Source organism: Austwickia chelonae NBRC 105200 (assembly GCF_000298175.1).
Classification (GTDB): Bacteria; Actinomycetota; Actinomycetes; order Actinomycetales; family Dermatophilaceae; genus Austwickia; species Austwickia chelonae.
This window is the reverse complement of record NZ_BAGZ01000005.1, coordinates 229,160-459,845: the sequence shown is the minus strand read 5'-3', so window position 1 is coordinate 459,845 and position 230,686 is coordinate 229,160. Positions and strand designations below refer to the sequence as shown.

Here is a 230,686-nt window from a genome sequence, read left to right as displayed (position 1 = left end):
CGACCTGCTGACCGACCTGCCGCCGGCCTTCGTCCGTACGCTGTCCGCCGAGCAGACGGCAGACCTCCACGAAGCGGCCAGAGCCCACGGCGTCACCCTGAACTCACTGCTGACCGGCGCCTTCGGTCTCTTCCTCGGGGCCTACACCGGCCGTCACGACGCGGTCTTCGGGGTGACCGTCTCCGGCCGGGAAGGTGAAGGGCTGTCCGACATGGTCGGGGTGTTGCTCAACACCGTCCCCATGTGGACCCGGGCCCGCCCGGAGCAGACGGTCGGGGAGTACCTGTCGGCGGTGCAGACGTCCAGGGTCGACGCCATGGACTACGAAGATCTCGGTCTCGGTGAGATCCAACGGGCCAGTGGCCAGGACATCCTGTTCGACAACCTGTTCGTGTTGCAGAACTTCCTGGACGAGGACGCCTTCCAGGAGATGAACCTCCGCCACGGCATCACGGAGGTGCGCTCCGACGACTCCACCCACTACCCGTTCACCTGGGTGGTGACCCCGGGGGAGCGGATCACGATCAAGGTGGAACACCGGTGCATCGCCGGATTCGACGCCGGTCGGCTCCTCGACGACTACGTGCGGACACTCACCGGCCTGGCGGCGGCTTCCGGTCGGGTCGGAGCATTGCCGGGTCTGGCCCCGGAGCCCGAGCACTCGACGCACACGGACATCGGCACGGACACCGTGGTCGACCTCTTCGACCGGGCTGCCGACCGCGATCCTGAGCGGGTGGCTCTCGTCTCCGGTTGCCGGAGGATGACCTTCGGTGAGCTCCGGGACCGGAGTCGGGCTTTGGCCGGGGTACTGGTCGCCCGGGGGATCGGCGTCGAGGGCACCGTGGGGATCGCGATCCCACGATCGGTGGACTCGATCGTCGCCGTCTTCGCCGTGCTGCGGGCCGGAGCCGCCTATGTGCCCCTGGAGCTGGACCATCCGGACGAGCGGATCGCCATGATCGTCGAGGACGCCCGACCGGACGTGGTGCTCACCGTCAGCGGAGTCTCCTCGCGGTTGACCGGCGACCTGATCGAACTGGACCGTCCGTTGCCGCAGGTCGAACCCTTCGTGACCTTCGCCCCGGAGGATCCGCAGCGTCTACGTCACGCCGCGTACACGATCTACACCTCCGGTTCGACCGGCCGGCCGAAGGGCGTGGTGACCGAATACGCCGGGTTGACCAATATGTTGCTCAACCATCAACGTCGGATCTTCGAACCGGTGCTGGCCGAGCACGTCCACCGGATCTTCCGCGTGGCGCACACCGTCTCCTTCGCCTTCGACATGTCCTGGGAGGAGCTGCTGTGGTTGGCGGACGGGCACGAGGTGCACGTCTGTGACGAGGACCTGCGACGTGACGCCCCTGCCCTGGTCGCTTACTGCCGTGAGCACGGGATCGACGTGGTCAATGTGACACCGACCTATGCCCAGCAGCTGTTGTCCGAGGGGTTGCTCGACGACCCGGCCGGTCGGCCGGCTCTGGTCCTGTTGGGCGGTGAAGCGGTGACACCGGCCTTGTGGCAGCGGCTCGCCGATACAGAAGGCACGGTCGGCTACAACCTGTACGGGCCCACCGAATACACCATCAACACCTTGGGGGTGGGAACCTTCGAGTGCCCGGACCCGGTCGTCGGGGTGGCGATCGACAACACCGAGGTGTACGTGCTCGACCAGTGGTTGCGCCCGGCTCCTGACGGGGTGCCCGGGGAGTTGTACGTTGCGGGGATCGGGATCGCCCGGGGTTATCTCGGTCAGCCCGGTCAGAGTGCGCACCGGTTTGTGGCTTCGCCCTTCGGTCGTCCTGGTGAGCGCATGTATCGCACCGGTGATCTGGTGCTCCGTCGACCTGACGGGAATCTGACGTATCTGGGGCGTACCGATCAGCAGGTGAAGATTCGTGGGCACCGGGTCGAGCTCGGGGAGGTCGAGGCGGCGTTCTCGGCCCACCCGGCGGTCCAGGTCGCCGCAGCGGTGGCTCAGCTCGATCCTCAGGTCGACGGGGCTTACCGGTTGGCGATCTATCTCGTGGTGGACGGTGGTTCGTTGGCCGACGTGGCTTCGCAGGTGGGAGCCGGGTTACCGGATTTCATGTGCCCGACGCATTACGCCCAGGTCGAGGCGATCCCGTTGACGGTGAACGGTAAGGCGGACACGGCGTCCCTTCCCGAGCCGAAACCGTTGGGGGCCTTGACGTCCGCGGGAGAGCGTGGCCCGCAGACCGGGACGGAGACCGTGGTGTGCGAGTTCTTCGCGGAGACCCTCGACCTGGATGAGGAGGAGGTCAGCGCCGTGGGTGATTTCCTGGATCTCGGTGGACATTCGATGTCGGCGATCCGGTTGGTCGGTCTGCTCCGTCGGGAGTTCGGCGCGGTGATCACCATCCGGGAGCTGTTGTCCTTGCGCACCCCTGAGGCGGTCGCCCGGCATATCGATGACCGTGTCTGAGGGGCGGGAGGTGACGGGCGGCAGCATCCTGGCGACGGCGATCCGTCGGAATATCGGTGCGGTCGCCGGGGGCACGGCGTTGATGTGTCTCTACCAGGCGGGTGAGACCTCCCTGCCGATCGTGCTCGGGCGGATCGTCGGGAATCTGACGGCGGATCGGAGTTGGCAGGCGCTGGCCCTGTCGGTCGCGGTCCTGGCTGTGACCATTGCGACGGTGTCCTTGTCCTGGCGTTTCGGGATGCGCATCTTGCAGAAGGCCAATACGACGGAGGCTCACCGTTGGCGGGTGGAGGTCGCGGCTTGTGGTCTTCGACCGGCGGCGGGTGCCGACGTGAAGTCCGGGGAGATGCTGGTCATCGCCACCGAGGACGCGGATCAGGCGGCGGACATCGTCGAAGTCGTGCCGATGATGATCAGTGCACTGGTCTCGTTGGCGATCGCGACGGTGGCTCTGAGCGTGGCGAGTCCATGGCTGGGTTTCCTGGTCATGGTGGGAACGCTCGTGATCCTTTCGGTGCTCAGCGTGTTGTCGGCCCGGATCGGGGCGAGTACCAAGGAGCAGCAGGTCAAGGTGGCGCGTGCGGGGGCGAAGGTTGCCGACCTGATCGCCGGTCTGCGTCCGCTGCACGGTTTCGGTGGCCCGCATGCGGCTTTTGCGTCCTATCGGACGGTGAGTACGGAGGCGAGACGGCAGGCGATCACCGTGGCCCGGATCAACGGGGTTTATGCCGGTACGGCTTTGGCGTTGAATGCTTCGTTGGCTTCTGCGGTGACCTTGACGGCGGGTTGGTTGGCCGTGGAGGGACGGATCGGTGTCGGGGAACTCATCATGGCTGTGGGTTTGGCGCAGTTCATCATGGAGCCGCTGCGGTTGTTCTCGGAGATGCCCAAGTATGTGATGGTGGCAAGGGCGTCGGCGGAGCGGATGGCGTCGGTGCTCTCGGTGCCGCCGGTGGCGGAGCCGGGAGCGGGAGGCCCGCTTCAGGGGGGTGCGGTCGAGGTCGACGGGCTCCGCCATCGGGCGCTGCAGGGTGTGTCTTTCTCTGTTCCGGCCGGTGGTTTCGTCGCGGTGGCGGCGATTCGTCCGCAGCTGGCCGTCGATCTGATGTCCGTTCTGGCTCTGCAGGCCGCGCCAGGGTGTTACGAGGGTGTGGTGCGGGTCGGTGGCAGGCCGTTGGCGGAGCTTCCGGTGTCGGCGGTGCGTGAGCATCTGCTGGTGAATCCACACAGCGGCGAGATCTTCGCCGGGACGCTCCGGTCGAATATTGATCCGTCGGGGAGGAGTCGGTCGGTGTCGGAGGCGGTGTCGGCCTCGATGTTGTCCGATGTCGTCGCTCTGCATCGGGAGGGCCTCGACTACGAGGTACGGGATCGGGGTGCGAATCTCTCCGGGGGGCAGCGTCAGCGGTTGTCCCTGGCCCGTGCTTTGGCGGCTGATGCCGAGGTGTTGGTCCTGCATGATCCGACGACGGCGGTGGACGCGGTGACGGAGCAGCGTATCGCGCGTGAGGTGGTGCGGATGCGTCGCGGTCGGACGACGATCGTGTTCACCACCAGTCCTGCGTTGTTGGACGTCGCTGATCGGGTGTTGGTGCTCGACGAGGGGGTGGTGGTCGGGGAGGGCACTCATCGTGAGTTGCTTGTCGGTGATGGTTCGTATGCGGTGACGGTGACTCGGTGACGGTGCTGTTGATGCGGTGGTCGCGCGGATTTGTCAGGTCAGCAGCCAGGCGATGTCTCTGAGCAGGGCGTGTCGCCATCCTGCGCGGTCGTGTCCGGCGGCCGATCTGGTCACGTGGACGGTGGCGCCGGCGCGGCGGGTGAGTTCTTCGACTGTTTCGCAGTGGGATCGCATGTGCTCTTCGTGTTCGCCCAGGTCGAAGGCGATTTTCAGGCGGCTGAGGTCGGGTTTTTCTCGGAGTCGTGCCGCGATGGTCCCGCCGGCGGGGCCGTCGAGGGGGGAGTTCAGGTCTGCGGTCTGAGGCGTCCACCAGAATGCTCCGGACTGGCAGGCGACCCGGGAGACGAGGTCGGGGAATTCCAATGCGGCGTACAGGGCGCTCAGCCCGCCCAGGCTTTGGCCGACGACGGTGATCCGGTCCAGTTCGGCCGGGGTGTCGGTCTGCGAGATCAGCGGGAGCAGTTCGTCGCGGACGGCTTCCCACAGGTCGGGTCGGCAGCCGAGCTCGGTGCCGCGGTCCTTGGCGGGGACGAAGACGAGGGTGACCGGGGGCATCTCTCCGGCTGCGACGGCGGAGTCGACTGCGGTCATGGCTGGGTGGAGGTGGAGCCAGTCGTCTCCGTCGAGGAGGAGCACGGCCGGTCCGCCTCCTCCGGCCGGGTGGATGCGCACGGTGCGGCGTCCTCCGAGGCGGTGGCTGTTCCACCGCACCCGGGTGCGTGGCAGGGGGAGGACGTCGTCGGGTCCGATGTTCGGCCAGTGGGGTTGGGCGGGGGCGTCGGGGGTGGCGACGATGGAGCTTTCACCGCCTGCGCCGACGGGGTTGAGCGGGTCGGCGTGGTGGCCGTCGTCGGTGCGGATGCGATAGGTGGCGCGGAGGCGGGCGGGCATGGGGACAGTGGCGTACCAGCAGTCGCTGTCCTGCCAGCGGGTGAGGGGTAGTGGGGGTGACCAGCTTTCGAAGTCGAGGGTGGCGGGGCTGCCTCGCCAGCGGAAGAGTACGGTCCAGCCGCCGTCGGGTGAGGGGACGGCGGTGGGGGACGGGATGGTCCAGAAGTCTTCGGTTGTGGGGTCTGCTGAGATGCCGTAGGGGGCGAAGGGGGTGGCTGGGGTCGTGGTCTGGGTGTCGTCGGTGGTGTGCTGGGTGGTGCGCATCGCGATGATTCCTCGTCGGGGCAGGGCGGCCAAGGAGAGTTGAGATGAGGCTAGCCTCACCTTACTTCGAGGGTCGTCCGTGTCGCCGCCCCGGCGAGAGGCGTCTCAGCTCATCGGGATCTTCCGGAAGACATTGGTCCCGCAATGCAGTTCCCCGCCGAACAGGTGGTACTGGTAGTAGGTGTCGACATAACCGACACGTTTACCGTCCTTGGCATGCGCCGCGGTGATCGCCTCGGCGAAGACATCCTTGCCGTTCAACTTCGGTCCGAACTGCTCCGGGACGAGCATGCGCTGACGGTCCAAAGGCAGACCGTTCACCCCGGAAGGGATCGCGGCCCGGAGATTACGGGTGCCCAGCTGTGCTTCGCCGCCGGTGCGTTCTCCGGCATCCCCATGCCTGCGATGGTCGACGACGTCCGCAGAGCGGTTGCCGTCGAGCACCGGGACATCGCTGGCCGGTCCCTCCACCATGCCGCCGGTGTCCGGGGGCTGAGGCACACCGTCGATGCGGGACCGCTCGAAGAGCACCGGGATCCGCAGGAAGTCCTTGTCCGTGAAGCCGAGTTCCCTCTTCAGCGTGTTCACATTCGCCTCGATGCGCTTGTGGGCGATCTCGTTGGCCCGGACGAAGTCGGGAGACTTCAGCGCCTCGTCCACCGTGAGGGGCATCGGAGGTGGGTCGTCCTTGACCTTGGGCGGGTTGGCGATGCGCTGCCCGCCTTGTCCTGCAGCACTGACCTTCTTCAACAGGGCGATCCCGTCCTGAGGGCTGGCGGTCGCGAAGACCCATCCTCGTTCGTTCCTGGCCGGAACGACCTGGAAGATCTCGTCGACGTGACCGACCGACAGGAAGACCGTGTCCAGATAGATCGGTCGCTGTTCGGCGTTCGATTCGAAGAAGGAGCGCTGGACCTGTGACATGGTGCCGTACGGGTTGTGAGGGGTGTGCCCCATGATCAGCCGTCCTGCCCGATAGGTGCGGCCGTTCTTCGTGTAGGCACCGATGGCTTCGACATTCCCGGTCGATTCCAAGGAGGTGTCGCCTTGGGGTCCGGTCAACGCGATGACGCCGATGTCCTTCCCGCGGAAGCCGAACCATTCGTTCTTCCCCGGAATATTGCGATGGGACAGCGCCAGGACCCGGATGCTCTGTCGGCGGCCTCCCTGGTCCATCGAGGCGTACATGCCTTCGAAATGGTCCTGGGACCACTGGCTCACGAAGCCGTCGACGACCCGGGTCCGTACCGGCACAGTCGATCCGATCTTCCGGATGTCCGCAGCAGGCCAGTTGGGGCTGCTCTGGTTGTCTCCTGTGCTCCTGAGGGTGACGACCTTCTCCAGTTCCTCGGTGGAGAACGGCGTCAGCTTTGCCACCTGGAGGTCCAGTCGGGCGCGACTGATCCGTCTTCCCTCGCGGACCTGGAGATCGAGGGAGAACGCGCCATCGAAGATCCTGCTGTCCCGAATGACATCGGTCGCCTCGACCCCGAAGGTCATCCCGGCTCGTAATTGCTCGGCGGTGATCCGGGCGGGCAGAGCCAGCCCGGGCGTCCAGCCGTTTCCCTTCTTGACGAAGACCCGGACCTTTCCTTTTGCCTTGGCCGGGACGGAGAGTGTGGCGGTGGCCTTCCGGTCGATGTCCTTGATCGCGGGGAGTCGCACCAGGGTGAGGTCCTTGGCGTCCTCGGGGCCGTTGACGACATTGTCGGCGCCGTCGTGGCAGGTGCTCGCCTGGACGAATTTCACCAGTTTCCCGTCGGGGATGGCACATCGTCCGGAGTCGTCGTCCACATTGGGAAGGACGGTCCGGGTCTCGGAGAGCAAGGCGATCCGTCGGGCGGCGTGACCTCCGCCCGTGACGTCGACGTCTTCAGCGCCTTTCTCCTGGAGGGCCACCGGAGGGACTGCGGAAGAACTCAGGGGGAAGACCCCGAAGGATCCGACAGCCAGGGCGATGACCGGCATCAGATGACGACGCCGACGGGCAGGTGTGACGGACATGATCTCTCCTCACCGAGAAAGGCTGGGTTCAGCGTGCGTCCTGTCCGTTCGCGGGGAACCGAAGGAGACACCGTCGTCGCGAGTCGACATCGAAATGTTACGTTTCATCCGTTGTGGTGGCTATGTGCCGTTCCCTGTGGAATAACCGTTCCGCCGTGGGGCGGGGTGCTTTTCGCCGGTGGCCTTTTCGCCCGCACTCGGTGCCGCCTCGATCACAGCCGGCATCTTCCCGGGAGCTCAGCTCGGGCCCCGGAGCCGCGAGGCATCTCACCTGGGCGGGGTGCCCTGGCTGGCATCAGGTCCTGGGGAGTCGATCACCGAACCGGCCACCGCGGGAACGGATGATCCACGAGCGCACACGGACACAGTTCGAAGCGGCTTCGCCGAATTCGTTGCAGAGCACCTCGGCTGACCCTAGGCTCGGGGGCGAACCGGTGTCGCGTACCCGCTACACCGTGGAGCGGCACGGGAGACCCCAGTCGGGACTCTTCCCGGCTCCGAAGAACCAGGAAGAAGGGCGAAGGAGCGTCATGAGCGAACTGGAGTATCCCGCGGACCTGCGGTACACCGCGGAGCACGAGTGGGTGCGGCGCGGAGAAGGCAATATCGTCCGGGTCGGCATCACGAGTTTCGCGCAGGATGCCCTTGGGGACGTCGTCTACGTCAGTCTTCCCGAGGTGGGCTCCGCAGTCTCCGCAGGGGACTCCTGCGGGGAGATCGAGTCGACGAAGTCCGTGAGCGAGCTGTACAGCCCTCTCACCGGCGAGGTCACCGCGGTGAACAGCGCCCTGGACTCCTCTCCGGAGCTGGTCAACTCCGATCCGTACGGTGAGGGTTGGATGTTCGAGATGTCGGTCGTCGACCCCTCTACGGCCGACGGTCTGCTCGACGTGGCAGCCTATTCGGCTGAATTGTCCTGAATCGTCGGCGTTGTCCCAACCTGACCGGTGGGTGACGCTTCCCCTGTGAGCTGCGAACTGGGTTATCCGATGGGATAACCTGGTTCTCTGCTCCGACCGCATGTGCCCTCGAAAGAAGGTGACCGACGGTGATCGACCGTCCCCGCGAGAACCCATCTCGCCAGCAAGACCCGATGACCATGCGTCTCACGAGTCTTGGCGACCTTGAGGCGCATGTCGAGCACGATCGCGGGTTGTCGACGGACGATCTCGCCACCATCGATGCGTTGCGACCCGACACCGCTCTTCTGCTGGTGCTGCGAGGCCCCAACGCCGGCGCACGTTTCCTCCTCGATGCACCCCTGACGACCGTGGGGCGCCACCCCGACAGCGACATCTTCCTGGACGATGTCACGGTTTCCCGTAAGCACGCCCTCTTCGAGCAGGAGGGCGATGCCTTCGTCGTCCGCGATGTCGGCTCCTTGAACGGCACCTACGTCAACCGTCAACGGATCGAGCGCATGTCGCTGCGCACCGGCGACGAGGTCCAGATCGGGAAGTTCCGCCTGATCTTCTACACCGCTCCCCGGCACTACTCCTGACCGGCCGCGGTTCCCCGCGTCCATGGCCTTAGGCCCCAGCGGAGCGAACCGTCGATCCCAGCAGACAGGACCTCAGGCCTCCTGGACCCCGGACTCCTCCGCGGTCCAGGAGGCCTGTCCATGTCGGGCGCCCGTGCCGAAAGTCGCTGCGTATCGGATCGCCCCGCGGCTCATACCTACCCGGAGAAGGGACGTATCGTAGAAGTTGTGAAGGACCTAGATGTCCTCGGCGTCCGCGTCGAGATGCCCACGAACCAGCCGATCGTGCTGCTGCGTGAGCGCGAAGGGGACCGTTATCTCCCGATCTGGGTGGGCGCGGCCGAAGCCGCAGCCATCGCCTACGCCCAACAAGGGGTGATCCCACCTCGTCCGTTGACCCACGACCTGCTGGTCGATGTCATCACGGCGCTGGGACGTTCCCTGCAGGAGGTCCGCATCCTCGAACTGCGTGACGGGGTCTTCCATGCCGCACTGGTCTTCGACGACGGCACCCAGGTCAGTTCGCGGACGTCCGACGGGATCGCGCTCGCGCTGCGCACCGGGTCTCCGATCCGGGCGGGTGAGGAACTCATCGACGAGGCCGGGATCGCCGTGGCCGACGACGAGGACGACGAGGTCGAACGATTCCGGGCTTTCCTGGATCAGGTCTCCGCCGAGGATTTCGACCAACCCGGCGGACCGGCCGAACCCGACATGCCGCCCCGGGACGAGAGATGACGACGGTATTCCACAGACCCCGGAAAGAAGGCGCTACAGGCCTGTGTCCTGGGCTTTCGGCGTGTCGGCAGGCTGGTCGTTGACGTGTCCGATGCAGGATCGTACGGTCGCAGTACCCCTTCGTGGGCGCGGGGTCGTGTGGATGGCAGGGACTTTCAGGAAGAAAAATGTGCCCGGACTTCTCGGGTGTGGTGAGTAAGGGTCATGGATGACCGAAGTCTCGCCGGTCATCGACCGGGCGCGATCGTGAAGGAGTCGTGGTGAGCCCTACGAACGAGGGGAAGGCCGGTCCGCATTCCGGCAGTGCACAGGGTGTCCTCTTCGACGACGACCTGCCCACGTTCGACTCCGACGCCGGATACCGGGGTTCCATGGCCCAGCGCGCAGCCGGTATCACCTACCGCCAACTCGACTACTGGGCCAGGACGGGTCTGGTAGAACCGTCCATCCGGAGCGCCACCGGATCCGGGTCGCAACGGTTGTACAGCTTCCGGGACGTCCTGGTGCTCAAGGTCGTCAAACGGCTCCTGGACACGGGGGTGTCCTTGCAGCAGATCCGGGTGGCGGTGGAACACCTCCGTGAGCGGGGCGTCGACGACCTCGCCCAGATCACCTTGATGAGCGACGGCGCATCGGTGTACGAATGCACCTCCACCGACGAGGTGGTCGACCTGGTCCAGGGCGGGCAGGGGGTCTTCGGGATCGCTGTGGGCCGGGTATGGCGTGAAGTGGAGGGGGATCTGGCCCCGCTGCCTCGGGAACACCTGGGCGAAGACGTCGCCGCCGACGGGTCGTCCGACGACCAGCTGTCCGTACGACGGCGCAGCCGCCGCACGGGGTGAGCGGATCCGACGCGAATTCAGTTTCTTTGGTACCCCGTGTCTCTGCGGGAGCGGCGATGCTAGCCTGACGGCGCCGTCATGTCGCACGGGAGAGTCTCGACCGGCCTCAGCGTCGAGGTCGAGCGCCGAAGGGGCAAGCATCCCCGGAACCTCTCAGGCACCCGGACCGTGCGATCAGGCACCTTGAAGCCCTGGGCGGGTGACAAGCGGGGGAGCACGCGACGCCGCGTCCGCGGTGCCGGACTCTAGGAGTGCCCGTGACCACCGAGCCCCGTCCTCTGCCGGAATTCGTCGCCCGCCACATCGGTCCGCGTGACGAAGACATCGCCGACATGCTGCAGGTCGTTGGACGACCCGATCTGGCGTCGCTGGTGGATGCCACTCTTCCGGCGCGTCTGCGCGATCCTGGTCCTCTCGCCGTGGAGGCTGCGGACGGTGAACGCCAGGTCCTGGACGAATTACGGCAGATCGCTGCTCAGAACGTCCTGAAGACTTCGTTGATCGGGTTGGGGTACCACAACACGGTCCTGCCCGCGGTGATCCAGCGGAACGTTCTGGAGAACCCCGGCTGGTACACCGCGTACACGCCCTACCAGCCGGAGATCTCCCAGGGAAGGTTGGAGGCCCTGCTCTCCTTCCAGACGATGATCGCCGATCTGACCGGTCTGGACGTCGCGAACTCCTCGCTGTTGGACGAGGCCACCGCGGCTGCTGAGGCCATGACCTTGATGCGTCGGGCCACCCGGGCTGCGAAGGAAGCCGTGCTGGTGGTCGACGAGCAGGTTTTTCCGCAGTCCCTCGCGGTCATCCGGTCGCGTGCGCTGCCCCTCGACATCGACGTCCTCGTCGCGGATCTCGCCGCCGTCGACAGCGTGGAGGCCCTGACCGCGATCTCTCTGGGACGGCCGGTCTTCGGAGTGGTCGTGCAGTATCCCGGACTCGACGGTGCCCTCCAGGACTGGCGGACACTCGCCGAGGCTGTCCACGCCCAGGGCGGCCTGGTGACCGCGGCAGCGGATCTGCTCGCGTTGACCTTGTTGGCCGCGCCGGGGGAGTGGGGCGCGGATATCGCGGTGGGCACCTCACAACGCTTCGGTGTGCCGATGGCCTTCGGTGGGCCTCACGCCGGCTATCTGGCCGTCCGTGAGCCCCTGGCCCGGACGATGCCCGGGCGGCTGGTCGGGGTCAGCGTCGACGCTGCGGGACGCCCGGCCTATCGGCTGGCCTTGCAGACCCGGGAACAGCACATCCGGCGGGAGAAAGCCACCAGCAACATCTGTACGGCGCAAGTCCTGTTGGCCGTGATCGCCGCCATGTATGCCGTCTACCACGGGCCGGACGGGCTGCGGAGGATCGCGACCCGGGTGCACGGGCACGCCCGCACCGCGGAGCAGGCTCTCCTCGCTGCCGGATACGAGCTGGGGTCGTCGGTCTTCTTCGACCGGCTGACCGTGCGGGCACCGGGACGAGCGGCCAAGGTCCTGCAGGAGGCCGCCGAGCGCGGCTACAACCTGTGGCAGGTCGACGAGGACACGGTGGCCTTCAGCTTCGACGAAGCGACCACGTCGGCCGATGTCGCAGCCGTCCTGGGGTGTTTCGGACTCACGGAGGACGTCGACCCGGTCTCGGACGGACCGGAATGGCCTCGGCCGCTGCGGCGGACCACCGACTTCCTGACCGCGGACGTCTTTAACACCTACCACTCCGAGACCCAGATGATGCGCTATCTGCGTCGTCTCGCCGACCGGGACTACGCGCTCGACCGCGGGATGATTCCACTGGGTTCGTGCACCATGAAACTCAATGCCGCCACCGAGATGCAGGCCATCACCTGGCCCGAGTTCGCGCATATCCACCCCTTCGCCCCGGCCGACCAGACCAGGGGGAGCCGCCGTATCGTCTCCGACCTGCAACAGTGGCTGGCCACCATCACCGGATATGACGCAGTCACCATGCAGCCCAATTCGGGGGCGTCGGGTGAGCTGGCGGCGCTGATGGCCATCCGGGCCTACCACCGGGCCCAGGGTGACGAACAACGCGATGTCTGTCTGATCCCCGCCAGTGCCCACGGCACGAATGCGGCGAGCGCGGCCATGGCCGGGATGAGGGTCGTCGTGATCAAGACAGCAGGTGACGGCAGCGTCGACCTGGAAGACCTGCGGGCCAAGGTCGACGCCCATCGCGACATCCTGGCGGCCGTGATGATCACCTATCCGTCCACCCACGGTGTCTACGAGGACACGGTCACCGAACTGTGTGATCTCGTCCATGCGGCCGGTGGGCAGGTCTACGTCGACGGCGCGAACATGAACGCCTTGGTGGGCCAGGCCAAGCCGGGTCACTTCGGTGGGGACGCGAGCCACCTGAACCTGCACAAGACCTTCGCGATCCCGCACGGCGGCGGCGGGCCCGGTGTCGGGCCGGTCGGGGTACGCGCGCATCTGGCGCCCTACCTGCCGAACCATCCGTTGGATCCGACCGCGGGGCCGGAGAGCAGCCCCGGAGCGGCGGCCGCGGCACCCTTCGGGTCGATGGGGGTCATGCCGATCAGCTGGGCGTACATCCGGTTGATGGGCGGTTCCGGGCTGTCGAAGGCCACCCAGGTCGCCGTCCTGAACGCCAACTATGTCGCGGCCCGCCTGCGCGAGTGCTACCCGGTGCTCTACTCCGGGCCCGGTGGGCTGGTCGCCCACGAGTGCATCCTCGACCTGCGGGAGATCACGAAGAAGACGGGGGTGACCGTGGACGATGTCGCCAAACGGTTGATCGACTACGGTTTCCACGCCCCGACGATGAGCTTCCCGGTGGCTGGCACCTTGATGGTGGAGCCCACCGAGAGCGAGGACAAGATCGAACTGGACCGATTCTGCGATGCGATGGTCTCCATCCGGCAGGAGATCGAGCAGATTGCGAACGGCGATGTCGTAGTAGCTGATTCGCCACTGCGCGGTGCTCCGCACACGGCAGAGTGCGTGATCGCCGACTGGGATGCGCCCTACGACCGGGTGACTGCGGTCTACCCCGGCGGGCAACAGCCGACCGAGAAGTACTGGCCGCCCGTGCGACGCATCGACGGAGCCTACGGCGACCGACACCTGATCTGCTCATGCCCTGCGCCGGAGGACACCATCGACTGACGCGCCGGAGTATCACCTCAGACGGATGACACCGACAGGTTGACGACGGGCTGTCGAACGGTTTTCCCGACCGATCGACGGCCCGTCCCGGTGCCGTGGAAGAGATGCTCGGGGTGCGAATTCCCGGCCCGATGTGTTTTCCTCGAAAAGCCAAGGCGGTCATAGGCCGTGACGGATTTTCCAGGAAGGTCGTGGACGATGGGGGCCGAGGTCGCCGGAGCGGAATGGAGTAACCAGGAACGTCAGCGGTACCGCGAGAAGGTCAGCCAGGACCTGGACGTCTTCGAACGGATGCTCGCCACACACAGTTTCGATATCGACGCGCCGACCACCGGTTTCGAGATCGAGATGAGCCTGGTCGACGACGAACTGAGGCCCAGCCGCAAAAATTCCGAACTCCTACGAGCGTTGGACGACCCCGAAACAGTCCCTGAACTGGGCAGATTCAATGTCGAGATGAATATCGCCCCCCGGGTCCTGGTCGGGGACGACGCCTTCGGCCTGGAGGACGAGCTTCGCGCACGACTGCAGAGCGTCCGCGATGCCGGACGACAGGTGGGCTGCCGCCCGGTACCGGTCGGGGTGCTCCCCACGCTGATGCCCGAGGACCTGGGCGAAGGATGGATGACCGCGAACAACCGTTATGCCGCACTCAACGATGCGATCATGCGCGCCCGGGGCGAAGACATCCTGATCGACATCGAAGGTCACTCCGGTGAGCACGTGGCGTTCTACAGCAGCTCGATCGCTCCCGAATCCGCCTGCACCTCACTTCAACTACATCTACAGGTGGCCCCGCAGAAATTCGCCAAGGTATGGAATGCCGCTCAGGCGCTCGCCGGGCCGCAGGTCGCCATCGGCGCGAACTCACCCTTCTTCTGCGGGAAGGCGCTGTGGCACGAGACCCGCATCGAACTCTTCCGACAGGCCGCCGACACCCGCTCGGTGGAACTGGTGAACCAGGGCGTCCGGCCGCGCGTCCCCTTCGGCGACCGGTGGATCACCTCCATCTTCGACCTCTTCGAGGACAATGTCCGCTATTACCCGGCCCTGCTGGCCGAGATCTCGGACGAGGACCCGGTGAGCACCGTCGAGAAGGGGACAGCACCTCAGCTCGCCGAGCTGATGCTCCACAACGGAACCGTGTACCGGTGGAACCGTCCCATCTACGACACCATGGACGGCCGGCCCCATCTGCGCGTCGAGAACAGGGTGCTCCCCTCCGGGCCGACCGTGGTGGACATGATGGCCAACGCCGTCTTCTACTACGGCCTGCTCGCCGTGCTTGCCCATGACGAACGCCCGGTGTGGACCCAGATGAGTTTCTCCGCAGCCGAATCCAATTTCATGAACTGCGCCCGTGAGGGGATGCTCGGACGCATGTACTGGCCGGGTTTCTCCACGGTCACCGCTGATGAGCTGGCGCTCCGGCACCTCCTGCCCATGGCTCATGACGGGCTCGCCGGCGCGGGAGTCTCCGCCAAAGTGGCCAACCGTTATCTCGGAGTCATCGAAGGACGCTGCCTGTCACGACAGAACGGCGCCATGTGGCAGCTGGACTGCGTACGGAGGCTGGAGAGTCGCGGCGCGGACCGACTCAGTGCCCTGCGGGAGATGTCCCGGCTCTACCTCGAAGGGGTTGATGCCGACGAGCCTGTCCATACCTGGCCGTTGCCTTTCGAACAGGACTGACCCGGATGGTGTTTTCACCGCAGCGGACCCTGTGTTCGTTCCGTCGCCAGTGCTGCCGGTGGCCGGCCGGGACGTTGAGGTCCCCGCACCAGGCGAAAGGGGTCATCGGTAATCATGCCCGGGTGATTGCCGAGGATTTTAGGTGGCTTGGTTTCCCGTGGTGATGGCCTGTGTCGTTCCACGGAGGGAAATTATTTTGTGGACCTGTTTCGGGGAGATTTTTCGAGCTGTCGAGCTGTCTTCGGGCGGCCGATCTCCACGGCTCGGAGGTTGTCTTTTCTCACGGTGGGGTGAACTGTGTCTTCGTCGCAGTTGCCCTGTTCTTTGAACATTCTTTAAAACATGCTGAGTTGGCAGGAAATTCGTCGTCGGCGGCCTGCTCCGGGATTCGTTCGGCAGAACTCCACCCGCTGGTTCCCCGGTACCCTCGCGGCATCACCATCGAGATCTCCCGGACAGCCGGCACCGGCGTCCGGACGCACTTCGGCGCACTCCGGGGAGCCCCCGCCGCTGCGTCTCTGCCATATGCCAACCTTGGCCTCATGACCGAGAACACCCAAGAACCGACCGCTGCTGCCCCCGCCACCTCCGGGGACCGTCGCGAGGTCACCGTCGAACGACTCGGCGCAGGCTTCATCGCCCGTAACGCCGAAGGAAACAGCCTCGAGTTCGGTGACACCGCAGCGGGGCAGTTGAACCCCATCGAGATGCTCCTGGCCGCCATCGGTGGCTGCGCCGCGATCGACGTCGTCACCCTCACCGACCGCCGGGCCGACACCACGACCTTTCAGGTCACGATCGGCGCCGACAAGCTCCGGGACGAACTGCACAATCACCTCGGTCCCATCGACGTCCGCTTCGACGTCCGTTTCGAGGGCCCCGGCAAGGAGGACGCCGAATCGGTGCTGCCCAACGCCGTTCGCATGGCCCAGGACCGACTGTGTACTGTGAGCCGCACTGTCAGCCTCGGAACTCCCGTCGACATGGGATTGGTGTCGGACACCGCGGAGTGAGGAGAGCGCCGGGGCCCGCCCGGCGACGGAGAACGGGCCCCTCGGCGCAGACGTCGCGGGCGGCGCGGCCCGTAAGGACTAGGCTGACCTCCAGTCGACCTGTTGCTTTTGGGAGTTGATGCACCATGACCGTTCGCCGCGTAGCACTGCTGACCGCCGGCGGATTCGCCCCGTGCCTGTCCTCAGCCGTGGGTGGTCTCATCGAGCGTTACACCGAGATCGCACCCGACGTGGAAATCATCGCGTACAAGCACGGCTACCAGGGCCTGCTCACCGGCGACTACCTCACGGTGACCGACGAGGTGCGCAAGAACGCCGCTCTGCTGCACCAGTACGGCGGATCCCCGATGGGTAACTCCCGGGTCAAGCTCACCAACACCAAAGACCTGGTCAAGCGCGGTCTGATCCCTGACGACGGCACCGATCCACTGGCCTTCGCCGCCGAGCGGCTCACCGCCGACGGCGTCGACGTGCTGCACACCATCGGCGGCGACGACACCAACACCACCGCCGCCGACCTGGCCGCCCATCTGGAGAAGACCGGCCACCATCTCGTCGTCGTCGGTCTGCCCAAGACCATCGACAATGACATCGTCCCGATCCGTCAGTCCCTCGGTGCGATGACCGCCGCCGAACAGGGCGCGCGCTTCGCCGAGAATGTCATCGCCGAGCATAACTCCGGTTCGCGGATGCTCATCATCCACGAGGTCATGGGCCGCAACTGCGGGTGGCTCACCGCGGCCACCGCCCGCGACTACCGTCGCTGGTTGGACACCCGTCAGTGGTTGCCCGAGTTCGGTCTCTCCCGCGAAGCCTGGGACGTCCACGGCGTCTACGTTCCCGAGACCGACCTCGACATCGATGCCGAAGCCGTTCGTCTCAAAGAGGTCATGGACAGCGTCGGCAATGTCAACATCTTCCTCTCCGAAGGCGCCGGAGTCTCCGACATCGTCGCCCTCATGGAGAAGAACGGCGAAGAAGTGCCCCGTGACGCCTTCGGGCATGTGCGTCTCAACGAGATCAACCCCGGAGCCTGGTTCGGGAAGCAGTTCGCCGAGAAGCTCGGTGCCGAGAAGGTCCTCGTGCAGAAGTCGGGTTACTTCTCCCGCTCGGCCGCGGCCAATGACGCCGACCTGGCCCTGATCAAGCAGATGACCGATCTGGCCGTCGACGCGGCATTGGCCGGCACCCCCGGGGTCATCGGTCACGACGAGGAACGCGGCGACGAGTTGCGTCCGATCGAGTTCGAGCGGATCGCCGGGCACAAGCCCTTCGACCACACTCAGGAGTGGTTCACCACGATGTTGTCCGAGATCGGACAGGCGAGCACCGCCACCCGCTGACCCGGGGAAATACCTCCCTTCCCGGGCGTCAGTCCGTAGGCCAGGTGGACACCGGCCGATGACGGACGACCAGATGTGGGACGAGGGCCCAGCGGCACATGCCGCTGGGCCCTCGTCGTAGTGCGGTCATCGCTCGGAGGGAACCGCCTGTCGCGCCGCCGGTGGGGCCACCGCCCCCAGCTGAAGAGCGATATGTCGAAAAGCTCTTAAATTGCTCATATCGGATGCCCAGGTGTCGATCACCCTCAGAGGCCCTTTCGGGCATTCGTGTGCCCGAGGCCCATGTACGGCCGGAGCCTGCGTCCGCGGGCGTCCGGTGATGCCGACGTAGTCGAGGCAAGGAGTACATCTAGTGTGGTTGCGACGCCTGACCCCTTTGATCGGAGGCGTGCTGTGCGCGCCTCTGTTCGTCGTCCTTCCCATGGAACTCACCGTGGCCACGCCGAGTCCACATCCCGTCCAGGGTGCGGAGTCCGAATCGGCGATGGTCGACCCCGCTCCGGCTGCGTCGCCGCCGCGGGTCTCCGCCCAGGAACTGAATGAGGCACGCGGACAGCTGTCCACCGACTCGGCGGGTGCCAAGGACCTCCCCGGCACCGGGGTGTCCGTGCTGAAGACCACCGGGCCGACAACAGCGAATCCGCAACTCGCCGCGGTGGCGGTCACCTGGGAGCGCGGGAGCGCAGACCGATCGGTGCCGCAGATCCGCACGAAGAAGAGCGGTTCCTGGGGTGCCTGGGAGACGATGACGGTCGACGACGGCACCGGGCCGGACGCGAACCGGTCCGGCCCGAAGGCGAAGAGCCGCCAGGGCAGCGAGCTGTACATGGTCTCCGGGGCCACCGAGGTGCAGGCCAGGATCATCGGAACGCCGGGGAAGGCGCCGAACGACGCCCGGCTGACCGTCATCGATCCGGGCCGTTCAGAAGCCGACGAGACGGTGGGTACAGCTCAGGTCGGTGCGGCCAATGCCGTGGCGCCACGACCGAATATCTATACCCGCGCGCAATGGGGTGCGGACGAGTCCTGGCGCACCGGGACCCCGGAGAACAACAACCCCCGAGGGATCGTCATCCATCACACGGCGGACACCAACAACTACACCGCAGCGATGGTGCCGGGCATGTTGAGGTCGATGTACCGCTATGCGACGAAGACGCTCGGCTGGGACGACATCGCCTACAACTTCATCATCGACCGCTGGGGACGTATCTGGCAGGGACGAGCCTGGCTCTACCCGGAACAGCCGGTCTTTCCCGCCGCGCATCTGAGTAATAACGACCGCGCGGTGGGAGTGTCCATGCTCGGCAACTACGAGAGCGAGGTGCTCTCCTCAGCCGCCAGGAACTCCCTGGTGAGCTTGATGGCCTGGAAGGCCAGCCTGCACGGCATCAACCCCAGCGGATCGCTGATGATGTTCAACAACAAGAGCGGCCGTAACGAGTGGATGCCCACCATCAACAGCCATCGGGACCACTACTACACCGCCTGCCCGGGTGCCAATCTCTACCCCCTGGTCCCGGCCATCCGACGTGAGGTGATCGCCAGGGTCTCCGCGTCCTCGGGGGGCGGCGGGGGAACGGGACAGCCGGTGAAACCCGCGACCTCAGTCTTCCGTGACTTCGACGGGATGTCCGATTCGGACATCCTCGGGCGGGACGCTCAGAGCAGGCTCACCCTGTCCAGTCCCAATGGCAAGGGCGATATGACCGCGATGGAACTCATCGGTGGGCCCGGTTGGGGTTCCTTCGACATGGTGTCCATCGTGGGCGACTGGGACGGCGACGGAGCCCTTGACGTGGTGGCACGTCATCCGCGTACCGCTGATCTGTGGTTGTATCCCGGCAACGGCCAGGGCGGATTCCTGACTCCGCGGGTGATCGGCCGAGGGTGGAATGACATGCAGACCATCGTCGCGCCGGGAGATTGGGACGGCGACGGAAAACCTGATCTGATCGGGACCAACCGGGTCAACGGAAATATGTATTTCTACGGCGGTAACGGCAGAGGCGGATTCGCCAAAGCCAGTGTCGCCATAGGACACGGCTGGGGTGGAATCAAATCTTTCGCCGGTGTCGGAAACTGGAAAGGCGATGGTAGGCCGGCCTTGGCCGGGGTGACCTTCAACGGGCTGGGTGTGCTGTATTACGGGTCCGGTAAAGGCACTTTTGCTGGCCAGGAGAACCAGCCCGGATCCTGGGGATCTTTCTCCTCCCTGGTCGGTATCAGCAATGCCTACGGTGACAAGAAGGCCGGAATTCTCGGGGTAGCACCCGACGGGAAGGCCTCTTTTGGGACGAGATCCGCCGACGGCACGGTGAGTTGGAAGGGAATCAACCGTTCTTACGCCGGATATCACGTCTACGCAGGCTGATCCCCGGTATCTGTGAACAACGGGCCTGTGGCCGGTGAGGGTCGACTCACTAGCCACAGGCCCGTTCGCTGTCAATACTGAGCTGATGGAAAAGGCGAGCCAGAGTGCATCGGTTGCGGATAGGTCCCATCTGACGAGATTTGCATGGTTGGCCATCTTCGTAGCATTGGCGACGATCGGTCTGAAAGCCGGTGCTTATCTGGTGACCGGTTCAGTGGGTCTTCTTTCTGACGCGGCTGAGTCCGTGGTCAATCTGGTTGCCGCAATTGTGGCCCTGGTCGCCTTGAAAGTGTCATCCAGGCCGGCTGACGAAAGCCATCATTTCGGCCATGCCAAGGCGGAGTACTTCTCAGCAGCGGTCGAGGGCGGAATGATCGTCGTAGCGGCCTGCTTCATCGTGGTCGCCGCTGCACAACGTTTCCTGGAACCACAGCCCCTGGAAAACGTGGGGGTCGGATTGGCCGTGAGTATTCTCGCCTCCGTGCTGAACGGGGTCACCGCCGTGGTTCTCGTCCGGGCCGGGCGGAAACACCGCTCGCTCACGCTGGTCGCCGACGGCAAGCATCTGATGACCGATGTCTGGACATCCGTGGGTGTCGTCGGTGGCGTCATGCTCGTCGGTCTGACCGGATGGGAGCGCCTCGACCCGGTGGTCGCCATGGCGGTGGGGGTCAACATCATCGTCACCGGCTACCAGCTGTTGCACTCCTCCGTGGACGGCTTGATGGACCGGTCCTGGCCCGCCGAGGAAAACACCCGATTCGCAGGGATCTTCTCCGAGTTCACCAGCGAAAAAGTGAAGTTCCACGCCTTGCGTACCAGGGAAGCCGGGCATCAACGCTTCGCGGAGGTGCACGTTCTGGTCCCGGGTGAGTGGACGGTCCAGCGCGGTCACAACCTGGTGGAGGAGGTCGAGACCCGGATTCACCGTGACTTCCCCGATGTGCAGATCATCTGCCATCTCGAGCCGCTGGAGGACCCCCGGTCATATGACGACTATCCGACCGAGGTCGCCATCGCCGAACGCGAAGGAGGCTCAGACCCCCGCTGCCCCACCGCCGGATGACGGTGCCGGGGGAGTCGTCGAGGAGGACGGCCCCTCCGTGGTGGTGGTCTCGTCGGCGAGCTCCGGCTGGGTCCGTCCGTCCTCACGCACCCACACCCGGTAGGCCACGAGCAGGAAGAGCACCCAGACGAGACCGACGACCAAGGCGATCCTCGTGTCCGGGAACCACCCCAGCATGGCGATGACGAAGGCCATGAAAGCGACCGCAGCATAGGAGGCCGCCGGCCAGAAGGGGACGGGGAATTCCGATTCAGCACGGCCCTGGGCGGTGATCTCCCGGCGCATCGCGATGTGCGACAGCAGGATCATGATCCACACCCAGACGGTGGCGAAGGTCGCGATGGAGGCGATCGTCAGGAAGACCTCCTTGGGCATGAGGGCGTTCAACACTGCGGCCAGAAGCAATGCCCCGCACATCACGAGGACGGTCAGCCAGGGAACCCCGTGCCGGGAGACCGATGCGAAGGCCTGGGGCGCCTGTCCTTGTTGGGCCAGCCCGTACAGCATGCGCCCGGCGGCGAAGGTGTCCGAGTTGATCGCTGACAAGGCTGCGGAGATGACCACCACGTTGAGGACGGTCGCGGCGGCGGGGACGCCCAAGGCGCTGAAGATCTGGACGAACGGGCTGGAGTCGCCGTTGATCCGGTGCCACGGAACCAGGGACATGATGACGACCATCGTGCAGACGTAGAAGAGCAGGATCCGGACAGGTACCGAGTTCACGGCCTTGGGGATGGCGCGTTTGGGGTCGGTGGCCTCTCCGGCGGTGATCCCGACGCTCTCGACCCCTCCGAAGGCGAACATGACGACGGTGAGTGCGGCGATGACACCGGCGATGCCGTGGGGCGCGAAACCGCCGTGGGAGATCAGGTTCTCCGGGCCGACCTCGATGCCCGGTTCGAAGCTGACGCCTTTGAGCATGAGGGCGAGGCCTCCCAGGATCATCGCGATGATGGCGCCGACCTTCACGATGGTCAGCCAGAACTCCAACTCGCCGAAGACCTTCACCTTGCGGGTGTTCACCGCGCCGATGAACAGGATCACCGCGCACACCCAGATCCACCGGGGGGTGTGGGGGAACCAGAAGCCCATGTATACGCCGAAGGCGGTGACATCGGCGACGGCGACCACGATCATCTCGAAGGCGAAGGACCAACCGGTGATGAAGCCGGCGAGAGGACCCAGGTAGCGGGCTGCGTACTGTCCGAAGGAGCCGGGAACCGGGTGTCGTACGGCCATCTCGCCCAGGGCGCGCATCACCATGAAGACGGCTGCGCCGCCGATGAGGTAGGCGATGATCACTGCAGGCCCGGCCTTGGAGATCGCGGTGGCCGAGCCGTAGAACAGCCCGGTGCCGATGGCCGACCCGAGGGCGATGAACTGGATATGGCGCAGGGTCAGCCCTCGGACGAGACCCTTTTCGGGTGCAGAACCGCTGATCCCACTCTGATCGCCCATGATGCTTCCTCACTGTGGAGGGGGGTGTGCGCAGGTCACGCCGACCTCCCCTGCACAAACATCGTGACGCTACGCCTGCGGATACCGGCTATCGGGGGTGTGTCTGTGATCCGAGACGGTGATTCCCGTCACATGGAGATTCGACAGCCGCCGCGGCGGGGGTCGGCGAGGGCGAGGCGGATGGTCGCCCCGGGGCGGAGGACGTCGCCGATGCCTTCGGCGATGCCTCGGTGCAGGAGACAGATGATCTCGGGGGAGAACTCGACTTCTGCGGCGAAGGGGCATCGTCGCAGGAGGATCTCGGTGCTCTTCCCCGAGGTGTGTGGCTTCGGGTCGAAGCCCATCCGCCGGGCTGCGGCCGCCAGTGCGGTGGCCAGTTCGTCCGGTGTGCTGCGGCCCCCGCGTGTGGGTCCGGTTCCGGTGTCTTCGGGTCGGAGTTCGGTGGCGATCCGACGTCCGGCCTCTCGTCCGACGGTCAGGGGGTCCTGGCCGGTGGTGATCATACGGAGCAGGAGGCGTGCGAGTTCGGTGTGCGGTTCGGTGGGGGAGTGTCCTTCGGGGCCGGGAGCGGCGGTGTAGATCAGTCCGGGGCGTCCTCGTCCGGTGGGGATCTCCCGGTTCTCGAGGATCAGTCCGGCATCGCGGAGTTTGCCCAGGTGTCGACGGATTCCGTTGTGGTTCAGCTGGAGGCGTTCGGTGATCTGCGCGATGGTCACCGGTTCGGAGGAGTCTCGGATGAGGTCGTGGATGGCTGCGCGGGTGGGATCTCCCAGGGCTCGGGCGATGTCGGTGTGCGGCGGCGTCGAGAGGGGGCCGGCGGTACCTGTCATGCCGTTCATGGTCTCGTCTCCGGGGTGGTTTCCCTGAATCGGTGCGGGTGGGCGGAGTCGCTTCCTTATTTTTACACCGTTTGGTATAAAAAAAGAATGGATGCCGCCACCTCCCCTGCGGGAGAACAACCCACAGCCACGATCCCTCCCGAAACCCGTCGACCCCTGCCCCGCCTCAGACACCGAGACCTGAGATGGTGGATCGCCCTCGTCATGGTCGTCCTCGGTTCCTTCGCCGTCCTGCTCTGGATGGGCACCCAGATCAACGCCGCCAAACCGCCCCTACCCACCAGAGTCGTCACCCAAGAAGGACGCACCCTCTTCGAGAAGGACGACATCATCAAGGGCCAGCAGATCTGGCAGTCCCTCGGCGGACAACAGATCGGCTCCGTCTGGGGACACGGCGCCTATGTCGCGCCCGACTGGACCGCCGACTGGCTGCACCGCGAAGCCACCGGGATGCTCGACACCTGGGCCAAGGACGAGGGCGCCGCCTCGTACGCGGATCTCCCCGCCGCCAAACAAGGCGCGCTGAAAGCCAGACTCAAGGAAGCGCTGCGCACCAACACCTACCAGGCCGACGCCGGCACCATCACCCTGTCACCCGAACGCATCGCCGCACTCGAAGCCAACACCCGGCACTACTCGGCGATCTTCGCCGACGGCCACGAGCCGTACGCCATCCCCCGCGGCACCCTCCCCGACCCGGAGAGCGCCCGCAAGATGAGCGCCTTCTTCTGGTGGACCAGCTGGGCGGCCTCCACCAATGCCCCCGACAAGACCGCCACCTACACCCAGAACTGGCCGCACGAACCCCTCATCGACAACGTGCCGCCCACCGACAACATCATGTGGAGCCTGCTCTCCATCGTGCTCCTGCTGCTCGGCATCTCCGGGATGGTCTACTACCACGGCGCACACTTCCACGAGGACGAGGAAGAAGTCCACGACCGCGTCCCCGACCACGACCCCCTGCTCGGCTACCAGCCCACCCCGTCCCAACGCGCCACCCTCAAATACTTCTTCGCCGTCGGACTGCTCTTCATGCTGCAGATCGGCTGCGGCATCATCAGCGCCCACTACGGCGTCGAAGGCGGCGCCCTCTTCGGGATCCCCATCGACAAAGTGCTGCCGTACGCCGTCGTCCGCACCTGGCACACCCAACTCGGCATCCTGTGGATCGCCACCGCATGGCTGGCCACCGGCCTGTACATCGCGCCCGCCGTCGGCGGCAAGGAACCGGCCTACCAGAAACTCGGCGTCGACATCCTCTTCGTAGCCCTGCTGCTGGTCACCTTCGGCTCCATGATCGGCGAATGGCTCTCCATCATGGGCAAACTCGGGTACGGCAGTGAGCTGAGCTTCTGGGTCGGCACCCAAGGCTACGAGTACGTCGACCTGGGCCGGGCCTTCCAGATCGGGCTGTTCATCGGGCTCTTCCTCTGGTTCGCGCTCATGTTCCGCGCCGTCTACCCGGCGCTGCGCCGCAGCTCCGCCGAAGGCACCCTGCACGCCACCCCCGAGGCACCCCTCGCCGGCGGCAGCCAGCGCTCCCTGGTCATCATGCTCCTGGTCAGCTGCTTCGCCATCGCCAGTTTCTACGGCGCGGCCTTCGGGATGCGGCGCTCCAGCCACCTGTCCATCGCCGAATACTGGCGGTGGTGGGTCGTGCACCTGTGGGTCGAAGGGTTCTTCGAAGTCTTCGCCACCACCGTCATCGCCTTCCTCTTCGTCCGGCTCGGACTGCTCCGTACCGCCGCAGCCACCACCGCCACGCTCGCCTCCACCGTGATCTTCCTGTTCGGCGGCATCATCGGCACCGCACACCACCTGTACTTCAGCGGCAGCCCCACCGTCGTCCTCGCCCTCGGCGCCTGCTTCAGCGCGCTAGAAGTGGTGCCGCTGGCGCTGATCGGTTTCGAAGCCTTCCGACATCTGGCCCTGCTGAAGGTGCGCGACTGGGTGGCCGGCTACAAGTGGGCGATCTACTTCTTCGTCTCAGTGTCCTTCTGGAACATGCTCGGCGCCGGAGTCTTCGGCTTCCTCATCAACCCACCGATCGCCCTGTTCTACGTCCAAGGGCTCAACCTGACCCCGCTGCACGGCCACACCGCGCTCTTCGGCGTCTACGGCATGCTCGGCATCGGGCTCATGCTCTTCTGCGTCCGTTCGCTCATGCCCGGACGCGAATGGAACGACCGGTGGATCAAGATCGGTTTCTGGTGCCTCAACGGCGGCCTGCTCGCCATGGCGCTGGTGTCCCTGCTGCCGCTCGGCCTCGCCCAGGCCTGGGCCTCGGTCGAACACGGCCTCTGGTACGCCCGCAGCGACACCTTCCTCTACACCCCCGTACTCACCTTCATCCGCTGGCTGCGGGTCCCCGGCGACGTCATCTTCTCGATCGGTGCCGCCGCCATCGGCGTCTTCATGGTCGGGCTGCTCACCGGGCACTCCCTGAAGGACGGTCGGGAGCGCGTCGTCCCCGGTACCAGCGTGGCCACGGACACAGCTCGCACCGGAGAGGAACCGGACCGACGAGCTGCCGAACGTCAGGAGTAGACGTCGTTCGAGGAACGAGCCTGCACAGTTCCGGGCCGTCGGACGCAGACCGCATCTGGAGATCTGCACCCGGCGACCCGGACTGACGGAACCGACGGACTCCCTGCCCCCACCGCCACCTTCGACGGAAGCTCACCCGGACGGCGTATTCGTCGGCCTCGGCCGGAGGGCGAACATCTCCTGCGGGCCCGGTCGCTCCGCGCGCGCACCACGGCCCCGCGCGGGCCCGGCCACCGCTCCCGGCGCCTCCGACACCCCGCCTCGGAAGACCACGGACACGACCACCGTCACCAGCCATAACGTCCACCAGTAAGCATTCGTCCACGGCGAACTCAGCAGATCAGCATCGACCCACAGATCGAAAGGAACCATGAGGAGACACACCGGGAAGACCCAACGTCCGATCAGGTCCTGGATCTCCTGAACCGAGCGTCGCCGAACCGTGGTGATCACCGCGATCGTCGACACGACAGCCAGGGCCACCACCATCACGACCAAGGTCAACGGCAGGCCCATCACGGTGTCCACCACGTTCAACCACAGCGTTTCGGGCTCTTCCTGCGTATAACCGGCGACGGTCGCCAGGACACAGACCATCAGGGCGATCAGCGAACCGGCTCCGAAGGACCGCCGGGTACGAGCAGAGCCCTCCGTGAAAAGACGCTCCACCGCAGGGATCTTCGCAGCGAAGATCATCTCGAGGAGCATCAGGTCAGTGGACCAGAAACTGGCCAGGTCACCGACGGTGAACCACAGATCCTCGAGATCACCGACCAAGGTGAGCCAACCGTCGACGACGCACAACGCAGTGACCACCGCCAAGCTCCCCCAAGCGCCGACCAGGACGAACCTGCGCGCCAGAACTGCCCCTGTGGTCTCCCCGTGCGCGGTCCTCGGCATGACCTCACCATCGGCAGCCGAGCCGTCCGGATGATGTCCGACGCCTGTGCCCTACCTATGAACGACCGCCGCCCCCGGGAACGACGACGCCCGACGGCCCGTCGACCGGCCAGGTCACGCCGCGAGATAGTAGGAGACCCCCGACAACAACTTGTTCATATTGTCCAGCGACGGAATATAACCGGACACGGCAAGACGTCCGTCACCGATCGCGGCATAGGTGTCCAACGAACCTTCGAGGATCGCACCGACCGTGGACACCGAATCGAAGACCATCCGCGCCCGCGGATCCGCCGGAGCCCCTCGGACGACCTCCACCCTGGCCGAGCGAGAACGGACGGTGAGCCCGGGGCCGTCCACCACCTCGACCGAGATATCGCCGTCGGCCATCCGCGCAGCATTGGCCCGCCCACGCTCGTCGAGATTGGCCACCGGAGCGATGGAGAAGAAAGCGATATAGGCCGTCATGATCCATGAGATACGCCGTTCCTCAGGCGAGAGCATCTCTCGGTCGAGAGGCCGCAACAATGCCTCTAAACGGCCGGACAACAAGGGAAGATCCTTCCGGAGGAAAGCCATCCTGGAAAACCCTCGCACCGGTAGTGGAAAACCTTCACCGGAGATCACCCGATTGAAATGACGCGCCGAGGCGAACGCCAAGGTGACATCGTCATGGCCGGCCGGTGCGCGACCGCTCCGCGGCCCGGACGACGCCCGTCCGTCGGTGAAGGTCAACGACAACGGAGCAATCCCCGGAACCCGGAAAGTCACCCTCGTATGTGCGCCTTGCACCATCTCCGCAGCACGAGGATCCAAGGACACCAGATCTTCCAAGGATCTGAGAACCGCATGAAGATTGACTGCAGCCTGCACCCGACCGTCGATCATCGTCCCCTCCTCGATGAGGCCACGGCCCTGACACCGCGGACACTGCAGACGCTAGCCACCCATCAGGCCGATATGACGGCGACACGAATGAATTACTGGTACAGATTTCGCCGATTCCTCACCCCGTGCTCCTGAAATAGCTACCGTGTGATCCATAAGAGGGAGGGCTCTTCTCACAGCCCGCCGCATCATCACCGGATGCGGCGGTTTCGCGTGCGCCGTCGCACTACCGGAGCGGGCGCCACCGCGTCCGCCGCGCACCAGAGAAGGAGCGATACACGATGTCAACCATTCGCGTCGTGCAATGGGGACTGGGCGCCATGGGCAGCGGGATGGCCCGTCTGGTCCTCGACAAGGAAGGGCTCGAACTCGTCGGTGGGATCGACACCCGGCCCGAATACGTCGGACGTGACCTCGGTGACGTCCTCGACATCGGACGATCCCTCGGCGTCACCGTCACCGACGACCCCGGCAGTATCCTGCGCCGAGACGAGGTCGACTGCGTCGTCATCGCCACCACCTCCTGGGTCTCCGAGCAGATGGCCGACCTGCGTACCGTCCTGAACGCCGGGATCAACTGCGTCTCCATCGCCGAGGAGATGGCCTCGCCCGAAGCGCAGAACCCCGAACTCGCCGCCGAACTCGACGAGCTCGCCAAAGCCAACGGGGTCACCCTGCTCGGCACCGGAGTGAACCCCGGCCTGTCCATGGACCTGCTCGTCGTCGCGCTGACCGCAGGATGCCACCAGGTCACTTCCGTCGAAGCCCGACGGGTCAACGACCTCTCCCCGTACGGTCCCACCGTGATGCGCACCCAGGGCGTCGGCCTCACCCCGGAGGAATTCGCTGCCGGCGTCGAGGACGGCAGCGTCGACGGCCACATCGGTTTCCCCGAATCGGCCCGGATGATCTCCGACGCCCTCGGCCTGGACATCGACCGGATCGAACAACGCCGAGAAGCCATCGTCTCCACGGTGCGTCGCGAAACACCGCACGTCGTCGTGGAACCGGGCATGGTCGCCGGCTGCAAACAGACCCTCCTGGGTTACCGCGGGGACGAAGTCGTCCTCACCCTGGTCCACCCCCAACAGGTGCTCCCCGAACTCGAAGGGCAAGGCACCGGTGACTACATCACCATCAAGGGCGTCCCCGAGATCAACATGCAGATCACCCCCGAATATGCCGGAGGAACCGCGACCAAGGGCATCGCCGTCAACTCCATCCCGCGTGTCGTCGAGGCAACCCCCGGCCTGAAGAACATGCTCGACCTACCGGTTCCCGCCGCGCTCATGGGAGCCGCCGCCTACCGCCGACGCGTCTGAACCCCGCCCCCACGACACCAGACCGCCAACCCCTCCCGAGAAGAGGTGTCCCTGTGACCGACATGACTGCCCGGATGGCCGCCTACGAGGCACGTCGTGCCGAGTTCTCCGGCCTGAGCGACGACGAACTCAAAGAACGTTTCTGGCAACTTGCCGGTGAGCTCGTCACGCCCATGGTCGAACTGGCCCGGACCCACACCAGCCCGTCGATCGAGCGCTCGGTGCTCCTGAGGATGGGGATCGACAGCGTCAGCAGCCACGCCGTCATCGATCGGATCGCCGACGCCGGACTTCTCGGCAAGGGGGCCGGCCACGTGCTGGTACGTCTCGCGCACCGTGAAGGTGTCGACCTGCGCACCGCAGCCCGGCTCGTCGCCGAGGACGGGAACTGTCTGAACGGTCTGTTCCCCACGGCAGGGGGCGTCCGATGAGCACCACCTTCGGACCCTTGGAGCCCAACACCAAGCTCGATGTCGACACCCTCATGGAAGATCTCGACGGTTACCGTCCCCGCAGGAAAGGATGGACCTGGCGGCGGGTGCCGGCCAAGGGGATCCCCATGGGACCCTTCCACTTCCGAGACGCGGCCCAGCCGCTGAAGAACTCTCTCGGGCTACCGGCCAGCAAGTACTTCGACGGCATCGACCCCCAGCCCAAATGTGTCGTCACCACCGAGATCGCCTCCGGGCGTTTCGAGGACGACGTCCGCCGGATGAGGATGGCCGCCTGGCACGGCGCCGACCATCTCATGGTCATCCGGACCACCGGTCAGTCCCATATCGACGGACTCCTGGAAGGAACTCCGGAAGGCATCGGCGGAGTCCCCATCACCCGTAAGCAGATCCGAGCCTCCCGCAAGGCCTGTGACGCCATCGAGGACGAAGTCGGTCGCCCCATCAACTTCCACTCCTACGTCTCCGGGGTCGCCGGCCCCGAAGTGGCCGTGCTCTTCGCCGAGGAAGGTGTCAACGGGGCACACCAGGACCCGCAGTACAACGTGCTCTACCGCAACGTGAACATGTACCGCAGCTTCGTCGACGCCGCCGAAGCCAAGAAGGTGATGTGCGGAGCAGGGATCCTGCAGATCGACGGCGCACACAATGCCAATGCCACCGCCAAAGCCGGCTGGCTCGTCATGCCCGAACTGATGGTGCAACACGGCCTGAACACGGCGTTCTCCGTGGCCGTCGGCATGGACAAAGGACTTATCGGCCTGTCCACCGTCCCCCCGAACTCACCTCCGGCACCGAAACTTTGGTTCGACCTGCCCTATGCCATCGCCCTGCGTGACTTCTTCTCCGAGTACAAGATGCGGGCTCAGCAGAACACCCGCTACATCGAAGCCGACATCGAGGAAGCCGTCCGCACCCACACCGTCGACACCTTGATCTCCATGTTGACCAGGGCCGACATCCAATCCACCATCACACCGGACGAAGGACGTAACGTCCCCTGGCACTACAACAACATCCGCGGTCTGCAAACCGTCAAACAGACCTGGTCGGCCCTCGACGGGATCAACGACCTCGTCTCCCTCCGCACCGAGGGGCCCCTCCCGGAAATGGTGCGCGACATCAAGGAACGCGCACTCGCCTTCCTTGCCGAGGTCGTCGCCGACGGCGGCTACTTCGCCGCTGTCGAGAAAGGGTTCTTCGTCGACTCCGCCAAATACCCCGAACGCAACGGTGACGGCATCGCCCGGGCCGCCGACGGCGGGGTGGGCGCCGGGTCCATCATCGAGCGGGACGACGACTACTGGGCGCCAGTCTGTGACCATTTCGGCAACAGCCGTCCGCCGCTCGATCTGCTCGTCGAGATGGGCGTGTCCACCGGCGCGGACACCGCGCCCTGTGCAGCCATCAGCGGCTGCACCCTGTGCGAGCCCGACAAGATCGTCTTCATCGATGAACTCGACGAGCAGGACAATGCCGACACGAGGCTCGCGGCTACGAAAGCGTACCGTTCCGGTGAGCTGATCCGGCCCGAGGCCGAATGGTCGGGCGACGGCACAGTGCTGGTCCAGTTCTTCGTGGCCCAACCCGAGGACGTCGCCGAGGTGTATGCCGTCGAGATGGCCAAGCGGATGGGCCTCGACGACCCCGTCGTGGTCAACATCCAGGTCATGCAGGCCGCCGAAGGCTGTTTCGTCGAGGTCAAGGGCAAGGTCACCTTCGATGTCCGCAGGGACTCCCTGACCATTCCGGTCAAGGAGATCCGTCTCCCCGAGGACGAACTGCGCGCCGAGGTCTCCGCTCGGCAGCTGACCGTCGTCGCGGCGACCGTCGGCGAGGACGAACACAGCGTCGGTCTGCGGGAGATCCTCGACATCAAGCACGGCGGCATCGAGAAGTACGGGGTGGCTTACCACTATCTGGGGACGTCGGTGCCCTTGACGAAACTGGTCGATGCCGCCATCGAGACCGGTTCCGACGCCATCCTCATCTCGACGATCATCAGCCACAACGACATCCACCGGCAGATGATGCGCAAGCTGGCCGAACTGTGTGTCGAGAAAGGTATCCGGGACCGTTTCGTCCTGGTCGCCGGCGGCACTCAGGTCAACCGGGAGATGGCCGCCGAAACCGGCCTCGACGCCACCTTCGGGCGGGGCACCAAGGGGATCGACGTCGTCGACGCCATGGTGAAGACCCTCCGCCTGCGTGAGGCGGGCAGCGTCGAGGGCTCCTCGTCAACACCTGTGAACGCTGACGGAACGGCATGAGTACCGACCGGGCCGATGTGGTCACCGTCGAGGTGGGCAGCACTATCACGAAGGTGAATGCCTTCGCCCACCGCGACGGGGCCTTGGAGCAGGTCGGTCAGGGTTTCGCCCCGACAAGTGTGGCCGAGGGCGATGTCGGTGTCGGCGTGGCGGCCGCCCGGGAGGATCTGCGTGGCCGCTTCGGTATCGATGTCACCGGGGTGGAGACCCACGTGAACTCCTCCGCAGCGGGTGGTCTCCGGATGAGTGTGCACGGTCTGACGGCGAGCATGACCACCCGCGCGGCCCGGGAGGCGTCCTTGGGTGCGGGGGCGATCGTCGGTCAGGTCACCGCCGGCCGACTGACCGGTTACGACCTGGCCGAGCTGCACTCCCTGAAGCCGAATATCGTGCTGCTCGCCGGTGGGGTCGATTACGGGGAGCGGGATATCGTGATCGCCAACGCCCGGGATCTGGCCGCCGCCCTGGGTGAATCGCCCGAGCATCCGCCGGTGGTCTACGCCGGGAATGTGGCGGCCCGCCCGGCGGTGACCGAGACCTTCGCCGAGCATGGCGTTCGGGTCCTGGTGGCGGACAACGTCTTCCCGGATGTGGACGTGTTGAATGTGGATCCCCTCCGGGTGCTGATCCATGACGTCTTCAGCGAACACATCGTCCACGCACCAGGAATGGGTGCCTTGGCCGAGCTCACCGAGGCGGAGGTCCTCCCCACGCCAGGTGCGGTGTTGATGGCCGCGGAGAGATTCGCCGAGGCCATCGGAGACGTCCTGGTGGTCGACGTCGGCGGGGCCACCACCGATGTGCACTCGGTCACCGACGGATCGCTCGAACTGTCCGCTGCCGTGGTGGAACCCGAACCACGGGCGAAACGTACCGTCGAAGGTGACCTCGGGGTGTACGTGAACGCTCGCACAGTGGCCCAAGCTTCGGGTGAACCGGACTGGGCCGAACGGCTGGAGGTGCTCACCGCGATGCCGGGCACCGACCGGGAGCGGGCCCTGACCCGTTGGCTGGCCGAACGCGCGGTGGAGGCCGGGATCCGCAGACACGCCGGCACCTTGGCCGACATCTATACGCCGACCGGGAAACGTCAGGTCGTCAGAGGGAAGGACCTGACCGCGGTGCGTTGGGTGGTGGCCACCGGCGGAGCCCTGACGAAGGTGCCTGGTGCGGCTGATGTCCTCCGAGCCGTGTGCGCCGGTCCGGGACGGCATCTGTTGCCGCCGGTGGACGCCCACCTGTTGGTCGACGACCGTTACCGTTTCTCCGCTTTGGGCACCTTGGCGCGTACCTATCCCGACGAGGTGAGCAGGACGCTGCGCCGGTGGGCGGATTCCTTCGACGAAGGCCGGTGATCTCACGTGTATCTGCGTACGCCCCGCCTGGAGATCCATCCGGATCGCATCACGGAGAACGCCCGGGCCGTGGTGGGTCTGTGTCGTGCGCACGGGGCCCGGGTGGCCGGGGTCGCGAAGGTGACCTGCGCGCATCCCGCGGTGGTGCGCGCCTTGGTCGACGGGGGCGTGGACGAGCTCGCGGACAGTCGGATCCTGAACCTGATGGGCTTGGCCGGGTTGGGCACGGGATTGCCGCAGATGCTGCTGCGGATCCCTTCGCCGTCGTCGGTGCCGGACGTGGTGCGTTGTGCGGACATCACGTTGAACTCGAGCCTGTCGACCCTGCGGATCCTTTCGGAGGCGGCCGGGCAGGCCGGAACCAGCCACGGGGTCGTCGTGATGGTCGACATCGGGGACCTGCGGGAAGGGGTGTGGCCCGACCGTGCGGTGGAGCTGGTCACGGAGGCGGCGCGGCTCCCGCATCTGGACCTGTTGGGCCTGGGCGCGAACCTGGCCTGTTACGGCGGTGTCATTCCCAGTGTGGAGAACATGCGGGGGCTGATCTCGGTGCGGGACGCCTGCCGCGCAGCGACCGGCCTGGAACTGGGCTTGCTCTCGGGAGGGAACTCTTCGAGTCTTCCGCTGTTGGCGAGCGGGCAGATGCCCAAGGAGATCAACCATTTCCGGATCGGGGAGTCGATCGTCCTGGGCCGGAACGTCCTCGACCGCAGCCCGTGGCCGTCCACCAGGCAGGACACGGTGCGTCTCGTCGGGGAGGTCGTGGAGCTGGAACGTAAGCCGAGTGTTCCGATCGGTGACCGTGGGCAGAATGCTTTCGGGGAGTGCCCGGAGTTCCCGGATCGGGGGACCAGGTTGAGGGCGATCGTGAACATCGGCCGTCAGGATGCCGCGATCGACGGGTTGACCCCTCAGGACGAGGGCATCTTGATCGTCGGGGCCAGCAGCGACCATCTCATTCTCGATGTCGAGGATGCTGTCGGTGATATCCGGTTGGGCGGACCCGTCGGTTTCTGGCCGTCCTATGCGGCGCTGTTGGCCCTGTCGACATCCCATTACGTCCAGAAGGTGGCCTTACGCGGCTGAATCTGAGATCTAGGGTGGTCATCATGCTTTACCAGACATGTGCCCGGGTGCATTTGGATGCGGTGCTCGCGAATCTGGCGGCGGTCCGTGATCGGGTCGGCCCGGATCGGCAGATCCTCATGGCGATCAAGGCCGAGGGGTACGGGCACGGGGCGGTGCCGATCGCGACAGCCGTGCAGGAGGCGGGGGCTGCGGACTTCTTCGGGGTGGCGACGGTCCCGGAGGGGGTGGCGCTCCGGGAGGCCGGGGTGTCCTTGCCGGTCCTGAAGTTGTCGCCGGTCTTCCCGGAGGAGGCCCGGGCCGCGGTGGCTCACCGGCTGACCTTGACGGTGTGCGATGCGGAGACGATCGATGTCGTCGAGCGGGCGGCTGCCGATCTGGGGGTGTCTGCGGCGGTTCATCTGAAGGTCGATACGGGGATGGGCCGGATCGGTTGCCTGCCGGGAGCGGCTCCTGACCTGGCTCGGAGGATCGCCGAGGAGTGTCCGCATCTGTACCTGGAGGGGATGTTCACCCATCTCCCGGTGAGTGACACGCCGGCTCAGGACGAGTTCACTGCGGCCCAGATCGGGACTTTCGCCGACTGCCATCGGGCGGTGGAGGAAGATCTGGGGCGGAGGGTCATCGCTCATGCCGCGAATTCGGGCGGCGTCCTGGCACATCCGGATTCGTGGATGGACATGGTCCGTCCGGGGGTGATGCTCTACGGGAGTTATCCCGACCCAGGGGTTCCGCGTACGGTGCCTCTGCGCGCGGCGTTGACCTGGGAGTCGCGGGTGTCCTTCGTCAAGGAGGTGCCTCAGGGGGGCACGGTCGGCTACGGACGTACCTGGACGGCCCCGGTGGCCACGCAGGTGGCGACTGTCCCGGTCGGATACGGCGACGGTTATGACCGCCGTTTGTCGAACCGGGGCGAGGTGCTCGTGGGTGGGCGTCGACTGCCGGTGGTGGGCCGGGTGTGCATGGACCAGTTGATGGTGGACGCAGGCCCGGACGGAGGTCTCGCCGTGGGTGATCGGGTGGTTCTCCTGGGCGAGGACGGTGCGGAGCAGATCACTGCGGCCGACCTGGCCGCCGCTTTGGACACCATCCCTTACGAGGTGACCTGTCGGATCGCGGCACGGGTGAGCCGGTTCCACGAGTATGCCGAGGTCACGAGCACGGTGTGAGCGATGCGGGGTGGTGAGCGCAGGGGAGGGGAGTCGATGTCCGGGAGTCGGCTGAGGGTCGGTGCCGCCGTGGGGGCGGTGTTGCTGTCTGGGGTGGCAGCCATGCCCTTCCGTGTGGCGGCGGCCCCGTTACGGGCCGAGGCCGTCGCGGCATCACCTGTGGTCACGGCCCCGACTGTTCCGCTTCGAGATGTTCGGGGCCATGCCCTTACTTGGGACGAGCATTCCTTGGTCGTCGACGGTCGGCGTACGCCGATCATTTCCGGAGAATTCCATTACTGGCGTTTACCAGCGCAGCATCTGTGGCGTGACGTGTTGGAGAAGATGAAGGCCACCGGGTTCAACACGGTCAGCCTCTACTTCCATTGGGGGTACCACAGCCAGGAGCGGGGGGTTTTCGACTTCTCGGGGGTCCGTGACGTCGACCTCCTCCTGCAGATGGCGGAAGAGGTGGGACTGTATGTCATCGCCAGGCCAGGACCGTATATTCAGGCGGAGACGAGTATGGGCGGTTTCCCCCCGTATCTGAGTACCTACGCCGGGTTGCCTCGAGTGGGTGCTGCGGACAACCTTGCCGCCGAGCTCGAGTGGTTGGCTGCTGTCGATCGGATCATCGCGCGACATCAACTGACCGACGGCGGTGGCACCGTCATCGCCCATCAGATCGAGAACGAGATGTTCACCCCGTTCACCGGACGTTACCTGAATACCTTGGCGCAGGCAGTTCGGGCCAATGGCATTACTGTTCCGCTCTTCCACAATGACTACGGCCCCGGCCACGGCTGGTACGCGCCGGGCAAACCGGGAGGCGAGTCTCTCCAACTGTACGCATTCGACTTCTACCCGTTGTTGTTCTCCTGCGCAGGTGCTCGGGCCCGACTCGACACCCATTTCGAACGGCGGGTCCGCCGTTACTCACCGAGTACTCCGGTATTCATCGCTGAAGGACAGGGCGGAGCCTTCACCCCTTGGGGCGCCAGCCATCAGGCAGATGACTGCGCCCGGTTCGTCGACGACCGGTTCACCCGGCAGTTCACGGTGAACAATCTCGCCAACGGGGTGACCATGCACAACACCTATATGCAGTACGGCGGGACGAACTGGGGATGGACCGGGGATCCGTCCACGGGATTCACCTCGTACGACTACGGCGCCCCGATCGCGGAGAACCGGACACTGCGCGGAAAAGCTGTCGTTCAGAAGGAATTCGCCCAACTTCAGCGTGCCGTGCCTGCTTTGGCAGCTACCAGGGCGGTCGGCCGGGTTCACGGGATCGAGGGGCCGGACCGTCGCCGGGTGCTCGCCGAATGGCGTCAGGCCGAGGACGGTCCGACCCGGCTGCTGACGCTCCGGCATCGTCACTCCAACGACGAACGCATCAGCCGGTTCTCCCTCCCACTGACTGTCGATGGGCACACCTACCGGCGTGTTCCGCAGAAGGAAGAGGCATCGGTCGTCCTGAACGGACGGGATGCGCTCGCGCTCGTCGTCGACCATCAGGTCGGACCTCATCGGATCCAATACACCACAGCACAACTCGCCGGCTCGACGGTGTCGCCGGGGCGGGCCACTGCGACGTTCACCGCGCCGCTCTCCCAGGAGAGCGAGACCGTTCTACGTCTGGCCGTCCGCCCGGAAGTCATCGCAGACCGGGGCATCGAGACCCATTGGGACCAAGCCCGCCATGAGCTACGCATCAACGCCGTCCACCAGGGGATCGGCCGGGTGACTTTACGGTCCGTCGGTGAGGAACTCTCGTTGATCTTCGCCGACCGGGCCGCGTACGGGCAGATCTGGCACCCTGACCTGTCGGTCGGCGGAAGTATCCGGGTCGCTGGTGTCGACCTGGTGCGTTCGGCGATCCGGGAGGGCACGACGATCGTCTTGCGTGGCGACACCGCTGCCGCCAGTCGGCTGCAAGTCGATGCTCCTGCCGGGGTCACCTCGTTGACCTGGAACGGCACCCCCGTACCGGCCATCCGTGACGCCTTCGGCGCGCTGGTCGCCGACCTGCCTGGTCCCCGACCCACGGGACGGCATATCTCGTTGGACACGTGGGTCGGTCGAGAATCGGACCCCGAACGTCTCCCCGAGTTCGACGACCGGACGTGGACCCCGCTGACGAAGAAGAAGGCCGCGAACCTCCTGCACGGACCGGGACCGGCCCAACGCATCGTGATGACCGGCGAGGACTACGGATTCGATCACGGCGACCTCTGGTACCGAGGAACCTTCACCCCGCACACTTCGGGAAGTACGGTCACGGTCTCGGCGCGCACCGGTCGACACGGCATGGCGATGGTGTGGGTGAACGGCATCTACGTCGGATCGCAGGGCGACGGCCCCAGAATTCATCAGGTCCCCCGGGAGGCTATGCGCCGTGGCGAACCGGCGAAGGTCGCGATCCTGGTCCGCAACAACGGTCATCCTGTGGACGGCGCTGCCTTGAGCCTGTCCAAACACGGCAGGGGACTGTGGGACGTAGCCTTCCCCGGCGCGGGCAGGATCTCATGGAAGATGCAAGGAGCGATCGGTGGACGCCGCCCAGTGGATGTCGCTCGTGGGGCCTACAACAACGGTGGCCTCTTCGGTGAACGGCAGGGATGGCATCTGCCGCAGGCTCCTGCCGCCGGTTTCGTCCCGGTGGCAGGACTGAATGCCGACCGTCCAGGGGTGCGCTGGTACCGCACTGCTGTGCGTCTCGATCTGCCTGGGGGACAAGATACCCCGGTGAGTCTGCGTGTCGACGATGTTCATTTCCGCCAGGATCGCTACCGGGCGATCATCTTCGTCAACGGTTGGCTGACCGGTAACTACATCAATCATGTAGGCCCTCAGCAGGAATTCGTGGTGCCTGGCGGTTTCCTGCGCGCTGCTGGGGAGAACGAGATCTCTGTGGTCATCGAGTCCGAGGATGCAGGGGTCGGCCCTGACCGGGTCAGTCTCCTCATCGGGTCCGGAGTGCTCGGTGGGCCATCGCAGCGGACGAACCCGGCACTTTCGTACGGCCAGCTGTTTCGTTGACCTTCTGGTCGGACGGCGGACGGGGATCGTTGTCGACTCCGTTGACCCTGAGGCTGTGGAGAAACGAGAGAGCAACTTACGTCTTTAAGGCGTGAGATCAGAAGGAAAGCTGCCTGCCGACTGACATGTTGATCGGCCTGTCACACGGTTCACACGTGGGTGGGTAATGGCCCGCCGTGCCAGGCCAAGGCGTCCTTGAAAGCACCGAGCAGGTCGAAAGGCGCCCCGGACAGATCGGTATAGGCGCGGTGCAGGTTCAGGACGAGTCGTTCGGCGTCCGGGCGGTCCGCATACTCACCCAACTCGGTCTCAGCCGCCGTCTCCAAGGGTGACGCGCCCGCAGCCAGGCCGGCCTTCGCCCTCGTCAGCACGAACTCGAGATAACGGCGGATGTCCTCCAGGCAGACCTTGATGTCCTCGGTGCCGCGCAGCACCGGTCCGTGCCCGGGAATCATCACCTCGGCCTCGAATCCGGCCAGCCAGTCGAGAGACGCCAGTGCGCCCGTCACCGAGCCCATCGCGACCATCGGGGTCACCCGGTTGAAGACCAGGTCACCGGTGACCAACACCCGCTGCTGAGGCAGATGAACGACCAGGTCACCATCCGTATGAGCGACCCGACCGGGGTGGGCCACACGAACCTCCTGGTCACCGACGTACACACTTGCGTCCCCGGACACGGTCAGATCGGGCAACCTGCGCTGCCCGTCGACACCCCAGTCCAAAGGACGCTCCCACAGCGGCGGACAACCACACACGAACGGATCCGCGGCAAGACCCGCCCGCATCCGCTCGTGACCGACGAGCACGGTCCGCTCAGGAAGCAACACATTGCCGTACGTGTGGTCCCCGTGCAGGTGTGTGTTCACTGCATAACGCAGCGGACGCCCGCCGCTGGCATCCGCTACCTCCTCCAGCAGGGCCCGGGTGCGTTCGGCCGTCGCGCAGGTGTCGACCAGAAGCGTGGAATCGTCACCGACGACGAAGGCACAGTTGTTCACCCACCAGGAACCATCGGGTTGGACATAGGCGTAGACCCCCGGCGCGACCTCGTCGACCTCCGGAGCGAGAGAGACAGCGGCCGAGGGGTCGGCAGGCGTGGGTTTCGTCATGGCGCCGGATGGTAACAACCCAGTCCGGGCATTCGCCGCAGATCGTCTGACTCTTCCCGGTGCGGACGGCGAACAGAACTACCCGGGCGGACCGCTCGACGGATACGGTGGCCCGATGCCTCGTCCCCTGATCGCGATGGCCGGCTGGAGTCGTCGGCACTGGGTCACTGCTGCTCTGGCCGCGCTGGTGACCGTCCTGGTCGTCGGGATTCCCTCGGCGATGATCCCGACGCCCCTCTTCGGTCGTTCCGTTCCCGTCACGCCATGGTCCTGGCCGGTGCTGGCCGTTACCGGCCTGCTCAGCGGCCTGATCGTCGCCACCTACGTCCGTGATCATGACACCTCGGCCGAGCCGGACCCGTTGAGCAGGCGTGGCACCGTCGGGGGCCTGCTGGCCTTCTTCGCCGTGGGTTGCCCGGTCTGCAACAAGGTGGTCCTGCTCGCCCTGGGGTCGACCGGTGCGATGCAATGGTTCGCACCCGTCCAGCCCTTCCTGGCCGTCGCTGGGATGATGCTTCTGTCCTGGGCACTTGTGGTGCGCCTGCGTGGGCAGGTGGCCTGCCCGACCCCGCCCGCCGAGAATCCGGTCTCCTCGAGCATCGCAGGCTGATCCCTTTCTGGGACTGACGAATCCCGAAGTTCGACGGGGGTGCGCGTCGAAGCCTTTATGAGGCTTTTGTCCACTAGGGTCGACAGTGCGGCCGGGTCCTCTCCACAGGCCAGGTCGCCCTTGAGGGAAAACGATCTGGCGCGTCCTCGATGCCTCGGATCATGGTCGGGTCGGCCGTGCAGGGCTTGCGCCAGGGACGACCCGTCGAAGGTGGCATCGGACGATGTCCATCCCGACGGTGTCGATGGCGTGCACGGCCCGCTCGACCGTCTCCACCGACGGCGACGACTCAACCGAGCAGCTGAAGACTGACCGCCATCACGAACATCCCGGACATCACCCCGGCGAGAGCCACATGATGCTCGCCGTAGGCATGAGCGCTCGGTAGCAGTTCGTCCAAGCAGATGTACACCATGATCCCGGCGACCCCAGCCAGGACGACCCCGGTCACCGCCGGGGTGAGATAGGGCGCTAACACCAGATAAGCCAGGAGCGCACCTGCCGGTTCGGCCAGGCCCGACGCGAACGAATAGCCGAAGGCCTTCGCACGGGAGCCGGTAGCGAAATAGACCGGCACGGCCACCGCGATACCTTCGGGAACATTGTGCACGGCCACCGCGACCGCTACCGGCAGGCCCAGATCGGGGGAGGAGATCGCCGTCATGAAAGTGGCGAACCCCTCAGGAAAGTTGTGGATCGCCAGCGCCGCCGCGGTGAGCAGCCCCATCCGCATCAACTGGGCCTGATGGACCGACTCCGGGTCGGTGTGCGTCTCGTGCGGATTGACCTCCGAGGGGACCAGGGCGTCGATGACACCGATGAGAGCGACCCCGCAGAAGAAGGCCGTGACTGCCACCCACCCACCGTGCTCACCCAGGGCCGTGCGCAATGACTCCTGTGCTCCAGGGACGAGCTCCACCAGGGAGATGTACAACATGACCCCTGCTGACAGCCCCAGACTGCTCGCCAGGAGCTTCGGCGAGGTCTGCCTGGCCGCGACACCCAGAAGGCTGCCGATGCCGGTGGACAGCCCGGCGAAGAGGGACAGAGTGAGTGCATAACCCACCGGGCTCATCCGGTTTCCTGTCGTTCTCGGTCGAGGACGGTCCACGGTAACCCACCGTGGCGCGGGTCGAGCAGGAGCGGAAGGGTCCGCTGCGCCGCCGGTTCCGCGCTCATCACCGTGAGGAGGCCAGCGCGGTCAGGAATTTCTTCACCACCGGGCCGGCATCGCTCGCTCCACCGCCGGCATCGGCGACGAAGATAGCGAGAGCGAGATCCCCTTGGGCGGCGATCATCCAGGCGTGAGTGCGCGGAGGCGTCCCGGTGCCGTACTCCGCGGTGCCCGATTTGGCGGCGACGGCTCCACCGGGAGCGTCGGCGAGCAGCGGCGCATTGCCTTCGGTAACCACCGCACGCATCAAGTCCCTTAAAGAAGTTGCTTCTTCAGGGCTCAGCGGTGTGCCCGAGGAAGGTTTCTGCTGCGGGGCCGGATCGCGTACGAGCATCGGGGACACGGTGCGTCCGTCGGCGATGGACGCGGCGACGGCCGCCATTCCCAGCGGAGTGCTTTCGACTCGCCCCTGGCCGATCAGGCTCGCCGCTCGTTCGGTTTCTCCGGACGGGGCCGGTACCTTGCCCGTCTCGGCGGGAACCCCCAAGGTGGGCTCGCCGGTCAATCCCAGGCTGGCTGCAGCTTCGGTCAGGGCTTTCTCTCCGATTCGGTCGCGCAGGCCGATGAACGCGGTGTTGCACGACTGGGCAAAGACCGAACGCAGTGTTTGCGTGCCGAGTTTCGAGTTCGGGTATCCGTCGTAGTTCTTGAAGGTCCGTCCGTCCACGACGAGGGTGGCCGGGCAGCTCACCGAGGACGACGGTGACAGACCGGAGCGGAGAGCGGCCAGCGCGGTCACCGCTTTGAAGGTGGAACCGGGCGGATACATGGATAAGGTCGCGGTGGGATCTCCTTTGCCGCCGGGCCCGCTCGCCGCGGCCAGGACCGCGCCGTCCGAAGGTCGGATCGCCACCAGGGCCGATGTGGTGGACACGGTCGAGAGCGCGTCCTCTGCGGCTGTCTGGACGTTCTGGTCGAGGGTCGTGCCCACCGCCCGGCCCGGACGTTCCTTCGTGACGTGGAGGACGCGGCTCTCCCCTCGAGCAGAGACGGCTTGCCAAGTGGTGCGCGGCGTGCCGGCCAGGACCTGCTCCTGGGCGGCTTGCAGCCCGCCGATACCGACCATCTCCCCGGGGGAGATCTTCCCCTGGGATCTCTCCACGATCTCGGCGGTGGCTTCGCCCACTCCGCCGAGTAGGGCTTTGGCGAAGGAAGAGGTGGGTGGCAGCGGTAGTTCGTCCTCCTGCATGAGCAGACCCGGGACGCTCAACTGGGAGACCGCGGTCAGTTCGGGGCTGGGATCGCGCACGGTCAGCGCCGGGACGAAGGCTTTCTCCCCGGCGCTGCCGACACTCTCCGGGTAGGCGACGCCCAGGTCGAGGGCGCGGGCCAGGACACCGGCCGAGGCCACGGCGATCTCCTTGGTGACGGCGCTCCGGTCGATGCCGATGCGTACGACCTTCCGGAGGGTGACCAGCGGAGCGCCGGTGTGGTCCAGGATGTCACCGCGGGCTCCCGAACGGCGCGTGACCCGCAGACGTTCGTCATCCTTCAGGCCGGGTGCCAGGAGCGGCGGGGACCAGCGGGTGATCCATCGCCCGTCCGCCCTGGAGAACTCGGCCTCCACCGGGTAGGTGTAGGGGTCCCCACCCGGTCGGGGCGTCCACCGGTGGCGCAGGGTGACCCGCCCCCGCTCGCCGTCGACCTGGACATCGGTGACATCGACGTCGTGGGTGCTGGCAGTGGTCTCCTCGAGGAGCGCGGCCACATCCGGGGCACCTTCTACGTGACCGGGGGGAAGCTTCCCGGTGCGAAGCCCCTCGGCCAGCGCTGCGGCGGCCGCTGAGAGGTCGTCCTTCTGTTGGCGAGCGACCGACGCCCGGTAGCCGATCACTCCGGCGAGTACGAGGGCACACGCGAGGACGGCGGCGATGATCCTGACCTTGGCGACGCTCATCGGGCTGCTCCTTGGCCGGCGTGGCGCTGCAGGAGATCCCGGGCGGCGCCGGGAGATGAGGACGGGGCCTGTCTCCGTCCGTTCTGTCCGGAAGAGTTATGCAGTGACTGTAGGAGACGGCCCGGGCAGCTTCAGGGAGGCGCGCCAGCCGTTCGTGGCCTTCGTCCGGCCGACCTCGGATCTGCGGGTATCTACCGGTGGCGGGTCACAAGGTGGAGGCCTTCAAGGTGTTGCAGGTGGCGACATTCTGGCTGTTGTAACCGGCCATGAACCAGCGCATGCGCTGTTCTGCGCTGCCGTGGGTGAAGTTCTCCGGAGAGACCCGGCCCTGGGTGCGCTGTTGGATGGTGTCGTCACCGACGGCGCTGGCCGCAGAGAGTGCGCTCTGGATGTCTTGCTGGGTCAAGGGTTTCAACAGGGTCTTGCCGTTCTTGTCCTTCGTGGTAGAGGCATCCTTCGCCCACATCCCGGCGAAGCAGTCGGCCATCAACTCGACCTTCACCCCGCCACTGGCCGGGCCTTTCGGATCCTTCTGGGCTTCGCCGAGCACGCCCAGCTGATCCTGGGCGGCATGCCCGTACTCATGGGCGACGACGTACATCTTTGCGAAATTGCCCTTGTCGCTGCCGAAACGTTGGCTCAACAGTTTGAAGAAGCTCGCGTCGATGTACACCTGACGGTCGGCCGGGCAGTAGAAGGGGCCTACCTGGTTGGAGGCCATGCCGCACTTGGACTGGGTCTGACCGGAGTACAGGTTCGTCTTGGTCAGCCGCCACTCGGTGTTGTTCTTCGTGGACTCGGGGAACTTCTTCTTCCAGTAGCCCTGGACGCTGTTCACCGTGCCTACCACCAGACAGACGTCGTCCTTGTTGGCGTCGGCACCCGTCTTGCAGTGGTCGTAGATCTTCTGGCTGTACTGGCCACCGGCGCCCAGCTGGGACAGGTCCATGCCGTTCCCGCCCGAGCCCAGGACCTGTGATCCACTACCGCCCATCAAGGTGTAGACGACCAGGGCGATCAGGCCGAGGATGCCGCCCCCGCCGCCGATGATCGCGCCGGTGTGACCGAAGGTGCCCTCCCCGCCACCGGTGATATCCGACGTGTCCAGCTCTGCGTCGTCGTTGAACGTCATCCTTGCGTCCTCTCCTGGCCACCCCGTGCCGGTCACAAGGGCCTGACCAGTAGAGTAATGAGTCCAGCTGTGTGATGCACCGCGCACCGGCACTGCCAGGGCGTACGCGGCCCATCCCGTGAGATGTCATGCTGGGGCGATCCACACCGACCGGAGACGAAGGGGACAGCTGTGATCACAGCCACCGGTATCGAGCTGCGCGCAGGCAGTCGGCTCCTGCTGGGTGACGTCAGTTTCCGGGTCGGCCAGGGCGACCGTGTAGGCCTGGTCGGACGTAACGGTGCCGGCAAGACGACCCTGACGAAGGTGCTCGCCGGATGGAACCAACCGGCCTCGGGCACCGTCACCCGCAGCGGTGAGGTCGGCTACCTCCCGCAGGACCCCCGCGACGGCGACCTCAACATGGTGGCCATGCACCGGATCCTCTCCGCCCGCCAACTCGACGACATCGTCCGACGGATGCGGGAGACCGAAGGCGCCATGGCCAGCGCAGACGCCGAGACCCACGAACGGGCCATGGCCCGCTACCCCCGGCTCCAGGCCCAGTTCGACGCCGCAGGAGGGTACGCCGCCGAGTCCGAGGCCGCGACCATCGCGGCAGCCCTCGGGCTGGAGGACCGGGTGCTGGCCCAGAAACTCGAGACCCTCTCCGGAGGTCAACGTCGTCGCGTTGAACTGGCCCGCATCCTGTTCTCCGGGGCGGACACCCTGCTGCTGGACGAACCGACCAACCACCTCGACGCCGACTCCATCGCCTGGCTGCGCGACCACCTGAAGGTCTACAAGGGCGGTCTGCTCGTCATCAGCCACGACGTCGCCCTGCTGGACGAAGTGGTCAACAAGGTCTACCACCTGGACGCCAACCGGATGGAGATGGACCAGTACAACGTCGGATGGAAGGCTTACCTGCAGCAACGGGAGACCGACGAGAAGAGACGCAAACGCGAACGACTCAACGCCGAGAAGAAGGCCTCCGCACTACTGGCCCAGGCCGACAAGATGCGGGCCAAGGCCACGAAGGCCACCGCAGCCCAGAACATGGCACGTCGGGCCGAGAAGATGCTCGCCGGGATCGAAGGCGAACGCCAACAGGACAAGGTCGCCAAGCTGCGCTTCCCCGACCCGGCATCCTGCGGGAAGACCCCGCTGCGCGCCTCCGGGCTCTCCCGCAGTTACGGATCCCTGGAAGTGTTCACCGATGTCGACCTGGCCATCGACCGGGGCAGCAAGGTCGTCGTCCTGGGGTTGAACGGCGCCGGTAAGACCACCCTGTTGCGGATCCTCGCCGGGCTGGACGCTCCCGACACCGGCCAGGTCGAACCGGGCCACGGCCTGAAGATCGGCTACTACGCCCAGGAACACGAGAACCTCGACGTGTCCCGGACCGTCCTGGAGAACATGAAGACCGCGGCCCCGGATCTCGGCGAGACCGAGGTCCGCAAGATCCTCGGCAGTTTCCTCTTCTCGGGGGACGACGTCGACAAACCCGCAGGGGTGCTCTCCGGCGGGGAGAAGACCCGCCTTTCCCTGGCGACCCTGTTGGTCAGCAGCGCCAACGTCCTCCTGCTCGACGAACCCACCAACAACCTCGACCCGGCCAGCCGCGAGGAGATCCTCGCGGCGCTGCGCACCTTCGCCGGAGCCGTCGTCCTGGTCAGTCACGACGAAGGAGCAGTCGCCGCGTTGGAACCCGAACGGGTCCTCCTCCTGCCCGATGGCGCCGAGGACCTCTGGAGCGAGGACTATCTCGACCTGATCTCCTTGGCCTGAGAAAAGTTCGCAGACGCTGCTCTGCTCGCCGGGCCGCGCTCCCCAGGCTGCCCTACAGTCGGAGAGGTGACCGACGACGACCGCCCTCACCCGCATCTGGATGTGCGTCGCACCGGCGCGGTGATGTACCTCACCCTCGACGACCCGCGACGACGCAATGCCCAGACCCCCACGTTGTGGACGGCTCTGGCCGAACTCGCCCGCACCCTTCCCGAGGACGTCCGGGTCGTCGTCCTCCAGGCCACCGGGCCGTCCTTCTCCGCAGGCATGGACCGCGGGATGCTGAGCCCGGCAGGCATGGACGGCGAACCGGACATGGTCTCCGCCTGTCTGGAACGGCCTGACCAGGCCGACCGGGACATCGCCCGTTTCCAGGAGGCCTTCACCACCTGGCGCGGGGTGGACGCCGTCGTGGTCGCCGCAGTGCAAGGCCACGCCGTCGGAGCGGGATTCCAGTTGGCTCTCGGCGCCGACCTGCGGATCGTTGCCGAGGACGTACAGTTCAGGATGGCCGAGACCTCCCTGGGGCTCGTCCCCGACCTGGGGGGCACCGCGGTCCTGGTGGAACTCCTCGGTTATCCCCGAGCTCTCGAACTCTGCCTGACCGGGCGGGTGATGGGCGCGCAGGAGGCTGTCGAGGTAGGGATCGCGACGATGTCCGTACCCGTCGACGAGCTCGCCGCCGCGACCGACGACCTCGTCGCAGCCTTGACCTCGGCGCCCGCGACCTCGGCGAAAGCCACCAAACGGCTCCTGGCGCAGGCCGTGCGCTCCCCGAGGGAGACTCAGTTCGCCACCGAACGGCAGACCCAGGTGGAGCTCATCGCGGATCTGGCCAGGCTCTTCGGCGGACAAGGACGGTGACGGTCAATCCGTTCGCCACCATGCGGTCGATGTCCCAGGACCGTTTGAGCGGACGGTCCCTGCTCCCCGGCACCGCTCGCAGGGTGTTCTCCTATGCACTGATCTTCCGACGACGGATCGTCGTCTTCCTGGTCACCGTCGTGGTCGCCTCGGCCCTGGTAGCGGTGCCTCCGCTGCTCCTACGGGCCGTTGTCGACCGAGGCGTCCTGCAGGGGGACGAGCGGCTGGTGATCCTCCTGTCGGTCGCAGTGGCCCTGGTCGCGCTGGTCGAAGCAGGGCTGACTGTGGCTCAACGCTGGCAGTCCGCACTGATCGGGGAAGGGCTGATCTTCCGGTTGCGGACGGAAGTCTTCAACCATGTGTGCGCTCAACCTCTGGCCTTCTTCACCCGTACCCGTACCGGAGCCTTGGTCTCCCGGCTCAACAGCGATGTGATCGGCGCGCAGCAGGCCTTCACCTCGACACTGTCGGCCGTGGTGAGCAATGTCGTGACCCTCATGGTGATCGTGGGGACCATGGCGGTGCTCTCCTGGCCGTTGACCTTGGCCTCGCTGGCGCTCTTCCCGCTCTTCCTCCTTCCTGCCCGCAGGATGGGCGGCCGGTTGTCCGCGCTGACCCGGGAGTCGATGAACCTGAATGCGGACATGGCCACGCGGATGACAGAACGTTTCGACGTCGCCGGGGCCCTGCTGGTGAAGCTCTTCGGCCGGCCGTCCCAGGAGTCTGGGGAGTACGCGGCCAGGGCGGCAGCGGTCCGGGACATCGGGGTACGGATCGCGGTGAACCGTTCGGTCTTCATGGCCTCCCTGACTTTCGTCGCGGCGGTGGCCACGGCCGTGGTCTATGGTTCCGGCGGGCTGCTCGCCGCGCGCGGGCACCTGACAGTGGGCACCCTGCTGGCGTTGACCGCGCTGCTGGCCAGGCTCTACACGCCGCTCATTGCGCTGTCGAACGTCCGGGTGGACGTGTTGACCGCACTGGTTTCCTTCGAACGGGTCTTCGAGGTGCTCGACCTGGTCCCTGCGGTACAGGAGTCCGCCGATCCGGTCGTCCTGCCCGCAGGAGCGCCCGAGTTGGTCTTCGAGAAGGTCTGTTTCCGTTATCCGTCGGCCGGTGAGGTCTCCCTTCCGTCGTTGGAAGGCGGGGAGGACGCCGACCGCAGGGGGACCGGGCCGGTGCTCGAGGGGATCGACTTCCGGATGGCGCCGGGCAGTCTCGTCGCCTTGGTCGGGCCCAGCGGTGCAGGGAAGACGACCATCACCTCATTGGTGTCCCGGTTGTACGACCCGACCAGCGGGACGGTCCGGTTGAACGGGGTCGATCTGAGGGAGGTCTCCACCGCGAGCCTGCGCGATGTCGTCGGTGTGGTCACTCAGGACGCACATCTGTTCCACGACACGATCCGGTCGAATCTGACCTATGCGCGGCCGGGGGCGACCTCGCAGGACCTGGAACGGGTGTTGCGTTCCGCGCAGATCTGGGATCTGGTGGAGCAACTGCCTGCGGGATTGGACACCGTGGTCGGTGACCGGGGACATCGCCTTTCCGGTGGGGAGAAACAACGACTGGCGATTGCCCGGTTGCTCTTGAAGGAGCCGGGTCTGCTCGTCCTGGACGAGGCGACGGCTCATCTGGACAGCGGTTCGGAGGCGGCGACCCAGCGGGCGTTGGAGGCCGCGCTCGTCGGACGCTCGGCCCTGGTCATCGCGCACCGGCTCTCCACGGTGCGTCATGCGGATCTGATCCTGGTGGTCGACGGCGGACGAGTCGTGCAACGGGGAACTCACGAGGAGCTGCTCGCGGAAGGCGGCCTGTACGCGCACCTGCACGAGATCCAGTTCTCCGGGTGAGGGTTTCCCGGCCCGTGGGGCGTTGTCCGTCGGTGCACGTAGCCTTGCCCGCATGCATTGGAGCGAAGGACCGCTGGCCTTGTTCGACCTGGAGACGACCGGTACCGACCCGCAGAGCGATCGGATCGTCACGGCTGCCGTGGTCATGGATGAACCGGGTTGTCTGCCGCAGATCCATGACTGGTTGGTGGATCCTGGGGTGGAGATCCCGGAGGGGGCCAGTCTGATCCACGGGGTGACCACTGAACAGGCCAGGGCGGAGGGGATCTCTGCTGCGGTGGGGGTGGCCCAGATCGCGGATGCCCTGTTGGCGGCGGTGGGTTCAGGGGTGCCAGTGGTCGGGCACAATGTCGTCTACGACCTGACGATGTTGCGTGCGGAATGTGTCCGTCACGGTCTGGTGGAACGAGCCGGGGCGGTGGCAGCGGTGCGTCCGGTGATCGACACGATCGTGCTCGATCGGGTGGTCGATCCGTACCGGCCGAAGAATCCGACCGCTCGGCGTGCCGATCCGGCGCGCTGTGGGTCGAGGACCTTGGTGGACACCTGTCGGGTCTGGGGGGTGGAGCTCTCGGCGGAGGATGCGCATGGCGCGGCTGCCGATGCACAGGCGGCGGGCGGGTTGGCCCGGGTCCTGGCCGGGCGTCGTCCTGAGTTGTTGGTGGCCGACCCTCAGGAATTGCACGATCGCCAGGTGGGATGGAAACGGGCGCAGGCCGAGGATTTCGGACGCTGGCTGGTTTCGAAGGGCAAGGTGGACGACGTTTCGAGGGAATGGCCGGTCGCCTAGGAGCGAGGGGCAGGGAGGGGTGTTTCCCTGCTCCTGGCCGGGTACCGATGGGCTCGACCCTGTTGCCTGATGCGTGGACCCGAGCCGTACAATGCGAACATTGGTTCAGTTGCAATGGAACATCTGTTCCCCAGGTGGGTGGAGACCGACCACCCGGACCGACAGCCGTGCGCCGCCCACACCCAGGACGGCACAACGAAAGGAGCGGCCATCATGGCCGAAAGGTTCGACGCCATCGACATCATCCGGGCCAAGCGTGACCGCAGGCGACTCACCGACGAACAGATCGACTGGGTGATCGACGCCTACACCCGCGGCGTCGTCGCCGACGAGCAGATGTCCGCCCTCGCCATGGCGATCTTCCTCAACGGGATGGAACGCGACGAGATCGCCCGGTGGACCCAGGCCATGATCGCCTCCGGCGAACGGATGAGTTTCTCCTCCCTGTCGAAGAAGACCACCGACAAGCACTCCACCGGCGGTGTCGGTGACAAGATCACCCTGCCGTTGGCTCCGCTGGTGGCCTCCTACGGAGTCGCCGTCCCACAGTTGTCCGGACGCGGTCTGGGCCACACCGGAGGGACCCTCGACAAGCTGGAAGCCATCCCCGGCTGGCAGGCCGCGCTCAGCAACGAGCGGATGATGGAGATCCTCGAAGACAGCGGCGCGGTCATCTGTGCTGCCGGATCCGGGCTCGCCCCGGCCGACAAGAAGCTCTACGCCCTGCGCGACATCACCAGCACCGTCGATTGCATCCCGCTGATCGCCAGCTCCATCATGAGCAAGAAGATCGCCGAAGGTACCGGCGCGCTCGTCCTCGACGTGAAGGTCGGCTCCGGGGCTTTCATGAAAGAGATCGGCGCGGCGCGTGAGCTGGCCCGCACCATGGTCGACCTGGGCACCGACGCCGGCGTCGCCACCACCGCTCTGCTGACCGACATGTCCCGCCCGCTCGGCCGCAAGATCGGTAACTCCCTCGAGGTCGAAGAATCCGTCGAGGTCCTCGCCGGCGGCGGGCCCCGGGACATCATCGACCTGACCTGTGCACTGGCCCGGGAGATGCTCTCCCTCGCCGGTGTGGACGCCGACGACGTCGAAGAACGACTGAACGACGGCCGTGCCATGGACGCCTGGAAGACGATGATCCGCGCCCAGGGCGGCGACCCCGACGCGACGCTGCCCCGAGCCACCCACACCCAGGACTTCGTCGCCGACCGCGCCGGAGTGCTCACCGAACTGGACGCCCTCGCCCTCGGCGTCGCATCCTGGCGCCTGGGCGCCGGTCGCGCCCGCAAGGAGGACCCGGTGCAATTCGGCGCCGGTATCGAGATCCACGTCGAGCCCGGAGACCGGGTCACCGCCGGGCAGAAACTGCTCACCCTGCACACCGACACCCCCGAACGTTTCCCCCGTGCCGAGGAACTCCTCGTCGACGGGATCACCATCGATGCCGACGCGACACCGGAGGACTTCCGCCGGGCGAACATCGTGCTCGAGCGCATCAGCTGACCAGAAGACCGTCGACCGCACCAGACCATCCGAGGAGCCCATCGTGCCTACCCGTACCGACGTCGCCCGCATGATCGACCACACCCTGCTCAAGCCCGAAGCCACGCCCGAGCAGGTCGCCGCCCTCGCCGCGGAGGCCGGAGAGCTGGGCACCTTCTCCATCTGCGTCTCGCCGAACATGCTTCCGGTCGAGGTCCCCGGTGAGGTGAAGGTCGCCACCGTCTGTGGTTTCCCTTCGGGCGCGCACAAGGCCGAGGTCAAAGCTGCCGAAGCCGCTCGTAGCGTCGTCGACGGCGTCGACGAGGTCGACATGGTGGTCAACCTCTCGCTGGTCAAGGAAGGTCGTTTCGAGGAGACCGAGGCGGAGATCCGCGCTGTCCGCGAGGCCTGCCCCGCCCCGGTTCTCCTCAAGGTCATCATCGAGTCCGCTGCGCTCACCGACGAGGAGATCGTGGCCTGCTGCGAAGCCTCAGAGCGGGCCGGCGCCGACTTCGTGAAGACGTCCACCGGTTTCCACCCTGCAGGTGGAGCTTCCGTCCACGCCGTGGAACTGATGGCGAAGACGGTCGGCGGACGGCTCGGGGTCAAGGCCTCCGGCGGTATCCGTACGACCGAGGCTGCGCTGGCCATGATCGAGGCCGGAGCCACCCGTCTGGGGCTCTCCGGGTCTCGTGCCATCCTCGAAGGACTCGACTCCTGAAGGAGAGGAACTCCCGATGACTGACTCCGATCTCGCAGGCGTGATCCGCACCGCCCAGGAGTGGATCGCCCACGATGTCGACGAGCGGTGCCGAGCAGAGCTGAACACACTGCTGGCCGCTGCGCAGGACGGCGACGCCTCAGCGGCCGCCGACCTGGCCTCACGGTTCTCCGGTCCGTTGACCTTCGGCACCGCCGGATTGCGCGGCGAGGTCGGTGCGGGGGAGACCCGGATGAACCGTTCCGTGGTGATCCGCGCGACCTACGGCCTGGTGAAATACCTCCAGGAGACGCTCGGCGAAGCGCCGCGGATCGTGATCGGGTGCGATGCCAGACACGGTTCGGCGGACTTCTCCAGGGACGCCGCCGAGGTGGTCGCCGCCGCCGGAGGCATCCCCTTGGTGCTTCCTGCCCAGCTGCCGACTCCGGTCACCGCTTTCGCGGTACGTTCCCTGAACGCCGACGCCGGCGTCATGGTGACGGCGTCGCACAATCCTCCGGCCGACAACGGTTACAAGGTATATCTCGGTGGTCGGGCGGCGACCGAAGAAGGCTGCGGGGTGCAGATCGTGCCTCCGGCGGATGCCGGTATCGCCGCCCAGATCGTCGCCGCGCCGCCGGCCGACGAGATCGCCCGCAGCTCGGCGGGCATCCAACAGGTTGGTCCGGACCTGTTGGAGTCGTACCTGGCCAGGGCTGCTTCGCTGGCCGGTGGCCGCGGTGACCGCGACCTGCGGATCGTGCTCACCCCGATGCACGGCGTCGGGGGGGTCACTGCGGTCGAAGCTCTGCGACGGGCCGGCTTCTCCGACGTCCACGTCGTCGCCGAGCAGATGGACCCCGATCCGGACTTCCCGACCGTCTCCTTCCCCAACCCTGAGGAGCCCGGCGCGATCGACCTGGCGTTGGCATTGGCCGACAAGGTCGACGCCGATGTCGTGATCGCTCTGGACCCTGACGCCGACCGTTGCTCGGTCGGTACCCGAGGTCCGGCGGGGTGGCGTCAGCTGACCGGCGACGAGATCGGCGCGCTGCTCGGTGAGCAGGCCGCAGCCGACGAGACCAGGACGGGAGGCTCATTGGCCTGTTCGGTCGTCTCCGGACGACTGCTCGGCGAGATCGCTCGCGCCCACGGTCTACGTCATGCCGTCACCCTGACCGGTTTCAAGTGGATCGCCCGCACACCTGATCTGCGTTTCGGCTACGAGGAGGCCATCGGTTATTGCACCGACCCGGCCGGGGTTCGGGACAAGGACGGCATCACTGCAGCAGTCCGCATGGCCTGCATGGTGGCTGATCTGAAAGAAAGTGGACGTGACCTGGGCTCGGCGCTGGACGACCTCGCCCGGGCGCACGGCCTGCACGCCACGGCTCCGCTGTCCTTCCGGGTGGCGGACCTGTCGTTGATCGCCGACGCGATGCGGCGTTTCCGGCAGAGCCCACCGAACGAGTTGGCCGGGTCCCCGGTCGTGCGGGTGGCGGATCTGGCCGAAGGATATGACGGCCTTCCGCCGACCGATGGGCTGCTCTTCCTGACGGAGGCGAACGATCGGGTGATCGTCCGTCCCTCCGGGACGGAGCCGAAGCTGAAGTGCTACCTCGAGGTGGTGTTGCCCTGTGTCGAGGGTGAACCGGTTCCGTACGAGGCTGCGGCGCGACGCCTGGACTCGGTGAAGGCGGATCTGCGTTCGGCCATCGGTCTGTGAGCTGATCGCCGGCTCAGCGGCAGTGGTCGTCGGCCAGGTTCTCCTGGTCGACGACCACCCTCCGGGAAGTCATTCGTCCTCCTCGTCCCAGATCCGTTTCTTCCGAGGTGTCGGTGTCTTCGGGACGTGCTTGCCTTCGGCCACGAGCCGGTCGTGGTGTTCTCTGCGGATGTAGACCGCCACGATCACGAAGCCCACGATCGAGCCGCCCCACCACTGCAACGAGTACGCGAAATGGGGTCCGATCCCGGTGTCCGGCGGCAGGAGAGGGCTAGGACGGGCAGGGTTCTTCCCGCTGCCGTCGTCCTCGTTGTCCAGGACCAGGTAGGCATTGCGCAGCGGACTCCGCGACCGTTCGCCGGCTTCTGCCAGGTTGACCGAGGCCAGCTGCCCGGCGGGAAGATTCCGGTCCAGGCTCTCCTCGCCGTGGCGGAGCCACCCGGTCACCGTGACCTGACCTGCGGGCGGTGGCGGAACATGGGGAAGCACGTCCGCCCGTTCGGCATTCTTCACCCATCCTCGGTCGACGAGGAGCGCGGTGCCGTCCTGCAAGGTCAGCGGGACGAGGATCTCGTACCCGTAAGTGACCTTCTGCGGGCGGTTGCGGACGAACAGCTGACCGTCCCGGTCGTAGGTTCCTTGCACGTGCACTCTCGTCCACAGCCGTTCCGGGGGCAGTGTGGCTCCGCGGGGGATGACCTCGTCGAGGGGGACGGCCGCGGCCGCGTAGTTGCGTTCCACGGCGTCGGCGATCGCGGACCGTTGGATGTGTCGCCCCCATTGCCAACGGCCCAGGAGGAGGCACACGACGAAGAAGGCCGTAGCCACGGCGATAGCTGTCAGCCATCGCCGGGTCAGCACCGTCCGCATCACGGGCTCGACGCTACCCGGCTTACCCTTGTTTTATGCCTGGAGCCCCTGCCGGAGCCCCGAAAAATAGCCCGCTCACGCCGGGTGAACATTCCCGGCCAACCGAAAACGCTGCCCGTCTTGAAGATTCGTTCGGGCGTGTCGCTACCGACCTGCGGGTCTCACTGACAGACCACTGCAACCTGCGATGCACCTACTGCATGCCTGCCGAAGGGCTGCCCTGGATGGCCCGGCCGCAGATGTTGACCGATGACGAGGTCGTCCGGCTGGTGAGGATCTTCGTGGAATCGGGAGTCACGAAGGTGCGTCTGACCGGTGGCGAGCCCCTGCTGCGTCGGGGGCTGGTCGATCTGGTCTCCCGGTTGGCGGAGCTGGAGCCTCGTCCGATGCTGGCGATGACCACGAACGGGGTGGGATTGTCCACCGTGGCCGACGGCCTGGCCGCAGCAGGTCTGAACCGGGTGAATGTGAGCCTGGACACCGTGGACCCGGAGACCTTCCGTAAGTTGACCAGACGGGATCGACTGCCCGCCGTCATGAGCGGACTCGCTGCGGCGCAGGAGGCCGGGCTGACCCCGGTGAAGGTCAACGCGGTGGCTATGCGGGGGGTCAACGACGCCGGGGTCGCGGATCTGCTCGACTGGTGCCTGGAACGGGGATACGAGCTGCGGTTCATCGAGCAGATGCCTCTGGACGCCCAGCACAGCTGGCAGCGGGGGGAGATGATCTCGGCTGAGGAACTGCGGGCTTCCTTGAGCACGCGACACGAGCTGACCGCGCTGCCCGACGAGACGCGCGGATCGGCGCCGGCGGAACTTTTCCTGGTCGACGGCGGGCCGGCCACTGTGGGGATCATCGCATCGGTGACCGCTCCGTTCTGCGGGGCGTGCGACCGGGTCAGATTGACCGCAGACGGCATGGTCCGCAACTGTCTGTTCGCCCGGGGCGAGGTCGACCTGCGTGGGCCGATGCGTGAGGGCGCCGATGACCAAGAACTGCGTCGGTTGATCCGTGGGGAGATGTGGCGGAAGGCCAGAGGGCACGGGATCGGTGCGTCCGACTTCACCCAGCCGGCTCGTCCGATGTCGGCCATCGGCGGTTGACGGGAAGAGCCGCCGTCGACTCGCGGGGTCAGCCGACCCCGCCGGCCCGGTCCTCGTCCTTCGCCGAAGCGGTGTCCTGATCGGCGCGGCCGCCGAGCTGCCGGGTCGGTGTCATCGTCCGGACGGCATGTGTCTGGCGGGTCGCGGTGTTGTTCGCCAGGACGACTGCCGGGTAGGGGAGGATCACCGCGGCGATCGACAACAGGATCGCTGCGATCACCGAACCGGTCACGGCGTAGACCACGACGGCGAGGACGAAGGAGATCGTCCGGATCACCATGCAGGTCACGTAGGTGCGCATCCGGGCACGCTGGTCGTCCGCCGCGGAGGTGGGCACCGCCGAGATGGAGTGCACGGGAGCTGCATCTGACCGAGTACGACGCATCACGTCACCAGCGTAGGACGAGACGGGGGTGCGTCGGCTGGGCTACCACCGGGTAGTTCGCTAGGTTCGCCTGGCAGCCGGGGACAGCCCGGCCATGACGGACGGAGAATGATGAACAGCACACCCACCAGGGCACGGACTGCGCTGGTCACCGGGGGGAACCGGGGCATCGGCCTCGGCGTGGCGCGGGCCTTGGCGGCCGACGGTGTGCACGTCGTCGTGGGCTCACGGTCGGGAGAGGCCCCCGACGGTCTCGAGGCCGTCCGGATGGATGTGACGGACAGCGCCTCGGTGGACGGAGCCTTCTCCGCGGCCGAGGAGATCCTGGGGGCACCGGTGGAGATCCTGGTGGCCAATGCGGGGATCACCCGAGACCAGTTGCTCCTGCGGTTGAGCGACGAGGAGATCGAGGACGTGATCCAGACGAATCTGGTGGGGGCGATGCGGTGCGCTCGTCGTGCCAGCAGGGGAATGATCCGGATGAAGCGGGGCCGGATGATCTTCGTCTCCAGTGTGGTCGGGCTGAACGGTTCCCCGGGTCAGGTGAATTACGCCGGGTCGAAAGCCGGGCTGGTCGGGGTGGCCCGGTCGATCACCCGGGAGCTGGGTGGTCGGGGGATCACCGCGAATGTCGTCTCCCCGGGGTTCATCGACACCGATATGACTGCGGTGCTTTCCGAGGACCTGCGGGTGGCGTACACCGCGTCCGTGCCGGCCGGACGGATGGGGACGGTGGACGATGTCGCTGCTGCCTGTGTCTTCCTGGCCTCCGATGCGGCGGCTTATGTCTCCGGTGCGGTGCTCCCGGTCGACGGCGGCCTGGGCATGGGCCACTGATCCCGGTCGACGTCATCTGAGGAAGGGAAGAACCATGGCTCTGCTCGAGGGCAAGAAGATCCTCGTCACCGGCGTACTCACCGAGTCGTCGATCGCTTTCCACGTCGCCCGGTTGGCTCAGCAGGAGGGGGCCGAGGTGGTGTTGACCTCTTTCGGTCGGGCGATGAAGATCACCACGGCCATCGCCCGACGGCTTCCGAATCCGGCTCCGGTCGTCGAGCTGGACGTCTCGGAACAGTCCCATTTCGATTCGCTGGTCGATCGGCTCGGCGCCCATGTCGCAGGGTTGGACGGGGTGCTCCATTCCATCGGTTTCGCGCCCCAGGCAGCTTTCGATTTCGCGGCGGCCTCCTGGGAGGACGTGGCTCCGGCGCTGCAGATCTCGGCTTTCTCGTTGAAGTCCTTGGTGGCGGCCTGCTCCCCGATGATGCCCGCCGGTGGTGCTGTGGTGGGGTTGACCTTGGATGCCAAGGTCGCCTGGCCGGGGTACGACTGGATGGGGGTCGCCAAGGCTGCTTTCGAGGCGACGAACCGTTATTGCGCTTCTTCGTACGGGCCGCAGGGAATCCGTTGCAACCTGGTGGCCGCGGGGCCGATCCGGACGACGGCAGCGAAGTCGATCCCGGCGTTCGCGCGTTTCGCGGAGTGGGGCGAGCATGCCCCGCTGGGATGGGATATGACCGATCCCACGCCGACGGCGAGGAGCTGCGTGGCTTTGCTGTCCGACTGGTTCCCGGCGACCACAGGTGAGATCGTGCATGTCGACGGCGGGTATCACGCGACCGGTGACTGAGGTCGGGATCGGTCCCCGGCCTGGTCGGGACGAGACGGCGTACAAGGGCTAAGCCGCGCTCTTTAGCTGAATTAGCTATAAGGACAGGGCGTGTCGCCGATGAGGAAGTCGATGCGAGTCGACTCCGAGTTCAGGGGACCTGCATCCACTCGACCACTGACCTGACCGGCGCATCCGCGAGGAGCCCTATGTCCGCCACCCCTGCCGAGGCCTGGACCACGGCACGACACCCGTTGGCACGCTTACTCAGATCTATTGCTGCTGGTCAGAAGCCTGAGCCCAATGGGCAGTGGGCCAGGGTGTCCCCGTGGATCCCGACCATCCAAGCAATGGTCGTCTTCCCCGAGCACACCATCATGGCGGTTTCCTACGACATCTCGGACGAGACGCTCGTCGACCTCGGGGTCGACGGGCACGGCCAGGCGTTCACCGCTCGTACGGTGACCGCGCTGGCCGGACCGACCGGATGGGTGGGCGTCCCGCAGATCCTGTTCTGCTCCTTGGGCACCGGGGCAGGACAAGGGGGATCATTGGTCGCCCGGAGCGACCTGTCGAAACATCCTGCCGTCGAGCTGGCTCGCCGAACCCTGCAGGACGTGCAGGTCCTCGGGGCAGGCGATCCGGCCGACCCCGATGTCGTGATCCTGGGGCGGGGGGTTGCCGGTGTGCGTGAGATCGCTGTCCACCGACCGCACCCGTACGCTCCCGGGGGCGCCCAACTCGTCCAGGCCGCCTTGGGATGTGTCCCGGAGAACGAGGTGGTCCTCCGATGCATCTCCACCTATGACGCACCTCGCATCTCGGCTGCGGTCGAAGGCGGGATGACACCGATCGGAGGCGTCCAACTGTTCAGCACCCGGCCCGAACACAAACTGTGATTCCGGTGCCGGGCAGGTACAACCGCTGTTCACAGCCCGGGCAGAGGGTCCCTTCCGAACAGTGAAGCGGACACATCCTCCTCGCTGAACCCCAGAAAGGGCAGGAGCATGTCCAGCCGCGGGACGGAGATGGTCGCATCGGCGACGGCGCGCAGCGCAGGTTTGGCGCAGAAGGCGACCCCCACCCCGGCAGTCGCCACCATGTCCAGATCGTTGGCTCCGTCACCTACCGCCACCGTGCAGGACGGCTCGACCTGCTCCCGGGCCGACCACTCCCGCAGGGCGGCCGCTTTCGCAGCCCGGTCGACGACCGCGCCCTTGACCCGCCCGGTCAGTCGTCCGTCGGCGACCTCCAACGCATTCGCCCGGGCGTGATCGACGCCCAATGCCCGGGCCAAGGGCGCGACGACCTCGATGAATCCTCCACTGACCACACCGACCCGATGGCCTCGAGAACGGAGGACGTCGACCGTGGTCCGGGCACCGGCGGTCAACGTCACCTGCCGGAAGACGTCCGTCAACGCGGCGACGTCGACACCGCGCAGGGTGGCGACCCTCTGATGCAGACTCTCGGCGAAATCGAGTTCGCCACGCATGGCGGCGGCGGTGACGGCGGCGACTTCGTCACGACTTCCGGCACGGTCGGCGATCAGTTCGATCACCTCCTGGTGGATCAACGTGGAATCCACGTCGAAGAGCACCAGCATGCGCGCGCCCGGTTCTCGCGGCGCGCAGAAACAGAAGTCGATCTCGGCCTCGAGCAGCACCGGCCTGACCGCGCGCCGAAGGTCCTCCGGTGCGATCCGATCGAAAACCCACTCGTCGGCGACCAGGTCGTCCCTGGCCAGAGGCTGTTCGGAGGTCAGCCGTGCCCCGGCGCCCGCGGCTGCCCGGTGGATCTCCTTCAGCACGTCGTGGGCGTCGGCGCAGCCGGCGACCCGGAGCACCGTCGTACCGATATCGCCCATCTCGCCTGTCCGTTCAGTCCGCCGTCAGATGCATACCCTTCGGGACCACCACGATGCCGCTGTCGCTGACGTAGAGGCCACGAGCCCGGTCGGCGTCATGGTCGACCCCGATCTCCACACCGTCACCGACGACGACGTGTTTGTCGAGAATGGCCCGGTGGACGACGGCTTTGCGGCCGACCCGAACATGTCCGAGGAGGACGGAGTCGGTGACCTGTGCGTAACTGTGGATGAAGCATCGCGGGGAGACCACGGATCCTTCGACCTGGGCTCCGGAGACGACGGTGCCCGCGGAGACCATCGAGTTCACCGCGGTGCCGAGACGGCCGGTCTCGTTGTGGACGAATTTGGCCGGCGGCTGGGCGCCTTCGGAGCTGATGTAGATGGGCCAGTCCTCGTTGTACAGGTTGAAGACGGGGTGGATGGCCACGAGGTCCATGTGCGCCTCGTAGTAGGCGTCGATGGTGCCGACGTCCCGCCAGTAGGCGCGGTCACGTTCGGTGGCGCCGGGGATCTCGTTGTTGCTGAAGTCGTAGACGTAACCTTCGCCACGGTTCACGAACCAGGGCACGATGTCGCCGCCCATGTCGTGCTCGCTGTTCTCGTCGTCGGCGTCGGCGGTGACGACTTCACGCAGGACGTCGGCGTCGAAGACGTAGTTCCCCATGGAGGCGAGCACTTCGTCGGGGGAGTCGGGGAGTCCGACGGCGTCGGTGGGTTTCTCCCGCCAACGGTCGATCTTGCGGACGTCGTCGCTGTCGACCTCGATCACTCCGAACTGGTCAGCCAGTTCGATGGGTTGACGGATGGCGGCGACGGTGATCCCGGCGCCGGTCTCGACGTGCTGGTGGACCATCTGGGAGAAGTCCATCCGGTACACGTGGTCGGCTCCGACGACGACCACGTAGTCGGGCCGTTCGTCCTCCATCGCGTTGAGGCTCTGGTAGATGGCGTCCGCGCTGCCCTGATACCACTGTTTGCCGCGTCGTTGTTGGGCAGGGACGGGCGCGACGTAGTTGCCCAGGAGGGTCGACATCCGCCAGGTCCGGGAGATGTGCCGGTCGAGGCTGTGCGACTTGTACTGGGTGAGGACGATGACCTTGAGGTAGCCGGAGTTGACGACATTGCTCAGTGCGAAGTCGACCAACCGGTAGGTGCCCCCGAAGGGTACCGCCGGTTTGGCGCGGTCAGCCGTCAACGGCATCAGTCTTTTGCCTTCACCCCCCGCGAGGACAATCGCAAGGACCTTGGAGGAGCGAGGAAAACGCGGCATAAGCGCAAGGTACCTGGGTGACGTGCCCAGCGACACCCGTGGGGGGTGGCGAGATCGAGAGTCGGGACTCTTGTCCCTCCTCGGGCAGAGCGGACGGGCCCTCGGGGAAGGCTGCCGTGGAGGCCCGGCACCCGATAGATTCGGCTCGTGCGAGTCGACATCCTCAGCAAGGAATATCCCCCCCACGTGTACGGTGGCGCCGGTGTGCACGTGGCAGAGCTGGTCAAGGCTCTGCGTGCGCGGGAAGGTCTCGACGTCCGGGTGCGGGCCTTCGGCGAGCCTGTCGCGGAGGAGGGCACCTGCGGTCACCCGGACCTGGGGGAACTGGCCTCGGCGAATGCGGCATTGCGTACTCTCGGGGTCGATCTGACGATCGCGGACGGGTGCGGGGGAGCGGATCTGGTGCATTCCCACACCTGGTACGCGAATATGGCAGGCCATCTGGCGGGTCTGTTGCACGACGTGCCGCATGTCATCTCTGCGCACAGTCTGGAACCGCTCCGTCCGTGGAAGGCCGAGCAGCTCGGCGGCGGGTACCGGGTGAGCAGCTGGGTGGAACGTACGGCGTACGAGGCGGCGGCGGGGGTCATCGCGGTCAGCCACGGGATGCGGGCCGATGTGCTGGCGTGTTATCCCTCCGTCGACCCGGAGAAGGTCAAGGTCGTTCACAACGGGATCGACTCCGCGCTCTGGCAGGCCGATCACAGCGAGTCGGCCCGTCGCGTCTGTACGGAGCTCGGGGTGGACCCGGATCGGCCTGCGGTGCTCTTCGTGGGCCGGATCACCCGGCAGAAGGGTCTTCCCTATCTGTTGCGGGCGGTGGCCGAGCTTCCGCCGGAGGTTCAGGTCGTGTTGTGCGCGGGGGCTCCGGACACCCCTGAGATCAAGGCTGAGGTAGAGGGCCTGATCGAGGAGCTCGGCACGACTCGTACCGGGGTGGTGTGGATCGCTCAGATGCTTCCGCGGGCGAAGGTGATCGCGTTGTTGTCCCATGCCACGGTCTTCGTGTGTCCTTCGGTCTACGAACCGTTGGGCATCGTGAACCTGGAAGCGATGGCATGCGGTGCCGCTGTGGTGGCCACGAGGACCGGTGGAATCCCCGAGGTCGTGGTGCCGGGGGAGACCGGTTGGCTGGTCGACATCGAACAGGTCGGGGACGGTACCGGGACGCCTTTGGACGAGCAGCGGTGGGTCGACGATCTGGCTGCGGCCCTGGTCGAGGCGGTGTCGGATCCGGATCGGGCCCGCGCACTGGGACAGGCCGGCCGGGTTCGTGCGGTGGAGCATTTCTCCTGGGAGTCGATCGGTGAGAAGACGTCGGCGGTGTACGAGGAGATCCTGTCGCGTTGATCCGACCGAGGCGGCTCTTCTCCGATCGGTGTCTTTCGTCCTGCCCCGGACGGTCGGCCCACCCGCAGTCGGTTGAGCGCATGACGAGCCCATCCCACCGCGCGCCTCGGCTGTGCCCTAGGGTCGTGGGCATGAGTGACGTCTTGGATTTCGCCGGGGTGGGTGTGGTGCGTGGAGGCGCTACTCTGCTCGACGGCATCGACTGGGAGATCGAGGAAGGCGAACGCTGGGTCGTCTTGGGCCCCAACGGGGCGGGCAAGACCACTCTGTTGCAGTTGGCTGCGGCTCGGATGCACCCGACGAGGGGTTCTGCCTCGGTGCTTTCGGAGACTCTCGGCCGGGTCGACGTCTTCGAACTGCGTCCGCGGATCGGGTTGGCCAGCAGTTCTCTGGCCGAGCGGATCCCCGGGAACGAGCTCGTCCGTGACGTCGTGCTGACCGCTTCCTACGGCGTGGTCGGCCGGTGGCGGGAGGAGTACGAACGGATGGACGTCTCCCGGGCTCGCCGACTGTTGCAGGCTCTGGGCGCTGAGCACCTGGGCGAGCGGACGTACGGGACTCTGTCCGAGGGTGAGCGGAAGCGTGTGCTGATCGCCCGCGCGTTGATGGCGGATCCGGAGCTCATGCTTCTCGACGAGCCAGCGGCGGGGCTCGATCTGGCCGGGCGGGAGGATCTGGTGCAGCGTCTCGGTGAGATCGCGTCGGACACCGAGTCTCCTACGCTCGTGCTGGTCACCCACCATGTGGAGGAGATCCCGCCGGGAATGACCGACGTCCTGTTGCTCAGAGGGGGCAAAGTCGTCGCTGCAGGCCCGGTGGGGAGCACCTTGACCCGGGAGAACCTGGAGGAGACTTTCCGGATCCCGCTGACCCTGGAGAAACACGGGGAACGGTGGGCGGCTCGTGCGCGGGTGCCGGAGCCGGGGGAGGAAGGCGTCTGGAACCGGGTCGAGGAGGAGAACCTGCAGCAGGGGTGAACTTCTGAAAATGTCTTTCTCCCGAGGGAACCGACCTGTTCTATTTCGCGTCTGACCGGGTGAGTCGTCCGAGACCGGGAGATCTTCTGATCCTGCGTCGGTCATCGGTCCTGAGGAAGGAACGGACACGGTATGGACTGGTTGGATCAGAACGCCTGGGCAGCCTGGCTGGCGCTGGCGCTGGTGTTGGGCGCGATCGAGGCGGCCACCGTCGACTTCGTGTTCATCATGTTGGCCGGGGGCGCGGGAGCTGGCGGGATCGCTGCCTTGGCGGGCGCGTCTTTCCCTGTCCAGGTGCTGAGTTCCGTTGTGGTGGCCTGCACCTTGCTGATCCTGGTCCGACCTGAGGTCAAGAAGCGTTTGTTCTCCAGTGGGGCCCCGGTGGTTCTCGGGGTCGCAGCCTACGTCGGTCGTCAGGCCGAGGTCACTCAGGAGATCACGGCCGCTGGCGGGCGGATCCTGCTGGCCGGTGAGGAATGGTCGGCGCGGCTGGAACAGGATGTCCCGTCTGTTCCCGTGGGTTCTCGTGTCAACGTTGTGGCCATCGACGGTGCCGTCGCCGTGGTGGCACCGGACGACTCACCCCCTTCGTCTCCTCTGATTACTCGTGAATGAGGTCCACGTATGCCCGTAACTTTGGTTCTCCTCGCTGTTCTCGTCATGTTCATCGTGATCCTGATCAGTCGTGCGGTGCGTATCGTCCCCCAGCAGACGGCGCTGATCATCGAACGGCTGGGCAGTTATCACGGAACCCTCAATGCGGGCATCCACCTGTTGGTGCCTTTCGTCGACCGGGTCCGGGCCAATATCGACCTGCGTGAGCAGGTGGTCAGCTTCCCCCCGCAGCCGGTGATCACCTCGGACAACCTGGTGGTCAACATCGACACCGTCATCTACTACGGGGTCACCGACGCCAAGTCCGCGGTCTACGAGATCGCCAACTTCATCCAGGGCATCGAGCAGTTGACGGTGACTACTCTGCGGAATGTCATCGGTTCGATGGACCTCGAGCAGACGCTCACCAGCCGTGACCAGATCAACGGGCAGTTGCGTGGAGTGCTGGACGAGGCGACCGGCCGTTGGGGCATCCGCGTGTCCCGGGTCGAGCTGAAGGCCATCGACCCGCCACACAGCGTCCAGGACTCCATGGAGAAGCAGATGCGGGCCGAGCGTGACCGCCGCGCCACGATCCTCACCGCCGAAGGCGTCAAGCAGTCCGCGATTCTCACCGCCGAAGGTGAGAAGCAGTCCGCGATCCTGAAGGCCGAGGGCGCCGCCCAGGCCAAGATCCTGGAAGCTCAAGGTCAGGCACGGGCGATCACCCAGGTGTTCGACGCCATCCACCGGGGGAAACCCGACCAGAAGCTTCTCGCGTACCAGTACCTCCAGGTGCTCCCGCAGCTCGCACAGGGGGACGCCAACAAGATGTGGATCGTTCCCAGCGAGTTGACCGACGCCCTGCGCGGCATCAGCTCGGCTCTGGGCGGTGAACGAGGAGCTCCGGCCGACGACTCGGCTCCGTGGACCCCGGCCGACCTGGTCGACGCCGTGTCCTTCCCGGAGGCGTCCTTGCAGGACCCGAAGGAAGCCCTCGACGAGGCGAAGAAAGAGGCGGAGCGTTCTGTCTCCGAGGCTCACGAGGTGACCCGGCCGGCCCACCCCGCGGGCGGGGAGCCCCCGGCTGCGTCTCAGGCCTGATCGTCGTCGGTGTCCTCCTGGAGAGCGTGTCGGGGACGGAGCCAGCGCCGTTAGGGTGTTGCGGGTGCCTTCGGTACCATCGCCGTTCTCGCCGTCGTCGGATCTGCCCGGCCGGCTGCTTCCCGGGAGGACACCGTGACCATCGAGGTGACCGATTCCGCAGACGACCGGCTCGCCGACTATTTCCGGCTGACCGATGTCGCTCTGCGTCGCAAGCTCGACACCGAGCGTGGGCTGTACCTCGCGGAGAGCGACAAGGTCATCCGGCGGGCGCTCGCCGCGGGGCATCGGCCACGTTCCTACCTGATGGGGTTCCGGTGGGCGCAGGAGCTGGCCGACCTGGTGGCCCAGGCCGAGGAGGAGGGGATCCCGGTCTACGTCGGTTCGGACGAGGTCATCACGGCGATGACCGGTTTTCATCTGCATCGGGGGGCGATCGCGTCGATGCACCGGCCTGAGCCGATGCCGGTGGAGAAGATCCTGGCTCAGGCTCGGCGGGTGGTGGTCCTGGAGGACGTCGTCGACCATACGAATGTCGGGGCTGTTTTCCGCAGTGCTGCGGCATTGGGGGTTGACGCCGTCCTGGTGACGCCGCGGTGTGCTGATCCGTTGTACCGCCGGAGCATCCGGGTGTCGATGGGCACGGTGTTCCAGGTGCCGTGGGCGCGGATCGATCCGTGGCCCGGGGGAATCGATCTGTTGCGCGAGCTGGGTTTCACCGTCGCGGCTTTCGCCTTGGAACCTGGCGGGGTCACTTTGGACGAGATCGCGGCGGATCCACCGGAGCGTCTGGCTGTGGTCTTGGGCACCGAGGGGGACGGGTTGCGTGCCCGCACGATCGCGTCCTGTGATCTGACCGTGCGGATCCCGATGGCGGGGCAGGTCGATTCGTTGAACGTGGCGGCGGCTGCAGCGGTCGCGATGTGGGCATTACGGGCACCGTCGACGCGGCCTGAATCCGCTTGCGGGCTGGTCTGAGCAGTCCTGGCCGCAAGCGGATTCAGGGCTTGCCGCCTGTCTTCGACAGCCAGGATCAGGCCGTGTACATCCCGGTCAGGACGGCCCGTCCGATCACATGCTGCAACATCATGAAGCTGGCCTTGGCCGGTGAGTCATCGGCTTCGATGCCCAGACGGTCCACGTCGAGGGCGTTCACCGCGAAGACATAACGGTGCGCCCGGTCGCCTGCCGGCGGTGCAGCGCCGCCGAAGTCGCGGGTGCCGTAGTCGTTCCGGAGATGGATGGCCCCGGAGGGGAGCCGGCCGCAGTTTTCCTCTCCGGCACCTACCGCGAGTTCTTGAGTCTCGCCGGGCACGTTGACGACGAACCAGTGCCAGAATCCTGACGGAGTAGGGGCATCGGGGTCGAAACAGGTCACGGCGTAGCTCTTGGTGCCCTCGGGCGCGCCTGACCAGACCAGACGAGGCGAGGTGTTACCGAAGGCATAGGCCTGGTCCTGGGGGAGATCGCCGCCGTCCGTGAAATCGGATTCCAGGGTGAACGAGGGGACCTGGGGCAGAAGTGTGTACGGGTCCGGGGACGTAGGTCGGTCGAGGTTCATAGCACTGAGCCTAATGAGAGCACAGGATCGGGCCCAGCTCAGTTCTGGTGCGGCGCGCCCACTCTCAACGAACCAGCAGGTCGACGAGTCGGTCGAGTTCCTGGCGGGGATCGACGCATATCCCTCCGTGGACCGGCCCGGGTTGCAGAACGGTGCTGCGTGGCGCACGTAACCAGCCGAACCTGGCCCCGAGCCGGCCCAGGTCGGGCCGTCCGCGGCCGGTGTGTCCGGCGCAGATGTCCCGGACGACCTCTAAGGAGGAACGCAGGGCCGCCACGTCGAGACCGGGGCAGAGGGCGAGCGTTCGGGTGTCGTCCACCGTCCAGGCGCAGTCGAGGAAATCGGTCTCCTGGCAGAAGAGCACCACCGCGACGTTGACGAATTCCTCGCGTTCGACCCGGGGCAGGCAGCGCAGGACGATGTACTGGTAGGGCACCGGTCGTGTGGTTTCTTGCAGGGAGGGAGTCGTATTCATCGGGAAGCGCCTCCGGGGATCCAGACGTCGGGGGACGACAGGCGAGCGGCCAGATGGTCGAGGTAGGTCTGTCGTAGCGCCGCCGGGTCGGGAAGGTCCGTCGTGGGTTCGAGCCATTCCTCGGGTATCTCGTCCAAAACAGTAGCGAGAGCAGCCGGTGACAGGCGGTCGGCGAATTCTTCGTGATGTCCACGGGGGTCCTCGGCGATATCGGCGAGGACATGGGAAGTGGCGTCGAAGGACTGGGCTGCGAAACGAGCCGGGTCGGCCGGGCGTCGCGGCCAGGAGTGGTGGAAGTAGAGGGCCGCGCCGTGGTCGATGGCCCAGGTCCGTCCTCCCCAGACGAGCAGGTTCGGATTGGACCAGGTGCGGTCGATATTGGCAGTCAGTGCGTCCAGCCACATGATGGCCGAGGCTTCTCGTGGTGAGGGCGGGCGGGATCCGTCGTAGCCGAAGGCTCCGGGGAGGTAGTCGACTCCCAGGTTCGTACCGGGGGAGGCGTTCAGCAGGTCCTGGACTTCTTCGTCGGCCTCGTAGCGGATGATGGGCGCGGGCAGGGTGATCGACACCAGATCGGGGGTAGGGATGTCGAGCAGTCGGGCCAGGCCTGCGCAGATCACCTCGGCGACCAGAACCTTCAGCCCTTGGCCTGCCCCTCTGAATTTGACGACGTACATGCCCAGGTCGTCCGCCTCGACCAATCCTGGCAGTGATCCACCTTCACGGAAGGGCAGGACGTAGCGGACTGCGGTCACCGTGGGAAGCACCGGTCCAGGTTAGCGGCCGCCGTGCGCGGGTGCGGCCCGTCCTCGGCTACGTTGTCCGCATGGAACCGGTCTATACGCCTGTCATCGCGCTCACCCGTGCTGTCTTCGCCGCCCAGGGGCTGCGTTTCCGGATCACCGGGGCGGAGAATGTGCCGCAGGACGGGCCTGCCGTCATGGTCATCAATCACACCGGGTACATGGACTTCACCTATGCCGGTCTGGCTGCTTACGAGGCTGGGCGGGTCGTGCGTTTCATGTGTAAGGATTCGATCTTCCACAGCCCGGTGGCGGGGCCGTTGATGCGGGGGATGAAACATATCCCGGTCGACCGCGAGGCCGGCGCGGCTTCCTTCAAGCGGGCTCTTCAGGTTTTGAAACAGGGTGACATCGTGGGGGTCTTCCCGGAGGCGACGATCAGTCGGAGTTTCGAACTGAAGGAGTTCAAGAGCGGCGCGGTGCGGATGGCTCAGGCGTCGGGGGCCCCGATCCTGCCGGTGGTCCTGTGGGGGAGCCAGCGGGTCTGGACGAAGGGGAAACCTAAGCGGATGGGACGCACCCGTACGCCGATCGCGGTCCGGGTCGGGGAGCCTTTTGCCGTGGCCAAGGCCGAGGACGCCGCTACGGTCACTGCGGACCTGAAGCGGCGGATGCAGGCCTTGCTGGATGTGGAGCAACGGGAGTATCCCGTGCTCACCGGGGAGGATCTCCAGTTCGTTCCGCAGCGGCTTGGCGGTACGGCGCCGAGCTTGGCCGAGGCGACGGCCCTGGACGACGCGGAGATCGCAGCGCGCCGCGCTGCGCGGGCCAGCCGGGACTGATCCGGCGACGATGACCGGTTCCGGGTGGGACGAGGACGTCGAGCGGATCACGGCGCGGGTGTTGACTGCGTTGGCCGGTCCGCAGGCACGTCTGCGGGATGATCAACGGGCGGCCGTGGCCGGATTGTTGCGTCCTTCGGCCCGGGTGTTGGTGGTGCAGGCCACCGGGTGGGGGAAGTCCGCCGTGTACTGGGCTGCTTCGGCCGTCCTGCGGGCGCGGGGGGCCGGTCCGACTCTGGTGGTCTCGCCGTTGTTGTCCTTGATGCGCGATCAGGTTGTTGCGGCCGGCCGTGCTGGTCTGCGGGCGGCGACGGTGAATTCTTCCAACCAGTCGGAGTGGTCTCGGATCGAGGAGGATCTTCTGTCCGACCGGATCGATGTGCTCCTGGTGTCGCCGGAGCGTCTGGCCAATCCGGCCTTCGGGGCTCGAGTGGTGGACCGGTTGGGCGACCGGCTGGGTCTCCTTGTCATCGACGAGGCTCATTCGGTGTCCGACTGGGGACATGATTTCCGTCCGGACTACCGACGGGTGGCTGACCTGTTGCAGCGGATGAATCCGCGGGCGCCGGTGTTGGCGACCACGGCGACGGCCAACGAGCGGGTCACGGCCGATGTGGCGGAACAGCTGGGGGAATCGACTCTGGTGCAGCGAGGCCCGCTGGCGCGGAATAGCTTGGACCTGAATGTCATCGACGGTCTGAGCCCGTTGGATCGTTATGCCTGGCTGGTGGATCACCTGCCGTTGTTGCCCGGTTCGGGGATCGTGTACGCCCTGACGGTCGCTGATGCGCACAGCCTCGCCGGGGTGCTCTCTCGGAGGTATGGGGAGCAGTTCCCGGTGTCGGCGTACACCGGCCAGCTGCCGGCGCAGGAGCGGGCGGACCTGGAGGATGCGCTGCGGGAGAACCGGGTGAAGGCTCTGGTGGCCACTTCTGCGCTGGGAATGGGGTACGACAAGCCGGATCTGGGTTTCGTGGTCCATGTGGGGGCGCCGCCTTCTCCGGTGAGCTATTACCAACAGGTCGGGCGTGCCGGGCGGGCGATCGAACGTGCGACGGTGGTCTGTTTGCCGTCGCCGCAGGACCAGCATGTCTGGGACTATTTCGCTTCGGCGAGTCTGCCGTCCCCGCCGGAAGTGGAGCGGTTGTTGGCGGTTCTGCCCTCCGGTGAGGACGAACCGGTCAGCGTGCCGGTTCTGGAGGCGGAGTCGGGTCTGCGACGTTCCAAGGTGGAGCTGTTGCTGAAGCAGTTGGCGGTGGGTGAGGTCACCGAGCGGACGTCGGGTGGCTGGCGTGCGACGGGGCGTGTCTGGCGGGACGATCCGCAGCGACGGGCCGGGATCCTGGAAGTGCGTCGACGCGAGGCGGACATCATGCGGTCCTTCGTGGCTGGGGAGACCTGTCTGATGGCTTTGTTGCAGGAGGTGTTGGACGATCCTTCGGCTCGGCCGTGCGGTCGGTGCTCGACCTGCACCGGGCGGCTTCCGGCGGGATGGTCGTCGCGTCCTCGTCCGGAGACGGTCGAGGCGCTGCGACGGGATCTGCAGGGGCAGTCCCAGTTGTGGGAGCCGCGCAGGATGTGGCCCGGTGGTGTCTTCGGCAGGTCGGGGCGGATCCCGTCGGACGAGGCGGTCGACCCTGGGCGGGTCTTGGTGCATATGTCCGCTCCGGAGTGGTCGCAGGCTTTGGTGGGGAGTCTGGCCGGGCGGGGGCCGGTGGAACCTGAGGTGTTGACGGCTGCGGTGGCGGCCTTGAGTGGGTGGCGGGGTTCGTGGGCTGCTCGGCCCGAGTTGATCGTCTCTTTTGCGGCTGCGGGGCTTCCTGAGGTCGCCTCCGGGGTCGCCGGGTATCTGGGGGAGGTGGGACGGATCCCGGTGGTGCCCTGGGAGTTGGCCGGGGGTCCTCCCGTGGAGACGTCGACGTCGGCTGTCATCGCCTCGGCTTGGCAGGAGATCTGTGGGATGTCGCCCCCGCCTCCGGTCCGGGGCCGAGTGGTTCTCTTGGTCGTCGATGCCTCGGCCACCGGCTGGTCAGTCACCGTTGCCGGGAGTTTCCTTCGGAGGCAGGGCGCTTCGGCGGTACTTCCGTTAGTCGTACATCGGAGGCCGGTCGGATAGCCAGAACGGGCCTTTTGTCCTGAATATTGGCTGTGCGCCAAAAAGTGCTTAGGTGTGGCTTACCTACGGACTTACCATCGCCTTATGCCCTGCAGTAAGACCCCGCTCCCTCTCGCCGAGATGCCTCTCGGCGTCAGCCACACACTCGACTCCGTCACCGTCGTCGACGGGCCCCGCCGACGACTGTCGGAACTGGGCCTGCGCCCTGGTGCGCGCCTCACCGTGCTCCGCCGCACCGCCGGCGGTGGACGTATCGTCTCCGTCGACGGATCCCGGATAGCCCTCGATGCGCAGATCACCCACCAGCTCACCGGATACGCCCGGGAGGCCACGGCATGATCTCGAAACAGCCCGCGCCCGAACCGGCGCAGAACACGATCGTTCCGGAACGGCGTCTCGCCGGACCAGCATGCTGCGCGGACGGGGCCGGAACCACAGCCGCACCTGACAGCCCGGTTGTCGCCCTGGTCGGATCGCCCAATGTCGGCAAGTCGACCTTGTTCAACGCCCTGACCGGTGCCCGCCGCACGGTGGGCAACTGGCCCGGCACCACGGTCGAGGTCGGAAGTGGGGTCTGGCGCTCCCGGGCCGGGCTGCGACATGACGCCACCGTCCTGGACCTGCCCGGCGCCTACAGCCTCGATCCGCTCTCGCCGGACGAGGCGCTCACCCGGGCCCTTCTGATCGACAGTCCGGCCTCCGAACGCCCTGACCTGGTGGTCGTCATCGTCGATGCGGCGCACCTCGCCCGGAGCCTGCACATGGTCGTCCAACTACGTGAACATCCCTATCGGATCGTGGTCGCCCTGACCATGGGGGATGTGGCTGCCCGTCGTGGTATCGAGATCGATCACGGTGCGCTCACCGCTTCCCTGGGCTGCCCGGTCGTTCCGGTGGATCCGCGCCGCCGTCAGGGGCACGATGCCCTGGCATCCGCGGTCGACGCGGAACTTCAGCGGGAGGTCCCCGCTCCGAGAGAATCCTCCAAGGTCGACAGCGACGATGCCTTCGCCTTGGAGGACGAACGCTTCGCGTGGATCGAAGCCGCAGTGACTTCTGCGACCCGGCGTAGCGGTGAGGACCGGCTCACCCGTTCGGACCGGGTCGATGCCGTGGTGACCCACCCGGTGTCGGGGCCGTTGATCTTCCTCGCTGCGATGTGGGGGGTCTTCCAGGTCACGACCACCGTCGCGAAGCCGCTGCAGGACGCTTTGGATGGGTTCTTCTCCGGTCCGGTGTCGACGGCGGCGCGCTCGATGATCCCCGAAGGCGTGCTTCGTGGTCTGGTAGTGGAGGGGCTCATCGCCGGTGTGGGGATGCTGTTGACCTTCGTCCCGTTGATGGCGCTGATGTTCCTTCTCCTGGCGATCCTGGAGGACTCGGGATACATGGCCCGGGCCGCGGTCGTCACCGACCGGATGATGCGCAGGCTGGGGTTGCCGGGAAGGGCTTTCCTCCCGTTGATCGTGGGTTTCGGGTGCAATGTGCCGGCGATCAGCGCGACGAGGATCCTGGGCCAGGCGCGTCAACGGGTCCTGGTGACCTTGTTGGTGCCTTTCACCTCATGCAGCGCCCGGTTGACCGTGTACGTCATGTTGGCCGGGATCTTCTTCCCGGATCAGGCCGGCAACGTGGTCTTCGCGATGTACGTGCTCTCGATCGTCCTGGTGCTCCTGGTGGGACTGGCCTTGCGCCGCACGCTGTGGCGCACGATGGGGTCGGAGCCGTTGATCCTCGATCTGCCGCCTTACCAGCGGCCGACGGCCCGTCTGTCGTTGGCGGTGACCTGGACCAGGGTCCAGGGTTTCCTGCGGACGGCTGGTGGGGTGATCGTGGCCACGGTGATCGTGGTCTGGGCTCTGCAGTCCACGCCGGTGCGGGGAGCGGGCAGCTTCGGAGCGGTCGAGGTTGAGGACAGCGCTTACGGGGTGGCGGCTCAGACGATCGCTCCGGCTTTCGCTCCCGCCGGTTTCGGCCAGTGGCAGACGGCGAGCGCTCTGGTCGTCGGTTTTGTCGCGAAGGAAGCGGTGATCTCCTCGTGGGCGCAGACCTACGCGGTGGAGGATCCGGAGGACACCGGTGCGGAAAGTCTGGCCGGTCACGTCAGGGAGGCTTTCGATAAGTCATCGGGTGGGCATCCGCTGCCTGCGGTGCTGGCCTTCCTGGTCTTCCTGCTCTCCTACACGCCGTGTGTGGCGACCTTGGCTGCGCAGCGGCGGGAGGTGGGCCTCCGGTGGACGCTCTTCGGGTTGGCGTTGCAACTGGTGTTGGCGTGGACCTTGGCGGTGGCGGTCTTCCAGATCGGCAGGATCTGGCTGTGAGCGGCCCCCTGCGGCAGGTGTTGGAGGCGGTCGAGGACGGCGCGGTGTCTGTGGGGGAGATCACCTTGCGTACCGGGCTGGACCGGGACGTGGTGGCGGCGTCCGTGGCTCATCTGGCCAGGATCGGTCGGGTGGATTCCCGGACGTTCTCCTCGGGTTGTTCCGACGCCGGATGCGGGGGGTGTTCGAGGAGCGGTGGCGCCGAGGGGTCCGGCTGTGGGATCGATTCCGGTGGGTCTGCTCGGAAACCGGTTTTCCTGGGGATCTTCTCTCGGACGTCGAGCCCGGCGGGAGACGCAGACGGCCGGTAGGGGCCGTCTCTGCTTCTGTGAGCGCAGAGGTCAGGGCCGTCTCTGCCGACGGGCCTGTTCTCTGGCCAGACGGGCAGCTTCGCGCAGATCTGGGTCGCTCATCACCAGGTAGACCAGGCCGCAGTCGGCGGGCCCTTTGACGCTCTGCTGGCACAGGCTGCACGGGTCAGCGGGGCGTACCGGGCATCGTGGGACGGGGACATGGCGGCGGACCGGTTCGGTCGGTTCCGGTCCCATGGTTCTTCCTTTCCGTCGCCCTGTCCTCTCTGCGCCCATTATCCGCATGGTCTTCGTGGATGCTGTGGGCGGGCGGGAGATCCGGGTGGCCGACCACGATCGGGGCGGGGAACTGCGCTCAACCGCAGGCGATTGCTGCCGATGAGGGCTGCCGAGGAGGTGGGCATATGAGTAGACGCCGCGCGAGCGGCCTGTCCAACCGCGATCGGGCCGTGCTCGACCTGGAGCGGGAGTGGGGTCAGGCCCCACAGGTGCAGGACTACAAGAGCGAGGCCGCCCAGCGGACGTTGGGTCTGTCGCCGTCCGGTTATGCATTGGTGTTGAGTGCGCTCATCGACGATCCGGCTGCTTTGGAGTACGACCCGGAGACGATCAACCGTCTCCGGCAGGTGCGGCAGATGCGTCGCCCTGATTTCTGATTCTCCGGTGCCGCGCTGTCGGCACCTCTGTTCGTGCGGCCGGACGGCCGCTTCTGTCTCATCGCCTCGGCCACCAGGAGAACACCATGACCATGATGCAGGTCCGGCTCATCACCATCGACGGTACGGAATGGCTGACCCGAGCCTTCGACGGAGATCCGAACGACCATCTGCAGCGCCTGATCCATGACGAACACATCGACAGTCACGAAATCGTCGTCACGGGGACGACGACACGTACCTTCGCCGAACCGGCAACAGTGAGTTTCACTCGTGATCACATCGTCGCGTTGTGGGTGGAAACAGTCGTGGCCTAGCTGGTGCTCGCCTGGCCGGAAGCGATTTCGGTCAGGCGAGCTCACATGCTAATGTTTCGTGCTGTTGCAGCGAGTGTGAGCGACTTACTCGCGGCGAAGCACGAAAACCTGTCCGGGTGGCGGAATGGCAGACGCGCTAGCTTGAGGTGCTAGTGCCCTTTATCGGGCGTGGGGGTTCAAGTCCCCCTCCGGACACCAATCATGACGACTGAGGGCCGATCACTTTTCAGTGAGTGATCGGCCCTCAGTCGTGTGCTGGAAGTGTTTATCCTTCGCGCGCCATCCGTTCTGAGGGGCCTTCTCCCCGGTCGATTCCGAGCCTCCGGACGGCTTGTTTGCCCAAGCGGTGGATCTGCGAGGTCGACGCATATTTCGTGAAGGGCGCAAATCTCAGTGAGTAACTGTTAAATTAATGCTCTCCGGGCCTCCGAACAGGGACGACATTGCTTATTTCCCTTGAGGACTCGGTTGCAGAAGGCAGACTCGGACGTGCGTCACGTTCTGGCGGCTGGGTCATTGGGGATCCAGTCGCAGGCGATCTGCCCAGGAGGCATCGTGAAGCAGCGGCTCCTGCTCCTCACTGTTGGATCCCTTGTCCTGACACTCAGCGCCTGCGGCGGCGGAACCGGCGCCGGCACAGCGTCTGGCTCAGGGGCGGGAGAGAGAACCACCAAAATAAAACTCGTCGCCGCCGAGTACAGCAAGGACAACACCAAAGCCTTTTGGGATTCTTTCGCCACGACGTACAAGAACAAGTACGGCTACGAACTCGAGGTCCAGGTCGTGCCTTGGGAGGACATCGATCAGCAATCCTCGACGATGATCCAGAACCAGCAGATGCCGGACATCCTCAATCTCAACGCCTATGCCGGTTACGCCAAGGATGGGCTCCTCTACCACGGTGAAGAAGTTCTCCCACCTGCTGCGCGATCCGACCTGATCGACACTTTTGTCACCTCGGGCACTTATCAGGGAAAGCTGTACGGCTTCCCTGACCTGTCCAGCACCCGGGCGCTCTTCTACAACAAGACTCTCTTCGCCCAGGCCGGGATCATCGACCCCCCGAAGAGTTGGGACGACTTCGTTGCCGCCGCCAAGAAGATCACTGCACTGGGTAACGGGCAGGTCGGCTACGCCATGCCCTTGGGCCCGGAGGAGTCCCAAGCCGAGATGTCCATCTGGATGTTCAACAACGGCGGCGACTGGAAATCCGGCGGCACCTGGACGATCAACTCCGACAAGAACGTCGAGACGCTGACCTTCCTCAAGAACCTGGCCGTCGTCGAGAAGGTCACCCAGAACAATCCCGGAAAGACCAACCGGGCCGATGCCTTCGACCTGTTCAAGTCCGGCAGAGCCGGAATGGTCGTCGGCTTCAGCCCGCTTGCGGCAGCACTCGACAAGGATGCCCAGGTGCAGTACGGCATCGCCCCGATGCCGACCAATGGGGCAGGACCCGCGCGAACCTTCGGCGTCACCGACTATCTGATGGCGTTCAAGAAGAACGGAAACCAGGACGCCGTCAAGAAGTTCTACGAGCTCTACTACGCCAAGGAGCAGGTCAACACCTTCATCAAGAAGGAAGGTTTTCTTCCGGTGACGAAATCAGGTATTGAAGAATTCAAAGGTGACCCGAAACTCACGGTCTACCTGGACACCCTTCCCCAGGCTCGCTTGACCCCGACCGACGACCCGACCTGGGACAAGGTCAAGTTGGCAGTCCAGCAGAACCTCGGTCGTGCTTCCGCAGAGAACGGCGACCCCAAAGCCGTGCTCGACAGACTGCAAGGACAGGCCGAGGCCGCCAAATGACACTCTCTCGGCAGAGCGCGAGCGGGGTGACGAACCGGCGGCGGTGGCATGCCACCTTGCTTTGGCTGGGGCCTGCGCTTGCCTTGATCCTGGGCGTGGTGCTCTTCCCGGTCGTCAAACTTGTCGAGGCCTCGCTGGGCCGTTATTCGATCACCGGGTTGCGGCTCGGTGGTGCAGGGGGCGCCAACTACACGAATGTGTTCCGACACCCGGATCTATCCACGGTCCTGACCAACACCGTGGTGTGGGTGGTCTCCGTCGTCGCCATCACCGTCGTGATCTCGTTGGGGCTGGCCCAGTTCCTCGTCAAGGACTTTCGGGGACATTCCTTGGTGCGTTGGGCGCTGATCGTCCCTTGGGCGGCTTCCTTGGTGGTCACCTCACAGCTCTTCGTGCTGCTCTACGACTACCACCACGGGATGATCAATCATCTCCTGACGGCTCTCCACCTTGTGGAGGCGCCGATCGATTTCCTCGGCGACGACCGGTTCACGATGGCGTCCATGGTGGCGGTCGGCATTTTCGTGTCGATCCCGTTCACGACGTACACCTTCATCGCCGGTCTCGACGCCATTCCCGCGGACGTCTTCGAAGCTGCCCGATTGGACGGCGCCTCTCCGTGGCAGACCTGGCGGCGGGTCACTCTTCCTCTGCTGCGTCCGTCGCTCATGATCGCTTGCGTCCTGAATGTCATCTATGTCTTCAACAGCTTCCCGATCGTCTACACGCTCAATGACCGCAATCCGGGATATCTGCACGACACGACCATCACCTTTATGTACAAATTGGCTTTCAAATCGCAGGAGAAAGACGTCGGGATGTCTGCGGCTGCAGGCATCGTAAATATGTTGTTGATCCTGCTCGTTGTGGTCGCATATCTGAAAGTCGTCGACTGGAGAAAGGCCATACAGTCATGAGTGTCATGTCGCTAGTCACCGACCAGGCACCCGGGGCTGATCGACAACGCAGGAACAGGCAGGAAAGTCTGCCTCCGCTCAGTTCTCGCCCCCGTAGGGGTTATTCTGCAGCTCGCCCTTATCTGTTGACTGCTGTCGGCGGATTGGTCGCAGCTGCCTTTCTCTCACCCTATGTAGTCATGTTCCTGAACACCTTCCGCAGTAGTACCGACGTCAAGCGCACTCCGCCGAGTCTGTTTCCACAGCAATGGCAGTGGGATACCTACCTGCAGGTGCTCGGCGACGGTCGCTTTCTCAGCTGGTTGGTGACGAGCCTGGTCGTCTCCTTGCTTTCGACAGTACTGGTGGTGGTGGTTTCCGTGCCTGCGGCGTATTACACGGCACGGTTTCGTTTTGCAGGTCGAGGAGCTTTCCTCATGTTGGTGTTGATGACCCAGATGTTCTCCCCGACGGCACTCGTGGTCGGGATATACCGTCAGTTCTTTGAACTGAACCTGATCAATACTTATGCAGCGTTGATTTTCACGAATGCTGCTTTCAATTTGGCTTTCGCGATATGGATCCTGCACGGATTCTTCAGTGCGGTCCCCGACGAGGTGGCCGAGGCTGCTCGACTCGACGGGTGCGGAGAATTAGCGGTCCTGGGGCGGATCATGCTTCCGATCACCTTGCCCGGGGTGGTCACCGCTACGATCTTCACATTCATTGCAGCGTGGAACGAGTACGTCGTGGCTCTGACCTTGATGGTAGATGACACCAGGAAGCCCCTGACCGTTGGAATGCGCTCCTATGTGACGGGTTATGTGCAGCACTGGGACCAGTTCTTCGCAGCGGCTGTGATCGCCGTCGTACCGGTGATCGTGCTTTTCGCTGTGATCGAAAGGCACCTGGTGTCGGGAATGACGGCAGGTGCGGTGAAGTGACAGCTTCGCTCTGCCTAGCGGCTTCGCCCTGACCGGCAGTGTGCGGAGGAAACGAAACGAGGTCCGGTCCAGTCAAAGATTTGACCGGACCGGACCTCGTCCACATGGGGTGAGTGACGGGACTTGAACCCGCGACCACCTGGACCACAACCAGGTGCTCTACCAGCTGAGCTACACCCACCATGTCCCGCTGCCTGCGTTGTTCACAGCAGCGGCGACTATCGTACCCCGAGTTGAAGGGTGCTCATGACCATCTTCCGCCCGGTGAGCGCGAAGAGCAGCTACGAGCGCCACTCCGCCCCGATGAACTCCCTGATCAAGCAGGATTCTCTGCCGCCGGGGCGGGCATGATCTCGAAACGGGCCCCCAGCTCACGACAGCGCTCGCTGTCCGGGCCAGGCTGGGACACGAAGACCGCCTCCCGGTAGTAACGCAACTCGGCGATGCTCTCCCGAATATCCGCCAGCGCTCGATGCCCACCGTGCTTCGTCGGCGCGTTGAAGTACGCCCGCGGGTACCACCTGCGCGACAACTCCTTGATCGAGGAGACATCGATGATCCGGTAGTGCAACCACTGCTCCAACTCGGGCATGTCCCGAGCGAGGAAACCACGATCGGTGGCCACCGTGTTGCCACCGAGCGGGGACCTCCCGGCCTCAGGGGCCCACCGGCGTACGTAGTCCAGCACTCGCTCCTGGGCCTCTGGCAGGCTGACCCCGGCGGCGAGCTCGTCCAGGAGCCCGCTGGACGTATGCATATTGCGGACGAAATCGTTCATCTGGGCCAGCGCGGCTTCCTCTGGGCGGATGACCACGTCGACCCCTTCGCCCAACTGATTGAGGTCGAAATCGGTGACCAGGGCCGCCACCTCGATCAGGGCGTCGTCGGTCAAGGACAGACCGGTCATCTCACAGTCGATCCAGACGATGCGATCGACACGGGACTTGTCTTGGGGAGAACTGCTCACCCCCTCACCTTAGGCGTCCGGCCGACCGGTACCCCCAGCGTCCGGGCTGTCGGTACCGTGGATGACGACCAGCGCCGACGGACAGGAGGGACGACATCCATGTCCCCGACCTCGGAGGACCGGAGCCACCCGGAAATGACCGTCCGCTTCGATGCGGTGCCACCCCCGAGGCCTCGAGCCGGACACCGAGTACGGACACGTCGGCCGCTGCTGCGGTGGCGGGCCGAGGCCGCGCGAGCCATGAGCGCCCGTCCTGCACTTCGGCGTTGGCTCTGGTTCGGGGCGCTCTGCTCTCTCTTCCTCGTGGGGTCACTGGTCTTCGTCGCCGGGCTGGACATGCAAGTAGGGATGGCCGGCTCACTGATCGGTCTGGTCGCAGCACTCGTTCCCCTGGCAATCGTGGTCCCGGCCGTGCTCTGGCTCGACCGTTTCGAAGCAGAGCCGACCCGGTATCTGGTGACAGCCTTCCTGTGGGGTGCCTGCGTGGCCACGGCAGGAGCTTTGGTGCTCAACACCTCGTCCATGGTCTTCCTCACCCATGTCGCCGAGCTCGACGGTGTCCACGAGATCGCCGCGGTGATGGTGGCGCCCGTCGTCGAGGAAGTCCTCAAGGGCCTCGGTGTCCTGCTCATCATGTTGCTGCGTCGTGACGAGTTCGACGGGATCGTGGACGGGATCGTCTACGCGGCCATCTGCGCCGCAGGTTTCGCCTTCGCGGAGAACATCCTCTACTTCGGGCGGGGATTCGACAGCTCCGGTGCGACCGGCCTGGTCGTCGTCCTGCTCAGCCGGGGGGTCTTCGGTCCCTTCGCGCATCCGATGTTCACGGTCTGCACCGGCATCGGGCTGGGGATCGCTGCAGGGTACCCGCCAGGAAAGGGCAGTCGCTTTCGGGCGCCGCTGTGGGGTCTGGCAGCAGCCGTCGTCCTCCACTCGGCATGGAATCTGACTGCACTCCTGGGAGCAGCGGTCAGTCTCACGGTGTATGTGCTCCTCCAGGTTCCGATCTTCCTGGTGATCTCCGGATTCGCGGCGTGGGCGAGACGAAGAGAAGGGCGCATCATCGCCGAGGAACTCTCCGGTTTCATCTCGGCAGGGCTTTTCCAACCGCCGGAGGTCACGATGCTCAGCAGCCTGCCGGCTCGTCGCCGGGCCAGGGAATGGGCTCGGAACCGTGGGGGAGCCGCTGCAGTGGCGGACATGCAACATTTCCAGGACGACGCCACCGAACTGGCCTTCCTCCGGCATCGGGTTCGACATGGCACAGCGTCGGCCAACTCCCAGCGTCAGGAAAGGGCACTCCTGCAAGAGATCTCACGTTTAAGAGAGCGGCTGTACTTCTGAAAACCCTCAGCCGGGGTCCTGCGCAACTCCTCGGAGATCCAGGATTTTCCCGGCAAACCGTTGTAAAACACGGAGGAACCGTATGGCATCGTGTCGTGCGTCGGTGTCAGTCTGGGGCTTCTTGTCCCAGTAGACTCGACGCGCACTCGGAGTATCCTTCGGTGCTTGCCCTCGTAGCTCAGCTGGATAGAGCAAGAGCCTTCTAATCTCTAGGTCGTAGGTTCGAGTCCTACCGGGGGCGCGATGAACTGTCGCCGGCGACAGGTCGACGGGGAAGTCGGCCTGGAACCGGCTCAGTTCGCGAGTGGTAGAAGACCCGCCCGGTAGAGCATCTGCTCCGCCCAAGGGTCGCAGGAGCCTTCACGCACATAACGGGCACGTTCTGCGAACAGCCATTGTTGCGGATCGCTCCGTGCAACGGCAGCAGCGGCCCAGGCCGACTGCTGCTCCACTATCTGGAACATGCGCTCATCCGCCTCGGCGGTGGTGGAGAAGGGGGTGTGGGTGTCGCTCGCCATACTCGGGTCGACCAGTCCTCGCGTGGTCATGTGGACCTCCGTGTCCGTATCGTCCCCGTCCTTGGGGGAAGTTCTGACCTCTGACGCATCGGCACGGGGGGTGACATCGTGAGGCTTCCGGTACGTCCCGCATGGTGGTCACGTCGGCCTCAGTCGGCTGCGACCGTCCCTACCCCGACCCGTCTGCCGCAACGCCCCGCACCGGCGCGGCACTTTGGAATCCATGAAGGCTCGAGACACGATGAGCCCGTGGCGAAAACGGTGTCATCGGAGGGCCTGTCCCGGGCGATGCGGACCCTGCGCAAGGAGCTGGGTTCCGTCGCCCTGCCTCTGGACATCGACGGTGTGTCCCGGGCGCGGAAGGACCGATCCGAACTGGTCGATCAACTCGACGACTACATCCTTCCCCGACTGGCCGACCTGGAAGCCCCCATGCTGGCCGTCGTCGGTGGATCCACCGGCGCAGGAAAATCCACACTGGTCAACAGTCTCTCCCGTAAACCGGTCACCCGAACCGGTGTGCTGCGCCCGACCACGCGGGCCTGTGTCCTGGCACATCACGTCGACGACGGATCCTGGTTCGAGGGCCCCCGGGTCCTCCCCGGCCTAGAACGGGTGGAAGGAACCGAGGACCACCACGACCCCAGGACGCTCCGGCTGGCCCAGGCACCAGGCCTACCCCAGGGGGTCGCCCTGCTGGACGCTCCGGACATCGACTCCGTGGTGGAAGCCAACCGAGATCTCTCCCGACAGATGCTGGCCGCAGCAGACCTGTGGATCTTCGTCACCACCGCTACCCGGTACGCCGACGCCGTGCCCTGGGAACTGCTCCGGCAGGCAGCCGACCACGGACCCTCCGTAGCGATCGTGCTCAACCGGGTACCGCCCGAGTCCGCCGTGTCCGTAGGAGACCACCTCAGCGGGCTTCTCGCGCGCGAAGGGCTACGGTCCGCGCCCGTGTTCACCCTGACCGAGTCCTGCCTCGACGAAGAAGGGATGATCCCGGAGAAACAACTGACCCCCCTGCGGGAATGGATCAGTCGGATCGGAGGCAACAGCAAAGCCAGGGGAGTGGTCATCCGGCGGAGCCTCAACTCGGCGCTGGACGCACTGGGCGGACAGGCCGCGGAGATCGCCGAAGCCAGCTCCGCCCAGATCCAGACAGTGCAGCAGCTCGAAGCAGTCGCCCACTCCAGCTACGGTGAAGCCTGTCGAGCAGTCGACGCCGGCCTCGCCGACGGTTCCCTGCTGGGCGGAGCCGTCCTGGCCCACTGGCAGGATTACATCCACAGCGGAGAACTGAACCGCTCCTTCGAAGCCGCCGTCGGTCGTTTCCGCACCAGGGTCAGCTCGGCGCTGGGAAACCGCCCGGCACCGACCTCCGATCTGAACGACGCACTCCGCATCGGTGTCCGCGAGCTGATCCTCTCCCAAGCCGAGAAAGCAGCCCAGGCGATCTCACGCCGCTGGTCGCTGATCCCCGGAGGGACCCAGGTCGTCGAAGGATTCCCGGAGCTCGAGGTGCTCCCGACAGACCTCCAGACCCGAGTCGAAGCAGCCGTCACCGACTGGCAGGAGGAGATCCTGCACTTCGCCCGCTCCGAGGGCAAGGACCGACGCACCACGGCGAAACTGCTCTCCTTCGGCGTCGATGCCGTGGGCACTGTCTTGATGGTGGCTGCGTTCAGCCCTGTGGACGACAAGGCGGAGCTCCCCAGCGAGGACAGCGCTATGGCTGACCGCTCCGCCGCGCTCGCCCGGAAACTGATCGCCACGCTCTACGGAGAACAAGCGGTCGAACATCTGGTCATGCAGGCTCGAGAGAGCCTGGCGGAGCGCGTGGACGCGCTCTACGCCCTCGAGGAGGAACGAGTTCTGAGCGCGCTCGCTGATTTGCAGCTGGATACAGGACAGCCGGAACGGGTGCTGCGGGCCGTCGCTGCGGTGAAGGCGAACCGATGAGGCGGCGGCAACGTCACGCCACCCCGTCGTCCTCTGACCCGGCGGTCGGTCTGAAATCCGCTGTCGAAGGCCTGACGGGGGCCATCGACGCCGGCGGCAAATACCTACCTCCGCAGGAGGTGTCCAGCGCCGAGGCCGTCCTGAAGAAGGCCTCCGAACGCCTGGCGTTGTCGGGCAAACATACGGTGGTGGCTTTCACCGGGGCGACCGGTACCGGAAAATCCTCGCTGTTCAACGCGATGGTGGGTCGGGAAGTCTCCCGGGTGGGCGCCTTGCGTCCGACCACGAGCAGAGTCAGCGCCGCGATCTGGGGTGAGGAGAGTCCCAAGGCCCTGCTCGACTGGATCGGTGCCGACGTACGCCATCGGGTCAGCGCGGAGGACAACTCCCGCAGCGGATGGTCCGCCCATATGGGCGGTGAGGTACCTGACGGTCTCGTACTTCTGGACCTGCCGGATATCGACTCCCTGAGGCCGGAACATCGAGCCGAGGCCGACCGGGTGCTCGACCTGGTCGACGTCTTCGTGTGGATCACCGACCCCCAGAAGTACGCCGACGCGGTTCTCCACGACGAATACCTGCGCAAGGCGTCCCAGCACCAGACGGTGACCCTCGTCGTGCTGAACCAGGCCGATCGGATGGCCACCGATCAGGCCGAGTCCTGCCGGGAGGATCTGCGGAAACTGCTGGCCGACGACGGACTCACCGCAGCCGAGGTCCTTCTGCTCTCGGCTCGGACCGGGGAAGGCGTCGGGGAGCTGCGCGACGCCTTGTCCGGTGCGACGAAAGCGGCTACTGCCGCTCGTTCCCGGTTGCTGGCCGATGTCAAACGTGAAGCGGAAACGCTCGTCCCGCACGTCGGTACCGCCGAGGCCTCCGTGGAGGTCTCCCAGGACGACGAGGTCGTCACCTCACTCTCCCAGGCCGCGGGGATCCCCACTGTCCTGGACTCGGTGGCGGTCGACTATCGCAACCAGGCTTACCGGATGGTGTCCTGGCCGCTGTGGCGGTGGGTACGTAAGGTGCGCCCGGACGCGATCCGCATGGTGCCTGCAGGCGAGCGGGAAGGCGCGAGCGCGGATGTCGCGGACCTCTTGGGGCGGACGTCCTTGCCGGAACCGACGCCTGCTGCCCGCGCCGAGGTGGAACGCATCATGCGTTCGGTGGGTAGCCAGGCGAGTCGCGGGCTGCCGCCTCGATGGGCGCGGGCCGTCCAGGACGCGTCGTCCTTGGACAACCGGGAGCTGTTGGAGTCCTTGGACTCGGCGGTGCTCACCACGCCGTTGCGGGACCGGGCGCCGATGTGGTGGTACGTGGTCTCGATCCTGCAGTGGGTGTTGATGGTGACCATGGTGGGCGCCACCCTGTGGTTGCTGGCGTTGACCGGATGGTCCTTCCTGTCGGATGTCTCCGACGTCGTCCCGCAGGTGGCCGGGATTCCGTTACCGACGGTGCTGATCGTCCTGTCCTTCGCTGGTGGCGTGCTCCTGGCGTTGGGTTCCCGCCCGTTCGTGAACATGGGTGCGGCTCGTCGCCGGGCGGACATGGAGATGCGTCTGTCGGACGAGATCGGGGTCGTCGCGGTGAATCATTTGCTGTCGCCGGTGCAGGAGATCCTCGAGCAGCATCGTCGGACCAGGGAGCATCTGGGTCGGGTGCGTTCGGCGTAGGTCGTGCACAACCGGTGTCCCTGGCCGGGGCCTGTCCACAGATCCGCCGGGGGCGCCGGTCTCGTCGGCACCGGCGCAGGAAGCTGAGTGCGGTGCATCACGCTGATGCGCTGCCGGGCGGGTCTTCCTCCTGGCTGTCGGGAGGAAGGTCCTGCTGTGAACGAGACGATGATCACCATGTCGGGTAATGCCGTGGAGGACCCGGTTCGCCGGGTCACCCGTAACGGGGACGCCTATGTCACCTTGCGTCTGGCCTCGACCGTGCGTCGACGTGATCAGGCCAGCGGACGGTACGTCGATGCCGAGACGAATTTCGTCACCGTGATGGCATTCCGTCAGTTGGCGTTGAACGTGGCCGAGTCGGTCCGCAAGGGGCAGCCGTTGATCGTCACCGGTCGTTTGCGGGTCAACCAGTGGCGTACCGAGGAGAAGAGCGGCGTTCGGGTCGAGATCGATGCGACCGGTGTCGGACACGATCTCTCTCGTGGTGTCTCTCAGTTCGTCCGGGTGCGTCCGGACGGAGAGGACAGCCCGGTCACGAGGAGCGTGGGCAGGGAGAACGATGTGGAAGCTGACCCCTGGCAGGTGGAGGGCGAGATGGTGGAGTCCGTGCCGGGGTCCGAGCCGGATTTCCTTGCCGGTTCCCTGGGCGAGGAGAGCGATCCGGCGGAGGCCAGGGCCTGAGATCCGATTCGGGGTCGGGGCCGGTCGAACGATAGCCTGAGCAGCATGGCGGAGTTCATCTACACCATGACCAAGGCGCGTAAGGCGGTCGGCGAGAAGCTGATCCTCGACGACGTCACGATGGCTTTCTATCCCGGAGCGAAGATTGGCATGGTCGGCCCCAACGGGGCGGGTAAGTCGACGATCCTGAAGATCATGGCCGGGCTGGACCAGCCCAGCAACGGGGAAGCACGGCTCAGCCCGGAGTACTCCGTGGGCATCCTGCTGCAGGAGCCTCCGTTGAACGAGGAGAAGGACGTCCTCGGCAACGTCAAGGAGGGTATGGGCGAGATCCTGGAGAAGGTCGAGCGGTACAACCAGATCTCGGTGGAAATGGGTGAGCCGGACGCCGACTTCGACGCCCTGATGGCCGAGATGGGCAAGCTGCAGGAGGAGATCGACCACGCCGATGCGTGGGATCTGGACTCCCAGCTGGAACAGGCGATGGACGCGCTGCAGTGCCCGCCGCCGGATGCGGACGTGACCGTCCTGTCCGGTGGCGAGCGCCGCCGCGTCGCGCTGTGCAAGCTGCTGCTGTCCAAGCCTGATCTGCTGCTGCTCGACGAGCCCACCAACCACCTCGATGCCGAGAGCGTGCAGTGGCTGGAGCAGCACCTGGCGGCGTACCACGGCGCGGTCATCGCGGTGACCCACGACCGGTACTTCCTCGACAATGTCGCGCAGTGGATCGCCGAGGTCGACCGCGGTCGGCTCTACCCGTACGAGGGCAACTACTCGACCTACCTGGAGAAGAAGCAGGAGCGTCTGCAGATCCAGGGCAAGAAGGACGCCAAGCTCGCCAAGCGGCTCAAGAGCGAGTTGGAGTGGGTTCGCTCCAACGCCAAGGGTCGTCAGGCGAAGAGCAAGGCCCGTCTGGCCCGGTACGAGGAGATGGCTGCGGAGGCCGAGCGTACCCGCAAGCTCGACTTCGAGGAGATCCAGATCCCGCCGGGTCCGCGGCTGGGTTCCACGGTGATCGAGGTCGACAAGCTCACCAAGGGTTTCGGCGACCGGGTTCTCATCAAGGATCTGAGTTTCTCGCTGCCCCGTAACGGCATCGTCGGTGTCATCGGCCCGAACGGTGTCGGCAAGACGACGCTCTTCAAGACGATCGTGGGCCTGGAGGACGCCGACGCGGGCACGGTCAAGGTCGGCGAGACGGTGGACATCAGTTATGTCGACCAGACCCGTTCCGGGCTGGACCCGCAGAAGACGCTGTGGGAGGTCGTCTCCGACGGTCTGGACTACATCCAGGTCGGCAAGGTCGAGATCCCCAGCCGGGCGTACGTCAGCCAGTTCGGTTTCAAGGGTCCGGACCAGCAGAAACCGGCCGGGGTGCTCTCCGGTGGTGAACGCAACCGGCTCAACCTGGCGTTGACCCTGAAGCAGGGTGGAAACCTGCTTCTCCTCGACGAGCCGACCAACGACCTCGACGTGGAGACGCTCGGCTCGCTGGAGAACGCCCTGCTCGAATTCCCCGGGTGCGCCGTGGTCATCAGCCACGACCGGTGGTTCCTCGACCGGGTTGCGACGCACATCCTCGCCTATGAGGGCACCGAGGAAGAGCCCTGGAAGTGGTACTGGTTCGAGGGCAACTTCGAGTCCTACGAGAAGAACAAGGTCGAGCGGCTCGGTGTCGATGCGGCCCGTCCGCACCGGGTGACCTACCGGAAGCTGACCCGCGACTGATCAGGTACGTCTACAACCGGGAGGTGGCTCACCGCATGCGGTGAGCCACCTCCCGGTCTGTCGCTGTCTGATCAGTTTTCCTTCAGTCGTAGCATCCCTTCCTGTGCGACCGAGGCGACCAGCGTTCCTTCTGTCGTGAAGAGATTCCCGATGCCCAGTCCTCGGCCGCCGGAAGCGGAGGGCGCTGCCTCGGCGTAGAGCAGCCATTCGTCGACGCGGAAGTCGCGGTGGAACCACATCGAGTGGTCGAGGCTCGCGCCACGCAGCCTGCTGTCGGTCCAGGCGAGGCCGTGTTTGCGCAGTGCGGACTCCAGGATCGTGTAGTCGGAGGCATAGGCGAGAACGGCGGCATGGATCAGCGGATCGTCCGGCAGCGGGCCCGGGGTTCTGATCCAGACGTGTTGTGCGGCGATCTGGTGAGGTGCCGGGGCGACGTAGATCGGTCCTTCGCAGTGCCTCATGTCGATCGGACGGCGTACCGCCCAGTCCTTGTCGAGACCATCGGGCACATGGGCCAATCGTTCGCTGATGGTGGCGATGTCCTCCGGCATGGGGACAGGAGGCATTTCCGCCTGATGGTCCAGACCTCCGGCGGGGGTCTGGAAGGAGAAGATCATCGACAGGATGGGACGGCCGTACTGTACGGCGTGCACCCGTCGGGCGGAGAAGGAATGTCCGTCGCGAAGCCGTTCTACCTCGAAACGGATCGGTTCGTTGGCGTCCCCGGCCCGGAGGAAATAGCCGTGCAAGGAGTGGACTTTGCGGAGTGGCCCTTCGAGGTCCTGGACGGTACGGCCTGCAGCGATCAGGGATTGAGCTACGACTTGGCCGCCGAAGACTCTTCCGTGGGGCATCGGTTGGCTGGCGCCGAGGAAGACGTCTGCGGGATCGGTGGGCAAAGAGGCCGAGCCAGCAGCGGCACCGGCATGTTCCGGTGCGACCTGGGAAGCCGGGACCAGGTCGAGTACACGGAGCAGGTCTGCTAGGGGGTCGTACCCGGGATCGCGGGGAGTCAGGTACTGCTCATGGATCGTCACGACGCAACGATACGGAAGGAAGCTGTGACCTGCAGAAGAGACGGGGTCTCGCGGGGGACCGGTCAACAGCGTGAGATCCGGACGGTCTCGGACAGTCCTCGAGGTGCCAGACGTTGGGCGCAGATCAGGGCCGGGAGCGCGATCACGGCGTTGACGACCCAGACCAGGGGGAAGACATCGGCCACCGCCATACCTGCCGAGGTGGTGACGGCGTAGACACCGCTGCTGGCCGCGATGCCCAGGACGCTGCCGAGTACATCGGCGATCTGCAGGGAAGAGCTGGCTGCGGAGTGTCCTCCTCGAGGTGCCAGCTCCAGAGCGAGCACGGAGGTGGCGGTGACTCCGATCCCCATGGCCAGCCCGACGGTGGCGATGCTCACGGCGAAGGCCCAGATCGGTCCGTCCGTCAGGTCCAGGGCCAAGATGCCGAAGGTCGCCCCGGACAACAGCGCTGCACCGGTGGCGATGAGGATCTTCCCCTGGTTCGACATCCTGGGGCGGCTCTGCAGGAAGGAACCTGCGGCCCAGCCCAAGGAGGCCAGTGCCAACAGCGCACCGGCTGCGGCCAGCTCGACGTCCCGACAGGTGACGAACATCAACGGGATGAAGGCGATGGTCCCGTCGAAGGACGCCATGAAGAGAAAACGCGCCAGGATGACGCTGGGCTGCCCGGGGCGACTGCGCAGTGTGCCCGCAGGCAGGAGAGGAGGCACTGCCAGCCCCAGGAGGAGAAGACCGATGACGGCGGAGACGACGGCGATGGTGCGGGGGAGATGAGGTAGCGACGTCCCTGCTTGGAAGAGTCCTGCGCCGAGGGTCATCGTCAGTCCGAAGAACATGGTACGGAAGGTGCTGAGCTGCCGGGCGGGGTGCGGCGGGGGTATCCCATCGAGATATTCGGGTTCGGGGGCTGAATCGAGGAGCCGATGCGCATGCCGGATTCCGACAGAACCGACCGCAGTCAAAGGCGCGACCAGGAGGAAGACCGAACGCCAACCCCAGCTCTCGGTCAGGAGCGCAGCCAACAACGGGCTGACCACTGAGGGGACGACCCATGAAGCAGAGAGCCAACCGAAGATCACCGGGCGAGTGGACACCGGGTAGATGGCGCCGATGACGACGTAATTGGCCACGATGGTCAGACCTGCGCCCAGGCCGGCCAGCAGCCGACCGGCCAGCAGGAAGGAGAAGGCCGGGGCGCTGCCGGCCAGAACCGAACCCAGGGCGAAGAGGCTGATGCCTGTCCAGAGGGTCAGCATCGGACTGGATCGTCGAGTGCTGACCCCGGCGACGACATTGCCGAGCAGTTGACCGGTGAACATCAGCGAGAAGGCCAGCCCGTAGGCGCTTCCTGCTGCCAGGTCCTCGGTGACCTTCGGCATGGCGGTGGCGATGGCCATGGTCTCGAAAGCGATGACGGTGGTCAGACCGAGGACGGACAGGGTGACGGCACGATATCCCTCGCCCAGGACAGGCACGCGGGCTGTCTCCTGGGGCCGGTCTGACGAAGACGGCCTCCTGTCCGGAGGGTCCGGTGTATTCACAGACACCAGCGTAGTTATTTGCGCAAGGATATGACCCGCCGTCGACCGGACAAGACGACCGCCGGTCGCTCCACCCCCGCAGGACGAGGAACGACCGGCGACCGGATCAGGAAAGTCCGCCCTGATAAGGCGGGATGACCGCAGGACCCTTGATCCCCTCGCGCGCACACGCGGTCAACCCACGCTCACGGATCTCACGCTGAGCACTCCAGTGCTCGTTCGGCGCACACTTCGCCAGGATCCGGATGCTCATCGCGCCCCCGGACACCGCCTCTACACCCACCACCCGAGGCTGCTCCAACAGGATGCTCTCCCACTCGGGATCGCCCTCCAACTCCTGCATCGCCGTGGTGAGCACCGAGATCACCCGCTCCGGCGACTCGTCGTAAGCCACCGGGATGTCCACGATCGCCGTCGACCATCCCTGGGACTTGTTCGCCACACGCACGATCTCGCCATTACGGATGTACCAGATCACGCCTTGGGCATCCCGCAGACGAGTCACCCGCAAAGTGACCTCCTCCACCGTCCCGGCGGCAGTTCCGGTATCGATGAAATCACCCACCCCGTACTGGTCCTCGGCCAGCATGAAGATCCCGGTGAGGTAATCCTTCACCAGACTCTGCGCACCGAAACCCAAAGCCACACCACCGAACCCGGCCGAGGCGATCACCGGCGCCATGTTCAACCCCAGTTGGTCACCCACCATGAAGATCGCTGTGATCAGGATCCCCACCGTGGCGATACTGCGCAGCACAGATCCCAGGGTCTCCACCCGCTGCCGCTGCCGCTCAGGGTTCAGGAAACGCCCCTCCAACGCCCGCGCACGCAACCAGGTATGCCGTCGACGCACCACGGAAGGTGGTTTCGCCTGCCCACCCGAGGAATCTTCGGGAGTACAGCCAGGGGCGACCGTCTCGACAACCGCAGGAGCAGGCTCACGGTGGTCCGAACGTGCACGTTTCTCCTTCACCAGCGAGGAAACCGCACGATCGATCAGACGATGGAGGAACCATCGCAGAACCGTCGCGCCGATCACGATCAAGACGATCGTCAGCCCACGCCCCAGAACCCAGTCCAGGACGATCTCCCAGGACAGCTCCGGCCCCAGGACGTTGGTCGGCAGAATGTAGGAGTTGTCGGCCATGAGCCCATTGTTCAGGCTCCCCCAGCAGGAACGCACATGCCCCTGTCAGCGCGTCAATCGGAGCGGAGACCATTAGTATCAGGGCAATCCCATGACGAAAGGCCCCACGTGACCACCATCGTGCCCTCGGCCCAGCTCGCTGATCTGGCGCGCGCCTACGGGGTAGCCACCGAGTACTGGGACTGGCAAGGCCACCATGTCGTCGTCGGTGCGGAGACCATCACCGCAGTACTGCGTGCGCTCGCCGTCCCCTGCGAAACTCCCGAGGAGGTCATGGCCTCCCTGCGAGAATTCGACCTTCGCGAGTGGAGATCCCTGATCCCGCCGTTCACCCTCACCCGGCAGAGCGAGAATGCTCAGGTCCGTGTCCATGTCCCGCACGGTTCGCCGGTATCGGTCTGGGTCGAGCTGGAGGACCACGGCGGCCGACGTGAACTCCGACAGGTGGAGCACAACGTCTCTCCGCGGGAGATCGACGGGGCACTCATCGGTGAGGCGATGTTCGAGTTGCCTGCAGGGAATGTGCTCGGCTGGCATACCCTGCACGCGCAGATCCCCGGTGGGTCGGTCCATCGCTCGTCCGTGGTGGTGGTCCCGGATCGCCTGGACCTTCCTGCTGCGGTCGAGACACGAGGAGCGTCCGGCTTGATGACCCAGCTCTACGCGATGCGTTCCCGCGCTTCGTGGGGCGTGGGGGACCTGGCAGACCTGGCCGATCTCGCGGTGTGGGGCGCCCACGAGCTGGGCAGTGATTTCGTCCTGGTGAACCCGGTGCATGCGGCCGAACCGGTGGCGCCCATGGAGCCGTCTCCTTACCTCCCGACGTCACGGCGTTTCGTCAATCCGATGTATATCCGGGTCGAGGAGATCCCCGAGGTGGCCTACCTCTCACCCGAGGACCGCTCTGTGGTGGAGCGTTGTGCGCAGGAGGCACATCTGCTCAACGGGCAGGACACCGTGGACAGGGACGCCTCCTGGGAGCTGAAGAACAAGGCATTGCAGATTGTCTACTCGGCGAGGCGCCCGGTTCGGAGGGAGTTGGCCTTCGATTCCTTCTGCGTGCGGGAGGGGCAGGGCCTGGTCGACTTCGCGACCTGGTGCGCACTCGTCGGTGCCTACGGGGTCTCCGGGTGGCCGGAAGGTTTGGAGGATCGGTCCTCCGAGGCGGTGGCTGCGGAGAGAACTCGGTTGTCCGATCAGGTCCGGTATCACATGTGGCTGCAATGGGTGGTCGACAGCCAACTTGCCGGAGTGCAGCGGCAGGCACGTGAAGCCGGGATGAGCGTGGGCGTCATGCAGGATCTTGCGGTGGGTGTGCACCCCGAAGGCGCTGACGCCTGGGGTTTGGGCGACGCCCTCGCCCGCGGGGTGACCGTCGGAGCTCCTCCGGACCCTTACAACCAATTGGGTCAGGACTGGAGCCAGCCGCCTTGGCGCCCGGACAAACTGGCTGAAATGGGTTATGAGCCCTTCCGTGACATGATTCGGGCGGCCTTGCGGCATTCGGGTGCGCTGCGTATCGACCATGTCCTGGGGCTGTTCAGGCTGTGGTGGGTCCCTTCGGGTTGCAGCCCGCGGGAGGGAACATACGTACGCTTCGACTTCGAGGCATTGGTGGGGATCCTCGTGTTGGAGGCTCATCGTGCCGGAGCTGTCATCGTCGGTGAGGATCTGGGCACGGTTGAACCCTGGGTCCGTGATTATCTGCGGGAACGGGGGATCCTCGGCACCTCGATCCTGTGGTTCGAACGCTCTGCCGACGGGGCACCGTTGCCTCCGGAGCAGTACCGGCGATTGTGCCTGGCGTCGGTGACGACCCACGACTTACCGCCCACTGCCGGATATCTGACCGGTGAGCACATGGATCTGCGTGAACGGTTGGGGCTGTTCACCAGGCCTGTGGAGACTGAACGGGCCGAGGATGAGTCCGATCGACGCCAGGTTGTGGACGTGTTGCGTGAGCGAGGTCTGGTCGATGCCGACGAATCGGTGGAGAAGATCGTCGAGGCACTTCATCGGTATGTCTCGTGGACTCCGGCGCTCCTGGTCGGGATCAGCGTGTCCGATCTGATCGGTGACCGGCGCACCATCAACCAGCCTGGCACCGACGAGGAGTATCCCAACTGGAGGGTTCCGCTGGCGGGTGAGGACCGTACTCCCGTTCTGCTCGAGGACGTGATGGCCTATGCCGGGGCACGGCGGATCACCGAGGCTGTCCATCGGGGATGAACCTGGCGCCGCGGGGAAGCCCTGGTGGGCGGCCCCGCGACGGCCGGTCTTCTCTCCGCTCAAGAGGCGGAAGGGGTCTTCCTGGGGCTCCATCCGTTCTCCGGGAGGACATCCCGGTGTGCTTTCACGGGGACGAGTGCCAGCAGCCCGATCAGGAGCACTGCTGTGATCCCGAGGATGCCCCAGTACTGGGTGCTGTTGTCCTGTGGGCGAATCCAGCGTCCCAGCATGATGGCTCCGGTGAAAGCGGCTGGAGCGATGAAGCTCAGCGCGCGCCCGGTAGTGGCGTAGAGGCCGAAGATCTCCCCTTCGCGGCCGTGAGGGATCAACCGGATCAGCAGGGTCCGGGAGGCCGACTGCGCCGGTCCGACGAAGATACAGAGGACCAGACCCAGCACCCAGAAGACGATCGGGCCCCCGTCGTGGAGGGCGAAGATGCCGACTCCGGCGCAGATCATGCAGATCAGCGAGCCGAGGATGAGTCGTTTTGGTCCGACCTTGTCGTCGAGGATGCCGGAGCTGACAGTGGCCAGCCCTGCGGTCAGGTTGGCCACGACCGCGAAGGTCACGACATCCCCTGAGGTGAAGCCGAAGGTACCGTAGGCGATGACTCCGCCGAAGGCGAAGACGCCGACGAGGCCGTCGCGGAAGATCGCCGAGGCGATGAGGAAGTACAAGGTATTGGGGCTGTCCTTGGCCAGGCTGCGCAATGTGCGGCCGAGAGCGGCGTAGGAGCCGATGATGGATTCCTTGGGGAGGGGTGCTTCCGCGGTGGTCTCCGGGGTGACCTGCTCCGCCGACGAGCTCTCATTCTTCTTCGGGGACCGCTTCCGGAGCACGACCAGGACGGGGATCATCCCCATCGTGTACCAGGCTGCGGTGAAGAGCATGGAGGCTCGGATGTGCATTCCGTCCTCGTGAGTGACCCCGAACAGACCTTGCTCCGGCTGGATGAAGGCCAGCAGCAGGAAGAGCAGGACGGCGATGCTGCCGAGATATCCGGAACCCCAGCCGAAGGCGGAGATCTTGCCGACGGTCTCCGGCGTGGAAACCCGTTTCAGGAGCGAGTTGTGGTTCACCGAGGCGAACTCGGCGAAGACGGTGGCGATGACGAGAAGCACGATGCCGGGCCAGAGATAGCTCGGGTCGGGCCGGACGAAGAAGAGCGACAGGATCATGCACAGGACCACGAAGCTGTTGACACCCAACCAGAAAACGGGCCGGTTCGCCCGATCGGAGCGGTGTCCCAGCACCGGTGCCAGGAGTGCCACGAAGATCGCAGCGATGCTCATCCCGGTGCCGAGCGCTTCACTGTTCGCGTCGGCGGGGCCGAAGGCAGAGCTGGTGAGGTAGACCGAGAAGACGAAGGTGACAACGACGGAGTGGAAGGAGTTCGTGCCGAGGTCGTAGCCGATCCAGGCGAGTGACTCACGGTTGAACAATCGTCTGGACGGCATCTGGGTACTTTCCGGGGTTGGTTCGTCGGCATGCTCTTCTGAGAGACCGGGGATCTTGACGTGGGACGTTGTCGTGGTTGAAGGGGTCATCAGAATCGGACGGCATCCCGTTCTTGGGCGTTCATGGCCCGGATGACGGCGTCACGGTTCTCGGTGACGAGGCGGGTGAGGCCGTCAGGGGCGTCGGAGTGGTGGTCGAGCCAGGCCTGGGTGGCCTGGAGGAGTTCATCGCCTGCCAGGAGGGTCGGATAGGCACCGAGCGCGACCAGCTCGGCGATGGCGTGGGTCCGGTCTTCCCACAGGGCTCGTATTTCGTTGTGGTACCGGGTGATGTAGGGGGCGAGAAGGGTCTCGTCGTGAGTGATGGATATACCGGCCAGGACTGAGGCGACCATCTGGTTGGACAGGTCGGGGCTGTCGAAGACCCTGCTCCAGGCCTCGGCCTTGGCTTGTGCGGTGGGCTGTGCTGCCCGTGCTCGGGCTGCCCGTTCCCGCCCGGTTGAGGTGGGGTCGCGTTCCTCTTCGGCACGGATCTCTTCCTCGCCGGCGTTGCCCCCGGCGACCGAGGCTGTCAGCAGAGTCCAGCGCATCTCGGTGTCGATGGCGAGGCCGTGTAGTTCCTGAGTGCCCGCCAACAGGCCATCGACCCAGGCCAGTTGTTCGGGAGTGCGGGCCTGTCCGGCGGCGACACTGACCAATTGGAGCTGGGCATCGGATCCTGCGGGCGCTTCCCTGGCTATTCGGATGAGCTTTTCCGCGGCATCGGCGGTGGTCTGCTCACGGGTCGAGGGAGAGAGGTAGAGCTGCATCGTCGTGGTGAGTTGGCTGAGCAGCATTCGTAGGAGCGTGGAGTCGGTCTCGCCGGGGAGGGCGTCGAGCACCAGGCGGATGAAGTCGCTGCCTGCCATCTCGCCGTCCCGGGTCATGTCCCAGGCCGCGCCGAGGAGGAGCGCGCGGGGGAGAGGATCCGCAGTGGAGGCGTGGGCGATCAGGGTTCGCAGGGATTCCTCGTCGAATCGGATCTTGGCATAGGTCAGGTCGTCGTCGTTGAGCAGGAGCAGGTCAGGGCGGTGCAGGCCGACCAGCGGGGCGACTTCGGTTTCCTCTCCGTCGATGTCGATTTCCAGTCGTTCCCGACGGACCAGGCGTCCTTCCTGCAGGTCGTAGAGGCCGATGGCTAGACGGTGGGGACGGAGTGTCGGGTGGTTTTCGGGTGCGCTCTGGTGGACGACGGCGCCGGTGACGAGTTCGTGGTCGTCGGTGTCGAGTTCGATGTGGAGGGTGTTGGGCCCTGCGGTTTTCAGCCAGGCATGGGACCACGCTGAGAGGTCGCGTCCGGAAGTGGTTTCCATATGTCCCAGCAGGTCGCTCAAGGTGGTGTTTCCGTAAGCGAATTCGGTGAAGTAGGCGCGTAGCCCCGCAACGAAGGAGTCTCGACCGACGTAGGCGACGAGTTGTTTGAGCGCGGCTGCGCCTTTGGCGTAGGTGATGCCGTCGAAGTTCACCTCGACGTCGGCGAGATGCCTGATGTCTGCGGCGACGGGGTGCGTGGAGGAGAGCTGATCCTGGCGGAGTGCCCAGGATTTGCCCGCGGCGGCGAAGGTGGCCCAGGCGTGTGTCCATTCAGTGGCTTCTGCCTGGCAGGTCATGGAGGCCCATTCGGCGAAGGATTCGTTCAGCCACAGGTCGTCCCACCATTGCATGGTGACCAGGTTGCCGAACCACATGTGGGCGAGTTCGTGCAGGATCGTCAGGGCGCGGCGTTCGACGACGGCGTCGGCGACTTTGGCGCGGAAGACGTAGATCTCGTTGTAGGTGACGGCGCCGACATTTTCCATGGCGCCTGCGTTGTATTCGGGGGTGAAGATCTGGTCGTATTTCGTGAACGGGTAGGGCAGGGCGAAGAGTTCTTCGTAGAAGGCGAATCCACGCTTCGTGCAGTCGAAGACGTTGTCTGCATCGAGGTAGGTGCTGAGCGAGCGCCGGTAGAACAGTCCGAGGGGAACTTCTCGGTCACCGGTACGCACGCTGTCTCGGACGACGTCGTAGGGTCCGGCGATGAGAGCGGTGACATAGCTGGACAGTCGGGGGGTGGCCGGGAACTCCCAACGGGACACAGGTAGGAGGCCCAGCTCAGGGATTTCCTTCGATCCCAGGGCACGGGGCTCCGGGGTCGGTTCCACGGAGATGATCTGCCAGTGGGTGGGTGCGGTGACGGTGAAGGCGAAGGTGGCTTTCAGGTCGGGTTGTTCGAAGACCGGGAACATGCGGCGGCTGTCCGCTGTTTCGAACTGGGTGTACAGGTAGACCTCGTTGTCGACGGGGTCGACGAAGCGGTGGAGGCCTTCACCGGTGTGCATATAACGACCGATGGCGTGGACTTCCAGGGTGTTCTCCGCAGCAAGGTCGGGCAGGGTGATGCGGGAGTCCTGCCAGACTGCGGCGGGATCGAGATCGACGCCGTTGAGTCGTACGGAGAGGACTTGCTCGCCGATGAAGTCGCAGAAGGTCTCGGCGCCTGGCTGTCGACAGGAGAATTCAGCGATGGTGCTGGTGGTGAAGCTTTCGGCGGAGGTGGTCAGGTCGATCGCCACCCTGTAGGACTTGACGTGCAGTAGATCCGCTCTGGCTGCGGCCTCTTCACGGGTCAGGTTCGTACCGGGCACGGTGACTCCTCGTCGATGAAAGTGATGGTCGTTCTTCTGTCGTGTACTGGGTGGTGCGCTCGATCCGTGGGGACATCCTTGCATCACCGATTGTGGCGGTGTGCCGATATCAGGGGTGAGGTGCGGTGCCACGGCAGGTCGTGTGTTCTGTCCGGTTCCGCTGGGCTGACCGCCGTCCGTACAGAATATTTTCGGATCTATTTGAGAGAGTGGAGAATATGACGGTGCAGGCCGTGCGCATGTGGTTCGACCCGATCTGCCCTTGGGCTTGGATGACCTCGCGTTGGTTGAAGGAGGTCGAGAAGGTCCGGGAGATCCGGGTGGAGTGGCATGTCATGAGTCTGGCGGTGCTCAATGAGGGGCGGGAGCTTTCTGAGGACTATGCGTCCTTGATGGCGCAGGCCTGGGCCCCGGTTCGGGCGATCGTCGCGGCCCGGAAGGAGTACGGGCAGGCAGTGGTGGGTCCTCTGTACGACGCCATGGGGTCGGCGATCCATGTGAAGGGGGAGAAGGATTTCGACGAGGTGGCTGCCCGGGCTCTTGCCGGGATGGGCTTGTCGATCGCGGTAGGTGACGGGCCCAGTGCTGTCGAGGTGGATGCTTTGTTGCGGGCGGGGCATGCCGAGGCGGTCACCCTGGTCGGCGATGACGTAGGAACTCCTGTGGTGGCAGTGGGTGACACGGCGTTCTTCGGCCCGGTGGTTTCCCCACCGCCGCGCGGGGAGACGGCGGGGCTTTTGTGGGACGGGTGCGTATTGGTGGCAGGTACTCCTGGTTTTTTTGAACTCAAGCGCACTCGTACCGTGGGTCCGATTATCGAGGAGTTCTGACCTCGTAGCTGCTCTTTTTGCAGGAGATCGCTCTTCTCCGCGAAATTGGGAGGTTCCGGACGAATAACGGCCCGCAGTGAGCAACATATAGGAAGTATGCCGCGCGACTTTCTCGATGTCGTACTACTGTCCACACTATGGGTGGAATGTCGATGGGGTCCGTGAGAGGAACGCCTACGCGCGTGGGCTCCTTCGCGTCTGGGTCCTCGTGCAGGGTCCGGCCTTCACTCGTCCTGCCCTGCGGGCGTGCCGTGGCAATACGCGCCTGGGCCGAGGTCCGTCGGTGGACCGAAACCCAGGAACGAGCCACCGTGTTTTTCGTGGTTCTGGGGATGTCGGCGGTGACCACGTCGATGATCCTTCTGCCCACGACGGTGTCCTGGGCTGCTTATCTGCCCTTCGTGGTCCTCAGCGGCGCATTGCACTCGCCCAGATGGCACGGCGCGGTTCTGGGGCTGTGCATCGCCCTGACCTTGGTCGTCCCTCGACTTTCCACCTCAACGGGAACGGATTCCACCGGAGCGCTGTGCTGCGTGGTGGCAGTCGGGGCCGTCACTTTGTGGCGCAGTCTCTCCCGGGCGCGGGTCGGGGTGCACGGTAGCCGCGGGGAGAGCATGTTGGCCGATCTGCGCAGCGAGCTGCTCCTGCGTAGCACCGTGCCCGTGCTGCCGGAGAGCTGGGAGGCCCAGGTCTGTGTCAAGTCTGCGTACGGCCATCCTTTCTCCGGTGATTTCGTCGTAGCCCGCAGGACCTGCTCGGGAAAGAACCTGGAAGTCGTTCTCGTCGACGTCTCCGGAAAAGGGCTCGACGCTGGGACACACTCCCTCATGCTCTCTGGCGCTTTCGACGCACTGATGGGGTCGGTCCGTCCCTCTGAATTCCTTCCGTTGGCCAATAATTATGTGGCGCGTCAGGAATGGTCGGAAGGTTTTGCCTCTGCCGTGCACCTCTCGCTCGATCTCGAGAACGGCGAATACGTCATTTCCACGGCGGGCCATCCGCCGGTCGCCCACTACCAGGCCGAGGCAGGTGGATGGCGGGTCGTTGAAGGCGCGCGGGGTCCGGTGCTGGGCTTGGTCGCCGGTGTCCGTTATCCCGGGACGAGAGGCAGGCTGGAGCCAGGGGACGCTCTTCTGCTGTACACCGACGGCGTCGTCGAAGAGCGGGGCAGCGACCTCGACGAGGGTATCGGCAGACTGGTCACCAGTTTGGAACAGGCGACAGGTGCAGGTTTTGTCGGTGTCGCCGAGCAGGTCTGTGCGGTGGCGCCGGCGGGCCACCTGGACGACCGGGGCGCCGTGCTGGTCTGGCGGACCTGCTGAGCGTTCCCTCCTCATCCGATCTCCGCATGAGGATGCAGACGCAGACCTGAACGCTGCGGTGATCGGAGGGTGCGGAAGTCTTCCGGGCGGGGCGACGGAGCCGACCTCCGTGGTTCTTGGGAGAATGGCCGGACAAAGTGGGTCCGCACGAGGAGGAACGGTGGAGGTCGTCGTCTGTCGTGACGCCGAGGAGCCCGGGCGTCATGCCGCGGAGGCCATCGAGGTGCTGCTCGCGGAGAAACCGACCGCGGTGCTCGGAGTAGCTACTGGGTCGAGCCCGCTGACGGTCTACGCCGAGCTGGGCCGTCGGGTGGGCAGCGGGCAGCTGTCGTTGGCCACGGCGACAGCTTTCATGCTGGACGAGTACGTCGGTCTTCCTCGGACCCATCCGGAACGCTATCGCAATGTCATCGAACGGGAATTCGTCGCTCGAGTGGACATCGATCCTGCGCGGGTGCACGGCCCTGACGGCGCTGCCGCTGATCTTCCGGCAGCCTGCCGTTCCTATGAACAGGCCATAAGAGAGGCGGGCGGCGTGGATCTGCAGCTGCTCGGTATCGGCACCGACGGGCATATCGCCTTCAACGAGCCCGGAAGCTCACTGACCTCACGTACCCGGATCAAGACTCTGACCGGTCAGACCCGCCGTGACAATGCACGCTTCTTCGAGGGCGACATCGAGAAAGTACCGAAGCACTGCCTCACCCAGGGCATCGGCACCATCATGGAAGCGAAGCATCTGGTTCTCCTCGCCAGTGGACGAGCCAAGGCCGAAGCCGTCCATCAGATGGTCGAAGGCCCGATCTCCGCGATGTGGCCGGCCACGATCCTGCAGATGCACCCGCATGTCACGGTACTGCTTGACGAGGCCGCAGCGTACCGCCTTCAACTGGCCTCCTACTATGCCGAGGCCTATCAGGCGAAACCGGATTGGCAACATTTCTGATTCAGGAGAATCGCTGTCCGAATTCCTTTCCTCCGCCGATACGGGAATGGGGGGCGCGACGAAGGCCTTGGCGCGTTTGAGGAAAAGAACGACCTGTTGGCGAGGTCATACCTTGGAGTGATTCGGTGGCGATGCCGCCATGGGCGAAGCGACCACGGCATATTCCTCATGTGGGTAGGGAAGAGATCCGATCTCTGTCTGCGATGGTATGGGCCGGGAGGATTTTCACATTCTGCTTGGTCACTTCTTCCTTTCCTGAAGTTCCGGGGCGAATCGACTCGGCCACCAGACTCGGTGACCGATGTCGTGGACGAGCCCGGGGACCAGCAGCGAGCGCACGACGAAGGTGTCGAGCAGGACTCCGAAAGCCACGAGGAAGGCGATCTGCGCCATGAACACCAGAGGCAGGACGATCAGGGCGGAGAAGGTCGAGGCCAGGACGACCCCGGCCGACGTGATCACTCCGCCGGTGACAGCCAGGCCTGCGAGAGTGGCTTTCCTCGTACCCCGTTGTGGCGTCTCCTCCCTGACCCGAGTCATCAGGAAGATCGAGTAATCGATCCCGAGGGCGATCAGGAAGACGAATCCGTACAGGGGTGTCGCAGGGTCAGCATTCGGAAAGTCGAGGAGATGGTTGAACACCAGCGCGCTGACACCGATCGTGGCGGCAAAAGAAAGCACATTGGCCAGGACCAGCAGCAACGGGGCGACCAAGGATCGCAGTAGGACGACCAGGACGAGGAAAACCACCCCGAGGATGGTCGGCAGCAACAGTCGCACGTCGTTCTCGCTGGCCAGACGAGTATCGACCACGGTCGCGCTCTGCCCGCCGACGTTGTAGGAAGGGTCGATGCGGTGCGCGGCGGCTCGCACCTCTTGGACGGCGCGTTGAGCGGCGCTGCTCTCGGGCGGGTCGGTGAGTTCGATCTGGATCACGACCTTGCCGTCGACGATCTGTGGGGGAACCCCTGGTGCGCTTCCGGTGGCGGTGGTGCCCACCCCGCGAATTCCCTGGACCGCGGTGACCACTGCCTCGGCTCGATCTGTCGGTACGACGATCCTGGCAGGTTGGCCGCTGCCGCCGGGGAAGTGCGATTGGAGTGTCTTCTCTCCTTCGACGGATTCCACCGAAGTCCGGAAGAGTTGGGACTGGCTCAGCCCGTCGGCTTTGAACATCGGTGCAGCCGATGCCGCGAGGAGGAGCGTTGCGGTGACTCCGAGCCATACGGCCCGTGGCCGTCGTCCGACGAGACCGGCGACTCTGCCCCACGGTCCGGTCCTGATCCGGTCTTCCTCGAGGTCCTGTTGGACGACACGAGGTATCCGCGGCCAGAAGACTCGCCGGCCCAGGAGGAGGAGAACCGCAGGCAGGAAGGACAAGGAGGCAGCCAGTGCGCCGATGATGCCGAGCGCGCTGATCGGTCCTAGACCGCGGGTGCCGCCCAGACTGGCGAGCATCAGGCACAGGAGCCCGAGCACGACGGTGGCTGCGGAGGCAGAGATGGGTTCCAGCGTTCCACGCCACGTCCGCTTCATGGCGTCCCAGGATGACTCGGTCCGGCGGAGTTCCTCCCGATATCGGGCGACGACCAGCAGTGCGTAATCGGTGGCGGCGCCGACCACCAGGATGGACAGGATTCCTTGGCTCTGACCGGATACCTGGATGGCGCCGTGGACGGCGAGAGGGTAGATGACGAGCACGGATGCTGCGAGTCCGAGAACCGCACTGGCCAGCACGGCGAAAGGCAGGATCGGGCTGCGGTAGACGAAGAGCAGGATGATCAGGACGACGCCGAGCGCGACGCCCAGGAGGACGCCGTCGATACCGGAGAAGGCCTGGCCGATATCAGCGGCGAATCCGCCGGGCCCGGTGACCTGGGTCTTCAACCCGGTTGGAGCGAGAACACGTGTTGCCTCGGCCCGTAGGGCCGCGGCGACGGCTACGCCACCGCTGGTCTCACCGATCTTCTCCGCGATCCGGTCGGGATCTGCTGAGATCGGGACGAGAAAAGCTCGGCCGTCCTGGCTCGGTACCGGGAATCCGGGTGCCCCGCTCAGCAGGTCTCCGAGCGTTCGGTCGCTGTCTTCCAACCGGAGGGAGTGGAGCGATGAGACATATCGTTGAATATGTTCCCGGTCGTTCTCGCGGGCACCCCCTTCCCGGGTGATGACGACGAAGTAAGGCAGCCCGGTAACAGAGCCGAAAGGCTTGAACTCGTCGGCGGCGCGCTTCGATTCCGCATCGATCGGGAGGAAGGACGCCTGGTCGTTCTTCTGTTGAGAGGAGAGCTTGCCGACCAGGGGTCCGCCGACAGCTCCGACGGCGAGCCACAACAGCAGAACGAGCGAGGCGATCAGACGGACGGATCGAGTCATGGACGTTCCCCGGCTATCGGAATGAACATCTTTCGAGATTGACGTAAATCCGCCATCCTCTCGACTCGGCAGCTGCCGCCCGGAGGACTCAGGACGTGAACGGTTTCCTCGGTCGCCCACTGGCGCACGTCTGACTTCGGAGGCGCGAGAATGCTGTCTAGGGAACGTCGGATCGAGAAAGTACGGCCGAGCAGCCGCGGCTCTGCAAGATGGGTACCGGTGGGCGAGCGGGTCCGCTGGATCCACGAATGCTCGTGGAATACCAGCAAAACGCCAGGTTGCCCCCGCATGAACGGGCGCAACCTGGCGTTTCGTAGTGGAGCGGGTGACGAGAATCGAACTCGCGTAGCCAGTTTGGAAGACTGGGGCTCTACCATTGAGCTACACCCGCACGAACCTGCTTCCAGGCTCGGTGCACGAGTTTAACCATACTCGGCGAGCAATCGTGAATCGGCATCGGTCGGTGCGGGGGCGGTCCGGACGTCGATGTGGTGTGTTCGACGGAAAATGTTGAAGAGTAAGCGAACTCACCGATCAGCTTTTTTCGGTCAGTGATCTTCCACGTGACATGGGCACTCACTGTCCGGTCGTCCACTTTTATCCGGTAGCGTTGGGCATCACCACGGGCTGTGGCGCAGCTTGGTAGCGCGCGTGCTTTGGGAGCACGATGTCGCAGGTTCAAATCCTGTCAGCCCGACCAGTGCAGCACCGATCTGAATCGGGCTCGGGTGAGGCCCTCCCTGGCCTTGCCCGAGCTCCCACCAGGGCGCTGGTCCCTCGACATATCGTTCGCAACGTCGAGGGAAAGCGGCTTGAACACAGCCGAAGAGGGACACTGCGGTATCGCAAGGAGGCCAGGGTTCGGCCTTGACATGCGAAAGCCGATAGCATGACGGGAAGTCTCCTCATGACGGAGACCGTACAGACTTGTCCTATTTCCGATTCCGCTGGAGTGCGCGCAGTGAAGAGTGCCGTCGAGACCCTCAACCCGACCCGGGTCAAGCTGACCATTGAGGTCCCCTACGAGGAGCTCAAGCCCAGCCTCGACGCGGCCCTTAAGGCCATCGCGTCGCAGATCCATGTCCCCGGCTTCCGCCCGGGCAAGGTTCCTACCCGCCTGGTCGAACAGCGCGTGGGTAAGGGAGCCGTTCTGCAAGAGGCCGTCAATGACTCCCTGCCGCAGTTCTACGGTCAGGCCGTCGAAGAAGCCGAGCTCCGTCCTCTCGGACAGCCCGAGGTCGACATCGTCGAGCTCCCCGTCGACGAAGGCGACCAGTTCGTCTTCACCGCCGAGGTCGACGTTCGTCCTCAGATCGAGCTCCCCGTCTACGAGGAGCTCAAGGTCGAGGTCGCAGCTCTGGACGACGCCTCGATCGAGAAGGATGCCGAGGAGCGCATGACTGCACTGCGTCAGCGCTTCGGAGCGTTGAACGTGGTCGATCGCGCAGCCCAGGACGGAGATTTCGTCACCATCGACCTGACCGCCACCATCGACGGTGAAGAGATCGACTCGGTCAAGGGCATCTCCTACGAGATCGGCTCGGGCAACCTGCTCGAAGGCATGGACGCCGCACTGATCGGCATGAAGGTCGACGAGACCAACACCTTCACCGCCCCGCTCGCCGGCGGGGAACACGAGGGGGAGGACTCCGAGATCACGGTCACCTTGGGCTCTGTGAAGGAACGCGAGCTTCCCGAGCTGGACGACGACTTCGCCCAGGAAGCCTCCGAGTTCGACACGTTGGAGGAGCTTCGCACCGATATCGCGAAGCAGGCCCGGCAGGCCAAGCTCTTCGCCCAGGGCGTCGAAGCACGCGACAAGGTCCTGGACCTGCTGCTCGAGACCATCACGGTGGAGGTTCCCGAATCTCTCGTCGAGGCAGAGGTGCAGGGGCACCTGCAGAACCACGACGGTGACGTCGATGACGAGCACCGTGCCGAAGTGCGTGAGGGTGCGCTCAAGGCGCTGCGCGCGCAGCTGCTCCTCGACGCTATCGCCGAGGCGGAGAAAATCCAGGTCGAGCAGCAGGAACTCATCGAGTACCTGGTGATGACCGCACAGCAGTACGGCATGGAACCGGCTCAGTTCGCTCAGGCGATGGAACAGAACAACCAGGTTCCGGCCGTCGTCGCCGAGGTTGCCCGGCGCAAGGGCCTCGCCGCGATCCTCGAGACGGTGCAGGTCGTCGACACCAACGGGGACAGCGTCGACCTGGGTGCCGTCATCGAGACCGATGACATCGATGTCGAAGAAGCAGAGGCAGAGGCTGCTGCTCACGTCGAGGCCGAGAAGGCTGAGACGAAGGAGGAGAAGCCTGCCGAAGAGTCCGCTGAAAAGCAGATCAAGAAGGCGGCCAAGAAGAAGGCTCCGGCCAAGAAGAAGGCCGAGTCCGGCGAGGACGCCTGACCCTTTTCATGCCGTGAAGGCGCCGCTTCTTCCGGAGGCGGCGCCTTCGCTGTACAGGTGTCCTTGTGCGCTCACGGCGAACAGCCTCCCTTTCGGGAAATGTCCTGCGTCGGTGAAGCGTTAGGTTGATCACAGCGGAGGGGCCGTTCCTACGACGGAGCACAAGTTCCAGGCAGGGATGCAGATCCTCGGATATGCGGCGGCGAGGTCGTCGCTCGGCCCTTCGATGACACGAGAGATGGAGAACGGTGAGCATGAGCGAGATCGTCGCCGCCGGACCGGCACAGGCGTCCGGCCTGGACGACCACATCTACCAGCGTCTGCTCAAGGAGCGGATCATCTTCCTGGGCTCGGACGTCCGCGACGACAACGCGAACGCCATCTGCGCCCAGATGCTGCTCCTGGCAGCGGAGGACCCCGAGAAAGACATCTGGTTGTACATCAACAGCCCCGGAGGGTCTATCTCAGCGGGTATGGCGATCTACGACACCATGAACTGGATCCCCTGTGATGTCGCGACCGTCGCCATGGGCATGGCTGCGTCGATGGGGCAGTTCCTGTTGTCCGCCGGAACTCATGGAAAACGCTATGCCACACCGAATGCGCGCATCCTCATGCACCAACCACTGGGTGGCATCGGCGGCACCGCTACCGATATCAAGATCCAGGCCGAACAGATGCTCTTCATCAAACGGAAGATGGCCGAACTCATCGCCGAGCACACCGGGCAGCCGGTGGAGAAGATCGTCGAGGACTCCGACCGCGACCGTTGGTTCAGCGCGCAGGAGGCCAAAGAATACGGCTTCGTCGACCACGTCTACGAGCACGCGGGCCAGACTCCCGGTGCCGGCGGCACCAAGAACTGACCCCGACCAGCGCGAAAGGCACTTACATGATCCACACTCCGCGCGGCGGGATGAGCTATCCGGCCCCGAGTAACCGCTACATCCTGCCGCAGTTCGAGGAGCGCACCTCCTACGGGATGAAGCGCACCGATCCCTACACGAAGATGTTCGAGGACCGCATCATCTTCCTGGGCGTACAGGTCGACGATGCCAGTGCGGACGACATCATCGCCCAGCTCATCGTTCTGGAGAGCCAGGACCCGGATCGCGATATCGTCATGTACATCAACAGCCCCGGCGGATCGTTCACGGCGATGACGGCGATCTACGACACGATGCAGTTCATCCGACCCGACATCCAGACCTTCGTGGTCGGACAAGCGGCCTCAGCTGCTGCAGTACTCACCGCGGCAGGAGCCCCGGGTAAACGGTTTGCCCTCCCCAACAGCCGGATCCTGATCCACCAGCCTGCACTTGCCGGTGGAGACTACGGGCAGGCCTCCGACATCGAGATCCAGGCCAACGAGGTCTTCCGGATGCGCACCTGGTTGGAGGAGACGCTTGCCAAGCACACTGGCCGGAGCGCCGCGCAGCTCAACGAGGACATCGAGCGGGACAAGATCCTCGGAGCTCAGGAAGCCAAGGAATATGGCTTGATCGACGAGGTGCTGACGAGCCGTAAGGCTTCCGCTCAGGACTGAACCAGATCCACTGATCAGCGGTGCTGCGTCTCGGCATGCCGAGACGCAGCACCGCTGATCAGTGTTGTGCCGCTGGCCGTCGAAAATTCGATCGTCCGTGGAATATTCGCGGTGTTCAGTCGGATCTAGGGCAAAGATGGCGTCTTCATCGGCGGTCACTGTGCAGGAGAGCCGTCTCACTTTCCGCCCTGAGCGGACACGCGGACGTACTCCTCGCGTGAGAGCGGCCGAATAGAGAAGATGAAGTGTCTGCCGGCAGGTGGGCGATAGCACGGAGATTTCACCGGACTTCGACGAAGGGACGCCTGTGGCACGTGTGGGAGATGGCGCCGACCTGCTGAAGTGTTCTTTCTGCGGTAAGAGCCAGAAGCAGGTCAAGAAGCTCATCGCCGGACCCGGCGTGTACATCTGCGACGAGTGCATCGATCTGTGTAACGAGATCATCGAGGAAGAGATCGCCGAGGGCAGCGAGCTGGGGCTCGAGGAGCTTCCCAAACCGCGGGAGATCTTCTCTTTTCTTCAGCAGTTCGTGATCGGTCAGGACTCGGCCAAACGTGCGCTGGCTGTGGCGGTGTACAACCATTACAAACGTATCCAGGCCGGGGAGATGCTCCGCAAGGGGGAGGACCGGGTCGATATCGCCAAGTCGAACATTCTGCTGATCGGCCCGACCGGTTGCGGAAAGACCTATCTGGCTCAGACCCTTGCCCGGATGTTGAACGTCCCCTTCGCCATCGCGGATGCCACCGCGTTGACCGAGGCCGGTTACGTAGGCGAAGACGTCGAGAACATCCTGCTCAAGCTCATCCAGGCGGCCGATTACGACGTGAAGAAGGCCGAGACTGGGATCATCTACATCGACGAGGTCGACAAGATCGCACGTAAGAGCGAGAACCCCTCCATCACCAGGGATGTCTCCGGTGAAGGTGTCCAGCAGGCGCTGCTGAAGATCCTGGAGGGCACCACCGCCAGTGTGCCGCCGCAAGGTGGACGCAAACACCCGCATCAGGAGTTCATCCAGATCGACACCACGAATGTCCTGTTCATCGTGGGTGGCGCTTTCGCCGGTCTGGAGAAGATCGTGGAGTCCAGGGCTGGGAAAGCCGGGTTGGGTTTCGGCGCGAAGCTTCGGATGGCAAAGGCCTCAGCCGAGTACTATGCCGAGGTCCAGCCTGAGGACTTGATGAAATTCGGGCTGATCCCCGAGTTCATCGGACGTCTCCCCGTGGTGACCACCGTGGCTCCTCTGGACAAGGAGGCGCTGACCAAGATCCTTGTCGAGCCCAAGAATGCTCTGGTCAAACAGTACCGACGGATGTTCGAGATCGATGGCGTCGATCTCGAGTTCACCGAGGAGGCTCTGGAGGCGATCGCCGAGCAGGCTTTGCTGCGGGGCACCGGAGCCCGTGGCCTGCGTGCGATCCTGGAAGAAGTGCTGCTACCGGTCATGTTCGATGTGCCCAGCGAAGAGGACATCGCCCAAGTCGTCATCACCCGGGAAGTGGTACTCGACAACGTGAACCCGACGATTGTCCGTCGTGATCCTGCGGTTCGACAGGCCGGTAAACGTTCTGAGCGGCAGGACCGGAAAGAATCGGCCTGATCCGAGGGCGGACGAGGAAAATTTCTTTCCGATGTCGGGCCGGTCGTACGGGGTGGCTTTTCCTCCGCGCCAAACCGTGTGCCCTCCTTACTCACAGGGGGGAGGCACAGTCCTGTCACAGCGCGAAGGGCCCGGGTATGACACCGGCCCGGGAGCCTTCCCGGGCCGGTGTCATACCCAATCCGATATCAGCGTCGGATCATTGACGGGTCTTGAGGGTGAGTCCGTACTTCTCCAGAATCGGCTTGATCGGCTGGAAGTAGGCGATATTGGGCTGCCCGGTGCGGTGCTTGCAGACGCCGGCCTTGAGGTCGACGATCTTGTTCCCGTTACCGCCGGAGTGCACGCCCTGAGCCTGTTCGCCGGCGATCCACGCGCCGCCTGAGTCACCGGAAGAGGTGCAGACGTTCGTCTGGGTCAGTCCGGTGATCCGGTCGGTGCTTCCGTTCTTGGACCGGTAGTTGACCGTGACGTTCTTGGCGGTGATGGTTCCGCAGGTCCATCCGGTGGTTCGCCCGGACTTGCACACTGCTGCCCCGACGGGGGCTTCTTCGGAGCCCTTCACCACCACGGCTTTGCCGTTGTACTTGTCGACGGCTTCCTTACCGCTCCAGCCGGATTCGAGGGTGGCGTAACCCATGTCGGCGCCGGGGTAGTTGGAGGCCTGGGCCTTGCCCAGCGGTTTGTTGTTACGGGTGAAGGAGACACCGCCGCCGGTGCAGTGGCCAGCTGTGATGAAGACGTCCTGGTTGCCCTTCTTGGCGTTGAACCCGAGGGAACACATGAATTTGTTGGCTCGGATCTCTTGACCACCGTAGATGGCCTGTCCCTTGGCTCCGCCGCCGTTGTCGCCACCGCGGCCGTTGTCATTGCCGCCCTTGACCCCGCCGCCGTTGTCACCGCCTTTGACGCCGCCACCCTTGGCTCCACCGCCCTTGGTGCCGCCGCCGTTGTCGCCACCGCCACCGATGTTGGTGAGCGCGTACTCAGGCTCGGCGTGATTATCGGTGGCCTGGACCTCGATGTTCTTCAGACCTTCGACGGCCTTCTTGGCAGCTTCGCTCTCCTTGACCGGGACATTGAGCACGATGAGGTTACGTGAGGTGTCCAAGGAGGAAGAGGTGAGCTTGTCGCCCAGCTTTTCCTCGGCCTTTCGACGGTTCTCGGAGACCTCTTTGGCGGAGGTCTTGACGACCTTCGCCTCGACGTTGTCGCCCTTGACCTCCTTGGCGCTCTCTTCGTCGGCGACGTTCACGATGAGCTTGCCGCGCTTCTGGTCGATATAGGACCCGGAGGTGCGGTCGCCGAGCTTGGACTCGAGCTCGCGGGCGGTGGTGGCGTGTTTCTTCTGGTCGCGAACCCGGCCCAGAGCGTCACCTTCGGAGAGGCCGAACTCCTTGGTCAGGTACTCGGCCGACATCTTCTCGACAGCGCTGATCTCGTCGAGGGCGTCGCCTTTCTTGTCATCGGCGTACGCCAGTGCGCTGGTGCCGGTAAGGGTGAGCGCGGCTACCGCCGCGATGCTCAGAGCCTGTCGGGCCTGAGTAGATGCTGTTTTCCCTGTGTGTCGTCGCATGAACGAACACTCTCCCGTCCTGGTCAGGGTGATTTGTGACGTGATTCCGGGAACTTTCTGGAATCACGCACAGAGAGTAGCCAATTCGCTTCAAGCTCGGGTCGGGAGGTGAGCTTTTCAAGACGAACGACCACGTTCTCGGACGGGGGAGAAGAGACCATGCTGCTCCTCAAGGCCGAGGATACAGGCTGGCGACCCTGCCGTAGGACGAATGGCGGTGCAGCGCTAGCAGGGCAGAGCATCGTCGACTCCCCAGCTGGCCCCCGCTGGGGGCCATGGGCGCATGGTGCGGGCCGTTGTCGACAAGTGAGCGCCCTGTCGCTGAGGAGGCGAGACTGCAAGAGGTGACGAATGCGTACAGAGGGGAGACGCTCGGTGAGTTGCTACTGCCGAAGGCTCAGAATGTCAATGTGCAAAATTACTTGCTGACCTTCAGTGTGAGCCCATATTTTTTCAGGATCGGATTGATCGGCTGAAAATGGGTCTTGATCTTGTCTCCTCGGGAATTCTGGCACTTGCCGTCCTTGAAGCTTGTGGCATTCCCGCTGGAAGTGACGCCCTGGGCTTGGTCGCCAGCCATCCAGGGGCCGCCGGAATCTCCGCGTAGAGCGCAGACATCGGTTTCGGTCAGCCCTTTGATCTCGTGCCTGGTCTTCGGGTCGTTAGGGCTATTTACGCTGGTTGCATTTTTAGCCGTGATCGTGCCGCAGGTCCATTTCGTGGATAATCCTGATTTGCACACGGCCGCTCCGACCGCGGCTTCCGTCGAGCCCTTGACCGGGGCCATCTCCCCGCCGGACATCTTGTTGACGGACGCATCTCCGATCCACTGTGTCATGTCCAGGCTCGCATAGGCCATGTCTTCACCGGGGAAGGAGAATTCCTTGATTTCACCTAGAGACTTGCTTTCCTTGGTGAACTTGCGTCCTTTTTCTGCGCAATGGCCCGCGGTGACGAACCCTTCTTCATTTCCTTTGGTGACGCTGAATCCGTAGCTGCAGGAGTAGACATTGCCATTTGCGAGTTTGTAATCGATCCTGTCTCCACCTCCGATGTGCGCTTTCTTGTCCATGGCAGACACCGGGTGGCTCAGCGGGACCGCATCGTCGGGGCTTTCCTGGATCTCGACCTTGCTCAGGTCGCTGGTGGCCTGACCTGCGGCTGCGAGATCCTTTGCCGGAACGGAGAGCACGATCATATTGCGAGTCGTGTCGACAGCAGATGAGCGCATCATGGATCCGAGGCGCTGCTCGGCCTGCTGGCGGATCTGCGCCAGTTGACTGGCGGTGGTGCCTACGACCCGTGCTTCCACTTTCTCACCGCCAACCAGAGTCGCAGCTTCGTCGTCCGATACGTTGACGACGAGTTTTCCGCGTTTCTGGTCGATGAAGCTTCCGGGGCTCCGGTCACCGAGTTTCTCCGCAATGGTCAATGCGGTGCGCGAATGGCCTTCCTGCTCGCGAACCCTGTTCATGGCTTCGGGTTTCGACAGGCCGAATGCTTGAGAAAGGTGGTCGGCAGCCATCCTCTCCAAATCAGAACGGGGGCTCTTGCCGGAGTTCGGAGGCGTTGCCGAGTGAGCGGGGATACTGGCCGATCCGGAGGCCAGCGCAACGGCAGTCAGTGCACCTAGCATTCCAAAGGTGAGCGACATGCTTTTCCTATCAGAACTGCGGAAATTTCGCGAGCAGCTCGTGGCTTCAATGGACTGGGTTGAATTGTCTTTCTTCGTGTGGTGGTTCATGTAGAGAATCTAAGCAGCACGGTCTGGCTTTTGGCTGTATGATATTTTTTTGTTGACAGTGGTAATTTTTGGCATTAATCAGCGGGCGATCTCTTTTTGCTGAAATAAAACAGTCAATCGAGAGTCGGTTCGCAGATATCTCGGTGGAAAAATTCTGAGAACTCTTGGGAACTTTAGAAATTTCTCGAAAAAAGGGCGCAATGTATATTATCTAAATAAAAAGAGAAAGCGGACCTTGGTCCGCTTTGATTCGAATTAATACTATTGAGATGAATTGTCTTATATTTTCATGAACGGGGCATTCTCCTGAAGGTTCATGCGTCTGGATGCCCAGTTCGATCTCCGTGCCGCTCTTCTGCGCTGAGGGCATGCGAAAGGGCGCATCTGCCGAGATATATTTCGAACCGAGGTTCGATCTCGAACAGATGCGCCCTGCAGGCTGAAGTGCTGTGCTTATTTCACAGGGGCAGACCCGATGGAGACGCTGCCGCCGCTGGAGGTGATCTCGACGCGCTTCAGGTCCTTCACCGCAGCGCGGGAGGACTCGAGGTCCTCTTCCGACACATCGATCACGACCATGGCGCGGGATGCGTCCACGGAAGCCGAGTTCAGCTTGCCTCCCAGGCGCTTCTCGGCTTCGGTGCGAATACCTTCAAGTCCAGAGGCCGTCACTCCGACGACATGCACCTCGACCTTGCAACCCCTGATCTTGGACGCCGTCTTCTTGTCGGCGACGTTCACGATGAGCTTGCCGCGCTTCTGGTCGATGAAGGTTCCGGTGATGCGGTCGCCGAACTTCTTCTGGAAACGTTGGGCATTCGCCGTGTGTTTCGGCTGAGCGCGGACCCGGCTGAGCGCCTCCTTGAAGGAGAGCCCATAGGTCTTCGCAAGATACTCGGCCGACAGGCGCTCGATCATCGAGATCTCGCCGGGGGCGTAGCTGGAAGCCTGTGTGCTGTTGTTGCCACCGGGTGTGGGGGCGGCTGCGTAAGAGGCGGTGGGTGCTGCCGCCAGAGCGATCGCAGGGGCCACCGCGATGGTCGCCACGATCTTGGCCAGCCGCTGTCGACGTGGGAGGGACGCGGCTGCACCAGGGGCCTGGTCGGCGCCCTGGATCTCCGTCTTGCAGGAAGCATCTTTGGTGAAAAACGCCCTCAAGAAAATAGGAAACATGTACGGAGCGTAGCGAACTCATCCTGAATGAATGCTGTGAGGATCGTTCTTCGGCCCTTCCTTCTGGCTCCGGAGAGGTGATTACAGGCAGGATGGCAGAATGCCACGCGTCTTCCGATTGGGGCCCGGTCAACTGGGACCACAGCAGCACAGCCCCGTGAGTTGCGGGGCTGCCTGCCTGCTCGTCGCTCGGATGCTACGGGACGCCCGTTACGCGGCGTGGGTCATCGACGGGAGCCCCGGAGACCGCCGGACTCCCGACGAACGGTTCGCCGACGCCGAACGCCGCACCATGTGGCGTACCAACTCGGTTTGGAGCTACCCGGGACGACTGCAGATGCCCTGGCCCAGGCAGCTCGGCACACCACCGTGGGGGGCGCTTGCCGAGCTGGAGGCGCGGAGCTCCGACGTGGGCTCCTCCTACCGGGTCATCACCACCAGAGCGATGCGCGGAATCGACCGACAACAGGTCTTCGACCGGGTCGTCTCCCAGATCAGGCCAGGGGCTCCTGTGTTGATGTACATCGGGCAGGACCTCCTACCACGACATGTCTGTCTACTCTTCGCCAACCCAGGGAGCCGAACGGTACTGCTCTACGAGCCTTCTGCCGGCACAGTGGATTTTCCCCAGCGCGAACGATTCATCGACGCCAAATTGGGGCTGGGCGGATGGAACAAACCCTGGTTCCTCGTCGCACCTGGCGCCACAGGTGAATCCGTCGGCGCCGTAGCTCGTTCTCATCTGCTGATCCCTACCCTCCGTACCGCTCCGGAAGGCGGGCTGATGCGTCAACGCACCGGTACTTCCCTAGGAGGCGGAAACAGGGTATGAGCTGCGCCCACCACTGGTGGACACAGCTCATACCCTCCTCACAGCCTCAGCTCTGCGGCGGAGCCAATACGACGTCGCGCACTTCGAAGGCCTCTGCCGAAGCATAAGAAGCCTCGGCAATGCGTCCGGCCGCGAACAGGTCTGCTTCCGCAATCTGGAGCCGACTCGTCGATTCGGCCGACCCTGCGAAGGTGACCGTGGTGACCACGGCCTTCATACCGACCTTGGCGTCCGACTTCGCTTTACGTACTCCGCTGAGCGCCGAACCCACAGAACCGAGCAGCGATGCGTCGCCCTGAGCGCCCCTGGCAAGGCCGGCTTCCTCGACCGACGGCCACATCGCACGATGCACCGAACCAGACCGCCACCAGCTCCAGACCTCTTCGGTGGCATAGGGCAGGAAGGGGGCCAACAAGCGCAACAGGATGTCGAGCGCGATGCGCAGAGCGGCCTGGGCCGACGCTGCAGCCTGCTCTCCTCTCGAGCCGTGGGCTCGGTCCTTGACCAGCTCGATGTAGTCGTCACAGAAGGTCCAGAAAAAGGTCTCGGTGTCCTCCAGTGCGCGTGTGTGATCGTAGTTTTCGAAACCCTTGGTGGCCTTGTCGACGACCTCGGCCAGCGCAGCGAGCATCGCCAGATCGAGTGGCTCGGTCACCAGAGCAGCCAAGTCGCCACTCTCATCGGACGGTTCGCCGAACCCGAGGGCGAACTTGCTGGCGTTGAGCACTTTGATCGCCAGTCGGCGGCCCACTTTCATCTGCCCGGTGTCGAAGGCCGCATCAGTGCCCAACCGTGCCGAACAGGCCCAGTAACGCACCGCATCGGAGCCGTGTTGTTGCAGCAGACCCTCCGGAGTCTCCGCATTTCCTTTGGATTTGGACATTTTCTTGCGGTCCGGGTCCAGGATCCAGCCGCTGATGGCAGCGTGTTTCCACGGCAGCGAATCCTGCAGATGATGGGCGCGGACCACGGTGGAGAACAGCCAGGTGCGAATGATGTCCTGCCCCTGCGGTCGCAGATCCATCGGGAACAACTTGCCGAAGAGCTCAGGATCAGATCCCCGACCGTGGCCCCACCCGGTGGTCAGCTGCGGGGACAGCGAAGACGTGGCCCAGGTGTCCATGACGTCCGGATCACCGGTGAAACCACCGGGGACATCGCGTTGGTCAGCGGTATAACCAGCGGGGACATCGGAGGACGGGTCGATCGGCAGTTGGTCGAGGCCGGGCACGATCGGCGCGTCATACCGTGGCTCACCCTGTTCGTCGATCGAATACCACAGGGGGATCGGGATGCCGAAGAACCGTTGACGGGAGACGAGCCAGTCGCCGTTGAGTCCGCCGACCCAGTTCTCGTATCGAACTCGCATGAAATCGGGGTGGAAGGCGAGCTGTTTGCCCCGCTCGATGAGCGAAGCGCGCAATGCTTCGTCCCGTCCGCCGTTGCGGATGTACCACTGACGACTGGTGACGATCTCCAACGGTTTCTCGCCGCGCTCGTAGAAGTTCGCCTTACGCTGCGTGGGCGCGGGCTCGCCGTCGAGCGAACCCTCCCTGCGCAACTGATCGACGATGCCGGTGCGGGCGGCGTATGTGCTCTTGCCTGCGACATGTTCGGCGTAGAAAGCTGCGCCTTCGCCGGAGAGCCAGTCCGGAGTCTCCGCCGACAGGCGTCCGTTCCTGGTGATCAAGGAACGCATCGGCAACTGCAGTTCACGCCACCACGTGACGTCGGTCAGATCACCGAAGGTGCAACACATGGCGATGCCCGCGCCCTTGTCCATCTCGGCATCGGGGTGCGCCAGAACCGGAAGCTCCACGCCGAATACCGGACTGGTCACCGTCGTACCGAAGAGCGGCTGGTAACGCTCGTCGTCAGGGTGCGCGATGAGAGCAACACAGGCGGGGAGCAGCTCGGGACGCGTGGTCTCGATATGGATCGGGGTGCCGTCGGCGCGGGTGAACGCCACCCGGTGGTAATGGCCGGGGTAGTCCCGGGCTTCCAACTCGGCCTGCGCCACCGCAGTCTGATAGGTGACATCCCACAGCCCCGGAGCCTCGGCCTGATACGCCGCACCGGCGGCGAGATGTTCCAGGAACGCCTGCTGGCTCACCGCGCGGGACCGGTCGTCGATCGTGCGGTAGGTGATGTCCCAGTCGACGGACAGTCCCAACCGGCGCCACAGGGCCTCGAAGGTCTTCTCGTCCTCGACGGTGCGTTCGTCGCAGAGTTCGATGAAATTGCGTCGGGAGACGGCCTCCTGCTTGGAGGCGTCCTTGACGTCCTTGGCGGACATGTTCCCGCGGTACTTCGGCTGGTAACCCTCCACATAGGGCAGAGAGGCGTCACCTCGCACACCGTAGTAGTTCTGCACCCGCTTCTCGGTGGGCAACCCGTTGTCGTCCCAACCCATCGGGTAGAAGACCTCGAGGCCGCGCATCCGTTTGTACCGGGCGAGGCAGTCGGTGTGGGTGTAACTGAAGACGTGCCCCACGTGCAGCGAACCGCTGGCAGTGGGGGGCGGGGTGTCGATGGAGTAGATCTGCTCACGGGGCAGTGCGACGGCACGGCTGCGATCGAATCGGTAAATGCCCTGTTCATGCCATACCGGAGCCCACTTGTCCTCGAGTCCGTCTACCGAGGGTTTCTCGGGGACCTGCGGGTTCTGGGGTTTCTGGTCACGGTGGGCAGGCATCGTCATGAGGGGAATCTTCCCAGATGGTGGGGCGGGGGTTCCACTTCGTATCCCGTTTCAGGCCGGTCCTCGAAGCTGCCGCTTCCCAGCGAAGCCGTCGGCCTGTGCCGGTGGTCTCGACGCCGAAGTCTCCATGGACGGTCGGTGCGGGTCCGGTGCGCCCAGAGGATCCTGAACGGCAGAAAAGGGTCGAATTCTACTTGCCTCAGGCCATTTCTGACGCATTCTGCAGGCGTGTCGCGTCAAGACAAATGTATCTATCAGGGTGTCCATACTTCGCTAAAAAAAGTCAGAAGAGCGTCAAGTCCCTGGATATATTTCCAGAAAGGCAGAGAGGCTGTCTCCAAGTGTCGGGCACGGCACGATCCGCACGCTTGGAGATTAAGGAGCGTCATGAAGGGTTCAGCATTTAGTGCACGCAGGTTGGGTGCAGTCCTGGCAGTTGCCGCCCTCGGAATGGGTTTGGCGCCTTTCGGTGTCAATGCCGCAGCCCCTGATAGTGAACCTGGTAAAGATTCGACGAATATCGTTGGTGGAGTCGCTGCATCCCAGGACGAATTCCCGTTCATGGTTTCCCTGCAGCGTGATGGTGAACATTTCTGTGGTGGAAGTCTGCTCAATGCCGGAACCGTCCTGACCGCAGCACATTGCGTCAACGACCTGCTCCCACCACCTTCGGTGGAGCGGTCGGATGCGCCCACTCCGGCCCCGACCACGCCTGCTCCTCCGACATCCACCCCGAGCCCGGCGCCCACCACGCCGGCGCCCACCACGCCGCCCGCGACCTCCGACTCCCCGGCGTCGAGGGTCACTCTGGTCATCGGCCGGACCAAGCTCTCCGACACCAGGCAGGGTGTCGTGCGCAAGATCGCATTCCGGGAAAACTCGCAGGTCCCCGAGATCAGCATGCACCCTCAGTACGGCAAGGCCGTCGGCTACGACGCGGCGCTCATCTACCTGAACGAGGACGTCTCCGGGATCGTCCCGGTGCGTCTGCCCACCGGTAACACCGACAGTCTGCTGGCGCCCGGCTCGATAGCCACCGTCATCGGCTGGGGAAACATGGACACCACCCTCTCGCGCTTCCCGGACCGTCTGCACAAGGTCGACGTTCCGATCCTCAGCGAGGAGGAATGCCTCACGAACGCAGATAAGTCCTTCAACCCGAAGTCGGACATCTGCGCCGGCCGTAAGGGCAAGGACTCCTGCCAGGGCGACAGTGGTGGACCGCTGCTACGCAAGATCCCCGGTCGCGACGAGTACTTCCAGATCGGCATCGTCTCCTGGGGCTCGGGTTGCGCGGACCAGGGCGGGCCTGGCTTCTACACGTCGGTGAGCTCCTCCGAGGTCATGGACGGGCTCAAGAATGCACCGCGGGGGAAGCTCGCCAACGCGCTGCGTTGATCTTCCGTCTTCACCAACGACATGTCGGGGTGTCTCTGATGAGAGTGACACCCCGACATGTCTTTCCATGACCGGAGGCGGCCGCCCCTTGAAAGAAATGACCTGTCTGCATGGAGAAAAGTGGCCAGATCTGCGTGCCATCCATCTATCGCGGCGATGAATGGATTTCCGGCATGGATACGCGTGGATGACTTTTGATGGATCGCCCCCGGGTGTTCGAAGAACTTGAGGAGGAATAATGAAAAAATCAACGCGAAGGATGCGTAGATTCGGCCTGCTGGGTTTAGCGGTTTCCATGGCTGCGACCCTTTTCCCGACTGGATCTCAAGCTGCCCCTCCCAGTGGGGAGGAGGACACCGCCAAGATCATTGGGGGGGTTGCCGCGTCCCGGGACGAGTTCCCGTTCATGGTCTCCCTCCAGACTTCGAGAGGACACTTCTGCGGAGGCTCTCTGTATCGGAGCACGATGGTTCTGACCGCAGCACATTGTGTTCTCGATATCGTCGCGGACGGTGCAGGCAACGGTGTCCCGGTGAGCGAGGTCACCGCGGTGATCGGCCGTACGAACCACAGCGACAAGAACCAAGGTGTGGAACGCAAGGTCGAATTGCGCGAGGTCTCGAAAGAGCCCCGGATCACCATCCACCCGAACCACATGAACCAGGTGGGTTTCGATCTGGCGATCGTCCACCTGGACAAGCCGGTCACCGGCATCGCTCCGGTCCGTGTCCCCACCAAGGGGACTGACGCACTCATCGCGCCGGGATCCATGGCCACCGTGATCGGGTGGGGGAATACGGATACCGATCTGGGCCGCGGAACGGAGCGACTGCGCAAAGTCGATGTGCCGATCCTTTCCCAGGAAGAATGCCTCGTGAACGCCGATCGCGACATCAACGGCGAGGTCGAGATCTGCGCGGGCCGCAAGGGCAAGGACTCCTGCCAGGGCGACAGTGGTGGGCCACTCTTGCGCAAGGTTCCCGGCCGTGACGAGTACCTCCAGATCGGCGTGGTCTCCCGCGGCGCGGGTTGTGCTGCGCAGGGAGGCCCCGGAATCTACTCCTACCTGGGCTCTCAACTGCTGTGGAGAACGATGGGTTCTCTCGGCTGATACAGGAAAAACACAGCTTCGTCTGCTCATCAGTGGGGGCGCCGACAACTCGGGAGTCGGTGCCCCCACTCACGCACGCGGTCAGGAAAGAGGTCCTGAGAGGTAGGCGGAACAATGACCAGGGTCTACCCTTGCCAACGCGACTGCTGCTTGTGGTGATGTCCTCACGCCGCTCGAGCATCAGGCTGTGGCAACACCACATGCGGCAAACGCCACGCCAGTATTCAACGACGCTCAAGCGTCTGAGAGGACTAACTCATCATGCATTTCGTTCCCCTCGCGGCGGCGCTCACCTTGGCAGCTTCACCGTTGTCCGCCGCAGCTCCGGCGGCGCAAGCGGCTCCGACTGCTCCTGCCGCCGCTCCCGTCGTGTCTGCGTCCTCCGACATGGCCACCATGCAGGAGGTCGTGCGACTCACCAACGAGCAGCGCGCAGCCAACGGAGCCGGTCCTGTCGTCTGGAACACCTGCCTGCAGACCTACTCCGAGAAGTGGTCGGACACCATCGCCCGACAGGGTTCGCTGTCACATCAGCAGATGACCGCCATCATGTCCGGGTGCAAGCAGTCCACTGCTTCAGAGAACGTCGCCATGGGCTACCAGTCCTCCAAGGCTGTCGTCGACGGATGGATGAGCTCCCCGGGACACCGCAAGAACATGCTCAACCCCACGTTCGACCAGATCTCCATCGCGATGACGGTCTCCCCGTCGGGTACCAAGTTCTGGGTCATGAACTTGAGCAAGGGCCCGGGCTCCCCGCTGAAGCCCGGCTCCCCGGCCGCTCCGCCGAAGCAGGCTCCGGTCGCTCCGCCGAAGCAGGCTCCGGTCGCTCCGCCGAAGCAGGCTCCGGTCGCTCCGCCGAAGCAGGCCCCCTCCGATGTCGTCGAAATCCCGATCACCGAAGCAGCCTCGGCCAAGCGGACACCGGGCGACCTCTTCGGCGTGTGGCTGAAGCGCGTTCCCGGTTGGTGGACGGTCGGCTACTGACCAGCCGTGATCTGAAGCGGTGACCGGTCGGGGCGTACGACCCGACCCGCACATGCCTAGACGGCCGCCCGCCGTGCACAGCGGGCGGCCGTTCGGTTTTCGGTCCGTGTTCCCGTCAGGCCATCGAGCAGGTGACGGACATCGTTCTCCCAGTTTCCGTCCATAGAGTCGGAAGTTATGAACAACGCCATATGGTCAGGTCAGGCAGCGATATCCGTGGGGGGTATCACTTTCGTCCTCGCTTTTCTGCCGATCGTGATCTGGCAACATCGTCGATACGGCGACTGGGAACGTCGTCGGCTCGTCGGCGCGGCGATGGCTTCCGTATATGCCGCGTCCTTGGTCACCTATACGCTCCTGCCGCTCCCGGACCGCGCGGACGTGTGGTGCAGTGCGCACTCCAAGGCATTGCAGATGACACCTTTCCAGTTCGTCGACGACATCGCCCAGAAGACGGCTGGCCTGTCCTGGCGCCAATCGGTGAAACAACCGGTGTTCCTGCAGGTGATCTTCAACGTGATCTTCTTCCTCCCCTGGGGAGTGCTGGCTCGCAGATGGGCCGGCCAATCGTTCAGGACGGCCGTTCTGACCGGTTTCGGTGCCAGCCTCATGATCGAGACGACGCAGGCCAGCGGTCTGTGGGGGATCTATCCCTGTGCCTACCGGCTCGGTGATGTCGACGACCTCTTCCTGAACACGCTGGGCGCGGCTGTCGGAGCGGTGTTGGCGCCGGCCTTCCTCTGGTGGATGCCCTCCTCCGACGCGCTCTCCGCCAGCAGAGGGATACCTCGGCCGGTGACCACCCGCCGGCGCTACACCGGCATGGTGATCGATATGACCTTGGCGGTGACAGTGGTATCGGCGGCTCTGCTGGCCGGCGGTTTCCTCTGTCATATCTTCATGTCGTGCTCCGGACGCCACTACGAGGTGGTCGGACGCATCGGAGCCGTAATCGCATGGGCCGCCGTCTGGGGGATACCGGCCTGCCAGGGCTCCGGCGCGTCCCTGGGGCAGAGGATGGTCTGGCTGGAACCACGGTGGCCCGACCCGAAGACCGGTCTCACCGGACGAGGCACGGTACCGAGACGGCTGCTCCGGTCTCTGGTCGTTCCCGGCTTCTGGATGCTCGGAGTCATGGTCCCGATGATGAGCGGGCTCACCCTGCTCGTCCTTCTCCTGGCCCTCGTGGCCGTACCGTTGAGCAGGACACGAGGGCTGTCCGGACTCCTCTCCGGGGCGTTCTACGTCGATTCGCGTGAGATCCCGGCATTCCTGCAGGGCGGAACGAGCCGAGGCACTGCGGTCTCGAGAGTGACCGGTGACTGACACCTGCATCTCGGATCGAATGACCCGGCCCCACAGCAGACGGATCAGTTCCCTCGGCGGTGGGGCCGGGTCTCGTAGACCCGACCGGGATTCATGATCCCCTTCGGGTCGAAGAGCGATTTCATCTGCTGCTGCAGCCCGTAGGACAGGTCGCCGATCTCCCTGCGAAGCCAGGGGGCCTTCAACGAACCGACGCCGTGCTCTCCGGCCAAGGTGCCTCCGAGCGCCAGCGCTGCTTCGATGAGGTCGTCGAAAGCCTGCCAAGCCCGCCCCGACTGTTCCGCGTCCGACGGATCGAAGAAGATCGCCGGGTGGAGGTTCCCGTCGCCACCGTGACCGGCCATCATGATCTGCAGGCCATGCCGCAGGCTGATCTGTTCGCCCGCCCGCACCAGATCGGGCAGGCGGCGCACCGGAACACACATGTCCTCGATGAGATGAGGACCATAGGCGCACTGGGCGGTGTTGAGCGAGCGTCGACCTGCGAGCAGGCGTTCGCTCTCCTGCAGGTCGGTTGCGGTCTGAGTACTGGTGGCGTCGTGAGCACGCATGATCCGGGCATACTCGGCGACATCCTCACCGGCGTGCCCGGGACGATCGGACTGGACCAGTAGAGCAGCTGCGCAGCCTCTGGGGAAACCGAAATCCTGCAAGGCCTGGATCGTGGCGATCGAAGGGCCGTCCAGGAATTCCAACATGCTCGGTCGTGAGGAGATCGATCGCAGTGCAACGATCGCCCTGCTGGCGGCTTCGAGGGAATCGAAGGTCCCCAGCACCGTGAGAGCCGGGTCCGGTGCCGGCACCAACTTGGTGACAACCCTGGTGACGACGCCGAGCGTGCCCTCCGAACCGACGAACAATCCGGTCATGTCCAAACCGGTCACACCTTTGGCGGTGCGTCGACCGGTGCGCAGGATCTGCCCATCCGGCAGGACCACTTCCAGACCACGCACATAGTCGGCGGTCACCCCGTACTTGACACAGCACATGCCTCCGGCGTTCATGGCGACATTCCCGCCCAAGGTGCAGGTGTCGACCGAACCTGGATCCGGCGGGTAGAACAATCCTTTTTCGGCGACGGCCTGGCGCAGACGGCCCGTGACGACACCCGCTCCGACGACGGCGATGCCTTCGACCTCGTCGATCTCCTCGATCGTGTTCAGACCTTCGGTGTTGAGCACGAGGCATCCCTCGACGGCCGAGGCCGCATCGGTCAACGCGGTGCGAGCTCCTTGAGGGACGAGCGCCAGGTGATGCGCATCCGCATATCTGACTGCTTCCACGACGTCCTGGACGTCCGACGCGCGGACGACCTCGAAATCTGTGGGCGCGACGGCACCGAACGAGGCATCGACGCCGTATGTCGCTTTGAGAACAGGATCGAAGACGAGGCCCGGCAGCGAGGCGAGAGAGGCGGCGATCATGGGGGACATCCTGCACCTATCCGCTGTCGGGCCGATCACCGGCCGTCCGGATCAGGACATGCACGCGGAGGCCTCCACGCGTTGTGGACAGCGGTGCAGACAGGCGGCTCGGCTCCGCTGCGTAGCGTAGAATTCTGCGCACAGGCGTTTGAGCCGTCATCAGCGGTGAGCCTCCGGAAGAACAGCATCGCCCGTGCCGCCGCTGACGGTGGTACCTACGGGCCTCGCTCAGTAGAACCGGACGGGTGGGCCCGTCACAGCCTGTAACGAGAGCGGCTGTACATCGCGAGGACACTGCAGGGAGACGTCCGCATCGACTTTCCCCGCTCCGTCCAGGAACTTCACCCGGCCGGGCGAAGGTACAGCAAGCGAGGTGGTACCGCGGCACGGCGCCTGGCGTCGTTGTCGTCCTCGTGGCACGACCCATGAGTTGATGACGTGAGTTCGATCCGCGAGATCGACCAGCCAGCAAGGAACACCGCGATGACGTATCCCAAGGTGACCAGCACGCCCGGTGCCGCATTCGGCGTGCCCTCGTCCCCGTCCTTTCCCCAGCTCGAGGAGCACGTGCTCGACTACTGGCAGCACGACGACACCTTCCGGGCCTCGGTCGAGCAACGTGAGGCCGGGCAGGAGGGCGCCAACGAGTTCGTCTTCTACGACGGCCCGCCCTTCGCCAACGGCCTGCCACACTACGGCCACCTGCTGACCGGTTACGTCAAGGACGTCGTCCCGCGTTATCAGACGATGCGTGGCAAGCGCGTCGAGCGTCGCTTCGGTTGGGACACCCACGGACTGCCCGCCGAGCTGGAAGCGATGAACCAGCTCGGCATCAAGACCACCGACGAGATCCGCGAACTTGGTGTCGAGGCCTTCAACGCCAAGTGCCGCGAGTCTGTCTTCAAATACACCGACGAGTGGCGCACCTATGTCACCCGTCAGGCCCGCTGGGTCGATTTCGAGAACGACTACAAGACCCTGGACCCCAGCTTCATGGAGTCGGTCATGTGGGCGTTCAAGAAACTGCACGACGACGGACTCGCCTACGAGGGCTTCCGCGTGCTGCCCTACTGCTGGAACGACGAGACCCCGCTGTCCAACCACGAGCTGCGCATGGACGACGACGTCTACCAGGACCGACAGGACCCGTCGGTGACCGTGGGACTGCGCATGGGCCCGAAAGCAGGCGCGGACGGCGCAGCAGCAGACCCGCTGGGCCTGACAGGTGCGCTCGCCGTCGTCTGGACCACGACCCCGTGGACCCTCCCGAGCAACCTGGCGATCATGGTCGGCCCCGAACTGGACTACGTCGTCGTCGAATCCGACGTGCCCACGGGAAGCACCGAGCGCTACCTGCTGGTCGCCGAGCGCGCCCAGGCGTACGCCCGCGAGCTGTGCGGCGACGCGAAGGCCGATGTCACCGAGCGCATCGTGGCCCGGCACAAGGGCGCCGACCTGGCCGGTTACACGTACACCCCGCCCTTCGACTACTACCTGGGTCACGAGAACGCCTTCCGTCTGGTCGAGGCCGAGTTCGTCACGACCACGGACGGCACCGGGCTGGTGCACTCCGCCGGGGCATTCGGTGAGGACGACAAGATCGTCTGCGACCGTGAGGGCATCGAAGCGGTCATGCCGGTCGGGATCGACGGCAGATTCACCGCGCCGGTCGACGACTACAGGGGCCAGCTCGTCTTCGACGCCAACGCCCAGATCCTCGACCATCTCAAGGCGCGCACCCGGTACGACGCGGACGGTGCGACAGCCGTAGGCCTGTCGGCCGAGCACGCCGAGGACGACGCCCGCCGTACCCTCGGTGCCGTCTCCCCGGGAACGGTCCTGGTGCGCCGCGAGACCTACACGCACTCCTACCCGCACTGCTGGCGCTGCCGCCAGCCACTGATCTACAAGGGCGTGAGCAGCTGGTTCGTGTCCACCACGAAGATCCGGGAGCGGATGCTCGAGCTCAACCAGGAGATCGCCTGGGTGCCCGAGCACATCAAGGACGGCCAGTTCGGCAGGTGGCTGGAGAACACCCGCGACTGGTCGATCTCCCGGAACCGTTTCTGGGGCAGCCCGATCCCGGTGTGGAAGAGCGACGACCCGGCCTACCCCCGTACCGACGTCTACGGATCCTTCGAGGAGCTGCAGCGCGACTTCGGTGTGGAGATCACCGACCTGCACCGTCCGTTCATCGACGAGCTGACCCGGCCCAACCCGGACGACCCGACCGGCAGGTCCACGATGCGTCGGGTCACCGACGTGCTGGACTGCTGGTTCGAGTCCGGGTCGATGAGCTTCGCGCAGGTGCACTACCCGTTCGAGAACAAGGACTGGTTCGAGCACCACTTCCCGGGCGACTTCATCGTCGAGTACATCGGGCAGACCCGCGGCTGGTTCTACACCATGCACATCATGGCTGCGGCGCTCTTCGGCCGACCTGCGTTCAACACCTGCCTGTCCCACGGCATCGTGCTCGGCAACGACGGGCAGAAGATGTCCAAGTCGCTGCGCAACTACCCCGATGTGTCCGAGGTCTTCGACCGCGACGGCGCCGACGCGATGCGCTGGTTCCTCATGTCCTCGCCCATCCTGCGCGGCGGCAACCTGATCGTCACCGAACAGGGCATCCGTGAGGGCGTCCGGCAGGCGATGCTGCCGCTCTGGTCGACCTGGTACTTCTTCTCGACGTACGCGAACGCCTATGTCGAGTCGGCCGACGGCAGCGGGTCCACCGGTTACGACGCCCGGTGGTCCACCGGATCCACCCACGTGCTCGACCGGTACCTGCTGGCCAAGCTCCGTGAGGTCGTCGAAGAGGTCACCCGGCAGCTGGACACCTATGACATCGCCGGCGCCTGCGAGACCATCCGTTCCTTCCTCGATGTCCTGACCAACTGGTACGTACGTCGCAGCCGCGACCGGTTCTGGGACACCCGGGGCGAGTCCGCCGAGCAGGCACGCCAGGCGATGGACACCCTCTACACCACGCTCGAGGTGCTCTGCCGGATCGCTGCGCCGCTGCTCCCGATGACCACCGAGGAGATCTGGCGAGGGCTGACCGGCGGCCGCTCCGTCCACCTGACCGACTGGCCCGTCGCCGAGGACCTGCCCCAGGACCACGACCTGGTCGTCCGGATGGAGCAGGCCCGTTCGGTCGCTTCGGTCGCCTCCAGCCTGCGTAAAGCAGCAGGATTGCGGACGCGGCTGCCTCTTGCCACGTTGACCGTGGTCACCGATTGCGCGGAGGGGCTCGGCGGTTTCGTCGATCTCCTCGCGGACGAAGCCAATGTCAAACAGATCCTCCTGCAGGACATCGACATCGCGAGCGAGTCCGACTTCGGGATCAGTCAGCGACTCACGGTCAACGCCCGGGCTGCAGGTCCTCGACTGGGTCGACAGGTCCAGGCTGCGATCAAGGCCAGCAAGAGCGGTGACTGGGCCATCGGTGAGGACGGAACCGTCACTGCAGGCGGTCTCATCCTCCAGGAAGGGGAGTACACCCTCGACACCGTGGTCGACGAGAGTCACGCCGGTTCCGGCGCGGTCGGGATGCTGCCGGGCTCCGGATTCGTCGTCCTGGACACCTCGGTGACCGAGGAACTGTCCCGTGAAGGTCTGGCCGCTGACGTGGCCCGAGCGGTCAATGCCCAGCGACGTGACCTGGGACTCGACTACAGTGACGCGATCTCTCTGACCGTCTGCGGTGACGACGACCTGCGCGGCGTCGTCATGGATCACCAGAAGTTCATCGAAGCCGAGACCTTGGCCCGACAGATCGGCTTCGGTCCGGTCGGAGCTCTTCCCCAGGGCAAGGGTGTCGACGTCGAGCTCGGTGACGGACGCATTGTCACGATCCTGGTGATGAAGCTGTGACCGACGTCTACGGATCCGGAACGGCCGGTGCCCCCGAGGCCCCGGCCGTGTCCGTCCGGGAAGCCCGAGGTGACGACCTCGAGTCCATCAGGGAACTGGGGCTGCTCGCCTTCCCCGCCACCTACCGGGGCATCATCGAACCCGAACTTGTCCAACTGCTGCTTGCGAAATGGTGGACGAAGGACGCGCTGGTCCCCATCATCCGCTCAGGCCGGGCCTTCGTGGCCTGCTTGGACGACAAGGTTGTCGGGATGTGTTCCTACGGACCGCATGCCGGCGCCCAGGTGTTGTGGAAGCTGTACGTTCACCCGGAGATGCGCGGACGCGGTATCGCGGGGGCTCTGCTTTCAGCTGCCGAAGAACGCGCTACCGGTTCGGGTCTGCCCCTGCGGATCTCCTATACGGACGGTAACCGCAATGCGGCCGCATTCTGTACCAGACATGGTTTCGTTGAACTGTCCCGTGAAGAACAGGTCGGCATGCCCGAGTTGGTCTGGATGGGAAGGCCCCATGCGGAGAGGAAGGACCACTCGTGAGCAGTGAGACCCGAGCGGCCAGGGAAGCAGCCCGTCGTGCCGCGGCGGATCTGGAGATCCGCAAACGGATGCGTGAGGTCGAGGAAGCCATTCTGCAGCGGGCGCCGGAGAACGAGGTCGAACCGTCCCTCGACCAGATCCGTGCACTCACCGAGCTTCTGGGAGATCCGCACCGATCTTCTCCGGTGATCCACCTGACCGGCACCAATGGCAAGACCTCCACCACTCGCATGGTGGAGACCCTGCTGCGTGAACTGGGTCTGCGTACTGGGCGATTCACCTCACCTCATCTGCATGACATGCGCGAACGTATCGTCCTCGACGGGGAGCCGATCAGTCGGGAACGTTTCGTCGCGGCCTACGACGACGTCCTGCCTTTCATCGAGATGGTCGATGCACGCTTCGCGGAGCAGGGCGTCCCGCGGATGAACTACTTCCAGACACTGGTGGGTCTGGCCTTCTCGGCTTTCGCCGACACCCCGGTGGACGTCGCCGTAGTGGAGGTCGGGCTCGGTGGGGAGTGGGATGCCACGAATGTCGCTGATGGTGCCGTGAACGTGATCACCCCGATCGGTCTCGACCACCAGCGACTCCTGGGCTCCACCAGAGGCGCCATCGCTGCTGAGAAAGCTGGGATCGTCAAACCGGGGTCGATCATGATCAGCGCGATCCAGGAAGTCGACGTTGCCGAGGTGCTTCTCGAACGGTGCCGTCAGGTCGAGGCGCGACCTGTCTTCGAGGGACATGACATCGGCGTGATGGCCCGGCAGGTGGCCATCGGGGGCCAGCTGGTCTCGTTGCGGGGTCTCGCCGGCGACTACGACGACCTCTTCCTGCCGTTGCACGGTGCCCACCAGGCCCATAACGCCCTGTTGGCCCTTGCTGCCGTGGAAGCTTTTGTCGGGGGAGGGGAACAACGTCTGGAACGGGAGATCGTCGAGGCCGCATTCTCCCGGTTCACCACCCCCGGGCGTGTGGAGATCGTCCGTCGCTCGCCCACGGTGATCGTGGACGCAGCGCACAATCCGCACGGCGCAGCCACTCTGCGGCAGAGCCTGGAGGAGAGTTTCGGCTTCGCTCGGACGATCGGTGTCCTGGCGATCCTGGAGGACAAGGACGCCGAGGGAATCCTCGCGGAGCTGGAACCGGTGCTGGACGAGATCGTCGTCACCCGGACGACATCACCCCGAGCGATGCATCCGGAACGCCTTGGCGAGATCGCCGTCGATCTTTTCGGTGAGCATCGGGTCACTGTCGTACGAGATCTGCCCAATGCCCTGGACATGGCAGCCGGGCTCGCCGACGCGGCAGCTGAATCGGGTGGAGCAGCGGGCGGGGTGGTGGCGACCGGGTCGGTGACGACAGCCGCGGAGGTCCGGATGCTCTTGGGGTTCGGTGAGTCGACGTGAACCGTCCTGCCTTCTTCGGGACACAGCGGAAGATGACCCGGCGTCTGGGTGCCGTGGTCCTGGGAACACAGGCCCCGGTGGTGCTCTTCGGCGCGGTGGGTGCCCGAGCTCTGGCCGATGCTTCCGGCCAGGGCGGCGCAGGGGTCTATCTGTGGGCCGGGACTGGACTGGCGGTGGCCTTGCTCGTCGCAGCAGGTCTGCTGCGACGACCGTACGGGGTGACCCTGGGGTGGGCCCTGCAGGTGGCGACCCTGCTGTGCGGGGTGGTCCTGCCCATGATGGTGGTGGCTGCATTGGTCTTCGGTGCGTTGTGGTGGGTGGCCCTGGTCCAGGGTGCTCGGATGGACGATCTCACGGAGTCCTACCTTCAGCGTCAGGCTCAGACCTGAGCCGACGAGATGTCACGTGGCCTGTTCGGCTGACTAGGGTGGATGCATGGCTGAACGTTCATTGATCCTTGTCAAGCCCGATGCCTTTGCCCGAGGGCTCACCGGCGAGGTCCTCCGCCGGGTCGAGGCCAAGGGGTACCGCCTGGTCGCCTTGCAGATCGTCACTGCGGACCGGGAAACCCTCGCGGAGCACTATGCGGAACATCAGGGGAAGTCCTTCTACGAGGAGCTGCTCGACTTCATGGCTTCCGGGCCGATGACCGCGGTGGTCATCGAAGGGTCACGGTGTATCCAGGGTTTCCGTTCCCTGGCCGGTCAGACCGACCCGACCGCGGCTCTTCCCGGCACCATCCGAGGCGACCTGGGCCGGGACTGGGGCGAAGGGCCGGTTCTCAACATCGTGCACGGTTCGGACTCACCCGAGTCCGCCGCGCGGGAGATCGAGATCTGGTTCCCCGGACTGGGCTGAGAGGGGCAGAGGGCCTGGTGTCCTGCCCCCGGGCGGCCTCGTGAATTGGGACGGACGAAGAGACATTGCTAGGATTGTCCCTTGCCGTGGATCGGCCGCGGACAGAGAGCGCCTGACGGGAACCGCTGTCAGGCACCGCGCAATGAGTCAAGGAGTCGTCACCATGCCGTTGGATGCAGCAACGAAGCAGAAGATCATGGCCGAGTACGCCACCCATGAGGGCGACACCGGCTCTCCCGAGGTCCAGGTCGCGCTGCTTACGCAGCGGATCAAGGACCTCACCGAGCACGCCCGTGAGCACAAGCACGACCACCACAGCCGTCGTGGCCTGCTCCTCCTGGTCGGACGCCGCAAGCGGATGCTCCGCTACCTGGAAGCGACGGACATCGAGCGTTACCGTTCGCTGATCAAGCGTCTCGGCCTGCGTCGATGACCTTTTGATGTGATGGGCGGTTCCCGATATCCGGGAACCGCTCTTTCGCATATTTTCGGGGGAACGGGTGTGAAGCGGTCATCGGGACCGTTCAGCGCCCGAGGCCCGGGCGTCATATTGTGACGTCAGGGGCTGCGGCGGGTCGAGCGGACGAGACGACCCGGGATGTGTAGTTAGGAAACGTGATGTCCCTCGGGAGACATCACGTGAATTGAGGAAGAGCCGACGCACAACGATGATGCGTGCGGCCCGTACGAAGAGAAGAGGAGGGCCCGATGGAGGGTCCAGAGATCACTTTCGCCGAAGCCACGATCGACAACGGTCGCTTCGGCACCCGCAAGGTCCGTTTCGAGACCGGGCGTCTGGCCAAGCAAGCAGCAGGATCGGTCACGGCCTACCTGGATGATGAGACCACGCTGCTGTCCACCACCACAGCCGGTAAGTCCCCCAAGGACCAGTTCGACTTCTTCCCGCTGACCGTCGACGTCGAGGAGCGGATGTACGCTGCGGGACGGATCCCCGGCAGCTTCTTCCGCAGGGAAGGCCGTCCGTCCACCGATGCCATCCTGACCTGTCGACTCATCGACCGGCCGTTGCGGCCCACCTTCACGAAGGGCCTGCGCAACGAGGTCCAGGTCGTCATCACCGTGTTGGCGCTCAACCCCGATCACCAGTACGACGTCCTGGCGATCAACGCAGCGAGCGCATCCACCCAGATCTCCGGGCTGCCGTTCAGCGGCCCGGTCGGCGGTGTGCGCATGTCGCTCATCGACGGGCAGTGGGTTGCTTTCCCCAACTTCAGTGACATCGAGAAGTCCTGTTTCGACATGGTCGTCGCCGGTCGGATCGTCGCCGAGGGCGACTCCGCCGAGTCGGACGACGTGGCCATCATGATGGTCGAGGCCGAGGCCACCGACTCCACCTGGAACCTGGTGAAGAAGGAAGGCGCCCAGGCGCCCACCGAAGAGGTCGTCGCCCAGGGACTCGAGGCTGCGAAGAGGTTCATCGCCACGCTCTGCCGCGCTCAGGCCGAACTGGCCGAGAAGAAACGCGCCAAGGACGGCATCACACCGATCGAATTCCCGATCTTCCTGGACTACGAACAGGACGCCTACGACGCTGTCGAAGCTGCTGCCGCCGAGAAGCTTCGCGGGCTGCTGCAGATCGCAGGCAAGCAGGAACGCGAATCCCAGCTGGACGAGCTGAAGGACGAGCTCAAAGCAGAGCTCGCCGGTGAGGGCAAGCCGTTCGAGGGGCGGGAGAAGGAGATCTCCTCCGCCTACCGTTCGCTGCAGAAGTCCCTGGTCCGTGAGCGGATCCTGCGCGACAAGGTCCGCATCGACGGGCGTGGCCTGGCCGACATCCGTGCACTGGGCGCCGAGGTCGAGGTGCTCCCGCGGGTGCACGGCTCGGCGATCTTCGAGCGCGGCGAGACCCAGATCATGGGGGTCACCACGCTGAACATGCTCCGGATGGAACAGCAGCTCGACACCCTGTCGCCCACGACGCGCAAGCGTTACATGCACAACTACAACTTCCCGCCGTATTCGACCGGTGAGACGGGCCGCGTGGGTTCGCCGAAGCGTCGCGAGATCGGCCACGGAGCCCTCGCGGAGCGCGCCCTGATGCCGGTCCTGCCGACCCGTGAGGAGTTCCCCTACGCGATCCGTCAGGTCTCCGAGGCACTGGGCTCCAATGGGTCGACCTCGATGGGTTCGGTCTGCGCCTCGACGCTGTCGCTGCTCAACGCTGGCGTGCCGCTGCGCGCGCCGGTCGCGGGCATCGCGATGGGTCTGGTCAGTGCTGAGCTTGACGGGGAAACCCAGTACGCGGCACTCACCGACATCCTCGGTGCGGAGGACGCCTTCGGCGACATGGACTTCAAGGTCGCCGGAACTCGGGAGTTCGTCACGGCGATCCAGCTGGACACGAAGCTGGACGGTATCCCCGCTTCGGTGTTGGCCGGTGCGCTCACCCAGGCCCGGGATGCGCGTCTGTACATCCTCGATGTGATGAACGAGGCCATCGACGTGCCGGACGAGATGAGCCCGCACGCTCCGCGTGTCATCTCCGTGAAGGTTCCGGTGGACAAGATCGGTGAGGTCATCGGCCCGAAGGGCAAGATGATCAACCAGATCCAGGAAGACACCGGCGCGGAGATCTCCATCGAGGACGACGGCACCGTCTACATCGGTGCCACCGACGGACCGAGCGCCGAGGCTGCGCGGACCGCGATCAACGCCATCGCCAACCCGACGATGCCTGAGATCGGGGAGCGCTTCCTCGGTACCGTGGTCAAGACCACGACCTTCGGAGCATTCATCTCCCTGCTCCCGGGCAAGGACGGCCTGCTGCACATCTCCGAGGTGCGTAAACTCGTGGGTGGCAAGCGGATCGACTCCGTCGAGGATGTGCTGTCCATCGGGCAGAAAGTCCAGGTCGAGCTCAAGGAGATCGACCCGCGGGGCAAGCTCTCCCTGGGAGCGGTGCTCACCGAGGAGCAGCAGGCCGCAGCTGACGCTGCAGCCGCTGAAGAAGCAGAGCGCCGCGCCAACCGGGGTGATCGCGGAAGCCGCGACGGGGACCGGCGTGAGCGTCGCCCCCGCCCGGAGAACAGCGAGCGGAGCAACGCGGACGCCTCCTCCGAGGATGAGAACTCGGCTCGCCCCGAGGACGGCGAACGTGGTGAACGTCGTCAGCGCAGCCGTCGCCGTCGCCCGCGTCGTGACAACGGCGCATCGAGCGAGGGGACGAACGGTTCCTCCGACGAGAGCTGATCTCTGAGGGAACACCCAGAGAAGGCCTGGCACACCCGTGGGTGTGCCAGGCCTTCTCGTCATCCCGGCAGGTTTGTGGTCGACCGGCGACGTGCTGGCACTCCCGCTCGCCTGGGAAACGAGAAAGCCTTTGTCGGCATCGAATAATCAAGTGCGATGAGAACCGAAGATCTCTAGGATCTGGTTGATGTGACCGATTTGCATCTTTCGTCGGATCGTCCGGGGTTGCATCATCCCACCGGGAACGGTCGGACCCGCGAAACACCTACTGTGACCTGGCAGCGACTACGGACCCCGGCAGCCGTGGCAGCGGTCGGTGTCTTGGCCGTCGGCGCTCTCGGTTCGGCGGGCGGGGCAGTGCTTGCAGGCCGCCTGGCAGAGCAAGCTACAGCTCCCACCGTGGCAGTGCTCGCGATCTGCGTGATCGGCGGCGCGCTCCTGGACACCTTGGGCCGCTATCTGTGGGCCGGGGCGACGGATCGGGCCGAGGGAAGACTGCGGGAAGACCTTCTCGACGCTGCACTCGACCAGCCTCTCTCCGCACTGTCCGAGCAAGCGGTCGGAGAGGTCCTCGATCGGGTCGACGACGACACCCGCGAGGTCGGATCACTGGTCCGGCTTCAGGTGTGGATGGTCCTCAGGGCGATCAGCACCACGGTGCCGATGCTCTTCGTCGCCGTTTTCACCTGGTGGCCTTCCCTGATCGTCTTCCCGGTGTTCGTCGTGGCGACGCTGTTTCTGGTGCATCCGTTGCTGGGCCCTATCGCGGAGCGGAAGGTTGTCGAAGAAGCTGCGTGGACCGACCATGCGGCAGTCCTCGAGGAAGGTGTCACCGGGCGGGACGACCTACGAACGAGTCTGGGGCAGGCCTTCGCCATACAACGATTGGCCAGACTCTCGGCTACGGTCCATGCACGCTTCCTCGAGGTTCTTCTGCTGGAGCGGCGAGTGACTCTACGGGCAAGTCTCGTCCTTCACGCACTTCTGGCCGCGGTGGTCTGTGCGGGGACAGGGCTCGTCTGGGCCGGGCAGATGTCGGTCGGACAACTAGTGACTCTCTTCCTGGTCACGAGCACCTTTGTCGGGCACATCGCGCGGGTCGCCGATCAACTCCCTGATCTCCAAGCCGGCCTCGGCGCGGTCATCCGGCTGCGTCAGATGCTGGCTCTGCCGCCTGAACCGATCGGCGGGCTCACGCTACCCAAGGGCACCTTGAGCCTGGAGTTCCGGAAGACCTCGTTCGCTTACACGGAGGGGTCCTTCGCCCTTCACGACGTGGACCTGACCGTCCCCGCCGGACAGACCCTGGCCTTGGTGGGCCGCACCGGGTCAGGAAAATCGACGCTGGCGGCGTTGATCTCCCGAGCTGTCGATCCCGACCCGGGAACAGTCTTCCTCGGAGGCGTCGACGTACTCGAACTGGATCTGCAGCAGTTACGTCGTACGGCCGGGGTGGTGACCCAACGTACTGAGATCCTCGCAGGCACCCTGGCCGAGAACATCACCCTGTTCGCCGACGAGCCTCGTGAGCGGATCGAAGCTGTCGTCGCCGAACTCGGGCTCACCGAATGGGTCGACGGCCTCGACCAAGGGCTGGACACCCTGCTGGGGCCGGGTGGGACGATGCTTTCCGCTGGGGAGGAGCAGCTACTTGCTTTCGCGCGTCTGCTCATACGGGACGTCCGGGTGGTGGTCCTGGATGAGGCGACGGCACGGATGGATCCTCTCACCGAAGCGCTGGTCGTCGACGCCTCCGAACGGCTTCTCCGCGGACGCACCGGAATCCTTATCGCACACCGACTCTCCACCATCGCTCGGGCAGAGCTGATCGCCGTCCTGGCCGATGGGACCGTCGTCCAACACGGAGCACGGTCGACCCTGGCCCGGCAGGACGGGCCGTACCGTGAGCTGCTCGTGGCTGCCGAGTCTGCGCCGGAGATCTGGAACGTAGAACGGCAGGAAACCGCATCAGCTGACATCCACACGCAGACACGGCCTGATGCCGACGGCGGCCCCGGACTGGAACGCACGGTCGGTGCCATCCGGCGTCGTGGAGTGCCTCCTACCCGCCCGCAGCAGCATCCCGGACCTTCGCTGGCCCGCGGGATCACCAGCGCACTGTCGGTGCGTCCGTCCTGGGGCCTCCTCTCGGTTCTGCTTTTCCTGGTCTTCTCCACCACCGGGTCCCAAGGAGTGTTCACCGGACTTGCTTGGGGACACCTGGCGGAAGGACTGGGCGGTGGCAGCTTCCCGTGGGAGTGGTCGGCTCTCCTCGTCGTCAGCATCTTCCTCGGGCCGTGTGCCTTGGTCACAGCGGTCACCCGGTATCCACGCTGGTGGATCGAGGTGCTCCTACGCGTCCGCATGTCCGTCTTCGTCGGCCAGACAGCTCAACGTCGACTGGAACCTGTCCCGCCGGGTGAGGTCGTCGCCCGGGCGATGGACGCAGACCGTTATGCCCGTTATGCCGACCGTTGGGTCGATTTCGTGAACGGCTTGTGCATCGCCGTCCTGACGGCATGTGTCGCCGGGACGTGGCTGGCCGGGGTGATTCTGGCTGTGGTGTTGGCCGGATCCTCGGCAGCATCGGCGGTCGGGCGTCCGCTCGCCGGTCGTTCCGCTGCCAGATCCTCTGCGGCGCGCGCCCGTTTCGGACGGATTCTCGTCTCTGCGCTTGAATCTGCGCGGACGGTCAAGCTTGCTGCGCGGACCCCCCAAGTGCGCGCCCATCTGCAACAGGTCGATGCAGGCCGGGTCGAGGCAGCCGTCCGGGAACATCGAGTGCAGGCTGTCCTCGACGGCGTCCCCGGTGTCCTGATCCAGGCTGGGGTCGTCGTCGCATGGGCGGGAACACTGTGGGAATGGTGGGGGCTGGCCACTGCTTTGCTGGTCGTCAGCGTCGTGAGCGGTTTCGATTGGTTCGGCAGGGTTGCCGGAGCAGTGGTCACCGAGGCGCCCGGGACTCGTGCCTGGCAGCTGGCGACGAATCAGATGGCCGGTGGCGTCGATCTGATGAGACTCCCCGAGGGCGTCGATCTGCTCGCCGGGACGGCGCCACAGCCGGCGGCAGCTGAGCGTGTTCCCTTGGAAAGATTGTCCTTGCGCGCCTTCTCCGCAGTGCATGAGGACGGGACCATCGGCGTCGAACAGGTCGATCTGGAGATCGAGCGGGGTGAGCTCGTGCTGCTGCTCGGACAGGTCGGTGCAGGGAAATCGAGCCTGCTGCGGGCTTTGGCCGGTCTCACCGATCATCGAGGTGAATTGCTGTGGAACGGGATTCCTGTCGAGGACCCGGAGATCTTCCTGCGTCCCGGTCAGGTCTCTTATGTCGCTCAGGTTCCACGGGTACTTTCCGGGACCTTCGTCGAGAACGTCCAACTCGGGCATGCGCGGGATGTCGACGGCGCGGTCGACGATGCCAGGCTCGTCCCTGATCTCGACCAGGCCGGGGGCCTGCACTCCCTGGTCGGACATCGCGGGGTTCGATTGTCCGGTGGGCAGGTTCAGCGGCTGGCCTTGGCCCGGGCGCTGGCCGCGGACGCCGAGCTGCTCGTGGCCGACGACATCTCCTCCGCGCTCGATGCCCGGACCGAGATCGAGTTGTGGCAGGCCCTACGGCAGCGCTCGGTGACCGTGGTGGGCGCGACATCCAAACGGGCTGCTCTGGCTCAAGCGGACAGGGTGGCGGTGATCGTCGACGGGCGGATCACAGCTGTGGGGCCCTGGTCGGAGCTGTCGCTCCGTTGGGGTCATCTGGCCGGATGATCCGGCCGCTCAACGTGATGATCACCCGGGATCAACATTTGCTTGCCGGTTCAGGAATACACATCAAGGCATTTCTTGGAAAACCAGGTGGCGGATCTTCTGGAGTCGTAGCATCCAATCGGAACGGAAAGGAAGGACTGTCCGGGAGGAAAGGACTGCGTCATGACGACGACTTTTGCACTCATGGCGGTGTATATCGTTCTGCTCTACATGGCGACAGACTATTTCCGACGGAACTATCGCGTATCCCTGTGGTTCTGGGCTGCCGCCATCGGAACATTCCCGATCTGGATCGTCACAGGCCAGGTCGAGGGATGGTTCCGCTGGGTGAAGACCCTGACGGTCCTGTCCACCATCATCGTGCTGGGTTTGATGCGCGTCTCCATGATGGAAAAACGTCCGGGAAGGTTTTGGGAGTTTCTGCGCTCTCCGAAATGGATGTGGTTTCTCTACGGGGTACTGTCGGTCAATATTCTGGAAGCTGCTCTCAAGGACCTCGAGACCGGAAATGTCTGGAATTTCCTGACCGGCGTGCTGTTGTGTGTGACGATCCCCTTTGCGCCAAAATTCATGGGGATCAGTGACGACGGGCGGGCGGATCTCATCGCCTACACCACCGGGGCCTGGAACTTCCTCTACACCACCTGGAATCTCAACTTCACCTACGGTGAAGCGGGTCCACATTTCGCCGGCTCCCTGTGCATCCTGCTGGCCGCTGAACTCTATCCATTGGTGAAACGCCAACCCGAGCTCTACTACATGGCTCGGGCCTATACCCTGGCCATCCACCTGTTCATCCGAGCGAACTGGGATTTCTTCCCCGCATACATGAGCTCGGCCGGGTGGTTCCGTCAGGATGTCTGGCTGAACTGGGGGCTGATCAACTTCCTCCTGATGATTCCCTATCTGTTCTGGTACACCTGGCAGTTGCACACCGGACGGGCTGATGTCACCTTCCGGCGCGGACGCGCTCGCAGTGAATTCCTGGAAAATCATCCAGAATTCGCGGTGGAGCCACGGACTGCGGGCCTCGGCCAGGTCGACCACTTCCCGTTAGGTTCCCTCGTACTACCAGACAACCCCCGCAAGGTATTCGACGTTCCGGAGCCCGGCATCCCCCGAGAGAACCTGCTCGACAGATGAGGACGGCGGGTGCCTCCGCCACGAAGACGGAGACACCCACCGCTGGAACACCGATCAGCTCAGATCATCGGGAACATGCGCCTGCAGGATGATCACGCACGACAAGGCTGACCCGCCCCAGAGTGGCATCCAGCCAGAGCACCCGCCGACCTTCTGCAGCGCTGGGCTCACCCTGCGCGCCCCGGTTGCAGGAGACCCTCAGCGGAGGCCCGGCCGGGGTGATGCGTTGCGGATGGAAGACCGGCATGGTCATCTGGAGGAGCTTCGGTTCGTAGGTATTGGTCAACGGCCGATCTGCTCCTGCACTGCCCGGGAGATAGGTGATGGCTTCCGGGCTGGCATCGATCACCGGGAGTACCGGGCTGTTCGGTCCACGCGGAATAGCTGTGGTCACCCGGCTCAGCGAAGGATCGGCGACCATGACTGCCGCATTGCCGTCCCCGTTGTTGACCTGCTCGGTCCACACCACGGTGGAACCGGTACTGATCGTCCGCAGCCCGAGGATCTGTTCTCCTGACGAGGACTTGCCCAATGGTCGGCTCCGGGTGACTCCGGTCGACATATCGCGAACGTTGAGACTCTGTGTCTCCTTCTCGGCAGGACCACGCCGGACGAAGTAGCTCAGCTTGCCTTCTCGGATCGAAGGTCCGAATGACTCTTCGGGACCGGGCGTCACATTGACCGGGGTGGCTCCCGGTCCGGCGCTCAGATAGAGATCCCGGGTGCCGTCGGGATTCGAACGAGACCAGACCGTATGAGTCCCGTCGACTCTCGGTTCCTCGAACCAGAGCGAGGTCCCGGAGTCCATGACCTGCACAGGGCCACCCTTGATGTCCTTGCGCAGAACCCGCTGTTCGGCATCGCCCTTCTCGTTCGTCCGAGTCGAGAGCCAAGCCACGCTGCGCCCGTCGGTGTGCGGTGCGGAGTGCTCCCAACCGTCGTCCGGGGAGAACCGTTCAGGGCGGGCCTGCCCGTCGACGCGGCCGATGATGAGCTCGCTGCGTTCGTTCCGGCCGGCCCGGCTGATGACCCAGTGATCACCACGGGACGAAGGAGGCGAGTACTCACCGGCGAAGTGGTGGTAGAGCTGGCGGGAGTCCATCCCCAGTTCCTTCTCCCATCCCTCGGTGATGCCGCGCCGGTCGAAGGCGGCATTCACCGCAGCCATGTCCTTCGCAGGTAGAGAGGCCTGTTCGGCCGCTGCGACCACAGCTCGCCGCGCATCGACGAAGGTGGACAAGGGCGCCAGGTACTGGGTCATCGCCGTGTACATGATGGAGTCGGCGACATCGGCCGGAAGCTTCTTGCGGATCTCCCAGAGTGCGCCACCGACGATGGAGGCGTTCAGATGGACACCGCCTTCGTCCTCGGAAGTCCCCAGGAAATCGTCGTGCGTGGTTCTCAGCTTGTCCAGATCACGGATAGCACATTTGTGCGGAGGCGAAGTGATGCATGAATCCTCGCCTACGAGACCAGAGTTCGGCGCCTTCGTGTCGATCTTCTTCACCGTGAGCTGGATGGCATTTCCGAAATAGTCGGCGAAGGCCTCGTCCAGAGCACCCGGTTGCCCGTAATAGATGAACCGGGCCGTGTGCGACGTGACACCGTGCGTCATCTCGTGCCCGACGATGTCGAGGCTGGCCGACAACGGCCGGTAATCCGCGCCGCTACCGCCGTAGACCATCTTCGAACCGTCCCAGAAAGCATTGATGTACGGATCACCCTTCATGTCGACAACGCCGACCACGGAGATCACCGGAGACCCCCGCCCGTCCAGGCCGTTACGACCGAACTTGCTGCGGTAGTAATCGACCACCTGAGCCGCGCCCCAATGCGCATCGATGGCTCCTGCCTGAGAAGCAGCCCCGCTCACCGGCACGGTCTCAGTCCGGAAGGGCTTCACCTCGCTGGGCATATGCCGCACCAGGAGCGGCCAGGCGATTCCCCGCGCGTCATAGGTCTGTACCGAGCTCCCCGGCGGGGTGGACTCTTTCCGGGAGTCGTCGATGAACTGGTAGTTCCCCGCACTGCCCTTGAGGACGATCGGCACCGACTCCCCACGGTGGTTCTTACCCGTCGTCCTGACGACATCGCCGCTCGGCGCAGTCGGCCGGGGGGCAGAAGTCGTCGGGGACGGAGCGACAGGGGACGATGTCCCCGGCGTGCCAGGCCTCGATGTGTTCGGTGCCCGACTCGATGAACCCCCGAAGGACTCCGGCGGTTCACCCGGCTGAGTGGGATGGCTCTCGGCGGGGGAGGCCGACGGCCCCCAGGAGGAGTGGCGGATCGCCGACTGATTCATGCGGATGGCGCCGGTATGCGCATCTACGTAGATCTCCCGGACCGTCGGCGTACCGGTACCCCGCGGCGCGGAGACCAGAATGCGACGGGCGAGGACACCCCGACCCGAGGGGAGGACGACCAGCCCCGCCTCCTCAGCCGTGGCGCCTGACCGCTGACCCGTCGGTATCACCTGCAGCGCCAACCGACGTGCTGTTTCCACATTGACCTTCGGGCGGATGTCGACCGTCAACTCGTGGTAGACCTCACCGCTGGTCCCGATGACCTTGCGGTCGTCGCCTTCGCCCTGCATCCGTACCGTGTACTGCGAACCGTGGATCTCGATACCTCGGTGTTTCTGCGCGAACCTGGCCACGGATCCCGTGGCCGTCCTCTCGGTATCGGTCAGAACCAGCTCGGCCGTGGGATCGGACAGCCCCAGAGCGGCGGAACTCCTCCGGAGATACGCCTTCGCGGCTTCACCTTCGTTCTCGGACGGCACCGGTATCGACAGCTTGGTGACCAGGGCAGACACCTTGGATGACGAACGTTCGGTGCGCACTGGCTTCTCCTGCCCGTCAGCGGCACCCGGATCCTGTGTCGTCAGCGCTGTGTCCTCGTCCACGGACGCAGCCGAGACAGGCGATGCGAACGTGGGAGCGGCCGAAGCCAGGACGAGAGCTGCCACAGTTCCGGTGACGACGACAGAACGAGTCGATGGACCCATCTGCTCCTCCTTACAACGGAAATGAGTCCCTCGAGCATGTCCTTTTCGTACTAATTTGCTTGTGGGGCACGCCGTCTGCCTCTGGATCGTCCTTCACTGCAGAAGCTCGTGAAATTAAAGGAGCAATCTCATCCCGCCGACAGGAGGACAGGCCATGACTCGTGGCGGATATCTCACCACCGGTCCACTCGCGCTGGCGCACAGAGGCGGGACCCGTTATGCCCCTACCCGGGGGAAAGAGAACACGCTCAAAGCCTTCGCAGCCGCTGTCGACCTGGGATACCGATACCTGGAGACCGACGTCCACCTCACCTCGGACGGAGTCCTGCTCGCCCTGCACGACGACCGGCTCGAACGCGTCAGCGACATATCGGGCGCCGTCGCCGAGATGACCTTCGAAGAAGTACGCCGCGCCCGGATCGGCGGAAGCGAACCCATCCCCACGCTGCGGGAACTCTTCACCGCCTTTCCCGACGCCCACTTCAACATCGACCTGAAAGCCGAAGGGACCGGACCTGCACTGTGGGCACTCCTCGAGGAGATCCAGGCCCACGACCGGGTCTGTGTCAGTTCCTTCTCCCGCAGCCGCTTGTGGGCTTTCCGCCGGCTTTCCCGCGGACGCGTCGCCACGGCCGCCGGACGATGGGGGATCACCTGGCTCCGTTTCGCCCCCGCACCCCTGGCCCGCTGGATCCACTCACCGGCCGTCGCCTACCAGATCCCCCTGCATCGCAAGATCATGGGACGGTCCGTCACCGTGCTCACCCCGCAGTTCCTGGCGACCGCGCAACGTACCGGGGCCCAGGTCCACGTGTGGACCATCGACGACATCGACCAGATGCGAGAACTGTTCGACATGGGGGTCGACGGCTTGTTCACCGACCGGATCGACGTCCTGGCGCAGGTTCTTCAGGAACGAGGCGCCTGGCCGCAGCACCGCGGACGGACATCGGGCGACACAGACCGCGAGGATCAGGACACCCGGTAGGAACGCACCAGGCTCTGCATGCCCGCGGCGGTCTGCGACATCGACACCGCCGCATCCAGAGCTGAACCGGCACCCGCGGCGACCTGCCCCGACCGATCAGCCAATTCCTCCACCGTGGCGGCGATCCGCTGGGAACCATTCGACGCCTCCTGCACCGAATGCGCCATCTCACGGGTCGTCGCGGTCTGCTCCTCCACCGCGGAGGCGATGGTCGACTGGGTCTCGTTGATGCGCCCGATGACCTCCGTGATCCGCTGCAGAGCAGCCGTCGTGGCAGCGGCATCCTCCTGGATCCCCAGCACTTTGGCCGAGATGTCCTCCGTGGCCTCTGCGCTCTGCCGAGCCAGATCCTTGACCTCGTTGGCGACCACCGCGAACCCTTTACCGGCTTCTCCGGCCCGGGCCGCTTCGATGGTCGCGTTCAGCGCGAGCAGATTGGTCTGCTCGGCGATGCTGGTGATCGATTTCATCACCTCACCGATCAGCACCCCGGACGCGCTGAGTTTGTCGACGATGGACGCCGTGCCAGCAGCTTCCCGGGCCGCTTCCTCAGCCACCTGGGCGGCCCGGCCAGCCGCCTCCGCGATCTCCTCGATCGAGGCATGCATCTCCTCGGTCCCCGCTGCCACCGTGCTCACATGTCCGCTGACCACCTCGGCACGTTCCGCCGCGCTACTGGAATGCGACGAGGTCTCCTCCGCGACCTGCCCCAGATGTTGCGCCGTGGAAGTCAATTCCGCCGAGGAACGAGTCAACCCGTCGGCATCCTCCCCGATCTGCCGGACCATTCCCGCCACCTGCTCGGTTCGATCGTTGAAAGCCTTCGCCAGCTCGTGCAGCTCGGTCACCCCGGATGGTGCCAGACGGAAGGTCAAATCCTTCGGGTCGTTCACCCGCAGTTCCCGGGTGAACCGGCTGATCACGGTACCGATCTGGCGGCTCACCAGCAGGAGGACCCCGGCCAGGGCCACCGCGGACAGGAAGGCGCAGGCCGCCAGAGCGTACTGCGCCTTGTCCCGGGCATCCCGACCGACCTCGACATCATTCTGCAACCGGGTCGAGAGCTTCCGGTTGAAGTCGGTGATCGGCGCCATGATCTTCGCCACCTCGTCGGTGTACTCCTTGCCGTGGACCAGGGACACCGCCAACGCGCGCTTCTGCGCAGCGGGCAAGGCCTGGTCCTCTGGGGAAACCGACCAGCCGGCCACCGCCGACGGCATCTGCGAGGTCGGCGCACCTTGCGCTTCGTACACCAACCTCATGGCGCGGGTCTCCAACTTCACCAGATTGGCCGAATTGGCACTCGCCTGGTCGACCAGGGCCAGCTCCTCCGCAGGAGTGCCTTGATCCTTCAAGGTCTGCAAGGCCTTCGCCTGCGATTTGGTGACCTCGATCTCGGACCAATAACGGTCGCTCCAGGTGGTCTCACCGGTCGCCGTGAAAGCCCGGATGCTGTTCGTCAACAAGGCCGAGGAATCGGCTACTGCCCGGGCAGCGGCCAAAGACACCGTCTGACGCTCCAAGGCGGCGTCGGCGTTCGCACCCGTGCGGAAGGAGACCAGCACGGCGCCTGAGGTGATCACTGTCAGCAACGAGGCGGTCACTGCGGAGACGCGGATCAAGGTGGACTGTCGCATGAAGAGTCTCCTCCTAGCGGATGGATTCTCGTTCTTGTCGGCGCGTCAGCCCACAGGTTGAGTCAGACCGGAGGCCAGTTGTTCACCGGTCGGCTCGCAGGAGACCTCTGATCAGGCGTCCACCCGACCGTAGGTCCGTTTGGCCTTCTCCAAGGCGGAGACATAACCGGCCCTGCCGTAACCGCTTGCATCGACGTCGGTGGGAACTGCCAACAGGCCCCGCGCCGCGTCGACTCCGGTGAATCCCTTACGGTCCAGCCAGGCGTTCAACCCGTCCACCAACTCGCCCGCATAGAACTCGCCCTCGCGGACCAGTGCCGAGGTCGACATCACCACGTCAGCCCCGGCCAGGAGATATCGGACGACGTCATCGGCGCTCTCCACACCTGTCGTCCCGGCGAGCGAAGCCTCCACCCGACCGAACAGGGTCGCGATCCAGGTCTGCGGCAGCCGAGCCTCCGAACGGGACGAGAGCACCAAGCCGGACTCCACCGACACCGACTCGATGTCGATCTCCGGTTGGATCCACCGGTTGAACAGCACCAATCCATCCGCTCCGGCCTGGTCCAGACGCAGGGCCAAGGAACCGAAGGACGAGAAATACGGCGAGAGTTTCATCGCGACCGGTATCGATACCGCTGCTTTGACCCGCTCCAGGATCTCCACATGCCGTTCTTCGACGACCCGACCGTCCGCACCGAGGTCGCCGGGTACCAGGTAGACGTTCAGCTCGATGGCAGCCGCCCCTGCATCCTGCATCTGCCGGGCGAACTCGGCCCAGCTGCCGATGGTCGACCCGTTGAGAGACGCGATCACCGGGATGTCGACCGCAGCGGCAGACTCCTCCAACAGGTGAAGATAACGGGTCGACAGGCCGGAATCGTTACTGGGCACGGTCGGAAAATAGGACAGGGACTCGGCGAAGGACTCCTCGTGGAGCTCCTCCAGGACGATGTCCCGGGCCGCTTCGTGCCGCAGCTGTTCCTCGAAGAGCGAGAAGAGCACCACGGCGCCGACTCCGCCCCCGGCGAGTCTGCGCACCCCCTCGGCATTCTGGCTGAGCGGTCCGGCCGATGCGACCACCGGATTACGTAGCTCAAGACCCAGATAGCGAGTCGACAGATCGGCCATCGCTCAGCTCTCCTTCCGCGCATCCGCTGCGAAGGCCTCGGCCTCGCGGGTCGCCATCTTCTCGTATTCGTCCCAGCGACGAGCCACCTGGGACTGCCCCAGCTCCAACAACCGGTCGGCCTCGGCGGGGTCCGCGCCGGCCAACATCCGGAAGCGCAACTCGTCACGGTGGTAGTCACGCAAGGTGATCCGCGGGCGGGGACTGTCCAGCAGGAAAGGATTACGTCCTTCCATGCGCAGGATCGGGTTGTACCTCATCAACGGCCAATGCCCCGAGCTCACCGCCTTGTACTGCTGCTCCAGACCCTTGCGCATGTCGATGCCGTGGGCGATGCAGTGGCTGTACGCGATGATCAGGCTCGGACCGTCGTAAGCCTCCGCCTCGCGGAAGGCCTTGAGGGTCTGCTGCGGATCCGCGCCCATCGCGACCCGAGCGACATAGACATGCCCATAAGCGGTCGCCTGCAGTGCGAGATCCTTCTTCGCCGTGGTCTTACCTGCCGCGGCGAACTTGGCCACCGCACCCAGCGGAGTCGACTTACTGCTCTGTCCACCGGTGTTCGAGTAGACCTCGGTGTCCATGACCAGAACGTTGACATTGCGACCCGAGGCCAGGACATGGTCGAGCCCACCGGAACCGATGTCATAGGCCCACCCGTCACCGCCGACGATCCACACCGACCTACGCACCAGATGGTCGACCACGGAGATCAGATCCTTGACCGCGATCCCGTCGAGGTCGGACAGGCGGTGGCGCAGCTCGGCGACCCGTGCCTGCTGGGCGTGGATCTCGTTCTCCCGAGCCTGCGGCGCATCCAGGATCGCATCGACCAGATCGACACCGATCTCCTCACGCAGGGCGGACAGACGCTGCCGAGCCAGACCGGCCTGTAGATCAGCGGCCAGCCGCATCCCCATCCCGAACTCGGCGTTGTCCTCGAAAAGACTGTTGCTCCAAGCCGGCCCACGACCCTCGGCGTTCTTCGTCCACGGGGTGGTCGGCAGATTCCCGCCGTAGATGGACGAACAACCGGTGGCATTGGCGACCATCGCGCGGTCGCCGAAGAGCTGGGTGAGCAGCTTCACATACGGGGTCTCACCGCACCCGCTGCAGGCACCGGAGAACTCGAACAAGGGTTCGAGATACTGGATACCCCGCACGGTGCCGAAGTCGACCTTGCTGCGGGTATTGACCGGGATCGACTCGAAGAAAGCCACATTCGCTTTGGCCGGGGTCCTGTCCCGTACCGGCTCGACATTGATCGCCCGTCGGCCCGGACGGTCGACCGGTATGACCGGGCAGGCCTCCACGCACAGCCCGCACCCGGTGCAGTCCTCGGCGTACACCTGAAGGGTGTACCGCTCACCGGGGATACCCGCAGCGTTCAGGGGCGCCGAGACGAAGGACTCGGGGGCGCCCTCCAGATGGGTGGTGCGGAAACGCTTGGCACGCAATACCGCGTGAGGACACACCAGCGAACAGTTCCCGCACTGGATGCAGTCCTCTTCGCTCCACACCGCGACCGTCTCGGAGATATTCCGTTTCTCATATGCCGTGGTACCGCTCGGATAGGTTCCGTCCACGGGCAGCGCACTCACCGGGAGCTCGTCGCCCCGGCCGATCAGCATCTTCGCGGTGACCTCCCGAACGAAGCCCGGCGCATCGTCCGGGACCGGCGCGATGAGTTCCTTCCCACCGACGACCTGGCCGGGCACCTCGACGCGGTGCAAAGCGGTCACGGCAGCGTCGACGGCGGCCTCGTTGCGGGCCACGACCTCTGCACCCCGACGTCCGTAGGTCTTACGGATCGACTCCTTGACCTTGACGACGGCGTCCTCGGGCGGCAACACCCCGGAGATGGCGAAGAAACAGGTCTGCAGGACCGTATTGGTCCGTCCGGGCAACCCGGCCTCACGGGCCACCTCGGTGGCATCGATGCAGTACAGCCGCAGATCCTTCTCCAAGATGCCCTCCTGAAGAGGTCGGGGGAGCTGAGCCCAGACCTCCTCGGGGGGATAGGGGGCATTCAACAGCACGGTTCCACCGGGCTGGGCGAACTCCAGGATGTCGACCCGTTCGGCGATCGACATGTGGTGGCATCCGATGAAACCGGCCTGACGCACCAGGTAGGGCGCACGGATCGGCTTCGGACCGAAACGTAGATGGGAGACCGTCCGTGAACCGGACTTCTTGGAGTCGTAGACGAAATAACCCTGGGCGAAGGTGTTCTCCTGCGAACCCAGGATCTTGATGGTGTTCTTGTTCGCCCCGACGGTACCGTCGCTGCCCAGCCCGTAGAAGACTGCGCCCACGGTGCCCGCCGGCATGATGTCCGGCTCCGGGCCGACGTCCAAGGAGAGGCGGGTGACATCGTCGGTGATCCCGACGGTGAACCTGGGCCGAGGTTCGTCGGACGCCAGCTCGGCGTACACGGCCTGCACCATGGCCGGAGTGAACTCCTTACTGGACAGCCCATATCTTCCCCCGGTCACCAAGGGCATCACCGCCCGCCGCCCCCGGGAGACGGCCTCGCCGAATGCGGCCACCACGTCGAGGAAGAGCGGCTCGCCGATGGATCCGGGTTCCTTGGTGCGATCCAGCACAGCGATCCGGCGGACAGTCTCCGGCAGAGCCGCCACGAGTTCCTCGGTGGGGAAGGGCCGGTACAGACGTATCTGCAGCACACCGACCCGCTGCCCGGCTGCGGCCAGCTGCTCGACGGTCTCGATGACCGTTTCCGCGCCTGATCCCATGACCACCACGGCGTGTTCGGCGTCGGGTGCGCCGAAGTACTCGACCAGGTGATACCGGCGGCCGGTCCGTTCGGCCAGCTCGTCCATCGCGCCCTGGGTGATCGCCGGCGTCACCTGGTAGAAGCTGTTGGCGGTCTCGCGGGACTGGAAGTAGGTGTCCGGATTCTGCGCCGTGCCCCGGATGAAAGGATGCTCCGGGGAGAGCGCCCGCTCCCGGTGCGCTCGCACGAGTTCGACCGGGACCAGCGCGCGCAGGTCGTCGTCGGAGAGCATGTCCAGGGTGTTGAGCTCGTGGCTGGTGCGGAAGCCGTCGAAGAAGTGGATGAACGGTATCCGGGAGCGCAGTGTGGCCAGTTGAGCCACCAGGGCCATGTCGTGGGCTTCTTGGACTGATGCGCTAGCCAGGAGGGCCCATCCGGTCTGCCGTACGGCCATGACGTCTTGATGGTCGCCGAAGATGGACAGTCCCTGGGTGGCCAGGGAGCGTGCGGCGACATGGATGACGGCGCTGGTCAGCTCCCCGGCGATTTTGTACATGTTGGGGATCATCAGGAGCAGACCCTGGCTGGCGGTGAAGGTCGTCGACAGGGCCCCGGCCTGGAGCGCCCCGTGGGTGGCGCCGGCTGCGCCGCCTTCGGATTGCATCTCCACGACGGTGGGGACGGTTCCCCAGATGTTGGTCCGGCCGTGCGCGGACCATTCGTCGGCGAGTTCGGCCATCGTGGAGCTGGGGGTGATCGGGTAGATCGAGCACAGTTCGTTGAGCCGGTAGGCCACCGACGCGGCGGCTTCGTTGCCGTCGATGATCGCGGTCGTCATCAGAGCAGACCTCCCTGTCGCACGTCGTCAGCGCTGGTCGGCCCTTGGCCGGGGCCGGTCAGCGGCCGGTCGGGGCGCCCTTCGGGAACCATCTCGATGGCGTGGACCGGGCATTGTTCGTAGCAGGTGCCGCAGCCGGTGCACCTGTTGTAGTCGTAGCGGTACCGGTGTCCTTTGCCGAGTTTGATCACGGCCTTCTCCGGGCACGATCCGAGGCAGCCGTCGCATTCGATGCAGTTCCCGCAGGACAGACATCGTTGTGCTTCGAAGACGGCCTGGTCGGGGTCCAGTCCGCCGACGACTTCTTCGAAGGCGGAGACCCGGGCGTCGGGGTCGAGTTCGGGTTGGGAGCGGCGGGTGAAGTCGCCGAAGTACCAGAGATGCAGGTCGTCGAGGTGGACGACGGGATGTTTGTCGGGGCGTTGATCGGGTTGGGAGTTCAACCAGGCGTCGATGGTGCGGGCGGCGCGTTTGCCGTGTCCGACTCCGATGGTGACGGTGCGTTCGGAGGGGACGGCGTCGCCGCCGGCGAAGATCCCAGGGACATCTGTCATCAGGGTGTCCGGGTCGACCTGGACGATGTCGCCGTCGAAGCGCATTCCTGGGATGGATTGGAGGAATCCGCTGTCGGCTTCCTGCCCTAGGGCCAGGATGACGGTGTCGGCGGCGAGTTTCTCGTACCGCCCGGTGCCTCGGGCGCGTCCGTTCTCGTCGAGTTCCATGATCTCGACGGTCAGGTCGTCGTCGACCTCGGTGATGGTGCGTAGCCAGTTCATCCGTACGCCTTCACGCTCGGCCTCTGTGGCCTCTTCTGCGTGGGCGGGCATCTGGTCCTTGGTGCGTCGGTAGACGATCATCGTCTCTTCGGCGCCGAGCCGTCGGGCGACCCGGGCGGCGTCCATGGCGGTGTTCCCGCCGCCGTATACCGCGACGCGTCGTCCCATGATGGGGCGTTCTCCGCTGGCCACGGTACGTAGGAAACTGACGGCGTCGACGACTTTCTCGGCGTCACGGGCCGGGAGGTCGACCCGTTTGGACAGGTGCGCTCCGATGGCGACGAAGACGGCGTCGAAGCCACCTTCGCGTTGTTCGGCGAGAAGGTCTTTTACGGGGTGGTCGGTGACGATGCGCACGCCCATGGCGGTCAGGCGAGCGATTTCGGCGTCGAGGATGGCCCGGGGGAGGCGGTACTCCGGGATGCCATAACGCATCATGCCGCCGGGTTGCGTTGAGCTGTCGTGGATTTCGACCTCATGTCCGCGTCGGGCCAGGTGGTAGGCGGCGGAGAGTCCGGATGGTCCGGCTCCGACGACGAGGACTCGTCTCCCTGAGGGGGGAGGGGGGTCGGGGAAGAGCCAACCGCTTTCCAGGGCGAGGTCGCCGAGGTAGCGCTCCACTCCGTGGATGGAGATGGGGCTGTCCAGTTCTGTGCGATTGCAGTTGCTTTCACATGGGTGATAGCAGACGCGACCGTGGATGGCCGGGAACGGGTTGTCCCGGGTGAGCATCTCCCATGCCGCTCGGGGCTCGTCTTCCTTGAGCAGCCGGAGCCATTCCTGGATGTTCTCTCCGGCTGGGCAGGCGTTGTTGCATGGTGGAAGAAGGTCGACGTACACCGGCATGCGGGAGCGCACCGGTGCAACTCGTCCCGAGGCCTGGCGGAGGTCGGGAAGCTGGGTGATGTCACGGCGTAGCGGGGGCATTGACACACCTCGTTGTGGGTCGACGACAGTCAGGGGGATCCTAGCCCTCTGGGGTAACCCGGAGGAGGGACCTTCCGCCTGGTGACTCCTGCCGCCCCCAGGCCCGAGATCAGTTGCGGTTCAGCAAGGTACGCACTGCCGCCGAGAGCACTCGGTCGGTGGGAGACCCTGCAGGGCAGGCTGGGGCGCCCGCGGTCGCTCCGCTCTTCTCCAGCACGAAGGCGGTAGCCGCATTCAGGACGGCCTTCTGGCCCGGGGTGAAATGAGTCCATCCGGCACGTAATGCGCCGAGGTCGCCGTGGACCTGCGCGGCGGAGCAGACTGTCTCGGCGCTGATGCGCCCGTTCTTCGAGGCCTTCACCATGAAGGCGTACAAGTCGTCGTGGCTGGCCTCGTCCATGGGAGTGACGAGGGGTTCCACGGTAGGCCAGAGCCGGCCGAGTTCCTCGGCGAAACGTCTCAGGTCTGGATCGTCGAGTTCGGCGAGGTCGGGAGGAGGATCGTGCCGGTTCGGCATGTGGGGTCTCCGATCGTGATTGGAGGACAGGGTCGGTAGGGGAACGCTTGGGAGATCTGCTTCGTTCCTTTTTGTTCGCGGTGCCCGAATCTACGTCAAACCGCGGCTGGTCGGCTCGGTCCACGGGTACCGGCATCTACTGTGGACGGGTGAGTGAAAGCATCAAAGTCGCCGTCATCGGCGCTTCAGGTCGTATGGGATCAACCGTGTGTCGGGCGGTCGAGGAGGCTGCTGACATGGAACTCGTCGGTCGGTTCGACGTCGGGGACCAACTCGGTGATCTGGCGGGAGCCGAGGTCGTCGTCGAGTTCAGTGTCCCTGATTCGGCCCCGGGAAATGTGGCTCACTGTCTGGAACGGGGAGTCCATGTGGTGGTCGGGACGACAGGTTGGGACGAGCAGCGTCTCGCGGCGTTGCGTGATCAGCTCTCCGACGCGCCGGAGGGAACCGGTGTCCTCATCGCTCCGAACTTCGCGATCGGTGCGATCCTCATGATGTCCTTCGCCAGGACTGCGGCGCGTTTCTACGAATCCGTGGAGATCGTCGAGCTGCATCACCCGAACAAGGTGGATGCGCCGTCGGGAACGGCGGCCCGGACTGCCGAGCTCGTGGCGCAGGCACGTCAGGAAGCCGGGCTGGGCCCGGTACCGGATGCGACAGTCCAGGACCCGGACGGTGCCCGCGGCGCTCAGATCGACGGCGTGCACGTCCACGGCGTGCGGCTGCGCGGGTACATCGCACACCAGGAGGTCCTCTTCGGCGCGGAGGGGGAAGGGCTGACCATCCGTCATGACAGCTTCGACCGGGTCAGTTTCATGCCCGGTGTGCTGGAAGGAGTGCGGGGGGTCCGTTCGCACCCGGGTCTGACGGTCGGGTTGGAGCACTATCTCGGACTGAACTGATGTCGCAGCGGTGACATCCATGGTTGAGGGCCCCGGCACATCCGTGCCGGGGCCCTCAACCATGGTCCGCATCCTCGGCGCTCAGCAACACCGGGTCTTCGGATTGCGTTCCATCTCGTCGTACTTGTCCCGCCAGAACTGCCGCTTGGTCGGGATCTGCGCGTCAGGGTGGTGACGTCGCAGATGATCGACATAGCGATCGTAGGCGTCAGCTCCGGTCACTCCGTTGCACCACCAGCGAAAAGCTCCGGTGGCACGTCGGAGACGGGCGATGGCGTCACTGCTCATGACGTCAATGATGACCGCGGGTGGGTGTGGGGTCGAGTCCTGCCGCTTTCCACTCGGCCAGGACCTCTTTTTCCAACGGGGTGGGAATGAAGGAGGCCGGGGCGAAGATCTTGCTGGGGGTGGCCTCTTCCTCGCTGGTAGGCATCCCTCCTGCGCGGACGGCCTTCCAGACGACCCACATGGTGGTGGCGAAGACGATGAGGACGAGCAGTGCGTAGACGATCGACAGCCCCAGCTGGATGCCGGAGTTGAAGATCACCTGGTCGATCTGCTCGGGTGTCTTGGCGGTCTGGAAACTCTGAGCCCCGGATTCCTTGGCCTTGATCGCTGCCTGTCGCACGGCGTTGTAACCGAGTTTCACGTCGGAGGAGAAGATCTTCTGGAAGGACGCCGTCTGGGTGACGGCCAGCAGGCCGAACAGCGGCAGGCCAGGGATCCAGGCGTACTTGAACAGCCCCTTCTTGCAGACGATGGCGAAGACGACGCACAGTGCGATGCAGGCCAGTAGCTGGTTGCTGATGCCGAACAGCGGGAACAGCGTGTTGATACCGCCCAGTGGGTCGGTCACCCCCATGTAGAGGATGCCGCCCCATCCGAGGACCACGATGGCCGAGCAGACCCAGGCGCCTACCCGCCAGGAGGGGTCGGCGAAACGTTTCATGCCGGGGATGTGGGCGATCGTGTCGGAGAACATGAACCTGGCGACCCTGGTGCCGGCATCGATGGTGGTGAGGATGAACAGAGCCTCGAACATCACGGCGAAGTGGTACCAGAAGGCCTTGTTGCCCAGCAGGTTGAGCAGTGGCGTCTGATGCATGACGTCGGCCATGCCCATCGCGAGGGTGGGCGCTCCACCGGTCCGGGAGATGATGGTGCTCTCTCCGACCTGTTTGGCGGCTTCGGCGTACATCGAGGCGTCCACCGCACTCAGCGGAGCACCGCCGGGGCCGACCAGACCCAGACCGTTGGTGTAGGCCGCTGCCTTCGTCGGGTCCGGGGCTCCGGTCAGTCCGCCGGGAGCATTCATCGCGAAGTACAGATGCTGATCGAGGGTGCAGGCTGCGACCAACGCCATGATCGCCACGAAGCTCTCGGTCAGCATGCCGCCGTAGCCGATGATCCGGGCCTGTTTTTCCTTCTCGATCAGTTTCGGTGTGGTACCGGAGCTGATCAGGGCATGGAAACCGGAGATGGCGCCGCAGGCGATGGTGATGAACAGGAAGGGGAAGAGCCCGCCGGCGAAGGCCGGTCCGGTTCCGGTCTCGGCGAATGTGGTGACCGCCGGCATCTGGATGGTGGGCCCGACGACGACGATTCCGACGGCAAGCAGGACGATCGTGCCGACTTTCATGAAGGTCGACAGGTAGTCGCGGGGTGCCAGCAGCAGCCAGACCGGGAGAACCGAAGCCGCGAATCCGTAGAGGGCGATGATGACGGCCAGGGTCGGCTTGTCGAGGATGAAGTAGTGGGCGATGGAGGAGTCGGCCACGTATTTACCGGCGACGATGGAGACGACCAGCAGGATGACACCGATGAGGGAGATCTCGTTCACCGCACCTGGGCGCAGATAACGCAGGTAGACCCCCATGAAGAGGGCGATCGGGATGGTGCAGGCGATGGAGAAGAGAGCCCACGCGGATTCGGCCAGGGCCCCGATCATGACGACGCCGAGGACGGCGATGATCATGATCATGATGGTCAGCACGCCGATGATGGCGGCCCAACCGCCTATGGGGCCGAGTTCCTCCCGGGCCATCTGTCCCAGGGAACGGCCGTTACGTCGCATCGAGAAGTGCAACACCATGTAGTCCTGGACGCCGCCGGCGAGGACGACACCGAGGACGATCCACAGCGTTCCCGGAAGGTATCCCATCTGGGAGGCGAGGATGGGACCGACGAGTGGTCCCGCTCCGGCGATGGCCGCGAAGTGATGGCCGAAGAGGACACGCCGGTCGGTCGGCATGAAGTCTTTGCCGTTGTCGAATTTCTCGGCGGGGGTGGCACGGGCGTCGTCAGGCTGGAGGATCTTGCGTTCGATGTAACGGGCGTAGAACTGCAGCGCTATCAGATAGCTTCCGACAGCAGCGAAGACGAACCATCGGGCGTTGACCTCCTCTCCGCGGACGAGTGCGAGCATGATCCATCCGATTCCGGCCAGGACGGCACAGATGGCCAGATAGATCCGGGTCTTCCGCGTCATGTGCGGAGGCTCGTTCACGGCGATCGGAGGTAGCGCAGGGTCGTTCCGGACCTTGGCCTCCGTCACGGTGTCGACGCTCATTGTCGGCTCCTCGATGGGTGCTAGAACACGGGCAAGTTACCCATGGGTGTCAGCCCCGGGAAGCGCCTCGCGCAAAGAATCGTCGACCGTTAGGCGGCGGTGACCTGCGCGAATGTTCTCCCCTGAGTAGTTACGGGAGTGTATTCGACTCGGAGTCAACGATTCTGGCCTGTCCATAAATGAGCTCGGGTGTCACCGCATCGGAAATCTTTCAATGGTGATTCTCTTCATTGAGAAGAACGGTAGTGATATAAGCCGATCCGGCGGGGGACACAGCACGAAACACGTCGGGATTCTCCACCCGGGACCAGGCGAGGGTCCATCGAGAAAGTCAGAGTGCGGCCCGAGCTTCCCGCAAGGAAACCACCAGCCGAACCTCCGTCACGGTCCGCGCGCCCGGTCCGACCACCCGCTCCCGATAGGCACCGTCGGCGATGAACCCTGCGCCCTGGAGATGAGCACGCAGCTCCTCGTGGCCGGCCACGATCCAAGCGACGAGCAGCTCGTCCCCGCCCTGCTCGACCGCCTCCGCCACGGCGGACAACAGCCGACTGGCATGCCCGCGGCGCCGACGGTCCTCAGCCACCCCCAGGAGGAGGAGCTCCGCCCCGTCCAGGTCCGGTTCGTCACCGGGAACGAAGGCTGCCAGCCCGACGATCCCCTCGCCCTCGGTAGCGACCAGGAGGCGGTGCCCGTCCGAGGGTGGATCGACCAGCGACGACCGCCAGGACGCGGTGAAAGCCGCAGGGGTGCACATCGCGAGGGCCTCGGCAGGAAGGTCATCGGCGAAGGACTTCACCCACAGAGCTGCCTGAACTGCACCGACTGCCTCCGCATCGTCCGGTCGGGCCTGTCGGACCCCTGAACGGGAAAAACCGGGCCCAGCCTGCTGGACTTCGTCGCGAGGTCGAGGAAAGGGAAGGGGGACAGTCATCGACGGGTCCTCGCTGTGTGCTGGTAAGTGACGAAGGCGAAGGCGAAACGGTCGTCGCGACCGGTCTCCACCCAATCCGGCCCGGTGAGCTCCGGGAAGAGGGTCTCACCGGGCGACTCCGCGTCGACCTCGGTGATCTCGGCGTGGGTCGCGAAAGGGAGCAGGGCCTCGTAGACCTGACCGCCTCCGATCACCATGATGCGATCGGCTCCGGGAAGAGCGCGCGCGGCGTTCAACCCGGCCACGGGGTCGTGCGCGACGGTGACGCCTTCGGCCGACCACCCGGTGTCCCTGGTCAGGACCACGGCAGGGCGGCCGGGCAGCGGGCGACCGATCGCCTCCCAGGTGCGTCGACCCATGAGCAGTGGGTGCCCCATCGTCATCCGACGAAAACGCTGTTGGTCCTCTCGGAGATGCCAGGGCTGGTCATGTCCGTCGCCGATCACCCGGTTTGCGGAGACCATCGCGACCAACACGATCTCCTCGCTTCCTGGCGGGTGAGGGGTCATGTCCATGGGGGAGTCGGCGACGGTCATACCGCGATCGGGGCCTTGATCGTCGGGTGCGGGTCGTAGCCGACCAGACGGATGTCGTCGATCAGATGGTCCTCCAGGCGCTCCCGCGGGGTCATCTCCAGGGTCGGCAATGGTCGGGGCTCGCGCTCGAGCTGGGTCCGGGCCTGGTCCAGATGATTCAGGTAGAGGTGGGCATCGCCCAGAGTGTGGATGAATTCACCGACCTCCAGATCTGTGGCCTGGGCGACCATATGGGTCAGCAAAGCATAGGAGGCGATATTGAAGGGCACTCCGAGGAAGACGTCCGCGCTGCGCTGGTACAGCTGACAGGACAGACGGCCCTGGGCGACGTGGAACTGGAAAAGGGCATGGCAGGGCGGCAGGGCCATCGAGTCGACATCGGCGACATTCCAGGCCGACACGATGTGCCGTCGGCTGTACGGGTCGGATCGGATGTCGGAGACCACTTTGGCGATCTGATCGACGGCCCCACCGTCCGGCGTCGGCCAGGAGCGCCATTGATGTCCGTACACCGGCCCGAGTTCTCCGTCGGCATCCGCCCACTCGTCCCAGATGGAGATGCCCTGTTCGTGGAGCCACCGCACGTTGGTGTCACCGCGCAGGAACCAGATGAGCTCTCCCACGATCGAACGCAGATGCAGTTTCTTGGTGGTCAGGGCAGGGAAGCCCGCGGACAGGTCGAAACGCATCTGGTGGCCGAAGACACCGAGGGTCCCGGTGCCGGTGCGGTCGTCGCGGGGCACCCCGTCGTGGAGGATACGGCGGAGAAGATCGTGGTAAGGCTGCACAGGGAAGAAGCCTAGGGCCTCGATCCGGGAGACGCCCTTCCTTGTGGGACGAGGTCGTCGGCCCCTCTTCGGAAGAGAGAGCTTCTACCGTGATGCGTATCACAGCGGCGTGGCGTTGATCCCTCATCGGGTCGTCGTCGGCTCAGGATGGATCAGGTGGTCGTGGCGCCATCCGGACCCCCGAGCGGGTGGCGTCACGGCTGCCGTCCACATCAGGTTCTTGTCCACGACAGCGACATCTGCCCGGCATCCTGCGGCGGTGGCCGACCCCGTCGGACGGCTTCCGTGAACCGGTTGCCCGGTGAGGATCCCTGGAAGTTCATCCAGGTCGATCCCTGGGCGACAGCGACCTGAGGCGCTCATCGGCGATACCGTGAAAGGGAATGTCCTGTTCCTCCACCGCGTCCTCAGGAGCCCGAACCACGTGAGCCACCCCCATCCCGAACTGACCGCACCTGAACCTCTCGCCCCGTCGGGCGTCCGCATCGTCGCCCTTGGAGGGCTGGGCGAGGTCGGCCGCAATATGACGGTTCTGGAGCACGATTCCAAGCTTCTGGTCGTCGACTGCGGGGTGCTTTTCCCCGATGACCATCAGCCAGGGGTCGACCTGATCCTGCCTGACTTCGGATATATCGAAGACCGGGTCGGGGACATCGAGGCTGTCGTCCTCACCCACGGGCACGAAGACCACATCGGAGCCGTGCCCTATCTGCTGCGGCTCCGCAAGGACATTCCACTCCTGGGGTCCAATCTGACTCTCGCGCTCGTGGAGGCCAAGCTGCGGGAGCATCGGATCAAGCCGGTGCTGCGCAAGGTGGTCGAGGGGGAACGGGCCACGGTCGGCGGATTCGACCTCGAGTTCCTCGCAGTGAACCACTCGATCCCCGACGCATTGGCCGTGGCCATCCGTACCGAGGCCGGGCTCATCCTGCACACCGGTGACTTCAAGATGGACCAGCTCCCCCTCGACAAACGGATCACGGATCTGCGGGGCTTCGCGAGGCTGGGGGAGGAGGGTGTCGACCTCTTCCTCACCGACTCCACCAATGCTGAAGTCCCCGGCTTCACCATGCCGGAGAAGGACATCTACCCGGCATTGGAAACCGTTTTCGAGAAAGCGGACCGGCGGATCATCGTCGCCTCGTTCGCGTCTCACGTCCATCGCGTCCAACAAGTACTCGACGCTGCAGAAGAATTCGGCCGCAAAGTAGCTTTCGTCGGCCGATCGATGGTGCGCAATATGACGATCGCCGAAGAACTCGGCTATCTCCGTGTCCCGGACCGGACTGTCGTCGACGTCCGCAAACTTCGTGATTATCCCGACGACGAACAGGTGCTCATCTGCACCGGGTCACAGGGCGAGCCGATGGCTGCACTGTCCCGTATGGCCAACCGGGACCACGCCATCGAGGTCGGTGAGGGAGACACCGTCATCCTGGCTTCATCCCTGATCCCGGGGAACGAGAACGCCGTCTACCGGGTGATCAACGGATTGATGAGACTCGGAGCCACCGTCGTCCACCGCGGGAACGCCAAGGTGCATGTCTCCGGACATGCCAGTGCGGGGGAGCTGCTCTACTGCTACAACGTCGTCCGCCCGACGAATGTCATGCCCGTGCACGGTGAGTGGCGACATCTGGTGGCCAATGGCGCACTCGCCATCGCCACCGGGGTGCCCCGTGACCGAGTCGTCCTGGCCGAGAACGGCGTCGTCGTCGATCTGGTCGACGGCCTGGCCCGGATCGCAGGCGCAGTGGACTGCGGATATGTCTACGTGGACGGCTCCTCCGTCGGAGCGACCGACGAAGCACTGCTCAAGGACCGTCGGATCCTGCGTGACGAGGGATTCGTCACCGTCATCGTCGCTGTCGACGCCAGCAGGGGGAAGGTCTCCTCCGAGCCGGAGATCCTGTCGCGCGGCGTGGCCGAGGACCAAGAGACCTTCCGAAGGGTGAGCCCGCTGATCGTCGAGGCCGTTGAGGACGCGATGGGGAAGGGCATCGTGGACACCTACCAGTTGCAGCAGCTGATCCGGCGCACCGTCGGGTCATTCGTCGGAGGAAAACTGCGTCGGCGCCCGATGATCATCCCCGTGGTCGTGGAGGTCTGAGGCCGAATTCGTCTTCCGGGGGCGCCCGGGCCATCCAGGAAATTTCCAGGCGCCCCTGGGGCGGGACGCAGAATTCACGCCCGTTTTGAGCAATCTGATCGGCCATGTTTAGTGTGGATTCTTTATATGGTCGTCGTCGCGACGAAAATGCAGGTCGAGATTGTGACGGAAGGATCAGGGGAGCTTTGTCGGCGCGCCGACACGGTGATCTCCTCGTTCTCACCTAGCCTTCGACCGTGGTGAAGCGTGCCTCGTCCCCGAACCGTTCCCGGCCCGCCCCTGAGTCCTCGGGTCGGCCCCGAACCGGTCGTGGTTCCGGCGCGAAGAGCCGTGCGTCCGGACGGCCCACCTCGCACGGCGGGGGCTCCTCGACCTCGAGGAGCGGTGCAGCGGTGCCGGTTCGGGTGCTGCGTGGGATGTGGACGGGAGTAGCGCAGGTGGCGGGGAAAACCGTGCGACGCACGGGCAACAAGACACGGAGCTCAGCAGGACGGAACACCGGCTCAGCGACCAGGGCGAACAGCAGGCCGGTCACGCTCGAGCCGGAATATCGCAGGGACGGCGCAGGCCTACTGCTCATCGCTCTGGCTGTCGTCGTGGCGGCCAGGGAATGGTGGGGGTTGCCCGGGGGGCTCGGCGACCTCATCCATGCCGTGTCCGCCGGAACCTTCGGCCGGATCGCCTTCGCGCTGCCCGTACTCCTGGTCGGTCTGGGTGCCCGGGTGCTCCGGCGTCCGGACGACATCCACGGCACGAATCGGGTCAGCATCGGCCTCGGTGCTCTCGGGCTGTCTGCCTGTGGCATCGCGCACGCCAGCTACGGAGTCCCCGTCCCCACCACGGGATTCGATGCAGTTCGTGAAGCCGGCGGCATGCTCGGCTACATCGTCTCAGCCCCACTCGTGGCCGGTCTGACCACGTGGGGTGCCGTCCTGCTTCTCCTTCTGCTGGGCTTTTTCGGCGTGCTGGTCGTCACCGCCACGCCGGTGCATCGTATCCCCGAACGGTTGAACTCCGCGTACCACCGCCTGTTCGGTCTGCCCATCGAGGAGGTCACCCGTCGTCCTCGCCCGACCGGTGCGCGGCCGGGATCCCGACGCCGTGGTGAACCCGACCCTGACCTTCCAGGTGGGCGGGACGGTGACGAGGCCTTCCTGCAAGCCGCAGAGGTGCACCGGGACCGCCCGGCCCGGCTCCTGCGTCATCGACGGCGGACGGAGACGGACCCAGCCGATCCTCAGCTCGGCCAAGAACCCGGCCCACGCAGCAGCAGTCAGCTCCCAGCCGCTCAGCCCGGCTCTTCGGGCTCAGACCCCGCCCCTACCGGGCACCAGGAGGACATCCGCAGGTCGGCCCCGGCGGAGAAGACGGATCTGCCCGCACCGATCACCACGCCCCTACCTCAGCGCGTGGAACAACTCGCCCTCGCCGGGGACGTGACCTACACGCTCCCCGACCCTGCAGTCCTCGAGCCCGGGACACCGCCCAAATCCCGCAGCGCAGCGAACGACCGGGTCGTCGAAGCACTCACCGGAGTCCTGGACCAGTTCGGTGTCGACGCCAGGGTCACCGGTTTCACCCGTGGCCCGACGGTCACTCGTTACGAGGTCGAACTGGGCGGCGGCGTCAAGGTCGAACGGGTCACCGCGCTGTCCAAGAACATCGCCTACGCGGTGGCATCGGCCGATGTCCGCATCCTCTCGCCCATCCCGGGGAAGTCGGCCATCGGAATCGAGATCCCCAACACCGATCGGGAGAAAGTCTCCCTGGGCGATGTCCTGCGCAGCCAGGTGGCGCACAACAACCAGCACGCGATGGTGATGGGGGTCGGTAAGGACGTCGAGGGCGGTTACGTGATCGCCAATCTCGCGAAGATGCCCCATCTGCTCGTGGCCGGCGCGACCGGTGCGGGGAAGTCGAGCTTCGTCAACTCGATGATCACCTCGTTGCTCATGCGGTCCACCCCTGACGAGGTCCGCATGATCCTCGTCGACCCCAAACGGGTCGAACTGACCGCGTACGACGGCATTCCGCACCTCATCACCCCGATCATCACGAACCCGAAGAAGGCCGCGGAGGCCCTGCAATGGGTGGTTCGGGAGATGGATGCCCGTTACGACGACCTGGCAGCTTTCGGCTACAAGCACATCGACGACTTCAACAAGGCTGTCAAATCGGGCAAGGTCAAACCTCTTCCTGGGTCGGAGCGGGTCATCCAGCCCTACCCTTACCTGCTGGTCGTGGTCGACGAACTCGCCGACCTGATGATGGTGGCACCGCGGGACGTCGAGGAGTCCATCGTCCGGATCACCCAGTTGGCGCGAGCCGCAGGCATCCACCTCGTTCTGGCGACCCAACGGCCGTCCGTCGACGTGGTCACCGGTCTGATCAAGGCGAATGTGCCTTCCCGGATGGCTTTCGCGACCTCTTCGCTGGCCGACAGCAGAGTGGTGCTGGATCAACCCGGCGCGGAGAAACTCATCGGGCAGGGCGATGCCCTGTTCCTGCCCATGGGTGCCAGTAAACCGATGCGGGTCCAGGGTGCCTGGGTCACCGAGTCCGAGATCCACCAGGTCGTACGGCACGTGACCGAGCAACTGAAACCGACGTACCGCGAGGACGTCATGGTGCAGTCCGAACGGAAGCAGATCGACGAGGAGATCGGCGACGACCTCGAGCTGCTCCTGCAGGCGACCGAACTCATCGTGAACAGCCAGTTCGGATCGACCTCGATGCTTCAACGCAAGCTGCGGGTCGGTTTCGCCAAGGCGGGGCGTCTCATGGACCTGTTGGAGACCCGCGGGGTCGTCGGTCCGTCCGAAGGCAGCAAAGCGCGTGACGTACTCATCAAACCGGATGACCTTCCGGCCACCGTGGCGATGATCAAGGGGGAGGAGGCCCCTGCAGTCGTCTCTCCTCGACCAGGTTCCACACCGGAGGGGGACGGCGTCTGAGCCTGGAGGAGAGGGTCTGCGTGAGACTCCGCCGCGTGGGCGTGGAGGTTCACCCTGCGAGAGCCGCTCCGCTGGCACCCTGTGTCGACCCGTAAAGTGGAGTCATGACCGAATCAGCACAGCTGCGCGATCGTGCGCCTCAGCACGGATCAGTGGCCGTGGTGACCCTCGGGTGTGCCCGGAACGACGTGGATTCCGAAGAACTTGCTGGGCGGCTGGCCTCCCAGGGGTGGCAGCTCGTCGCCGATCCGGCTGAGGCCGATGTAGCCGTGGTCAACACCTGCGGTTTCGTGGAACAGGCCAAGAAGGATTCCATCGACGCCCTTCTGGAGGCTGCCGATCTCAAACAGTCCGGACGGACCAGAGCCGTGGTGGCGGTCGGTTGTCTGGCTGAGCGTTATGGGGAGAAGCTTGCCGATGAGCTTCCCGAGGCGGACGCCGTGCTCGGGTTCGACACCTATCGGGACATGTCCAGTCATCTCACCTCGATCCTCGCCGGTGAGCGCCCGGCTGCGCACGTTCCGGTCGATCGTCGGCGCCTGCTTCCGCTGACCCCGGCCGAACGGCAGTCCGCTGCTGAGGAGGTCTTCGTCCCCGGGCACGGCGAAGTGGGCGGAGAAGGTTTGGGCGGGCCTCGGGTGCACCGTGCCCGTCTGGACGGTCGGCCGTGGGCACCGTTGAAGGTCGCCAGCGGCTGTGATCGCCGGTGTGCTTTCTGCGCTATTCCCAGCTTCCGCGGTTCCTTCGTCTCGCGTCGTCCCTCCGACATCTTGGCCGAAGCTGCTTGGCTGGCCGAACAGGGAGTCAAGGAGGTCTTCCTGGTCAGCGAGAACTCGACCTCTTACGGTAAAGATCTGGGCGATCTGCGTCTGTTGGAGTCCCTCCTCCCCGAGCTGACAGCGGTGCCCGGCATCGAGCGGGTCAGAGTGAGCTATCTCCAACCGGCCGAGACCCGGCCAGGACTTCTCCAAGCGATCGTGAAGACCCCGGGCGTGGCCGATTACTTCGACTTGTCCTTCCAGCATTCGAGCGAGTCCGTTCTGCGTCGGATGCGCAGGTTCGGTTCGACGGATTCCTTCCTCGCCCTGATCGAACAGATCCGTTCGCTGTCCCCCACGGCCGGCATTCGTTCGAATGTCATCGTCGGCTTCCCCGGCGAGACCGAGGACGACGTGGACGAGCTGATGGGATTCCTGGAATCGGCCCGGCTCGATGTGGCTGGGGTCTTCGCCTACTCCGACGAGGACGGCACCGAAGCCGAGACCTACGCGGACAAGATCGACCCGGAGATCGTCGCCGAACGCTACCGGCGGGTGCGGGCGCTGGCTGAGGAGCTCACGGCGCAGCGGGCCGAGGAACGCGTAGGCGAACGGGTGACCGTCATGGTCGAGGGCGAGGAGGACGGCGAACTGGTGGGGCGGGCTGCGCACCAGGGGCCGGAGGTCGACGGAATGTGCCTGCTGAACGGGGAGACCACAGGTCTGGTCGCAGGCGACTTCGTCGAGGGGGAGGTCATCGGATCAGATGGAGTCGACCTCGTCGTGGAGTTGATGTGAACCCTCAGGCCTCGAACACGTCGCCGGCAGGCGAGCCCTCTGCACACCAGGCGCCTGCCGCCGCAGCCGATCCCGAAAACGTCCCACCCAGCCCGTGGAATCTCCCGAATGCGCTGACCGTGCTACGGATCTTCATGGTCCCGATCTACGGATGGCTACTGCTCAGCGAAGGTGGCACCGACACCACCCTGCGTTGGTGGGCTTGTGCGGTCTTCGTGCTCGCGATGATCACCGACCGACTCGACGGTGAGATAGCTCGCGCGAAGGGGCTGATCACCGACTTCGGGAAGATGGCCGACCCGATCGCCGACAAAGCCTTGACAGGGATGGGATTCATCGGTCTGTCCCTCATCGGTGACCTGTGGTGGTGGGTGACAGGGTTGATCCTCTTCCGGGAGTTGGGGATCACGCTGCTGCGTTTCGTGGTGATCCGGTACGGGGTGATGGCGGCCAGCAAGGGCGGCAAGTTGAAGACCTTCCTTCAGGCGGTCGCCTTGGGGATGCTCACCGCGCCGGGCGGCGAGTGGTGGTTGTGGCTGGCCTACGCAGTGACAGCCGCGGCCACCGTGGTCACCGTCGGGACCGGGATCGACTACGTGATCAAGGCACGGGCCTTGGTCGTAGGCCAGTCCGCCGACCGGAAAGCGGGAAGACAGGAATGACGACGACCGGTGCGGATCGCTCCTCGAACGTGGTCGATGATCTCTGTCTCGCGGCGCAGACCGTGGCCACCGCCGAGTCCCTCACCGGTGGCCTCGTGGTCGCTAGCCTGATCGATGTGCCCGGGGCATCTGCTGTCGTCCGTGGCGGAATGGTGGTCTACCACCCCGATCTGAAGGTGTCATTGGCCGGTGTCGATGACATGTTGCTCGCGGTAGGGGGATCGGTCCAGTCCGAGGTCGCTGCCCAGCTGGCACGAGGCGCACGGACCCGTTTCCGTGCGACCTGGGGAGTGGGCACTACCGGGGTGGCTGGCCCCGGGGTGGCGGACGGAAATCCGGCAGGGACAGTTTTCATCGCCGTGGACGGCCCAGGGGGGACCACCGTCCGTAGGCTCGAGTTGACCGGTGGTCGGCATCGGGTCCGCTTGGCCGCCGTCGACGAAGTCCTGGATCTCCTGCGGGAGTGCATCCGTCAGGCGAACGTCCGTTGACCGGTGCCCCTGCACACAAACTGAGCGGCGTGACGGGAACGAGCCGGTTATCCTGACACTGGCGGCATCGGTACAGGTCGCTCCCAGCACCTGCATAATGCCGACGTCCGTGTCCACGGATGGCCTGATGACCAAGAGGTACAGGGAGGTAAGCGCATGATCCTGCTCAGGCGGGAGATGGGGGACGCGCTGCGGGAATGCCGCACTTCCCAAGGCCGGACCCTCCGAGACATCTCCTCTGCAGCATCGGTCTCTCTGGGATATCTCAGCGAGATAGAACGCGGTGAGAAAGAGGCTTCATCAGAGTTGTTGGCTGCGATCTGCGCAGCCTTGTCACTGCCGATGTCCCAGCTGCTGGTGCGGGTCGCCGAGCGTGCGGAGGCAGCCGAGAGGTCCAGCGTACCGGTGGCCTTGCCACTGCCTCGGGAGAACAGCATCCGGGCTTCGGCCGCTTGAGCCGGGATGCGATGGGCTGCCCGGAGGCGCTCACTGGTCGGGAGAGCCCGGCCGCTCACCGCTGAGGGAAGAGGGGGATGCCGGGTCGGGCGATGATCTGCCGGGTGTCGTAGAAGAAGGCAGTGGTGACGGCGCCGCCAGGCGTGGTGATCACCATGGTGGTGCGGCCGAGTGGGCCGGGCGGGGCCTGGAAGGTCAGCGAGCTCTCCGAGGAGGAGAGGACTGTGGCCGAGCGCCCGCCGACCGCGACCCGGCCTCCGATCAGCCCGGTCCCGTTCACAGTGATCACGTCACCGCCGACGGTTCGTGCCCCGGCTGGGTTCACCGAGCTCACCGTCGGCGGAGCCGTCTGCTGGGGGCGGACGGCATCCACTGCGCGCCAGGCATCGACGATCCCGACACCGAAACCGCTGCCTCCTGAGACGAAAGGGGTGACGCTGGAGACCAGCGCGGAACGGATCTGTGCGGGTGTCGAGGAAGGGCTCACCGACCACATCAGGCTGGCGATCGCCGACACATGAGGTGTGGCCATCGAAGTGCCATAACGAGAGGTGTACGTCCAACCGGCCGGGTCGGCCGAACGAGTGGACGTATTGCCCAGTCCCCATATCGAGGTTCCCGGAGCGGACAGGGTGACTGCGTTTCCGGTGTTCGAGAAGGCCGCGCCGGTGCGGTTCTGGGTCGAGGCGGCCACGGTGATCACTCCGCGACAGTTCGCGGGGCTGTACTGGGAGACGTCGCTCGCATCGTTGCCGGCCGCGACGATCACCAGCGCGCCTCGTGCGGACGCCATGTCGATGGCGCTCTGTTCGATGGGGCTGCACGTGCCGATACCGCCGAGAGAGAGATTGATGATTTTCGCCGGATGTGCATTGGCCGGGACGCCAGGGACAGGGCCTCCGGCAGCCCAGACGACGGCGTCGGCCACGTCGCTGTCCGTGCCTCCGCACCGCCCCAGCGCGCGGATGGGCACGATACGGGACCCTGGCGCGATTCCGGCTACTCCCAGCCCGTTTCCGGTGAGTGCGGCGATGGTGCCGGCAACGTGCAGGCCGTGCCAGGAAGACGATGTCGGTGTGGGGTCGTCACACATCCCCGAGCTGCTCCAGTCACCGGAGTCGGTCGGATCGGCGTCCCGACCGTTGCCGTCGAGGGAGTAGGTGGCATCGCTGATGAAGTCGTAACCGGGCAGAAAACGTCCTTGGATGTCCGGATGGGGGAGGGAACCGGTGTCGACGACCGCCACGGTGGTTCCGCTGCCGTCACTGATTTTCCAGGCCTCGGGTACCCGGATCGCCGGAAGATCCCACTGAGCGGGGTAGTACGGGTCGTTGGGCACTTCTGCTGTGGTGAATCGGCGCTCGGGTACTGCGTACTCGACGCCAGGGCGGGCAGCCAGGGTGCGGGCGACGGCGACGGCGTCCCCTACGACCTCGACGACCATCGCGCCGGTGGCCGTATGACGGGCGAGATCGATCTGGGCTCCGGCCTCGGTCGCTGCGGCCAGTAGCCGGCTGCTCTCCTCGGCTGCGCTGGCCGGAGGCCCGGTGAGTTTCAAGACCACACGACCGGTGTATTTTGGCGCACTGGCCGTGCGCTCCGCCTGACGGCGGCTGATCGCGACGGCTGAATCCCCGGGAGCGGGCTTGGCGCTTTCGTCGGATTCTCCGGTGGCTTCGTCGTCCATCGGAGCCAGGGGGAAGTCGATATTTGCGGCGGCTGCGGAGACCGCTGACGCTGGCGCCGAGAGCGAGGGCCCTACAGGTGCAGCTGGAGGTGGACCCCCGAGGCCTCCGATACTCCAGGACAGGGGGACTGCCAGGAGGACTGTGCTGATCACCGCCGAAACGGGAGAGCGACGCCGCGACATGACCGCTCCTTCCGCGGCACAGGCCGCCAGGACTACCCGTGGTGGGCCTCACCCGGTGACGTGCTCCCATCGTCACGGGGAGGACAGAACTGAGTGGCACCCCCCGTGATCAGTCATATTGTGATCGAGGCGACGGTTTCTCGCCACAGGTGACAGAGCGCGCCGTAGGTTCTGACCGAAAAAGATGGCTGGGACTCAGCGCCGTAGACGTAGCCCTCTGGGCGTGGCGCGGAAGCCTGTTTCCAGCAGGGCCTTGACGACGATGTGGTCCGAGCCCAGCGAGGGGCGGCCGTCTACCTGCTCGACCTGGATCAGTTCAGCTCTGCCGGAGTGCACGAGTTCGGCCAGGGCGCGGGATGCAGCGATCAGAGCGGTGGAATCTGTTGCATAAGAGGTGACGTCTCGCCCAGAGCGTTCGACATGGAGTACCAGCTCACCTCCGACGAAGATCACCAAGGATCCCGCCCTCCGCGGAGAACGGACGGTCACCCCGGGCGTGACAGGCGCCGGCCAGGGAAGGAAGGTCCCATAGGGGTTCGCCGGGTCAGCGGCGGCCAGGACCACTGTGTTCGTGTCGTCGGTGGCGCGCTCGTCCCGGCGGGCCGCCGCCCGTAGCTGCTCGACGGCAGAGGTCATGGCGAACTGCGCAGCGCCTAAGCCCTCGACGAAGTATCCGCGTCTGATCTGTCCGGCATCCTCCGCCGCGGACAGCACTCGGTAGATCGGGGCGAAACCACCGGGGATCGATTCGGCGCGGGCGACTGCGCTGGTGACCACGCCGTATCGGGTCGCCAAGGCTTCGGCTGCAGCGAGCGTCCGACGGGTGGGATCCGGGTCGGTCTTCGGTAAAGCGATCCAATGCCCGGCTCCTGTCGGGGGGATGCGTGAGGTGGTCAGCGGCAAGGGATAGCCGGTTGTGGGATTGCTGCGGGGGATAGCGCCGAACGAGAGGCGCCCTCGCTTGATCGGTCGGGGGCTGCTGGTTCGTCGGGGTGATCCGTTCGGGGAGAACCTGGCCCGCACCGGGGCGAAGCTGCCGTTGGTGATCAGGCCTGATCGCACCAGTTTCCACAGGGTGTCCAGGAGAGCCTGGTCCTTGATGTCGTCCAGCTGCGCGGACAAGGTACGGAAAAGATAGGAGCCGCCGCCGGACAGGATGTGGAGTACCTGGTCGGTGGGTGCCGACTCGTCGCCTTCCGGTAAGGGACAGGGCAGATCCAGGGTCAGTGGGGCGATATCGGCAGGATGCCAGGAGATCCGCCAGTCCCGGGAAGCCTCTCGATGTCCTTGCCAGAATGCCTGACCGGAGGTCGAGATCTCGTCGAGATCACCTGGGCGGTAACCCGGTACTCGGGAGGGGAAGATCCACTCTTCCCAGACAGCTGCCGGGAGCGCTGTGCCAGCGAGTTGGTCGATGACATGGAGCACACCCTCCGGGCCACGGATCTTTCCGCCGACGGACTGCCAGGCGGGAAGGAAGATCCCCATCGAGCGCTGAGGTACTGGTGCCACTTCGGCACGCAGCGCGGCTGTGGTGCGCCGACGGAGTAAGCGGACGACCTCGACGTCCGCATAGTCTGTCGGCGTCGGCGAACCCGGTATATCAGGTGGGCTGTCCGGTCGAGGCCTCAGATTGCCACGTCGTAACCGTCCTTCGTGGACCAACCGGTCCAGGGCCGCGGTGGCGACCGCCGGCCCGATCGCGGCCCAGTCGGCGGCCTCGGCCGCGGTGAACAGCGCACGGGACCGGGCATATCGTGACATCAGATCGCCAAGGGGATCGGCGACAGGAGCCAACAGCGATGCCGGTAACCCGGGGGGCAGCGTCACGCCGAGCGCGTCCCGGACACGTCCGACGTCCTCCATGACGATCCATCGCGGTTCGTCGGCGAGGCGGATCTGGACTGTGCGGCGGGCTGCGACCAGTTCGTCGAGCCAACGGTCGACCTCGTGGTGGACGGTGGGCGCGGTCCGGTATCGGATCCAGTCACTGGTGACCGGACCGAATCTGCGAATCATGTCGACGACATCTTCCAGGTCGCGGCACTGTCGTTCGGGAGTCGTGTGTTGTCGTTCCTGGTCGACCACGGAGACCACGCCCGGGTCGAGCAGCTCGGACAACGGCGGCGGATGTTCGTCCCCGAGCAGATCGGCCAGGAGCTCGCTGTCGAGCCCCGCTGCGGCAGCCCTCCGTTCGGCCGACGGCGTATCCGTCTCGTACAGAGACCGGGCAAGGCGGTCGAAGAGCAGGCTTTGCGCGTAGGGGGAGGCCGTGCCGGTCGTCACCTGGTGGATGGTGATCTTTCCCGAGCGGAGTCCTTGCATCAGGTCGACCAACGCAGGCACATCGAAGACATCCTGCAAACATTCTCTGACGGCCTCTGAGACGATCGGAAAATCTGTGAATTCACTTGTGAATTCTAAGAGTTGACCTGAGCGTTGGCGTTCTTGCCAGAGCGCTCGGCGGCGGCCAGGGTGCGGTTTAGGCAGAAGCAGCGAACGGGCAGCGCACTCTCTGAACCGCGAGGCGAACAGTGCGGTCCCCTCGATCTGGGCCGCGACCAACTCCATGACATCCTCCGGCTCGACGGTCAGGAAGGGGGCCAGGTCGAGGCCGTCGCCCGGAAAAGCACCGGAGGAAGGGGAATCGCTATCACCCTGAGGCCATCGGAGGACGATGCCGTCGTCGTGATGGGTGAGGCGGGCGTCGACCCCCAGATGTCGCCGAAGACGATCGGCGATCACCAAGGCCCACGGTGCATGGACGCACCCACCGTAGGGAGTGTGGACGACGGCCTGCCGGTCCCCGAGCTCGTCCTGGAAATGCTCGACGACGATGGTGCGGTCGTCGGGTACCAGGCCGGTGGCGGCCTGCTGATCCTCCAGATAGGCGACGAGGTTCTCCGCAGCGTGGGCGTCCAATCCTCCCTCACGGGCACGACGGAGGGACTCCTCCCGGTCGAGTGAACACATCTTCCGGGTGTAGTCGCCGATGGCGGCACCGAGTTCTGCTGGGCGCCCGACGGAGTCCCCCCGCCAGAAAGGCAACCTTCCGGTGGATCCTGGCGACGGAGAGACGATCACCTGGTCATGGGTGATCTCCTCCACCCGCCAGGTGGAGGTGCCGAGGGTAAGGAGGTCGCCGAGGCGGGATTCGTGGACCATCTCCTCGTCCAGTTCACCGACCCGCCTTCCCTGACCTTCCCCGGTGAGAAAGACTCCGTACATGCCCCGGTCGGGAATGGTGCCACCGCTGGTGACTGCGAGCCGGTGCGCTCCGGGTCTGGCGGTGAGCCGGTCCGTGAGGCGGTCCCAGACCAGTCGAGGGCGTAACACCGCCAGGTCTTCGGCCGGGTAGCGGCCGGAAAGCATGTCCAGCACTGCTTCGAGCGCAGACCGGGACAGGGTGCGATAGGGGGCCGAGCGTCGTAGCAGGCTGTGGAGCTCCTCGACCGACCAGTCGTCCATGCTGATCATGGCGACCAACTGCTGGGCCAGTACGTCCAAGGGATTGCGTGGCATGCGCACGGCCTCGATCCGGCCGTCGAGCATCAGGGAGACGATGACTGCGCACTGCAGGAGGTCACCACGGTGCCGAGGGAGGAGGACACCGGTGGAGACAGCGCCGACCTGGTGTCCTGACCGGCCGATACGTTGGAGACCTCCGGCGACACTGGGCGGTGATTCGACGTGGACGACCAGGTCGACCGCACCCATGTCGATGCCGAGTTCGAGACTGCCGGTGGCCACGACGGCCGGGATCGTCCCGGATTTCAGGTCGGATTCGATGGCGGAGCGGAGTTCTTTGCTCACTGATCCGTGGTGGGCACGGGCGAGGACGGGCGCAGCTCCCCGTGAGGTGTTCGTAGGGGAGCAGATCCGGTTCAGGCCTTCCGGCGTGCGGCTCAACCGATCTTCTCCGAGTTCGTTGATCCGCGCGGTGAGCCGTTCTGCCTGACGTCGGCTGTTGGTGAAGACGATGGTAGATCGGTGCTCGGTGATGAGGTCTACGAGCCGGCCCTCCACATGCGGCCAGACCGAGCGACGCCGAGGATCGTCGGGGACGGCGAGGGGCCGGTCTGCTCCGGGATCGGTGGGGTCGTCCAGACGCGCCACCGGGACGACGACCTTCAGGTCCCATTGCTTCGAGGCTTCGGGGCGGACGATGTGTACCGGACGGTCACCTGCCAGGAGATGTCCGACGTCTTCTTCGGGACGTACTGTGGCGGAGAGCCCGATCCGTTGGGCGGATGTGTCCAGCAGGGCGTCGAGCCGCTCGAGGCTCAGCGCCAGATGGACACCTCGTTTGGACCCGGCGACGGCGTGGATCTCGTCGACGATCACTGTGCTGACGTCTCGGAGCCGGTCACGTGCCTGTGACGTCAGCAGGAGGAAGAGGGACTCGGGGGTGGTGATCAGGATATCGGCGCCTTTTTTCGCGAAGGCACGCCGTGCTGCCCCCGGGGTGTCCCCGGATCGCACGGAGACTCGGATATCGGGCGCGGGCATCTGCAACCGCTCGCTGTGGCGCGCGATGCCTGACAGAGGGATACGCAGATTCTTCTCGACGTCTGCGGCGAGGGCTTTCAGAGGAGAAACGTAGAGGATGCGGCACCGTCGGCCGGTCTCCTGTCGAGGCATGTCGCGGTGCAGGCCGTCCAGCGCCCAGAGGAAGGCCGACAGGGTCTTGCCCGAACCGGTCGGGGCGATGACCAGGGTGTGGGCGCCGGTACGGATGGAGGCCCAGGCCTCGGCCTGGGCGGGAGTGGGTGCGGTGAAGGCCTCGCGGAACCATTCCGTGGTCGCGGGGGAGAACCCGCTCAGGGGGTCGGCGGCGTCCATGGTGTTTTCAGCCTGGCACGGGTCGACAGTCGTGTACAGGTACCCGGGGCGGAGCATGTTTGACTTGACCGGTGCGACTCTCTGATTTCTGGCGGCTCATGGACGACGAATTCGGTTCGGCACGAGGAAGGATGCTGGTCGAGAGTCAGGCCTTGTCCGGCTTGGGGAGTGTGACCGGTGCCGAGGCCTTGGAACAAGGGGTCCCGGTGCGGGACATCTGGGCCGCGGTCTGCGAGGAGATGCAGGTACCCCCGGAGCGTCGGTGGGGCAAGGAACGCCCTCGTCGTCGATAGTTGGTGTCGGAGGCGCTGCCTGGGCTGCCGCCTGCGGCGCCGGTCGGTCGGACGCCTGTCCGGCTAGGCTGTGTCCACAGGGGTGGGGCTGCCGTCACGTTGTGCACAGGTGGTTTCTTACGTGCGGAGCTTTGTCGGAGCCTGCCTCTAACGTCTGACCGGACGGTGACGCCTGAGCGTGTCCCCTCGCGGTCGAAGGTAGACGGCCGAATCGACGATGAGCAGATGGGTGGGTGTGAGATGGCTGCTGCGGCAGACCAGAAGTTGAAGTCCCTCGACACGGTGATGGCGCAGATCGAGAAGTCGCACGGCAAGGGCGCTGTGATGCGGCTGGGCGATGATGTCCGCCCTCCGATCGAGGTCATTCCCACCGGGTCGATCTCCTTGGACGTGGCTCTCGGTATCGGTGGTCTTCCGCGAGGACGGATCGTGGAGATCTACGGTCCGGAGTCCTCCGGTAAGACGACGGTGGCCTTGCACGCCGTGGCGAATGCGCAGAAGAACGGTGGTATTGCGGCCTTCATCGACGCTGAGCACGCCCTTGACCCGGAATATGCGAAAAAACTGGGGGTCGACACCGACGCCCTGCTGGTCAGCCAGCCGGACACCGGTGAACAGGCGCTGGAGATCGCCGACATGCTGATCCGTTCCGGAGCATTGGACATCATCGTGATCGACTCGGTAGCGGCTCTGGTCCCTCGCGCCGAGATCGAGGGGGAGATGGGGGACTCCCACGTGGGTCTTCAGGCTCGCCTGATGAGCCAGGCACTGCGGAAGATCACCGGGGCTCTGAACAGCACCGGGACTACCGCGATCTTCATCAACCAGCTGCGGGAGAAGATCGGGGTGATGTTCGGTTCGCCGGAGACCACCACCGGTGGCAAGGCGTTGAAGTTCTACGCATCGGTGCGATTGGACGTCCGTCGTATCGAGACCTTGAAGGACGGTTCGGAACCGGTCGGCAACCGGACCCGCTGCAAGGTGGTCAAGAACAAGGTCTCCCCGCCTTTCAAACAGGCCGAGTTCGACATCATCTACGGTCAGGGCATTTCGCGCGAGGGCGGTCTGATCGACATGGGCGTGGAACACGGTTTCGTCCGCAAATCAGGTGCCTGGTACACCTACGAGGGGGACCAGCTGGGCCAGGGCAAGGAAAATGCCCGTAACTTCCTGCGCGACAACCCGCAGCTGGCCGACGAGCTGGAACGCAAGATCAAGGGAAAGCTGGGTATCGGTCCAGCTCCGACGACCGAAACTGCGCAGGCAGCTCCGTCCGAGCGGCAGAACACTGCTCCGGCCCGAGGCGCAGGCCGTGGGCGACGTAAGGCCGACACTCCGCTGGCAGATGCACCCGTCTCCTTCTGAGAAGGACAGCCTGGCCGAACGTCAGGAAATCGCTCGTCGTGTTCTGGCTGCGGCGGAGGCTGCGGCCAGAACACGACGAGCGTCTCCACCGGGAGAGCTGTCAGACTCCACGGGGTCAGCTCGTCATGACGCAGACCCGTCAGAGACCGGCTCCGACGACTCGTCGACTCGGAGGAGTACGTCCTCCGACAAGGGGCTCTCGCCGGAGGAGAACGCGCGCAGGATAGCCCTCCGCCAGCTCACCATGGCCCCACGTACCCGGGCGCAACTCGAGCAGAGCCTCATCAGGCGTGGGTGTGACGAAGAGGCGATCCGACAGGTCCTGGACCGGTTCCAGGAGGTCGGATTGATCGACGACGAGGCCTATGCCGGGATGCTGGTACGGAGCCAACGAGCGAGCCGCGGTCTGGCCCGTCGGGCGTTGAGAGGCGAACTCCGGAAGAAGGGTGTTCCCGATGAACTCGCCGAGTCCGCGCTGGCGGAGGTCAGCGAGGCCGACGAGCAGGACGAGGCCCGCAGGATCGTCGCCAAGAGGCTGCGCACCATGCACGGGTTGCCTCGTGAGACCCAGGCTCGACGGCTTGCCGGTGCACTCGCGCGCAAAGGCTATTCCGGTGAGATCGCCTACTGCGTGATCCGACAGGCTCTTGACGAGCTACCGGAGCACCGACGTGATTGATCTCCTCCACAGGCGCCTCGACGCGCCAGTGGTGTGGCCGACGACGGACGAACAGGATGGGACGCTATCGGGGCCCACCCCGTACCCTGGGTAGTCGGCGCCGCCCTGTCGTCACGAGCGCGGACGGCCCACACGACCACAGCCCACAGCCTCCTTCGGAAAGCAGCCGTGACGAAGACTTACGACGTGCGCACCCACGGGTGCCAGATGAACGTCCATGACTCCGAGCGCCTTGCCGGTCTCCTCGAGACAGCCGGCTATGTCGACCTCGCCAGCCTGCCTGACCAGGACCGACCAGAAGTCGCCGATGTGGTGGTGTTCAACACCTGTGCCGTGCGCGAGAACGCCGACAACAAGCTGTACGGCAATCTCGGGCAGCTACGACCGGCCAAGCAGCGCAACCCGCAGATGCAGATCGCAGTCGGTGGATGCATGGCGCAGAAGGACCGGGACCTCATCGTCCAGCGTGCGCCCTGGGTGGACGTGGTCTTCGGGACGCATAACATCGGTAGCCTGCCGGCGCTCCTCGACCGGGCTCGGCACAACAAACGCGCCGAAGTGGAGATCTTCGAAGCGCTGCAGGCTTTTCCCTCGACGTTGCCGACCAGGCGCGACTCGACCTACTCCGGCTGGGTCTCGATCAGTGTGGGGTGCAACAACACCTGCACCTACTGCATCGTGCCGGCGCTGCGCGGCAAGGAGCAGGATCGCCGGCCCGGTGACATCCTGGCCGAGGTCCGCGCCCTGGTGGAACAGGGGGTCATCGAGGTGACGCTGCTGGGCCAGAACGTCAACACCTACGGCGTCGAGTTCGGGGATCGTGAGGCTTTCGGGAAACTGCTGCGATCGTGCGGACAGATCGAGGGATTGGAAAGACTCCGATTCACCAGCCCGCACCCTGCGGCTTTCACCGACGACGTGATCGAGGCGATGGCCGAGACCCCGACGGTGATGCCGCAGCTGCATATGCCGCTGCAGGCGGGCTCGGACAGCGTACTGCGGGCGATGAGGCGCAGCTACCGGAGCGATCGGTTCCTACGTATCCTGGACAGGGTCCGGGATCGGATCCCCGAGGCGGCCATCACGACCGACATCATCGTGGGTTTTCCCGGTGAGACGGACGACGATTTCGAAGAGACCATGCGAGTCGTCGAGCAAGCCCGCTTCGCCAGTGCGTTCACCTTCCAGTACTCCATCCGACCGGGAACCCCCGCTGCCACGATGGGGGATCAGGTTCCTAAATCTGTTGTCCAGGAACGTTTCGAACGACTTGTCGCCCTGCAGGACGAGATCTCGTGGCAGGAGAACCGCAAGGTGGAGGGAAGGACCGTATCTGTTCTGGTCGCTCCAGGAGAGGGCCGAAAGGACGGCCAGACAGACCGCATGTCGGGACGGGCAGAGGACAACCGACTCGTGCACTTCTCGGTACCTCAGGAGGCTCGGTCCGTCGGCGATATAGCTCGCCCCGGTGACATGGTGGACGTCGATGTCACCTACGGTGCGCCGCACCACCTTGTGGCGGACGGAGCCCTGTCCGGTGGCACGTACCGGGTCCGCCGGACTCGTGGCGGCCAGGCGTGGGCGGACTCCCAGGACAACCCGGTCAGCGGACGCCCCATGGTCTCGCTGGGTATTCCCCGCATCGGCGCCCCACCGAAGGTGGAAGCGGCCCCCTGCGGGTGTGACTGAGGTGGATGGGTCGAGACCTGGGTGCTGTCTGCGGGTCGAATAGGCATTCAGACGCGTCCGGTACACGGGATGAGGAGTCGGAGGCATGTCCGCGAGAGTGATCGCCGTGGTGGGTGCTACGGCCACGGGAAAATCTGACCTGGCGGTCGAACTGGCCCTCCACCTGGGCGGAGAGGTGGTCAACTCCGATGCCTCCCAGCTGTATCGGGGGATGGACATCGGCACGGCCAAACTTTCCCCGGCAGCACGCCAAGGGGTGCGTCACCACCAGATCGACGTTTTGGACATCACGCAGGATGCTTCGGTCGCGGCTTATCAGGCTGCGGCACGAGCAGATGTGGAGGACATCCTCGGACGAGGCCAGCTGCCGGTGGTCTGCGGTGGTTCCGGGCTGTACGTGCGCGCAGCTCTTGACGTCCTGGAGATCCCGCCGACCGATGCCGCGGTGAGGGCGAAATGGGAGGAGAAGCTCGATCGCGAAGGCGTCGAGGCCGTGTTCTCCGAGTTGGTGAAAAAAGACCCGGTGGCTGCGGCGAAGATCGACCCTCGCAACGGACGGAGGATCGTCCGGGCCCTCGAGGTCGTCGAGATCACCGGCAGACCATTTTCGGCCTCGATGCCTCGCCGTGAGTACCTCTTGCCCACTGTGCAGCTGGGCCTGCGTCTGCCACGTCCATTTCTGGACGAGCGCATCGAACGACGGACCCGCAAGATGTGGGCGGATGGGCTGCTCGACGAGGTCGCGGATCTGGAGAGATCCGGGCTGTCCCGCACCAGAACGGCTTCCCGGGCGGTGGGCTATGCGCAGGCCTTGGCCCAGATCCGAGGTGAGTTCTCCGAACGTGAGGCGATCGAGGACACCACCCGGGCGACCCGACGGTTGGTGCGGCGGCAGGAGTCGTGGTTCGGGGCCGACCCTCGGATTCATTGGTTGGATGCGGGTAGCGACGACCTTGTCGGAGCTGCGGTCGAAACGCTCGAGGCCACTCGCTGAAATGGCTGCCGACGACGGGCCCCGAGGAGATCGGAGGTATTCCGTCCCGACCGGGCGACCGGGATACGGTTGCCGACTTCGATGGTGCGCTCTTCCCGTCAGAATGGGATGGTGACGATGAATGCGCGGCCTGCCCTGCCCTTCACGAAGGGACACGGCACGGAGAACGACTTTGTGGTGGTACCCGATCCGACGGGCGAACTCGATCTCGACGCAGAGCTGGTGCGTAGGTTGAGCGACCGTAGGGCCGGTATCGGTGCGGACGGTGTCATCCGGGTGGTCCGTACGGAGCACGCGGGCGAGGCCTCAGTTCGTGCACAGTCTCGTGAAGCCGAGTGGTTCATGGACTATCGCAATGCCGACGGCAGTATCGCGGAGATGTGCGGCAATGGCACCAGGGTCTTCGCCGCCTACCTGGTGAGGGAAGGATGGGAACAGGGTCCGGAGTTTGGGATCGCGACGCGGGCCGGGGTGAAATATGTCCGGGTGGAGGACGAGCGGATAGCGGTGAATCTCGGTCGCTGGCGGGTGGCTGACCCGGAGCGGTTCGCTACGGACGGGCATGATGCCGTTGTGGCTCTGCACCAGAGCGGCCCGTGGCCAGGGCTGTCGATGGACCTGGGGAATCCGCATACGGTGGTGGCGCTTCCCGAAGAGGTCGACCTGGGTGCTTTGGACCTGTCGGTGATGCCTTCGGTGATCCCGATGCCTGCGCAGGGCACCAACGTGGAACTGGCCCGAGTGACCGGGCCGGGCCGGTTGCAGATGAGGGTTTTCGAACGCGGGGTCGGAGAGACCAGATCGTGCGGTACGGGTGCGTGCGCGACTGCCCTGGCTTTCATGTTGTGGAGTGGTGAGCCATCTGCCCACGAACAATGGCAGGTCGATTTGCCCGGAGGCTCGGTGCAGGTGACGGCGCTTCCCTCCGGGGAGGTCGAGCTGGCTGGTCCTGCGGAACTGGTCGCGGACGGGCTTTTCGTCCTCGGCTGAGCGTGCCCGCTCAGGCGGAATCGTCCCAGGAGCAGTTGGTATCCCGTTGAACCCGTAAGACCCTGAAACCTTTTGCCGAGGCATATCTGTCGACGTGGTAACCGGTGGAGAGGGTGCCGCTCAGCCAGGACTGGAGAGAGTCCGAGCCGAGGTTCTTCTGCACCACCAGATAGGCCGTCCCGCCGGGCGCGAGCCGCGGCAGCCAGGAGGCCAGCAGAGTGTGCAGAGCCGTCTTTCCGATCCGAATCGGTGGATTCGACCAGATCACATCGAAGGTGAGGTCTTTCTCGACTTGATCGGGCAGGGCGGTGCGAACCTGTTCCAGGCCCAGAGCGCGGGCGTTGTCGGCGGTGAGGGCCAGCGCGCGTTCGTTCACGTCGACTGCCCAGACGGCTGCATCGGGCGACTGGAGGGCCAGGGTCAGGGTGATCGGTCCCCATCCGCATCCCAGGTCCAGAAAGGTGCCTTCCTGCGGGGGCGCGGGGGCTTCGCGGAGCAATACGGAGGTTCCCAGGTCGAGCCGATCGGTGGAGAAGACTCCGTTAGCTGTCCAGACGGGAACCTCACGCCCGGCCAGATGGACACGTAGCTGCCGGCGTTCCTCCACAGCTGCGGGCTGAGCCGAGAAGTAGTGCTGATGGGTATTTTTCGACGGGATCGCCTCTTCCGGTCGGTGCTGCCGACGGGCGGGGGTGCTGTCGTTCACGGCCGTGTCCTGATCCGGGGAGGCGAGAGGAGCAGATGATCTGCCCGTAGGTCGATGACGGGCGCCGACCCCTTCCGGTGTTCTTCCGGGAGGACGGCGTACCTTCCATGTTAGTGCCGCACGACGTCTCGGGCCGATGGTTGTCCGCAGACGTGGCGATCAGTCGGGAGCGGCCCGCGGTAAAACAAGTAGCTGCGAAGGAGGTGGACATGACACCCTGGAGACATCATGACGCGACCCGAAGACATCTTCTCCACCCGCGCCAGCGCTCTGGCGGACAACGACGACTGGCATCGAGACGATCCCGACTTCGTTTCCTACGACGGTGATCAGCTCGAACGCGAAGAGCGGGCCGCCATGCGGCGTGTGGGCGGTCTCTCCACTGAATTGGAGGATGTCACCGAGGTCGAGTACCGCGAGCTCAGACTCGAGAAAGTGGTGCTGGCCGGAGTGTGGTCTGCCGGTACGGTCGAGGACGCGGAGAACTCACTCCGAGAGCTGGCCGCCCTGGCCGAGACCGCCGGCTCGCAGGTGATGGCCGGGGTCCTTCAGCGTCGACAGCGCCCGGACGCGGCGACCTTTCTGGGGTCGGGCAAGGCCGAGGAGCTGCGGGACGTCGTCGTGAACGAAGGCGCCGATACGGTGGTCTGCGACGCAGAGCTCTCGCCCAGCCAACGTCGCGCCCTGGAAGACATCGTGAAGGTCAAGGTCATCGACCGGACCGCGCTGATCCTCGACATCTTCGCCCAGCATGCGAAGTCGAGAGAGGGTAAGGCCCAGGTCGAGCTGGCTCAACTGCAGTACTTGCTTCCCCGTCTGCGGGGATGGGGAGAGTCGATGTCCCGTCAGGCCGGCGGTCAGGCCGCCGGGGGTATGGGTATGGGGTCGCGTGGGCCGGGTGAGACGAAGATCGAGCTGGACCGCCGCCGGATCAATTCACGGATGGCCAAACTCCGCCGGGAGATCCGGCACATGAAGACCACCCGGGATGTGAAGCGGGGGGCCCGGCGGGAGAACCAGGTTCCTGCCGTGGTTCTTGCCGGGTACACCAATGCCGGGAAGTCTTCCCTGCTGAATCGGTTGACCGGGGCCGGTGTCCTCGTCGAGAACGCCTTGTTCGCGACCTTGGATCCGACAGTACGTAAGGCTGTCACTCCCGACGGACGCCCGTACACCCTTTCCGACACGGTCGGTTTCGTCCGGTCGTTGCCCCACCAGTTGGTGGAGGCCTTCCGCTCGACCTTGGAAGAGGTCGCCGAGGCCGATGTGCTCCTGCACGTGGTGGACGGGTCGCATCCCGATCCATTCGCTCAGATCTCAGCTGTGCGTGAAGTGCTCGCCGAGGTGATGTCCTCCGGAGCGGAAGGTGCACGGCTGGGTTCGACAGAGGAGACCGACGCCCTCGCGAAGGACGCGTGGTCCTCCGACCCTCGGGACCGCGCAGCGCGTAAGGAAGGCGCCGACGTACGGACGGGTCCGCGCGAGATCGTGGTCGTCAACAAGGCCGACCTGGCCGATCCCGAGATCCTTCAGCAGCTGGTCCGTCGTGAACGTGACTGCTTGGTCGTCTCGGCACGCACCGGGGAGTGTATGGATGCCCTGATCGCGCGGATCGCCACGGAGATTCCTCGCCCTCACATCGATCTGACCGTGCTCATCCCTTACGACCGCGGTGCGCTGGTCCACCGCATCCACGAGGAGGCGGATGTCCTCAGCGAGGAGCACACTGCTGAAGGCACCCGGTTGCAGGTCAGGGTGCTTCCTGATCTGGCTGGGGAGTTGTCGGGCTTCGTGAGCGGCGGACTCTGACCAGCTCTGCTGAGAGCGTCGTCGGAGACCTTTCTCAGGTCGGAGCCGGTCGGAACACCTGCTCGACATCGACATGTCGGCCGTCGCCGACCGGGCCATTAGGGTGGTCCGGTGTCCACGACTGCTGACTGCCGCTCCTTGCTGAATGCCGTCATCTCCACGATGGGCGGGCGGGAACGGGCAGGTCAGCTTCGAATGGCTCAGGCGGTCGAGAGCGCCGTGGACTCTCAGCGGCATCTCCTGGTCCAGGCAGGCACCGGGACCGGAAAATCCTTGGCCTACCTGGTTCCGGCGGTCGCTCATGCGTTCGCCACGGGCCGGCCCACCGTGGTGGCTACCGCGACCTTGGCCCTACAGGCTCAGATCGTCGACGGAGATCTTCCACGGTTGGCGGAGGCGCTGCGGCCCGTCCTCGGGCGGGAACCCACCTGCGTCCTCGTCAAGGGGCGACGCAATTACCTGTGCAGGTACAAGACGGACGGCGGGTTCCCCGATGACGACGAGGGCACCCTGTTGACGGTCGGGGAGGTCGACAAACAGGCCTCCTGGTTGGGCAAGGAGGTCCTCCGACTGCGGGAATGGTCCGGACAGACCGATTCGGGCGACCGGGACGAACTGGTGCCCGGGGTCTCCGAGCGTGCTTGGCACCAGGTGTCGGTGAGCGCACGCGAATGTCTGGGCGGGGCCTGTCCCGTGCGGGACGAATGTTTCGTCGAGATCGCCCGGGCCAGGGCCCAGGAGGTCGACGTCGTGGTGACCAATCATTCGTTCATGGCGATCGACTCCTTCGAGGGTCGTCAGCTGCTTCCCGAGCACGATCTGCTTGTCATCGATGAAGCCCACGAACTGGTCGATCGGGTGACGGCTACCATCACCGATGAGTTGACCGCAGGCATGGTGGAGAGCGCGGCCCGTAAGGCCGGACGACTGGCAGACACCGCTGATCTCGTTGCCGGCGCAGAGACCCTCAGACAGGCTCTGGAACTGTTGCCGGAAGGACGCCTTCGTGTTCTTCCCGAGGAGCTGGCCCAGGCGCTGAGCACGGTGCTCGACAGCGCTCGGGACGTCCAGTCACAACTGAAATCGGATCAGGGCAGTAAGAACGATCCCGGCAGCAACAGTGACCGGTTGTTGGCTCGCTCTGCGGTCGAGGAGATCTTCGAGGTGTGCGACCGTGTCCTGTCCGGGAGGGAACTCGACGTCCTGTGGTCTGGTGAGGACGCCCGCAGGGGAGCGGTGCTACGGGTCGCGCCGATGAGTGTGGCGATGATGATGCGGGAGAAGGTCTTCCAGGAACGGACCGTGGTGCTGACTTCGGCGACCCTGGAGCTGGGCGGTTCCTTCGAGAGCGTGGCGGGCGCCTTGGGCCTGCAGGGTGACGGCGCTCCGAAGTGGGACGGGTTGGATGTCGGGAGTCCTTTCGACTATCGACGTCAGGCGATGGCCTATGTGGCCCGGCATGTTCCCGCCCCTACTCGGGAGGGCGCATCTCCGGTCGCCATGGACGAGATCGAGTCGCTGATCAGGGCTGCCGGCGGCCGTGCCCTGGGCCTGTTCTCCTCGACGCGGGCGGCCAGGGCCGCGACCGAGGAGATGCGGGAACGTTTAGCGGACGAGTATCCGATCCTGTGCCAGGGAGATGACCAAACCCCTACTCTGGTAAAGAAATTCGCTTCAGATGCTCGAACCTGTCTCTTCGGTACGCTGTCGCTGTGGCAAGGGGTCGACGTGCCCGGACCAGCCTGTCAGCTGGTGGTGATCGACCGGATCCCCTTCCCCCGCCCCGACGACCCTCTGACGAGCGCGCGCAGCGAGGAGATCAGTCGTCGAGGAGGAAATGGCTTCATGGCGGTCTCTGCGACCCACGCAGCGCTCCGTCTCGCGCAGGGAGCCGGACGCCTGGTGAGGCGGGATGACGACCGAGGGGTAGTAGCCTTCCTCGACTCACGCATGATGACTGCACGTTATGCAGGCTTCCTGCAGAGTTCGCTGCCTCCGTTCTGGGCCACGACCGATCGCGAGCTCGTTCTGGCGGCTCTGGCCAGGCTGGACGAGACGGCAGGACCGGTACTGCCGACGCGGGAGAAGTCTTGACCGAGCGGACATGGCAGGCTGGGAGGATGTCTGCCATTGCTTCTTCGTCGAGCGTCCCCGGCTGCGTGCTGATCCTGGGGCCGGAGGAATTGTTGGCGCGACGTGCGGTGTCGGACACTCTGGAGGCCCTGCGGGAGCAGGACCCCCAGCTCGACGTGGTGCGGCTCTCGGCTGCGACATATGAGCCGGGCCAGCTGTCGGTGCACGTCAGCCCGTCCTTGTTCGGGGGAAGTACCGCCGTGGTCATCCCCGATGTGGACGATGCGGGAGAAGACCTGCAGAAGGACCTGCTGACCTATCTGGGAAGCCCGGCAGAACACGTGACCCTTCTGGTGGGTCACCGAGGGGGCAACCGGGGGAAGAAGGTCGTGGACGCTCTGAAGAAGAACAGGGCTCGCGTGTTGGAGGCCCCTGCGGTCAAGTCCGACCGGGACAAATCCGATTTCGTGATGAACGAATTCCGTCGTCAACGTCGAAAGATCACCTCGGACGGGGTCCGTGCGTTGGTGGAGGCGGTCGGCAAGGACCTTTCGGAGCTGGCATCGGCCTGCACCCAGTTGATCTCGGACACTCGGGGGACGGTCGACGAATCCGTGGTGGCGACGTATCACGGGGGGAAGATCGAGGCCACGGGTTTTCGGGTGGCCGACGCGGCTGTCGCCGGGCAGCAGGGAGAAGCCCTGGCCCTGGCCCGGCATGCCATGTCCGCGGGGGTGGACCCGGTGCCACTTGTCGCGGTGTTGGCATCGCAGCTACGTCAGTTGGCGAAGGTGGCGGGCGCCCCGCGTGGATCGGGAGCCGCCTTGGCGAAGGATCTGGGGATGGCACCCTGGCAGATCGACCGGGCGCGCCGAGCTCTGTCCGGATGGGACAAGCACGGTCTGGGGGTGGCGATCCAGGCGGTGGCTGCTGCCGATCACGCGGTCAAGGGCGGGGGGCGGGACCCGCAGTACGCAGTAGAGCATTGCCTGGTGCAGATCTGTCAGGCCCGGCAGGGATGAGGGTGCGCGGCGTCTTTCCTGGTGCCTCGGTTCTCGCCCCGATGACTTGGGACGTTTCACTCAGCGCTGGTAACGTTAAAGGTCGCGTGTGCGCCCAGGTCGTGCGCATCACGCGATCCGTAGCCCGTCCTTGACCGGAGGTGACCACCCGCCGGGGGTGAGGCCGGGCCTGCCATATCCGGCAGTCGATCGACCAGGAGAGATTCGTGGCCAATATCAAGTCCCAGATGAAGCGCATCAAGACGAACGCCAAGCGCACCGAGCGCAACAAGGCGTACAAGTCCGAGCTGCGCACGTGGATCCGCAAGTTCCGTGAGGCTGCCGCCGCAGGCGACAAGGACGCCGCCACGGAAGCGCTCCGCCTGGCGAGCAAGAAGCTCGACAAGGCTGTGAGCAAGGGCGTCATCCACAAGAACCAGGCCGCCAACAAGAAGTCGGCGATGGCCAAGGTTCACGCCAAGCTGTGACCTGAGCTGCCTTCACGGCAGTCGTCATGACGGCCGCGCGTCCTCCTGGGCGTGCGGCCGTCTGCGTGTCCTGCCCGACGCGCCAAGAACCCTCGTCGATAGGGAAGCGAGCCGGATCCTGACGGGACGGTAGAGTCCTGGCCATCATGAGCACCACTTACCTCATCGGTTCCTTCACCGCGGTGTCTGCTCTCGCCTGTTGGTATTCCGCAGCGAAGGGCATTCAGATCGTCTACCGGCCGACGAAAATCGGAACCTTGATGCTCCTCGTCGCGCTCACGGCGAGCATGGGTGCTTCCGAGAGCCTTCACGGCAGGGCGCTGTTGGTGGGTCTGATCTGCGGGCTCGTCGGCGATGCTTTCCTGCTGAGGAAGAACAGCACAGCCTTTCTCGCCGGATTGTCGGCTTTCTTGATGGGACATCTGTGCTACGTGATGGCCTTCGCCGTCTCCTGGTTGCACCCGATGAGTGCGCTGTTGAGCGCCTTGTTAATCTCACCGTTCGCGGTTCTCTCGTTGATGCGGGTGCGCAGTGGGGCCAGCCAGCAGAACGGTTCGATGATGTCCTATGCCACTCTCGGTTACGGTTCGATCCTGTCGGTGATGGCGATCGCCGCCGGAGCCACGGGTCAGCCGCTGACCTTGATCGGGGGAGTGCTCTTCGTGGTGTCCGACACCGTTCTGGCGTTGGACCGGTTCGATGCGCCTCGACCGTACGCCGGTGCGGTGATCATCATGACCTACCAGCTCGCGCAGGTATGCATCGTCATGGGGACTTTGACGTGACCACAGGGGGAAAGGCGCGTGTCTGCCCCAGGACGACTGCGCTAGCCTGGGTGCATGCGTAGCCTGCTGCTCCTTAGGTAGCCGCGTCGACTTGCCCGGGTCTCGACGCGGCCGGCCTCCTGGGAGGGGGCTTTTTCCATGTCAGAAGGTCGTACCCGGCGTCGGTGGCGACATGAGGTGTCGCACGCATCCGCACGAGCGAGCGAGGACGAAGAGCGATGAATGAGACCCCCTTCCGGTACACAGCCCAGCTGGCCGGTCAGATCGAGACGGCTTGGCAGGACCGATGGGAGGCGGAACACACCTTCCACGCTCCGAATCCGGCAGGACCATGGGCGGACCCTGACGGAGTGAACGGGCGGGACAAGCTCTTCGTGATGGACATGTTCCCCTATCCCTCCGGCGCAGGTCTGCACGTCGGCCACCCCCTGGGCTACATCGCGACGGATGTCTTCTCCCGTTACCAACGGATGACCGGCAAGAACGTGCTTCACTGCCTGGGCTATGACGCTTTCGGCCTCCCCGCTGAGCAGTACGCCGTGCAGACTGGGCAGCATCCTCGGATCACCACCGAGGAGAACATCGCCACGATGAAAAGGCAGCTGAGACGCCTGGGCCTGGGTCATGACGACCGCCGTTCCGTGTCGACCATCGATGAGGACTTCTACCGCTGGACGCAGTGGATCTTCCTCCAGGTGTACAACAGCTGGTACGACGAGCACGCTCCTCGCCGAACCGGGGAGGGCACCGGTCGGGCCCGCCCCATCACGGACTTGGTGGAGAAGTACGCCAGAGGGGAGCTCCCGACCCCGGACGGGCGAGCGTGGGCCGACCTGAGCGTCCAGGAGAGGAACGACCTCCTCGATGCGCGCCGCCTGGCCTATGTCTCCGCAGCGCCGGTGAACTGGTGCCCCGGGCTGGGAACGGTGCTCTCCAACGAGGAGGTCACCAACGAAGGGCGTTCCGAACGCGGCAATTTCCCGGTGTTCAAGCGGAACCTGTCGCAATGGATGATGCGGATCACCGCATATGCCGACCGTCTGGTCGACGACCTGGAGCGGATGGACTGGCCCGAGCCGGTCAAGTTGATGCAGCGCAACTGGATCGGACGCAGCAGCGGGGCGCAGGTCACCTTCCTCGCCGAGGCCGCCGACGGGCGCTCACTACCGATCGAGGTATTCACCACCCGGCCGGACACCCTGTTCGGTGCGACCTTCATGGTGCTGGCGCCGGAGCATCCTCTGGTGGATGAACTGACCCCGTCGGGTTCCTGGCCCGAAGGTACCCGCGAGATCTGGACAGGCGGGGCGCCTGGGCCGGTCGAGGCCGTAGCCGGTTACCGACTCGCCGCCTCCCGCAAGAGTGATGTCGAACGTCAGCTGGACAGCGATCAGAAGACTGGTGTCTTCACCGGCGCCTATGCTGTCAATCCGGTGGACGGCCGGCGGATTCCTGTCTTCATCGCCGATTACGTGTTGATGGGGTACGGCACCGGAGCAATCATGGCCGTGCCCGCCCACGACGAGCGGGACTTCGCTTATGCGCAGGCCTTCGAACTTCCGATCATCGACGTCGTCAGCCCGGTGGTCGATGGTGTCGCGGATCCGGCCTGGGCCGGTTCGACAGCTGCCGGAGCCGCATTCTGTGGTGACGGCGTGGCCGTGAACAGCAGCTGCGGGGATCTGACCGTCGACGGCCTGTCCGTGGGCGAAGCGAAGGCACGGACGATCTCGTGGTTGGAGGAGAAGGAGCTCGGCCACGGAACGGTGACCTACCGCCTGCGGGACTGGTTGTTCAGCCGCCAACGGTACTGGGGCGAGCCCTTCCCGATCGTCTACGACGAGGCCGGGCAGGCCCATGCGCTTCCCGAGTCGATGCTGCCGGTGCTGCTTCCGGAAGTTCCTGACTACAGCCCGAAGACTTTTGCCGCGGACGATGCCGATTCTTCCCCGGAGCCGCCGCTGTCCCGAGCTCAGGACTGGGTACACGTCGAGCTCGACCTGGGCGATGGACCTCGCCGCTATCGCAGAGAGACCAACACCATGCCCAACTGGGCTGGTTCCTGTTGGTACGAGCTGCGGTATCTCGACCCGGCCAATGACTCCGCGCTGGTCGATCCCGCGGTCGAGGAGTACTGGATGGGCCCGCGTTCGACGACGGTGGCCGGTGCTCCTGCCGGTGTCGTCGACCCCGGCGGCGTCGATCTGTACGTCGGAGGCGTCGAGCACGCCGTCCTGCACCTGCTGTACAGCAGGTTCTGGCACAAGGTCCTCTTCGACCTGGGGCATGTCCGCAGTGAAGAACCCTTCCGGAGACTGTTCAACCAGGGGTACATCCAGGCTTTCGCCTACACCGACGCCCGTGGACAGTATGTCCCCGCGGCAGAGGTGGAGGAGGTCCCGGCAACCGACGGCAGTGGTGAACCGTCCTACCGTTGGCAGGGTCAGCCGGTGAACCGTGAGTACGGGAAGATGGGCAAGTCACTGAAGAACGTGACCACCCCGGACGACATGTACGAACAGTACGGGGCGGACACCTTCCGGGTGTACGAGATGAGCATGGGTCCGCTCGAGGTCTCCCGGCCCTGGGAGACCCGTGCCGTGGTCGGCGCCCAACGTTTCCTCCAGCGGTTGTGGCGCAATGTGGTCGACGAGACCACCGGTGACCTCAGAGTCGTCGATCGCCCGATGGACGAGACGACAGCACGACTGGTCGCCCGCACCGCAGACGGGGTCGCCGCTGATTACGCCGGACTGCGATTCAACACCGCCATCGCCAAACTGATCGAGCTGAACAACGGTTTGACCAGGCTTGACGAGGTGCCCCGCGAAGCTGCTGAACAGCTCGTGCTGATGGTCGCCCCGGTTGCTCCGCACATCGCCGAGGAGCTGTGGGCCCGTCTGGGGTACGACGAGTCGCTGACCTTTGCGGCTTTCCCTGAAGCGGACCCGAAACTTCTGGTGGAGGACACGGTGACATGCGTGATCCAGATCCAGGGCAAGGTCCGTGAACGGGTTCAGGTACCCGCGCAGATCACCGCCGAGGAGCTCGAACAGCTTGCGCTGAGCACCGAGCGTATCTCCGGGATGCTGGAGGGCAAGACGGTGCGCAAGGTCATCGTGCGAGCACCTCAACTGGTCAATATCGTCGCCGGTTGACCGACCTGCACGGGTCGAATCACCGCCCTCACGGACATGTCGGTCTGCTTGCCGTAGCAAGCAGCACGGTAAGCAGGCCGACCGCCAGTCCGTTCCTCTACCTCGGCGGTGCGATGTCCACAACCTTCTAGGGAACGGCCTATCGATCCCCAGCAGAGATGCGGAAGCGCTCCGGAGGCAGTTCTTCTTGGCAGCCTGACGGCATGCGTTCGACCTCTCCTGCCCCGCCGCCCACAGATCGTGTCCTAGCCCTGGTCAGGCGGTCCAGGCCGGCCCAGACCGATGCCGCGGTGGAAACGGTCCTCCTCCCCAGGAGCGACTCCGAGAGTCTGCCTTCTGATGATCCGGACGTGCCAGGTCCGGACAGAACCCGACCAGGTCCGCGCACCCGGGATCACGAGCGTCTGCTGACACTTCCGCCCATGCTGCGGAATTGTCGGGTCAGACCGGCGTGGGGTGCGGTGTGGGGGTTGGTCGTCATCGGTCTTCTTGTGGCCGTGGTGATGGGGGTGCGGGTGTTCATGGCCTCGTCCTCCTCGGCGCCGACGCCGGTGGGATCATCGAACAGGAGCGGTGACTCCCGACAACAGCCAACCCCTGGGCCGAGTGGGCAGCCCAGATCGAATGCAGCGGATCCGACTCCGAGCCAAGGACGTTCGTCGGCAGCGACGGTGGTCGTCCACATCGTCGGTCAGGTGAAACGCCCCGGGGTGATCCGGACGACATCAGGCTCCAGGGTTGAAGAAGTGATCGCCGCATCCGGTGGACTGACCGCCCAGGCAGATACCCGTCAGGTGAATCTGGCCCGGGTCGTTACCGACGGAGAGCAACTGGTCGTACCTGCTCAAGGTGAAGCTGTTCCCCCTGCTCCGGCCGGAAATGCTCCAGGAGGGAAGCTCTCTTCCCAGCCCGCAGGCAAGGTCAATGTGAACTCCGCTGATGCCGCAGCTCTGGACGCACTGCCCGGAGTGGGCCCGGTGACTGCTCGGCGCATCGTGGAATGGCGCCAGGCTCACGGTCGGTTCACGTCCATGAAGGAACTGCAGGAGGTTCCCGGCATCGGACCGAAGCTGCTCGATCAGATCACTCCGCTCGTCACTCTCTGAGATGTCCTCCACACCTGCACAGGGCGTGCTCGATATGAGGCTGGTGGTACCGGCCGTCGCCGGATGGGTATCACTGGTCGTCATGCTGCCCCATCGCCCGATCACGGTCTGCGCAAGCGCCGGAGCTGCGGCATGCCTGGGCGCAGCAACCTGGTGGTGGCGCAGCGGCGGAAGATGGACGGCCCCGGTCACTGCGGCAGCGGTCGTCACCGCTGTGCTGCTGTCGGCCGGAGCTGCGGGAAGCATTGTCAGGGAGAGCGGAGGGTTGGCCGACCTGGCCGGTCAAAAAGCTGTGGTCACGCTTCAGGGCGCCTTGGTCACCGACCCGCGTCGGACGAACCAGTCGGGTGACGACGGCCCGGCGCGGTGGTCGGCCCGCGTTCAGGTCGACCAGGTGGAGGGCAGGGGGACGCGACGTCAGGTGAATGCCACCGTCCTGGTGATCGGCTCCACCCCGTGGGCCGAGCGTCGATGGCAGGAAAAAGTGCGTTTCACCGGGCGTCTGGCACCTGCCGAGCCCGGCCAGGACGTCGTCGCACTGGTCACTGCGCAAGGAACGGCAGAGGTGTTGGATGCCCCGGGCGTTATCGCCGACCTGGCTGAACACGTCCGTTCTTCGCTGCGTTCCGCGGCCGCAGCTCTTCCCGGGGATGCGCCGGGGCTCCTTCCCGGGTTGGTGATCGGTGACACCGGCCAGGCCTCGGAACGCCTGATCGCTGACATGAAGGTCACCGGGATGACTCATCTCTCTGCGGTGAGCGGGTCGAATGTGGCCATCGTGCTTGCCGCTGCGCTGGCTCTGGCCCGAGGCTGCCGTCTTCCTCGACGGTTCAGGCCTGCGGTCGCTGCGCTGCTCCTGGCCGGATTCGTGGTGATGGCCCGCCCTGAGCCCAGTGTGATCCGAGCTGCCGTCATGGGTGCTGTCGGCCTGATGGGGGTGCAGACCTCCCGGAAAGGCGGAGGCCTGCCTGCTCTGGGAGCCGCGATGGTGCTGCTCCTGCTGATCGATCCGTGGTTGGCCAGGTCATATGGTTTCGCGTTGAGTGTGACGGCAACAGCCGGTCTGCTCGTCTTCGCAGGGCCGTGGAGCAGGGCGATCGCCCGCCGGTTGCCCGACCGTCTGGCTTTTCTCGGTGAGATGGTGGCCATTCCGGTTGCTGCTCACCTGGCCTGTGCACCGTTGATCGTCCTGTTGTCCGGTTCGATCAGCATGATCGGAGTCGTCGCCAATATCGTGGCTGCTCCTCTGGTGGCCCCAGCCACTGTTCTGGGTGTGGCGGCGGCAGTTCTATCCTCTTTCCACGTCGGGGTCGGTTCGGTGGTTGCGTGGGCAGCTGCGATTCCGGTTCTGGGCATCGCCGAAGTGGCTCACAGATGCGCGCGGGTGCCTTTCGCTTCGATCCCCTGGCCGGGAGGTGTCGGCGGTGCGCTGCTCCTGGGCGGATTGACCGTGGCCGGTATCGCGATGCTGCCCTGGCTCCGAGAGTTCGGGACGCGACGTCCATCGATCGTGGTCGGCGTGCTGGTCCTGGTGGTGGCTGCGGTGTTCCCAGCCCGGATGGGGCCGTGGCCTCATCCGCAGTGGTCCTTCGTCGCCTGTGACGTGGGCCAGGGGGATGCCCTGGTCATTCGTTCGGGGGAGGGCTCCGCGGTCCTGGTCGACACGGGTCCGGTGGACAGCAGAGTGGGGGACTGCCTCACGGGACTGAGGGTCGAGCGTCTGGACGCAGTCGTCCTGACTCATCTGGATCGGGACCACAGCGGAAGTATCGACCAGGTGCTCAGGGACCGGGAGGTTGGTGAACTCCTGTTGGGTGTGGTCGATGAGCCTGAAGCAGAGTTCCGTCGGATCTCCGGGCTGGCCGCAGGACGAGGGCTACCTCTGCGTCGTCTTGCACCTGACGAACAGCTGACGTGGAGCAGAGCTCAGGCGCAGGTCCGATTGCCTGCGGTGCCCTTGGCATCCGGTTCGGTCACGAACAACAACTCGGTGGTGTTGGACGTCCGGGTGGACCGACTGAGGTTGTTGCTCCTGGCCGATGTCGAGCGGGAGGCGGGGACAGAGCTACGACGCAGGCTGAGCAGAGAGGGAGTGGGCGACCCTGTCGATGTGGTGAAGGTGGCCCATCACGGTTCGGCGAATCACGATCCGGAGTTGCTGGAGAAACTGGCGCCTCGATCTTTTGTGATCTCCGTGGGAGCCCGTAATACCTTCGGGCATCCGGCGCCGTCGTTGATGTCGACCCTGGCCAGGGTGGGCGCGCCGGTCTATCGGACAGATCAGGGCGGTGACATTCTGTTCTGCGTCGTGGAGGACGAACTCGCGGTGATGCGGCCCGGGGCGTGACCAGGGACAGAGGGATCAGACAGGCATGGACAGAGGTGCCATGCGCAGAAGTCGGGAGGCACTGTCCGACAGAGCCTGGATGGTGGCCTGGACCGCGGGCACCCGTGTGAGGTCCGGAGTGGTGACCGCCATCACGGTTCGCCTGGAGGGCGGGTCGATCGGCAGGATGTGTACGCCGGGATTGGAGGCGCTGCGCAGGATCAGGTCGGGGATGAGCGCGACTCCCAGCCCAGCGGCCACGAATCCGAGAACAGCGACGTAATCGTCAGTCTCGAAACTGACTTCGGGAGTGAAACCGGCTGTCGCGCAGACTTGGACCAGGTGTCCTCGGCAACGGGGGCATCCTGCGATCCAGGTGTCCTCGGTCAGTTGGGCGATATGCGCAACAGGTTCTTCGGCCAGAGGATGCCCGGTGGGCACGACAAGGCGTACCTCGTCCTCCAGGAGAACTTCGGTCTTGAAGAGCTCCAGGTCCTCTTCGCCTCGCCCCAGATCGGTCCCTTCGTAGGTGAAGGCTACGGCGATATCGCAGTCACCGGCACGTAACGCGGCCAAGGACTCGGGAGGTTCTGCCTCGGCGAACCGGACGTGGACGTCGGGATAACGCTCTCGGACGAGGGCAAGGGCTTGAGGGACCAGAGTGGCCGAGCTTGAAGGGAAGGCCATGAGTCGGACCCGACCTGCCCGGAGACCGGCGATTGCGGCAACCTCTTCTTCGGCTGATTCGAGTGCGGCCAGGACACCGACCGCGTGCCGGGAGAGTACCCGTCCGGCTTCGGTGAGTCGGACGCTGCGACCGACCCGTTCGACCAGCACCGTCCCGGTGCGTTGTTCGAGCCGACGAACCATCTGGGAGATGGCAGGTTGGGAGTATCCCAGCGCTGTTGCGGCGGCGGTGAAGCTACCTTCGTCGGCGATTGCTTTCATCACCCGTAAGCCGGCAGCATCGATCATGTCAAGAGGATAACTCAGCGTTATCGAGCATGGAGGATCATCGGTGACCTGGTCGGTGAGTGGCTCGGTCGGGTGCGCCTTCGCGTAGTGGGATTCAGATGCGGCGCAGAACAGCGGTGACCCGTCCCAGGATCACTGTGTCATCGGCGAGGATCGGGGCGTGGAGGTCGTTGTGGGGGAGCAGCCAGATATGCCCGTCACGCCGCCGGAAGGTCTTCACGGTGGTCTTTCCCTCCATCAGCGCAGCCACAACGTCCCCGTTCTCCGCCGACGGCTGTCGCCGGACCACCACCCAGTCGCCGTCACAGATGGCGGCGTCGACCATGGAGTCGCCGTCGACCTGGAGGAGGAAGAGCTCACCATCTCCCACCACCTGTCTGGGTAGAGGAAAAACATCCCGTGGTTCCTGTTCGGACGCGGTGGACGGGCACTCGGTGATGCCTTCCAGCAGGGGGACGTAGGCGGGTTTCGGACAGCCTCCCGGAGAGGGCGCGATGGCCTCGCACGGCGATCCGGGTCCTCGTACCGGGGACCTGGTTGGCCTACGGGGCAAGGAGGAGGGCGCGACATCGACGACTTCGACCGCGCGAGGACGGTTCTGGTCCCGTTTCAGATATCCCTTGCGTTCCAGGGTGGAGAGTTGGTGGGCGACGCTGCTGGGGCTCGTCAGCCCGACTGCCTCACCGATCTCGCGAAGGCTGGGCGGATATCCGCGCTGGTGGACAGAGGAACGGATGACCTCGAGGATGTCCTTCTGCCGCGTGGTGAGTTCGATCGTGCATCTGACCTGCGGTGTGCGACGGATCGGTGCCATGACCTTCTCCCTCGGCGTCATCGTCATCGGATCATCTGGCGCTGGGACGACCCGGTCTCCTCAGGGAGGAGGCCTCGGGAGCATGTCCTCCACGCCCGGTGCCGCACCGGTGTTCCCAGCGGAACATGTTACTGGTGTATGTCCAGAGAACTATCCGGTGGTTCAGGTCAGCTGCGCAGCCGGTTGCTCGCAGTGTGCACGGTGAGTTGCGGGAAGGACGTGTTCCTGGAGGAGATCCCGGGCAGCGTCGCCCACGGCCCGCCGTCGACCCGGTAGTTAGCGCCGAGAGCAACGGTCACCGAAGGGCTGTAGATGCCTGCGGTGCGATAGGCATGACGGATGTCACCCGTGGGGTACGGGCCGCCGACCGAGCGGGTCGGCCCGCTGGATTGCCCGTCCCCGAAGATGTATTCGATCTGTTGGAGAGTCACCGCGATGTCGATCCGATGACCCAGGAGATCTGCTGAATGGGTGCTCCCTGGTTGATGACCTTCTGGAGGCCATGACATCTGGAAATAGACCGGGAGGTTGATGAGACTCTGATTGTCCACCGGCTGCATTGAGGGCACGGGGGTGGCAAAAGAAAGATGTGTGAAGACACGTTGGATGTCTGCGACAGTGAGTTCTTTCCGTGGTGCTTCGCCGGTGATCTCCTCCGGTGCGCATGTGGCGCCGAGGTAGCTCCAGCTGTTCTCTCCCTGTCTCCTCATGTAGACCCGGGAGAGGTAACCCCGGCCGTTCTTCCGTTTGGCGCAGGGTTCGATAGCACCGAGGCAGAAGACGACTTCCGGGTTGGAGGGGGAGTTCTCCGGACAGCTCGGCACGTCACGGTATTCGACAGGCGGGGACCATTCTGCAGGCATCTCGGTTCCGGGCGCGGTCCGATTTCTCGGTGTGGCGGCCCGGCCAGGGGCGTGTCCTCCAGATCCGTTGACCACGGCTCCATCGCGGTCGACGGTGCCGTCGAAGTGTTCGCTGCCGGAGCCATCGGCGGCGTGTGCGGCGAAAGGTAGGCAGATCAGGAGGGCCGTGAACAGTGCTGTTCCCGTTTTCATGACTCGCTCGCACCGGGAAGGATCTTGATCGACTCGACCCGCCAGCTTTCTTCTGTCCATTGCAGATATGTCAGGTATTGGCGAGTCCCGGGGGTGCTCCATTGGCCGATCGTTCTACCGTTCCGGTCGACTTTCTGTGTTGCGCCGAATCTGACCTTCACCACGACTTGGGTATTCACCTGTGTTTTGCTCTTGTAGAGGACGCATTCGGTACTGAGGACATCGAGTTCCGGGCCGGACACATGTTGTTCTGCTTTTGCGAGTGTTGCGATGTCCTCGTCGAACCGGAGGCAGCTCTTGACACCGGGTAGACAGAGACGTGGGAGCTGCCCGGGGGCGGGATTTTCCAGTGCCCTGCTCACCGAGAGGAAGAAGTACCGTGCGAATTCTTCGGATCCCCGCTGATTCTCCTCCTTGGCGCCGGTGGGTAGGGCGGCGAGCACGTCGTAGCTCTCCGTGGTCGAGCTCACGGGGGCGGGCCTGTTCGAGGTCCGGCGGATGGCTGGGGGCTCACCGGTGCAGGCGGTGAGCGCTAGGCACAGAACGATGCCGGCGGCCCAGGCGGGGAGGGCTCGAGTGCAGCAGGTCTTCGTCCGCGGCCTCCTCGGGGTCCGCTCCGCAACTCGGCCCGGAGTGGGTGAGGCACCCTGGGAGGTCACAGCAGATCGCATATGTCTGTTTTGTCATGTTTCTGGTCGGTTGTCCAAGTGACCTGAGAGATGCTCAACATGTGACCAGGATCGACCCGGTGGAGCGACACGCCGGGCCGGGGCGCGTCTGAATTTTTCTTCGATGCAGGTTCCTCCCGGAGTGCGACGCTTCCTGCCAGCGCCGTTGGGGCGACCGGCGTCCGCGTGCTCATCCCGGACCCGGGGGCGCAAATGCGGCCAGCCGTGCACCCGGAAGCGCCCTTTGGTTGCAGAACCGCTATCTGACCTCGAGAAATGACACGGTCGGCCGATGAGTGAGGGCCGGTGCGCCACTCGGCCGATCCTGCGCGTCGAGTTTGGCGACCAAGGCCCTGCGGCCTTACGATCCCTACATCTAGTGGTGATCGACATGCTTCTTATCCACATGTAGTCCTCAGGCTATGGTGGCTTCTCCACAGTTTGTCCACAGGATCATCCACGGATCGCCCCTCGGCGAGGGGACTCACGGCACGGAAGCCAGCCGCGCATCCGGCCCACGACCGGGACCACCGAAAGGAGAGGCGCTTTGCACTGCCCGTTTTGTCGTCACACCGACAGTCGCGTGATCGACAGCCGGACATCTGATGACGGCACCGTCATCAGACGCCGCCGCCAGTGCCCTTCCTGCGAGCGCCGCTTCACCACCATCGAGACCGCCAGCTTGACCGTGCTCAAACGGTCCGGCGTGGGTGAACCGTTCAGCCGGGCGAAGATCGTCGCCGGTCTGCGGAAGGCCTGCCAGGGAAGGCCGGTCAACGAGGACGACCTGGCGCGTCTGGCCCAGCGGGTCGAGGAAACCGTACGAGCCCAGGGGCACGCCGAGATCGACGCCCATGAGATCGGTCTGGCCATCCTCCCTCCTCTTCGAGAACTGGACGAGGTCGCCTACCTGCGTTTCGCGTCCGTCTACCAGGCCTTCGACTCGCTCGAGGACTTCGAAGGAGCCATCGCTCTGCTGCGGGCAGAGAAAGTGCCCTCCGAAGACGCCTGACGCGTCATCACCGAACTTCGGATCGGCGACACCCCGCGCCGACCACCACAGCGAATCCGCACCATTCCGGACGGAAGGAACAGCCATGACGAAAACCACGGGCGCGCGCGCCCGAGCGGAAGGCAGCTCGGCGAAGGGCGTGCGCGTGGAGCGGATCTTCACCACTCCCGGAGTGCATCCCTACGAGGCGGTGACCTGGGAGCGGCGTGACGTCGTCCAGACCAACTGGAAGACCGGCGAGACCATCTTCGAGCAGCACGGAGTGGAATTCCCCGACTTCTGGTCGGTCAACGCCAGCACGATCGTCACCACGAAGTACTTCCGCGGTGCGGTGGGTACGCCTCAGCGTGAGTCCTCCCTGAAGACGTTGATCGATCGGGTCGTACTGACCTACGTGCTGGCGGGCAAGGAACACGGATACTTCGCCGACGACGAGGCCGCCGAGATCTTCGAACACGAGCTGACCTACTGTCTGCTCCACCAGATCTTCAGTTTCAACTCTCCGGTCTGGTTCAACGTCGGGACCTCCAGTCCGCAACAGGTCAGCGCCTGCTTCATCCTGTCCGTGGACGACTCCATGGAGTCGATTCTGAACTGGTACAAGGAAGAAGGATTCATCTTCAAGGGGGGTTCCGGTGCGGGCCTCAACCTCTCCCGGATCCGCTCCAGCAAGGAACTCCTGTCCTCCGGTGGCACGGCCTCTGGCCCGGTCAGTTTCATGCGCGGTGCGGACGCCTCCGCCGGGACCATCAAGTCCGGCGGAGCGACCCGGCGCGCGGCGAAGATGGTCGTCCTGGACATCGACCACCCCGACATCGAGGAGTTCGTCGAGACGAAGGCACGCGAGGAGCACAAGATCCGTGCTCTGCGCGACGCTGGTTTCGACATGGACCTGGGCGGTCGTGACATCGTCTCCGTCCAGTACCAGAACGCGAACAACTCCGTGCGGGTCTCCGACACCTTCATGAAGGCGGTGGAAGAAGGCGCAGCTTTCGGGCTGACCTCTCGGATGACCGGTGAGGTGATCGAAGAGATCGACGCCCGTGGCCTCTTCCGCAAGGTCGCCAAGGCGGCCTGGGAGTGCGCCGACCCCGGCATCCAGTACGACGACGCCATCAACTCCTGGCACACCAACCCGGAAGCCGGTCGGATCACGGCGAGCAACCCCTGCTCGGAATACATGTCCTTGGACAATTCCAGCTGCAACCTGGCCAGCCTCAACCTGCTGAAGTTCCTCCGGTCGGACGACACCTTCGACGCCGCGACCTTCGCGGAGGTGGTCGAACTCGTCATCACGGCGATGGACATCTCGATCTGTTTCGCCGACTTCCCGACCGAGTCGATCGGGAAGACGACGGTCGATTACCGTCAGCTCGGGATCGGGTACGCGAACCTGGGTGCGCTGCTCATGGCGACCGGGCACGGTTACGACTCCGAGGGCGGACGAAGCCTCGCCGCCGCGATCACCAGTCTGCTCACCGGAGCCGCCTACCGTCGCTCTGCCCAGATGGCCGGGATCGTCGGGCCGTACACCGGCTATGCCCGCGACGCCGAAGCTCACCAGAGGGTCATGCAGATGCACCGCTCCGCGAACGCGGAGATCCGCACCCTGGACGACATGGACCGAGGCATCCACGCCGAGGCCACCAAAGCCTGGGACGACGTGGTCGCGATCGGTGCCGAGCACGGTTTCCGGAACGCCCAGGCGTCCGTGCTGGCCCCCACCGGCACGATCGGCTTCATGATGGACTGCGACACCACCGGTATCGAGCCGGACTTCTCGCTGGTCAAGTTCAAGAAGCTGGTCGGCGGCGGGTCGATGCAGATCGTGAACCTGACCATCCCGCGGGCTCTGCGCAAGCTGGGATACCAGGAGGAACAGGTCGAGGCGATCGTCGAGTACATCGCCGATCACGGCCATGTCATCGACGCTCCTGGGTTGAAACCGGAACACTACGAGGTCTTCGACTGCGCCATGGGTGCACGGGCGATCTCCCCGATGGGCCATGTCCGCATGATGGCCGCTTGTCAGCCTTTCCTCTCCGGAGCCATCAGCAAGACGGTGAACCTGCCCGAGAGCGCCACCATCGAGGACATCGAGGATGTCTATCTGCAGGGCTGGAAGCTGGGCTTGAAAGCGCTGGCTGTCTACCGGGACAACTGCAAGGTGGGGCAGCCGCTGTCCGATGCCAAGGCCTCCAAGAAGGAGACCGTGGCCCCGGAGGAGAGCGTGCCCGTGGTGGAGAAGGTCATCGAGTACCGTCCGGTGCGTAAGCGTCTGCCCAAACGTCGGGAGTCGATGACGACCTCGTTCACCGTGGGTGGTGCTGAAGGCTATCTCACCGCGTCGACCTATCCCGACGGTGGGCTCGGTGAGATCTTCCTGAAGTTCGGCAAACAGGGGTCGACCCTGGCCGGCCTGATGGACGCCTTCTCCTTGGCGGTCTCGGTCGCGCTGCAGTACGGCGTGCCGCTGGAGACCTATGTGGAGAAGTTCACCAACTTGCGTTTCGAGCCTGCCGGGCTGACCGACGACCCGGACGTCCGCATGGCCCAGTCGATCATGGACTATGTCTTCCGTCGTCTGGCGCTGGACTACCTGGACTTCGAGTCGCGTTCCTTCATGGGCATCCACAGTGCGGAGGAACGGGCCCGTCAGTTGGAGACCGGATCCTACGCTCCGATCACCGACGCGGAGGAGGAGATCGAGGAGGAGATCGAGAACTTCTCCCAGAGCGCGGGGGAGAGTCTGCGCCGGGATCTCGCCCGCCGGGAGAACCGCAAGATCGAGGTCTCTTCGGACAGCGGAGCCGCCGCGGCCCGCGAGGTCGACGTGAAGATCCACAGCTCCGCCGAGCTCATGGAACAGTTCCAGGGCAAGGTCGCCGACGCCCCGATGTGCATGACCTGCGGGACGAAGATGCGTCCGGCAGGAAGCTGCTACGTCTGTGAAGGGTGCGGTAGCACCTCAGGGTGCAGCTGACCTCTGTGACGCACGGGGCACCGGTGGGGTGGTGACGACAGATCTGTCGTCACCACCCCACCGGCCTGTCGCAGCTCAGTCCTCGGAACCCCCTGCGGTGCGCGCCCCTTCGTGGGACCTGGCTATGCTGACCCTGGGCAGCGCAGCTCAGATGTTGTGCCGCCGTTGGATACGTCCGCGAAAGGTAGCGACATGGCGAACGATCGGTTGCCGGTCACCGAGGGTTGGCGCAATGCAGACCTGTACCTAGAACCTGCTCTGGACCGCGTCTGGACGGCGTTGCGAGATCCGCGGACGCCAGAACGTCTCACCCGGTATTACACTCCGGATGCCAATTTTGCAGGAGCCACATTCGTGGACGCCTGTCGGTCCGATCCGGAGAGCATCGACTGCGAGGACCTGCTTGCCGTCACTCTCCTCGACGTGAAGATCCCTCCGCGCGCGGTACGGGCGCTCCTCGAGCCCGGGCCCACCCGGGAGAAGATCAACGAACTGCTCTCGGTCGAGCGCCTCCCCGTGGACGCGAGACTGGAGGAGGCAACGCCCGAGACCCTGGCGAATATGGTCGAACTGTACGAGTACTTAAGGGAACTGGTTCCGCCGACCCGGGAACGTTACGAGGTGAACTGGGCCACGGCTGCGAAATTGTGCGCTCGTAAACGCCCTGACCTCTTCCCGGTACGCGACGAGGTCGTCTGCCGTTACCTACGGTTGTGGCCTTCGCGCTACCAGGTCGACTGGCAGGTCTTCGCCTGGGTGCTGGGGCATGACGACGTCCGTGAACACCTCACGCGACTCATCGAACGTACTGCGGAAGAACCAGGCACAGTCGTGCCGGATCCGAAGCATCTGCTGCGTCATCTCGATGTCGCGGTGTGGATGCACGCCCCGCACCGCTTCTGAGACGTCCTCGGTGGGCCCCCGACCCTTTCGTGGTTCGGGGCCCACCGAGGTGTCGCGGGGGCCTCCGGCAAGGACAGCTCAGCGGTCGGAGCGGTCGCCGCCCGAGGACGGTGGGTCGCTCTTCGTCGCCCGCACGCCGGGAATCCGCGGAAGGTTCGGCATGACGTGCACCTTACGGGCCCGCTCGGTCTCGGCTCGCCGAGCCCGTTGGCGAGAGCGCTCTTCTACGTCCAGATGGCGCAGAACCGCCTCGATGGAGGCCAGGACCGATCCTCTCAGGAGCCAGGCCGAAGGATTGTCCCGCCCGTCGACGAAGTACAGGTCGGTGAGGATGGCCCGGGTCTCCCGCAGGATCTCCAAGGTCTCGGCGAGTGCTTCTTCCGCCTCGTCCTGGCGTCCTTCTGCTTCGGCCACCACCAAGGTGCCGAAGGCGGCGATGGCATCGCCCATATCGATCAGCACGACGGAGAAAGCTCCACGGAGTTCGTCGTCATAGCCCACCCCGCGGGCCGAGGGGTGGCCTGCAGTGACGGGGAGTTCGTCCTCCAGGGACTGGAACATCGCCCGTAGGGACAGGATCGTGCGGTCCAAGGTGGATACTCCGCTGCGCAGGATGGGGACCACATCGGCACGGACCAGGGCGCGCGGGTTGAGGCGACGGTTCTCTTCGATCTGGGCCACCGATTCCGCGGCCGATTCGACCAGTGGCAGCAATGAATGGGTTTCGTGCAGCCAAGAGGTCACCCGTCGCCGGTCGAGCTGTTCGGCCATCTCCCTGCCGGAACGACGCACCGCTTCCGCGGTTTCCTCGGCGACCTCCAACAGGGCTTCCTCGGCGCTGTGCGGGGCCACCGAAGGCGGAAGCAACAAGGAGAAGGCCGCCCCCACGCCCGCGCCGATCAACGTGTTCAGGACCCTAGTCTCCGCTGCGATGTCATGGGCGTAGACGCCGAGGATCAACATGGCACTGATCGGGGCTTCCAGGAGGTTGTCCCCCAGGCGGAGGAGCGATCCGATCAACAGGGAGGCCGCGATCACCAGGCCCAGGCTCCACCACGACAGACCGACCCAGGCGGAGACGGCGATCGCCACGAGGACTCCGGTCAGGACGGACAGGATGCGGAAGACCCCCATCTTCAAGGTGGCGTACAGACTCGTCTGGACCACCAGGAGCGCGGTGAGCGGACCTGTCAGGTCGGTCAGTCCGGGATTCACTGCCACCGCCAGGAGATAGGCCAGGACCGCAGCCGAGGTCAGGCGGGACACCGTCCACAGGGTCGGTACCGAGCGTCTGCGCAGTCTTGACGGCTCCAGGGCCCGGAAGCGGCTCCGGGACAGGGCTTCCCGTAATGACCTGAGGTAAGCAGAGTGCACACGCGCAGGATGCCACGACCCTTGGAAGAATGCCCGCATGCCCACCATCGCTTTGTCCGTCGCCGACGAACAACGTCGTCGCGACTTCGTTCGGATGCGGCGCATCGCCACTTCCCTGTTGGTGATCGCCGCACTGATCTTCCTGGCCACTCTGCATCAGGGCGGATTCTGGGGTTATGTCAACGCGGCTGCTGAAGCCGCCATGGTCGGAGCGCTGGCCGACTGGTTCGCCGTGACAGCACTCTTCCGTCATCCCCTGGGGATCCCCATTCCGCACACAGCCCTGGTACCCAAGAAGAAAGACACCTTCGCCCGAGGCCTGGAGGACTTCGTCACCGGGAACTTCCTGACCGGTGAGGCCGCTCGCGAGCGTTTCATGTCGGCCGACGTGAGTCGGCGGCTCGGTGTCTGGCTCGACGACGAGGAGAACGCCCGCCGACTCGCCGACGAATCCGCGCAGGTCCTCTCGCACGCCCTGACCAGGGTCGAGGTCGAGGACCTGCGCACCCTGGTCGAGCACTCCGTCATTCCTCGGCTGGACGACGAACCGTTGAGCCCTGTGGCAGGTGCCTTGCTGGCCGAGATCGTCCGTGACGGCCTGCACCACTCCTTGGTGGACCTCCTGGTCATCGAGGCCCATGCCTGGCTGCGGGACAACCCGGAGACGTTCAATGCCATCGTCGGGGAGCGGGCGCCCGGATGGACTCCGGGATGGGTGAACGGCATGATCGCCGACCGGGCACACCTCGAAGCGGTCAGTTGGGTGTGCGCGGTCCGTGACGACCCGGATCATCGGATCCGTGCAGCCCTGGACGATCTGCTGAGCGACCTGGCACGTGACATGCAGCAGGACCCCGCCACGATGGAGCGTCTTGAGACGTTGAAGAGTCGACTGCTGACTCACCCTCAGACCTCCGATGCCGCACTGGCCATCGCAGAGGTGCTCCGCGCAGGCCTGCAACGTGCGTTGGAGGACCCGGAAGGGTTGCTGCGATCGAGGATCGCCAAAGAACTACGACGCTTGGGGGAGCGGTTGACCACGGAGGAAGACCTGCGGGAGCGGGTGGACGCCCGTGCGGGTGATGCCATCGCTTTCATGGTGGACAGCTACGGCGGGGAGCTTGCACCGATCATCTCCCAGGTGATCGCCCGATGGGACGGCCAGGAGGCAGCGGAGAAGATCGAACTGCACGTGGGGCGGGACCTGCAGTTCATCCGGATCAACGGCACGCTGGTCGGTGGCCTGGCGGGCCTGCTCATCCATACTTTCAGCCAGATGGTCGCCGGCTGAGCCCCGAGGGTCCTCTTGGCTGCGACGTGCAGCCGCAGCCAAGAGGACCTGGCCCGGCGAGGTTCAGACCCGGGCGCTTTCCGGCCCGTACATGTCCTCGATGAGATGTGCGAAGTGCTCTGCGACGATCCGGCGTTTCACCTTCAATGTGGGGGTGATCTCACCTGAGTCGACGCTCAGGTCCCCGGGGAGCAGCCGGAATTTCTGAATCTGCTCGTGCCGGGCCATCCCCTGGCCGGCAGCCGTCACTTTCTGTTCGTAGAGTGCTTGGACATCGGGGTGGTGGACCAGTGCGTTCCGATCACTGACGGGCCAGCCGCGGCTGTGTCCGATCTCTTCCAGACCTGCGAAGTTGGGCTGCAGCAGAGCGACCAGGTATTTGCGGTTGTCGCCGACGACCACGGCGGACTCGATCAGCGGGTCGGCGGAGAGGTGGTTCTCCAGCGGGGCCGGCGCGATGTTCTTTCCCTGAGCGGTGATGATCAGGTCCTTGAGTCGGTCGGTGACATACAGATAACCGTCCTCGTCGAGGTGGCCGATGTCGCCGGTGCGGAACCAGCCGTCGGTGAAGACCTCCTCGGTGAGTTCCGGTGCGTGCCAGTAACCGTTGAAGACGTTGGGTCCGCGGACGAGGATCTCTCCGTTGTCGGCGATCCGGACTTCGCAGCGTGGGATGGGGCGACCGACGGAACCGATGCGGACCTGGCCGACGGAGTTGCAGCTGACCATGGGTGCGGTCTCGGTGAGTCCGTACCCTTCGTAGACCTCGAGGTCTGCTGCCAGGAAGAATTCGATGACTTCGCGGCGCGTAGCTGCTCCACCACTGGCCATGAGTCGCTTGGGGCCGCCCACGGCGTCCCTGACCCGATGCAGGACGAGCCGATCGGCGATGGCATTCGCGGCGAGCAGATGCGCGGGGACACTCTTGCCTGCGCGTCGACGGGACTGGGTGGCGAAACCGGTGCGGACGGCCCAGTCGAAGACCTTCCGTTTCACTCCGGTGCCGGCCTGCTCGTGGGCGACGGCGTAGACCTTCTCGTAGAGGCGGGGGACCGAGCAGAAGGCGTCGGGTCGGATCTCGACCATCGCCTCGGCGACGGTCCGGGGGTTGGTGACGTAGATGTTCTCCATACCGTTGGCGAGGACGACGAGGGTCCAGCTGCGTTCGAAGACGTGGGACAGCGGCAGGAAACACATGCTGCGCAGGCCGGGGCTCAGATGGAAGCGTTCCTTCATGGCCAGGACCTCGGCGAGGATGTTGCCGTGGCTGAGGCAGACGCCCTTGGGTTCGCCGGTGGTGCCGGAGGTGTAGACGATCGTGGCCAGGGTGTCGTGCCCCATCGTTCGGAGGTGGGCTTCGACGGTGGAGGCCACCTCGGGGTCTGTGGGCTGGGCGAGCAGGTCGGCCAGGGTGCCGTCGATGAGTCCCGGGGGCGCGTTCTCCACGTCCTCGGCGGAGGTCGACAGGGAGAAGACTTTCTTCAGTTCGGGGAGTTCCTCTCGGACCGGGGCCAGTCGCCGGGCTTCGGCGGCGCTACCGACGAAGACGATGGCTGCTCCGGAGTCGGCGAGGATGTGCCGGACCTGCTCGGGACTGGACGTCTGGTAGATCGTCACCGTGATGGCGCCTGCAGTCATGATGCCCAGGTCGGCGAGCGTCCATTCGGGACTGTTGCCGGCGAAGACGGCCACTCGGTCGCCGGGGGCGATGCCTGCTCGGACGAGAGCGTTGGCGATATGCCGGGTCTGGTCCTTGAGTGCGGTGTAGGAGAGCCGTATCCACTGTTCGGAGCGTTTGACGCTGAGTGCGGTGCGGTGTCCGTGGTGCGAGGCAGACTCGTCGATCAGGCCGATCAGATGTGGGTGTTCCATGGGCCCTCCTTCGTGGTGAACCACCTTACGCCACCGTAACCTACTGGACCGTAACTTGGGTGTCCTGGAAAATGAATCCGCTTCGGCGACGAGTCGCCTGATCGCCTCACCTGTCTCCCACAGGCGCAGCGAGGCAAGAACACGATCGCGGACGGCATACGATCGAGCGAGCCCCGCGAAGCGGGGGCACACACACGGAGGACAGGAATGACGCACAAGCCCCGCCGCGTACGCAGCCTCGCGGCGGTCACGGTCGCAACCGGCCTGATCGCCGGTTGCAGCGCAGGATCGTCGCAGCCGGGTCCCGGCGGCGCCAACGGCTCGGGAGGAAACGGGCAGTCACTCACCGTCGGCATGGTTCTCCCGCCGGCTTCCCTCGACTTCACGAAGACCGACGGAGCCGCAATTCCCCAGGCCCTGCTCACCAACGTCTACGAAGGACTGGTCAAAGTCGACCAGAACGGGAGGATCGGTGCCGGACTCGCCCGCTCCTGGCGGGTCTCGCCCGACCGGCTCACCTACACCTTCGAACTGCGTGACGACGCCAAGTTCACCAATGGCGCAGCGTTCACCGCTGAAGACGTCAAGTTCTCCGTCGAACGTGCCAAGAAGGACTGGACGACTTCTGTCGCCAAGACGATGCAGATGGTCAAGGACGTCCGGGTCGCCGACCCCAAGACCGTGCAGATCTTCCTGAACAAACCCAGCAACGACTGGCTCTTCCGAATGGCGGCCACCAGGGTCGGCGCCATGTTCTCCCGCACCGGCGTCGGCGATCTCGCCAAGACACCGGTCGGCACCGGCCCGTACAAGGTCGAGAAATGGACCCCCGGGGACTCTCTGGTCCTCGCCCGCAACAAGGACTACTGGGGTGCCAAACCGCACCACGACAAAGTCACCTTCAAGTACATGGCCGACACCTCGGCCCTGAACAACGCCATGCTCACCGGAAGCATCGACGTGCTCTCCGTCGTCCAGCCGGATGCCGTCGACCGGTTCAAGGACACTGAGAAATATGTCACCGTCAACGGAACCACGAACAGTGAAGTAGTCCTGTCCTTCAACAACGCCCGCGGGCCTTTCGCGGACAAGGTGGTCCGCCAGGCTGCCCGCGCAGCCATCGATCGCAAGAGCCTGATCGAAAAATGCTGGGGCGGCAAAGGACAGACCATCGGCAGCATGGTCCCGCCCAGCGACCCGTGGTACGAAGACCTCACCACCATCGCGCCCTACGACCCGGCGAAGGCCAAGAACCTCCTGGCACAGGCCAAGATGCCCACCGTCACCATCCGGTTGAGACTGCCTGCCGTCCCCTACGCGGTGTCCTGCGGGCAGATCGTGAAGAGCCAACTCGAACAGGTCGGCTTCGTGGTCAAACTCGACCAGCTGGAATTCCCCGCGTGGCTCACCAACGTCCTGCAGAAGAGTGACTACGATGCGTCGATCGTGGCGCACGTCGAGCCCCGCGACCTCGCACAGGTCTACGGGAACCCCGACTACTACATCCACTACCGCAACCCTGCAGTCACCGCTGCGCTCGAAGCCGCCGACAGCGGCGACGAAGCCACACAGATCGCCAAGATGAAAGAGGCCGCTCGCATGATCGCCGAGGACTCCGCCTCCGACTGGCTCTTCCTCATGCCCAACCTCATGGTGGCCAAGAAAGGCATCGCCGGCCTACCCGAGAACCTGCTCAGCGAATCCTTCGACGTGACGGCCGTCACCCGTTCGTGACGACCCGATGGCATTGACGCTCGCCCGTCGCGGCCTGATCCTGCTGGCGAGTCTCTTCGTCAGCAGCATCGTCGTCTTCGGGTTCATGCAGGTACTCCCCGGCGATCCGGCACGAGTCGCCCTGGGGATCACTGCATCCGAGGACTCCGTGGCCCGCCTGCGTCAGGAGTACGGGTTGGAGGAACCCCTCCTCACCCAGTACGCCTCCTGGATGGCCGGGCTGCTCACCGGTGACATGGGCGCGAGCTATGTCACCGGTGAGCAGATCGCACCCCGACTGTTCGACGCACTCGCAGTCACCGGATGGCTCGTGGGCGCAGCGCTCCTCGTCGCCGCAGCAGTCGCCGGCCCGCTCGGCACCGTCATGGCCGTTCGGCACCGTCACCTGGACGGAATCGCCTTGACCGCACTCTCCCAGGTCGGCATCGCGATCCCGGCCTTTCTCGCCGGGATGATCTTGGTCGCCCTGGTGTCCGTACGGTGGGATCTCCTGCCCTCCTCCGGCTGGGTCGCACCCGCGCAGGATCCCCTCGCCTTCCTGGAACATCTGGCCCTGCCCGCGCTCTCCCTGGGGCTGATCCAGTCCGCCGTCCTCTCCCGATACATCCGCAGCGCCGTCCTGGACGTCCTGCGCGAGGACTACATGCGTACCGCCCGGTCCAAAGGGTTCACCCCCACCCGCGCCTTGATCCGGCACGGTCTACGTAACGCAGGCGTTCCCGTGGTGACCGTCCTGGGGTTACAGATCTCCGCCATGCTCATCGGCGCTGTCGTCGTCGAGAGGGTCTTCGTCGTCCATGGGCTGGGAAGTCTCTTGTTGGAGGCCGTCCGCCTACGCGACCTGATCGTCGTCCAGGACGTGGTGATGCTTCTGGTCGCGGTCGTATTGGTGATCTCCTTCCTCACCGATGCCCTCCACGTCCTCATCGACCCACGGACGAGAGCACCACGACGATGACCGAGAAACAGCTCCCGCTCCCTCCCGCGCCCGAGATCGCTCCCGGCGCTATCCGTGGACGTCTGCCCCGGGGCGCACTCGTAGCAGGGGTATTCCTGGTCGGGGCGCTCCTGGCCACCACCGCATTGTCCTTTCTGTGGACCCCCTACGACCCGGTTCTCATCGACGACACCCCCCGTCTGCTCCCGCCCAGCGGGGAACACTTCTTCGGCACCGACGCCTTCGGACGCGACGTCTTCTCCCGGATCCTCCACGGCAGCAGGACCACCCTTTTCGTCGGCGTGGTCGCGGTGGCGGTGGCAGCCGGGGTCGGTGTGCCACTGGGACTGAGCGCGGCGATGTCCTCCCGACGATGGCTGGACGAACTGGTGATGCGGACCTCGGACGTCCTGCTCGCCTTTCCTGCACTGCTGCTGGCCATCATGTCGACTGCTGTCTTCGGTGCCAGTACCGGCATGGCGATGGTTGCGATCGGTATCGCCAACATCCCGGCTTTCGCGCGGGTGGCCCGCGCAGGCGCGCTCGCGGTGATGGCCAGCGACTACGTGTCCGCTGCGCGGGTGGCAGGCCGGTCGTCCCTGGCTGTGGCGCGGCAGCACGTCCTGCCGAATATCGCCAGTCTGCTGATCGTCCAGGTCTCTGTGTCCTTCGCGATGGCGGTCCTCGCCGAGGCGGCCCTGTCCTATCTGGGCCTCGGTACACCGCCACCGACGCCGTCGTGGGGGCGGATGCTGCAGGAGAGCCAGGACTTCCTGTCCACCGAGCCCTTGCTGGCCTTCTTCCCCGGTACGGCGATCGCCGTCGCGGTCCTGGGATTCAACCTGCTCGGAGACGGTCTGCGAGACCTGCTCGACCCTCGGTTGGAAGGCCGTCGATGACCACGATGCCGCCCCGCACCGACGGCTGGGAACCGGACGACGATGCGCTCCTGCAGGTCCAGGGATTACGGATCGCCACGTTCCGTCGAGAGCTCGTCCACGACATCGACCTGACGGTACGGCGCGGAGAACGGGTCGGCCTTATCGGCGAATCAGGTTCGGGTAAGACCTTGACCGCCTTGGCCGTGATGGGGCTGCTCGACGAGAACCTCCACGCCACCGGTCGGATCCACCTCGCCGGTGTGCAGGGAAACCTGCTCGACCTGGGGGAGAAAGACCTGTCGAGACTACGGGGCTCTCGGATGGGCATGGTCTTCCAGGAACCGATGACGGCGCTCAACCCGACGATGCGGATCGGAACGCAGGTCGCCGAGACGATGCTCCTGCACGGCCGTACGAACCGGGCCGGAGCGCACCGTGAGGTGATCCGCCTGTTGACAGATGTGCGTCTCCCCGACCCGGAACATGCTGCTCGCGCCTACCCCCATCAGCTCTCCGGCGGACAGCGTCAACGGGTGGTCCTGGCCATGGCCTTGGCCAACTCCTCTGACCTGTTGATCTGCGACGAACCGACCACGGCCCTGGACGTGACCGTTCAGGCCAATGTGCTCGACCTGGTCGTACGAGGTGTCTCCCGTCCCGGGGCCGGACTGCTCTTCATCAGTCACGACCTGGGGGTGATCGCCACGGTCTGTGATCGAGTGGTGGTCATGTACGACGGACGTGTCGTGGAGACCGGGAACGTGCGAGAGGTGCTGTCCTCTCCCGTCCACGACTACACCAGACGTCTCGTCGCTGCCTCCGAACTGCGAGACCTGGAAGAACGTCGGAAAACCGGTCCCGCCGCTGCCCGACCGACCTCCACCGGCCGGGACCCGGACCGGGCCGAGGGCCGCACACCGGGCAAGGGCGACTCCCTGATCCAGGTGCGATCGGTCACCCGGGAGTACCGGCGACCTCGGATCTCCTTGCGGGAGCCACCCCCCGTGGTGACGGCGTTGCGGGACGTCGACCTGACCGTCCACAAGGGGGAACGTCTCGGCATCGTCGGCGAGTCTGGTTGCGGGAAGTCGACCTTGCTGAGATTGATCGCAGGGATCGACCACCCCACCCAGGGTGCCGTCCTGGTGAACGGACGCCAGGTGTCCGGCGTCCCCGAGCGTGGACTCGGTTTCCTGCGTGCCAGCCTGCAGATGGTCTTCCAGGATCCGATGGGCTCCCTGGATCCGAGGATGCGCGTCTACTCGTCGGTACGGGAACCTCTCTTGGCGACCGGATGCGAAGGACACCGGGAACGGATCTGGTCCCTGCTCGACTCCGTCGGGATCGCGCCGGAGAGCGCCACCCGCTATCCCCACCAGTTCTCTGGCGGACAACGGCAGCGGATCTCCATCGCACGCGCCATCGGACCGGAGCCGGACATCCTCCTGGCCGACGAACCGGTCAGCGCGCTGGACGTCTCGGTACGGGCACAGGTGCTGGACATCCTCGACCACCTGGTCGACGATCTCGGGCTCACCTTGGTCTTCGTGTCGCACGATCTCTCCGTCGTCCGTCATGTCTGCGAACGTGTGGTCGTGATGAAAGCAGGGCAGATCGTCGAAGAAGGGCCGGTCGGGCAGATCTACACCGACCCTCGACATCCCTACACCCGTCGTCTCGTCGCCAGCATCCCCACCGTGGAGCGTGCGCTCTCCGGGGTGACGGCTGCCGACCTGGCTGCAGCCCGGGCGGAGGAACACCCCACGGAGAACGCCGATGCATCGACACGATGACCGGATCGTCCTCTCTCCGACCGATCTGACCACCTTCCTCGCCTGCCCGCACGCCAGCAGGCAGGACCTGGAGGTCGCTCGAGGCCTCAAGCCGGCGCCTCCCCGCAGCGCGGACGACCAACTGATGTTGATCTCGGCGCGGGGCATGGCCCACGAGCGGGAGTACCTGCGACGGCTGGAATCCGACGGCCGCCGGATCGTCGAGATCGGTCGACACCCCGACCTGCGGCTGGCCGAGGCGCGGACGGTCGACGCCATGCGCGCCGGAGTCGATGTCATCTACCAAGGAACCTTGTACGACGGGACCTGGCTGGGCTACGCGGACTTCCTCATCAAGGAGACCCAGGCTTCCTCCCGTTTCGGCCAATGGGCCTACGACCTGGTCGACACGAAGCTCTCTCGCCATCTGAGCACCGCAGCGCTGCTCCAACTCTCCACCTATGCAAAGCGACTGGAGACCTTGCAAGGGGTGCCACCGCAGCGGCTGACCGTGATCACCGGCAACGGTGAAGAACAGGTGTGGCGACCCGACGATGTCGCCGCCTACGCAGCCCGGGCCCGCGCAGGCCTGGAGACCTTCGTCGCAGCAGCAGTGAGCGACGACCCGTCCGCGCACACCGAGGGTCACCCCGTCGCTCACTGCGCCCGCTGCCATTGGCTTCCCGACTGCCAACGGACCTGGGAGGACACCGACGATCTGAGCCTGGTCGCCGGGATGAGACATCCTCACCGGGCAGCTCTGCAGGCTGCGGGGATCAAGACGGTAGCGGGACTCGCCGCGGCCACGGAGGAACAGATTCCCGGAGTCGGACGGGGCACCTATGAACGACTACGTCGTCAGGCCGGGATCCAGATCGCCGAACGGGAGGACGGCCGGCCACGCTACGACCTGCTTCCCCATGTCCCCGGGAAAGGCCTCGCCTCACTGCCGCTGCCGGACCCAGGTGACGTCTACCTGGACTTCGAAGGAGATCCCTTCGCCGGTGACGGTGCAGGGCGGGAATATCTCGCCGGCCTCTACGACCGGGACGGCGGCTTCCACACCTGGTGGGCACATGACGACCCGGCAGAAGGCCGCCTGACGGCTGACCTGCTGGAGTTCCTGGTCCAGCGATGGCATCAGTACCCGGGCATGCACGTCTACCATTACGCGCCCTACGAGGAGAGCGCGTTGAAGAGGCTCACCGGCCGTCACGGGGTCGGCGAATCCGAGCTGGACGCGCTGTTGCGGGGCGGTCGACTGGTCGACCTCTACGCCGTGGTCCGACAAGGACTGCTCGTGGGCAAACCGTCGTACTCGATCAAGAAGCTCGAAGACCTGTACTGGGGGCATATCCGCCACGGCGAAGGTGACGAGGTTGCCGACGCGATGAGCTCTGTCGTGGAGTACGAACGCTTTCTCGAGTCAGGGGACGCGGAGATCCTCCGACGGATCGCGGAGTACAACCGGGAAGACGTCCGCTCGACCCTGGCCCTGCACGACTGGTTGGAGGAACGCCGCGACGAGCTGGCCGGGCGTCTCGTCGAATCAGGGCAAAACCCTCCGGAACGACCTTCATCGAACTCGTTGGAGGAAATCTCTGAGAGCGAATCGGCTGCCGCTGAAAGAGAACTTGCGGAAAAATTGCTCGCCGCAGGGCACGACCTCCTCGCCGGGCTGATCGGGTGGCATCGACGCGAGGACCGTCCTGACTGGTGGGACTTCTTCCGCAGGGCGGGGATGAGCGACGAAGAGCTCCTCGAAGACACCGCAGCCATCGGACGACCCGGTTCCCCGATCCCGGCGGGAGAACGAACCGGGAAGAACGGGCGGGCGACCAGTCGGTTCTGGAAATACTCCTTCCCACCACAGACCTGCAAGCTCCAGATCGACTCCGCTGCCCACGACGTGGACACCCGGGCATCCTGCGGGAAGATCATCGAGATCGACACCGGCCGAGGAGAGATCGTGCTCTCCCGGAAAGCCTCGCTCGACCCGGCGGCGCCACGCGGCATCATGCCCTCCGGCCCGATCGACAACGCCGTCCTGCGGAGCTCGCTGATCCGCCAGGCCGAAGAACTCCTCGCCGGCGGATCACCCACCGGGATCGCGCTCGTCACCAGGAAGGTTCCGGACGACTTGGCCCTCCGACCGGGGGAGAGCCCTGCCGACGCGGTCCGTAGGGTGGGATCCTCCCTGGGCGGGAACGTACTCGCCGTCCAAGGACCACCAGGCGCAGGCAAGACCTATGCCGCTTCCCGACTGATCCGGGCGCTGCTCGACCACGGACACAAGGTCGGTGTCACCGCACAGTCCCATGCGGTGATCCGCAACCTCCTCGACGAGATCGGACGACCTGCGCTGCACAAGGTCGGCACTGTCCCGACCGGGGCGCAGGACCCGTCCGGAGTCGTCCAGGTCGCCGACAACAAAGCCATCGGCAACGCCCTCGCCGCAGGGGAGACACAGCTCGTCGGTGGGACGGCCTGGCTCTGGGCCCGCGAGGAGATGACCGGCTCCGTGGACATCCTGGTCATCGACGAAGCAGGCCAGTTCTCCCTGGCCAACGCTGTATCGGTCGCCAACGCGGCACATTCGGTGGTTCTCCTGGGTGATCCCCAACAGCTGACCCAACCCACCAAGACCGACCACCCGCACGGGGCCGGGGTCTCCGCACTGGGCCACCTCATCGGAGGACACGACGTCATCCCACCTGACCGGGGTCTCTTCCTCGATGTCACCTACCGAATGCACCCTCAGGTCACCGCATTCGTGTCCCAGCTGAGCTACGACGGGCGTCTGCGAACTGCACCGGACCGCGAACAACAGTCGGTGCAGGCCCCAGGCTCAGTACACGGGTCGGGATTACGGCATGTACCGGTGCCCCACCAGGGGAATGTTCAGGACAGCGACGAAGAAGCCCAGACCGTGGCCAGACTGATCGACGATCTGCTACGAGGACAGTTCACCGACGCCCAAGGACGGGCCCACCCGATGACAGCATCGGACATCCTCGTGGTGGCGCCGTACAACGCCCACGTGGCCCGGCTGAGGTCACGGCTGCCGGACGAGATCAGAGTCGGCACGGTGGACGCCTTCCAAGGGCAGCAGGCCCCGGTCGTCATCTACTCGACCGGCAGCTCCAGCGCCCTGGATGCACCCCGAGGTATCTCCTTCCTGTACGACGTCCACCGGCTGAACGTCGCGGTATCCCGTGCGAAAGCGCTGGCGGTATGGGTCGGATCGCCCTCGTTGCTGGATGCGGCCGCCGCGACACCGGAACAGATCCGGTTGGTGAACGCCTTGTGCCTGTTCACCGCACAGGCACAGACGGTCTAACAGCGGGCATACCCGGTAGCGGATGACACCCTGCCGGGCCTTCGCCTCTGCCTGTAGCCCCCGCCCAAGACGGAGACCTCGCCTCCAGACCTTTCTCGCTACGCTGGAGGTGTCAGCACAAATCCCCGGCTCGCTGGTCGGTGCACGGTCCGCCGTGGACGTTTCGAGACCCCGCACCATCCGCCGCGGTGCGCGAGGCACGTGCCACTTCTCGTCCCAAGGAGCGACATGACCGACTGGGCCTTCGAAACTCGCCAGATCCACGCCGGACAGAGCCCCGACCCGGCGACGGGTGCACGCGCGCTGCCGATCTTCCAAACCACCAGTTATGTCTTCCAGGACGCCGAGACCGCGGCCAACCGGTTCGCCCTCGCCGACCTGGGACCGATCTACACCCGCTTGGGCAATCCGACCACCGAGGTCGTGGAGAACCGTCTCGCGTCCCTCGAGGGTGGGGTCGGCGCCCTGCTGGTGGCGAGCGGAACGGCTGCGACGACGTACGCGATCCTCAACGTCGCCCAGGCGGGCGACCACGTCGTGGCGAGCGCGGCACTCTACGGCGGCACGTACAACCTGCTCAAGTACACGCTTCCACGCCTGGGTATCCAGACGACCTTCGTGCAGGACCCGGCCGACCTCGACCAGTGGCGAGCTGCTTTCCGTCCGAATACGAAGATCGCCTTCGGTGAAACCATCTCCAATCCCGACCAGCAGGTGTTGGACGTCGAGGCCGTCGCGGGGATCGCCCACGAAGCGGGAGTGCCGTTGTTCGTCGACAACACGGTCGCGACGCCTTATCTGATCCGTCCGATCGAGTACGGCGCAGACGTGGTGATCCACTCGGCCACGAAGTACCTCGGCGGACACGGCACCTCGCTCGTCGGCGCGCTCGTCGACGCCGGGACCTTCGACTACACCCGGGAACCGGAGAAGTTCCCGCAGTTCAATACACCCGCGGAGAGTTACCACGGACTCGTCTACGGGCGTGACCTCGGTGTGGGGTCGCCCTTCGGCGCGAACATGTCGTTCATCCTCAAAGCACGGGTCGATCTGCTGAGGGACACGGGCGCAGCTGTCTCCCCTTTCAATTCCTTCCTGCTGTCCCTCGGGTTGGAGACACTTTCCCTCCGGATGGAAAGGCATGTCGACAACACCCGTAAGGTCGTCGAACATCTGAGCCGGCACCCGCAGGTCGAGTCGGTGAACTATGCCTCGCTCGAAGGGAACCGTGATTTCGAACGGGCCAGGAAATACTGTCCCAGAGGGTCCGGCGCGGCCTTCAGCTTCGAGATCACCGGTGGCTTGGACGCAGGCCGACGCTTCGTCGACGCCTTGGAACTGCACAGCCATGTCGCCAACATCGGCGACGTGCGTTCCCTCGTCATCCATCCCGCGTCGACCACGCACAGCCAGGGCAGCGACGAAGACCGGGCAGGCGCGGGAGTTACGCCGGGTCTGATCCGTCTGGCTGTCGGTCTCGAACATATCGACGACATCCTTGCCGATCTCGACCGGGGATTCGCCGCTGCTGCGGCCTGACACGGACTGGAGCCTGTCCCGGACACCACGACTGATGCCCGGGACAGGCTCCGGGGAAAAATTTGCGTGACCTAACCGGGTCGACGTGACTCGTCGTACATCCGTTCGATGTGCTCGGGAAAATGCTCGAGCACGGCCCGTCGACGTAATTTCATGCTCGGGGTCAGCTCCTCGTGCTCGATCGACAGATCGCGCTCCAGGAGGGAGAACTGTTTGACGGTCTCCCAACGGTTGAGCCCCGCGTTCAACTGGTCGATGTACCCCTGGACCAGTTCGCGCGCTGCAGGCGAGGTGACGACCTGTTCGTAGGAGCAGCCTGCCATCCCGTTCCTGGCAGCCCAGGCGGCGATCGCTTCCTCGTCGAGTGTGACCAGAGCGCTCGCGAAGGGCTTGCCGGCTCCGATGACCAGGAACTGGCTGACGTAGGGACACAGTCCTTTGAACTGGGCTTCGATCTGGGCCGGCGCGATGTACTTGCCGCCTGAAGTCTTGAAGAGGTCCTTCTTCCGGTCGGTGATCGTGACGAATCCGTAGTCGTCGATCTCCCCGATGTCACCGGTGCAGAAAAAACCGTCCTCGGTGAACACCTCGCGGGTGGCCTCAGGTTTGTGGTGATAACCAGACATGACCCCCGGCCCTTTGACCAAGACCTCACCGTCCGCGGCGATCTTGACCTCGGTCCCCGGTGCCGGCCAACCGATGGATCCGAAACGGAAGCAGCCGGCATGGGGGCGGTTGACGGTGGTCAGCGCTGCAGTCTCCGTCAACCCGTAACCCTCGCAGATGAGCAGCCCGAAAGCAGCGAACCACCAGCCCACCTCAGGATCGAGCGGGGCCGAACCGGAGATGAAGAAACGGATCCGGCCGCCGAATCGCTCTCTGACCTTGCTCAGCACGAGAGCGTCGGCGAGAGCATGTTGCATCAGCAGCAGAGGCGGTAGCTTCCGCCCTGCCTGCCGATGGACCGCGACCTGTTGGCCGACCCCGAGCGCCCAGCGGATGAGGGCGGCCTTCACCCCGGTGGCTTCGTCGAAGGTCATGCCGACCTTGGCTTTCACCTTCTCGAAGATGCGAGGGGCCGCGCCCATCCACGTAGGCCGGACGACGGCCAGATTGTCGACGATCCTGTCCAACCGCCCGTCCACCGCAGTGGGGAAGCCGATCTGGATCGGGATGGACAAGAGCACCTTGCCGAAGACGTGGGAGAGCGGCAGCCACAGATATTGCAGATCGTCCTCGGTCATCAGGTTGATCGAGGCGATAGCTGCTCCGGCCCAGACGAAGGCGTCGTGCGTGAGCTCCGCCCCCTTGGGTGGCCCGGTCGTCCCAGAGGTGTAGATGATGGTGGCCAGATGCCGGGAGGTGAGTGCGTCGATGCGTTCGTCGACGGCGGTGGGACGGTGGTGGAGGAATTCGTCCCCCATCTCGGCGAGCTCGTCCACGGTGATGACCCAGCCGTCATCGTTGTCGGACAGTGACGCATCGTCGAAACAGACGACCCGGGTGACTTGGGGGATCTCGTGACGTCGGGTCCGTAATTTCGCGACCTGGCCGGCATCCTCGGCGAAGACGATGCCGGAGCCGGAATCAGCCAGGAGATAGGCGACGTCGCCGGCATTCGTCGTGGGGTAGACCGTGGTGGTGGCGCACCCTGCGCACATCACCGCCAGGTCGGCGACGATCCATTCGAAGCGGGTCGCGGAGGCGATGGCGACACGGTCGCCGATCCGTACGCCCAGAGCGAGCAGGCCGGCAGCCCAAGCCCAGACGAGATCCCTGGTCTCCGCCCAGGTGACATCGACGAGGGTGTCCTCCTTGAAGTACTTGTAGGCGACTAGGTCTCCTGAGGCAAGGACCCGGTCGCGGAAGACGTGTGCGATGCTCGGCCTGCGGTTCTCCAAGATCTCTCGATCGATCTTTTCTTGTGTCGCTTCGGAACTGCTCATGCCGACTCCTTCGCTCCATGCCATGTCGGGCGGGACGACCTGGTGGGCGACATCGTGTTCGTCCTCGGACGGCACGCTGCTGCGGCGCGTCGGTGCATCCGCTCTAGGGCTGGCTTTCAGGCTCTCATCGATGGATGCGTGTTGGGGCTTTTGTCGGGGTGTGACTTGTTCCGGGATCGTCGCCTCGGTCGGTGATCTCTGTGCTCCGGAGGGCGGGGACCCGGTGAGAGCGGATCTGTGGACGGGCTTGCGCATGAGCTCGGGAATGGTGCAGGGGCATGGTCCGTTGTTCACCGCGCAGCCCTGTCCGTTTCCCTGATATCGCGGAGAGGGCCTGGCCACGGCGGCGGTGGATGTCCGGTCGTGGCCCGTCAAGGACATCGAGCACGGTGGCGTCCGGAGTCCCGTAGGGAATCCACGTTTCCGGGGTTCGGGAACCAAGAGATGGGTGGGAGACGTGCAGGTCGACATACTGGTGATCGGATGGGGTAAGGCCGGGAAAACCTTGGCTGCCCGGCTGGCCGCATCCGGTCGTTCGGTGGTGCTGGTGGAGAGATCTCCGCAGATGTACGGGGGGACCTGTATCAATGTGGGCTGCGTCCCCACGAAGGATCTGATCGTCTCCGCAGAGACGCGTCGTGATTCTGACGATCCGGCCACCTATTTCGCCGAGGCCGTGGCAGGTCGGAATGCCTTGGTGGGGGCGTTGAACCGTGCGAACCATGCGCTGCTGGCCTCGTCGTCCTCGGTCACCGTGCTCGACGGGAATGCGCGTTTCGTCGGGCCGAAGCGGGTCGTGGTCGAGCGGAACGGCGATGAGGTCACGGTGGAAGCCGGGACGGTGGTCATCGGTACCGGGGCGGTTCCCCGCACGATCGAGGTGCCGGGGTCGAAGGGTCCTCGTATCTTCGATTCCAGCACGATCCAACAGGTGGATCCGATGCCGGAGCGGCTGGTGGTCGTGGGCGGGGGTTTCATCGGTCTCGAGTTCGCGAACATGTTCGCTCACTTCGGTTCGTCGGTGACCGTCCTCGATGCGGGCGCCGAGTTCCTTCCCAGAGTCGATCGGGACGTGGCGGTGGAGGTCCGCGCCACATTGACCGACCGGGGCGTCGACATCCGGCAGGGTCTGCAGATCGAGGAATTCCGTGATCTGGGGGATTCGGTGGAGGTGCGGGCTGGCGACGCCTGCTTCGAGGCGGACGCGGTGCTGGTTGCGACGGGCAGGGCGCCTGCCACAGTTGGTCTCGGTCTGGAGACTGCAGGGATCGATACCGACGAACGAGGTTACGTGCTGGTGGACGACCAGCTGCGCACGACTGCCGAGGGCGTCTTCGCGGTCGGGGACGTGAACGGCGGACCTCAGTTCACCTATATCTCTTTCGATGACTTCCGAATCGTCTGGGACGCCCTGGCCGGTTCGGGCGAGCGTCGACGCTCTGACCGTCGGGCAGTGCCCAGCAGTACTTTCATCAGTCCGCCGTTGTCTCAGGTGGGTATGACCGAACAGGAGGCCCGTGAATCGGGGCGGACGGTCGTGGTCGCGAAGAAGAAGGTCGCATCCATCGCGGCGATGCCGCGCCCGAAGATCCTGGGCGAGACCCACGGGCTGATCAAGTTCTTGATCGATGCCGATGAGCACACCGTTCTAGGGGCGACGCTCTTCTGCACGGATTCGCAGGAGCTGATCAACATGGTGGCTCTGGCGATCCGCTTGGGCGCCACGGTGGAGGATCTGCGGGACGGGATCTGGACGCATCCTTCCAGCACCGAGGCCTTCAACGAGGTTCTGGCCACGACCGCTCCGCTGATCTGAACCGTCCGCGACAGGGACGGGGCCGCCCTTCGGACGCGGAGGTCCGGGGCGGCCCCGTCGTCGGGTGGGACAAACGCGTCAGTCGACGGTGAGCTCTCCCATAGGCCCCCATCCGGTCGACTCGAACTGGGTGTTGATGATCTGCGGGGTCGCGGACAGATACTGCGGAAATTCCTGCTGCATCTGCGCGAAATGGCTGCTCTGAACATGGGGTTCGGCGCCGTCGTCCTCGAAGGCCTCGATCAGCACGTAGGTGTTCGAGTCCTCGACGCTGCGGCTCCACTCGAACCAGAGATTCTTCGGTTCGGCCAGCGTGGCCTGGGTGAACTCGCGTGAGATCTCTGGCCACCGGTCGGCATACTCGGGCTTGACGGGGAACTTCACGTTGATGAGGATCATGACGGTCAGCCTAGGCGCGGCCTCCGTCGAGAATGTGCCGAGCGATGCCGGGTCCGGGTGCGCTCATTGCTCGAGGGGTGAAGAGTTGGCACCGCAGCATGCGCCGACCGGTCCGGAAGGAAGCCTCACCCGGTATAGCTGCCTATCCTGTTCAGCGTGCCATATCAGCCGCCGCAGCCGCCCCGTGACGAACCGGCCGACCCGACCAGTCGCAAGACCGGTGGCGGTCGAGGTCGAAGGCCTCCCCGGCGGTCGGGGGACCGATCGTCCAGCAGAGCCTCCGATCAGCAGGCACGTGGTGAGGCGGGCCAGCGACGTGGTCGTCGTCGCGGCCCCGAGACGCCCGAGCAGCGGGCTGAGCGGATCGTCCGACGCGAGGCGGCACGTGAACGACGGCGCGCGAGTGTCCCCGCAGTCACTTATCCGGACCTGCCCGTCTCTGCCCGGAGGGAGGACATCGCCCGGGCCGTCAGAGACCATCAGGTCGTGATCGTTGCCGGAGAGACCGGTTCGGGGAAGACGACCCAGCTACCCAAGATCTGCCTGGAGCTGGGCCGCGGGGTCAACGGCATGATCGGCCACACCCAGCCGCGTCGGATCGCCGCCCGGAGTGTCGCCGAACGCATCGCCGAGGAGCTCGGCGTCGAGATCGGCCAGGCCATCGGCTACCAGGTGCGTTTCACCGATCACACGACGCGCGACACCCTCGTCAAGGTGATGACTGACGGCGTTCTCCTGGCTGAGCTGCAGCGTGACCGTGACCTGCGCCGATATGACACGATCATCATCGATGAGGCTCACGAACGTAGTCTCAACATCGACTTCGTCCTCGGCTATCTCAAGCAGCTTCTCCCTCGTCGTCCGGACCTGAAGGTCATCGTGACCTCTGCGACGATCGATCCCGAGAAGTTCGCGGCGCATTTCGCCGATGCCGAGGGGCGGCCCGCGCCGATCATCGAGGTGTCCGGACGCACGTTCCCGGTCGAGGTCCGTTACCGGCCGTTGGTGCGCACCGAACCCAGCTCGAAGCCTGGCGGTGCGCCGCTGGAGGTCGAGGTCGACCAGGTGACGGGCATCTGTGAGGCCGTCGAGGAGCTGTGGACCGAGGGCGGAGGTGCTGCCGGTAGCGGGGGAACCGGCGGCGACGGTGGCCATGACATCTTGGTCTTCCTGTCCGGGGAGCGGGAGATCCGTGACGCCGCTGACGCCCTGAACGGCATGGGTCTGCCGGATACCGAGGTCCTGCCTCTGTTCGCGCGGCTGTCCGCGGCGGAACAGCACCGGGTCTTCGCCCGTCATTCCGGCCGCCGTATCGTCCTGGCCACGAATGTCGCCGAGACCTCGTTGACCGTCCCCGGTATCCGGTATGTCGTCGACGCGGGAACCGCACGTATCTCCCGTTACTCCCAGCGTACGAAGGTGCAGCGACTGCCCATCGAACCGATCAGCCAGGCGAGCGCGAACCAGCGTTCGGGCCGTTGCGGACGGGTGGCGGACGGTATCGCGATCCGGTTGTACGCGGAGGAGGAGTTCGCGGGTCGCAGCGAGTTCACCGACCCTGAGATCCTACGGACCAATCTCGCGTCGGTCATCCTGCAGATGACCTCTCTCGGGCTGGGGGATATCGCCCGTTTCCCGTTCGTGGAGCGCCCGGACAACCGGATGATCACCGATGGTCTGCGATTGTTGCACGAATTGCATGCCATCGATCCCGACGAGCCAGACCCTCGTCGCAGACTCACTCCGGTGGGCCGACAGCTCGCAGCGGTCCCGGTGGATCCGCGGATGGCTCGGATGATCCTCGCGGCCGCAGAGGAAGGTTCGCTGCGCGAAGTGTTGATCATCGTGTCGGCGTTGTCGATCCAGGACGTCCGGGAACGGCCGGTGGACAAACAGACCCAGGCGGACCAGGCTCACGCGAGGTTCAAGGACGAACACTCCGATTTCGTCACCTTGCTCAATCTGTGGCGTTATCTCCGGACGGCTCAGAAGGAGAAATCCGGCAGCGCCTTCCGCCGGATGTGCCAGGCCGAGTATCTGCACTACCTGCGTATCCGTGAGTGGCAGGACCTGCATCGGGAGTTGCGTGCGGTCGCGCGGGATCTCGGACTGACCGAGAACACCCGGTCTGCAGACACCGACGCCGTGCATCGGGCTCTGCTGACGGGGCTGCTCTCCCATGTCGGCCTGCGGGATGCGGAGAAACGTGACTATCTCGGCGCGCGGGGGGCCCGTTTCGCCATCCAGCCCGGTTCGGTGCTCTTCCGCCGTCAACCGGACTGGGTGATGTCTGCCGAGCTCGTCGAGACGACCCGGCTGTGGGCCCGCACCAATGCGGTCACCGACCCGGACTGGATCGAACGGGCAGCCCAGCACCTGGTCAAGCGCAGCTATTCGGAGCCTCGGTGGTCCAAGTCGACGGGCTCGGCGATCGCCACCGAGCGGGTCACCCTCTACGGTGTGCCCCTGGTCGCGGACCGAACGGTCCAGTACGGCCGGATCGACCCGGAGGTCAGCCGCGACCTGTTCATCCGACATGCGCTTGTCGAGGGCGATTGGACGACTCCACACCGTTTCTTCCACGACAACCGCAAGCTCGTGGACAAGCTCACCGAATGGGAGTCCCGCGCTCGACGGCGGGACATTCTCGTCGAGGACGAGGACCTGGTCGAATTCTACGATCACCGCATCCCCAAGGAGGTCGTCTCAGGTGCGCACTTCGACGCCTGGTGGAAGAAGGAACGCCGCCGCCGGCCCGACCTGTTGACCTTTACCGAGGATCTGCTGGTGGCAGAGGCCTCGGGTGGGATCGACGAGGCTTTCGCCCGCGATTATCCGCAGGCATGGCATCAGGGGGACATGGCTTTGCGGCTGACCTACCAGTTCGAACCTGGCAGCGACGCCGACGGGGTGACCTGTCATATCCCTCTCGACGTGCTCAACCAGGTCGACGACGTCGGTTTCGACTGGCTCGTACCTGGGCTGAGGGCCGAGCTGGCCACCGCCTTGCTGAAGAGCCTGCCCAAGGCGGTTCGGAAGCATTTCGTCCCGACCCCCGACCACGCCCGACGTGCTCTCGACCAGGCTGACCCCGCAGAGGGGACGCTCGCCGAAGAACTGGCCCGTGCGCTGTGGGTCAATACCGGGGTCAGGGTCGATCCGACCGATTTCGACTCGGAACGACTTCCCGATCATCTACGGATGACCTTCCGGATCGAGGACACCAGGCGACGCCGACTCGCCGAGGGCAAGTCCTTGACTTCCCTTCAGGAACAGCTTGCTCCGAAGGTGCGCAACACCATGGCTCGAGCCGCAGGTTCCTTGGAGAAGAACGGCCTGACGACCTGGTCCTTCGGCCCGTTGCCGGATACTTTCGAGGCCGAGCGCGGCCGCACCACCATCCAGGGCTTTCCAGCTCTGGTCGACGAAGGTGACACTGTCGCCGTCCAGGTCCTGGCCAGCGCCGCGGAGCAGGAGAGCGCGACCCGCCTGGGCGTCCGGCGTCTGCTGTTGCTCAACACGACAGCTCCCTGGCAGCGGATACTGGGTCTGCTGACCAATGCGCAGAAGCTGGCATTGGGGCACAATCCTCACGGTTCCGTCCCTGCGCTGTTGGACGATGTCCTGGCTTGTGCGGTCGATGCCATCGCCGCCCGGATCGTCGCTGCCAAACCCGGTCGGCGGATCCGTACCGAGCAGGATTTCCAGGAGGCGCTCGCGGCGGTACGTCGAGAGGTCGTTCCTCAGGTGATCGAGATCGTGGAACTCGTGCATCCGGTGCTCGATCGGGCGCTGGCGGTGCGTCTGAGCTTGGATCGGATGAGATCTCCTGCCGCTGCGGAGTTGAAGGCGGATCTGACCTCCCAGCTCGATGCCTTGGTCTACAAGGGGTTTGTCGCTGCTACCGGGCTGGATCAGCTCCGCCATCTTCCTCGCTATCTGGCGGGGATGATCGAGCGGGTCGAGAAAGGCGCCTTGGATCTGCGGCGGGATGCCGAACGCGCTGACCAGGTGGCTCGGGTGGAGGCCGAGCGTGTCAAGGTGGTCGAGTCCTTGCCGGCCGGTGAGCGGGGGGCTGCGGACGTCCGGGCACTGCGGTGGATGGTCGAGGAGCTCCGGGTCAGTCTGTTCGCCCAGCGGTTGGGTACGGCCGGACCGGTATCGGAGAAGCGGATCTACAAGGCGATGGACGCGGTGGAGGACGCGCACGCACGGTGAGTCCCGGGCGGGGGCGCCCTCCCACGGTTTTGTCTTCGCCCGGGGTGACCTCCGGATCAGTGTTTTCCGTCAGGGACATGACTGCCGTGTCCCATGGAGCGGAGCCGGTCACGCAGCCGTGCCGCGTCGTCGTCCATCCGTTCGGGGGAGGGGTCGTGGTCGGCGCGGTCGATGTCGAAGTCGGCGGTGGAGCTGGCGGGCCAGACGTGCAGGTGGAGGTGTGCTACTTCGAATCCCTGGGCGAGCAGCCCGATGCGGGGTGATTTCCATTCCTGCTGTTGGGCTCTTCCGATGATCTGGGCTACTCGGGTGAGATGGGTGAACAGCTCGGAGGACGCGTCGGTCCACTGTTCGATCTCTTCGCGCGGTACGACCAGGGCATGTCCTGGGGTCAGCGGGGCGATGGTGAGGAAAGCGACACAGTGGGGATCTTCCCAGACGAACCTGCCCGGGATCTCACCTGCGATGATGCGGCTGAAGATACTGGTCATGTCTCCACCCTAGACAGGTGGTGGTCTTCTGGTCTGTGGCGAGCCTGGTGGGATCAGGTAGCAGAATTCGTCGATTGCCAGGAACAACAGGGTTGTTCCTTTTCCTCGGAGTGTTTTCTTCTCGGTCTGTGTCCTGTACGAGGGTGGTGCTGTTGCCACGGTTCTCCTGCAGACGGCGTAGGCTCTCTCAGGACGAAATGGACCGGATGAAAGCGCACGTGAAGTGTCCCTGCTGGATCAGATCAATAACCCCGCGGACCTGCGGAATCTCGACCACGACCAACTCGAGGAGTTGGCGGAGGAGATCCGCGGGTTCCTGGTGCGGGCAGTGTCGGCCACCGGCGGGCATCTCGGTCCCAATCTTGGGGTCGTGGAGCTCACGATGGTTCTGCACAGAGTCTTCGACAGTCCTCATGACACCCTTGTTTTCGACACTGGGCACATCAGTTATGTGCACAAGTTGTTGACGGGTCGCCAGGATTTCTCCCGTCTCCGTTCGAAGGGCGGCTTGTCGGGTTATCCGTCGCGGGCCGAGTCGGAACACGACGTGGTGGAGAACAGTCACGCTTCGACGTCGCTGTCCTGGGCGACCGGTATCGCGCAGGCTCGTCGTATCCGAGGCGAGTACGACCGGCATACGGTGGCGGTGATCGGTGACGGGGCATTGACCGGTGGAATGGCCTGGGAGGCCTTGAACAATCTCGCCAGTGTCAAAGACCTGCCGCTGGTGATCGTGGTGAACGACAACACTCGTAGTTATGCCCCGACGATCGGGGGGCTGGCTGAGCACCTGGCTTGGCTGCGGACGACCCGCGAGTACGAGAAGTTGCTGAGTTGGGGTAAGGAGACCTTGTCCCGGACCCCGGTGGTGGGCCGTCCCGCATTGGGGACATTGCATGGGATGAAGAAGGGATTGAAGGACATCGTGGCCCCTCAGGGGCTCTTCGAGGACCTTGGGCTGAAGTATGTCGGGCCGGTGGACGGACATGATGTCCAGGCCGTCGAGGTCGCGCTGAAACAGGCGAAGGGTTATGGCGCTCCGGTCATCGTGCATGTGATGACCCGTAAGGGGAATGGCTACGAACACGCCTGTAATCACGATGACGATCGTTTCCACGCGGTGGGGGTGATCAATCCGGAGACGGGTCTTCCTCTCGAGGTGTCCGGCCGGTCCTGGACGGATGATTTCTCGGAGGCGATCGAGAAAATCGGCGAGGAGCGGGACGATGTGGTCGCTTTGACCGCGGCCATGTTGATACCGGTTGGTTTGAAGGGTTTTGCCGAACGTTTTCCTGACCGGGTGTTCGACGTTGGGATCGCGGAGCAACATGCGGTGACCATGGCGGCCGGCTTGGCTTTCGGAGGTTTGCACCCGGTAGTGGCCGTATATTCCACATTCCTCAACCGTGCTTTTGATCAGATGTTGATGGATTGTGCTTTGCATCAGGCCGGGGTGACTTTCGTTCTCGACCGAGCCGGGATCACCGGCAGTGACGGGGCCTCCCACAACGGGATGTGGGACATGACCCTGGCGAATATCGTGCCAGGACTGTCACTGGCTGCTCCTCGGGATGGCATCAGGGTGGCGCAGGCGCTTCAGGACGCTGTCGAGGTCGACGACGCCCCTACGGTCATCCGTTTCTCCAAGGGAAATCCGCCGGCGCCGATCGACGAGATCCGCAGTATCGGTGTCGTGGACATCCTGGCCGAGCCGGACGAGTACGACGAGGTCGACGACCTCGTGATCGGACTGGGTTCTTTCGTTCCGCTCGCGCTGCAGGTGTCGGAGTTGTTGAGCGAACGTGGTCGTCGAGTCAGGGTGGTCGACCCACGGTGGTGTCTTCCGGTCCCGGGTGAGCTCATCGATGTGGCTCGGGGGGCCGCACGGGTGGTAGTGATCGAGGACAACCTCGTCGGAGGCGGGATCGGCGCCGCTGTCGCCCTGGCCTGCTCCGAAGCGGGCCTGGCCGCCCCGGTGAAGCAGTTCGGCGTGCCGAAGCGTTTCCTCGACCATGCGAGCCGCGGGCAGATCCTGGAGGAGATCGGCCTGACCGCTGAGTCCATCGCGCAGAGGCTGCCTGACTGATCTGATGCGCCGATCTCCGGACGAACCGGGAGAACATAAAGTGAGGCCTCCGGCATTTCCCCTCTTCAGGGAAATGCCGGAGGCCTCACTTCATGTTTCAGGTGCCTTAGATGTCCCGGAAGGTGGTCACGCTGGCGCCGAGCGCGTTGAGGCGTTCTGCGAGGTCTTCGTATCCGCGGTTGATCACGTAGACATTACGCAGAACGGAAGTTCCGGGGGTGGCCAGCATGGCGATGAGGATGACCACACCGGGTCGCAGAGCAGGCGGGCAGACGACCTCTGCGGCTCGCCAACGGGTGGGGCCGTCGATCAGGACCCGGTGGGGGTCGAGGAGTTGGACCTTCACGCCGACTTTGGTGAGTTCGGTCAGGTAGATGGCCCGGTTCTCGTACACCCAGTCGTGGATCATGGTGCGTCCCTGGGCGACAGCACCGATGAGCGCGAAGAAGGGGAGATTGTCGATGTTGAGCCCGGGGAAAGGCATCGGGTGGATCTTGTCGATAGGAGCGACGAGAGGGCCGGGCACGGTCGTCAGGTCGACCAGGCGGGTCTTCCCGTTGGCCGAGGCGTATTCCTCGCTGAGCTCGTACTTCATACCCATCTCGGTGAGTAGGGCGAGTTCGATCTCGAGGAATTCGACCGGGACCCGGCGGATGGTGATCCGTGATTCCGTCACGACGGCGGCGGCCAGCAGACTCATCGCCTCGATGGGGTCCTCGCTGGGCGCGTAGTCGACGTCGACGTCGATATGGGAGCGTCCGCGTACTCGGAGGGTGGTCGTGCCGATACCGTCGACGTCGACGCCGAGCTTCTGGAGGAAGAAGCACAGGTCCTGAACCATGTAGTTCGGGCTGGCGTTGCGGATGACAGTTTCACCCTCGTAACGGGCTGCAGCCATCAGGGCGTTCTCGGTGACTGTGTCACCGCGTTCGGTGAGCACGATGGCGCGGGTCGGGCGGACGGAGCGGTCGACGGTCGCCTCGTAGAAACCGTTGGTGGCCTGCACCATGAGGCCGAAGCTGCGCAGCGCGGTCATGTGCGGTTCGATGGTGCGGGACCCCAGGTCGCAGCCGCCTGAGAACGGTAGGGAGAAGGAGTCGAAGTCGTGCAGGAGCGGCGCGAAGAACATGATGATGGTCCGGGTGCGCCGGGCCGCGGCCAGGTCCATTGAGGAGAGGTCGACCCGCTCGGGGGGGATGATCTCCAGGTCGCTGGTCCCGGGGAGCCATCTGGTCCGGACCCCGATGCTCTGGAGAACCTCGATGATCCGGTTGACCTCTTCGATCCGCGCGATGCTGCGCAAGGTGGTCCGCCCCCGGTTCAGCAGGGCGGCGCACAGGAGCGCGACGGCGGCGTTCTTGCTGGTTTTGACGTCGATGGCGCCGGACAGCTTGGTGCCGCCCTTGATGCGTAGATGTTGGGGCCCGGAGGAGCCGAGCGACACGAATTCCGAATCGAGGGACTCGCCGATGCGTGCCAGCATCTCCAGGCTCAGATTTTGTTTGCCCTGCTCGATGCGGGCCACAGCGCTCTGGCTCGTGCCGAGGTTTTCGGCCAGTTCCGCCTGGGTCAGTCCCTTGTGGCGGCGGGCGTCTCGGATGAGGCCTCCGATACGTGCCAAGTAGTCCTCACTCATGTTTCTAGAATAGCTCACATATGAGATATGGGCCGGTCGCGGCGTGTTTCTGGTGTATCCAGGCGCGGCGGCGAGCCGTTCGTGGCAGGTTCCACGAACGGGTCAGGACGATCGCCCAAGTCTTTCACATCGACGGAGCTCTCGTTGACACGGACCTCAGAACTACTGAGACAGAAGATTGCCCGAATTTGCGGCCCATGCGGTCGAGGCGCGCCCCGATGGGCGCGCCTCGACCGTGAGACATATGACAGAACGCTGGGAATCAGCTGACCGATCCTGGGGTTGACGAGCGCTTTCAGGCCGGGACGTCAGCTGCCCCGCGGGGGAGGAACCGCGCACCGGTCACCTGCTCGGCCTTCCCGGTGCGATCCAGCAGAGGAGTGAGCCCTCCGTTCCAGAACTGGAACCCGGCGCCGGTGATCATGCCCAGATCGATATCCATCGGAGCGGCGACCACACCTTCGTCCAGCATGAGCCGGGCTTCTTCGGCCAGTCCTGCCAACACCTTCTCCCGCACTTCCTCGGCGGTGAGCACCACCGGTTCCGCCGGGAGCTCGTACAGAGCCAGGATCTCCGGATCCACGATCATCCCCGAGGAGCCGAAGGTGTAATAACTACTCTTACCGGCCTTCACCACGCGGCGGAGGTTCTCCGATATGTAGAACCTCTCGGGGAAGGCCTTCGCCAGACTCTCGTTGTTGTGCAGAGCGATGGCCGGCCCCACCAGTCCCATCAGGACGAACGGTGGCATCGGAGCCACCCCGGAGAATCCCTGGTCTGCGATCTCCATCGGAGTTCCCGCATCGACGATCCGGGCCATGTCCGACATGAATCTTCCCAGCAGACGGTTCACGATGAAAGAGGGACTGTCCTTGACCCGGATCGTGGTCTTGCCCAAGGCCCGGCCGGTGGCGAAAGCCGTCGCCAAGGTCGCCTCGTCGGTCTTCTCACCTTCGACGATCTCCAACAACGGCATCACAGCCACGGGGTTGAAGAAGTGGAAACCGACGACCCGATCAGGATGCTCCAGGTCAGCAGCCATCTCGGTGACCGACAGCGAGGACGTGTTCGTCGCCAGGACACACTCCGGTCCGACGACCTCCTCGACCTCCCGCCACACCTGTTTCTTGACCGCCATCTCCTCGAAGACTGCCTCGATGACGAATTCCGCGTCGGCGAAGTCGGACTTCTCGGTGGACCCGGTGATCAACGCCTTGAAACGATTGCACTTGTCCGCGCTCAGACGACCCTTGACGACGAGCTTGTCCAGTTCTGCATGGACGTAGGCGACGCCCTTGGCCACGCGCTCGGCGTCCAGATCGGTGATCACCACAGGCACCTTCAACCGACGCACGAAGAGCAGCGCGAGCTGGCTCGCCATCAGGCCGGCTCCGACGACCCCTACCTTGGTGACCTTCCGCGACAGGGTCCGATCGGGAGCTCCCGCAGGCCGTTTCGCGCGCTTCTGGACCAGGTCGAAGGCGTAGAGCCCGGCCCTGAGCTCATCGCTCATGATGAGATCGGCCAGCGCCTCGTTCTCCGCTTCGAATCCCTCCTCACGGGTGTTCGTCCTGGACGCGGCCAACAGCTCCAGCGCCCGGTACGGAGCCGGAGAATGGCCACCGGTCTTCATGTCCACGAAAGATCTGGCCGTGTCGATCGCTGCGGCCCAAGTCGATTCGTCGCGCTGGACTGGTGCCCGCTCTACCGTGACCTGCCCGGTGAGTACCTGGGAGGCCCAGACGAGCGACTGCGCGAGGAAATCAGCGGGCTCGAAGAGTGCGTCGGCGATGCCGAGATCGAAGGCCTGCGGACCTTTCAGCATCTTGTTCATCGACAACGGGTTCTCGATCACCACCTTGAGCGCACGTTCGATACCGATCAGATTCGGCAGCAGCCACGTGCCACCCCAGCCGGGGAGCAAGCCGAGGAAACACTCGGGCAGGGCGAGAGCAGGGACCCCGGAAGAGATCGTCCGGTAGGTGCAGTAAAGGTTGACCTCGACGCCTCCGCCCAACGCCAACCCATTCATGAAGGCGAAGGTCGGAACTCCCATATCGGTGAGTTTCGAGAAGGTCCGGTGGCCCAACTCGGCGATCGCCCGACCCTGCTCCCGGCGTGTGACCTTGGCCACTCCGGACAGATCGGCACCTGCGGCCAGGATGAAGGGTTTCCCGGTGATCCCGACCGCAGCGATCTCACCGGCAGCGGCCCGGGCTGCGACCCCGTCCAGGACCTCACCCAACAGAGTCAGGGTCTGCGGCCCGAACGTATTCGGGCGAGTGTGGTCCATGCCGTTGTCCAGGGTCACCAGGGCCATGGTCCCGGCGCCCTCCGGGAGATCGATGTCCCGGACCAGGGCGCGGGTGACCACCTCGTCCGGGAAGACCTCGGTGAAGTCGATGCTCATCGGGCGTTCTCCTCGTCGTAGGCGATGTAATCGCTGTGGTGCGGGTTCTCCCAGATGACGGCAGCGCCCATTCCGATACCGATACACATCGTGGTCATCCCGTAACGGACCTGGGGATTCTCGGCGAACTGGCGAGCCAGCTGGATCATCAGACGTACCCCGGAAGAAGCCAGGGGGTGCCCGCAGGCGATGGCTCCGCCGTACTTGTTGACCCTGGGGTCGTCGTCGGCGATGCCGTAATGGTCGAGGAAGCTGAGGACCTGGACGGCGAAGGCCTCGTTGATCTCGAACAGGCCGATGTCATCGATCCCCAGCCCGGCCTGGGCCAGCGCTTTCTCCGCTGCAGGTACCGGTCCATATCCCATGATCTCGGGCTCGACCCCGGCGAAGGCGAAGGACACCAGCCGCATCTTCACCGGTAGTCCGAGTTCGGCGGCTGCTTTCTCCGATGCGAGGAGACAGGCGGTGGCGCCGTCGTTGAGTCCGGCGGCATTCCCCGCAGTGACCCGGCCGTGCGGACGGAAAGGGGTCTTCAGCTCGGCCAGAGCCTCCATGGTGACCCCGGGACGGGGAGGTTCGTCCTTCGAGGCGAGCCCCCACCCGAGTTCCTCATGTCTGATGGCGACAGGGACGAGGTCGGGTTGGATCTGACCGGAGGCGTAGGCGGCCTGCATCTTGTGTTGGCTCGCCATGGCGTAACGGTCGGCACGTTCCTTGGTCAGTTGGGGGAAGCGATCGTGCAGGTTCTCGGCGGTATTGCCCATGTTGAGGGCCTCGGGATCGACGAGCTTCTCCGAGACGAAGCGTGGATTCGGATCGACGCCAGCTCCCATCGGGTGGTGGCCCATGTGTTCGACGCCACCGGCCAACGCCAGGTCGTAGGCCCCGTAGGAGATCGATGCCGAAACAGTGGTCACCGCGGTCAAGGCTCCGGCGCACATCCGATCGATGGCGTATCCCGGGACGGTGTGAGGTAGTCCGGCCAGCAGAGCAGCCGTTCTGCCGATGGTCAACCCCTGGTCACCGGTCTGGGTGGTAGCGGCCACGGCGACATCGCCGATGCGTTCGGCCGGAACCTCCGGGTGACGACGCATGATCTCCCGCAGACAGGCGACGACGAGATCGTCGGCGCGTGTCTGCGCGTACAGACCTTTGTCACCTGCCTTACCGAAGGGGGTGCGGACGCCGTCGACGAAGACGACCTCGTGGCGTGGAATGGACACAGAATCTCCCAGGGTCGGAAGGACGGGGAATCACCGCTGTGGTCGATTCCTGTCATTCTTACCGAGGGGTAATGGCCGTACCACTGTTCCCGGGCGTGGCATAGATCTCAACGGTCAACAGCCACGAGCACCCGGTCAGGGCCTACCGGACCCCAGCCCCGCCAGTGCTACGGCGAAGAGTGGTCAGTGGGCGTGCAATGACTCCACGATCATCGGCGCCACGATCTCGATCTGCCAGGGACGCGCACCCCGATCGGCCAGCACGGCACCGACAGCTTCCTCGGTGGCCTCCGGCGGAGACCACAGCACCCGACGCAGGGTGTCCGGGGTCAGCACATTCTCCACCGGGACGGAATGTTCGGCCCCGAAGGCGTGCAAACGTTCTCGGACGGCTGCCAGCCGAGCCGCAGCGTCCGGCGCACGGTCCGTCCACGCCCGTTGCGGCGGAGGTGCATCAGAGGGCAGCACCAATGGGGGCAACTGGTCCTCCGGGGCGTCCCGCCCCGCAGCCACCGCGGCGAGCCATGCGCTCGCGTGACGGCGGGCGGCCCGGTTCGTGGTGGCTGCGCCGACTTCGGACAGACTTTGTGGCAGGGCGTGGGCGATATCGAGCAGCGCAGCATCGGGGATGACCCGGCTGGGCGAGATGTCCCGGGACCGGGCGACGTCGTCACGGGCGAACCACAGTTCGCGGGCGACGGCCATCGTCCGACGGTCACGTATCTTGTGCAGCCCGGACAGCCTCCGCCAGGGGTCGACCCGGCGAGCGGGTCCCGCGAAGGAGGTGAGTGCGTGGAACTCCTGACGGGCCCACTCGGACTTGCCCTGATCGTGAAGGTCTTTTTCCACGGCGTCGCGGAGCGTGACGAGGACTTCGACGTCCAGGACGGCGTATCGCAGCCAGGGCTCAGGCAGCGGCCGGGTCGACCAGTCCACTGCCGAGTGCTCTTTGGCGAGAGTCACCCCGAGGTAGTGCTCCAGCACGGCAGCGAGCCCGACCCGGGGCTGTCCTGCGAGTCGTGCGCCCAGTTCGGTATCGAAGAGTCGGGTGGGGTGCAGCCCGAGTTCGGCCAGACAGGGAAGGTCCTGGGTGGCGGCGTGCAGAACCCATTCCGCGTCGGCCAAGGTCGGGTTCAACGGAGTCAGGTCGGGGCAGGCCACCGGGTCGATCAGGAAACTCCCGGCCCCTTCGCGTCGGAGCTGGACCAGGTAGGCCCGCTGACCGTAGCGGTATCCGGATGCCCGTTCGGCGTCCACAGCGATCGGTCCGGCACCGCGCCGGAGTGCCGCGGCGACCTCGGCCAGACCCTGTTCGTCGTCGACCACTTCGGGGATACCCTCGGCCGGGAAATCGATCAGCCGGGGCATCCCCAGGTCTTCGGGTGTCGTCGACTCGGTGACGACGACGGGCGGCTGTTCCTGGAGCTTCTTCTCGCGGCGTCGGGCGAGTTCGTCCCGGAAGGGCGCACGGCCAGCACGGGTGCGCCGTCGGAGCGTCCCTTGTTTTTCCGCGCTCGATACTGCCCCCGCAGTGACCTCCGGGGGGAGTTCGGTGAATCGGCTCGTCGTGTCGGTGCCGCTGGACTCGTCTTCAGGCTTCGTGCTCATACCAGCTAACAGCATGTCATGTCGTGCTCATCGGCGCGCACCCGGGAAACTGACCACTCCTTCGGGCAGCGGGGGAAGGCCGGCCAAGGTGCACAGCAGATCGGTCCACAGCTGTAGGTGCCGTCGGAGATCCTTGCCCTCCACAGTCCATGAGGCGCGCAATTCCATCTCCACGGTCCCAGGCCGGTTCTCCAAGCTACCGAAACTTCGGGAGATGACCCGGGTGACCGTGCCGCCCAGTGCGCGATACCCGACGCCGGAGTCGGTCAAGGCCTCACAGAGCCAGGACCACCCGACCTCGCTGAGCAGGGGGTCGGCGCCCAGCTCGGGTTCGATTTGAGCGGTGGACAGAGTGACGATGCGCCAGCTGCCCTCCCATACCTCGGGCGCGTCCGGGTCGTGCAGGACGACGAAACGTCCTTGGGCGGCTTCGTCGT

Annotated in this window: 169 protein-coding genes, 5 tRNA genes and 1 riboswitch (2 of these 175 cut by a window edge); of the genes, 112 read left to right on the top strand and 62 right to left on the bottom strand. The window is 65.1% G+C overall.

The genetic code is table 11. The features are described 5' to 3' along the window. Positions 1–2,449, top strand: the final stretch of a protein-coding gene (locus tag AUCHE_RS05190; protein WP_006502220.1) for a non-ribosomal peptide synthetase. Its footprint begins 8,462 nt before the window's first position; 2,449 of the gene's 10,911 nt are visible here — the last part of the coding sequence; its start codon lies beyond the left edge, outside the window; it ends in the stop codon at positions 2,447–2,449. Next, the gene (locus AUCHE_RS05185) at positions 2,436–4,130 is read left to right on the top strand and encodes an ABC transporter ATP-binding protein (protein ID WP_006502219.1); all 1,695 of its coding nucleotides are present in this window, start codon (positions 2,436–2,438) and stop codon (positions 4,128–4,130) included. Before AUCHE_RS05190 ends, AUCHE_RS05185 begins: the two co-directional genes overlap by 14 nt. A 33-nt stretch (positions 4,131–4,163) precedes the next feature. On the opposite strand, the gene AUCHE_RS05180 is transcribed toward AUCHE_RS05185, so the two are convergent. Both AUCHE_RS05180 and AUCHE_RS05175 read right to left on the bottom strand, forming a co-directional pair. Then, positions 4,164–5,285: an alpha/beta hydrolase-fold protein gene (locus AUCHE_RS05180; RefSeq protein WP_006502218.1), complete on the bottom strand. Its 1,122-nt coding sequence runs from the start codon at positions 5,283–5,285 to the stop codon at positions 4,164–4,166. A 105-nt stretch (positions 5,286–5,390) separates the two neighbouring features. Continuing rightward, complete coding sequence (locus AUCHE_RS05175) at positions 5,391–7,289, bottom strand: protein-arginine deiminase family protein (protein WP_006502217.1); 1,899 nt, start codon at positions 7,287–7,289, stop codon at positions 5,391–5,393. Between the two features lie 530 nt (positions 7,290–7,819). On the opposite strand from AUCHE_RS05175, the gene gcvH reads away from it, so the two are divergent. The 10 genes from gcvH to AUCHE_RS05125 all read left to right on the top strand — a co-directional run bounded on the left by gcvH (position 7,820) and on the right by AUCHE_RS05125 (position 20,974). Continuing rightward, positions 7,820–8,209 (top strand): glycine cleavage system protein GcvH, encoded by a 390-nt coding sequence (gcvH, locus tag AUCHE_RS05170; RefSeq protein WP_006502216.1) that lies wholly within the window; start codon positions 7,820–7,822, stop codon positions 8,207–8,209. A gap of 173 nt (positions 8,210–8,382) precedes the next feature. Further along, the gene (locus AUCHE_RS05165; RefSeq protein ID WP_052024824.1) at positions 8,383–8,790 is read left to right on the top strand and encodes an FHA domain-containing protein; all 408 of its coding nucleotides are present in this window, start codon (positions 8,383–8,385) and stop codon (positions 8,788–8,790) included. A gap of 207 nt (positions 8,791–8,997) precedes the next feature. Beyond that, positions 8,998–9,507 carry a bifunctional nuclease family protein gene (locus AUCHE_RS05160; protein WP_006502214.1) on the top strand — a complete coding sequence of 170 codons (510 nt, stop codon included), beginning with the start codon at positions 8,998–9,000 and terminating at the stop codon, positions 9,505–9,507. Positions 9,508–9,767: 260 nt separating this feature from the next. Beyond that, positions 9,768–10,349: a MerR family transcriptional regulator gene (locus tag AUCHE_RS05155; protein ID WP_006502213.1), complete on the top strand. Its 582-nt coding sequence runs from the start codon at positions 9,768–9,770 to the stop codon at positions 10,347–10,349. A gap of 76 nt (positions 10,350–10,425) precedes the next feature. Continuing rightward, a riboswitch (glycine riboswitch) is annotated at positions 10,426–10,528 on the top strand. 78 nt (positions 10,529–10,606) lie between these two features. Next, entirely contained in the window at positions 10,607–13,486 is a 2,880-nt protein-coding gene (gcvP, locus tag AUCHE_RS05150) for an aminomethyl-transferring glycine dehydrogenase (RefSeq protein WP_006502212.1), read from the top strand. Between the two features lie 198 nt (positions 13,487–13,684). Continuing rightward, on the top strand, positions 13,685–15,178 hold the full coding sequence (locus AUCHE_RS05145; protein ID WP_006502211.1) for a glutamate--cysteine ligase family protein: 1,494 nt from the start codon (positions 13,685–13,687) through the stop codon (positions 15,176–15,178). Positions 15,179–15,720: 542 nt separating this feature from the next. Next, the gene (locus tag AUCHE_RS15525) at positions 15,721–16,191 is read left to right on the top strand and encodes an OsmC family protein (RefSeq protein ID WP_006502210.1); all 471 of its coding nucleotides are present in this window, start codon (positions 15,721–15,723) and stop codon (positions 16,189–16,191) included. Between the two features lie 125 nt (positions 16,192–16,316). Further along, positions 16,317–17,534, top strand: a complete 1,218-nt coding sequence (locus AUCHE_RS05135) for a pyrophosphate--fructose-6-phosphate 1-phosphotransferase (protein WP_006502209.1) — start codon at positions 16,317–16,319, stop codon at positions 17,532–17,534. Between the two features lie 352 nt (positions 17,535–17,886). After that, complete coding sequence (locus AUCHE_RS05130; RefSeq protein ID WP_006502208.1) at positions 17,887–19,908, top strand: FG-GAP-like repeat-containing protein; 2,022 nt, start codon at positions 17,887–17,889, stop codon at positions 19,906–19,908. 148 nt (positions 19,909–20,056) lie between these two features. Beyond that, positions 20,057–20,974, top strand: coding sequence for a cation diffusion facilitator family transporter (locus AUCHE_RS05125; protein ID WP_006502207.1), 918 nt, complete (start codon positions 20,057–20,059; stop codon positions 20,972–20,974). On the opposite strand, the gene AUCHE_RS05120 is transcribed toward AUCHE_RS05125, so the two are convergent. Further along, entirely contained in the window at positions 20,945–22,432 is a 1,488-nt protein-coding gene (locus AUCHE_RS05120; protein ID WP_006502206.1) for an amino acid permease, read from the bottom strand. The genes AUCHE_RS05125 and AUCHE_RS05120 overlap by 30 nt on opposite strands. A gap of 128 nt (positions 22,433–22,560) precedes the next feature. Beyond that, a complete protein-coding gene (locus AUCHE_RS05115; protein ID WP_162137219.1) occupies positions 22,561–23,262 on the bottom strand; it encodes a helix-turn-helix transcriptional regulator in 702 nt (233 codons plus the stop codon). Between the two features lie 96 nt (positions 23,263–23,358). Here AUCHE_RS05115 and AUCHE_RS05110 point away from each other — a divergent pair, with 96 nt between their 5' ends. Beyond that, positions 23,359–25,821 (top strand): nitric-oxide reductase large subunit, encoded by a 2,463-nt coding sequence (locus tag AUCHE_RS05110; protein ID WP_143114897.1) that lies wholly within the window; start codon positions 23,359–23,361, stop codon positions 25,819–25,821. A gap of 132 nt (positions 25,822–25,953) precedes the next feature. Here the strand turns inward: AUCHE_RS05110 and AUCHE_RS05105 are convergent, their stop codons facing one another. After that, on the bottom strand, positions 25,954–26,721 hold the full coding sequence (locus tag AUCHE_RS05105) for a hypothetical protein (RefSeq protein ID WP_040321448.1): 768 nt from the start codon (positions 26,719–26,721) through the stop codon (positions 25,954–25,956). Positions 26,722–26,835: 114 nt separating this feature from the next. Further along, positions 26,836–27,609 (bottom strand): hypothetical protein, encoded by a 774-nt coding sequence (locus tag AUCHE_RS05100; protein ID WP_006502202.1) that lies wholly within the window; start codon positions 27,607–27,609, stop codon positions 26,836–26,838. 281 nt (positions 27,610–27,890) lie between these two features. Between AUCHE_RS05100 and ord the strand changes: the two genes are divergently transcribed. From ord to AUCHE_RS05065, 7 genes are all read left to right on the top strand, one after another. Beyond that, a complete protein-coding gene (gene ord, locus AUCHE_RS05095; protein ID WP_006502201.1) occupies positions 27,891–28,931 on the top strand; it encodes a 2,4-diaminopentanoate dehydrogenase in 1,041 nt (346 codons plus the stop codon). A 62-nt stretch (positions 28,932–28,993) separates the two neighbouring features. Then, positions 28,994–29,362, top strand: coding sequence for a D-ornithine 4,5-aminomutase subunit OraS (oraS, locus tag AUCHE_RS05090; RefSeq protein ID WP_040321621.1), 369 nt, complete (start codon positions 28,994–28,996; stop codon positions 29,360–29,362). Continuing rightward, positions 29,359–31,653: a D-ornithine 4,5-aminomutase subunit OraE gene (gene oraE / locus AUCHE_RS05085; RefSeq protein WP_006502199.1), complete on the top strand. Its 2,295-nt coding sequence runs from the start codon at positions 29,359–29,361 to the stop codon at positions 31,651–31,653. Before oraS ends, oraE begins: the two co-directional genes overlap by 4 nt. Next, positions 31,650–33,008 (top strand): glutamate mutase L, encoded by a 1,359-nt coding sequence (locus tag AUCHE_RS05080; RefSeq protein WP_006502198.1) that lies wholly within the window; start codon positions 31,650–31,652, stop codon positions 33,006–33,008. The genes oraE and AUCHE_RS05080 overlap by 4 nt, the downstream gene beginning before the upstream one ends. Before the next feature lie 6 nt (positions 33,009–33,014). Continuing rightward, positions 33,015–34,094 carry an alanine racemase gene (locus AUCHE_RS05075; RefSeq protein WP_006502197.1) on the top strand — a complete coding sequence of 360 codons (1,080 nt, stop codon included), beginning with the start codon at positions 33,015–33,017 and terminating at the stop codon, positions 34,092–34,094. 23 nt (positions 34,095–34,117) lie between these two features. After that, on the top strand, positions 34,118–35,263 hold the full coding sequence (gene alr, locus AUCHE_RS05070; protein ID WP_040321618.1) for an alanine racemase: 1,146 nt from the start codon (positions 34,118–34,120) through the stop codon (positions 35,261–35,263). Between the two features lie 36 nt (positions 35,264–35,299). Then, positions 35,300–38,287 (top strand): beta-galactosidase, encoded by a 2,988-nt coding sequence (locus AUCHE_RS05065; protein ID WP_162137218.1) that lies wholly within the window; start codon positions 35,300–35,302, stop codon positions 38,285–38,287. A 149-nt stretch (positions 38,288–38,436) separates the two neighbouring features. On the opposite strand, the gene AUCHE_RS05060 is transcribed toward AUCHE_RS05065, so the two are convergent. After that, positions 38,437–39,399 carry an MBL fold metallo-hydrolase gene (locus AUCHE_RS05060; protein ID WP_006502194.1) on the bottom strand — a complete coding sequence of 321 codons (963 nt, stop codon included), beginning with the start codon at positions 39,397–39,399 and terminating at the stop codon, positions 38,437–38,439. A gap of 115 nt (positions 39,400–39,514) precedes the next feature. On the opposite strand from AUCHE_RS05060, the gene AUCHE_RS05055 reads away from it, so the two are divergent. After that, positions 39,515–40,009: a hypothetical protein gene (locus AUCHE_RS05055; protein ID WP_217994344.1), complete on the top strand. Its 495-nt coding sequence runs from the start codon at positions 39,515–39,517 to the stop codon at positions 40,007–40,009. A 289-nt stretch (positions 40,010–40,298) separates the two neighbouring features. Here AUCHE_RS05055 and zupT read toward each other — a convergent pair whose 3' ends face one another. From zupT to ypfJ, 3 genes are all read right to left on the bottom strand, one after another. Then, positions 40,299–41,084, bottom strand: a complete 786-nt coding sequence (gene zupT, locus AUCHE_RS05050; protein WP_006502192.1) for a zinc transporter ZupT — start codon at positions 41,082–41,084, stop codon at positions 40,299–40,301. A 103-nt stretch (positions 41,085–41,187) separates the two neighbouring features. Further along, on the bottom strand, positions 41,188–43,080 hold the full coding sequence (locus AUCHE_RS05045) for a penicillin-binding transpeptidase domain-containing protein (protein WP_006502191.1): 1,893 nt from the start codon (positions 43,078–43,080) through the stop codon (positions 41,188–41,190). Positions 43,081–43,285: 205 nt separating this feature from the next. Further along, the gene (gene ypfJ / locus AUCHE_RS05040) at positions 43,286–44,212 is read right to left on the bottom strand and encodes a KPN_02809 family neutral zinc metallopeptidase (protein WP_006502190.1); all 927 of its coding nucleotides are present in this window, start codon (positions 44,210–44,212) and stop codon (positions 43,286–43,288) included. Between the two features lie 171 nt (positions 44,213–44,383). Here ypfJ and abc-f point away from each other — a divergent pair, with 171 nt between their 5' ends. The 7 genes from abc-f (at position 44,384) to AUCHE_RS05005 (ending at position 53,400) form a co-directional block, all read left to right on the top strand. Continuing rightward, on the top strand, positions 44,384–45,982 hold the full coding sequence (gene abc-f, locus AUCHE_RS05035) for a ribosomal protection-like ABC-F family protein (protein WP_006502189.1): 1,599 nt from the start codon (positions 44,384–44,386) through the stop codon (positions 45,980–45,982). A 66-nt stretch (positions 45,983–46,048) separates the two neighbouring features. Further along, complete coding sequence (locus AUCHE_RS05030; protein WP_006502188.1) at positions 46,049–46,846, top strand: enoyl-CoA hydratase/isomerase family protein; 798 nt, start codon at positions 46,049–46,051, stop codon at positions 46,844–46,846. Positions 46,847–46,875: 29 nt separating this feature from the next. Further along, positions 46,876–48,696 carry an ABC transporter ATP-binding protein gene (locus tag AUCHE_RS05025; protein WP_245706811.1) on the top strand — a complete coding sequence of 607 codons (1,821 nt, stop codon included), beginning with the start codon at positions 46,876–46,878 and terminating at the stop codon, positions 48,694–48,696. A gap of 52 nt (positions 48,697–48,748) precedes the next feature. After that, on the top strand, positions 48,749–49,486 hold the full coding sequence (locus tag AUCHE_RS05020; RefSeq protein WP_006502186.1) for an exonuclease domain-containing protein: 738 nt from the start codon (positions 48,749–48,751) through the stop codon (positions 49,484–49,486). Between the two features lie 213 nt (positions 49,487–49,699). After that, positions 49,700–50,995 carry a thymidine phosphorylase gene (locus tag AUCHE_RS05015; RefSeq protein WP_006502185.1) on the top strand — a complete coding sequence of 432 codons (1,296 nt, stop codon included), beginning with the start codon at positions 49,700–49,702 and terminating at the stop codon, positions 50,993–50,995. A gap of 43 nt (positions 50,996–51,038) precedes the next feature. Then, positions 51,039–51,695: a deoxyribose-phosphate aldolase gene (gene deoC, locus AUCHE_RS05010; RefSeq protein WP_006502184.1), complete on the top strand. Its 657-nt coding sequence runs from the start codon at positions 51,039–51,041 to the stop codon at positions 51,693–51,695. 16 nt (positions 51,696–51,711) lie between these two features. Next, positions 51,712–53,400 carry a phospho-sugar mutase gene (locus AUCHE_RS05005; protein ID WP_006502183.1) on the top strand — a complete coding sequence of 563 codons (1,689 nt, stop codon included), beginning with the start codon at positions 51,712–51,714 and terminating at the stop codon, positions 53,398–53,400. A gap of 69 nt (positions 53,401–53,469) precedes the next feature. Here the strand turns inward: AUCHE_RS05005 and AUCHE_RS05000 are convergent, their stop codons facing one another. Further along, positions 53,470–54,270 carry an SURF1 family cytochrome oxidase biogenesis protein gene (locus AUCHE_RS05000; protein WP_245706832.1) on the bottom strand — a complete coding sequence of 267 codons (801 nt, stop codon included), beginning with the start codon at positions 54,268–54,270 and terminating at the stop codon, positions 53,470–53,472. 35 nt (positions 54,271–54,305) lie between these two features. On the opposite strand from AUCHE_RS05000, the gene moaA reads away from it, so the two are divergent. Further along, a complete protein-coding gene (gene moaA, locus AUCHE_RS04995; protein WP_006502181.1) occupies positions 54,306–55,373 on the top strand; it encodes a GTP 3',8-cyclase MoaA in 1,068 nt (355 codons plus the stop codon). A 28-nt stretch (positions 55,374–55,401) separates the two neighbouring features. Here moaA and AUCHE_RS15520 read toward each other — a convergent pair whose 3' ends face one another. Further along, positions 55,402–55,758: a DUF3099 domain-containing protein gene (locus tag AUCHE_RS15520; RefSeq protein ID WP_081578132.1), complete on the bottom strand. Its 357-nt coding sequence runs from the start codon at positions 55,756–55,758 to the stop codon at positions 55,402–55,404. A gap of 108 nt (positions 55,759–55,866) precedes the next feature. Between AUCHE_RS15520 and AUCHE_RS04985 the strand changes: the two genes are divergently transcribed. From AUCHE_RS04985 to AUCHE_RS04975, 3 genes are all read left to right on the top strand, one after another. Further along, on the top strand, positions 55,867–56,595 hold the full coding sequence (locus tag AUCHE_RS04985) for an SDR family oxidoreductase (RefSeq protein ID WP_006502179.1): 729 nt from the start codon (positions 55,867–55,869) through the stop codon (positions 56,593–56,595). A gap of 34 nt (positions 56,596–56,629) precedes the next feature. Next, on the top strand, positions 56,630–57,388 hold the full coding sequence (gene fabI / locus AUCHE_RS04980) for an enoyl-ACP reductase FabI (protein WP_006502178.1): 759 nt from the start codon (positions 56,630–56,632) through the stop codon (positions 57,386–57,388). A gap of 188 nt (positions 57,389–57,576) precedes the next feature. Beyond that, on the top strand, positions 57,577–58,266 hold the full coding sequence (locus AUCHE_RS04975; protein ID WP_006502177.1) for a hypothetical protein: 690 nt from the start codon (positions 57,577–57,579) through the stop codon (positions 58,264–58,266). Positions 58,267–58,295: 29 nt separating this feature from the next. Here AUCHE_RS04975 and serB read toward each other — a convergent pair whose 3' ends face one another. Both serB and glgC read right to left on the bottom strand, forming a co-directional pair. Next, on the bottom strand, positions 58,296–59,234 hold the full coding sequence (gene serB, locus AUCHE_RS04970) for a phosphoserine phosphatase SerB (protein ID WP_006502176.1): 939 nt from the start codon (positions 59,232–59,234) through the stop codon (positions 58,296–58,298). 13 nt (positions 59,235–59,247) lie between these two features. Further along, positions 59,248–60,507: a glucose-1-phosphate adenylyltransferase gene (gene glgC, locus AUCHE_RS04965; protein ID WP_006502175.1), complete on the bottom strand. Its 1,260-nt coding sequence runs from the start codon at positions 60,505–60,507 to the stop codon at positions 59,248–59,250. A gap of 147 nt (positions 60,508–60,654) precedes the next feature. Between glgC and glgA the strand changes: the two genes are divergently transcribed. The 5 genes from glgA to AUCHE_RS04940 all read left to right on the top strand — a co-directional run bounded on the left by glgA (position 60,655) and on the right by AUCHE_RS04940 (position 65,510). Beyond that, positions 60,655–61,857: a glycogen synthase gene (gene glgA / locus AUCHE_RS04960; protein WP_006502174.1), complete on the top strand. Its 1,203-nt coding sequence runs from the start codon at positions 60,655–60,657 to the stop codon at positions 61,855–61,857. A 131-nt stretch (positions 61,858–61,988) separates the two neighbouring features. After that, positions 61,989–62,834 carry an ABC transporter ATP-binding protein gene (locus AUCHE_RS04955; protein ID WP_006502173.1) on the top strand — a complete coding sequence of 282 codons (846 nt, stop codon included), beginning with the start codon at positions 61,989–61,991 and terminating at the stop codon, positions 62,832–62,834. Between the two features lie 132 nt (positions 62,835–62,966). Beyond that, positions 62,967–63,449 carry an NfeD family protein gene (locus tag AUCHE_RS04950; RefSeq protein ID WP_006502172.1) on the top strand — a complete coding sequence of 161 codons (483 nt, stop codon included), beginning with the start codon at positions 62,967–62,969 and terminating at the stop codon, positions 63,447–63,449. A gap of 9 nt (positions 63,450–63,458) precedes the next feature. After that, positions 63,459–64,532, top strand: coding sequence for an SPFH domain-containing protein (locus AUCHE_RS04945; protein WP_006502171.1), 1,074 nt, complete (start codon positions 63,459–63,461; stop codon positions 64,530–64,532). Between the two features lie 135 nt (positions 64,533–64,667). Then, positions 64,668–65,510 (top strand): TrmH family RNA methyltransferase, encoded by an 843-nt coding sequence (locus AUCHE_RS04940; RefSeq protein ID WP_006502170.1) that lies wholly within the window; start codon positions 64,668–64,670, stop codon positions 65,508–65,510. Positions 65,511–65,565: 55 nt separating this feature from the next. Here AUCHE_RS04940 and AUCHE_RS04935 read toward each other — a convergent pair whose 3' ends face one another. The 3 genes from AUCHE_RS04935 to AUCHE_RS04925 form a co-directional block, all read right to left on the bottom strand. Beyond that, on the bottom strand, positions 65,566–66,093 hold the full coding sequence (locus tag AUCHE_RS04935; protein ID WP_006502169.1) for a YbhB/YbcL family Raf kinase inhibitor-like protein: 528 nt from the start codon (positions 66,091–66,093) through the stop codon (positions 65,566–65,568). 64 nt (positions 66,094–66,157) lie between these two features. Further along, positions 66,158–66,568, bottom strand: coding sequence for a DUF3037 domain-containing protein (locus AUCHE_RS04930; protein ID WP_006502168.1), 411 nt, complete (start codon positions 66,566–66,568; stop codon positions 66,158–66,160). Next, the gene (locus AUCHE_RS04925; RefSeq protein WP_006502167.1) at positions 66,565–67,335 is read right to left on the bottom strand and encodes a HipA family kinase; all 771 of its coding nucleotides are present in this window, start codon (positions 67,333–67,335) and stop codon (positions 66,565–66,567) included. Before AUCHE_RS04925 ends, AUCHE_RS04930 begins: the two co-directional genes overlap by 4 nt. A 59-nt stretch (positions 67,336–67,394) precedes the next feature. On the opposite strand from AUCHE_RS04925, the gene AUCHE_RS04920 reads away from it, so the two are divergent. The 5 genes from AUCHE_RS04920 (at position 67,395) to AUCHE_RS04900 (ending at position 72,901) form a co-directional block, all read left to right on the top strand. Continuing rightward, the gene (locus AUCHE_RS04920; RefSeq protein ID WP_006502166.1) at positions 67,395–68,153 is read left to right on the top strand and encodes a lysophospholipid acyltransferase family protein; all 759 of its coding nucleotides are present in this window, start codon (positions 67,395–67,397) and stop codon (positions 68,151–68,153) included. Positions 68,154–68,163: 10 nt separating this feature from the next. Next, a complete protein-coding gene (locus tag AUCHE_RS04915; RefSeq protein ID WP_006502165.1) occupies positions 68,164–70,269 on the top strand; it encodes a DEAD/DEAH box helicase in 2,106 nt (701 codons plus the stop codon). 84 nt (positions 70,270–70,353) lie between these two features. Beyond that, positions 70,354–70,608 (top strand): FeoA family protein, encoded by a 255-nt coding sequence (locus AUCHE_RS04910; protein WP_006502164.1) that lies wholly within the window; start codon positions 70,354–70,356, stop codon positions 70,606–70,608. Further along, complete coding sequence (gene feoB, locus AUCHE_RS04905) at positions 70,605–72,590, top strand: ferrous iron transport protein B (RefSeq protein ID WP_006502163.1); 1,986 nt, start codon at positions 70,605–70,607, stop codon at positions 72,588–72,590. Before AUCHE_RS04910 ends, feoB begins: the two co-directional genes overlap by 4 nt. Beyond that, on the top strand, positions 72,587–72,901 hold the full coding sequence (locus AUCHE_RS04900) for a FeoC-like transcriptional regulator (RefSeq protein WP_006502162.1): 315 nt from the start codon (positions 72,587–72,589) through the stop codon (positions 72,899–72,901). Before feoB ends, AUCHE_RS04900 begins: the two co-directional genes overlap by 4 nt. A gap of 30 nt (positions 72,902–72,931) precedes the next feature. Here AUCHE_RS04900 and AUCHE_RS04895 read toward each other — a convergent pair whose 3' ends face one another. Continuing rightward, a complete protein-coding gene (locus AUCHE_RS04895) occupies positions 72,932–73,138 on the bottom strand; it encodes a DUF6767 domain-containing protein (protein WP_006502161.1) in 207 nt (68 codons plus the stop codon). 167 nt (positions 73,139–73,305) lie between these two features. Here AUCHE_RS04895 and AUCHE_RS04890 point away from each other — a divergent pair, with 167 nt between their 5' ends. The 6 genes from AUCHE_RS04890 (at position 73,306) to AUCHE_RS04865 (ending at position 77,526) form a co-directional block, all read left to right on the top strand. Continuing rightward, entirely contained in the window at positions 73,306–73,557 is a 252-nt protein-coding gene (locus AUCHE_RS04890; protein ID WP_006502160.1) for a DUF3263 domain-containing protein, read from the top strand. A gap of 86 nt (positions 73,558–73,643) precedes the next feature. After that, positions 73,644–73,874 (top strand): hypothetical protein, encoded by a 231-nt coding sequence (locus AUCHE_RS04885; RefSeq protein WP_006502159.1) that lies wholly within the window; start codon positions 73,644–73,646, stop codon positions 73,872–73,874. A 110-nt stretch (positions 73,875–73,984) separates the two neighbouring features. Then, positions 73,985–74,072, top strand: a tRNA-Leu gene (locus tag AUCHE_RS04880). A gap of 357 nt (positions 74,073–74,429) precedes the next feature. Next, a complete protein-coding gene (locus AUCHE_RS04875; RefSeq protein WP_006502158.1) occupies positions 74,430–75,686 on the top strand; it encodes an extracellular solute-binding protein in 1,257 nt (418 codons plus the stop codon). Continuing rightward, positions 75,683–76,603, top strand: coding sequence for a carbohydrate ABC transporter permease (locus AUCHE_RS04870; protein ID WP_006502157.1), 921 nt, complete (start codon positions 75,683–75,685; stop codon positions 76,601–76,603). The genes AUCHE_RS04875 and AUCHE_RS04870 overlap by 4 nt, the downstream gene beginning before the upstream one ends. A 179-nt stretch (positions 76,604–76,782) precedes the next feature. Next, positions 76,783–77,526 (top strand): carbohydrate ABC transporter permease, encoded by a 744-nt coding sequence (locus tag AUCHE_RS04865; protein ID WP_245706809.1) that lies wholly within the window; start codon positions 76,783–76,785, stop codon positions 77,524–77,526. Positions 77,527–77,631: 105 nt separating this feature from the next. On the opposite strand, the gene AUCHE_RS04860 is transcribed toward AUCHE_RS04865, so the two are convergent. Continuing rightward, positions 77,632–77,707 (bottom strand) — tRNA-His (locus AUCHE_RS04860). A gap of 135 nt (positions 77,708–77,842) precedes the next feature. Continuing rightward, entirely contained in the window at positions 77,843–78,493 is a 651-nt protein-coding gene (orn, locus tag AUCHE_RS04855) for an oligoribonuclease (RefSeq protein ID WP_006502155.1), read from the bottom strand. 99 nt (positions 78,494–78,592) lie between these two features. Here orn and AUCHE_RS04850 point away from each other — a divergent pair, with 99 nt between their 5' ends. Beyond that, positions 78,593–79,837 (top strand): PrsW family intramembrane metalloprotease, encoded by a 1,245-nt coding sequence (locus AUCHE_RS04850; RefSeq protein WP_006502154.1) that lies wholly within the window; start codon positions 78,593–78,595, stop codon positions 79,835–79,837. 167 nt (positions 79,838–80,004) lie between these two features. Further along, positions 80,005–80,078, top strand: a tRNA-Arg gene (locus AUCHE_RS04845). A 52-nt stretch (positions 80,079–80,130) separates the two neighbouring features. Here the strand turns inward: AUCHE_RS04845 and AUCHE_RS04840 are convergent. Next, positions 80,131–80,385, bottom strand: a complete 255-nt coding sequence (locus AUCHE_RS04840; RefSeq protein ID WP_006502153.1) for a hypothetical protein — start codon at positions 80,383–80,385, stop codon at positions 80,131–80,133. Between the two features lie 219 nt (positions 80,386–80,604). Between AUCHE_RS04840 and AUCHE_RS04835 the strand changes: the two genes are divergently transcribed. From AUCHE_RS04835 to ettA, 4 genes are all read left to right on the top strand, one after another. Then, positions 80,605–82,317, top strand: a complete 1,713-nt coding sequence (locus AUCHE_RS04835) for a dynamin family protein (protein WP_006502152.1) — start codon at positions 80,605–80,607, stop codon at positions 82,315–82,317. Then, a complete protein-coding gene (locus AUCHE_RS04830; protein WP_006502151.1) occupies positions 82,314–83,987 on the top strand; it encodes a GTPase in 1,674 nt (557 codons plus the stop codon). Before AUCHE_RS04835 ends, AUCHE_RS04830 begins: the two co-directional genes overlap by 4 nt. A 156-nt stretch (positions 83,988–84,143) precedes the next feature. After that, positions 84,144–84,671 (top strand): single-stranded DNA-binding protein, encoded by a 528-nt coding sequence (locus AUCHE_RS04825; protein WP_006502150.1) that lies wholly within the window; start codon positions 84,144–84,146, stop codon positions 84,669–84,671. Between the two features lie 45 nt (positions 84,672–84,716). Further along, entirely contained in the window at positions 84,717–86,399 is a 1,683-nt protein-coding gene (gene ettA, locus AUCHE_RS04820; protein WP_006502149.1) for an energy-dependent translational throttle protein EttA, read from the top strand. A gap of 71 nt (positions 86,400–86,470) precedes the next feature. Here the strand turns inward: ettA and AUCHE_RS04815 are convergent, their stop codons facing one another. The 3 genes from AUCHE_RS04815 to AUCHE_RS04805 form a co-directional block, all read right to left on the bottom strand. Continuing rightward, positions 86,471–87,436 carry an acyl-CoA thioesterase gene (locus AUCHE_RS04815; protein WP_245706808.1) on the bottom strand — a complete coding sequence of 322 codons (966 nt, stop codon included), beginning with the start codon at positions 87,434–87,436 and terminating at the stop codon, positions 86,471–86,473. Between the two features lie 62 nt (positions 87,437–87,498). Continuing rightward, a complete protein-coding gene (locus tag AUCHE_RS04810) occupies positions 87,499–88,914 on the bottom strand; it encodes an MFS transporter (RefSeq protein ID WP_006502147.1) in 1,416 nt (471 codons plus the stop codon). 172 nt (positions 88,915–89,086) lie between these two features. Continuing rightward, entirely contained in the window at positions 89,087–90,127 is a 1,041-nt protein-coding gene (locus AUCHE_RS04805) for a mechanosensitive ion channel family protein (protein WP_143114889.1), read from the bottom strand. Positions 90,128–90,235: 108 nt separating this feature from the next. Here AUCHE_RS04805 and malQ point away from each other — a divergent pair, with 108 nt between their 5' ends. Further along, positions 90,236–92,356 (top strand): 4-alpha-glucanotransferase, encoded by a 2,121-nt coding sequence (malQ, locus tag AUCHE_RS04800; protein ID WP_006502145.1) that lies wholly within the window; start codon positions 90,236–90,238, stop codon positions 92,354–92,356. Between the two features lie 59 nt (positions 92,357–92,415). On the opposite strand, the gene AUCHE_RS04795 is transcribed toward malQ, so the two are convergent. Both AUCHE_RS04795 and pepN read right to left on the bottom strand, forming a co-directional pair. Next, positions 92,416–93,813, bottom strand: a complete 1,398-nt coding sequence (locus AUCHE_RS04795) for an MFS transporter (RefSeq protein ID WP_006502144.1) — start codon at positions 93,811–93,813, stop codon at positions 92,416–92,418. Between the two features lie 89 nt (positions 93,814–93,902). Continuing rightward, a complete protein-coding gene (gene pepN / locus AUCHE_RS04790; RefSeq protein WP_006502143.1) occupies positions 93,903–96,479 on the bottom strand; it encodes an aminopeptidase N in 2,577 nt (858 codons plus the stop codon). A 218-nt stretch (positions 96,480–96,697) separates the two neighbouring features. Between pepN and AUCHE_RS04785 the strand changes: the two genes are divergently transcribed. The 3 genes from AUCHE_RS04785 to nagB all read left to right on the top strand — a co-directional run bounded on the left by AUCHE_RS04785 (position 96,698) and on the right by nagB (position 99,577). Then, a complete protein-coding gene (locus tag AUCHE_RS04785; protein WP_040321444.1) occupies positions 96,698–97,309 on the top strand; it encodes a mycothiol-dependent nitroreductase Rv2466c family protein in 612 nt (203 codons plus the stop codon). Between the two features lie 311 nt (positions 97,310–97,620). Next, positions 97,621–98,631: a PP2C family protein-serine/threonine phosphatase gene (locus tag AUCHE_RS04780; protein WP_006502141.1), complete on the top strand. Its 1,011-nt coding sequence runs from the start codon at positions 97,621–97,623 to the stop codon at positions 98,629–98,631. Positions 98,632–98,791: 160 nt separating this feature from the next. Beyond that, on the top strand, positions 98,792–99,577 hold the full coding sequence (gene nagB / locus AUCHE_RS04775) for a glucosamine-6-phosphate deaminase (RefSeq protein ID WP_006502140.1): 786 nt from the start codon (positions 98,792–98,794) through the stop codon (positions 99,575–99,577). A gap of 240 nt (positions 99,578–99,817) precedes the next feature. Here the strand turns inward: nagB and AUCHE_RS04770 are convergent, their stop codons facing one another. Continuing rightward, a complete protein-coding gene (locus tag AUCHE_RS04770) occupies positions 99,818–101,953 on the bottom strand; it encodes an MMPL family transporter (protein ID WP_006502139.1) in 2,136 nt (711 codons plus the stop codon). Positions 101,954–102,270: 317 nt separating this feature from the next. Continuing rightward, positions 102,271–102,344: transfer RNA gene (locus AUCHE_RS04765), tRNA-Gly, on the bottom strand. Between the two features lie 232 nt (positions 102,345–102,576). On the opposite strand from AUCHE_RS04765, the gene AUCHE_RS04760 reads away from it, so the two are divergent. The 5 genes from AUCHE_RS04760 to clpX all read left to right on the top strand — a co-directional run bounded on the left by AUCHE_RS04760 (position 102,577) and on the right by clpX (position 107,509). Further along, positions 102,577–102,653, top strand: a tRNA-Pro gene (locus tag AUCHE_RS04760). 261 nt (positions 102,654–102,914) lie between these two features. After that, on the top strand, positions 102,915–104,360 hold the full coding sequence (tig, locus tag AUCHE_RS04755) for a trigger factor (RefSeq protein ID WP_006502138.1): 1,446 nt from the start codon (positions 102,915–102,917) through the stop codon (positions 104,358–104,360). A 254-nt stretch (positions 104,361–104,614) separates the two neighbouring features. After that, a complete protein-coding gene (locus AUCHE_RS04750) occupies positions 104,615–105,226 on the top strand; it encodes an ATP-dependent Clp protease proteolytic subunit (RefSeq protein WP_006502137.1) in 612 nt (203 codons plus the stop codon). Positions 105,227–105,252: 26 nt separating this feature from the next. Then, positions 105,253–105,906 carry an ATP-dependent Clp protease proteolytic subunit gene (locus tag AUCHE_RS04745; RefSeq protein WP_006502136.1) on the top strand — a complete coding sequence of 218 codons (654 nt, stop codon included), beginning with the start codon at positions 105,253–105,255 and terminating at the stop codon, positions 105,904–105,906. 307 nt (positions 105,907–106,213) lie between these two features. Then, complete coding sequence (gene clpX, locus AUCHE_RS04740) at positions 106,214–107,509, top strand: ATP-dependent Clp protease ATP-binding subunit ClpX (protein ID WP_006502135.1); 1,296 nt, start codon at positions 106,214–106,216, stop codon at positions 107,507–107,509. Between the two features lie 199 nt (positions 107,510–107,708). Here the strand turns inward: clpX and AUCHE_RS15515 are convergent, their stop codons facing one another. The 3 genes from AUCHE_RS15515 to AUCHE_RS16915 form a co-directional block, all read right to left on the bottom strand. Continuing rightward, complete coding sequence (locus AUCHE_RS15515) at positions 107,709–109,085, bottom strand: S1 family peptidase (protein ID WP_006502134.1); 1,377 nt, start codon at positions 109,083–109,085, stop codon at positions 107,709–107,711. Between the two features lie 418 nt (positions 109,086–109,503). Further along, a complete protein-coding gene (locus AUCHE_RS15510; protein ID WP_074788441.1) occupies positions 109,504–110,829 on the bottom strand; it encodes a S1 family peptidase in 1,326 nt (441 codons plus the stop codon). A gap of 453 nt (positions 110,830–111,282) precedes the next feature. After that, complete coding sequence (locus AUCHE_RS16915) at positions 111,283–112,002, bottom strand: hypothetical protein (RefSeq protein ID WP_006502132.1); 720 nt, start codon at positions 112,000–112,002, stop codon at positions 111,283–111,285. A 100-nt stretch (positions 112,003–112,102) separates the two neighbouring features. On the opposite strand from AUCHE_RS16915, the gene AUCHE_RS04720 reads away from it, so the two are divergent. After that, positions 112,103–112,834, top strand: coding sequence for a hypothetical protein (locus tag AUCHE_RS04720; RefSeq protein WP_006502131.1), 732 nt, complete (start codon positions 112,103–112,105; stop codon positions 112,832–112,834). A 46-nt stretch (positions 112,835–112,880) separates the two neighbouring features. Here AUCHE_RS04720 and valS read toward each other — a convergent pair whose 3' ends face one another. After that, positions 112,881–115,535 carry a valine--tRNA ligase gene (gene valS / locus AUCHE_RS04715; protein WP_006502130.1) on the bottom strand — a complete coding sequence of 885 codons (2,655 nt, stop codon included), beginning with the start codon at positions 115,533–115,535 and terminating at the stop codon, positions 112,881–112,883. Between the two features lie 387 nt (positions 115,536–115,922). Here valS and AUCHE_RS04710 point away from each other — a divergent pair, with 387 nt between their 5' ends. The 4 genes from AUCHE_RS04710 to AUCHE_RS04695 all read left to right on the top strand — a co-directional run bounded on the left by AUCHE_RS04710 (position 115,923) and on the right by AUCHE_RS04695 (position 120,357). Further along, positions 115,923–116,933: a S1 family peptidase gene (locus AUCHE_RS04710; protein WP_006502129.1), complete on the top strand. Its 1,011-nt coding sequence runs from the start codon at positions 115,923–115,925 to the stop codon at positions 116,931–116,933. A gap of 238 nt (positions 116,934–117,171) precedes the next feature. Continuing rightward, entirely contained in the window at positions 117,172–118,044 is an 873-nt protein-coding gene (locus tag AUCHE_RS04705) for a S1 family peptidase (RefSeq protein WP_006502128.1), read from the top strand. 261 nt (positions 118,045–118,305) lie between these two features. Continuing rightward, the gene (locus tag AUCHE_RS15505; protein WP_006502127.1) at positions 118,306–119,031 is read left to right on the top strand and encodes a CAP domain-containing protein; all 726 of its coding nucleotides are present in this window, start codon (positions 118,306–118,308) and stop codon (positions 119,029–119,031) included. Positions 119,032–119,208: 177 nt separating this feature from the next. Further along, positions 119,209–120,357, top strand: coding sequence for a VanZ family protein (locus AUCHE_RS04695; RefSeq protein ID WP_081578129.1), 1,149 nt, complete (start codon positions 119,209–119,211; stop codon positions 120,355–120,357). 44 nt (positions 120,358–120,401) lie between these two features. On the opposite strand, the gene AUCHE_RS04690 is transcribed toward AUCHE_RS04695, so the two are convergent. Further along, positions 120,402–121,781: an FAD-binding oxidoreductase gene (locus tag AUCHE_RS04690; RefSeq protein WP_006502125.1), complete on the bottom strand. Its 1,380-nt coding sequence runs from the start codon at positions 121,779–121,781 to the stop codon at positions 120,402–120,404. Positions 121,782–122,264: 483 nt separating this feature from the next. On the opposite strand from AUCHE_RS04690, the gene ileS reads away from it, so the two are divergent. From ileS to AUCHE_RS04645, 9 genes are all read left to right on the top strand, one after another. Further along, positions 122,265–125,657: an isoleucine--tRNA ligase gene (ileS, locus tag AUCHE_RS04685; protein ID WP_006502124.1), complete on the top strand. Its 3,393-nt coding sequence runs from the start codon at positions 122,265–122,267 to the stop codon at positions 125,655–125,657. Continuing rightward, positions 125,654–126,193 (top strand): GNAT family N-acetyltransferase, encoded by a 540-nt coding sequence (locus tag AUCHE_RS04680; RefSeq protein WP_006502123.1) that lies wholly within the window; start codon positions 125,654–125,656, stop codon positions 126,191–126,193. Before ileS ends, AUCHE_RS04680 begins: the two co-directional genes overlap by 4 nt. Next, positions 126,190–127,602: a bifunctional folylpolyglutamate synthase/dihydrofolate synthase gene (locus AUCHE_RS04675; RefSeq protein WP_006502122.1), complete on the top strand. Its 1,413-nt coding sequence runs from the start codon at positions 126,190–126,192 to the stop codon at positions 127,600–127,602. Before AUCHE_RS04680 ends, AUCHE_RS04675 begins: the two co-directional genes overlap by 4 nt. Continuing rightward, entirely contained in the window at positions 127,599–127,991 is a 393-nt protein-coding gene (locus AUCHE_RS04670) for a DUF4233 domain-containing protein (RefSeq protein ID WP_006502121.1), read from the top strand. Before AUCHE_RS04675 ends, AUCHE_RS04670 begins: the two co-directional genes overlap by 4 nt. Before the next feature lie 46 nt (positions 127,992–128,037). After that, a complete protein-coding gene (gene ndk, locus AUCHE_RS04665) occupies positions 128,038–128,460 on the top strand; it encodes a nucleoside-diphosphate kinase (RefSeq protein WP_006502120.1) in 423 nt (140 codons plus the stop codon). 163 nt (positions 128,461–128,623) lie between these two features. Then, entirely contained in the window at positions 128,624–128,893 is a 270-nt protein-coding gene (gene rpsO / locus AUCHE_RS04660) for a 30S ribosomal protein S15 (protein WP_006502119.1), read from the top strand. 275 nt (positions 128,894–129,168) lie between these two features. After that, a complete protein-coding gene (locus AUCHE_RS04655) occupies positions 129,169–131,670 on the top strand; it encodes a polyribonucleotide nucleotidyltransferase (RefSeq protein ID WP_006502118.1) in 2,502 nt (833 codons plus the stop codon). Positions 131,671–131,859: 189 nt separating this feature from the next. Next, positions 131,860–135,435 (top strand): ABC transporter ATP-binding protein, encoded by a 3,576-nt coding sequence (locus AUCHE_RS04650; protein WP_006502117.1) that lies wholly within the window; start codon positions 131,860–131,862, stop codon positions 135,433–135,435. Positions 135,436–135,597: 162 nt separating this feature from the next. Further along, positions 135,598–136,578, top strand: a complete 981-nt coding sequence (locus AUCHE_RS04645) for a hypothetical protein (RefSeq protein WP_006502116.1) — start codon at positions 135,598–135,600, stop codon at positions 136,576–136,578. Positions 136,579–136,642: 64 nt separating this feature from the next. Here AUCHE_RS04645 and AUCHE_RS04640 read toward each other — a convergent pair whose 3' ends face one another. Beyond that, on the bottom strand, positions 136,643–139,585 hold the full coding sequence (locus tag AUCHE_RS04640) for a M4 family metallopeptidase (RefSeq protein ID WP_006502115.1): 2,943 nt from the start codon (positions 139,583–139,585) through the stop codon (positions 136,643–136,645). A 154-nt stretch (positions 139,586–139,739) separates the two neighbouring features. Between AUCHE_RS04640 and AUCHE_RS04635 the strand changes: the two genes are divergently transcribed. Beyond that, positions 139,740–140,573, top strand: a complete 834-nt coding sequence (locus AUCHE_RS04635; protein WP_006502114.1) for a glycerophosphodiester phosphodiesterase — start codon at positions 139,740–139,742, stop codon at positions 140,571–140,573. Here the strand turns inward: AUCHE_RS04635 and AUCHE_RS04630 are convergent. From AUCHE_RS04630 to AUCHE_RS04610, 5 genes are all read right to left on the bottom strand, one after another. Continuing rightward, a complete protein-coding gene (locus tag AUCHE_RS04630; protein WP_006502113.1) occupies positions 140,558–142,210 on the bottom strand; it encodes a methyl-accepting chemotaxis protein in 1,653 nt (550 codons plus the stop codon). The genes AUCHE_RS04635 and AUCHE_RS04630 overlap by 16 nt on opposite strands. Before the next feature lie 111 nt (positions 142,211–142,321). Beyond that, a complete protein-coding gene (locus tag AUCHE_RS04625) occupies positions 142,322–143,341 on the bottom strand; it encodes a dihydroorotate dehydrogenase-like protein (RefSeq protein WP_006502112.1) in 1,020 nt (339 codons plus the stop codon). Positions 143,342–143,344: 3 nt separating this feature from the next. Beyond that, positions 143,345–146,914 carry a pyruvate:ferredoxin (flavodoxin) oxidoreductase gene (gene nifJ, locus AUCHE_RS04620; protein ID WP_006502111.1) on the bottom strand — a complete coding sequence of 1,190 codons (3,570 nt, stop codon included), beginning with the start codon at positions 146,912–146,914 and terminating at the stop codon, positions 143,345–143,347. Further along, entirely contained in the window at positions 146,914–148,617 is a 1,704-nt protein-coding gene (locus AUCHE_RS04615; RefSeq protein WP_006502110.1) for an NAD(P)-binding protein, read from the bottom strand. Before AUCHE_RS04615 ends, nifJ begins: the two co-directional genes overlap by 1 nt. 109 nt (positions 148,618–148,726) lie before the next feature. Beyond that, on the bottom strand, positions 148,727–149,134 hold the full coding sequence (locus AUCHE_RS04610) for a hypothetical protein (protein ID WP_006502109.1): 408 nt from the start codon (positions 149,132–149,134) through the stop codon (positions 148,727–148,729). A 149-nt stretch (positions 149,135–149,283) separates the two neighbouring features. On the opposite strand from AUCHE_RS04610, the gene dapB reads away from it, so the two are divergent. Next, positions 149,284–150,036 carry a 4-hydroxy-tetrahydrodipicolinate reductase gene (dapB, locus tag AUCHE_RS04605; protein ID WP_006502108.1) on the top strand — a complete coding sequence of 251 codons (753 nt, stop codon included), beginning with the start codon at positions 149,284–149,286 and terminating at the stop codon, positions 150,034–150,036. Positions 150,037–150,117: 81 nt separating this feature from the next. Here the strand turns inward: dapB and AUCHE_RS04600 are convergent, their stop codons facing one another. From AUCHE_RS04600 to AUCHE_RS16910, 6 genes are all read right to left on the bottom strand, one after another. Further along, positions 150,118–150,324 carry a YbdD/YjiX family protein gene (locus AUCHE_RS04600; protein ID WP_006502107.1) on the bottom strand — a complete coding sequence of 69 codons (207 nt, stop codon included), beginning with the start codon at positions 150,322–150,324 and terminating at the stop codon, positions 150,118–150,120. A 4-nt stretch (positions 150,325–150,328) separates the two neighbouring features. Continuing rightward, a complete protein-coding gene (locus AUCHE_RS04595) occupies positions 150,329–152,605 on the bottom strand; it encodes a carbon starvation CstA family protein (RefSeq protein WP_006502106.1) in 2,277 nt (758 codons plus the stop codon). A 331-nt stretch (positions 152,606–152,936) separates the two neighbouring features. Next, positions 152,937–153,539, bottom strand: coding sequence for a GNAT family N-acetyltransferase (locus AUCHE_RS04590; RefSeq protein ID WP_006502105.1), 603 nt, complete (start codon positions 153,537–153,539; stop codon positions 152,937–152,939). After that, positions 153,536–154,075, bottom strand: a complete 540-nt coding sequence (locus AUCHE_RS04585) for a dihydrofolate reductase (RefSeq protein ID WP_006502104.1) — start codon at positions 154,073–154,075, stop codon at positions 153,536–153,538. The genes AUCHE_RS04590 and AUCHE_RS04585 overlap by 4 nt, the downstream gene beginning before the upstream one ends. Next, positions 154,072–154,863: a thymidylate synthase gene (locus tag AUCHE_RS04580; RefSeq protein ID WP_006502103.1), complete on the bottom strand. Its 792-nt coding sequence runs from the start codon at positions 154,861–154,863 to the stop codon at positions 154,072–154,074. The genes AUCHE_RS04585 and AUCHE_RS04580 overlap by 4 nt, the downstream gene beginning before the upstream one ends. Positions 154,864–154,986: 123 nt before the next feature. Then, positions 154,987–155,226 carry a hypothetical protein gene (locus AUCHE_RS16910; RefSeq protein WP_040321441.1) on the bottom strand — a complete coding sequence of 80 codons (240 nt, stop codon included), beginning with the start codon at positions 155,224–155,226 and terminating at the stop codon, positions 154,987–154,989. A 61-nt stretch (positions 155,227–155,287) separates the two neighbouring features. Between AUCHE_RS16910 and AUCHE_RS04570 the strand changes: the two genes are divergently transcribed. The 6 genes from AUCHE_RS04570 (at position 155,288) to AUCHE_RS04545 (ending at position 163,092) form a co-directional block, all read left to right on the top strand. Further along, positions 155,288–156,973, top strand: coding sequence for a ribonuclease J (locus AUCHE_RS04570; protein ID WP_006502102.1), 1,686 nt, complete (start codon positions 155,288–155,290; stop codon positions 156,971–156,973). A gap of 416 nt (positions 156,974–157,389) precedes the next feature. Next, positions 157,390–159,927, top strand: a complete 2,538-nt coding sequence (locus AUCHE_RS04565; RefSeq protein WP_006502101.1) for an FtsK/SpoIIIE family DNA translocase — start codon at positions 157,390–157,392, stop codon at positions 159,925–159,927. A 104-nt stretch (positions 159,928–160,031) separates the two neighbouring features. Further along, the gene (rimO, locus tag AUCHE_RS04560) at positions 160,032–161,483 is read left to right on the top strand and encodes a 30S ribosomal protein S12 methylthiotransferase RimO (protein WP_006502100.1); all 1,452 of its coding nucleotides are present in this window, start codon (positions 160,032–160,034) and stop codon (positions 161,481–161,483) included. Continuing rightward, on the top strand, positions 161,480–162,145 hold the full coding sequence (pgsA, locus tag AUCHE_RS04555) for a CDP-diacylglycerol--glycerol-3-phosphate 3-phosphatidyltransferase (protein ID WP_006502099.1): 666 nt from the start codon (positions 161,480–161,482) through the stop codon (positions 162,143–162,145). Before rimO ends, pgsA begins: the two co-directional genes overlap by 4 nt. Next, positions 162,142–162,636 (top strand): CinA family protein, encoded by a 495-nt coding sequence (locus tag AUCHE_RS04550; protein WP_006502098.1) that lies wholly within the window; start codon positions 162,142–162,144, stop codon positions 162,634–162,636. The genes pgsA and AUCHE_RS04550 overlap by 4 nt, the downstream gene beginning before the upstream one ends. Positions 162,637–162,792: 156 nt before the next feature. Continuing rightward, the gene (locus AUCHE_RS04545; RefSeq protein ID WP_006502097.1) at positions 162,793–163,092 is read left to right on the top strand and encodes a helix-turn-helix domain-containing protein; all 300 of its coding nucleotides are present in this window, start codon (positions 162,793–162,795) and stop codon (positions 163,090–163,092) included. Positions 163,093–163,147: 55 nt separating this feature from the next. On the opposite strand, the gene AUCHE_RS04540 is transcribed toward AUCHE_RS04545, so the two are convergent. Both AUCHE_RS04540 and AUCHE_RS04535 read right to left on the bottom strand, forming a co-directional pair. Further along, positions 163,148–164,779 carry a S8 family serine peptidase gene (locus AUCHE_RS04540; protein ID WP_006502096.1) on the bottom strand — a complete coding sequence of 544 codons (1,632 nt, stop codon included), beginning with the start codon at positions 164,777–164,779 and terminating at the stop codon, positions 163,148–163,150. A gap of 378 nt (positions 164,780–165,157) precedes the next feature. Further along, positions 165,158–169,804: a DEAD/DEAH box helicase gene (locus tag AUCHE_RS04535; protein ID WP_040321440.1), complete on the bottom strand. Its 4,647-nt coding sequence runs from the start codon at positions 169,802–169,804 to the stop codon at positions 165,158–165,160. Between the two features lie 71 nt (positions 169,805–169,875). On the opposite strand from AUCHE_RS04535, the gene AUCHE_RS04530 reads away from it, so the two are divergent. From AUCHE_RS04530 to dapF, 6 genes are all read left to right on the top strand, one after another. Continuing rightward, positions 169,876–170,097 (top strand): DUF3046 domain-containing protein, encoded by a 222-nt coding sequence (locus tag AUCHE_RS04530; RefSeq protein WP_040321439.1) that lies wholly within the window; start codon positions 169,876–169,878, stop codon positions 170,095–170,097. A gap of 240 nt (positions 170,098–170,337) precedes the next feature. Continuing rightward, complete coding sequence (recA, locus tag AUCHE_RS04525) at positions 170,338–171,462, top strand: recombinase RecA (protein WP_143115055.1); 1,125 nt, start codon at positions 170,338–170,340, stop codon at positions 171,460–171,462. A 223-nt stretch (positions 171,463–171,685) separates the two neighbouring features. Next, positions 171,686–172,141: a regulatory protein RecX gene (locus AUCHE_RS17430; protein ID WP_407639825.1), complete on the top strand. Its 456-nt coding sequence runs from the start codon at positions 171,686–171,688 to the stop codon at positions 172,139–172,141. Between the two features lie 168 nt (positions 172,142–172,309). Further along, positions 172,310–173,830 (top strand): tRNA (N6-isopentenyl adenosine(37)-C2)-methylthiotransferase MiaB, encoded by a 1,521-nt coding sequence (gene miaB, locus AUCHE_RS04515; RefSeq protein ID WP_006502091.1) that lies wholly within the window; start codon positions 172,310–172,312, stop codon positions 173,828–173,830. Between the two features lie 85 nt (positions 173,831–173,915). Then, the gene (gene miaA, locus AUCHE_RS04510) at positions 173,916–174,824 is read left to right on the top strand and encodes a tRNA (adenosine(37)-N6)-dimethylallyltransferase MiaA (protein ID WP_006502090.1); all 909 of its coding nucleotides are present in this window, start codon (positions 173,916–173,918) and stop codon (positions 174,822–174,824) included. A gap of 108 nt (positions 174,825–174,932) precedes the next feature. Then, positions 174,933–175,814, top strand: coding sequence for a diaminopimelate epimerase (gene dapF / locus AUCHE_RS04505; RefSeq protein ID WP_006502089.1), 882 nt, complete (start codon positions 174,933–174,935; stop codon positions 175,812–175,814). A gap of 10 nt (positions 175,815–175,824) precedes the next feature. Here dapF and AUCHE_RS04500 read toward each other — a convergent pair whose 3' ends face one another. Continuing rightward, complete coding sequence (locus tag AUCHE_RS04500; protein WP_006502088.1) at positions 175,825–176,520, bottom strand: class I SAM-dependent methyltransferase; 696 nt, start codon at positions 176,518–176,520, stop codon at positions 175,825–175,827. Between the two features lie 228 nt (positions 176,521–176,748). Between AUCHE_RS04500 and hflX the strand changes: the two genes are divergently transcribed. The 8 genes from hflX to AUCHE_RS04460 all read left to right on the top strand — a co-directional run bounded on the left by hflX (position 176,749) and on the right by AUCHE_RS04460 (position 189,287). After that, on the top strand, positions 176,749–178,329 hold the full coding sequence (gene hflX / locus AUCHE_RS04495; RefSeq protein WP_006502087.1) for a GTPase HflX: 1,581 nt from the start codon (positions 176,749–176,751) through the stop codon (positions 178,327–178,329). 162 nt (positions 178,330–178,491) lie between these two features. Continuing rightward, positions 178,492–180,423: an ATP-dependent DNA helicase gene (locus AUCHE_RS04490; protein WP_245706829.1), complete on the top strand. Its 1,932-nt coding sequence runs from the start codon at positions 178,492–178,494 to the stop codon at positions 180,421–180,423. A gap of 26 nt (positions 180,424–180,449) precedes the next feature. Next, a complete protein-coding gene (holA, locus tag AUCHE_RS04485) occupies positions 180,450–181,424 on the top strand; it encodes a DNA polymerase III subunit delta (RefSeq protein ID WP_006502085.1) in 975 nt (324 codons plus the stop codon). Positions 181,425–181,630: 206 nt separating this feature from the next. After that, a complete protein-coding gene (gene rpsT, locus AUCHE_RS04480) occupies positions 181,631–181,891 on the top strand; it encodes a 30S ribosomal protein S20 (RefSeq protein WP_006502084.1) in 261 nt (86 codons plus the stop codon). 146 nt (positions 181,892–182,037) lie between these two features. Next, entirely contained in the window at positions 182,038–182,676 is a 639-nt protein-coding gene (locus AUCHE_RS04475) for a lysoplasmalogenase (RefSeq protein ID WP_006502083.1), read from the top strand. 218 nt (positions 182,677–182,894) lie between these two features. Further along, complete coding sequence (gene leuS / locus AUCHE_RS04470; RefSeq protein ID WP_006502082.1) at positions 182,895–185,834, top strand: leucine--tRNA ligase; 2,940 nt, start codon at positions 182,895–182,897, stop codon at positions 185,832–185,834. Between the two features lie 422 nt (positions 185,835–186,256). Next, entirely contained in the window at positions 186,257–186,940 is a 684-nt protein-coding gene (locus AUCHE_RS16505) for a helix-hairpin-helix domain-containing protein (RefSeq protein ID WP_074788440.1), read from the top strand. Between the two features lies 1 nt (position 186,941). Next, positions 186,942–189,287, top strand: coding sequence for a ComEC/Rec2 family competence protein (locus tag AUCHE_RS04460; RefSeq protein WP_074788439.1), 2,346 nt, complete (start codon positions 186,942–186,944; stop codon positions 189,285–189,287). 15 nt (positions 189,288–189,302) lie between these two features. On the opposite strand, the gene AUCHE_RS04455 is transcribed toward AUCHE_RS04460, so the two are convergent. The 4 genes from AUCHE_RS04455 to AUCHE_RS04440 form a co-directional block, all read right to left on the bottom strand. Continuing rightward, positions 189,303–190,241 carry a LysR family transcriptional regulator gene (locus AUCHE_RS04455; RefSeq protein WP_006502079.1) on the bottom strand — a complete coding sequence of 313 codons (939 nt, stop codon included), beginning with the start codon at positions 190,239–190,241 and terminating at the stop codon, positions 189,303–189,305. A 94-nt stretch (positions 190,242–190,335) separates the two neighbouring features. Next, positions 190,336–191,055: a transcriptional repressor LexA gene (gene lexA, locus AUCHE_RS04450; RefSeq protein ID WP_006502078.1), complete on the bottom strand. Its 720-nt coding sequence runs from the start codon at positions 191,053–191,055 to the stop codon at positions 190,336–190,338. Between the two features lie 167 nt (positions 191,056–191,222). Continuing rightward, positions 191,223–192,110, bottom strand: a complete 888-nt coding sequence (locus tag AUCHE_RS04445; RefSeq protein ID WP_006502077.1) for a hypothetical protein — start codon at positions 192,108–192,110, stop codon at positions 191,223–191,225. Continuing rightward, positions 192,107–192,580, bottom strand: coding sequence for a DUF6318 family protein (locus tag AUCHE_RS04440; protein ID WP_006502076.1), 474 nt, complete (start codon positions 192,578–192,580; stop codon positions 192,107–192,109). The genes AUCHE_RS04445 and AUCHE_RS04440 overlap by 4 nt, the downstream gene beginning before the upstream one ends. Before the next feature lie 745 nt (positions 192,581–193,325). Here AUCHE_RS04440 and nrdR point away from each other — a divergent pair. From nrdR to AUCHE_RS04425, 3 genes are all read left to right on the top strand, one after another. Beyond that, positions 193,326–193,790: a transcriptional regulator NrdR gene (nrdR, locus tag AUCHE_RS04435; protein WP_006502075.1), complete on the top strand. Its 465-nt coding sequence runs from the start codon at positions 193,326–193,328 to the stop codon at positions 193,788–193,790. A gap of 85 nt (positions 193,791–193,875) precedes the next feature. Further along, entirely contained in the window at positions 193,876–196,773 is a 2,898-nt protein-coding gene (locus tag AUCHE_RS04430) for a vitamin B12-dependent ribonucleotide reductase (RefSeq protein ID WP_006502074.1), read from the top strand. A gap of 192 nt (positions 196,774–196,965) precedes the next feature. Next, positions 196,966–197,676 (top strand): DUF6308 family protein, encoded by a 711-nt coding sequence (locus tag AUCHE_RS04425; RefSeq protein ID WP_006502073.1) that lies wholly within the window; start codon positions 196,966–196,968, stop codon positions 197,674–197,676. 78 nt (positions 197,677–197,754) lie between these two features. Here the strand turns inward: AUCHE_RS04425 and AUCHE_RS04420 are convergent, their stop codons facing one another. Continuing rightward, positions 197,755–198,942: an FUSC family protein gene (locus tag AUCHE_RS04420; protein ID WP_143114873.1), complete on the bottom strand. Its 1,188-nt coding sequence runs from the start codon at positions 198,940–198,942 to the stop codon at positions 197,755–197,757. 145 nt (positions 198,943–199,087) lie between these two features. Here AUCHE_RS04420 and AUCHE_RS04415 point away from each other — a divergent pair, with 145 nt between their 5' ends. Beyond that, complete coding sequence (locus AUCHE_RS04415; protein ID WP_006502071.1) at positions 199,088–200,341, top strand: DUF445 domain-containing protein; 1,254 nt, start codon at positions 199,088–199,090, stop codon at positions 200,339–200,341. Positions 200,342–200,404: 63 nt separating this feature from the next. Here AUCHE_RS04415 and AUCHE_RS04410 read toward each other — a convergent pair whose 3' ends face one another. After that, positions 200,405–202,213 (bottom strand): AMP-dependent synthetase/ligase, encoded by a 1,809-nt coding sequence (locus tag AUCHE_RS04410; RefSeq protein WP_006502070.1) that lies wholly within the window; start codon positions 202,211–202,213, stop codon positions 200,405–200,407. 207 nt (positions 202,214–202,420) lie between these two features. On the opposite strand from AUCHE_RS04410, the gene AUCHE_RS04405 reads away from it, so the two are divergent. From AUCHE_RS04405 to AUCHE_RS04380, 6 genes are all read left to right on the top strand, one after another. Further along, on the top strand, positions 202,421–203,947 hold the full coding sequence (locus AUCHE_RS04405; RefSeq protein WP_006502069.1) for an ABC transporter substrate-binding protein: 1,527 nt from the start codon (positions 202,421–202,423) through the stop codon (positions 203,945–203,947). Between the two features lie 7 nt (positions 203,948–203,954). Further along, on the top strand, positions 203,955–204,905 hold the full coding sequence (locus tag AUCHE_RS04400; protein WP_006502068.1) for an ABC transporter permease: 951 nt from the start codon (positions 203,955–203,957) through the stop codon (positions 204,903–204,905). Next, positions 204,902–205,783: an ABC transporter permease gene (locus tag AUCHE_RS04395; protein WP_006502067.1), complete on the top strand. Its 882-nt coding sequence runs from the start codon at positions 204,902–204,904 to the stop codon at positions 205,781–205,783. Before AUCHE_RS04400 ends, AUCHE_RS04395 begins: the two co-directional genes overlap by 4 nt. Continuing rightward, positions 205,780–207,558, top strand: coding sequence for a dipeptide ABC transporter ATP-binding protein (locus tag AUCHE_RS04390; RefSeq protein ID WP_006502066.1), 1,779 nt, complete (start codon positions 205,780–205,782; stop codon positions 207,556–207,558). Before AUCHE_RS04395 ends, AUCHE_RS04390 begins: the two co-directional genes overlap by 4 nt. Continuing rightward, the gene (locus AUCHE_RS04385; RefSeq protein ID WP_006502065.1) at positions 207,542–210,877 is read left to right on the top strand and encodes a TM0106 family RecB-like putative nuclease; all 3,336 of its coding nucleotides are present in this window, start codon (positions 207,542–207,544) and stop codon (positions 210,875–210,877) included. The genes AUCHE_RS04390 and AUCHE_RS04385 overlap by 17 nt, the downstream gene beginning before the upstream one ends. Positions 210,878–211,105: 228 nt before the next feature. Beyond that, positions 211,106–212,416 (top strand): bifunctional o-acetylhomoserine/o-acetylserine sulfhydrylase, encoded by a 1,311-nt coding sequence (locus AUCHE_RS04380; RefSeq protein ID WP_006502064.1) that lies wholly within the window; start codon positions 211,106–211,108, stop codon positions 212,414–212,416. A 71-nt stretch (positions 212,417–212,487) separates the two neighbouring features. On the opposite strand, the gene AUCHE_RS04375 is transcribed toward AUCHE_RS04380, so the two are convergent. Next, complete coding sequence (locus tag AUCHE_RS04375) at positions 212,488–214,362, bottom strand: AMP-dependent synthetase/ligase (protein WP_006502063.1); 1,875 nt, start codon at positions 214,360–214,362, stop codon at positions 212,488–212,490. 457 nt (positions 214,363–214,819) lie between these two features. Here AUCHE_RS04375 and AUCHE_RS04370 point away from each other — a divergent pair, with 457 nt between their 5' ends. Further along, the gene (locus AUCHE_RS04370) at positions 214,820–216,178 is read left to right on the top strand and encodes an FAD-dependent oxidoreductase (protein ID WP_040321564.1); all 1,359 of its coding nucleotides are present in this window, start codon (positions 214,820–214,822) and stop codon (positions 216,176–216,178) included. A 78-nt stretch (positions 216,179–216,256) separates the two neighbouring features. Here the strand turns inward: AUCHE_RS04370 and AUCHE_RS04365 are convergent, their stop codons facing one another. Further along, positions 216,257–216,577, bottom strand: coding sequence for a putative quinol monooxygenase (locus AUCHE_RS04365; RefSeq protein WP_006502061.1), 321 nt, complete (start codon positions 216,575–216,577; stop codon positions 216,257–216,259). A gap of 156 nt (positions 216,578–216,733) precedes the next feature. Here AUCHE_RS04365 and hrpA point away from each other — a divergent pair, with 156 nt between their 5' ends. Continuing rightward, complete coding sequence (gene hrpA, locus AUCHE_RS04360) at positions 216,734–220,795, top strand: ATP-dependent RNA helicase HrpA (protein WP_006502060.1); 4,062 nt, start codon at positions 216,734–216,736, stop codon at positions 220,793–220,795. Between the two features lie 56 nt (positions 220,796–220,851). Here hrpA and AUCHE_RS04355 read toward each other — a convergent pair whose 3' ends face one another. Beyond that, complete coding sequence (locus AUCHE_RS04355) at positions 220,852–221,286, bottom strand: HIT family protein (protein ID WP_006502059.1); 435 nt, start codon at positions 221,284–221,286, stop codon at positions 220,852–220,854. A gap of 223 nt (positions 221,287–221,509) precedes the next feature. On the opposite strand from AUCHE_RS04355, the gene dxs reads away from it, so the two are divergent. Further along, positions 221,510–223,372: a 1-deoxy-D-xylulose-5-phosphate synthase gene (gene dxs / locus AUCHE_RS04350; protein ID WP_006502058.1), complete on the top strand. Its 1,863-nt coding sequence runs from the start codon at positions 221,510–221,512 to the stop codon at positions 223,370–223,372. A gap of 106 nt (positions 223,373–223,478) precedes the next feature. Here the strand turns inward: dxs and AUCHE_RS04345 are convergent, their stop codons facing one another. From AUCHE_RS04345 to AUCHE_RS04325, 5 genes are all read right to left on the bottom strand, one after another. Further along, positions 223,479–225,008, bottom strand: coding sequence for a helix-turn-helix domain-containing protein (locus tag AUCHE_RS04345; protein WP_006502057.1), 1,530 nt, complete (start codon positions 225,006–225,008; stop codon positions 223,479–223,481). Between the two features lie 295 nt (positions 225,009–225,303). After that, on the bottom strand, positions 225,304–227,418 hold the full coding sequence (locus AUCHE_RS04340; protein WP_006502056.1) for a 3-hydroxyacyl-CoA dehydrogenase NAD-binding domain-containing protein: 2,115 nt from the start codon (positions 227,416–227,418) through the stop codon (positions 225,304–225,306). Then, a complete protein-coding gene (locus AUCHE_RS04335; protein WP_143115049.1) occupies positions 227,415–228,635 on the bottom strand; it encodes a thiolase family protein in 1,221 nt (406 codons plus the stop codon). Before AUCHE_RS04335 ends, AUCHE_RS04340 begins: the two co-directional genes overlap by 4 nt. Positions 228,636–228,824: 189 nt before the next feature. Next, entirely contained in the window at positions 228,825–230,249 is a 1,425-nt protein-coding gene (locus AUCHE_RS04330) for an HRDC domain-containing protein (protein WP_245706806.1), read from the bottom strand. A 27-nt stretch (positions 230,250–230,276) separates the two neighbouring features. Beyond that, on the bottom strand, positions 230,277–230,686 hold the 3' portion of the coding sequence (locus AUCHE_RS04325) for a DUF3000 domain-containing protein (RefSeq protein ID WP_006502053.1). It continues 172 nt past the right edge of the window; 410 of the gene's 582 nt are visible here — the last part of the coding sequence; the start codon falls outside the window, past its right edge; the stop codon is at positions 230,277–230,279.

Bases quoted from the DNA above. Each gene is read 5' to 3' on its own strand.
- AUCHE_RS05185 (WP_006502219.1), top strand. From the start codon at position 2,436: ATGACCGTGTCTGAGGGGCGGGAGGTGACGGGCGGCAGCATCCTGGCG.
- AUCHE_RS05180 (WP_006502218.1), bottom strand. From the start codon at position 5,285: ATGCGCACCACCCAGCACACCACCGACGACACCCAGACCACGACCCCA.
- AUCHE_RS05175 (WP_006502217.1), bottom strand. From the start codon at position 7,289: ATGTCCGTCACACCTGCCCGTCGGCGTCGTCATCTGATGCCGGTCATC.
- gcvH (WP_006502216.1), top strand. From the start codon at position 7,820: ATGAGCGAACTGGAGTATCCCGCGGACCTGCGGTACACCGCGGAGCAC.
- AUCHE_RS05165 (WP_052024824.1), top strand. From the start codon at position 8,383: ATGACCATGCGTCTCACGAGTCTTGGCGACCTTGAGGCGCATGTCGAG.
- AUCHE_RS05145 (WP_006502211.1), top strand. From the start codon at position 13,685: ATGGGGGCCGAGGTCGCCGGAGCGGAATGGAGTAACCAGGAACGTCAG.
- AUCHE_RS15525 (WP_006502210.1), top strand. From the start codon at position 15,721: ATGACCGAGAACACCCAAGAACCGACCGCTGCTGCCCCCGCCACCTCC.
- AUCHE_RS05135 (WP_006502209.1), top strand. From the start codon at position 16,317: ATGACCGTTCGCCGCGTAGCACTGCTGACCGCCGGCGGATTCGCCCCG.
- AUCHE_RS05120 (WP_006502206.1), bottom strand. From the start codon at position 22,432: ATGGGCGATCAGAGTGGGATCAGCGGTTCTGCACCCGAAAAGGGTCTC.
- AUCHE_RS05115 (WP_162137219.1), bottom strand. From the start codon at position 23,262: ATGACAGGTACCGCCGGCCCCCTCTCGACGCCGCCGCACACCGACATC.
- AUCHE_RS05110 (WP_143114897.1), top strand. From the start codon at position 23,359: ATGGATGCCGCCACCTCCCCTGCGGGAGAACAACCCACAGCCACGATC.
- AUCHE_RS05105 (WP_040321448.1), bottom strand. From the start codon at position 26,721: ATGCCGAGGACCGCGCACGGGGAGACCACAGGGGCAGTTCTGGCGCGC.
- AUCHE_RS05100 (WP_006502202.1), bottom strand. From the start codon at position 27,609: ATGATCGACGGTCGGGTGCAGGCTGCAGTCAATCTTCATGCGGTTCTC.
- ord (WP_006502201.1), top strand. From the start codon at position 27,891: ATGTCAACCATTCGCGTCGTGCAATGGGGACTGGGCGCCATGGGCAGC.
- oraS (WP_040321621.1), top strand. From the start codon at position 28,994: ATGACTGCCCGGATGGCCGCCTACGAGGCACGTCGTGCCGAGTTCTCC.
- oraE (WP_006502199.1), top strand. From the start codon at position 29,359: ATGAGCACCACCTTCGGACCCTTGGAGCCCAACACCAAGCTCGATGTC.
- AUCHE_RS05080 (WP_006502198.1), top strand. From the start codon at position 31,650: ATGAGTACCGACCGGGCCGATGTGGTCACCGTCGAGGTGGGCAGCACT.
- alr (WP_040321618.1), top strand. From the start codon at position 34,118: ATGCTTTACCAGACATGTGCCCGGGTGCATTTGGATGCGGTGCTCGCG.
- AUCHE_RS05065 (WP_162137218.1), top strand. From the start codon at position 35,300: ATGTCCGGGAGTCGGCTGAGGGTCGGTGCCGCCGTGGGGGCGGTGTTG.
- AUCHE_RS05060 (WP_006502194.1), bottom strand. From the start codon at position 39,399: ATGACGAAACCCACGCCTGCCGACCCCTCGGCCGCTGTCTCTCTCGCT.
- AUCHE_RS05055 (WP_217994344.1), top strand. From the start codon at position 39,515: ATGCCTCGTCCCCTGATCGCGATGGCCGGCTGGAGTCGTCGGCACTGG.
- zupT (WP_006502192.1), bottom strand. From the start codon at position 41,084: ATGAGCCCGGTGGGTTATGCACTCACTCTGTCCCTCTTCGCCGGGCTG.
- AUCHE_RS05045 (WP_006502191.1), bottom strand. From the start codon at position 43,080: ATGAGCGTCGCCAAGGTCAGGATCATCGCCGCCGTCCTCGCGTGTGCC.
- ypfJ (WP_006502190.1), bottom strand. From the start codon at position 44,212: ATGACGTTCAACGACGACGCAGAGCTGGACACGTCGGATATCACCGGT.
- AUCHE_RS05025 (WP_245706811.1), top strand. From the start codon at position 46,876: ATGTCCCAGGACCGTTTGAGCGGACGGTCCCTGCTCCCCGGCACCGCT.
- AUCHE_RS05020 (WP_006502186.1), top strand. From the start codon at position 48,749: ATGCATTGGAGCGAAGGACCGCTGGCCTTGTTCGACCTGGAGACGACC.
- AUCHE_RS05015 (WP_006502185.1), top strand. From the start codon at position 49,700: ATGGCCGAAAGGTTCGACGCCATCGACATCATCCGGGCCAAGCGTGAC.
- AUCHE_RS05005 (WP_006502183.1), top strand. From the start codon at position 51,712: ATGACTGACTCCGATCTCGCAGGCGTGATCCGCACCGCCCAGGAGTGG.
- AUCHE_RS05000 (WP_245706832.1), bottom strand. From the start codon at position 54,270: ATGCGGACGGTGCTGACCCGGCGATGGCTGACAGCTATCGCCGTGGCT.
- moaA (WP_006502181.1), top strand. From the start codon at position 54,306: ATGCCTGGAGCCCCTGCCGGAGCCCCGAAAAATAGCCCGCTCACGCCG.
- AUCHE_RS15520 (WP_081578132.1), bottom strand. From the start codon at position 55,758: ATGCGTCGTACTCGGTCAGATGCAGCTCCCGTGCACTCCATCTCGGCG.
- AUCHE_RS04985 (WP_006502179.1), top strand. From the start codon at position 55,867: ATGATGAACAGCACACCCACCAGGGCACGGACTGCGCTGGTCACCGGG.
- fabI (WP_006502178.1), top strand. From the start codon at position 56,630: ATGGCTCTGCTCGAGGGCAAGAAGATCCTCGTCACCGGCGTACTCACC.
- AUCHE_RS04975 (WP_006502177.1), top strand. From the start codon at position 57,577: ATGTCCGCCACCCCTGCCGAGGCCTGGACCACGGCACGACACCCGTTG.
- serB (WP_006502176.1), bottom strand. From the start codon at position 59,234: ATGGGCGATATCGGTACGACGGTGCTCCGGGTCGCCGGCTGCGCCGAC.
- glgC (WP_006502175.1), bottom strand. From the start codon at position 60,507: ATGCCGCGTTTTCCTCGCTCCTCCAAGGTCCTTGCGATTGTCCTCGCG.
- AUCHE_RS04955 (WP_006502173.1), top strand. From the start codon at position 61,989: ATGAGTGACGTCTTGGATTTCGCCGGGGTGGGTGTGGTGCGTGGAGGC.
- AUCHE_RS04950 (WP_006502172.1), top strand. From the start codon at position 62,967: ATGGACTGGTTGGATCAGAACGCCTGGGCAGCCTGGCTGGCGCTGGCG.
- AUCHE_RS04945 (WP_006502171.1), top strand. From the start codon at position 63,459: ATGCCCGTAACTTTGGTTCTCCTCGCTGTTCTCGTCATGTTCATCGTG.
- AUCHE_RS04935 (WP_006502169.1), bottom strand. From the start codon at position 66,093: ATGAACCTCGACCGACCTACGTCCCCGGACCCGTACACACTTCTGCCC.
- AUCHE_RS04930 (WP_006502168.1), bottom strand. From the start codon at position 66,568: ATGAATACGACTCCCTCCCTGCAAGAAACCACACGACCGGTGCCCTAC.
- AUCHE_RS04920 (WP_006502166.1), top strand. From the start codon at position 67,395: ATGGAACCGGTCTATACGCCTGTCATCGCGCTCACCCGTGCTGTCTTC.
- AUCHE_RS04915 (WP_006502165.1), top strand. From the start codon at position 68,164: ATGACCGGTTCCGGGTGGGACGAGGACGTCGAGCGGATCACGGCGCGG.
- AUCHE_RS04910 (WP_006502164.1), top strand. From the start codon at position 70,354: ATGCCCTGCAGTAAGACCCCGCTCCCTCTCGCCGAGATGCCTCTCGGC.
- feoB (WP_006502163.1), top strand. From the start codon at position 70,605: ATGATCTCGAAACAGCCCGCGCCCGAACCGGCGCAGAACACGATCGTT.
- AUCHE_RS04895 (WP_006502161.1), bottom strand. From the start codon at position 73,138: ATGGGACCGGAACCGACCGAACCGGTCCGCCGCCATGTCCCCGTCCCA.
- AUCHE_RS04890 (WP_006502160.1), top strand. From the start codon at position 73,306: ATGAGTAGACGCCGCGCGAGCGGCCTGTCCAACCGCGATCGGGCCGTG.
- AUCHE_RS04885 (WP_006502159.1), top strand. From the start codon at position 73,644: ATGACCATGATGCAGGTCCGGCTCATCACCATCGACGGTACGGAATGG.
- AUCHE_RS04870 (WP_006502157.1), top strand. From the start codon at position 75,683: ATGACACTCTCTCGGCAGAGCGCGAGCGGGGTGACGAACCGGCGGCGG.
- AUCHE_RS04865 (WP_245706809.1), top strand. From the start codon at position 76,783: ATGTTCCTGAACACCTTCCGCAGTAGTACCGACGTCAAGCGCACTCCG.
- AUCHE_RS04850 (WP_006502154.1), top strand. From the start codon at position 78,593: ATGTCCCCGACCTCGGAGGACCGGAGCCACCCGGAAATGACCGTCCGC.
- AUCHE_RS04840 (WP_006502153.1), bottom strand. From the start codon at position 80,385: ATGACCACGCGAGGACTGGTCGACCCGAGTATGGCGAGCGACACCCAC.
- AUCHE_RS04830 (WP_006502151.1), top strand. From the start codon at position 82,314: ATGAGGCGGCGGCAACGTCACGCCACCCCGTCGTCCTCTGACCCGGCG.
- ettA (WP_006502149.1), top strand. From the start codon at position 84,717: ATGGCGGAGTTCATCTACACCATGACCAAGGCGCGTAAGGCGGTCGGC.
- AUCHE_RS04805 (WP_143114889.1), bottom strand. From the start codon at position 90,127: ATGGCCGACAACTCCTACATTCTGCCGACCAACGTCCTGGGGCCGGAG.
- AUCHE_RS04795 (WP_006502144.1), bottom strand. From the start codon at position 93,813: ATGCCGTCCAGACGATTGTTCAACCGTGAGTCACTCGCCTGGATCGGC.
- AUCHE_RS04785 (WP_040321444.1), top strand. From the start codon at position 96,698: ATGACGGTGCAGGCCGTGCGCATGTGGTTCGACCCGATCTGCCCTTGG.
- AUCHE_RS04770 (WP_006502139.1), bottom strand. From the start codon at position 101,953: ATGACTCGATCCGTCCGTCTGATCGCCTCGCTCGTTCTGCTGTTGTGG.
- AUCHE_RS04750 (WP_006502137.1), top strand. From the start codon at position 104,615: ATGAGCGAGATCGTCGCCGCCGGACCGGCACAGGCGTCCGGCCTGGAC.
- AUCHE_RS04745 (WP_006502136.1), top strand. From the start codon at position 105,253: ATGATCCACACTCCGCGCGGCGGGATGAGCTATCCGGCCCCGAGTAAC.
- AUCHE_RS15515 (WP_006502134.1), bottom strand. From the start codon at position 109,085: ATGCGACGACACACAGGGAAAACAGCATCTACTCAGGCCCGACAGGCT.
- AUCHE_RS15510 (WP_074788441.1), bottom strand. From the start codon at position 110,829: ATGAACCACCACACGAAGAAAGACAATTCAACCCAGTCCATTGAAGCC.
- AUCHE_RS16915 (WP_006502132.1), bottom strand. From the start codon at position 112,002: ATGTTTCCTATTTTCTTGAGGGCGTTTTTCACCAAAGATGCTTCCTGC.
- AUCHE_RS04720 (WP_006502131.1), top strand. From the start codon at position 112,103: ATGCCACGCGTCTTCCGATTGGGGCCCGGTCAACTGGGACCACAGCAG.
- valS (WP_006502130.1), bottom strand. From the start codon at position 115,535: ATGACGATGCCTGCCCACCGTGACCAGAAACCCCAGAACCCGCAGGTC.
- AUCHE_RS04710 (WP_006502129.1), top strand. From the start codon at position 115,923: ATGAAGGGTTCAGCATTTAGTGCACGCAGGTTGGGTGCAGTCCTGGCA.
- AUCHE_RS04705 (WP_006502128.1), top strand. From the start codon at position 117,172: ATGAAAAAATCAACGCGAAGGATGCGTAGATTCGGCCTGCTGGGTTTA.
- AUCHE_RS15505 (WP_006502127.1), top strand. From the start codon at position 118,306: ATGCATTTCGTTCCCCTCGCGGCGGCGCTCACCTTGGCAGCTTCACCG.
- AUCHE_RS04695 (WP_081578129.1), top strand. From the start codon at position 119,209: ATGAACAACGCCATATGGTCAGGTCAGGCAGCGATATCCGTGGGGGGT.
- AUCHE_RS04690 (WP_006502125.1), bottom strand. From the start codon at position 121,781: ATGATCGCCGCCTCTCTCGCCTCGCTGCCGGGCCTCGTCTTCGATCCT.
- ileS (WP_006502124.1), top strand. From the start codon at position 122,265: ATGACGTATCCCAAGGTGACCAGCACGCCCGGTGCCGCATTCGGCGTG.
- ndk (WP_006502120.1), top strand. From the start codon at position 128,038: ATGGCTGAACGTTCATTGATCCTTGTCAAGCCCGATGCCTTTGCCCGA.
- rpsO (WP_006502119.1), top strand. From the start codon at position 128,624: ATGCCGTTGGATGCAGCAACGAAGCAGAAGATCATGGCCGAGTACGCC.
- AUCHE_RS04655 (WP_006502118.1), top strand. From the start codon at position 129,169: ATGGAGGGTCCAGAGATCACTTTCGCCGAAGCCACGATCGACAACGGT.
- AUCHE_RS04645 (WP_006502116.1), top strand. From the start codon at position 135,598: ATGACGACGACTTTTGCACTCATGGCGGTGTATATCGTTCTGCTCTAC.
- AUCHE_RS04640 (WP_006502115.1), bottom strand. From the start codon at position 139,585: ATGGGTCCATCGACTCGTTCTGTCGTCGTCACCGGAACTGTGGCAGCT.
- AUCHE_RS04635 (WP_006502114.1), top strand. From the start codon at position 139,740: ATGACTCGTGGCGGATATCTCACCACCGGTCCACTCGCGCTGGCGCAC.
- AUCHE_RS04630 (WP_006502113.1), bottom strand. From the start codon at position 142,210: ATGCGACAGTCCACCTTGATCCGCGTCTCCGCAGTGACCGCCTCGTTG.
- AUCHE_RS04625 (WP_006502112.1), bottom strand. From the start codon at position 143,341: ATGGCCGATCTGTCGACTCGCTATCTGGGTCTTGAGCTACGTAATCCG.
- nifJ (WP_006502111.1), bottom strand. From the start codon at position 146,914: ATGACGACCGCGATCATCGACGGCAACGAAGCCGCCGCGTCGGTGGCC.
- AUCHE_RS04615 (WP_006502110.1), bottom strand. From the start codon at position 148,617: ATGCCCCCGCTACGCCGTGACATCACCCAGCTTCCCGACCTCCGCCAG.
- AUCHE_RS04610 (WP_006502109.1), bottom strand. From the start codon at position 149,134: ATGCCGAACCGGCACGATCCTCCTCCCGACCTCGCCGAACTCGACGAT.
- AUCHE_RS04600 (WP_006502107.1), bottom strand. From the start codon at position 150,324: ATGAGCAGTGACGCCATCGCCCGTCTCCGACGTGCCACCGGAGCTTTT.
- AUCHE_RS04595 (WP_006502106.1), bottom strand. From the start codon at position 152,605: ATGAGCGTCGACACCGTGACGGAGGCCAAGGTCCGGAACGACCCTGCG.
- AUCHE_RS04590 (WP_006502105.1), bottom strand. From the start codon at position 153,539: ATGACTGTCCCCCTTCCCTTTCCTCGACCTCGCGACGAAGTCCAGCAG.
- AUCHE_RS04585 (WP_006502104.1), bottom strand. From the start codon at position 154,075: ATGACCGTCGCCGACTCCCCCATGGACATGACCCCTCACCCGCCAGGA.
- AUCHE_RS16910 (WP_040321441.1), bottom strand. From the start codon at position 155,226: ATGAGCGCCTCAGGTCGCTGTCGCCCAGGGATCGACCTGGATGAACTT.
- AUCHE_RS04565 (WP_006502101.1), top strand. From the start codon at position 157,390: ATGTGGACGGGAGTAGCGCAGGTGGCGGGGAAAACCGTGCGACGCACG.
- rimO (WP_006502100.1), top strand. From the start codon at position 160,032: ATGACCGAATCAGCACAGCTGCGCGATCGTGCGCCTCAGCACGGATCA.
- AUCHE_RS04550 (WP_006502098.1), top strand. From the start codon at position 162,142: ATGACGACGACCGGTGCGGATCGCTCCTCGAACGTGGTCGATGATCTC.
- AUCHE_RS04545 (WP_006502097.1), top strand. From the start codon at position 162,793: ATGATCCTGCTCAGGCGGGAGATGGGGGACGCGCTGCGGGAATGCCGC.
- AUCHE_RS04540 (WP_006502096.1), bottom strand. From the start codon at position 164,779: ATGGACGACGAAGCCACCGGAGAATCCGACGAAAGCGCCAAGCCCGCT.
- AUCHE_RS04535 (WP_040321440.1), bottom strand. From the start codon at position 169,804: ATGGACGCCGCCGACCCCCTGAGCGGGTTCTCCCCCGCGACCACGGAA.
- recA (WP_143115055.1), top strand. From the start codon at position 170,338: ATGGCTGCTGCGGCAGACCAGAAGTTGAAGTCCCTCGACACGGTGATG.
- miaA (WP_006502090.1), top strand. From the start codon at position 173,916: ATGTCCGCGAGAGTGATCGCCGTGGTGGGTGCTACGGCCACGGGAAAA.
- dapF (WP_006502089.1), top strand. From the start codon at position 174,933: ATGGTGACGATGAATGCGCGGCCTGCCCTGCCCTTCACGAAGGGACAC.
- hflX (WP_006502087.1), top strand. From the start codon at position 176,749: ATGACGCGACCCGAAGACATCTTCTCCACCCGCGCCAGCGCTCTGGCG.
- AUCHE_RS04490 (WP_245706829.1), top strand. From the start codon at position 178,492: ATGGGCGGGCGGGAACGGGCAGGTCAGCTTCGAATGGCTCAGGCGGTC.
- holA (WP_006502085.1), top strand. From the start codon at position 180,450: ATGTCTGCCATTGCTTCTTCGTCGAGCGTCCCCGGCTGCGTGCTGATC.
- AUCHE_RS04475 (WP_006502083.1), top strand. From the start codon at position 182,038: ATGAGCACCACTTACCTCATCGGTTCCTTCACCGCGGTGTCTGCTCTC.
- leuS (WP_006502082.1), top strand. From the start codon at position 182,895: ATGAATGAGACCCCCTTCCGGTACACAGCCCAGCTGGCCGGTCAGATC.
- AUCHE_RS16505 (WP_074788440.1), top strand. From the start codon at position 186,257: ATGCTGCGGAATTGTCGGGTCAGACCGGCGTGGGGTGCGGTGTGGGGG.
- AUCHE_RS04460 (WP_074788439.1), top strand. From the start codon at position 186,942: ATGTCCTCCACACCTGCACAGGGCGTGCTCGATATGAGGCTGGTGGTA.
- AUCHE_RS04455 (WP_006502079.1), bottom strand. From the start codon at position 190,241: ATGATCGATGCTGCCGGCTTACGGGTGATGAAAGCAATCGCCGACGAA.
- lexA (WP_006502078.1), bottom strand. From the start codon at position 191,055: ATGGCACCGATCCGTCGCACACCGCAGGTCAGATGCACGATCGAACTC.
- AUCHE_RS04445 (WP_006502077.1), bottom strand. From the start codon at position 192,110: ATGAAAACGGGAACAGCACTGTTCACGGCCCTCCTGATCTGCCTACCT.
- AUCHE_RS04430 (WP_006502074.1), top strand. From the start codon at position 193,876: ATGACGAAAACCACGGGCGCGCGCGCCCGAGCGGAAGGCAGCTCGGCG.
- AUCHE_RS04425 (WP_006502073.1), top strand. From the start codon at position 196,966: ATGGCGAACGATCGGTTGCCGGTCACCGAGGGTTGGCGCAATGCAGAC.
- AUCHE_RS04415 (WP_006502071.1), top strand. From the start codon at position 199,088: ATGCCCACCATCGCTTTGTCCGTCGCCGACGAACAACGTCGTCGCGAC.
- AUCHE_RS04410 (WP_006502070.1), bottom strand. From the start codon at position 202,213: ATGGAACACCCACATCTGATCGGCCTGATCGACGAGTCTGCCTCGCAC.
- AUCHE_RS04405 (WP_006502069.1), top strand. From the start codon at position 202,421: ATGACGCACAAGCCCCGCCGCGTACGCAGCCTCGCGGCGGTCACGGTC.
- AUCHE_RS04400 (WP_006502068.1), top strand. From the start codon at position 203,955: ATGGCATTGACGCTCGCCCGTCGCGGCCTGATCCTGCTGGCGAGTCTC.
- AUCHE_RS04395 (WP_006502067.1), top strand. From the start codon at position 204,902: ATGACCGAGAAACAGCTCCCGCTCCCTCCCGCGCCCGAGATCGCTCCC.
- AUCHE_RS04390 (WP_006502066.1), top strand. From the start codon at position 205,780: ATGACCACGATGCCGCCCCGCACCGACGGCTGGGAACCGGACGACGAT.
- AUCHE_RS04385 (WP_006502065.1), top strand. From the start codon at position 207,542: ATGCATCGACACGATGACCGGATCGTCCTCTCTCCGACCGATCTGACC.
- AUCHE_RS04380 (WP_006502064.1), top strand. From the start codon at position 211,106: ATGACCGACTGGGCCTTCGAAACTCGCCAGATCCACGCCGGACAGAGC.
- AUCHE_RS04375 (WP_006502063.1), bottom strand. From the start codon at position 214,362: ATGAGCAGTTCCGAAGCGACACAAGAAAAGATCGATCGAGAGATCTTG.
- AUCHE_RS04365 (WP_006502061.1), bottom strand. From the start codon at position 216,577: ATGATCCTCATCAACGTGAAGTTCCCCGTCAAGCCCGAGTATGCCGAC.
- AUCHE_RS04355 (WP_006502059.1), bottom strand. From the start codon at position 221,286: ATGACCAGTATCTTCAGCCGCATCATCGCAGGTGAGATCCCGGGCAGG.
- AUCHE_RS04345 (WP_006502057.1), bottom strand. From the start codon at position 225,008: ATGAGTGAGGACTACTTGGCACGTATCGGAGGCCTCATCCGAGACGCC.
- AUCHE_RS04340 (WP_006502056.1), bottom strand. From the start codon at position 227,418: ATGAGCATCGACTTCACCGAGGTCTTCCCGGACGAGGTGGTCACCCGC.
- AUCHE_RS04330 (WP_245706806.1), bottom strand. From the start codon at position 230,249: ATGAGCACGAAGCCTGAAGACGAGTCCAGCGGCACCGACACGACGAGC.